Annotated in this window: 207 protein-coding genes, 1 tRNA gene, 2 pseudogenes and 1 riboswitch (1 of these 211 cut by a window edge); of the genes and pseudogenes, 141 read left to right on the forward strand and 69 right to left on the reverse strand. The window is 69.8% G+C overall.

Going from position 1 to position 228,285, the window contains the following annotated elements; translation table 11 throughout:
• Positions 1-464 carry the 3' portion of a GNAT family N-acetyltransferase gene (locus QFZ21_RS15370; RefSeq protein WP_307379249.1) on the forward strand. The gene continues 226 nt to the left of window position 1, outside the view, so 464 of the gene's 690 nt are visible here — the last part of the coding sequence; its start codon lies off the left edge, out of view; the stop codon is at positions 462-464.
• Between the two features lie 3 nt (positions 465-467).
• Here the strand turns inward: QFZ21_RS15370 and QFZ21_RS15375 are convergent.
• Positions 468-1,938, reverse strand: a pseudogene (locus QFZ21_RS15375) (peptide MFS transporter).
• Positions 1,939-2,021: 83 nt separating this feature from the next.
• Between QFZ21_RS15375 and QFZ21_RS15380 the strand changes: the two are divergent.
• Positions 2,022-3,407, forward strand: coding sequence for a glycine--tRNA ligase (locus QFZ21_RS15380; RefSeq protein ID WP_307379250.1), 1,386 nt, complete (start codon positions 2,022-2,024; stop codon positions 3,405-3,407).
• Between the two features lie 16 nt (positions 3,408-3,423).
• Here QFZ21_RS15380 and QFZ21_RS15385 read toward each other — a convergent pair whose 3' ends face one another.
• Complete coding sequence (locus QFZ21_RS15385; RefSeq protein ID WP_307379252.1) at positions 3,424-4,386, reverse strand: YafY family protein; 963 nt, start codon at positions 4,384-4,386, stop codon at positions 3,424-3,426.
• Between the two features lie 69 nt (positions 4,387-4,455).
• Between QFZ21_RS15385 and QFZ21_RS15390 the strand changes: the two genes are divergently transcribed.
• Positions 4,456-5,607, forward strand: a complete 1,152-nt coding sequence (locus QFZ21_RS15390) for an epoxide hydrolase family protein (RefSeq protein ID WP_307379253.1) — start codon at positions 4,456-4,458, stop codon at positions 5,605-5,607.
• Between the two features lie 557 nt (positions 5,608-6,164).
• Here QFZ21_RS15390 and QFZ21_RS15395 read toward each other — a convergent pair.
• Both QFZ21_RS15395 and QFZ21_RS15400 read right to left on the reverse strand, forming a co-directional pair.
• The gene (locus QFZ21_RS15395; protein ID WP_307379255.1) at positions 6,165-6,737 is read right to left on the reverse strand and encodes an HhH-GPD-type base excision DNA repair protein; all 573 of its coding nucleotides are present in this window, start codon (positions 6,735-6,737) and stop codon (positions 6,165-6,167) included.
• 27 nt (positions 6,738-6,764) lie between these two features.
• The gene (locus tag QFZ21_RS15400; RefSeq protein ID WP_307379258.1) at positions 6,765-8,087 is read right to left on the reverse strand and encodes a glutamyl-tRNA reductase; all 1,323 of its coding nucleotides are present in this window, start codon (positions 8,085-8,087) and stop codon (positions 6,765-6,767) included.
• Between the two features lie 72 nt (positions 8,088-8,159).
• On the opposite strand from QFZ21_RS15400, the gene hemE reads away from it, so the two are divergent.
• Entirely contained in the window at positions 8,160-9,185 is a 1,026-nt protein-coding gene (hemE, locus tag QFZ21_RS15405; RefSeq protein ID WP_307379260.1) for a uroporphyrinogen decarboxylase, read from the forward strand.
• Here hemE and QFZ21_RS15410 read toward each other — a convergent pair.
• Entirely contained in the window at positions 9,143-10,066 is a 924-nt protein-coding gene (locus QFZ21_RS15410; protein ID WP_307379263.1) for an NAD(P)H-binding protein, read from the reverse strand. The two genes, hemE and QFZ21_RS15410, sit on opposite strands and share 43 nt — an antisense overlap.
• Before the next feature lie 65 nt (positions 10,067-10,131).
• On the opposite strand from QFZ21_RS15410, the gene QFZ21_RS15415 reads away from it, so the two are divergent.
• The 10 genes from QFZ21_RS15415 to QFZ21_RS15460 all read left to right on the forward strand — a co-directional run bounded on the left by QFZ21_RS15415 (position 10,132) and on the right by QFZ21_RS15460 (position 18,138).
• Entirely contained in the window at positions 10,132-10,464 is a 333-nt protein-coding gene (locus QFZ21_RS15415; protein WP_307379265.1) for a metalloregulator ArsR/SmtB family transcription factor, read from the forward strand.
• Between the two features lie 26 nt (positions 10,465-10,490).
• Positions 10,491-12,035, forward strand: coding sequence for a protoporphyrinogen oxidase (gene hemG / locus QFZ21_RS15420; protein WP_307379268.1), 1,545 nt, complete (start codon positions 10,491-10,493; stop codon positions 12,033-12,035).
• 144 nt (positions 12,036-12,179) lie between these two features.
• Positions 12,180-12,584 carry a hypothetical protein gene (locus QFZ21_RS15425; protein ID WP_307379271.1) on the forward strand — a complete coding sequence of 135 codons (405 nt, stop codon included), beginning with the start codon at positions 12,180-12,182 and terminating at the stop codon, positions 12,582-12,584.
• Position 12,585: 1 nt separating this feature from the next.
• Positions 12,586-12,993 (forward strand): phage holin family protein, encoded by a 408-nt coding sequence (locus QFZ21_RS15430; RefSeq protein ID WP_307379273.1) that lies wholly within the window; start codon positions 12,586-12,588, stop codon positions 12,991-12,993.
• A complete protein-coding gene (locus QFZ21_RS15435) occupies positions 12,980-13,255 on the forward strand; it encodes a hypothetical protein (protein WP_307379276.1) in 276 nt (91 codons plus the stop codon). Before QFZ21_RS15430 ends, QFZ21_RS15435 begins: the two co-directional genes overlap by 14 nt.
• A 62-nt stretch (positions 13,256-13,317) precedes the next feature.
• Complete coding sequence (gene hemQ, locus QFZ21_RS15440; RefSeq protein WP_307379278.1) at positions 13,318-13,995, forward strand: hydrogen peroxide-dependent heme synthase; 678 nt, start codon at positions 13,318-13,320, stop codon at positions 13,993-13,995.
• 8 nt (positions 13,996-14,003) lie between these two features.
• Positions 14,004-14,999 carry a hydroxymethylbilane synthase gene (gene hemC / locus QFZ21_RS15445; RefSeq protein WP_307379281.1) on the forward strand — a complete coding sequence of 332 codons (996 nt, stop codon included), beginning with the start codon at positions 14,004-14,006 and terminating at the stop codon, positions 14,997-14,999.
• The gene (locus QFZ21_RS15450) at positions 14,996-15,790 is read left to right on the forward strand and encodes a uroporphyrinogen-III synthase (protein WP_307379284.1); all 795 of its coding nucleotides are present in this window, start codon (positions 14,996-14,998) and stop codon (positions 15,788-15,790) included. The genes hemC and QFZ21_RS15450 overlap by 4 nt, the downstream gene beginning before the upstream one ends.
• The gene (gene hemB, locus QFZ21_RS15455) at positions 15,787-16,782 is read left to right on the forward strand and encodes a porphobilinogen synthase (protein ID WP_307379287.1); all 996 of its coding nucleotides are present in this window, start codon (positions 15,787-15,789) and stop codon (positions 16,780-16,782) included. Before QFZ21_RS15450 ends, hemB begins: the two co-directional genes overlap by 4 nt.
• 30 nt (positions 16,783-16,812) lie before the next feature.
• Complete coding sequence (locus QFZ21_RS15460) at positions 16,813-18,138, forward strand: glutamate-1-semialdehyde 2,1-aminomutase (RefSeq protein WP_307379289.1); 1,326 nt, start codon at positions 16,813-16,815, stop codon at positions 18,136-18,138.
• 149 nt (positions 18,139-18,287) lie between these two features.
• Here the strand turns inward: QFZ21_RS15460 and QFZ21_RS15465 are convergent, their stop codons facing one another.
• Positions 18,288-19,802, reverse strand: coding sequence for an HNH endonuclease signature motif containing protein (locus QFZ21_RS15465; protein ID WP_307379291.1), 1,515 nt, complete (start codon positions 19,800-19,802; stop codon positions 18,288-18,290).
• Between the two features lie 135 nt (positions 19,803-19,937).
• On the opposite strand from QFZ21_RS15465, the gene QFZ21_RS15470 reads away from it, so the two are divergent.
• Complete coding sequence (locus tag QFZ21_RS15470; protein ID WP_307379293.1) at positions 19,938-20,387, forward strand: hypothetical protein; 450 nt, start codon at positions 19,938-19,940, stop codon at positions 20,385-20,387.
• 81 nt (positions 20,388-20,468) lie between these two features.
• On the opposite strand, the gene QFZ21_RS15475 is transcribed toward QFZ21_RS15470, so the two are convergent.
• Positions 20,469-22,616: an ATP-binding cassette domain-containing protein gene (locus QFZ21_RS15475; RefSeq protein WP_307379295.1), complete on the reverse strand. Its 2,148-nt coding sequence runs from the start codon at positions 22,614-22,616 to the stop codon at positions 20,469-20,471.
• A 110-nt stretch (positions 22,617-22,726) separates the two neighbouring features.
• Here QFZ21_RS15475 and QFZ21_RS15480 point away from each other — a divergent pair, with 110 nt between their 5' ends.
• From QFZ21_RS15480 to QFZ21_RS15490, 3 genes are all read left to right on the forward strand, one after another.
• Positions 22,727-23,788 carry an enoyl-CoA hydratase/isomerase family protein gene (locus QFZ21_RS15480; RefSeq protein WP_307379296.1) on the forward strand — a complete coding sequence of 354 codons (1,062 nt, stop codon included), beginning with the start codon at positions 22,727-22,729 and terminating at the stop codon, positions 23,786-23,788.
• Positions 23,789-23,998: 210 nt separating this feature from the next.
• Complete coding sequence (locus QFZ21_RS15485; protein ID WP_307379298.1) at positions 23,999-25,726, forward strand: ABC transporter ATP-binding protein; 1,728 nt, start codon at positions 23,999-24,001, stop codon at positions 25,724-25,726.
• Positions 25,723-27,966 carry an ABC transporter ATP-binding protein gene (locus QFZ21_RS15490; protein WP_307379300.1) on the forward strand — a complete coding sequence of 748 codons (2,244 nt, stop codon included), beginning with the start codon at positions 25,723-25,725 and terminating at the stop codon, positions 27,964-27,966. The genes QFZ21_RS15485 and QFZ21_RS15490 overlap by 4 nt, the downstream gene beginning before the upstream one ends.
• Positions 27,967-28,048: 82 nt before the next feature.
• Here the strand turns inward: QFZ21_RS15490 and QFZ21_RS15495 are convergent, their stop codons facing one another.
• Positions 28,049-29,914: a D-alanyl-D-alanine carboxypeptidase family protein gene (locus tag QFZ21_RS15495; protein WP_307379301.1), complete on the reverse strand. Its 1,866-nt coding sequence runs from the start codon at positions 29,912-29,914 to the stop codon at positions 28,049-28,051.
• Between the two features lie 82 nt (positions 29,915-29,996).
• Positions 29,997-30,108: riboswitch (TPP riboswitch) on the forward strand.
• Between QFZ21_RS15495 and QFZ21_RS15500 the strand changes: the two genes are divergently transcribed.
• From QFZ21_RS15500 to QFZ21_RS15510, 3 genes are all read left to right on the forward strand, one after another.
• Positions 30,099-30,755 carry an ECF transporter S component gene (locus QFZ21_RS15500; protein ID WP_307379303.1) on the forward strand — a complete coding sequence of 219 codons (657 nt, stop codon included), beginning with the start codon at positions 30,099-30,101 and terminating at the stop codon, positions 30,753-30,755. (Overlaps the previous riboswitch by 10 nt.)
• A complete protein-coding gene (locus QFZ21_RS15505; protein ID WP_307381315.1) occupies positions 30,752-32,209 on the forward strand; it encodes an ABC transporter ATP-binding protein in 1,458 nt (485 codons plus the stop codon). The genes QFZ21_RS15500 and QFZ21_RS15505 overlap by 4 nt, the downstream gene beginning before the upstream one ends.
• Entirely contained in the window at positions 32,206-32,985 is a 780-nt protein-coding gene (locus QFZ21_RS15510; protein ID WP_307379304.1) for an energy-coupling factor transporter transmembrane protein EcfT, read from the forward strand. Before QFZ21_RS15505 ends, QFZ21_RS15510 begins: the two co-directional genes overlap by 4 nt.
• Before the next feature lie 22 nt (positions 32,986-33,007).
• Here QFZ21_RS15510 and QFZ21_RS15515 read toward each other — a convergent pair whose 3' ends face one another.
• A complete protein-coding gene (locus QFZ21_RS15515; protein WP_307379306.1) occupies positions 33,008-33,742 on the reverse strand; it encodes an aminoglycoside 3'-phosphotransferase in 735 nt (244 codons plus the stop codon).
• A 137-nt stretch (positions 33,743-33,879) separates the two neighbouring features.
• Here QFZ21_RS15515 and QFZ21_RS15520 point away from each other — a divergent pair, with 137 nt between their 5' ends.
• Positions 33,880-34,656, forward strand: a complete 777-nt coding sequence (locus tag QFZ21_RS15520; protein WP_307379309.1) for an SDR family NAD(P)-dependent oxidoreductase — start codon at positions 33,880-33,882, stop codon at positions 34,654-34,656.
• A gap of 27 nt (positions 34,657-34,683) precedes the next feature.
• Positions 34,684-35,514, forward strand: coding sequence for an NAD(P)-dependent oxidoreductase (locus tag QFZ21_RS15525; RefSeq protein WP_307379310.1), 831 nt, complete (start codon positions 34,684-34,686; stop codon positions 35,512-35,514).
• A 22-nt stretch (positions 35,515-35,536) separates the two neighbouring features.
• Here QFZ21_RS15525 and QFZ21_RS15530 read toward each other — a convergent pair whose 3' ends face one another.
• The 4 genes from QFZ21_RS15530 to QFZ21_RS15545 form a co-directional block, all read right to left on the reverse strand.
• Positions 35,537-36,286: a sulfite exporter TauE/SafE family protein gene (locus QFZ21_RS15530; protein WP_307379312.1), complete on the reverse strand. Its 750-nt coding sequence runs from the start codon at positions 36,284-36,286 to the stop codon at positions 35,537-35,539.
• Positions 36,283-36,975 (reverse strand): ankyrin repeat domain-containing protein, encoded by a 693-nt coding sequence (locus QFZ21_RS15535; protein WP_373426024.1) that lies wholly within the window; start codon positions 36,973-36,975, stop codon positions 36,283-36,285. Before QFZ21_RS15535 ends, QFZ21_RS15530 begins: the two co-directional genes overlap by 4 nt.
• Positions 36,976-37,015: 40 nt before the next feature.
• Positions 37,016-37,654 (reverse strand): bifunctional 4-hydroxy-2-oxoglutarate aldolase/2-dehydro-3-deoxy-phosphogluconate aldolase, encoded by a 639-nt coding sequence (locus tag QFZ21_RS15540; protein ID WP_307379314.1) that lies wholly within the window; start codon positions 37,652-37,654, stop codon positions 37,016-37,018.
• Between the two features lie 68 nt (positions 37,655-37,722).
• The gene (locus QFZ21_RS15545) at positions 37,723-38,271 is read right to left on the reverse strand and encodes a ribosomal protein L7/L12 (protein ID WP_307379316.1); all 549 of its coding nucleotides are present in this window, start codon (positions 38,269-38,271) and stop codon (positions 37,723-37,725) included.
• Positions 38,272-38,342: 71 nt separating this feature from the next.
• Here QFZ21_RS15545 and rlmN point away from each other — a divergent pair, with 71 nt between their 5' ends.
• The gene (gene rlmN / locus QFZ21_RS15550; protein WP_307379319.1) at positions 38,343-39,644 is read left to right on the forward strand and encodes a 23S rRNA (adenine(2503)-C(2))-methyltransferase RlmN; all 1,302 of its coding nucleotides are present in this window, start codon (positions 38,343-38,345) and stop codon (positions 39,642-39,644) included.
• Positions 39,645-39,713: 69 nt separating this feature from the next.
• Here rlmN and QFZ21_RS15555 read toward each other — a convergent pair whose 3' ends face one another.
• Complete coding sequence (locus QFZ21_RS15555; RefSeq protein ID WP_307381318.1) at positions 39,714-40,622, reverse strand: LysR family transcriptional regulator; 909 nt, start codon at positions 40,620-40,622, stop codon at positions 39,714-39,716.
• Positions 40,623-40,688: 66 nt separating this feature from the next.
• Here QFZ21_RS15555 and QFZ21_RS15560 point away from each other — a divergent pair, with 66 nt between their 5' ends.
• The 3 genes from QFZ21_RS15560 to QFZ21_RS15570 are packed head-to-tail and all read left to right on the forward strand — an operon-like array spanning position 40,689 to position 43,395.
• Positions 40,689-41,462, forward strand: coding sequence for a 3-hydroxybutyrate dehydrogenase (locus tag QFZ21_RS15560; protein ID WP_307379322.1), 774 nt, complete (start codon positions 40,689-40,691; stop codon positions 41,460-41,462).
• Positions 41,459-42,334 carry an alpha/beta fold hydrolase gene (locus QFZ21_RS15565; RefSeq protein WP_307379325.1) on the forward strand — a complete coding sequence of 292 codons (876 nt, stop codon included), beginning with the start codon at positions 41,459-41,461 and terminating at the stop codon, positions 42,332-42,334. The genes QFZ21_RS15560 and QFZ21_RS15565 overlap by 4 nt, the downstream gene beginning before the upstream one ends.
• On the forward strand, positions 42,331-43,395 hold the full coding sequence (locus QFZ21_RS15570) for an alpha/beta fold hydrolase (protein ID WP_307379326.1): 1,065 nt from the start codon (positions 42,331-42,333) through the stop codon (positions 43,393-43,395). The genes QFZ21_RS15565 and QFZ21_RS15570 overlap by 4 nt, the downstream gene beginning before the upstream one ends.
• A 75-nt stretch (positions 43,396-43,470) precedes the next feature.
• Here QFZ21_RS15570 and QFZ21_RS15575 read toward each other — a convergent pair whose 3' ends face one another.
• On the reverse strand, positions 43,471-44,043 hold the full coding sequence (locus tag QFZ21_RS15575; RefSeq protein WP_307379329.1) for an NAD(P)H-dependent oxidoreductase: 573 nt from the start codon (positions 44,041-44,043) through the stop codon (positions 43,471-43,473).
• 66 nt (positions 44,044-44,109) lie between these two features.
• Between QFZ21_RS15575 and QFZ21_RS15580 the strand changes: the two genes are divergently transcribed.
• Positions 44,110-44,679, forward strand: a complete 570-nt coding sequence (locus QFZ21_RS15580) for a TetR/AcrR family transcriptional regulator (protein WP_307379330.1) — start codon at positions 44,110-44,112, stop codon at positions 44,677-44,679.
• 148 nt (positions 44,680-44,827) lie between these two features.
• Positions 44,828-46,423 (forward strand): DUF4407 domain-containing protein, encoded by a 1,596-nt coding sequence (locus QFZ21_RS15585; protein WP_307379332.1) that lies wholly within the window; start codon positions 44,828-44,830, stop codon positions 46,421-46,423.
• Here QFZ21_RS15585 and QFZ21_RS15590 read toward each other — a convergent pair.
• Positions 46,411-46,773, reverse strand: a complete 363-nt coding sequence (locus tag QFZ21_RS15590) for a hypothetical protein (RefSeq protein WP_307379335.1) — start codon at positions 46,771-46,773, stop codon at positions 46,411-46,413. The two genes, QFZ21_RS15585 and QFZ21_RS15590, sit on opposite strands and share 13 nt — an antisense overlap.
• A 100-nt stretch (positions 46,774-46,873) precedes the next feature.
• Between QFZ21_RS15590 and QFZ21_RS15595 the strand changes: the two genes are divergently transcribed.
• Positions 46,874-48,277: a PLP-dependent aminotransferase family protein gene (locus QFZ21_RS15595; protein ID WP_307379337.1), complete on the forward strand. Its 1,404-nt coding sequence runs from the start codon at positions 46,874-46,876 to the stop codon at positions 48,275-48,277.
• A gap of 53 nt (positions 48,278-48,330) precedes the next feature.
• Positions 48,331-49,344, forward strand: coding sequence for an aldo/keto reductase family protein (locus QFZ21_RS15600; protein ID WP_307379339.1), 1,014 nt, complete (start codon positions 48,331-48,333; stop codon positions 49,342-49,344).
• 68 nt (positions 49,345-49,412) lie between these two features.
• On the opposite strand, the gene QFZ21_RS15605 is transcribed toward QFZ21_RS15600, so the two are convergent.
• The 4 genes from QFZ21_RS15605 to QFZ21_RS15620 all read right to left on the reverse strand — a co-directional run bounded on the left by QFZ21_RS15605 (position 49,413) and on the right by QFZ21_RS15620 (position 53,892).
• On the reverse strand, positions 49,413-50,318 hold the full coding sequence (locus QFZ21_RS15605) for a carbohydrate ABC transporter permease (RefSeq protein ID WP_307379341.1): 906 nt from the start codon (positions 50,316-50,318) through the stop codon (positions 49,413-49,415).
• Entirely contained in the window at positions 50,315-51,274 is a 960-nt protein-coding gene (locus QFZ21_RS15610) for a carbohydrate ABC transporter permease (RefSeq protein WP_307379342.1), read from the reverse strand. The genes QFZ21_RS15605 and QFZ21_RS15610 overlap by 4 nt, the downstream gene beginning before the upstream one ends.
• 4 nt (positions 51,275-51,278) lie before the next feature.
• Positions 51,279-52,589, reverse strand: a complete 1,311-nt coding sequence (locus QFZ21_RS15615; protein ID WP_307379345.1) for a sugar ABC transporter substrate-binding protein — start codon at positions 52,587-52,589, stop codon at positions 51,279-51,281.
• A 67-nt stretch (positions 52,590-52,656) separates the two neighbouring features.
• Positions 52,657-53,892, reverse strand: coding sequence for an aminotransferase class V-fold PLP-dependent enzyme (locus tag QFZ21_RS15620; protein WP_307379348.1), 1,236 nt, complete (start codon positions 53,890-53,892; stop codon positions 52,657-52,659).
• 163 nt (positions 53,893-54,055) lie between these two features.
• Here QFZ21_RS15620 and QFZ21_RS15625 point away from each other — a divergent pair, with 163 nt between their 5' ends.
• Entirely contained in the window at positions 54,056-54,739 is a 684-nt protein-coding gene (locus QFZ21_RS15625) for a FadR/GntR family transcriptional regulator (protein WP_307379350.1), read from the forward strand.
• Between the two features lie 86 nt (positions 54,740-54,825).
• Here the strand turns inward: QFZ21_RS15625 and QFZ21_RS15630 are convergent, their stop codons facing one another.
• The 5 genes from QFZ21_RS15630 to QFZ21_RS15650 all read right to left on the reverse strand — a co-directional run bounded on the left by QFZ21_RS15630 (position 54,826) and on the right by QFZ21_RS15650 (position 58,695).
• Entirely contained in the window at positions 54,826-55,341 is a 516-nt protein-coding gene (locus QFZ21_RS15630; RefSeq protein WP_307379353.1) for a glycine cleavage system protein R, read from the reverse strand.
• Between the two features lie 115 nt (positions 55,342-55,456).
• Positions 55,457-56,515 carry a PLP-dependent cysteine synthase family protein gene (locus QFZ21_RS15635; RefSeq protein ID WP_307379356.1) on the reverse strand — a complete coding sequence of 353 codons (1,059 nt, stop codon included), beginning with the start codon at positions 56,513-56,515 and terminating at the stop codon, positions 55,457-55,459.
• A gap of 73 nt (positions 56,516-56,588) precedes the next feature.
• Complete coding sequence (locus QFZ21_RS15640) at positions 56,589-57,434, reverse strand: hypothetical protein (RefSeq protein ID WP_307379359.1); 846 nt, start codon at positions 57,432-57,434, stop codon at positions 56,589-56,591.
• A 155-nt stretch (positions 57,435-57,589) separates the two neighbouring features.
• Positions 57,590-57,940, reverse strand: a complete 351-nt coding sequence (locus QFZ21_RS15645; protein ID WP_307379361.1) for a cytoplasmic protein — start codon at positions 57,938-57,940, stop codon at positions 57,590-57,592.
• Between the two features lie 77 nt (positions 57,941-58,017).
• A complete protein-coding gene (locus QFZ21_RS15650; RefSeq protein ID WP_307379364.1) occupies positions 58,018-58,695 on the reverse strand; it encodes a FadR/GntR family transcriptional regulator in 678 nt (225 codons plus the stop codon).
• Between the two features lie 47 nt (positions 58,696-58,742).
• Between QFZ21_RS15650 and QFZ21_RS15655 the strand changes: the two genes are divergently transcribed.
• Positions 58,743-59,705: an amidohydrolase gene (locus tag QFZ21_RS15655; RefSeq protein WP_307379367.1), complete on the forward strand. Its 963-nt coding sequence runs from the start codon at positions 58,743-58,745 to the stop codon at positions 59,703-59,705.
• 40 nt (positions 59,706-59,745) lie between these two features.
• Here the strand turns inward: QFZ21_RS15655 and QFZ21_RS15660 are convergent, their stop codons facing one another.
• Positions 59,746-60,543: an SDR family NAD(P)-dependent oxidoreductase gene (locus QFZ21_RS15660; protein ID WP_307379370.1), complete on the reverse strand. Its 798-nt coding sequence runs from the start codon at positions 60,541-60,543 to the stop codon at positions 59,746-59,748.
• Entirely contained in the window at positions 60,540-61,400 is an 861-nt protein-coding gene (locus QFZ21_RS15665; protein ID WP_307379374.1) for a fumarylacetoacetate hydrolase family protein, read from the reverse strand. Before QFZ21_RS15665 ends, QFZ21_RS15660 begins: the two co-directional genes overlap by 4 nt.
• Before the next feature lie 127 nt (positions 61,401-61,527).
• Between QFZ21_RS15665 and QFZ21_RS15670 the strand changes: the two genes are divergently transcribed.
• Genes QFZ21_RS15670 through QFZ21_RS15680 form a run of 3 tightly spaced genes read left to right on the forward strand, consistent with a single transcriptional unit; the run spans position 61,528 to position 64,337 of the window.
• Positions 61,528-62,823 carry an L-fuconate dehydratase gene (locus QFZ21_RS15670; protein WP_307379376.1) on the forward strand — a complete coding sequence of 432 codons (1,296 nt, stop codon included), beginning with the start codon at positions 61,528-61,530 and terminating at the stop codon, positions 62,821-62,823.
• A complete protein-coding gene (locus QFZ21_RS15675) occupies positions 62,810-63,868 on the forward strand; it encodes an aldo/keto reductase (protein ID WP_307379379.1) in 1,059 nt (352 codons plus the stop codon). The genes QFZ21_RS15670 and QFZ21_RS15675 overlap by 14 nt, the downstream gene beginning before the upstream one ends.
• Before the next feature lie 43 nt (positions 63,869-63,911).
• A complete protein-coding gene (locus tag QFZ21_RS15680) occupies positions 63,912-64,337 on the forward strand; it encodes an RbsD/FucU family protein (protein WP_307379382.1) in 426 nt (141 codons plus the stop codon).
• Between the two features lie 34 nt (positions 64,338-64,371).
• Here QFZ21_RS15680 and QFZ21_RS15685 read toward each other — a convergent pair whose 3' ends face one another.
• Entirely contained in the window at positions 64,372-64,908 is a 537-nt protein-coding gene (locus QFZ21_RS15685; RefSeq protein WP_307379386.1) for a CGNR zinc finger domain-containing protein, read from the reverse strand.
• A 39-nt stretch (positions 64,909-64,947) separates the two neighbouring features.
• On the opposite strand from QFZ21_RS15685, the gene QFZ21_RS15690 reads away from it, so the two are divergent.
• From QFZ21_RS15690 to QFZ21_RS15710, 5 genes are all read left to right on the forward strand, one after another.
• The gene (locus tag QFZ21_RS15690; RefSeq protein WP_307379390.1) at positions 64,948-65,940 is read left to right on the forward strand and encodes a DMT family transporter; all 993 of its coding nucleotides are present in this window, start codon (positions 64,948-64,950) and stop codon (positions 65,938-65,940) included.
• Between the two features lie 88 nt (positions 65,941-66,028).
• Positions 66,029-66,724 carry a GntR family transcriptional regulator gene (locus tag QFZ21_RS15695; RefSeq protein WP_307379394.1) on the forward strand — a complete coding sequence of 232 codons (696 nt, stop codon included), beginning with the start codon at positions 66,029-66,031 and terminating at the stop codon, positions 66,722-66,724.
• The gene (locus QFZ21_RS15700) at positions 66,721-68,247 is read left to right on the forward strand and encodes an MmgE/PrpD family protein (RefSeq protein ID WP_307379396.1); all 1,527 of its coding nucleotides are present in this window, start codon (positions 66,721-66,723) and stop codon (positions 68,245-68,247) included. Before QFZ21_RS15695 ends, QFZ21_RS15700 begins: the two co-directional genes overlap by 4 nt.
• Entirely contained in the window at positions 68,247-69,155 is a 909-nt protein-coding gene (gene prpB / locus QFZ21_RS15705; protein ID WP_307379400.1) for a methylisocitrate lyase, read from the forward strand. The genes QFZ21_RS15700 and prpB overlap by 1 nt, the downstream gene beginning before the upstream one ends.
• 73 nt (positions 69,156-69,228) lie before the next feature.
• Positions 69,229-70,419 carry a bifunctional 2-methylcitrate synthase/citrate synthase gene (locus tag QFZ21_RS15710; protein WP_307381321.1) on the forward strand — a complete coding sequence of 397 codons (1,191 nt, stop codon included), beginning with the start codon at positions 69,229-69,231 and terminating at the stop codon, positions 70,417-70,419.
• Between the two features lie 48 nt (positions 70,420-70,467).
• Here the strand turns inward: QFZ21_RS15710 and QFZ21_RS15715 are convergent, their stop codons facing one another.
• The gene (locus QFZ21_RS15715) at positions 70,468-70,899 is read right to left on the reverse strand and encodes an META domain-containing protein (protein ID WP_307379403.1); all 432 of its coding nucleotides are present in this window, start codon (positions 70,897-70,899) and stop codon (positions 70,468-70,470) included.
• A gap of 293 nt (positions 70,900-71,192) precedes the next feature.
• Here QFZ21_RS15715 and QFZ21_RS15720 point away from each other — a divergent pair, with 293 nt between their 5' ends.
• The 3 genes from QFZ21_RS15720 to QFZ21_RS15730 all read left to right on the forward strand — a co-directional run bounded on the left by QFZ21_RS15720 (position 71,193) and on the right by QFZ21_RS15730 (position 77,625).
• Positions 71,193-73,367: a trypsin-like serine protease gene (locus QFZ21_RS15720; protein WP_307379404.1), complete on the forward strand. Its 2,175-nt coding sequence runs from the start codon at positions 71,193-71,195 to the stop codon at positions 73,365-73,367.
• Between the two features lie 293 nt (positions 73,368-73,660).
• Positions 73,661-76,375 carry an alpha/beta hydrolase-fold protein gene (locus tag QFZ21_RS15725; RefSeq protein ID WP_307379406.1) on the forward strand — a complete coding sequence of 905 codons (2,715 nt, stop codon included), beginning with the start codon at positions 73,661-73,663 and terminating at the stop codon, positions 76,373-76,375.
• Between the two features lie 65 nt (positions 76,376-76,440).
• Complete coding sequence (locus tag QFZ21_RS15730) at positions 76,441-77,625, forward strand: hypothetical protein (RefSeq protein WP_307379408.1); 1,185 nt, start codon at positions 76,441-76,443, stop codon at positions 77,623-77,625.
• Here QFZ21_RS15730 and QFZ21_RS15735 read toward each other — a convergent pair whose 3' ends face one another.
• A complete protein-coding gene (locus QFZ21_RS15735) occupies positions 77,626-78,645 on the reverse strand; it encodes a LacI family DNA-binding transcriptional regulator (RefSeq protein WP_307379410.1) in 1,020 nt (339 codons plus the stop codon).
• Between the two features lie 132 nt (positions 78,646-78,777).
• On the opposite strand from QFZ21_RS15735, the gene QFZ21_RS15740 reads away from it, so the two are divergent.
• The 17 genes from QFZ21_RS15740 to QFZ21_RS15820 all read left to right on the forward strand — a co-directional run bounded on the left by QFZ21_RS15740 (position 78,778) and on the right by QFZ21_RS15820 (position 99,104).
• Positions 78,778-79,479, forward strand: a complete 702-nt coding sequence (locus tag QFZ21_RS15740) for a GntR family transcriptional regulator (RefSeq protein ID WP_307379413.1) — start codon at positions 78,778-78,780, stop codon at positions 79,477-79,479.
• A gap of 102 nt (positions 79,480-79,581) precedes the next feature.
• Positions 79,582-80,562, forward strand: a complete 981-nt coding sequence (locus QFZ21_RS15745; RefSeq protein WP_307379416.1) for a sugar phosphate isomerase/epimerase — start codon at positions 79,582-79,584, stop codon at positions 80,560-80,562.
• A complete protein-coding gene (locus QFZ21_RS15750) occupies positions 80,559-82,340 on the forward strand; it encodes a dihydroxyacetone kinase family protein (RefSeq protein WP_307379418.1) in 1,782 nt (593 codons plus the stop codon). The genes QFZ21_RS15745 and QFZ21_RS15750 overlap by 4 nt, the downstream gene beginning before the upstream one ends.
• Positions 82,337-82,804: a ribose-5-phosphate isomerase gene (locus QFZ21_RS15755; protein ID WP_307379420.1), complete on the forward strand. Its 468-nt coding sequence runs from the start codon at positions 82,337-82,339 to the stop codon at positions 82,802-82,804. Before QFZ21_RS15750 ends, QFZ21_RS15755 begins: the two co-directional genes overlap by 4 nt.
• A complete protein-coding gene (locus tag QFZ21_RS15760) occupies positions 82,801-83,754 on the forward strand; it encodes a 3-hydroxyacyl-CoA dehydrogenase family protein (RefSeq protein ID WP_307379424.1) in 954 nt (317 codons plus the stop codon). Before QFZ21_RS15755 ends, QFZ21_RS15760 begins: the two co-directional genes overlap by 4 nt.
• A gap of 156 nt (positions 83,755-83,910) precedes the next feature.
• Positions 83,911-85,266 (forward strand): ABC transporter substrate-binding protein, encoded by a 1,356-nt coding sequence (locus tag QFZ21_RS15765; RefSeq protein WP_307379427.1) that lies wholly within the window; start codon positions 83,911-83,913, stop codon positions 85,264-85,266.
• A gap of 74 nt (positions 85,267-85,340) precedes the next feature.
• On the forward strand, positions 85,341-86,279 hold the full coding sequence (locus QFZ21_RS15770; protein ID WP_307379429.1) for a carbohydrate ABC transporter permease: 939 nt from the start codon (positions 85,341-85,343) through the stop codon (positions 86,277-86,279).
• The gene (locus QFZ21_RS15775) at positions 86,276-87,154 is read left to right on the forward strand and encodes a carbohydrate ABC transporter permease (protein ID WP_307379431.1); all 879 of its coding nucleotides are present in this window, start codon (positions 86,276-86,278) and stop codon (positions 87,152-87,154) included. Before QFZ21_RS15770 ends, QFZ21_RS15775 begins: the two co-directional genes overlap by 4 nt.
• A gap of 46 nt (positions 87,155-87,200) precedes the next feature.
• On the forward strand, positions 87,201-88,712 hold the full coding sequence (locus tag QFZ21_RS15780; RefSeq protein WP_307379434.1) for an alpha-N-arabinofuranosidase: 1,512 nt from the start codon (positions 87,201-87,203) through the stop codon (positions 88,710-88,712).
• The gene (locus tag QFZ21_RS15785) at positions 88,709-90,106 is read left to right on the forward strand and encodes a glycoside hydrolase family 5 protein (RefSeq protein ID WP_307379436.1); all 1,398 of its coding nucleotides are present in this window, start codon (positions 88,709-88,711) and stop codon (positions 90,104-90,106) included. The genes QFZ21_RS15780 and QFZ21_RS15785 overlap by 4 nt, the downstream gene beginning before the upstream one ends.
• Positions 90,107-90,159: 53 nt before the next feature.
• Complete coding sequence (locus tag QFZ21_RS15790; protein WP_307379438.1) at positions 90,160-91,413, forward strand: FAD-binding protein; 1,254 nt, start codon at positions 90,160-90,162, stop codon at positions 91,411-91,413.
• A 76-nt stretch (positions 91,414-91,489) separates the two neighbouring features.
• Complete coding sequence (locus tag QFZ21_RS15795; protein ID WP_307379441.1) at positions 91,490-92,575, forward strand: LacI family DNA-binding transcriptional regulator; 1,086 nt, start codon at positions 91,490-91,492, stop codon at positions 92,573-92,575.
• Positions 92,572-94,119 (forward strand): sugar ABC transporter ATP-binding protein, encoded by a 1,548-nt coding sequence (locus tag QFZ21_RS15800; protein WP_307379444.1) that lies wholly within the window; start codon positions 92,572-92,574, stop codon positions 94,117-94,119. Before QFZ21_RS15795 ends, QFZ21_RS15800 begins: the two co-directional genes overlap by 4 nt.
• Positions 94,120-94,298: 179 nt before the next feature.
• Positions 94,299-95,303 (forward strand): substrate-binding domain-containing protein, encoded by a 1,005-nt coding sequence (locus tag QFZ21_RS15805; RefSeq protein WP_307379447.1) that lies wholly within the window; start codon positions 94,299-94,301, stop codon positions 95,301-95,303.
• Positions 95,304-95,389: 86 nt separating this feature from the next.
• Positions 95,390-96,997 carry a sugar ABC transporter ATP-binding protein gene (locus QFZ21_RS15810; RefSeq protein WP_307379449.1) on the forward strand — a complete coding sequence of 536 codons (1,608 nt, stop codon included), beginning with the start codon at positions 95,390-95,392 and terminating at the stop codon, positions 96,995-96,997.
• The gene (locus QFZ21_RS15815) at positions 96,994-98,067 is read left to right on the forward strand and encodes an ABC transporter permease (protein WP_307379451.1); all 1,074 of its coding nucleotides are present in this window, start codon (positions 96,994-96,996) and stop codon (positions 98,065-98,067) included. Before QFZ21_RS15810 ends, QFZ21_RS15815 begins: the two co-directional genes overlap by 4 nt.
• Positions 98,064-99,104 (forward strand): ABC transporter permease, encoded by a 1,041-nt coding sequence (locus QFZ21_RS15820; protein WP_307379453.1) that lies wholly within the window; start codon positions 98,064-98,066, stop codon positions 99,102-99,104. Before QFZ21_RS15815 ends, QFZ21_RS15820 begins: the two co-directional genes overlap by 4 nt.
• A gap of 94 nt (positions 99,105-99,198) precedes the next feature.
• On the opposite strand, the gene QFZ21_RS15825 is transcribed toward QFZ21_RS15820, so the two are convergent.
• The gene (locus tag QFZ21_RS15825) at positions 99,199-100,044 is read right to left on the reverse strand and encodes an NAD(P)-dependent oxidoreductase (protein ID WP_307379454.1); all 846 of its coding nucleotides are present in this window, start codon (positions 100,042-100,044) and stop codon (positions 99,199-99,201) included.
• A gap of 71 nt (positions 100,045-100,115) precedes the next feature.
• Between QFZ21_RS15825 and QFZ21_RS15830 the strand changes: the two genes are divergently transcribed.
• The 6 genes from QFZ21_RS15830 to QFZ21_RS15855 all read left to right on the forward strand — a co-directional run bounded on the left by QFZ21_RS15830 (position 100,116) and on the right by QFZ21_RS15855 (position 107,872).
• Entirely contained in the window at positions 100,116-101,126 is a 1,011-nt protein-coding gene (locus tag QFZ21_RS15830) for a LacI family DNA-binding transcriptional regulator (protein WP_307379456.1), read from the forward strand.
• A gap of 233 nt (positions 101,127-101,359) precedes the next feature.
• The gene (locus tag QFZ21_RS15835; RefSeq protein WP_307379458.1) at positions 101,360-102,094 is read left to right on the forward strand and encodes an L-ribulose-5-phosphate 4-epimerase; all 735 of its coding nucleotides are present in this window, start codon (positions 101,360-101,362) and stop codon (positions 102,092-102,094) included.
• Positions 102,091-103,710 carry a xylulokinase gene (locus QFZ21_RS15840; protein WP_307379461.1) on the forward strand — a complete coding sequence of 540 codons (1,620 nt, stop codon included), beginning with the start codon at positions 102,091-102,093 and terminating at the stop codon, positions 103,708-103,710. The genes QFZ21_RS15835 and QFZ21_RS15840 overlap by 4 nt, the downstream gene beginning before the upstream one ends.
• Positions 103,711-103,753: 43 nt before the next feature.
• Positions 103,754-105,268 carry an L-arabinose isomerase gene (gene araA, locus QFZ21_RS15845; RefSeq protein WP_307379462.1) on the forward strand — a complete coding sequence of 505 codons (1,515 nt, stop codon included), beginning with the start codon at positions 103,754-103,756 and terminating at the stop codon, positions 105,266-105,268.
• A complete protein-coding gene (locus QFZ21_RS15850; RefSeq protein WP_307379464.1) occupies positions 105,269-106,213 on the forward strand; it encodes an aldose 1-epimerase family protein in 945 nt (314 codons plus the stop codon).
• Between the two features lie 186 nt (positions 106,214-106,399).
• On the forward strand, positions 106,400-107,872 hold the full coding sequence (locus tag QFZ21_RS15855) for an MFS transporter (protein ID WP_307379466.1): 1,473 nt from the start codon (positions 106,400-106,402) through the stop codon (positions 107,870-107,872).
• 7 nt (positions 107,873-107,879) lie between these two features.
• Here QFZ21_RS15855 and xylB read toward each other — a convergent pair whose 3' ends face one another.
• Positions 107,880-109,208, reverse strand: a complete 1,329-nt coding sequence (xylB, locus tag QFZ21_RS15860; protein WP_307379467.1) for a xylulokinase — start codon at positions 109,206-109,208, stop codon at positions 107,880-107,882.
• A 7-nt stretch (positions 109,209-109,215) separates the two neighbouring features.
• The gene (gene xylA, locus QFZ21_RS15865; protein ID WP_307379469.1) at positions 109,216-110,406 is read right to left on the reverse strand and encodes a xylose isomerase; all 1,191 of its coding nucleotides are present in this window, start codon (positions 110,404-110,406) and stop codon (positions 109,216-109,218) included.
• A 121-nt stretch (positions 110,407-110,527) separates the two neighbouring features.
• Between xylA and QFZ21_RS15870 the strand changes: the two genes are divergently transcribed.
• A complete protein-coding gene (locus tag QFZ21_RS15870; protein ID WP_307379472.1) occupies positions 110,528-111,694 on the forward strand; it encodes an ROK family transcriptional regulator in 1,167 nt (388 codons plus the stop codon).
• Positions 111,695-111,816: 122 nt separating this feature from the next.
• On the opposite strand, the gene QFZ21_RS15875 is transcribed toward QFZ21_RS15870, so the two are convergent.
• Positions 111,817-112,401 carry an antibiotic biosynthesis monooxygenase gene (locus QFZ21_RS15875; RefSeq protein ID WP_307379475.1) on the reverse strand — a complete coding sequence of 195 codons (585 nt, stop codon included), beginning with the start codon at positions 112,399-112,401 and terminating at the stop codon, positions 111,817-111,819.
• A 404-nt stretch (positions 112,402-112,805) separates the two neighbouring features.
• Between QFZ21_RS15875 and QFZ21_RS15880 the strand changes: the two genes are divergently transcribed.
• The 4 genes and pseudogenes from QFZ21_RS15880 to QFZ21_RS15895 all read left to right on the forward strand — a co-directional run bounded on the left by QFZ21_RS15880 (position 112,806) and on the right by QFZ21_RS15895 (position 117,335).
• Positions 112,806-114,305, forward strand: a complete 1,500-nt coding sequence (locus tag QFZ21_RS15880; RefSeq protein ID WP_307379478.1) for a CoA-acylating methylmalonate-semialdehyde dehydrogenase — start codon at positions 112,806-112,808, stop codon at positions 114,303-114,305.
• A 39-nt stretch (positions 114,306-114,344) separates the two neighbouring features.
• Positions 114,345-115,550 (forward strand): acyl-CoA dehydrogenase family protein, encoded by a 1,206-nt coding sequence (locus QFZ21_RS15885; protein WP_307379480.1) that lies wholly within the window; start codon positions 114,345-114,347, stop codon positions 115,548-115,550.
• Positions 115,547-116,447, forward strand: a pseudogene (gene mmsB, locus QFZ21_RS15890) (3-hydroxyisobutyrate dehydrogenase). The gene QFZ21_RS15885 and the pseudogene mmsB overlap by 4 nt, the downstream one beginning before the upstream one ends.
• Before the next feature lie 111 nt (positions 116,448-116,558).
• Positions 116,559-117,335, forward strand: coding sequence for an enoyl-CoA hydratase-related protein (locus QFZ21_RS15895; RefSeq protein WP_307379483.1), 777 nt, complete (start codon positions 116,559-116,561; stop codon positions 117,333-117,335).
• 95 nt (positions 117,336-117,430) lie between these two features.
• Here the strand turns inward: QFZ21_RS15895 and QFZ21_RS15900 are convergent, their stop codons facing one another.
• Genes QFZ21_RS15900 through QFZ21_RS15915 form a run of 4 tightly spaced genes read right to left on the reverse strand, consistent with a single transcriptional unit; the run spans position 117,431 to position 118,879 of the window.
• Positions 117,431-117,637 carry a YdeI/OmpD-associated family protein gene (locus QFZ21_RS15900; protein WP_307379485.1) on the reverse strand — a complete coding sequence of 69 codons (207 nt, stop codon included), beginning with the start codon at positions 117,635-117,637 and terminating at the stop codon, positions 117,431-117,433.
• Positions 117,638-117,658: 21 nt separating this feature from the next.
• Positions 117,659-117,874: a DUF1905 domain-containing protein gene (locus tag QFZ21_RS15905; RefSeq protein WP_307379486.1), complete on the reverse strand. Its 216-nt coding sequence runs from the start codon at positions 117,872-117,874 to the stop codon at positions 117,659-117,661.
• Complete coding sequence (locus QFZ21_RS15910; protein ID WP_307379489.1) at positions 117,871-118,341, reverse strand: SRPBCC family protein; 471 nt, start codon at positions 118,339-118,341, stop codon at positions 117,871-117,873. Before QFZ21_RS15910 ends, QFZ21_RS15905 begins: the two co-directional genes overlap by 4 nt.
• Before the next feature lies 1 nt (position 118,342).
• Complete coding sequence (locus QFZ21_RS15915; RefSeq protein WP_307379491.1) at positions 118,343-118,879, reverse strand: MarR family winged helix-turn-helix transcriptional regulator; 537 nt, start codon at positions 118,877-118,879, stop codon at positions 118,343-118,345.
• Between the two features lie 140 nt (positions 118,880-119,019).
• Here QFZ21_RS15915 and QFZ21_RS15920 point away from each other — a divergent pair, with 140 nt between their 5' ends.
• Both QFZ21_RS15920 and QFZ21_RS15925 read left to right on the forward strand, forming a co-directional pair.
• Entirely contained in the window at positions 119,020-119,796 is a 777-nt protein-coding gene (locus tag QFZ21_RS15920) for an electron transfer flavoprotein subunit beta/FixA family protein (protein WP_307379493.1), read from the forward strand.
• 1 nt (position 119,797) lies between these two features.
• Positions 119,798-120,769, forward strand: a complete 972-nt coding sequence (locus QFZ21_RS15925) for an electron transfer flavoprotein subunit alpha/FixB family protein (RefSeq protein WP_307379495.1) — start codon at positions 119,798-119,800, stop codon at positions 120,767-120,769.
• A 13-nt stretch (positions 120,770-120,782) separates the two neighbouring features.
• Here the strand turns inward: QFZ21_RS15925 and QFZ21_RS15930 are convergent, their stop codons facing one another.
• Positions 120,783-121,838 (reverse strand): hypothetical protein, encoded by a 1,056-nt coding sequence (locus QFZ21_RS15930; RefSeq protein WP_307379497.1) that lies wholly within the window; start codon positions 121,836-121,838, stop codon positions 120,783-120,785.
• Positions 121,839-121,936: 98 nt separating this feature from the next.
• Between QFZ21_RS15930 and QFZ21_RS15935 the strand changes: the two genes are divergently transcribed.
• Together QFZ21_RS15935 and QFZ21_RS15940 are read left to right on the forward strand one after the other, a co-directional pair.
• Positions 121,937-122,620 carry a cytochrome b/b6 domain-containing protein gene (locus QFZ21_RS15935; protein ID WP_307379499.1) on the forward strand — a complete coding sequence of 228 codons (684 nt, stop codon included), beginning with the start codon at positions 121,937-121,939 and terminating at the stop codon, positions 122,618-122,620.
• 22 nt (positions 122,621-122,642) lie between these two features.
• Positions 122,643-123,794 carry an acetyl-CoA C-acetyltransferase gene (locus QFZ21_RS15940; RefSeq protein ID WP_307379501.1) on the forward strand — a complete coding sequence of 384 codons (1,152 nt, stop codon included), beginning with the start codon at positions 122,643-122,645 and terminating at the stop codon, positions 123,792-123,794.
• A 16-nt stretch (positions 123,795-123,810) separates the two neighbouring features.
• Here the strand turns inward: QFZ21_RS15940 and QFZ21_RS15945 are convergent, their stop codons facing one another.
• The gene (locus tag QFZ21_RS15945; protein ID WP_307379505.1) at positions 123,811-124,317 is read right to left on the reverse strand and encodes a GNAT family N-acetyltransferase; all 507 of its coding nucleotides are present in this window, start codon (positions 124,315-124,317) and stop codon (positions 123,811-123,813) included.
• 130 nt (positions 124,318-124,447) lie between these two features.
• Between QFZ21_RS15945 and QFZ21_RS15950 the strand changes: the two genes are divergently transcribed.
• The 3 genes from QFZ21_RS15950 to pntB all read left to right on the forward strand — a co-directional run bounded on the left by QFZ21_RS15950 (position 124,448) and on the right by pntB (position 128,185).
• The gene (locus QFZ21_RS15950; protein WP_307379507.1) at positions 124,448-125,008 is read left to right on the forward strand and encodes an acyl-CoA thioesterase; all 561 of its coding nucleotides are present in this window, start codon (positions 124,448-124,450) and stop codon (positions 125,006-125,008) included.
• A 229-nt stretch (positions 125,009-125,237) separates the two neighbouring features.
• Positions 125,238-126,791: a Re/Si-specific NAD(P)(+) transhydrogenase subunit alpha gene (locus QFZ21_RS15955; RefSeq protein WP_307379510.1), complete on the forward strand. Its 1,554-nt coding sequence runs from the start codon at positions 125,238-125,240 to the stop codon at positions 126,789-126,791.
• Positions 126,788-128,185, forward strand: coding sequence for a Re/Si-specific NAD(P)(+) transhydrogenase subunit beta (gene pntB / locus QFZ21_RS15960; RefSeq protein WP_307379513.1), 1,398 nt, complete (start codon positions 126,788-126,790; stop codon positions 128,183-128,185). Before QFZ21_RS15955 ends, pntB begins: the two co-directional genes overlap by 4 nt.
• A 207-nt stretch (positions 128,186-128,392) precedes the next feature.
• Here pntB and QFZ21_RS15965 read toward each other — a convergent pair whose 3' ends face one another.
• Positions 128,393-128,896: a hypothetical protein gene (locus QFZ21_RS15965; RefSeq protein WP_307379516.1), complete on the reverse strand. Its 504-nt coding sequence runs from the start codon at positions 128,894-128,896 to the stop codon at positions 128,393-128,395.
• Between the two features lie 544 nt (positions 128,897-129,440).
• On the opposite strand from QFZ21_RS15965, the gene QFZ21_RS15970 reads away from it, so the two are divergent.
• Positions 129,441-130,922 carry an HNH endonuclease signature motif containing protein gene (locus QFZ21_RS15970; protein WP_307379519.1) on the forward strand — a complete coding sequence of 494 codons (1,482 nt, stop codon included), beginning with the start codon at positions 129,441-129,443 and terminating at the stop codon, positions 130,920-130,922.
• Positions 130,923-131,079: 157 nt separating this feature from the next.
• Complete coding sequence (locus tag QFZ21_RS15975) at positions 131,080-134,760, forward strand: proline dehydrogenase family protein (RefSeq protein WP_307379522.1); 3,681 nt, start codon at positions 131,080-131,082, stop codon at positions 134,758-134,760.
• 30 nt (positions 134,761-134,790) lie between these two features.
• Here the strand turns inward: QFZ21_RS15975 and QFZ21_RS15980 are convergent, their stop codons facing one another.
• Positions 134,791-135,651 (reverse strand): LysR family transcriptional regulator, encoded by an 861-nt coding sequence (locus QFZ21_RS15980; protein ID WP_307379525.1) that lies wholly within the window; start codon positions 135,649-135,651, stop codon positions 134,791-134,793.
• Between the two features lie 119 nt (positions 135,652-135,770).
• Here QFZ21_RS15980 and QFZ21_RS15985 point away from each other — a divergent pair, with 119 nt between their 5' ends.
• From QFZ21_RS15985 to rocD, 7 genes are all read left to right on the forward strand, one after another.
• Positions 135,771-136,190: a heme-binding protein gene (locus tag QFZ21_RS15985; protein WP_307379527.1), complete on the forward strand. Its 420-nt coding sequence runs from the start codon at positions 135,771-135,773 to the stop codon at positions 136,188-136,190.
• Positions 136,187-136,507, forward strand: a complete 321-nt coding sequence (locus QFZ21_RS15990) for a putative quinol monooxygenase (protein ID WP_307379530.1) — start codon at positions 136,187-136,189, stop codon at positions 136,505-136,507. Before QFZ21_RS15985 ends, QFZ21_RS15990 begins: the two co-directional genes overlap by 4 nt.
• A 147-nt stretch (positions 136,508-136,654) precedes the next feature.
• Positions 136,655-137,101, forward strand: a complete 447-nt coding sequence (locus QFZ21_RS15995; RefSeq protein WP_307379533.1) for a hypothetical protein — start codon at positions 136,655-136,657, stop codon at positions 137,099-137,101.
• A complete protein-coding gene (locus QFZ21_RS16000) occupies positions 137,101-137,316 on the forward strand; it encodes a helix-turn-helix transcriptional regulator (RefSeq protein WP_307379536.1) in 216 nt (71 codons plus the stop codon). Before QFZ21_RS15995 ends, QFZ21_RS16000 begins: the two co-directional genes overlap by 1 nt.
• Before the next feature lie 25 nt (positions 137,317-137,341).
• On the forward strand, positions 137,342-138,388 hold the full coding sequence (locus QFZ21_RS16005) for an NAD(P)-dependent alcohol dehydrogenase (RefSeq protein ID WP_307379539.1): 1,047 nt from the start codon (positions 137,342-137,344) through the stop codon (positions 138,386-138,388).
• Between the two features lie 258 nt (positions 138,389-138,646).
• Positions 138,647-139,459, forward strand: coding sequence for a dimethylargininase (gene ddaH, locus QFZ21_RS16010; RefSeq protein ID WP_373426048.1), 813 nt, complete (start codon positions 138,647-138,649; stop codon positions 139,457-139,459).
• 29 nt (positions 139,460-139,488) lie between these two features.
• Positions 139,489-140,673: an ornithine--oxo-acid transaminase gene (gene rocD, locus QFZ21_RS16015; RefSeq protein ID WP_307379541.1), complete on the forward strand. Its 1,185-nt coding sequence runs from the start codon at positions 139,489-139,491 to the stop codon at positions 140,671-140,673.
• Positions 140,674-140,798: 125 nt separating this feature from the next.
• On the opposite strand, the gene QFZ21_RS16020 is transcribed toward rocD, so the two are convergent.
• The 3 genes from QFZ21_RS16020 to QFZ21_RS16030 all read right to left on the reverse strand — a co-directional run bounded on the left by QFZ21_RS16020 (position 140,799) and on the right by QFZ21_RS16030 (position 143,034).
• Positions 140,799-141,173 carry a hypothetical protein gene (locus QFZ21_RS16020; RefSeq protein ID WP_307379544.1) on the reverse strand — a complete coding sequence of 125 codons (375 nt, stop codon included), beginning with the start codon at positions 141,171-141,173 and terminating at the stop codon, positions 140,799-140,801.
• 86 nt (positions 141,174-141,259) lie between these two features.
• The gene (locus QFZ21_RS16025) at positions 141,260-142,588 is read right to left on the reverse strand and encodes an MFS transporter (protein WP_307381325.1); all 1,329 of its coding nucleotides are present in this window, start codon (positions 142,586-142,588) and stop codon (positions 141,260-141,262) included.
• A 5-nt stretch (positions 142,589-142,593) separates the two neighbouring features.
• Positions 142,594-143,034 (reverse strand): MarR family winged helix-turn-helix transcriptional regulator, encoded by a 441-nt coding sequence (locus tag QFZ21_RS16030; protein ID WP_307379547.1) that lies wholly within the window; start codon positions 143,032-143,034, stop codon positions 142,594-142,596.
• Positions 143,035-143,180: 146 nt separating this feature from the next.
• Here QFZ21_RS16030 and QFZ21_RS16035 point away from each other — a divergent pair, with 146 nt between their 5' ends.
• The 14 genes from QFZ21_RS16035 (at position 143,181) to QFZ21_RS16100 (ending at position 162,862) form a co-directional block, all read left to right on the forward strand.
• Complete coding sequence (locus QFZ21_RS16035) at positions 143,181-144,623, forward strand: serine hydrolase (protein ID WP_307379551.1); 1,443 nt, start codon at positions 143,181-143,183, stop codon at positions 144,621-144,623.
• A gap of 104 nt (positions 144,624-144,727) precedes the next feature.
• The gene (locus QFZ21_RS16040) at positions 144,728-146,317 is read left to right on the forward strand and encodes an ABC transporter substrate-binding protein (protein ID WP_307379554.1); all 1,590 of its coding nucleotides are present in this window, start codon (positions 144,728-144,730) and stop codon (positions 146,315-146,317) included.
• A gap of 38 nt (positions 146,318-146,355) precedes the next feature.
• The gene (locus tag QFZ21_RS16045) at positions 146,356-147,351 is read left to right on the forward strand and encodes an ABC transporter permease (RefSeq protein WP_307379557.1); all 996 of its coding nucleotides are present in this window, start codon (positions 146,356-146,358) and stop codon (positions 147,349-147,351) included.
• On the forward strand, positions 147,348-149,168 hold the full coding sequence (locus QFZ21_RS16050) for a dipeptide/oligopeptide/nickel ABC transporter permease/ATP-binding protein (RefSeq protein WP_307379560.1): 1,821 nt from the start codon (positions 147,348-147,350) through the stop codon (positions 149,166-149,168). The genes QFZ21_RS16045 and QFZ21_RS16050 overlap by 4 nt, the downstream gene beginning before the upstream one ends.
• Complete coding sequence (locus QFZ21_RS16055; RefSeq protein ID WP_307379561.1) at positions 149,165-149,914, forward strand: ABC transporter ATP-binding protein; 750 nt, start codon at positions 149,165-149,167, stop codon at positions 149,912-149,914. Before QFZ21_RS16050 ends, QFZ21_RS16055 begins: the two co-directional genes overlap by 4 nt.
• Positions 149,915-149,981: 67 nt before the next feature.
• Entirely contained in the window at positions 149,982-154,511 is a 4,530-nt protein-coding gene (locus QFZ21_RS16060) for a M20/M25/M40 family metallo-hydrolase (protein WP_307379563.1), read from the forward strand.
• The gene (locus QFZ21_RS16065) at positions 154,499-155,308 is read left to right on the forward strand and encodes a GNAT family N-acetyltransferase (RefSeq protein WP_307379565.1); all 810 of its coding nucleotides are present in this window, start codon (positions 154,499-154,501) and stop codon (positions 155,306-155,308) included. Before QFZ21_RS16060 ends, QFZ21_RS16065 begins: the two co-directional genes overlap by 13 nt.
• Positions 155,305-156,411, forward strand: a complete 1,107-nt coding sequence (menC, locus tag QFZ21_RS16070) for an o-succinylbenzoate synthase (RefSeq protein WP_307379568.1) — start codon at positions 155,305-155,307, stop codon at positions 156,409-156,411. Before QFZ21_RS16065 ends, menC begins: the two co-directional genes overlap by 4 nt.
• A gap of 46 nt (positions 156,412-156,457) precedes the next feature.
• Entirely contained in the window at positions 156,458-158,092 is a 1,635-nt protein-coding gene (locus QFZ21_RS16075; RefSeq protein ID WP_307379570.1) for a CdaR family transcriptional regulator, read from the forward strand.
• A 49-nt stretch (positions 158,093-158,141) separates the two neighbouring features.
• Positions 158,142-158,900 (forward strand): copper homeostasis protein CutC, encoded by a 759-nt coding sequence (locus tag QFZ21_RS16080; RefSeq protein ID WP_307379572.1) that lies wholly within the window; start codon positions 158,142-158,144, stop codon positions 158,898-158,900.
• A gap of 54 nt (positions 158,901-158,954) precedes the next feature.
• A complete protein-coding gene (locus tag QFZ21_RS16085) occupies positions 158,955-159,833 on the forward strand; it encodes an alpha/beta fold hydrolase (RefSeq protein ID WP_307379573.1) in 879 nt (292 codons plus the stop codon).
• 201 nt (positions 159,834-160,034) lie between these two features.
• Entirely contained in the window at positions 160,035-160,772 is a 738-nt protein-coding gene (locus tag QFZ21_RS16090; protein ID WP_307379575.1) for a DUF1684 domain-containing protein, read from the forward strand.
• 75 nt (positions 160,773-160,847) lie between these two features.
• On the forward strand, positions 160,848-161,897 hold the full coding sequence (locus tag QFZ21_RS16095; protein WP_307379576.1) for a biotin/lipoate A/B protein ligase family protein: 1,050 nt from the start codon (positions 160,848-160,850) through the stop codon (positions 161,895-161,897).
• Entirely contained in the window at positions 161,894-162,862 is a 969-nt protein-coding gene (locus tag QFZ21_RS16100; protein WP_373426049.1) for a site-specific DNA-methyltransferase, read from the forward strand. Before QFZ21_RS16095 ends, QFZ21_RS16100 begins: the two co-directional genes overlap by 4 nt.
• Before the next feature lie 33 nt (positions 162,863-162,895).
• Here QFZ21_RS16100 and QFZ21_RS16105 read toward each other — a convergent pair whose 3' ends face one another.
• The 3 genes from QFZ21_RS16105 to QFZ21_RS16115 are packed head-to-tail and all read right to left on the reverse strand — an operon-like array spanning position 162,896 to position 165,170.
• On the reverse strand, positions 162,896-163,243 hold the full coding sequence (locus tag QFZ21_RS16105; RefSeq protein WP_307379578.1) for a cupin domain-containing protein: 348 nt from the start codon (positions 163,241-163,243) through the stop codon (positions 162,896-162,898).
• The gene (locus QFZ21_RS16110) at positions 163,240-164,643 is read right to left on the reverse strand and encodes an FAD-binding oxidoreductase (RefSeq protein WP_307379580.1); all 1,404 of its coding nucleotides are present in this window, start codon (positions 164,641-164,643) and stop codon (positions 163,240-163,242) included. The genes QFZ21_RS16105 and QFZ21_RS16110 overlap by 4 nt, the downstream gene beginning before the upstream one ends.
• A gap of 59 nt (positions 164,644-164,702) precedes the next feature.
• On the reverse strand, positions 164,703-165,170 hold the full coding sequence (locus QFZ21_RS16115; RefSeq protein ID WP_307379582.1) for an Lrp/AsnC family transcriptional regulator: 468 nt from the start codon (positions 165,168-165,170) through the stop codon (positions 164,703-164,705).
• A 99-nt stretch (positions 165,171-165,269) separates the two neighbouring features.
• Here QFZ21_RS16115 and QFZ21_RS16120 point away from each other — a divergent pair, with 99 nt between their 5' ends.
• On the forward strand, positions 165,270-166,721 hold the full coding sequence (locus QFZ21_RS16120; RefSeq protein ID WP_307379584.1) for a gamma-aminobutyraldehyde dehydrogenase: 1,452 nt from the start codon (positions 165,270-165,272) through the stop codon (positions 166,719-166,721).
• A 67-nt stretch (positions 166,722-166,788) separates the two neighbouring features.
• Here the strand turns inward: QFZ21_RS16120 and QFZ21_RS16125 are convergent, their stop codons facing one another.
• Complete coding sequence (locus QFZ21_RS16125) at positions 166,789-167,283, reverse strand: GNAT family N-acetyltransferase (RefSeq protein ID WP_307379586.1); 495 nt, start codon at positions 167,281-167,283, stop codon at positions 166,789-166,791.
• A 192-nt stretch (positions 167,284-167,475) separates the two neighbouring features.
• Between QFZ21_RS16125 and QFZ21_RS16130 the strand changes: the two genes are divergently transcribed.
• Positions 167,476-169,011: an HNH endonuclease signature motif containing protein gene (locus QFZ21_RS16130; RefSeq protein WP_307379588.1), complete on the forward strand. Its 1,536-nt coding sequence runs from the start codon at positions 167,476-167,478 to the stop codon at positions 169,009-169,011.
• Positions 169,012-169,063: 52 nt separating this feature from the next.
• On the opposite strand, the gene QFZ21_RS16135 is transcribed toward QFZ21_RS16130, so the two are convergent.
• On the reverse strand, positions 169,064-169,678 hold the full coding sequence (locus QFZ21_RS16135; protein WP_307379590.1) for a nucleotidyltransferase domain-containing protein: 615 nt from the start codon (positions 169,676-169,678) through the stop codon (positions 169,064-169,066).
• Between the two features lie 114 nt (positions 169,679-169,792).
• On the opposite strand from QFZ21_RS16135, the gene QFZ21_RS16140 reads away from it, so the two are divergent.
• From QFZ21_RS16140 to QFZ21_RS16150, 3 genes are read left to right on the forward strand one after another with little or no spacing between them, the layout of a single operon-like run.
• Positions 169,793-170,968, forward strand: coding sequence for an ROK family transcriptional regulator (locus QFZ21_RS16140; RefSeq protein WP_307379592.1), 1,176 nt, complete (start codon positions 169,793-169,795; stop codon positions 170,966-170,968).
• Positions 170,969-170,986: 18 nt separating this feature from the next.
• The gene (locus tag QFZ21_RS16145) at positions 170,987-171,916 is read left to right on the forward strand and encodes a polysaccharide deacetylase family protein (RefSeq protein WP_307379594.1); all 930 of its coding nucleotides are present in this window, start codon (positions 170,987-170,989) and stop codon (positions 171,914-171,916) included.
• Positions 171,913-173,274 carry an MFS transporter gene (locus QFZ21_RS16150; protein WP_307379595.1) on the forward strand — a complete coding sequence of 454 codons (1,362 nt, stop codon included), beginning with the start codon at positions 171,913-171,915 and terminating at the stop codon, positions 173,272-173,274. The genes QFZ21_RS16145 and QFZ21_RS16150 overlap by 4 nt, the downstream gene beginning before the upstream one ends.
• Positions 173,275-173,525: 251 nt before the next feature.
• Here QFZ21_RS16150 and galE read toward each other — a convergent pair whose 3' ends face one another.
• The 3 genes from galE to galT all read right to left on the reverse strand — a co-directional run bounded on the left by galE (position 173,526) and on the right by galT (position 177,013).
• Positions 173,526-174,503 carry a UDP-glucose 4-epimerase GalE gene (gene galE / locus QFZ21_RS16155; protein ID WP_307379596.1) on the reverse strand — a complete coding sequence of 326 codons (978 nt, stop codon included), beginning with the start codon at positions 174,501-174,503 and terminating at the stop codon, positions 173,526-173,528.
• 90 nt (positions 174,504-174,593) lie between these two features.
• The gene (galK, locus tag QFZ21_RS16160) at positions 174,594-175,799 is read right to left on the reverse strand and encodes a galactokinase (protein WP_307379598.1); all 1,206 of its coding nucleotides are present in this window, start codon (positions 175,797-175,799) and stop codon (positions 174,594-174,596) included.
• The gene (gene galT / locus QFZ21_RS16165; RefSeq protein ID WP_307379600.1) at positions 175,796-177,013 is read right to left on the reverse strand and encodes a galactose-1-phosphate uridylyltransferase; all 1,218 of its coding nucleotides are present in this window, start codon (positions 177,011-177,013) and stop codon (positions 175,796-175,798) included. Before galT ends, galK begins: the two co-directional genes overlap by 4 nt.
• Positions 177,014-177,112: 99 nt before the next feature.
• Here galT and QFZ21_RS16170 point away from each other — a divergent pair, with 99 nt between their 5' ends.
• The 8 genes from QFZ21_RS16170 (at position 177,113) to QFZ21_RS16205 (ending at position 186,058) form a co-directional block, all read left to right on the forward strand.
• The gene (locus QFZ21_RS16170) at positions 177,113-178,093 is read left to right on the forward strand and encodes a LacI family DNA-binding transcriptional regulator (protein ID WP_307379602.1); all 981 of its coding nucleotides are present in this window, start codon (positions 177,113-177,115) and stop codon (positions 178,091-178,093) included.
• Between the two features lie 70 nt (positions 178,094-178,163).
• Positions 178,164-179,300 (forward strand): cobalamin-independent methionine synthase II family protein, encoded by a 1,137-nt coding sequence (locus tag QFZ21_RS16175; protein WP_307379604.1) that lies wholly within the window; start codon positions 178,164-178,166, stop codon positions 179,298-179,300.
• 95 nt (positions 179,301-179,395) lie between these two features.
• The gene (locus QFZ21_RS16180; protein WP_307379607.1) at positions 179,396-180,559 is read left to right on the forward strand and encodes a Gfo/Idh/MocA family protein; all 1,164 of its coding nucleotides are present in this window, start codon (positions 179,396-179,398) and stop codon (positions 180,557-180,559) included.
• A 4-nt stretch (positions 180,560-180,563) separates the two neighbouring features.
• Entirely contained in the window at positions 180,564-181,757 is a 1,194-nt protein-coding gene (locus tag QFZ21_RS16185) for a dihydrodipicolinate synthase family protein (RefSeq protein ID WP_307379609.1), read from the forward strand.
• The gene (locus QFZ21_RS16190) at positions 181,754-182,635 is read left to right on the forward strand and encodes a sugar phosphate isomerase/epimerase (RefSeq protein ID WP_307379612.1); all 882 of its coding nucleotides are present in this window, start codon (positions 181,754-181,756) and stop codon (positions 182,633-182,635) included. The genes QFZ21_RS16185 and QFZ21_RS16190 overlap by 4 nt, the downstream gene beginning before the upstream one ends.
• Positions 182,636-182,712: 77 nt before the next feature.
• Positions 182,713-183,774, forward strand: a complete 1,062-nt coding sequence (locus tag QFZ21_RS16195; protein WP_307379614.1) for a LacI family DNA-binding transcriptional regulator — start codon at positions 182,713-182,715, stop codon at positions 183,772-183,774.
• 113 nt (positions 183,775-183,887) lie between these two features.
• Positions 183,888-184,946 (forward strand): LacI family DNA-binding transcriptional regulator, encoded by a 1,059-nt coding sequence (locus QFZ21_RS16200; protein WP_307379617.1) that lies wholly within the window; start codon positions 183,888-183,890, stop codon positions 184,944-184,946.
• On the forward strand, positions 184,943-186,058 hold the full coding sequence (locus QFZ21_RS16205; RefSeq protein ID WP_307379618.1) for a glycerate kinase: 1,116 nt from the start codon (positions 184,943-184,945) through the stop codon (positions 186,056-186,058). The genes QFZ21_RS16200 and QFZ21_RS16205 overlap by 4 nt, the downstream gene beginning before the upstream one ends.
• 51 nt (positions 186,059-186,109) lie before the next feature.
• Here QFZ21_RS16205 and pgm read toward each other — a convergent pair whose 3' ends face one another.
• The gene (gene pgm / locus QFZ21_RS16210; RefSeq protein WP_307379620.1) at positions 186,110-187,783 is read right to left on the reverse strand and encodes a phosphoglucomutase (alpha-D-glucose-1,6-bisphosphate-dependent); all 1,674 of its coding nucleotides are present in this window, start codon (positions 187,781-187,783) and stop codon (positions 186,110-186,112) included.
• Between the two features lie 78 nt (positions 187,784-187,861).
• Between pgm and pheA the strand changes: the two genes are divergently transcribed.
• Positions 187,862-188,812, forward strand: a complete 951-nt coding sequence (gene pheA / locus QFZ21_RS16215) for a prephenate dehydratase (RefSeq protein WP_307379623.1) — start codon at positions 187,862-187,864, stop codon at positions 188,810-188,812.
• Between the two features lie 45 nt (positions 188,813-188,857).
• Here the strand turns inward: pheA and QFZ21_RS16220 are convergent, their stop codons facing one another.
• From QFZ21_RS16220 to QFZ21_RS16230, 3 genes are all read right to left on the reverse strand, one after another.
• A complete protein-coding gene (locus QFZ21_RS16220; protein WP_307379626.1) occupies positions 188,858-189,067 on the reverse strand; it encodes a methyltransferase in 210 nt (69 codons plus the stop codon).
• Positions 189,068-189,203: 136 nt separating this feature from the next.
• The gene (locus tag QFZ21_RS16225; RefSeq protein ID WP_307379628.1) at positions 189,204-190,244 is read right to left on the reverse strand and encodes an LLM class flavin-dependent oxidoreductase; all 1,041 of its coding nucleotides are present in this window, start codon (positions 190,242-190,244) and stop codon (positions 189,204-189,206) included.
• 68 nt (positions 190,245-190,312) lie between these two features.
• Complete coding sequence (locus QFZ21_RS16230; protein WP_307379629.1) at positions 190,313-190,801, reverse strand: MarR family winged helix-turn-helix transcriptional regulator; 489 nt, start codon at positions 190,799-190,801, stop codon at positions 190,313-190,315.
• 75 nt (positions 190,802-190,876) lie between these two features.
• Here QFZ21_RS16230 and QFZ21_RS16235 point away from each other — a divergent pair, with 75 nt between their 5' ends.
• Entirely contained in the window at positions 190,877-192,064 is a 1,188-nt protein-coding gene (locus QFZ21_RS16235; RefSeq protein ID WP_307379630.1) for an NAD(P)/FAD-dependent oxidoreductase, read from the forward strand.
• A gap of 9 nt (positions 192,065-192,073) precedes the next feature.
• Positions 192,074-193,804: a sodium:proton antiporter gene (locus QFZ21_RS16240; RefSeq protein WP_307379631.1), complete on the forward strand. Its 1,731-nt coding sequence runs from the start codon at positions 192,074-192,076 to the stop codon at positions 193,802-193,804.
• Between the two features lie 181 nt (positions 193,805-193,985).
• Here QFZ21_RS16240 and QFZ21_RS16245 read toward each other — a convergent pair whose 3' ends face one another.
• Together QFZ21_RS16245 and QFZ21_RS16250 are read right to left on the reverse strand one after the other, a co-directional pair.
• Positions 193,986-195,422: a dicarboxylate/amino acid:cation symporter gene (locus QFZ21_RS16245; RefSeq protein WP_307379632.1), complete on the reverse strand. Its 1,437-nt coding sequence runs from the start codon at positions 195,420-195,422 to the stop codon at positions 193,986-193,988.
• Positions 195,423-195,581: 159 nt separating this feature from the next.
• Positions 195,582-195,923: a hypothetical protein gene (locus QFZ21_RS16250; RefSeq protein ID WP_307379633.1), complete on the reverse strand. Its 342-nt coding sequence runs from the start codon at positions 195,921-195,923 to the stop codon at positions 195,582-195,584.
• Positions 195,924-196,030: 107 nt separating this feature from the next.
• On the opposite strand from QFZ21_RS16250, the gene QFZ21_RS16255 reads away from it, so the two are divergent.
• Entirely contained in the window at positions 196,031-196,396 is a 366-nt protein-coding gene (locus tag QFZ21_RS16255) for a YbjQ family protein (RefSeq protein WP_307379638.1), read from the forward strand.
• 2 nt (positions 196,397-196,398) lie between these two features.
• Here the strand turns inward: QFZ21_RS16255 and QFZ21_RS16260 are convergent, their stop codons facing one another.
• Genes QFZ21_RS16260 through QFZ21_RS16280 form a run of 5 tightly spaced genes read right to left on the reverse strand, consistent with a single transcriptional unit; the run spans position 196,399 to position 198,773 of the window.
• On the reverse strand, positions 196,399-196,848 hold the full coding sequence (locus QFZ21_RS16260) for a TA system VapC family ribonuclease toxin (RefSeq protein WP_307379640.1): 450 nt from the start codon (positions 196,846-196,848) through the stop codon (positions 196,399-196,401).
• The gene (locus tag QFZ21_RS16265) at positions 196,845-197,090 is read right to left on the reverse strand and encodes a CopG family transcriptional regulator (RefSeq protein WP_307379642.1); all 246 of its coding nucleotides are present in this window, start codon (positions 197,088-197,090) and stop codon (positions 196,845-196,847) included. The genes QFZ21_RS16260 and QFZ21_RS16265 overlap by 4 nt, the downstream gene beginning before the upstream one ends.
• A 56-nt stretch (positions 197,091-197,146) precedes the next feature.
• Positions 197,147-197,383, reverse strand: a complete 237-nt coding sequence (locus QFZ21_RS16270; RefSeq protein ID WP_307379645.1) for a helix-turn-helix transcriptional regulator — start codon at positions 197,381-197,383, stop codon at positions 197,147-197,149.
• Positions 197,380-198,153: a hypothetical protein gene (locus tag QFZ21_RS16275; RefSeq protein WP_307379646.1), complete on the reverse strand. Its 774-nt coding sequence runs from the start codon at positions 198,151-198,153 to the stop codon at positions 197,380-197,382. Before QFZ21_RS16275 ends, QFZ21_RS16270 begins: the two co-directional genes overlap by 4 nt.
• Entirely contained in the window at positions 198,153-198,773 is a 621-nt protein-coding gene (locus tag QFZ21_RS16280) for a hypothetical protein (protein ID WP_307379648.1), read from the reverse strand. Before QFZ21_RS16280 ends, QFZ21_RS16275 begins: the two co-directional genes overlap by 1 nt.
• 222 nt (positions 198,774-198,995) lie before the next feature.
• Here QFZ21_RS16280 and QFZ21_RS16285 point away from each other — a divergent pair, with 222 nt between their 5' ends.
• The 4 genes from QFZ21_RS16285 (at position 198,996) to QFZ21_RS16300 (ending at position 206,221) form a co-directional block, all read left to right on the forward strand.
• Positions 198,996-201,524 (forward strand): ATP-dependent Clp protease ATP-binding subunit, encoded by a 2,529-nt coding sequence (locus tag QFZ21_RS16285; RefSeq protein ID WP_307379649.1) that lies wholly within the window; start codon positions 198,996-198,998, stop codon positions 201,522-201,524.
• A gap of 109 nt (positions 201,525-201,633) precedes the next feature.
• The gene (locus QFZ21_RS16290) at positions 201,634-202,134 is read left to right on the forward strand and encodes an amino-acid N-acetyltransferase (RefSeq protein ID WP_307379650.1); all 501 of its coding nucleotides are present in this window, start codon (positions 201,634-201,636) and stop codon (positions 202,132-202,134) included.
• Positions 202,135-202,298: 164 nt separating this feature from the next.
• Positions 202,299-205,283: a DUF5107 domain-containing protein gene (locus QFZ21_RS16295; protein ID WP_307379652.1), complete on the forward strand. Its 2,985-nt coding sequence runs from the start codon at positions 202,299-202,301 to the stop codon at positions 205,281-205,283.
• Between the two features lie 2 nt (positions 205,284-205,285).
• A complete protein-coding gene (locus tag QFZ21_RS16300; RefSeq protein ID WP_307379654.1) occupies positions 205,286-206,221 on the forward strand; it encodes an aldose 1-epimerase family protein in 936 nt (311 codons plus the stop codon).
• A 33-nt stretch (positions 206,222-206,254) separates the two neighbouring features.
• Here QFZ21_RS16300 and QFZ21_RS16305 read toward each other — a convergent pair whose 3' ends face one another.
• Complete coding sequence (locus QFZ21_RS16305; protein ID WP_307379656.1) at positions 206,255-207,145, reverse strand: AraC family transcriptional regulator; 891 nt, start codon at positions 207,143-207,145, stop codon at positions 206,255-206,257.
• A gap of 246 nt (positions 207,146-207,391) precedes the next feature.
• Here QFZ21_RS16305 and QFZ21_RS16310 point away from each other — a divergent pair, with 246 nt between their 5' ends.
• The 9 genes from QFZ21_RS16310 (at position 207,392) to QFZ21_RS16350 (ending at position 215,112) form a co-directional block, all read left to right on the forward strand.
• A complete protein-coding gene (locus QFZ21_RS16310) occupies positions 207,392-208,432 on the forward strand; it encodes a substrate-binding domain-containing protein (RefSeq protein WP_307379659.1) in 1,041 nt (346 codons plus the stop codon).
• 86 nt (positions 208,433-208,518) lie between these two features.
• A complete protein-coding gene (locus tag QFZ21_RS16315) occupies positions 208,519-210,018 on the forward strand; it encodes a sugar ABC transporter ATP-binding protein (protein ID WP_307379661.1) in 1,500 nt (499 codons plus the stop codon).
• Positions 210,015-211,046, forward strand: coding sequence for an ABC transporter permease (locus QFZ21_RS16320; protein ID WP_307379662.1), 1,032 nt, complete (start codon positions 210,015-210,017; stop codon positions 211,044-211,046). Before QFZ21_RS16315 ends, QFZ21_RS16320 begins: the two co-directional genes overlap by 4 nt.
• Positions 211,047-211,201: 155 nt before the next feature.
• Positions 211,202-211,513, forward strand: coding sequence for a hypothetical protein (locus tag QFZ21_RS16325; RefSeq protein ID WP_307379664.1), 312 nt, complete (start codon positions 211,202-211,204; stop codon positions 211,511-211,513).
• Positions 211,514-211,548: 35 nt separating this feature from the next.
• Entirely contained in the window at positions 211,549-212,199 is a 651-nt protein-coding gene (locus QFZ21_RS16330) for a hypothetical protein (protein WP_307379667.1), read from the forward strand.
• 97 nt (positions 212,200-212,296) lie between these two features.
• Entirely contained in the window at positions 212,297-212,635 is a 339-nt protein-coding gene (locus tag QFZ21_RS16335; RefSeq protein ID WP_307379670.1) for a YciI family protein, read from the forward strand.
• An 86-nt stretch (positions 212,636-212,721) separates the two neighbouring features.
• Positions 212,722-213,054 carry a YciI family protein gene (locus QFZ21_RS16340; RefSeq protein WP_307379672.1) on the forward strand — a complete coding sequence of 111 codons (333 nt, stop codon included), beginning with the start codon at positions 212,722-212,724 and terminating at the stop codon, positions 213,052-213,054.
• Between the two features lie 4 nt (positions 213,055-213,058).
• The gene (locus QFZ21_RS16345; RefSeq protein WP_307379674.1) at positions 213,059-214,369 is read left to right on the forward strand and encodes an RNA polymerase sigma factor; all 1,311 of its coding nucleotides are present in this window, start codon (positions 213,059-213,061) and stop codon (positions 214,367-214,369) included.
• Positions 214,370-214,701: 332 nt separating this feature from the next.
• Complete coding sequence (locus tag QFZ21_RS16350) at positions 214,702-215,112, forward strand: dehydrogenase (RefSeq protein WP_307379676.1); 411 nt, start codon at positions 214,702-214,704, stop codon at positions 215,110-215,112.
• 89 nt (positions 215,113-215,201) lie between these two features.
• Here QFZ21_RS16350 and radA read toward each other — a convergent pair whose 3' ends face one another.
• On the reverse strand, positions 215,202-216,569 hold the full coding sequence (gene radA, locus QFZ21_RS16355; protein ID WP_307379677.1) for a DNA repair protein RadA: 1,368 nt from the start codon (positions 216,567-216,569) through the stop codon (positions 215,202-215,204).
• A 100-nt stretch (positions 216,570-216,669) separates the two neighbouring features.
• On the opposite strand from radA, the gene QFZ21_RS16360 reads away from it, so the two are divergent.
• From QFZ21_RS16360 to cydC, 5 genes are read left to right on the forward strand one after another with little or no spacing between them, the layout of a single operon-like run.
• Positions 216,670-217,323, forward strand: coding sequence for a metalloregulator ArsR/SmtB family transcription factor (locus QFZ21_RS16360; RefSeq protein ID WP_307379678.1), 654 nt, complete (start codon positions 216,670-216,672; stop codon positions 217,321-217,323).
• On the forward strand, positions 217,310-218,725 hold the full coding sequence (locus QFZ21_RS16365) for a cytochrome ubiquinol oxidase subunit I (RefSeq protein WP_307379679.1): 1,416 nt from the start codon (positions 217,310-217,312) through the stop codon (positions 218,723-218,725). Before QFZ21_RS16360 ends, QFZ21_RS16365 begins: the two co-directional genes overlap by 14 nt.
• Positions 218,726-218,739: 14 nt before the next feature.
• Positions 218,740-219,768 carry a cytochrome d ubiquinol oxidase subunit II gene (gene cydB / locus QFZ21_RS16370; RefSeq protein ID WP_307379680.1) on the forward strand — a complete coding sequence of 343 codons (1,029 nt, stop codon included), beginning with the start codon at positions 218,740-218,742 and terminating at the stop codon, positions 219,766-219,768.
• Positions 219,765-221,429: a thiol reductant ABC exporter subunit CydD gene (gene cydD / locus QFZ21_RS16375; RefSeq protein ID WP_307379683.1), complete on the forward strand. Its 1,665-nt coding sequence runs from the start codon at positions 219,765-219,767 to the stop codon at positions 221,427-221,429. Before cydB ends, cydD begins: the two co-directional genes overlap by 4 nt.
• Entirely contained in the window at positions 221,426-223,129 is a 1,704-nt protein-coding gene (gene cydC, locus QFZ21_RS16380) for a thiol reductant ABC exporter subunit CydC (protein WP_307379685.1), read from the forward strand. The genes cydD and cydC overlap by 4 nt, the downstream gene beginning before the upstream one ends.
• Positions 223,130-223,142: 13 nt before the next feature.
• Here the strand turns inward: cydC and QFZ21_RS16385 are convergent, their stop codons facing one another.
• Complete coding sequence (locus tag QFZ21_RS16385) at positions 223,143-223,919, reverse strand: hypothetical protein (RefSeq protein ID WP_307379687.1); 777 nt, start codon at positions 223,917-223,919, stop codon at positions 223,143-223,145.
• A gap of 115 nt (positions 223,920-224,034) precedes the next feature.
• Between QFZ21_RS16385 and QFZ21_RS16390 the strand changes: the two genes are divergently transcribed.
• From QFZ21_RS16390 to QFZ21_RS16400, 3 genes are all read left to right on the forward strand, one after another.
• Positions 224,035-225,081, forward strand: coding sequence for a hypothetical protein (locus tag QFZ21_RS16390; protein ID WP_307379688.1), 1,047 nt, complete (start codon positions 224,035-224,037; stop codon positions 225,079-225,081).
• A gap of 57 nt (positions 225,082-225,138) precedes the next feature.
• A tRNA-Ser gene (locus tag QFZ21_RS16395) sits at positions 225,139-225,229 on the forward strand.
• 185 nt (positions 225,230-225,414) lie between these two features.
• A complete protein-coding gene (locus QFZ21_RS16400) occupies positions 225,415-225,777 on the forward strand; it encodes a hypothetical protein (RefSeq protein WP_307379691.1) in 363 nt (120 codons plus the stop codon).
• 35 nt (positions 225,778-225,812) lie between these two features.
• Here the strand turns inward: QFZ21_RS16400 and QFZ21_RS16405 are convergent, their stop codons facing one another.
• Positions 225,813-227,450 (reverse strand): MFS transporter, encoded by a 1,638-nt coding sequence (locus QFZ21_RS16405; protein WP_307379693.1) that lies wholly within the window; start codon positions 227,448-227,450, stop codon positions 225,813-225,815.
• Between the two features lie 85 nt (positions 227,451-227,535).
• Entirely contained in the window at positions 227,536-227,889 is a 354-nt protein-coding gene (locus QFZ21_RS16410) for a hypothetical protein (RefSeq protein WP_307379695.1), read from the reverse strand.
• 130 nt (positions 227,890-228,019) lie between these two features.
• Between QFZ21_RS16410 and QFZ21_RS16415 the strand changes: the two genes are divergently transcribed.
• Complete coding sequence (locus QFZ21_RS16415) at positions 228,020-228,244, forward strand: hypothetical protein (protein WP_307379698.1); 225 nt, start codon at positions 228,020-228,022, stop codon at positions 228,242-228,244.
• Positions 228,245-228,285: the final 41 nt, after the last annotated feature.

The raw sequence follows: 228,285 nt of genomic DNA on the forward strand, positions 1-228,285 counted from the left end.
CGCACATCACCGCGCTGATCCCGGAGTACCGTGGGCGCGGCTGGGGGCGCGAGCTCAAGGAGCACCAGCGTCAGTGGGCCTTCTCCCGCGACGTCGGCCGCATCACCTGGACCTTCGATCCGCTCGTCGCCCGCAACGCGCACTTCTTCCTCACGGTGCTCGGCGCGCGCGTGACCGGTTACTCGGTGAACCGCTACGGCATCTTCGGCGGCGGTGACGCGGGCGACGAGAGCGACCGTCTCGACGTCGCGTGGGCGCTCGCCGACATCGCCAAGGCCCCGGCATCCGACGCCGTCGTCGAGACGCTCGAGATCCCGGCGGACATCGAGGCCCTGCGGGTGACCGATGCGCCGGCCGCGCACGAATGGCGCACGCGGTTGCGCGGCGAGATGGAGGAGCTGCTCGGGCGCGGTCTGCGCATCGCCGGCTTCGACGTCGAGCGGGGCTACCTCTTCACGGAGTGACGCTCAGCGCACATCCTTCATGAGCTTCAGCACCGGCTTCACGGCCAGGAGCAGGCCGACGCCGACGACGACGGCGATGCTGCCCAGGATCGCGAAGTAGGGCACCTCGTTCTCGGGGTCGTAGAACTGGACGAGCTCGCCCGAGATCGCGGTACCCAGCGCGATGGACAGGAAGAACAACGCCACCATCTGGGTCTGGAAAGCCGCAGGAGCGAGCTTGGTCGTGACCGACAGTCCCACCGGGGAGAGCAGCAGCTCCGCCACCGTGAACACGAACAGGATGCCGACGATCGCCAGCATCGGCGTGGTGTTCGCACCCCCGTTCGCGAACGGGAGGAACAGCAGGAACGCGGATCCCATGATGATCGCGCTGAGACCGAACTTCACCGGCGTCGAGGGCTGGCGGGTGCCGAGGGCGTGTCCAGATCGCCGCGAACACGCCGGACAGGATGATGATGAACACCGGGTTGATCGACTGCACGATGGACACGGGGACCTCGATGCCGAACAGGTTGCGATCGAGGCGCTTGTCGGAGTAGATCGTGAGCACGGTGAACTGCTGCTGGTAGAGCGACCAGAACGCGACGCTCGTGACGAACAGGGGCAGGAATCCCCAGACGCGCGAGCGCTCGGACGCGTCGATCCGGCGGCTGCTGAGGATGACCGCGAAGTAGGCGATCGCGGCGACGACCGTCCCCCCGATGACGATGGTCGCGAGGTTGTCGGCGCGGATCACGCCGACCAGCACGAGCACGGCGATCAACACGATGGCGGCGACGGCGATGATCACGACGAAGCGGTAGCGCGATGCGGGAAGCGGGTTCGGCACCTGCCGCGCGACCTCCGGCAGCGAGCGCCGACCGAAGGAGTACTGCACCAGCCCGAGCGTCATGCCGACGGCGGCCAGTCCGAATCCCCAGTGGAAGCCCAGGGTCGACTGCAGGATGCCGGTGAGGATCGGTCCGAGGAAGGCGCCGAGGTTGATCCCGAGGTAGAACAGCGAGAACCCGGCGTCGCGGCGCGGATCGTCGGGCTTGTAGAGCGTTCCGACGACCGACGTGGCATTGGCCTTGAGACCTCCGGAGCCGAGGGCGACGAGCACCAGACCCACTCCGACGCCGAGCACGCCCGGGATCAGCGCGAGCGCGACGTGCCCGGCGACGATCACGATGGCGCTGAAGAACAGCACGCGCTCGGAGCCGAACAGGCGGTCCGCGAGCCACGCGCCCAGGATCGTGGACAGATACACCGACCCGCCGTACGCGCCGACGATGCCACCGGCCACCGCTTCGGGGATGCCGAGCCCGCCCTGCGTGGCCGAGTAGTAGAGGTAGATGAGCAGGATGCCCTGCATGCCGTAGAAGCTGAAGCGCTCCCACATCTCCACGCCGAAGATGTGGACCAGCGAGCAGGGCTGTCCGAAGAAGCGGGTGTTCTCGTCGCGACCCGGGCGGGCGGTCTGGGAAGTGCTCATCCTCCGACGCTACTCTTCCCCGCGGATAGAATGACAGGGCCCGCCTTCCGGGCAATCTCCCGCATCCGACCATTGGAGCCACCATGGCCGAACAGTCCCGCCTCGACAAGGTCATCGCCCTCGCCCGCCACCGCGGGTTCGTGTTCCAAGCGGGTGAGATCTACGGCGGTTCGCGTTCGGCCTGGGACTACGGGCCCCTCGGCACCGAGCTCAAGGAGAACATCCGACGGCAGTGGTGGCAGACCTTCGTCCGCGGTCGCGGCGACATGGTGGGCCTGGACTCGAGCATCATCCTGCCCAAGCGCGTGTGGGAGGCGTCGGGTCACGTCGCGACGTTCACCGATCCGCTGGTGGAGTGCCTGCACTGCCACAAGCGCTTCCGCGCCGACAACCTGATCGAGGACTTCGAGGCGCGCAAGGGCCGCAAGGCCGAGAACGGTCTCGCCGACATCCCGTGCCCCAACTGCGGCACCAAGGGCCAGTACACCGAGCCGAAGGCGTTCTCCGGTCTGGTGAAGACCTACCTCGGCGTCGTCGACGACGAATCGGGCATGTACTTCCTGCGCCCCGAGACGGCGCAGGGCATCTTCGTCAACTTCTCGAACGTGCTCACCGCGAGCCGCAAGAAGCCCCCGTTCGGCATCGGCCAGGTCGGCAAGGCATTCCGTAACGAGATCACCCCCGGCAACTTCATCTTCCGTACGCGCGAGTTCGAGCAGATGGAGATCGAGTTCTTCACCCCGCCCGCCGAGGCGCAGCAGTGGTTCGAGCACTGGGTCGAGGCGTGCTGGAACTGGTTCATCGACCTCGGCATCGACCCCGAGAACATGCGGCAGTTCGACGTGCCGGAAGACGACCGCGCGCACTACTCCGCCGGCACGATCGACGTCGAGTACAAGTTCGGCTTCACGGGCAAGGAGTGGGGCGAGCTCATGGGCGTCGCGAACCGCACCGACTACGACCTGTCGAGCCACAGCGAGGCGTCCGGCACGAGCCTGACGTACTTCGACCAGGCCACCGGCGAGCGGTACACCCCGTACGTCATCGAGCCCTCGTTCGGCCTCACCCGCGCGATGATGGCGTTCCTGGTCGACGCGTATCGCGAGGAGGAGGTGCCGAACGCCAAGGGCGGCACCGACGTGCGCACCGTGCTGAAGCTCGACCCGCGCCTCGCTCCGGTGAAGGCCGCGGTGCTGCCGCTGTCGCGCAACGAGAAGCTGTCGCCGCTCGCGCGCGAGGTCGCCGACACGCTGCGAAGCTCCTGGGCCGTCGACTTCGACGACGCGGGCGCCATCGGCCGTCGCTACCGCCGCCAGGACGAGATCGGCACCCCATTCTGCGTCACGGTGGACTTCGACTCGCTCGACGACCGTGCGGTCACCGTGCGTGACCGCGACACGATGGCGCAGGAGCGCGTCGGGATCGACGAGCTGCACGCGTACCTCGCGGAGCGCCTGCGCGGCGCCTGAGGAGGTGGTGGCGGCTTCAGTCTGACGCGGAGCCCGCCACCGCCCGCGCGTAGCGCTCGGAGAGCACCCGCAGCCGGGGGATCAGCTCGGGGGGACTCTCGACCGTGAAGTCCATCATCAGCATCCCGATGTACGCCGCGACGGTGTCGAGGCTGTCGGCGCCCGTCACCAGCACGCAGTGATCCTCGTCGATGGGCTCGACGACGCCGACCGCGGGGTGGATGCGGTCGAGAACGGCCTCGGTCGGCGCATCGATCAGCAGACGCGCGTGCACCTGCCACCCGCTCTCGGCGACCGTGCGCATCAGGAACGCGGTGTAGTCCCCGCCGGGCAGCGGCTGCGGATCGAAGCGCCGACGCGTCGGCATCCGCAGGTCCATCCAGTCGACCCGGTACGTGGCCCATTCGCCGGACTGCGGATCGCGGGCGACGAGGTACCAGCGGCGGTGCCAGGTGAGCAGGCGGTACGGCTCCACAAGGGCGGGGGCATCCTGGTAGTCGAAGCGCAGCCACTCCTCGTTGCGGATCGCGCTCGCGACGTCGCGCAGCACGCTCGGGTCGACCTCGGGATCCGGCGCATCCGTGTCGTTGTTCTCGGGGGCGCGATCGATCGAACGCAGCGCGTCGACGATGGGGCGCAGATGCGAAGGCAGCACCTGCTCGAGCTTCGCGAGCGCCCGCGCCCCGGATTCTTCCACGCCGGCGATTCCAGCGGCTGCCCGCAGACCGACCGTGACCGCGACCGCTTCCTCGTCGTCGAGCAGAAGCGGGGGCAGCTTCCCGCCCGCGCCGAGGCGATAGCCGCCCACGGCGCCGCGGGTCGCGTCGACCGGGTAGCCCAGCTCGCGGAGGCGATCGACGTCGTGCCGGACCGTGCGCGTCGAGACTCCCAGTCGCTCGGCGAGGTCGCGACCGGAACGCTCGGGGCCAGTCTGCAGAAGGGCGAGGAGGGACAGCAATCGAGCCGTGGGATCAGCCATGAAAAACTCCCCCAAGGAGTCAGATTATTAGGAACGAATCCAGCCTAATGGCCTCGTATCGTCGGAGACATGAACAACACGAACCTCACCTTCAGCCCCTTCACCGTCTCCGTCTCGGCCGCCGAGGTCCAGGATCTTCAGGACCGCCTCGCCCGCACCCGGCTGCCGCAGTCGGCGCCCACCGACGACTGGGATGCCGGCACGCCGAACTCGTATCTCCGTGAGGCGATCGAGGCCTGGCGCTCGTTCGACTGGCAGGCTGCGCAGGAGCGGATCAACGCCGTCCCGCACTTCACCACGGAGATCGCCGGTCAGACGATCCATTTCATCCATGTGCGCTCGGCCCACGAGGGCGCGACCCCGCTGCTCCTCGCGCACACCTACCCCGGTTCGGCCGTCGACTATCTCGACGTGATCGATCGCCTCGTCGACCCGGTGGCGCACGGTGGCCGCGCCGAGGACGCCTTCGACGTCGTGATCCCGGATGCTCCCGGCTACGGCTTCTCGCAGCCGCTCGCCTCCGCCGGCTGGACGGTCGGCAAGGTCGCTGAGGCGTACGACACCCTGATGCGCGGTCTCGGCTACGACAGCTACGGCATCCACGGCTCCGACAACGGCGCGATGGTCGCCCGGGAGCTCGGGCTGCTCAACCCGGAGGGCTTCCTCGGGCTGCACGTGCTGCAGCTCTTCTCGTTCCCGTCGGGCGACCCGTCGGAGTTCGAGCGTCTCGAGCCGCATGACTACGCCGGCCTCGAGCACATGCAGTGGTTCCAGTCGGTGGGCGGGTACAACACGATGAACTCGTCGCGGCCGCAGACGGTGTCGGTCGGGATCAGCGACTCCCCGATCGGACTGCTGGCTTACAGCGAGCTGTTCAACTCGTTCGGCAACGGCACCTCGCTCGTGACGCTGGAGCAGATCCTGCTCGAAGTGAGCGTGAACTGGTTCGCGAACGCAGCATCCGGCATGAGCCGCAGCTACCTAGAGAACGCGCGGGCGGATGCCGGGGAGGGCGAGGATGCCGCGCCGCAGATCAACGCCGCCCCGACCGGGGTCGCCGTCTTCCAGGATGACTTCCAGACGATCCGGGTGTTCGCCGAGCGTGACAACTCGAACATCGTGCACTGGAGCCGCTTCGACGAGGGCGGGCACTTCGCCGCCCTCGAGCGTCCCGATCTCGTCGCCGCTGACATCCGTACTTTCTTCGCCGGGCTGCGCTGACATCCTGCCGACCCCCTCTCCTGTCGACCGGCCCCCCTGTGGTCGAACCGGCCCCTTGCGAACGTCCGCAGGGGCCGGTTCGACGCGAAAAGGGGCGGCTCGACGGGGGTGTGGAGGGGCAGGGGTGGGTCAGCCGGTGACGGTGAGTTCGACGGTGGGGCTGCCACCGGACTCGGCCCAGGCGAGCGAGCGCTGCAGGATGCCGCGCAGCACCTCGAGGTCGACCTGTTCGAGGTCCTTGATGTAGAGGCAGCTGACGGCCGTCGTGTGCGTGGCCGAGCTGGGCGAGCGCTTCGGCGTGGGCGTCGGTGCCGTCGAGCAGGTAGATCGTCGTCGAGGCCTTGCGGGGGGCGAAGGCCAGGAGGCCGGTGTCGCCCTCGGTGCCGGTGGGGTACCGGTAGTGGCACGAGCCGAAGCCGACGATCGTGCCCCAGGTCGCGGGCTCGCGCCCGGAGACCTCCTGCATCAGCGCCGTGAGCGTCTCGGCATCGCGACGGCGCACCGCGGGGGAGGATCGGGCGATGAGTCCCGCGACGTCGGTGCCTGTGGGTTCCATCTCAGGCCTTCTCCTTCGCGGCCGCCTTCATCGCCTTCTTGTGCTCGCGCACCTTCGTCAGCGACTCGGGGGACACGATGTCGGCGACGCTGCGGAAGGATCCGTCCTCGCCATAGGGTCCGGCCGCCTCGCGCCAGCCCTCGCCGGTGAAACCGTACTGCTTGCCGAGGAGAGCGAGGAAGATCCTCGCCTTCTGCTCGCCGAAGCCCGGGAGCGCCTTCAACCGCTTCAGCACCTCGGCGCCGTCGGGGTCGCCTTCGGTCCATAGGCGGGACGCATCCCCATCCCAGTCGTCGACAAGCGTCTGGCACAGGGTCTGGACGCGCGTGGCCATCGATCCGGGAAAGCGGTGCACCGCGGGCGTCTGCTGGAATGCCGCGAGGAACTCGTCCGGTGCCATGCTCGCGATGGCGGCGGCATCCGTCGCTCCCGTGCGCTGCTCGATCTTGAGCGGCCCGGCGAACGCGGTCTCCATCGGAACCTGCTGGTCCAGCAGCATCCCGACCAGCAGAGCCAGCGGGTTGTCGGTCAGCAGGGCGTCGGCGGCGGTGTCTCCGGTGATGTGCAGGGCCATGTTCCCAGTGTCCCACCGCGGGATGCGCTACGCGATCGACGATCTCGGTTCTTCGGCGGCCGGCTCGACCGGCGTGATGCCGTACAGCGTGCCGAGGGCGGCGGCGAACTCGTCGGCACGTCCGGCGGCGGCGAGCTCGTGCGCGCGGGTCGTCGGTGTGTGCAGCAGCACTCCGGAGAGGTGGCGGAGGGCCTGCTCGATGCGGCCGTCCTCGTCGCCGCGGGCCCGGGCGCGGTCGATCTCGCTCTCCAGCAGGGAGAAGATGTGCGACCGCAGGGCGACGACCGAGGGGGTCACACTCTGGCGGGCGCCGACGACGTGGAAGGTGTCGGCCGCTTCGCGGACCACGCTGCGCGCAGCATCCGTCGCCTGAAGCTCTTCGAGCGGAGCGTGCAGCCGGATGGTCTCGAGGTCGAGCAGGGCGACACCCTCGAGCGTGGCGACCGCGGGGTCCACGTTGCGCGGCATGCCGAGGTCGACCACGAGCTGACTGTGCCGCTGCGCCCCGGGGCCGGTGGTCGGCACTGGGCAGCCGACGGTCGCGAGCCCGACCGGGTGCTGCAGGTGCTCCGGGCCGAGCACGGGCTCGGTCGCGGTCGTGCAGGTGATGAGCAGGCTCGAGTGCGCGGCGGTGCGGGCGTACTCGTCGGCACTGACCGGACGGATGCCGTGCTTCGCGGCGAACGCCTCGGCGCGGCCCGACGGGGAGTAGACCGAGATGTTCACGGCGCCGCGCTCGCGCAGGGTGGCGAGGGTGACGGCGGCGTAGGCGCCCGTGCCGACGAGCAGCACACGCTCGGCCGACCAGTCGGCGATGCGGCTGTCGGCGAGCTCGAGCGCGAGGCGCACGAGCGACCGCCCGGCGCGACCGAGCGCGGTGACGTTCTTGACCTTGCGCTGCGCCTGGCTCGCGCGCTGGAAGAGGCGCTCGAGTTCGGGGGAGGTCGTGCCGTCCTTGCGGGCCGACTTCAAGGCGCGACGTACCTGGCCGGCGATCTCGCCCTCGCCGGAGACGACGGATTCGAGACCGGATGCCACCGAGAAGAGATGCTCGGCGACGCGGCGCCCGGAGTGCACGGCGTAGGCGCCGTCGAACTCGGCAGCCGACACCCCGGTCGTGGACTCGATCGCCTCGAGGACCGCTTCGACGCCGATCGCGCCGGCCGCGGTGACGGGCTCATCCATCTCGACGTACGCCTCGAACCGATTGCAGGTCGCCAGAACGACCGCACCCTGCACGCACGGCGTCATGTCCACCACGGTGGAGGCGACGTCGTCGGGGGTGCGGCTCAGGCGTTCGAGCAATTCGAAGGAGGCGGTCTTGTGACTCGCCGTGACACACAGCAGCACCCCACGATTCTACCCGCCCGAGAGAGCAGGCGTCTCCGCGGACTCATAACGACCGGATGGGAGGATGGACGCATGGCCCTCTCCGATGCTCCGCTGCTGCGCGCCCTCGCCGGTGTCCGCCCCGAACGCACCCCGGTGTGGTTCATGCGTCAGGCCGGCCGGTCGTTGCCGGAGTACCGCGAGCTGCGCGTCGGCACGCGGATGCTGGACGCCTGCCTCACGCCCGAGCTCGCGGCCGAGATCACACTGCAGCCGGTGCGTCGTCATGGCGTCGACGCGGCGGTGTTCTTCAGCGACATCGTCATCCCGCTGCGTCTCGCCGGCGTCGAGGTCGAGATCGAACCGGGGCGTGGACCGGTGTTCGCGAACCCCGTGCGTTCGGCATCCGATGTCGACCGGATCACGGCCATCGACCCGGAATCGCTCGACGGCACGGCGATCGCCGAGGCCGTCGCCATCGTCACGGCCGAGCTCGGAGACACTCCATTGATCGGCTTCGCCGGGGCCCCGTTCACGCTCGCCGCTTACCTCGTGGAGGGCGGACCGTCCAAGGAGCACCTGCGGGCACGGGCCATGATGCACGCGGACCCCGATTCCTGGAACCGCCTGGCCGGCTGGCTCGCCCGCGTCTCCCGTCGGTTCCTCGAGACGCAGCGCGACGCCGGGGCATCCGTCGTGCAGCTCTTCGACAGCTGGGCCGGCTCGCTCAACCCGGCGGACTACCGCAGGTTCGTCGCGCCGCATTCGGTGGCCGCGCTCGAGGGCATCGGCGTTCCGGCGATCCACTTCGGAGTCGGCACGGGACCGTTCCTGGCCGACATGCGCCTGGGTGGGATCGCCGACGGGGTCGGGGTCGACTGGCGGCAGCCGCTCGATGAGGCCGCCGCGATCCTCGGACCCGACGTGACCGTGCAGGGCAACATCGATCCGGCGCTCCTCGGAGCGCCCTGGCCGGTGCTGGAGGCGCATGTGCTCGACGTTCTCGAGCGCGGCCGCTCGGCACGGGCGCACATCCTCAACCTCGGCCACGGCGTTCCACCGGAGACCGACCCCGATCAGCTGACGCGCATCGTGGAGCTGGTCCACGCGCAGCGCTGAATCCGTCGCGCGATCCGCAGGTCGGCGAGCCCGAAGCGCCCGTCCGGAAGGGCGGCGCGGATGCGCTCGTCGCTGAACGGACGGTGGGGGCGGATGCCGAGCGGCGCCTCCGGCGCGGGCGGCACGGCTTCGCTCACGCCTTCGGCGAGCATCCGCGCCTGCGCCTTCGCGACCAGCGGCACGACCATCGCCCACTCGGTGAACTGCGCCAGGATGCGGATGGCCCAGGTGGGTACCGGCACGTAGGCGGGACGACGGCCGGCGACGCGGGCGATGCGGCGGACGGCCTCGCCGAGCGTCACCTCGTCGGCTCCCATGACCGCGACGGTCGGCTCTTCGATGCGTCCTTCGAGAGCGGCCACGAGCACATCCACCGCGTCGTCGACGGGGACGGGGCGTGCCGTGCGCTCGCGGTATCCGACCGTCCAGAAGAACGGCAGTGTCCGCACCGCGCGAGTGACGTGATCGACCATGTGGTCGCCCGGGCCGTAGATCATGCCGGACTTGAGGATCGTGTGCGGGATGCCGGAGCCCCGCACGATCTCCTCCGCCTCCCACTTCGACTCGTGATAGCCGGAACCGCAGTCGGGTCGCGCCCGCAGGAAGCTGACCAGGACGATGCGCCGCACCCCAGCGCGGCGGGCGGCTTCGACCACGGCTCTGGTGCCGTCGACATGCACGCGCTGGAACGTCTGGTCGCCGATCTCGCGGTTGATCCCCGCGCAGTGAGCCACCGCGTCGCAGCCCTCGAAGGCGGCGGCGAGAGCGTCGACGTCGGTGATGTCGACTCCACTGCGGCGCGAGATGACGACCGTGTCGTCGAGGCGCTCAGCGAGGTTCCGTCCGACGAATCCGGTGCCCCCGGTGATGGCGACTCTCATGTCGACTCCTTCGCTTGTTAGCTATCAGGCTAAAGAGTATCTAGCAAGAGTGCTATATTGCAACCATGACAGACAGCGCATCCGACATCTTCGCGGCGCTGGCCCACCCGACCCGGCGCCAGATCCTCCAGGACCTCAAGGCCGGTGAACTCGCGGCCGGTGAGATCGCCTCGCGGTTCTCGGCGAGCGGACCCACGATCTCGCGCCACCTGAGCGTGCTCCGTCAGGCCGGCCTCGTCAGCGAACGGCGCGATGCGAACCGCATCCTCTACTCCCTCGTCGGAGAGCGCCTGGCGCTCTCGGTCGGCGACTTCCTCTCCACCGTGTGCCCCGAGCAGATCGTGCTCCGAGAGGTCCGCAAGCGCGGCCGCGGGAGCGCGACCCCCGTCGAGGCCTGATCCGCTCCGGTGCGAGAATTGACGGCATGACCGCCGACTCCTCCCGCGCCGAGCGTGCCTCCCGCGCGGCGCCCGCCGACCTCGCGGCCCGCGCCGCTCGCAAGCATGTCGTCGTCATCGGTGGCGGCATCGGCGGGCTGATCGCCGCCCGCGAGTGCGCCAAGATCGGCATGCCCGTGACGGTGCTCGAAGCATCGGATGCCGTCGGCGGCGCGATCCGGCGGGCCGAACTCGACGGCGTGGTCGTCGATGCGGGAGCTGAGAGCTTCGCGACCCGAGGCGGGCACGTGCGCGCGCTCCTGGAGGAGCTCGGGCTCACCGACCGCATCGTGGCACCCGAGGCCGGCGGCGCCTGGCTGGCGGGCATTCCCGGTGTCGGTGCGGCTCCGCTCCCGGTGGGCGGAGTCCTCGGCATCCCGGCGAATCCGTTCCAGGACGACGTCCGTCGCGTGATCGGCTGGTCGGGCGCCTGGCGCGCGTACCTCGATCGGGTGCGGCCGCCGTTGACCATCGGGCACCAGCTCAGTCTCGGCCGACTGGTCGCCTCGCGCATGGGTGCGAAGGTGCGCGACCGTCTCGTGGCGCCGGTCACCACGGGCGTCTACTCCGCCTCGCCCGACGACGTCGACGTCGACGTCGCGGCACCGGGGCTCAACGCCGCGCTCACCCGCGTCGGATCGCTGTCCGGCGCGGTGCAGGCGCTGCGTGAAGAGGCCGCGGCGCGTGCGGCGAAGGCCGGCGGCACCGAGGTCGCGAAGGCGCCGGGTGCTGCCGTCGAGGGACTCTCCGGCGGCATGGGTGTGCTCGTCGACGCGCTGGTCGCGGATCTGGCGAAGCTGGGCGCGAAGGTGCGCACCGGTGCGCGGGTTCTGTCTGCGACGAGGGCGGGCGAAGGATGGACGATCGAGGTCGAGGCGGATGCCGAGACGGACGAGTCTCCGGACGAAGCCACGGACGCGGACGAGATCACCGCCGACGCACTCATCGTCGCGACATCCGAATCGGTCGCCCGCGCGCTGCTCGAGGCCGGCATCCCCGCGCTCGCGGCGGCCGAGTCGTCGTCGGCGCCCGAGATCGAGGTCATCACCCTGCTGCTCGACGCCCCGCAGCTGGCGGCGGCGCCGCGCGGCACCGGGGTGCTCACCGTGCCGGGGAGCCACACCGCCAAGGCGCTCACGCACTCGACCGCGAAGTGGCGCTGGCTGCGGGAGGCCGCGGGTGACCGGGAGATCGTCCGGGTCTCGTTCGGCGCCCAGGGTGAGCCCGCTGCCACGGCAGGCCTGAGCGACGAGGCCGCCGCCGCTCTGGCCCTCGAGGAGGCCGGCGCGCTGCTCGGCACGCCGCTGACACCGGACGCGCTCCTGGCCGCGCACCGCGCACGATACGTGCAATCGCAGCCGGCCTCGATCATCGGGTCCGGCGAGAGGCGCACCTCCGCCCGTGCCGCCGTGCAGGCGGTGCCCGGGCTCGCCGTCGTCGGCGCCTGGCTTGCGGGAACCGGCCTGGCGCAGGTCATCCCGGATGCGACCGCCGAGGCGGATCGGCTGCGGCGCGCCCTGTTGTGGGACTGATGAATCCCCATGTGTCAACCCCTGCGCCTTCTAGATGCCGAAATCGGCATACGGAGCTACGCTGAGTACCTGGCAGGCGGGCCTCGCGGCCCCCGGTCGGTGCCCATTCGGGCGAATGAAGCCGGAACAACGTGAGGAGACCCCATGAAGGGGAAGATCGGACTCGTCGTAGGACTCGGCGTCGGCTATGTCCTCGGCACCCGTGCCGGACAGGAACGCTACGAACAGATCAAGAAGCAGTGGCTGAAGGTCTGGAACACCGATCCGGTGCAGGACCAGGTCGAGAAGGTCAAGGATTTCGTCGGTGACAAGGCAGCGGCCGTTCCCGGCGCACTGTGGACCGGCGCGGTGAAGGTGGTCAAGTCGGTCAAGGGCAACGGCAGCCCCGGCCAGAAGCTCGACGCCGTGATCGCCTCGGGCAAGGAGGCCGCCGAAGAGGTGGCCGACGCGACGGACGACGCCGTCGACGAGGTCAAGGCGAAGACCGCCAGCGGCTCCTCCTCCGCCGGCGCCGTCAAGAAGCCGACCCCGAAGAAGCCCGGCGCCTGACATGCCTCGCGGATACCGGGATCGCGCGGACGACAGTCTGCTGACACTGCTGGGCGACCTGCCCGAACTGGTCACGAAGCTCGTCAAGGCCGAGATCGATGCGGCCAAGGCGTGGATCTCGAAGACCGCGAAGGACGCCGGGATCGGTTCGGTCTGGTTCCTCGTCGCGCTGTTCTTCCTGTTCTGGGCTGTCCCGGTCATCCTGGTCTTCGCGATCGCCGGGCTCTCGTCGTGGTGGCCCGTGTGGCTCTCCGCGCTCGCCGTGTTCGGCATCCTGATCGTCGCGGTGCTGCTGTTCGCACTGCTCGGCATCCTGAAGTTCCGCAAGCTCCTCAAGCGGCAGAACCCTGCGCAAGCGGTCGCCGAGGACATCCGAATCGTGAAGGAGGCCGGCGATGACCAGTTCTGACTCTCTGGTGCCGCGCACCGTGGTGCCCGCCGGGATCGTCGACGATCGGGCATCGGCCCGCGCCGAGCTGAAGGCGGCGCTGGCCGCGATCGAGATCAAGGGCAACATCCCCCGCCGTGTCGAGAAGGCGTCGACGCGGGCGATCGCTCGTGCGCGTGTCTTCGCCGACCGCAACCCGATCGGTGCGGCTGCGGCCGCGGTCGGCATCGCCGCCACCGTCGGCGGAGTCGTCTGGATCATCGCTCGCGCGATCGCGCGCTGAGTTCCGTCGGCGTGGCCGGCCCCGCGTTCGCGACCCCTCCGCAAAGGGGGCAGACTGGAGACATGTCCGAAGAGCGCGAAGACAACCCGTCCGGATTCACCCTCTGGGCGGTCTGGCGACGCAACCCCGACGTCCCGGTCACCGAATCCGACTCGACCGAGCTCGAGACGATCGTCTCCTACGTCGAGGACTCCGGGGTGACCGTCCGCGGGTTCTATGACGTCTCCGGGCTCAAGGCCGACGCGGACCTCATGGTGTGGCTGCACGGACCCACGGCCGAAGAGCTGCAGAAGGCCCTGCGGCGACTTCGCCGCACCGAGCTGCTGCGATCGCTGCTCCCGGTGTGGAACGTGATGGGGGTGCACCGCGATGCGGAGTTCAACCGAGCCCACGTGCCCGGATTCCTCCGCGGTGTCGAGCCCAAGGACTGGCTCTGCCTCTACCCGTTCGTGCGGACGCCCGAGTGGTATCTCGCGCCGGAGGAGGAGCGTCGGAAGATGCTCGCCGACCACGGACGCAAGGGTGCGGCGTTCACCGGCGTCATCGCGAACACCGTGGCCGCCTTCGCGCTCGGCGACTACGAGTGGCTGCTTCCGCTCGAGGCCGATGAGCTCACCGAGCTCGTCGACCTCATGCGCGACCTCCGCTACACCGATGCGCGTCTCTACGTGAAGGAGGAGGTGCCCTTCTACACGGGGCGCCGCCTGCGCTTCGACGAGATCGCGGACGTACTGCAGTAGGTCGAGCGATGAGCACCTCGATCCGCCTGGGAACCCGGCGCAGCGCTCTCGCGCAGGCGCAGTCGGGTCATGTCGCCGCCGCCCTCGAGAAGGTGTCGGGCCGTCGCGTCGAGCTGGTCCCGATCACCAGCGAGGGCGACACGAATCGAGCGTCGCTCTCCGAGATCGGCGGGCAGGGCATCTTCGCCACCCGCCTGCGCGAGGCGCTTCTCGCGGGCGAGTGCGACTTCCTCGTGCACTCGCTGAAGGACCTGCCGACCGCGATCCCCGAGGGGCTGGTCATCGCTGCGACGCCGCCGCGGGTGGACGCCCGCGACGTGGTGCTCACCCGGGACGGGGTTCCGCTCCACGAACGGCACTCGGGAAGCACGATCGGCACGGGCTCGCCGCGTCGGATCGCGCAGGTGCGCCGCCGGTCGCCGCACGCCGAGGTCGTGGACATCCGCGGCAACGTCGACTCCCGGCTCGCGCGGGTCGCCTCCGGAGAACTGGACGCGGTCATCCTCGCCGCAGCAGGGCTGTCGCGGTTGGGATCGGACTCGCCGCTGCATCGCGAGGAGCTCGGCCTCGCCGAATGGCCGACCGCTCCGGGGCAGGGTTCGCTCGCGGTGGAGACGAGGGCGGATGCTCCGGCAGAACTGCTCGCGGCGCTCGCCGAGCTCGACGACGCGAAGACGCGGCTGGCCATCACGGTCGAGCGCGCGATTCTCGAAGGTCTGGATGCCGGTTGTCAAGCCCCCATGGCCGCGCACGCCGTCGTCGAAGGGGCCTCGATCCGCGTCAGGACGGTCGTCTACGCGGTGGATGGCAGCCGCCGGATCGGCCTCGACGTCACGGAAGCCCTGAACGGGGAGTATATTCGTCGGAACGGCAGTGGCAATGGAGCGAATGCTGCCGATGGTGCAGACCCGATGAGCGCAGCGCGCGAGTTCGGGTTCACTGTTGCCCGTCGGCTGCTCGATCAAGGGGCGGCTGGACTCGTCACCCGAGAGCATTCCTCATGACATCCGATTCGAAGCAGGACCGACCGTTGGACGGCTGGCGCATCCTCGTGCCCCGGGGCGGGCCGTGGGGCGACGGCGTCGCCGCGAGCCTCCGCGCCCAGGGAGCCGTGCCCGTCGTCGCACCCCTCATCAACTTCGCTCCGACCACTGACCAGGCCGGCCTCGACGGCGCGCTCGAGCAGCTGGCCGCCGGAGCCTTCGACTGGTTGACCGTCACGAGCGCCACCACGGTCGATGTGCTGTTCGCGCATCGCGCCGTCGTTCCGCGCTCGACGCGGATCGCAGCCGTGGGCGAGACGACCGCAGCCGCGCTGCAGGCCGTGGGCTACGAGGTGGCCCTCGTTCCCGAGCAGGACAACTCCGCCGAGGGCATGGCCGAGCAGCTGATCGCTCTCGAGTCCGAGCCGCGCCGCATCCTGGCCCTGCGCAGCGAGATCGCGAAGCCGGTGCTCAGCACCCTGCTGTCGGATGCCGGGCACGATGTGGCCAGTGTCGTGGCGTACCGCACGGTCGGAGTGCCCGTCACCGAGCGCATCCGCCGTGATGTCGAGAACGGCCGGATCAACGCGATCCTCATCACGAGCGGGTCGGTCGCCCAGCAGGTGCGCGAGCAGTTCCCCGAGATCCCGGATGAGACGCTGCTCGCGGCGATCGGCCCCCGTACCGCGCAGGACGCCCGCAAGGCCGGGTTGTCGGTGTCGGTCGTGGCAGACCGCCAGACGGTCGACGCGCTGATCGATGCGGTCTCGCACTTCACGCTTCCGCACGCGGCCGACGAGTTCGCCCCGTGAGCTTCCCCGAAATGCGGATGAGGCGCCTGCGGCAGTCGCCCGCGGTGCGCGGTCTCGTGCGCGAGACGTCGCTGGAGCCGCGTCAGCTGGTGCTGCCGATGTTCGTGCGAGAGGGGCTGACCGAGCAGGTCGCCATCGGGTCGATGCCCGGCGTGGTCCAGCACTCGATCGACTCCCTGCGGTCCGCCGCCGTCGAGGCCGCGGAGGCCGGCGTCGGGGGAGTGATGCTGTTCGGTGTGCCGGCGGTGCGCGATGCGCGCGGTTCCGGCGCCGATGACCCGCGCGGCATCCTCAACGTCGCCACGGAGGCCCTCGCGGCTGAGGTCGGCGACGCGCTCGTGGTGCAGACCGACCTGTGCCTCGACGAGTTCACCGATCACGGACACTGCGGCGTGCTTGCCGCGGACCCTTCGTCGAGCTCAGGGATCAGAGTCGACAACGACGCGACCCTCGAGCGGTACGCGGCGATGGCGCTCGCGCAGGCGCGGGCCGGATCGCAGCTGCTCGGACTGTCGGGGATGATGGACGGCCAGGTCGCCGTCGTCCGTGCCGCTCTGGACGCCGAGGGCTTCACCGACACCCTGCTGCTGGCCTACGCCGCGAAGTACGCGAGTGCGTTCTACGGGCCGTTCCGCGAAGCGGTCGACTCTCAGCTCACGGGCGACCGGCGCACGTACCAGCTCGACCCGGGCAACCGACGCGAGGGCGTTCGCGAGGCTCTCGTCGATGAGGCGGAGGGCGCCGACATCGTGATGGTGAAGCCGGCGATGTCGTTCCTCGACGTGCTGCGCGAGGTGCGCGATGCCGTGCGTATTCCGGTATGGGCATACCAGGTGTCGGGCGAGTACGCGATGATCGAGGCCGCGGCGGCGAACGGCTGGATCGATCGCCGGGGCGCGGTGCTGGAGTCGCTGCTGTCGATCCGCCGCGCCGGCGCCGACGCCGTTCTGACGTATTGGGCGACCGAGGCCGCCCGCTGGCTGCGCGACTGACTCTCGTCGCGCATCATCGAGGAGAGTGCTGTGACCGACCGCAATGACGACCTGTTCTCCGCTGCCCGCGCGGTGATCCCCGGCGGGGTGAACTCGCCGGTGCGCGCGTACGGCTCGGTCGGCGGTACGCCGCGTTTCCTCGCCTCCGCGAAGGGCGCGACGGTGACGGATGCCGCGGGGCGCTCGTACGTCGACCTCGTCGCCTCGTGGGGCCCGGCGCTGCTCGGCCACGCGCACCCGGAGATCGTCGCCGCGGTGCAGGAGGCGGCGGCGCGCGGACTGTCGTTCGGTGCGCCGACCGAGGGCGAGGTCGAACTCGCAGAGCTGATCGCGGATCGGGTGCGGTTCGGCGAGGTCCGGCCGGTGGAGCGCGTGCGCCTGGTGTCGACCGGCACCGAGGCGACCATGACGGCGATCCGTCTGGCCCGCGGCGCGACGGGACGCGACCTGCTGGTGAAGTTCGCGGGTCACTACCACGGTCACTCCGATGGGCTGCTCGCCGAGGCGGGTTCCGGAGTCGCGACCCTGGCCCTTCCCGGGTCGGCGGGCGTGCCGGCGCCGATCGCTGCGCAGACGCTCGTGATCGGCTACAACGACCCGGAGGCCCTTGCGGCGGTCTTCGCGGAGCACGGCCCGCGCATCGCGGCGGTCATCGTCGAGGCGGCGGCTGCGAACATGGGAGTGGTCGCACCGCTCCCCGGGTTCAACCGTCTGATCGCCGACACCGCCCACGCGCACGGCGCCCTGATGATCCTCGACGAGGTGCTCACCGGATTCCGCGTGCACCCGGCGGGTTTCTGGGGGCTGCAGGCTGCGGCGGGCGAGACGTACGTGCCCGACATCATCGCCTTCGGCAAGGTCGTCGGCGGAGGGATGCCGTTGGCCGCGCTGGGCGGTCGCGCCGAGATCATGGATCTGCTCGCTCCGCTGGGCCCCGTGTATCAGGCGGGGACGCTCTCCGGCAATCCGCTGTCGGTCGCAGCCGGTCTCGCGACGCTTCGCCTCGCGACGCCGGAGGTCTACGCGGCCGTGGATGCGGCATCCGCTCGTCTCGCCGCGCGCCTCGATGCTGCGCTGGCGGACGCGGGGGTGACGCACGCGGTCGCGTCCGCGGGGAGCCTGTTCAACCCATCGTTCCGTGCCTCTGCGCCGCGCGACTACGCCGAGGCTCAGGCGCAGGAGTCGTTCCGCTACGCGCCCTTCTTCCACTCCATGCGCGAGCAGGGCGTGGCGCTCCCGCCGAGCGTCTTCGAGGCCTGGTTCCTCACCGCGGCACACGGCGAGGAAGAGCTCCAGGTCATCGAGGCGGCGCTTCCGGCGGCTGCCGCTTCCGCTGCAAGCGCGGTGCGCGTCTGAGCTGATCGCTGGTCGCTGGCCGCTGATCGCTGATCGGTGATCGCTGATCGGTGATCGGTGGGCGCAGATCGGTGGGCGCAGATCGGTGATCGCTGATCGCTAATCGGTGATCGCTGGGCGCAGATCGCTGAGGTGACTGACGGGCGTGCTCAGACGAACATGACCCTGCGCGGCACGGCATCCGTGTAGACCCGACCGAGGGGGCTGATCCACTCGATGTCTCCTCCGGGGAGTTGTCGGGCCGACCATCGAAACCGGTCGGGGATGTCGGGATGCTTCAGCACATGGTGCCCGGTGCAGAAGTGGGCGAGGTTGTCGTTCGACGTTCTGCCGCCCTTGGCGTGATCGTGGTTGTGGTCGATCTGGCAGCGGTGCACCGGCACGCGGCACCCCGGGAACCGGCAGTGCTGGTCTCTCGCCCGCAGGTGTCGACGCATCGCCTCGGTCGGGGAGTAGGTGTCGGTGGATGTCACCATTCCGGTGCGGTCGAGGAACAGTCGTGACCAGGAGCCGCCCAGACCGGCGATCGAGCGGGCGATGTCAGGGTGCAGGGGGCCGACTCCGTCGAGCTGTGCCGGGCGATCATCGGCACCGGCGAGCGTCGATGCGGCGATCGTGACCTGGACTCGGGCCTTGATGCCCTCGAGGCCGGTTCCGCAGGCGGCGCTGGGGTCGCTGGCGAGCAGCAGATCGGCGAGCAGGTCGGCCCGCACCTGATCGATCGTGCGCTCATCGGAGGGCACGTGCTCGATATCGAAACTCGGGTCGAGCGCGAACGTGCCGCCCTCCCCGTGGATGATGTGCTCTTCGCCGACTCCGGGCTGTGCGCGGTGGTGAGCCTTGTGTCCTGCGCCGTCGTGGGCGCCATCCTCTGCGCGGCACCGCGTGCCGTGCTCGTTGAGGATCTCGTCGTCGCGGCGAGGATCGTCCGGCATCAGATCGGTGAGGAAGATCGCGTCGGGGCCGAAGTCGCGAGCGCCGGACGGGCGTACGGGGTCGGCGTCGTCGCGGGTGGCGATCAGCTGCTGCGCGAGGGCGGTGAGGCGGTCGATGATCGCCGCGGCAAGGTACTCGGGCAGCACGACCTGGATCATGGCGAGGCCGTCGTCGAGCGAACGCATCGTGACGGTTCTCTCGCCGGCCGCCCGACGGTGTCGCTCGTTCACTGTCTCTCCGGCAAGAGCCGCAGCGATCTGCCGCAGCAACGCACGCGTGCGCATCGGGGAGTCGCGTTCCGCCACGACCAGGGCCGCAGTGTCGTAGAGTCCGAGAGTCGCGGCATCCACGCGTCCGTCGCGGACAGCCTGACGCACGATCGCCCCTGCCCGGACGATCTCTCTCACATGTGCGGCGGTGATGTCGCCGCGCCGGAAAGATTCGCGCACCGCCGGATGGTCGGCATCGAGGAAGAGCGCATCGGCGAACGCATACTCCGTGCCGCCCTTGGACAAGTGGCCCGCGGCGGAGTACTCCGCGATCATCGAGCGGTGGATCGCGTCGCGGTGATGCGGGTGCTCGCGCACATCGTCGTCGAAGACCCGCACCCGCTCGGCGAGGAGCGTCGACGCCTGGGCCTCGAGCGAGGCGATCTGACGTCGCTTCGCCACCCACGCATCGAGCAGCGCCTGTCGCTGCTCGATGTCGTCGATGTGAAGGGAGGTCATGTTCCGAGTGTAGTACATATATTCGAATAATGGAAGCAGAGATTCGAGCGAACTGGCGCCTTCCCACAACGGATCGTTGCCTTCCTGTGAGCAACTTCCAGACATCTGGCAGGGGTGCGCTGGCAGACTGGGAGCATGGTGACGTTGCTGCTGGACCAGACGCAACTGGAGGTCGTGCTCTCGCCGATCGAGCGTGCCGCCACCTTCCACCGCGAGAACGTCCGCATCGCCCGAGACACCATCACCAAGGTGCAGCTCACGGAAGACGCCTGGACCTGGCTGCGCGGTGTCCCGAACCCCGGAACGCACATCCCCGGCGTCCTCGCTGCGGGCAGTTGGAAGGCGGCGGGAAGCCTCGACTTCGTGCTCATCCGGCGTCGGCGCCCGAGTGTCGTCATCGACCTCGAGGGCGACGAGCAGTACCGACGGCTGATCCTGACCACCCGTCACGGCCTGTCGCTCACTCAGGCGCTGCGCCTCGACGTGTCGACGGAGCCCGCCGACGTCGAGGAGATCGTGGCCACCGCGCCGGTCCCCGTCTCCAAGGGCAGCCGGCGTCCGGTCATCCGACCGCGTCCGGCCTGATCGACTGACGCCTCAGCCCCGACATCACAGAGAAGCCCTCCACACGTTCCGTGCGGAGGGCTTTCTCGTCAGTGGGGGCGCTCAGCCGTGGTGGTGCTCATCCCCGTGGTGCTCGCCGTGCTGGTGTTCGCCCTCGTGGCGGTCACCTTCGTGGTGCTCGCCCTCGCCGGACGCCTGGTCCTCGGCGACAGAAGGCTCCTCGCCCGCACCTTCATCGGATCCCTCGTCGCCCGACGACTCCGACTCCGACTCCGCGGCGAGCGGAACCGTGTCGATCACACCGGTGGACGCGACGCTCCACTGCGCGCCGTCGTCGCCGGCCGCGTCATCGGTGGCCGCCTCGCCGAGCGGGTAGTCCTTCGGCTCGTCCTCGTAGTAGGCGCGCGCTGCGGCCGCGAGCATGGTGCTCACAGCGGCCGAGCGGGGATCGTCCTCGCCCTGCGCCGCATGATTCTCGCCGTCACCGTCGGCGGCAGAGTCGGTCGCTCCGTCCTGCGTGGTGGCATCGACGGATGCTGCGTCCTCAGCCGCTTCTCCCTGCCCCAGCTCGGCGAAGAATTCCACACCTACGGGTTCCTCCGAGCTCTCGGAAGTCTCGGACTCGGCATCCGCCGAGTCGCCGCTCTCCGCCTCGGATGACACCTCGCCGGCCGCCTCACCCTGCTCGGGAGTCGCGAAGACCTCGGCGACGTCGTGGCGGTTCTCGCCGGCAGCATCCTCGGTCGGTGAGGCAGCGGGTGCCGGCGCGGCCGCGCCGAACAGGATCTCGTCGAACGAGCGCACCGGCGCATCCGACTGCTCATCCTGCGTCTGGTCGGTCGCGGTATCCGTCGCGGTCTCGTCGTCACCGGATGCCGTGGCACCGAGTTCATCGGCGGCGGCGCTCTCGTCGACGGAGTCGGCGTCGACACCGTTCTCGTCGACACCGTTCTCTTCGGCGGAGTTGTCGTCGACACCGTTCTCGTCGATACCGTTCTCTTCGGCGGAGTTGTCGTCGACACCGTTCTCGTCGATACCGTTCTCATCGACAACGTTCTCGCCGGCGTCTGCGTCAGTCTCTTCCGAGTTCACTTCCACCGTCGCGCCCTCGGCAGCGTCTTCGGCAACGGCGCCCTCGGCAGCGGCCTCTTCGGCAACAGATCCGTCATCGACGCTGCCCTCGTCGGCAGCATCCGCCGTCTCGCTCTCCCCGACGACCCCCGGCACCCCGGCAGCGCCCGCGAGCGCAGCCGTGACCCCGGCAGCCCCCGCAACAGTTCCGGCATCCGCCTCGGCCGCTTCGGCATCCCGCGGGACCACCACCTGCTGCGCGGCACCCTCGCTGCGCGGCGCGAACTTGCCGCCGCGCACCAGGTCGATGAACACGTCTTCCAGAGTCGGGCCGCGCTGCACGAGAGTGCTCAGCGCAATGCCGGCCTCTGCGGCGACGGCGCCGACCGTTCCCGCATCCCCGCCGCGGACGGTGAGCCCGGAGCGCAGCACCTCGACGTCGAAGCCGGCCGTCGTCAGTGCGACGGTGAGCGCAGCGCGATCCGCGGCATCCACCACCACGGAACCGGCCTTCGGATCGGCCAGGGTCTCGATGCCGCTCGCGAGGACCAGCTTGCCCTTCGACAGCACGAGCACGTTGTCGGCGACCTGCTCGATCTCGCTCAGCAGATGCGACGACACCAGCACGGTGCGACCCTCGTCGGCCAGGCGGCGCATCAGCAGACGCATCCAGCGGATGCCTTCGGGGTCGAGGCCGTTCGCAGGCTCGTCGAACACGAGCGCACCGGGGTCGCCGAGGAGGGCGTTCGCGACGCTGAGCCGCTGACGCATCCCGAGCGAGAAACCGCCGATGCGGGAGTCGGCTTCGCTGCCCAGACCGACCTGCGCGAGCACCTCGTCGACGCGTGCGAGGGGAATCCCGTTCGCCTTCGCCGCGATCGTCAGCTGACGGTTGGCGGTGCGGCGGGGACGGTAGGCCGTCTCCTCCAGGACCGAGCCGATCGTGCGCAGCGGCTGGCGGAGCTCCGCGAAGGCGGTTCCGCCGATCGTCGCGGTACCGGATGTGGCTCGCACCTGACCGAGCAGGATGCGAAGAGTCGTGGTCTTGCCTGCTCCGTTCGGGCCGAGGAAGGCTGTGACAGCACCGGGCTCGACGCGGGCGGAGAAGTCCGAGACGGCGGTCACCTCATTGAAGCGCTTCGTCACATTCGTGAACTCGAGCACCTGTCCGTCGGGCATCCGCGACCTCTCGTTGCAATGAACAGTTCCCCCTATCCTGCCGGAAAAGCCCCCGGATCGCGTATTTCATGCGGATTCCGACCCCGCGGCGACGGGGTAACGTGGCACGCGTGACCGACTCCACGCCCCCATCCCGCGTCCTCGTCCGCAAGGAAGGAGCGCTCGGCCGACTCACGTTGAACCGCCCCGAGGCGATCAACGCCCTCGACTACGGCATGATCGAGCAGCTCACCGAGGCGCTCACGGCGTGGGTCCACGACACCGACGTGCAGATCGTGTTGATCGACGGCGCCGGCGACCGAGGGATGTGCGCGGGTGGCGACGTTCGCGCACTGCACGCCCAGATCGTGGCCGGCCACGCCGAGCAGACGGCCGAGTTCTTCCGCGCCGAGTACTCCCTGAACGCGCTGATCGCGGAATACCCGAAGCCGGTCGTGGCGCTCGCCGACGGCATCACCATGGGCGGGGGCATCGGGTTGGCGGGGCACGCGGCCATCCGCATCGTCACGGAGCGCTCGAAACTCGCGATGCCCGAGACGCGCATCGGCTTCACGCCCGACGTCGGCGGCACCTGGCTGCTCGGCCGCACGCCGGGGCGGTTCGGCGAATACTTCGGCCTCACCGGCTCGACGATGAGCGGAGCGGATGCCGTGCACCTCGGGTTCGCCGACCACTTCGTGCCCTCCGATCGGCTGGACGCGCTGCGGGAGGCGCTCGCCTATCGCGCCGACCCCACCGGCCCCAGCGAGATCGTGCTGCTGTTCGACGAGACGCCCGAACCGTCGGAGCTGCCCGCATCGCAGGACTGGATCGACGACGCGTTCTCGGCGCCGACGGTCGTCGAGATCGTCGAGCGCCTGCGGGAGAGCGGATCGACGGATGCCGCGGCCGCGGCCGACCTCCTCGAGGGCCTCGCCCCGACCGCGCTCGTCGTGACGCTCGATGCGGTGCGCGAGGCCAGGGACCTTCCGAGTCTCCGCGCGGCCCTGGAGGGCGAGTACCGGCGGGTGCTGTGGTTCGTGAACGAGCACCCCGACCTGGTCGAGGGTATCCGCGCGCAGCTCGTCGACAAGGATCGCAATCCGCGGTGGGATCCGCCCACTCTCGGCGAACTGGCATCGGATGCCGGAGCCGGCGCGCGCGAGTACGCGCCGCCGCATCCGCTCTTCTGACCCGGCCGATCGGCGATACCCGCGCGACTCGTTCTTCGCCCGCGTGTAGAAACCGCAGGCCGCGGGTGAAAAGGTTCGCTGTCAGCGAAGGTCCCCCGAGAGAGGGATACGAATGTCCCCGGTTCGTGGCACTCTTTGTTGTGGCCGTTCGTCGGTCGGCAGCCGTCAGCCGAGAGATCCGCCGCTTCACCCTTCCTAGAAAGTGCGCCTGTGCTGGGAAAAATACTCGTCCGCTATCTGTCCCGTTATAAGTGGCTCCTCCTCGGCGTGCTGATCTTCCAGCTCGCCAGCGTGGCCGCGACCCTCTTCCTTCCGCGCCTCAACGCCGACATCATCGACAAGGGCGTCGCCCAGGGCGACACCGGCTACATCTGGAACACCGGTCTGTTCATGCTCGCCGTCTCGCTGGGGCAGATCATCGCCTCGGTGATCGCGACCTATTTCGCTGCCCGTGCCGCGATGGGCGCCGGCCGCGACATCCGCGCCGACGTCTTCGGCAAGGTCAGCGGGTTCTCCGAGCGCGAGGTGTCGGTGTTCGGCGCCGGATCGCTGATCACCCGCAACACCAACGATGTGCAGCAGGTGCAGATGCTCGCGATGATGGGCGCGACGATGCTCGTCACCGCACCTCTGCTCGCGATCGGCGGCATCATCTTCGCGGTGCAGACGAACGTCGGCCTCAGCTGGCTCATCGCCGTCGCGGTGCCCGCGCTGTTGATCCTCGCCGCGCTCGTGATCGGGCGCATGGTGCCGCTCTTCCGCACGTACCAGGGCAAGCTCGACAACGTGAACCGCATCATGCGCGAGCAGCTCACCGGCGTCCGCGTCGTGCGCGCGTTCGTGCGCGAGCGCATCGAGGAGGAGCGCTTCCGCGGAGCCAACACCGACATCATGGTGGTCGGCCGCAAGGTCGGCTCGCTGTTCGTGCTGCTGTTCCCGCTGTTCATGCTCATCCTCAATGTCACCGTCGTCTCGGTCATCTGGTTCGGCGGCATCGAGGTCAACAACGGCACGGTGCAGGTCGGAACGCTGTTCGCCTTCATGCAGTACATCGGCCAGATCATGGGCGGCGTCATCATGGCGAGCTTCATGGCGATGATGATCCCGCGTGCTGCGGTCTCGGCCGAGCGCATCGGCGAGGTGCTGGACTCCGAGTCCACGATGGAGCGCCCGGAGAACGGCGTCATCGACTTCCCCGCCCCCGGATCCGTGGCGCTCGACGGTGTCGAGTTCACCTACCCCGGCGCCGACGCCCCGGTGCTCAAGGGCATCAGCTTCGCGGCGCAGCCGGGCGAGACGGTCGCGATCGTCGGATCGACCGGCTCGGGCAAGACGACTCTCGTGTCGCTCATCCCGCGACTCTTCGATGTGTCCGGAGGGTCGGTCCACGTCGGGGGAACCGACGTGCGCGAGGCCGACGTCGAGGCCCTCTGGGACAGCATCGGCCTCGTGCCGCAGCGTCCGTTCCTGTTCACCGGGACCGTCGCCTCGAACCTCCGCTACGGGCGTGAGGAGGCGACCGACGAAGAGCTCTGGCACGCCCTCGAGATCGCGCAGGGGCGCGACTTCGTCGAGGAGATGCCGAACGGCCTCGAGTCGCGCATCGCCCAGGGCGGCACGAACGTGTCCGGCGGTCAGCGCCAGCGTCTGGCGATCGCCCGTGCGATCGTGCACCAGCCGCAGGTGCTCATCTTCGACGACTCGTTCTCGGCGCTCGACCTGACGACGGATGCCCGATTGCGCCAGGCCCTGTGGCGGGAACTCCCGCACGTCACGAAGATCGTGGTCGCACAGCGCGTGTCCTCGATCACGGATGCCGATCGCATCGTCGTCCTCGACGGCGGAACCATGGTCGGCGTCGGCACGCACGAGCAACTGCTGCAGACGAGCGACACCTACCGGGAGATCGTCGAATCGCAACTGGGGGTGGACGCATGAGCGACAACGAGAAGCGCGGCCGCGGCCGCGGCAAGGCAGCGGTCGAGACCGTCGAGCCCGAACTCACCGAAGAAGAGAAGTACGAGGCCGAGCTCGCCGAGCAGGCGCGCCAGAACTCCGGCGACTGGGACAGCGTCGCACCGGGCAAGGCCGACAACTTCGGCGCGAGCTTCAGCCGCATGATCGGACTGCTGAAGCCGTCGGCGGTGTGGTTCGTCTTCGTGTCGATCCTCGGCGCGCTCGGCGTCGTGCTGACGGTCGCCGCACCCAAGGTGCTCGGCGAGGCGACGAACATCGTCTACCGGGGTTTCATCTCCATCCAGCTCGGGCAGCCGAACGGCGACTTCCCCGGGTTCCCGGCCGGCACCCCGCAGGACGTCGTCATCGACGCGCTGCGCGACGCCGGCCAGGACGACTTCGCGAACCAGCTCGGCGCGCTCGGCGACTTCACGGTCGGTCAGGGCGTCGACTTCGACGCGCTGCGATGGATCATCGCCGCCGTGCTCGCGATCTACGTGGTGGCGGCGTTCCTCACCTGGATCCAGGGTTACGTCATCAACGTGATCATGGTCCGCACGATGTGGCGTCTGCGCGAGTCCGTCGAGGCGAAGATCAACCGTCTGCCCTTGTCGTACTTCGACAAGGTGCAGCGCGGAGAGCTGATCTCCCGCGTCACGAACGACATCGACAACATCACGCAGACGATGCAGCAGTCGCTGTCGGGCGCCCTGACCTCGGTGCTCACGGTCATCGGCGTCCTGTTCATGATGTTCACGATCTCGTGGCAGCTCGCACTGGTCGCACTGGTCACCCTGCCTCTGATGGCTGTCATCTTCGGTGTCATCGGACCGCGCTCGCAGAAGGCCTTCGGCACGCAGTGGCGCAAGGTCGGGCGTCTGAACGCCCGCGTCGAGGAGGCGTTCTCCGGCCACGCGCTGGTGAAGGTGTTCGGTCGCGAGAAGGATGCGCTGGCCAAGTTCCAGGTCGAGAACGAAGAGCTGTTCCAGGCCAGCTTCAAGGCGCAGTTCCTCTCCGGCATCATCATGCCGGCGATGATGTTCGTCGGCAGCCTCAGCTACGTGGGCATCGCGGTGCTCGGCGGGCTGATGGTCGCGAGCGGCCAGCTCCGTCTCGGCGACGTGCAGGCGTTCATCCAGTACTCGCAGCAGTTCACGCAGCCGCTGTCCGAGCTGGGTGGCATGGCTGCGGTCGTGCAGTCCGGCACCGCCTCCGCCGAGCGCGTGTTCCAGCTGCTCGACGCCGACGAGCAGGAGGCGGACGACTCCGACGCTCCGGAGCTCGCCGACGGCAAGGGCGTCATCGAGTTCGAGAACGTCGCGTTCTCGTACACGCCCGATCGTCCGCTGATCCAGGACCTCTCGTTCCGGGTCGAACCGGGACAGACCGTCGCCATCGTCGGACCGACCGGTGCGGGCAAGACCACGCTGGTCAACCTCATCATGCGGTTCTACGAGCTCAGCGGCGGCCGGATCATGCTCGACGGTCAGGACACCGCCGAGATCACGCGCGACGAGCTGCGCTCCCGCACGGGCATGGTGCTGCAGGATCCGTGGCTCTTCGCCGGCAGCATCCGCGAGAACATCCGATACGGCCGCTCCACCGCGACCGACGACGAGATTCTCGAGGCGGCAAAGGCGACATACGTCGACCGGTTCGTGCATGCCCTCCCCGAGGGGTACGACACCGTGCTCGACGAGGACGCGTCGAATGTCTCAGCGGGTGAGCGCCAGCTCATCACCATCGCTCGAGCGTTCGTCGCCCAGCCGTCGATCCTGATCCTCGATGAGGCGACGTCGGCGGTCGACACCCGCACCGAGCTGCTGCTGCAGCACGCGATGGCCGCGCTCCGTCAGGGACGCACGTCGTTCGTGATCGCGCACCGTCTGTCGACCATCCGCGACGCGGACCTCATCCTCGTGATGGAGCACGGCGACATCGTCGAGAAGGGCACGCACGACGAGCTGATCACGGCGCAGGGCGCCTACTGGCGCCTGTACCAGTCGCAGTTCGAGCAGGCGGCGACCGACATCGACGCGGAGGTCGCCCTCACCGGCTCGACGCCCGTCGTCGCACAGGATGACGAGGTCGACGCGGCCCAGTCCGAAGCGGAAGACGCCGTCCACGGGGTCACCGTCGGGGCGCAGGCTCCGGTCTCCGAAGCCGCAGCCGCTCAGGCGCTGGTCGAGGACGGCTCCGACGACTCGGCTCGCCGGAGCTGACCGCCGCACGTCCGCCACATCGCAGACGCCCCATCCCGGACCATCGGGGTGGGGCGTCTGCGATGTGCGGGGACGGCGGGCGTCAGGAGCCGTCGTCCAGGCCGAGCAGGTCGAGCGGGTGCGTCAGACGCCACCACGCACTCGGTCCCTCGACATCCTGGGCCAGCGTCAGCGGCGTCGTGGTCGTACCGAGCGGGCCCACGGTCGTGAGCGTGCCGACCTCGCCGTTCTCCGCGCGCTCGCTGCCCAGATCGAAGGCGGGAGTCGCCGTCGCGAGTGCGCCGTTCCAGAGCACGACATCCGCGTCGGCGCCCGCGATGACGTCGACCTTCGTGCCCCACAGGGTGGTCACCTCGCCGACGACCGTGCCTTCGGCGACCGCCGGCTCCTGCGCCTGCAGGGCTGCCTCGGTCTCGGCGAACAGTGTCCGTGTGGCCGCGAGGCGCTGAGCATCATTGCCCTGATCCAGAACGGCCGCATACAGGTGCACGGTGGTGTCTCCGACCGCCACGTCCTTCGCGGTGAGGAGGTTCCAGCCGACCAGCGTGCCGGTCTTGATGCCGACGACACCGGGATCGGCGAGCATCCCGTTCGTGTTCACGACGTTGCCGGCACCCGGCAGGTCGACAGACTTCGTTCCGACGATCTGCGCGAACACCGGATTCTTCATCGCCCATTCGCCCAGCTCGACCAGCGCCTGCGGAGTGGCCACGTTGCGCTCGTCGAAACCGGAGGGTGTCACGACGGTGATCCCGTCGAGCCCGCGCTCCCGCAGCCAGACCTCGGCGGCAGCGGCGAACTCGTCGTCAGAGCCCCAGATCTCAGAGGCGAGGCGATCGATGTAGTTGTTCGCCGAGCCGAGCAGCGTGCCCTGCAGCAGCTGATACTCCGTCAGAACGCCGTCGACGGGGACGTCGAGCGCGGACTGGTCGGCTCTGCGATAGTTCCAGTAGTCGATGCTGTCCCCGAAGGTGAAGCCGAACTCGGGCCCCTGCTCGCCAAGCGCGAGCGGCATCCGGTCGAGCACCATCAGACTGCTGACGACCTTGGTGACGCTGGCGATGCTCACGGCGTTCGAAGCGGATGCCGCGATGCTCACACCCCCGATGCCCACCGCGGCGCTGCCGCGTCCCGGCCAGGTGAGGGCCGCCGCCGGGGCGGGCGTGGTGGCGAACTCGACGGCCTGCACGGTGGGCTGCACCGCGTGCAGGGGGATCAGCAGGGTGGTTCCGGCATAGGCCGCGACGAGACCGGCGAGCACGCAGAGAGGGACCAGCACGCCGGGACGGGTGAGCACCGGCCGAAGGTGCGCCCCGCGCATCAACGCCTCCGAGTCTTCTGCCTCGGCCGTCGTGTCGAGGGTCGCGGTGGGTGAAGTCCGGGCGACCGCGCCGGCGTCGACCCAGGTCAGCGCGGTGGCGGGCGCCTTCTCATCCGCCCATTGCGCCTCGAGCGGCTCGAGGATCGCGATCGATTCGACGGAGTCGGAGTCGGAGTCGGAGTCGGAGACGAGGGCGGGGTCGGAGCCGGCGTCGTCGACGGAGTCGGCGCCGGGTTCGGAGTCGGCATCGGCGTCCGGCGCGGGGGACACCAGCTCGGCGTCGGTGGCTTCTGCGGTGGCGGCAGCCTCGGCGTCAGTCGGTGTGGCGGGAAGCAGCTCGGCAACGGACAGCTCATCCGCGTGCTGATCGGTCCTGCTCTCCGTGCGGAACAGCGAGTCGACCTCGGTAGCGGAGACCGGGAGAACGGGAGCGATGGCCGGAGCCGGAGGCGGAGCATCGCCGGCGAAGAGCGCATCGGCCGCGAACCCTGAATGCTCGGAGTCTTCTGCGGTGGCATCCGCTCCGAACGGCAGATCGTCGACGCCCTCGACAGCGGAGGGGGCGGTCGACCGGGTGTCGTCGCCGACGACTCCCGTCGCCTCATCGGTGGGATCGGAAGCGCTCACCCGCTTACGGTACCGAATCTCTGCGGTGATCTGCGCCGAACCGCCCCCGAGGCGGTCGGGTGTCGGGAGGCGATAGGATCGTCAACACAACCACGGGAGTCCGGCGAGCCGGGCTGAGAGGGAGCGAATCGCGCTTCGACCGTCGAACCTGATCTGGGTCATGCCAGCGCAGGGAGGAGTTCAGATGAGTACATCCACGTCCACATCAACGAAGACGTCGGGTTCCGCACGCGAAGGCCTGGGCGGTCCGCAGGTCTGGCGCTGGCGCGTCGTCGACATCGTCGTCGCCGCTGTCCTCGGCGTCGCGATCGGCCTCGTCTTCTGGGGCTGGAACATCATCGGCGGTGCCTGGTTCGGCGCGGCCGACGCCCTCACCCCGGGGCTCGGCGGGGTCGCCGTCGGCATCTGGCTGATCGGCGGCGTCATCGGTGGCCTGGTGATCCGCAAGCCCGGTGCGGCGCTGGTGGTCGAGATCGTGGCAGCAGTGATCTCGATGCTGATCGGCAACGTCTGGGGCGTCTCCACCGTGCTGTCCGGCATCGTCCAGGGGTTCGGCGCGGAGCTCATCTTTGCTCTGTTCTTCTACCGACGGTTCGGCATCGTCGTGGCGGCCCTCTCAGGTGTCGGCGCCGCCGCCGCGGCATGGGTGTTCGAGCTGTTCTACGGCAGCTCGCCCAACATCCTCAAGTCGTTCGAGTTCAACACGATCTACCTGGTCAGCGTCGTCGTCTCGGGGGCGATCCTGGCCGGCGTCGTCGGCTGGCTGCTCGTGCGCGCTCTCGCGGTGACCGGCGCGCTTAACCGCTTCGCCGTCGGGCGAGAGCACGTGCGCGAGGTCTGAGCGTGACCCTCGCCGCCCCGGCCCGAGTGCAGGCTGCGGGCTGGGGATGGCGATACGCCGGGCGGAAGCGACCGGCGGTCGCCGACGTGAGCTTCACGATCGAGCCCGGCGAGCGCGTGCTCCTGCTCGGTGCCTCCGGCGCGGGCAAGTCCACGCTGCTCGCGGGGCTCGCCGGCGTGCTCGGTGGCGACGACGAAGGCGACCGGACCGGCTCTCTGCTCGTCGACGGCGCGGCGCCCGAGTCGCGGCGCGGTCAGGTGGGTCTGGTCCTGCAGGATCCGGATGCCGGGATCGTGCTGTCCAAGGTGGGCGACGACATCGCGTTCGGGTGCGAGAACCTCGGCGTCGCGCCATCCGACATCCCCGGCCGTGTCGCCGAGGCGATGGATGCTGTCGGTCTCGACGTGCCGTTGGAGCGCCCGACCAAGGCGCTCTCGGGTGGGCAGAAGCAGCGGCTCGTTCTCGCGGGGGTGCTGGCGATGCGCCCGGGTCTGCTGCTGCTCGACGAGCCGACCGCGAACCTCGATCCGGAGGGTGTACGCGAGGTACGGGCGAGCGTCGAGCGCGCCGTCGCTGCGACCGGGGCGACGCTGATCGTCGTCGAGCATCGCACCCCGGTCTGGGTCGACCTGATGGATCGGGTGATCGTGCTCGCCGCGGACGGCGGTCTCCTGGCCGACGGCGCCCCGGGGCGGGTCTTCGCCGAGCACGGCACCGCCCTCGCCGACGCCGGGGTGTGGGTGCCCGACCGGGGCATCGACCTGCCCGTGCTGCAGCAGGTGACGGCATCCGCTGCACTCACCGCGACGGGGCTCGCCGTCGCCAGGGAGCCGGCTGTCGTCGTGCAGTCGGGCCTCGAGGTGCGGGTGCCGCGGGCGAACGCGACCGTGATCACCGGACCGAACGGCGCCGGCAAGTCGACCCTCGCGCTCACCCTCGCGGGGCTCATCCCGGAGCACGCGGGAGAGGTGCAGGCCGCGCCGGAACTGGCCGGTCGGCGGGGACTGCGGCCGATCCGCTGGACGTCCCGCGAACTGCTGACCCGCATCGGGATGGTGTTCCAAGAGCCCGAGCACCAGTTCCTCGCCCAGACGCTGCGCGACGAGCTGGCCGTCGGCCCGCGCGCTCTCGGGTGGACGCCGGCGCGGACGGATGCCGTGGTCGATGAGCTCCTGGACCGCCTCGGCCTCGCCCCCCTCGCGCTGGCGAATCCGTTCACGCTCTCCGGGGGGCAGAAGCGACGCCTCTCGGTGGCGACCGTGCTCGCCGGAGCACCCGAGGTGATCGTGCTCGACGAGCCCACGTTCGGGCAGGACCGCCGCGGGTGGATCTCGCTCGTGGCCCTGCTGCAGGAGGAGATCGCCCGCGGACGCTCGGTCGTCGCCGTCACGCACGACGACGCCGTGATCCGACACCTGGGCGGCCACCGGATCGAGCTGGGGGCGGCGGCATGACCGCGACGGACACCGCGCGGACGGTCTGGCTCGACGGCGTCAACCCGGTCACCAAGCTCGTGCTCGCGATCCTGCTGTCGGTGCCGCTGTTCGCCTCGATCGATGTGACGAGCGCCGTCGTCGCAGTCGCGCTGCAGCTCCTCTGCCTTCCTCTGACCGGCCTGCGCCTCACGACCGTGCTGAAGCGTCTGCTGCCGATCGTGATCTTCGCACCGATCGCCGGGGTCAGCATGCTGCTCTACGCGGAGCCCGCCGGCCGGATCTACTGGTCGTTCGGCTTCGCCACCATCAGCGAGGGATCGATCGTGCTCGCGATCGCGGTGAGCCTGCGCGTGATCGCGCTCGGACTGCCCACCATCCTGCTGTTCGGTGGCACCGACCCCACACAGCTCGCCGACGCGCTCTCGCAGGTCGCGAAGCTGCCGAGCCGCTTCGTGCTCGGCATCCTGGCCGGCACCCGGATGCTGGGGCTGTTCCTCGACGATTGGCGCACTATGGGTCTGGCTCGCCGCGCACGCGGCGTCGGCGACCGCGGGGTGCTGCGCCGGTTCTTCTCGATGGCCTTCGTGCTGCTCGTCTTCGCGGTGCGTCGCGGCTCGAAGCTGGCGTTGGCGATGGAGGCGCGCGGCTTCGGCTCCGGCATCCCTCGCACCTGGTCGCGGCCGTCGCGCCTGCATCCGCGCGACGCCGTCGCGGTGCTCGGCGGGCTCGCGATCATGGCCCTGGCGCTCGCGGCGGCTGTCGCTCTCGGCACGTTCCGGTTCGTGTGGAGCTGAGCCCCGCTGGCTCCGCTCCGGCTCAGGTCGCGTTCCACAGCTCCCGGTAGTACGCGAGCCGCTCGCGGTCGGGCTCGACGCCGTAGGCCGCGATCAGCGCGTCCTCCCAGCCGGGGCCGTAGTTCCACTCGGTGCTCATCGAGGCGACGGCGAGGTCGGCCCAGCGGTCGGCGGTGCCGAGCAGCGCCAGGTCGACGTGCGCCAGCCAGCGGCCGCCGTGGCCGATCAGCGTGTTCGGGCAGCAGGCGTCGCCATGGCTGACCACGAGACGGTCGATCTCCGGCGGCGTGCGGAACGCCTCGGGCACCTCGATGCCGCGCCGCTCGGCGTTCGCGAGGCGGGACGGCACGCTCCACTCCCACGGACATTCCTCGACGGGCAGGGTGTCGTGCATCGCGCGGAGCGCCTCGCCGACGGCGCGCACGGCGACCGCGGGTTCGGCCACCCACCGCGGATCCACGGCGCTGAGGCCGTCGATCGCGGCGGTCACGAGCCACTCGTGCGTCTCGTCCTGCCCCTGTTCGAGCACGGTCGGCACGGTGATCCAGCGAGACGCCCACGTCATCCGCTCGGCCTCGTCCTGGAGGGTGAACTCGAGGTTGCGCGGGCCCCACTTGATGTAGAACGGGTCGCCCGCGCCGGTGGCGCGGAACGTCAGGCCGCCGTAGTCGTTGTCCCAGACGCACACGAGGTCGGCGCCGTGCGCGAGGAGGCGCACCTTCTCGGGCACGGAGACGGGTTCGGTCGGGAAGGTCATGGGTACATCCTGGCCCACGGGAGGTGGTCGGCGCCCGGTGGTCGCGGCCGGCTTCGTGACTGCACGGAGAACCACGTAGGCTGAGACTGCGTTCCACGTCGCCGGGGCGCACGACGACGTTCGAGGGAGAACTTCCGATGCAGATCAGCGGACAGGGTGCGCTCATCACCGGCGGAGCCTCCGGGCTCGGCCTCGCCACGGCTCGTCGGCTGACGGCCGCCGGCGCTCACGTCACCATCGTCGACCTCGCGTCGTCGAAGGGCGCCGAGGTCGCGGAGGAGCTCGGCGGGATCTTCGTGCCCGCCGACGTCACGAACGTCGAGGAGGTGCGGGCCGCCGTCGCCGCGGCCCAGGCTGCCGCCCCGCTGCGCGTCGTCGTCAACTGCGCCGGCATCGCCCCGCCCGCCAAGGTGCTCGACCGCGAGGGCGTCCCCGCCGTACTCGGCGACTTCGAGCGCGTGATCCGCATCAACCTCCTCGGCACGTTCAACGTGCTGTCGCAGGCCTCCGCCGTCATCGCGAAGAACGCCCTTCGTCAGGCTCAGGGACCGGGTTCTGAGGAGCGCGGGGTCATCGTGAACACCGCCAGCGTTGCGGCCTTCGACGGCCAGATCGGGCAGGCGGCCTACTCCGCATCGAAGGGCGGCGTCCACGCGATGACCCTTCCGGTAGCGCGCGAGCTCGCCCGCCACGGCATCCGCGTCTGCACGATCGCCCCCGGGATCATGGAGACGCCCATGCTCATGGGACTGCCGCAGGCCGCGCAGGATTCGCTCGGTCAGCAGGTGCCGTTCCCGTCTCGCCTCGGCCGCCCCGACGAGTACGCCGCCCTGGTGCAGCACATCGTCGAGAACTCCTACCTGAACGGTGAGACGATCCGCCTCGACGGCGCGATCCGCATGGCACCGAAGTAAACCGACCCGCACATTCGAGGAGCACCCATGTCACTGGCAGGCAAGACCATTCTGATGTCGGGCGGAAGCCGCGGCATCGGCCTCGCGATCGCCCTGCGCGCGGCCGCCGACGGCGCCAACATCGCCATGCTCGCGAAGACCGACACCCCGCATCCGAAGCTCGAGGGCACGGTGCACTCCGCGGCCGAGCAGATCCGTGCGGCCGGCGGCCAGGCGCTGCCGATCGTCGGCGACGTGCGCGACGACGACGACATCACCGAGGCCGTGCTGAAGACACAGGCCGAGTTCGGCGGCATCGACATCGTGATCAACAACGCCAGCGTCATCGACCTCTCGCGTTCGCTCGAACTCGGTGCGAAGAAATACGACCTGATGCAGGACGTCAACGTGCGCGGCACGTTCATGCTCTCGCGTGCCGCGGTGCCGATCCTGAAGGATGCCGAGAACCCGCACATCCTGTCGCTCTCGCCACCGCTGAACCCGAGCCCGAAGTGGCTGGGTGCGCACACCGGCTACACGCTGGCGAAGTTCGGGATGACGATGGTGACGCTCGGGCTCGCCGCGGAGTTCGCGCGCGACGGCATCGCCGCGAACACCCTGTGGCCCCGCACCACGATCGCGACTGCCGCCGTGCAGAACCTGCTCGGCGGCGACAAGGTCATGGCGGCGAGCCGCACGCCCGACATCTATGCGGATGCCGCCTACGCGGTGCTGCTCAAGCCGGCCGCGACGTACACCGGACAGACGCTCATCGTGGAGGACGTGCTCGAGGCCGACGGCGTGACCGACTTCTCGGGCTACGCCGCGATCCCCGGAACCCCGGACTCGGCGCTGTTCCCCGACATCTTCCTCGACTGAGGGCGGCGGGCCTGATCGGCGGTCAGAACAGCAGGTACACCGCGCCGACCACGGTGAGCACGATCACGATGCGGTCGAACAGGCGCTGATCCATGCGCTTCGCCAGACGGATGCCGGTGAGTGCGCCGATCACCACCAGGGGTGCGAGCACGGCATCCATCAGCAGCACCGGGCCGTGGAACAGCCCGAGCCCTGCGAGGAACGGCACCTTCACCAGGTTGATGATCGCGAAGAACCACGCCGAGGTGCCGAGGAAGACCTGCACCGGAGTGCGCGTCGCGAGGAAGTACATCGACATCACCGGGCCGCCGGCGTTCGCCACCATCGTGGTGAATCCGCCGAGGGTGCCGTAGGCGCCGGCCAGTGCCAGGCCGCCGCGAACCGGGGCGACAGCATCCGATCTCTCCTGCCGCCAGCGGCGCCACAGGGTGACCGCGATCATGAGGAGCAGGATCACGCCGATCGCACGCCGGACGATACCGTCGTCGGCGAACGCCAGGAACGCGAATCCGACGAGGAGTCCGGCCACGACCGCGGGTGCGAGGCGCAGCAGCGTCGGCCAGTGCGCGTGCCGCCGATAGGCGATCAGCGCGAACACGTCGCCGACCATCAGCAGCAGCAGCATCGCGGCGGTCGACGTGCGCGCCGGGAGGACGGCCGCGAACAGGGCGATCGCGAGGATGTTTCCGCCGGGGATCGCGGTCTTCGAGATGCCGATCGTGACGGCGGCGACGCCGAGCGCCGCCCACGCCCACGTGTCGAGGAGGATCACCGCTCGAGCTCGGCGACGATCGCGTCGTAGCCCCGGTCGGCGGCGAGGTCGCGCGGAAGGGTGCCGTCGCCGTCGCGGATCGTCGGGTCCGCACCCCCGTCGATGAGCGCGCGGACGACGTCGACGTAGGCGCCGGACCCGTCGCCGAGCACGATCGCCTCGTGGAGCGCGGTCCAACCCAGGTCGTTGACGTGATCCGGATCGACGCCCGCCTCGAGCAGGATTTCCACCGTGGGGAGGAGCCCCCGCTCGGATGCCGGGATGAGCGCGGTGCCGCCGAAGCGGTTCGTGCTCGCCAGATCGGCTCCGTGCGAGAGCGTGAGACGGAGGATCTCGTCGTGACCGCGAGCTCCCGCGTAGAGGAAGGCCGAGTCCTGGATATCGTCCTGGGTGTTCACGTCGGCGCCTGCCTCGATGAGCACCCGGGCCGCGGCGAGGTCGTCCGCCTTGGTCGCGATCACCAGGGCCGTCATCCAGCCCTCTCGGTGGGCCTCGATGTCGGCGCCGGCCTCGACGGCGGCGGAGATCGCCGCCGTGTCTCCGGCGAGGGCGGCGGCGAGCAGATCACGGGTGGCGTCGGACACGGAGGGCTCCTCGGAGGATGTCGGGGGATCGACGGCGGCGCTGCACGCGGTCGCTCCCAGCGCCATGCTCGCTGCGAGGGCTGTCGCGAGCAGCATCCGTCTCATCCTCATCATTCTGGTATACCAAACCAGTCTGAGGAAGCGATCAGCCTCGCGCGGCGTCGAGAGCGGCTGCGAACCGGGCCGCGCGCTGCTCGATGTCGGCCCAATCGGATGCCGCGATCGACGCGCCGTTGGCGAGGTCGCCGCCGGCGCCCACCGCGACCGCTCCGGCCGCGAACCACGCCGCGAGGTTGTCGGGGCTCACCCCGCCGGTCGGCATGAGGGGTGCATCGGGGAACGGCCCGCGCAGAGCGCCGAGGTACGCCGGACCGCCGAGCGACGCGGGGAAGATCTTGACGACGTCGACGCCCAGTCCGAGAGCCGACATGACCTCGGTCGGCGTCATCGCGCCGGTCATCACCACGCGGTCGGTGTCGAGCATGGCCCGCGTCAGGTCGGGGAGGGTGCCGGGGCTGACCAGGAACTCGGCGCCGGCCTCGGCCGAGAGGGTCGCCTGCTCGGGTGTCGTCACGGTACCGGCGCCGATGTACGCGGCGTCTCCGTGGCGGGCGATCAGCTCACGGATGACCGCGGGTGCGTCGGGGGTGGAGAAGGTCACCTCGATGCCCGCGACACCGCCGCGGATGATCGCCTCCGCCGCCTCCAGCGCAAGCTCGGGGGAGGGGGCGCGGAGCACGGCGAGGATGCCGGTGCGGCGGGCGCGGGCGAGACGATCAGCCATCGAGGGCTCCTAGCGTGGGGGACGCTGCCATTCTCGACGACCGCGGCCCGCGGTCACAAGCCGAGCGGTCAGCCCCGCCAGGCGTCGACGATGTTCTTCGACTCGCGGAGACCGAGCCCGGTCTGCTCTCGGACCATCTTGATCGCGACGATCTGCTGATTGCCGGCGACCAACCGGTCGATCTCCGCAGCCACCGGGGCGGGGAGCGAAGCACGGACGGACGCGGGCGTGTGGGTGGTGGGGGTGATCGACGAGTACGCCGCCGATGCGTTGGAAACCGCTGCCAGGTGCGGGGCGGTCGTGCTGATCGACCAGTGCTCGACCCGGTCCTTGGCCTCCTTCAGCCCGACGCCGGTCGCACCGCGGAACAGCTTGATGGCGTGGATCTTCTGCCCGGCTCCGATGAACCGGTCGATCTCGGCGACGACCTGCGGGGTGAGTCCCGAGGCGGTCGATGCCGCGGAGGATGCCGGGAGCGAGCGCGCCGTCGTCGGCGACGGAGTGAACACCTGCGGCTCCGGCAGCTTGGGCCGCATGCCGCGGAGCGCCGCGGAGACGATCACCACGATCACGATGAGGCCGACGACGAGCCCGATGATCCAGACGATGTCCATCATGGGCTCAGTCTAGGGAGCAGGAGTCCCGCGCCCCAGGGCCTTCCCACCCGGCACCCCGTACCCTTAGAGGTATGACCGATACTCCCCGCACGCGCGAGACGCGCCCCGCAGCATCCGCGTCCGCCCCGCAGGGACGACCCGCTCAGGGCAAGATCCGCTCCACGAAGCCTGCACAGGTGCGCCCGGCGACCGAGGGCTGGACGCAGCAGAAGGATGCCACGGGGCGTCCGCTGCTGCAGTTCGCGAGCCCGAAGCGCGGCAAGCCGCCCGTGCACCTGGCCGACCTCACTCCCGCCGAGCGCATCGAGAAGGTCAAGGAACTCGGGCTCCCCGGCTTCCGCGCGAAGCAGCTGTCGACCCACTACTTCCGGCACTACACGTCGGACCCGGCCGAGATGACCGACCTTCCGGCTGACACCCGAGAACAGCTCGTCAGCGGCATGCTGCCCCCGCTGCTCACCGAGGTGCGCCGGCTCGAGACCGACCGCGGCGACACGATCAAGTTCCTCTGGCGCCTGCACGACGGCGCGCTCGTGGAGTCGGTGCTGATGCGCTACCCCGGCCGCATCACGCTGTGCGTGTCGAGCCAGGCCGGCTGCGGCATGAACTGCCCGTTCTGCGCGACCGGCCAGGCAGGTCTCACCCGCAACATGTCGACCGCCGAGATCATCGAGCAGATCGTGCGAGCGAACCGCCTCATCGCCGACGGCGGACTGGGCGGCAAGAAGTCCGACGACCACAGCATGGAGCGCGTCTCGAACATCGTCTTCATGGGGATGGGCGAGCCGCTCGCGAACTACAAGCGCGTGATGGATGCCGTGCGCTCGATGGTCGCACCCCAGCCCGACGGCCTCGGCATGAGCGCCCGCGGCATCACCGTGTCGACGGTCGGCCTCGTGCCCGCGATCAAGAAGCTCTCCGACGAGGGCATCCCGGTGACCTTCGCGCTCTCGCTGCACGCTCCCGACGACCACCTGCGCGACGAGCTCATCCCGGTGAACTCGAAGTGGAAGGTCGACGAGGCGCTCGATGCCGCGTACGAGTACTACGAGAAGACCGGCCGCCGTGTCTCGATCGAGTACGCGCTGATCAAGGACATGAATGACCACGCCTGGCGTGCCGATCTGCTGGCGGAGAAGCTCAACCAGCGCGGACGGGGCTGGGTACACGTGAACCCGATCCCGCTGAACCCGACGCCCGGCTCGATCTGGACCGCGTCCGAGCGCGACGTCACGAACGAGTTCGTGCGCCGCCTCAACGACGCCGGCATCCCGACGACCCTCCGCGACACCCGCGGCAAGGAGATCGACGGGGCCTGCGGGCAGCTGGTCGCGACGACCGAGGACGAAGCGGCGTCGGCCGCGATGGCCTGACCCCGGGTTCCGGTCGCGAAAACGCAGCGATCCGACGCCGACCGGGGTGCATTTTCGCGACCGGAACAGTCAGTTCTCGCCCAACAGCTGGGGGCGCACGGCCTTGACCCGCTCCTGAAGGGCCTCGACGAAGGCCATGACGGCGGGTTGGCGCAGTGCATCGGGTCGCGCGACCAGCCAGTAGGGCAGTCGAGCCTCGACCGTGTCGGGCAGCACGCGCACCAGGTCGTCGTGCGGGTCGGCCAGGAAGGCCGGAAGCAGCCCGAAGCCGGCGCCACCGCGGGTGGCGTCCACGTGCACGTACACGTTCGTGCTCGCGACGGCACCCGTCATCCCCGGCACGACCCGACGCGCGTCGTCGAGCGAGTCGACGTGCAGCATCGACTCGATGAAGTACACCAGCGGCCTGCCGACGAGATCCTCGGGCGTTGCGGGAGTCGGATGCCGACGCAGATAGTCGCGGCTGGCATAGAGCCCCAGCGCGTAGTGCGCGAGGTGCACGGCCCTCGCCCGACGCACCTGCGGTCGCCCGACGACGACCTCCAGATCGGCGCCGGCCCGCTGCTGGGACGCCTGCCGGGTGCCGGTGACGATCTCGAGCCGCACGTCGGGATGTTTCGCCTGCAGCTGCGCCATCGCGGGAGCGGCGATGAAACCGCTGAAGCCGTCGGTGGCGGAGAGGCGGATGAGCCCCTCGATCCGCGCGGTGTCGCGCTCGTCGAGGCCGCTCAACGCGCGCTCGACCTCTTCGGCCGCCGCGATCGCCCTGGCGCCGAGCGGCGTCAGCTCCCATCCGCCGTCGGCGCGCGACAGGACTCTCCCGCCGAGCTGGGCCTCGAGCGCGGCGATGCGACGGGCGATCGTGGTGTGGTTGAGGCCGAGCTGCTGTCCCGCCGACGTGTACCGCCCGGTGCGCGCGACGGCGAGTAGCACGAGCAGGTCGTCCGCGCTCAGCGGAGGTGTGGGGAAATGCGCCATCACGTGTGCAGTTTTGCATACTCGAAGCCCTAGGTGGTGTGCCATCTCCTGAACTACTCTGACGGGATGGTGACGCAGCTGGGGACGGTGCGCGGCACTGATCTGAAGGGCAGGACCGCGCTGGTGACGGGCGCGGCGAGTGGGATCGGTGCGGCGTGCGCCGAGGCGCTGGCAGGTGCGGGGGCACATGTGCTGGTGGCCGATCGCGATGCCGACGGTGCTGAGCGGGTCGCCGCGAGGGTGGGCGGCGAGCCGCTCGTCATCGACCTCGCCGATCTCGATGCGCTCGCCGAGCGGTCGTTCGACGCCGACATCCTCGTCAACAACGCGGGCATCCAGACGGTCGCCCCGATCGTGGACTTCGACCCTGCGGACTTCCGACGGATGCTGGACATCATGGTCACGGCGCCCTTCCTGCTCGCGAAGGCCGTGCTGCCGGGCATGTACGACCGCGGCTGGGGCCGCGTCGTGAACATCAGCTCGGTGCACGGCATCCGCGCCAGCCCGTACAAGTCGGCCTACGTCACCGCGAAGCATGCGCTCGAGGGGCTGTCGAAGGTCACGGCGCTCGAGGGCGCGGAGCACGGGGTCACCAGCAACTGCCTGAATCCCGGCTACGTGCGCACCCCGCTCGTCGAGAAGCAGATCGCCGACCAGGCGCGCGTGCACGGCATCCCGGAGTCCGAGGTGATCGAGAAGGTCATGCTCGTCGAGTCGGCCGTCAAGCGGCTGCTGGAGCCCGAGGAGGTCGCCGACCTCGCGCTCTGGCTCTGCGGCGAGACGGCCGCCTCGGTCACCGGGTCCTCGTACGCGATGGACGGCGGGTGGTCGGCGCGATGAGCACCGCGGACGGTGGGCTCGCGACGACGGTCTTCGGCCCGTCGGACGATGAGCGCGCTCTGCTCGCGATCCACGGCATCACCGCGAACGGCCGCTCGTGGGACACGGTCGCCGCTCTGCTGGCGCGACGGCGCATGATCGCGCCCGATCTGCGCGGGCGCGGCCGCAGCAACGCCTTGCCGGGTCCCTACGGCCTCCGTACGCACGCCGCCGATCTCGCCGCGCTGCTGGATGCCGACGGCGGTGCGCCGCGCACGGTGATCGGCCACTCCATGGGCGCTTTCGTCGCGGTGGCGCTCGCCGGTGCGCGCCCCGACCTCGTCGACCGGCTCGTGCTCGTCGACGGCGGACTGCCGCTGGCCCTGCCCGCGGACGTCGCCCGGGTCGAAGACCTCGACCTCGGAGCCCTTCTCGGTCCGGCTGCGCAGCGGCTGTCGATGGAGTTCGCCGACGACGACGCCTACCTCGCGTTCTGGCGTGCGCACCCGGCCTTCGCGCGCGACTGGTCGCCCGCGGTCGAGGCCTACGCCCGGTACGACCTCGACGGCGAGGTGCCGCACCGCCGAGCATCCGCCGTCGCCGCGGCGATGTTCGAGGACGGCGCCGAGCTGTACGGACCCGACTGGTACCTCGACGCGCTGCGCTCGCTGCGGATGCCGGTGACCGTGCTCCGGGCGCCGCGGGGGCTGACCGACGCCGAGCCGCTGTATCCGGCCGGCGCTCTCGAGGGCTTCCGCGAACTCGTGCCTCAGCTCGAAGTGGTCGAGGTCGACGACGTGAACCACTACACGATCCTGTTCGCCGACCGCGGTGCCGTGCGCGTCGCCGCGGCGGCATCCGCTCATCCGAACCCGACGAAGGAGTCGACATGACCACTGCCCTTTTCGACGGCATCCGTTCGCACCGCATCGAGACGCCGCGCTACACCGCGAACGTGCTCGAGCGTGCGGCTGCCGATCCCGAGGCGCCGACATCGACCGTGGTGTTCGTGCACGGGAACGTGTCGTCGTCGCACTTCTATCAGCCGACCATGCTCGCCCTGCCCGCGGGAGTCCGCGCGCTCGCGATCGACCTCCGCGGCTTCGGCGACAGCGAGACGAAGCCGGTCGACGCGACCCGTGGGCTGCGCGACTTCGCCGACGACGTGCGCGCCGTGCTCGACGCCCTCGGCCTCGACGCCGTGCACCTCGTGGGCTGGAGCATGGGTGGCGGCGTCGCGCTGCAGGTGCTGCTCGACGCGCCCGAGCGGGTGCTCTCGCTCACGCTCGAGTCACCCGTCTCGCCGTACGGGTTCGGCGGCACGCACGGTGCGGACGGCATCCGCAACGACGCCGACGGCGCCGGGACAGGAGGCGGGGGAGCGAACCCCGACTTCGTGGCCCGGCTCGAAGCGGGCGACACGACCGACGAGGCGCAGGCCTCTCCGCGCACGGTCTACCGCACCGCGTATGTCGCCCAGCCCGAGGGGCAGACCGCGCACGAGGACGCCTGGGTCGCGTCGATGCTCACCACGCGCACCGGAATCGACAACTACCCGGGTGACGGCGTCGCCTCGGAGAACTGGCCGGGCTTCGCCGCCGGCACCAGGGGCGTGCTGAACACGATGGCGCCGCAGCATCTCGACCTCTCGGGGATCGTCGACCTGGAGGTGAAGCCGCCGATCCTCTGGATCCGCGGGGAGAAGGACGCGATCGTCTCGGATGCCTCGTTCTTCGACCTGAACCAGCTCGGCCTGCTCGGCGTCGTGCCGGGGTGGCCCGGTGCCGACGTCGCGCCGCCGCAGCCGATGGTCACCCAGACCCGGGCCGTCCTCGAGCGCTACTCGGCGGGTGGCGGCACGTACCGCGAGATCGCCCTGCCGGATGCCGGTCACGCGCCGCACCTCGACGAGCCGGAGGTCTTCGACACCGAGCTCGCCGCGCACATCGGCTGAGAGATTCGGCTCCCGTCGCGGAAAAGCATCCATTCCGACCGCCGATCGATGACTTTCTGCGACCGGAACTCGCGGTCAGTGCGCTGAGCGGCCGGCGTCCTTGGCGCCGAGAGCCTCGGCGCGCTCGAGCCAGCGGGTGATCGTGGGCTCCTTTGCGTCCTTGACGCCCAGCATCCGGTGCGTGCGCACGGTGCGGATGCCGCAGAGCCGCATCGTGTTGCGGGCGACGTGGGTCTGCGCGGGGAGTCCGGTCAACGGAGCGGCGAACCACGGGGTGTCGGCGAGCAGCAGCAGGCGCCCGCGCCGAGCGGGCAGCAGGCCCTCGGGGAGCCCGAGCTTCGAGTAGCGGTACTCCTGCTGCGGGAGCAGAGCGCGGTCGAAGAAGCCCTTCAGGACGGCGGGGACCGATCCCCACCACAGCGGCGTCGTCACCACCACGGTGCTCGCCTCGCTGAGCGCCCGCTTCGCGTCGACGAGGTCGGGTTCGAGCAGCATCCGCTCCCGATAGCCGAACCGCAGGTGCGGATCGAAGTCGAGGTCGCGGAGCGCGAGCACGCGGGCATCGCCGTGCCCATCCGCGTAGCGCTGCGCGAGCGCGGCCGTCAGAGAGCGGGCATCGGGGTGGCCGTCGATCACGAGTGCAGTCATGGCGTCATTCCTATCTGGACACTGTCAAGCTGGTGGACACTGTCAAGATAAGAGATAATGTTGCTCATGTCAAGTTCGAAAGACGGCTACCACCACGGCGACCTCGCCCGCGCGCTCGAAGACGCCGCCATGCAGCTCCTGGAGCGGATGCCGGCTGCCGAGATCAGCCTTCGCGAAGTCGCGCGCGCCGCGAACGTCAGCCACAACGCGCCCTACCACCACTTCGCCGACCGGCTCGGGCTGCTCAAGGCGATCGCCGAGCGCAGCATGGCCGACCTCCTCGACGAGGTGCGCGCCGCGGCCGCCTCGGCCCGCACCCCGCGCACCGTGCTGATCGCGGGGGGCTCCGCCTACATCCGCTTCGCCGTCGAGCATCCGCACGCGTTCGACGCCGTCTACGACCCGACCGTCTGCATCCCGGGCTCGCCGACCGCCACCATGGCGCCGCTCATCGAGGGGCTCGAGAACGTGCTGGCCGAGGCCGCGATCTCGGCCGGGCTCGACGGTCCGGCCGACGTCGTGGCGCTCTGGGGTCTCATCCACGGCCTGGGCACGCTCGCCGCCGCGGGGCACTTCACGCTCGACGACGCCATCGCCGCCCACATCGGGACCGTTGATCGGCTGCTCGCCGGGTGATTCTCCGGCTCCGGTCGCGATAACGCATCGAAATGAGCCCCGGATAGCGGTATTTCCGCGACCGGAACGGCCGACCATGGACCGATTCCGGGCTGGCACGCAGGACTCTCGCAACCGATCCACAGGCGACCTTTCGTAGATTGTGCGGATGCCCTATTCCGCCCATCGACCGGGTCGCTTCGACTCGCAGGGTCGGATCATCCTCGACAGCGACCCGAACGCCGAGACGGATGACCTCGACTTCCTGCGCGAGTTCGAGCCCGCCGGTTCCGACGACGAGCCCTTCCTCGCGTCGCCCGCCGACACCCTGACGTCACCGCGTCGACCCGCCGGATCGGATGCTGACGCCGAGGCTTCCGCGGGGTCCGCGGCCGAGTCTCCCTCCGAGTCCGCCGGTCCTGCGAAGCCCCGTCGACAGCCGCGCGTACGTGCGCCGCGTCGGCCGCGTACGCCGGGATCGCGCGCCCGCAGCCTCGCGATCCTCGGCGGTGCGGAGGGCGAGATCCTCGACCGCGTCCCCGGTGAGACGCCGCGGTTCGTGCAGATGTTCTTCGTGCTGGCCGGTACCGCCCTCGTCTCGGCGATCTCCATGCTGTTCGCGCTGACCACCGGTGTGCAGGCGGCGATCTGGCTGGCCGTGCCGCTCGCGCTCGTCTGGGCGCTCATCATCTTCAACCTCGACCGCTTCCTGACGTCGACGATGACCTCGACCAAGAACGTGTGGCGACTCATCGGTCTGGCGATTCCGCGAGTGATCATGGCCGCGATCATCGGCTTCGTCGTCGCCGAACCGCTCGTGCTGCAGGTCTTCCACAACGACATCGCCCGCGAGGTCGCGTCGACCAACATCACCCAGTCGCAGTCCGACCAGGAGGCCCTCGAGACCGGTCCGGAGAAGATCGCTCTGGATGCGGCATCCGCTCGCGTTGCCGAGCTCGAGAACCAGGCGGCCACCGGCATCGTCGCCGGTACAGAGTCGTCCTCGGCGACCGAGTCGGCCGCGCAGGCGACCGTCGACGACCTGACCGCGAAGATGGCCGAACAGCAGAAGGTCATCGATCAGGCGCGCGCGCTCTACCAGTGCGAGTTGACGGGCGAGGGCGCGGGGACCGTGCCCGGATGCACCGGCGTGAACGGCGAGGGCGCGAGCTCGGATGCCGCCGAGGCCCAGCTCGCCGAAGCGCAGCAGACTCAGGACGCCCTCGCCGCGCAGCTGCGCACCGCGAACGAGGAGCTCGCCGCGGCCGGCACCGCCGCCAAGGAGAACACCTCCACCTCGGAGTCGCAGAACCGCGAGCAGGCGAAGACCCAGCTGCCCGGCGCACGCGACACCTACGACCAGGCACTCGCCGCGTACAACGAGCGGGCGGATGCCGTGGCCCAGGGCAACGCGGGAGCCGTCGGTCTCCTCAGCCAGATCAGCGGGCTCAATCGGCTGAGCGAGAAGGAGCCCACGATCCTGTGGGCGCACATCCTGATCGCTGCGCTGTTCTTCATGATCGAGCTGCTGCCGGTGCTGGTGAAGGTGCTCACGAGTTACGGTGAGCCGAGCCTGTACGAGAAGGCCATGGCGATCCGCAAGCAGGTCGCGCTGGACCGGGTGACCGCCGAGGGCTTCCGGGACCGTGCCGCCATCGTGACGACGCCGGTGCCAGAGCCTCCGGCGGCTGCGCCCGCGGCTGCGTCCGCTGCGCCTCCGGCACCGGCGCCGGCACCGGCACCGGCACCGGTTCAGGCGACCTGAGGCTCCGTCTCTCGTTCGAATCGCGCAATTGGGCGATTTGCCACCGGTTTAGCCCCCAGTTGCGCGATTCGAACGTCGAGCGGGTGGCCGAGCAGGTCGTCGAGTCGCATGTTCCGCAGGCGCGGGGCGGTCTGGACCGCTGAGGCGATCGAGCGGACGAGCGCGATCGTCGACGGCTCCTGCTGCCACGAGGTGCCGGTCAGGGCCGCGTCGATCACGCTCAGCGGACGTCGGAGTGCGTCGTCGTGCGTGCGGGAGTCGTCGCCGAGCCATTCCAGGAGATCGCGGATGGTCCAATCCGAGATAATTGGCTCAAGAAGGTCGTCGAGACTGGTGCGCAGAGAGGTCATTGGTACAGAATCGGTTGTCATGACCCTCACCGACAGTGCCAATGGACGGCCACTGGACCAAGGATCGGTCATACCGTCGAAATTGGTCCAGGCTGGCGAGGTGGCGTCGCAGGCGCTCGCCGCCCGACTCGGACGGTGGACTCAGGGCGACGGCACGCTCGCAGGTCGTCTCGCTCGCGGTATCGCCGGGCTCATCGAGACCGGCGAGCTGCATCCGGGCGATCGACTGCCTCCTGAGCGCGCGCTCGCCGTGGCCGGATCCGTGTCGCGGGGGACTGTCGTCGCTGCATACGCCGATCTGGCGGAGCGCGGGCTGGTGGAACGTCGACAAGGGAGTGGTACGCGGATCGCCGGCTCCGCAGCATCCGCCACCCCGATCCAGCGACCCGGACGCGGCGAGGCGCTGTTCTCGGCGCTGCCCAACGCGATCGACCTGCTGCGCACCGTGCCCCAGATCCCCGAGCTCGCGGTGCAGCTCATCCGCGACCATCAGCCCCGCCTCGACCTCGCGCTGCTCCCCGAGACCGACCCTGCCGGGCTCCCCGTGCTGCGCGAGCTCATCGCCGAGATGTACCGCGGGGAGGGGACCCCGACCACCCCCGAGCAGATTCTCGTCACGCACGGCGCCCAGCAGGCGATCAGCCTCGTCGTGAACGCGCTGGTCGGCCCGGGCGATGTCGTGCTCGCCGAGGAGATCACCTGGCCGGGCGTCACCGACTCGGTGGGCCTGCGCGGCGGCACCGTGCACGGCATCCCGATGGGCCCCGACGGGCTCGACGTCGATGCCCTCGAGCAGGCGCTCGCGCGACTGCGTCCGGTGCTCGTCGCTGTCAATCCGCACCACCAGAACCCCACCGGTACCCGACTGCCCGCTGCGGCGCGCCATCGTGTCGCCGAACTCGCCGCGCAGTACGGCGTGCCCGTGATCGAGGATCGCGTCGTCGCCGGCATCTCGTTCGACGGCGTGGTGCCTCCCACGCTCGCGGCCGAGCGGCCGGACGCGCCGATCATCGTCGTCGAGTCGGTGTCGAAGTGGGCCTGGGCGGGACTGCGGATCGGCTGGCTGCGCGCCGACCCCGTGCTCGTGCGGCGACTTCGTGGCGCGCGGCAGCTCGCCGACCAGTCCACCAGCGTGCCGGGCCAGCTCATCGCGCTCGACCTCATCGCCCATGCCGAGGAGCTGCGACGGGCGAACAGCCGCATCCATCAGGAACGCCTGCACCTCCTCCAGCGGCTGATGGCCGAGCATCTGCCCGACTGGCGCGTCGAGCCGCCCCGCGGGGGCCTTTCGCTCTGGGTCGCGCTGCCCCTCGGTTCAGCCGAGGCGCTGGCCAGGGTCGCCGCCGCGCACGGCGTCTCGATAGCCGGAAGCGCCGCGTTCGCGGCATCCGTCTCTTCCGACGACCACATCCGCATCCCGTTCACAGCCCCCGACGACGTGCTCGCCGAGGGGATCCGCCGGCTCGGCGAGGCGTGGCGGGAGTATCGGGAGACACTCGGGTGAGACCGGTCACGGAAACCTGCCCCTGCGGTCGTGACAGCCAGTAGCGTTGATCCATGGTCAACTATCGCTTCCTCGGAAACAGCGGTCTCAAGGTCTCGGAGATCACCTACGGCAACTGGGTCACGCACGCCTCGCAGGTGGGCGACGACGCCGCCGTCAAGACGGTCCACGCAGCCCTCGATGCCGGCATCACCACGTTCGACACGGCAGACACGTACGCCAACACAGCGGCCGAGGTCGTGCTCGGCAAGGCCCTCGAAGGGCAGCGCCGCGAGGGCCTCGAGATCTTCACGAAGGTCTACTTCCCGACCGGCCCGAAGGGCCCGAACGACACCGGCCTGAGCCGCAAGCACATCCTCGAGTCGATCAACGGCTCGCTGACGCGCCTCGGCACCGACTATGTCGACCTGTACCAGGCGCACCGCTTCGACTACGAGACTCCTCTCGAGGAGACCTTCCAGGCGTTCGCCGACGTCGTCCGCCAGGGCAAGGCGCTCTACATCGGCGTCTCCGAGTGGACCGCGGAGCAGCTCCGCGAGGGTCACGCGCTCGCGAAGCAGCTCGGCATCCAGCTCATCTCGAACCAGCCGCAGTACTCGATGCTGTGGCGCGTCATCGAGGGCAAGGTCGTGCCGGCGTCGGAAGAGCTCGGCATCTCGCAGATCGTCTGGTCGCCGATGGCGCAGGGCGTGCTCAGCGGCAAGTACCTCCCCGGCCAGCCGGTGCCCGAGGGATCCCGCGCGACCGACCCGCACAGCGGAGCGGACTTCATCAAGAGCTTCCTGCAGGACGACATCCTGACCGCGGTGCAGCGCCTGAAGCCGATCGCCGAGGAGGCGGGCCTGTCCATGCCGCAGCTCGCGATCGCGTGGGTGCTGCAGAACCCCAACGTCGCCGCCGCCCTCGTCGGCGCGTCGCGTCCCGAGCAGCTGGCCGAGACCGTCAAGGCCTCGGGCGTGAAGCTCGACGCCGACACGCTCGCCGCGATCGACACGGCTCTGGGCGACGCGGTCAACCGCGACGCCGAGGCCACGTACTCGACCTCGCCGAAGTCGCGCCTGGTCTGACCTGTTCGAATCGCGCAAATGGGGCCATCCGCGACGCGGATGGCCCCATTTGCGCGATTCGAAGGTGGCTACTCCTTGACCGCACCGGCCGTCAGACCCTGCACGATCCAGCGGCTCGCGAGCGCGAACATCGCCATGGTCGGCAGGATCGTCAGAACCGCCGCGGCGCTCATCGAACCCCAGTCGATGTTGAACGTCGAGATGAACCCGTTCAGCGCCGACGGCACGGTGCGGTTCGCGTCGGTGTTCATCAGCACCACCGACAGGAACAGCTCGTTCCAGCAGTTGACGAAGTTGAAGATGAACGCCGCGATGATGCCCGGGGTCATGACCGGCACCAGCACCCGGAACAGGGCGCCGAGGCGGGAGCATCCGTCGATCATCGCCGCTTCCTCCAGGGCATCCGGCACGTTCTCGAAGAAGCCGCGCAGCATGACTGTGGAGAACGGGATGCAGATCGCGATGTAGACCAGGATGAGTCCGGGTTTGGTGTCGACCAGACCCAGTTCGGTCATCATCGAGTACAGCGGTCCGAGCGCGATGAACGCCGGGATCATCTGCGTGAGCAGGAACGCGACCAGCACCGCTCCCTTGCCGCGGAACTCGAAGCGCGCGATCACGTAGGCGCTCAGCAGCGCGATCAATGTCGCCACCCCGCCGGCGACGACCGCCACCAGGGCGGAGTTGCCGAGGAAGACCGCGAACTGGCTCTGCTGGAACAGCTTCACGTAGTTGTCGAACGAGGGCTCGCTCGGCCAGTACTCGATGGGGAACCTGTTGATCGTGCCCGGCGACTTGATCGACGTCAGCGCGATCCAGTACAGCGGGAAGAGCGTGATCACGAGCCACAGCGCCAGACCCACGACGCGGACCACGCCGCCGACGGTGACGCGCGCCTTCGGGCGGGGCGACTTCGCGATGTCCGGCACGGTGAGACGTCGGGTCTCCGTGACCGTCGTTCCGGTGATCGTCATCGCCGTGCCCTCCGCATCGCCATCAGGTAGAACGCGCAGAACACGAACAGGAACGCGACGACGATCAGGCCGATCGCGCTGGCTATGCCGTAGTTGCCCTGCTGGGTGTAGTTGATCATCCAGGTCGTGATGATGTGCGTCTGGTTCGCCGGCCCGCCGTTCGTCATCGCGTAGATGATGTCGGGGAAGTTGAAGATCCAGATGATGCGCAGCAGGATCGTGAGCAGCAGCGTCATCGAGATGTACGGGATGATGATCGAGAACAGCTGCCGCACCTTGCCGGCGCCGTCGAGGCTCGCCGCCTCCAGCATCTCGTCGGGCACAGACTGCAGCGCCGCGAGGATCATGATCGCGAAGAACGTGACGCCGTACCAGACGTTCGCCACGATCACCGCGAACATCGCGAGCTTCGGATCGGCCAGCCACGGCAGCGGTGCATCGATCAGGCCGGCCTTCATGAGCAGGTCGTTCACGACGCCGAACTCGGCGTTGAACATCCAGCGGAACAGCATCCCGATCAGGAATCCCGACACCGCCCACGGGAAGAACACGAGCGCCTGGTAGAGCCCGCGGAAGCGGAACCGCTTGCGCAGCGCGAGGGCGATCAGGAAGCCGATCACCAGCTGCGGCACGAGCGACCCGACGACCCAGAGGATCGAGTTCCACGCCACGACCGGGAACGCCGGATCCTGGAACACCGTGACGAAGTTCTGGAACCCGACCCAGGGGGTGGACGTCAGGTCCCACAGGTTCCAGTCGTGGAAGGCCATGCGGGCGCCCTGCAGCATCGGCCAATAGGTGAACCAACAGACGAACACGATCGCCGGCGCCATGAACGCCAGGAGCGTCAGCGCGTGGCGGCCGCGGAACGGCCGGCGGCGAGGGCCGGGGGAGGCACCGGCAGCTGCTCTGTCAGGAGCAGTGCCGACGCCTCCCTCACGAAGGGCGGATGCCACGGGCTCAGCCCTTCTCCGCGGCGTACTTCTCCGTCCAGAAGACGTCCCACGACTCCAGCAGCTCACTGGTCGACATGTTGCCGAGCAGCACGTTCTGCACATCCTGGTCGGACTTCTGGATCCACTCGGTCCACCAGCTGACGCCGCGCGGCTGGCGCACGTTGACGTAGGTGTCGGGGTCTTCGGTCATCGTGACGTAGCTCGTCCACGGGCCGGTGGAGTAGAACTCGTCGTCGGCGGCCTCGGTGATGATCGGCACCAGGCTGTTCGCCTGCGCGAACTCGGTGGCGGGCTCGGCCGACGAGAGGAACTCGACCAGCTTCACGGCCGCCTCGGTGTTCTCGCTCTTCTCGGCGACACCCCATCCGGCGACGGCCAGCGGCTGCGCGGCCTTGCCCGAGGGCCCGGTGAGCAGCGGAGCGGTGTCCCACTGGTCCTCGGTCAGCGAGGAGTCCTGCACGGTCGCGATGACCTCGGGGTCCTGCAGCAGGAACGCGGTGGTGCCGTTGGTGAAGCCGGCGACCATCTCGGGGTAGCCCCACGACACGGCGGACGGCGGGGATGCTTCCTTGAACAGGTCGAAGTAGTCGTCGACAGCCTCCTGCGCCTCCGGGGCGGCGAAGATCGTCGAGCCGTCCTCCATCAAGAAGGCATCGTCGACGTTCAGCCCGTCGATCGTGTACGCCTCGATGGCGGCCACCACGTTGCTGTTGGCGTTGGGACCGCCGCGGAAGGCGTAGCCGTAGACGTTGTTCGACGGGTCCTGGATGGCGGATGCCTGCTCGAGCAGGTCCTTCCAGCTGTTCGGCGGTCCGTCGAAGCCGGCCTTCTCGACGAGGTCGGTCCGGTAGAACAGCGAGAGGCCGTAGAAGCCGTAGGGGACGAAGTAGCTCTTGCCGTCCTCGGCGACGGATGCGGACTTCGCGTTGTCGGTGAGGGCGTCCCAGCCGTCCCACTTCTCGAGGTCGGAGCCGAGATCGTGCAGCCAGCCGTTGTTCGCGAACGGACCGACGGTGATGTCGCGCACCTCGAGCACGTCGACGCCCTTGCCGGACTGCAGCATCTGCTGGATCTTCGCGTCGGCCTGCTCGGTGGGCGGCGAGACCAGGTTGACCTTGATCTTCGGGTTCTCCTTCTCGAACTCGTCGAGGAGTCCCCGGATGAGCTCGGTGCGCGCCGGGTTGGTCAGGCTCTCGACCATCTGCAGGGTGACGGTGCCGTCGGCGGACGGGCCGCCGCCGGACGAGCAGCCGGTGAGCGCCAGGACGGCGACGGTGCCGATGCCTGCTGCTGTCGTCAAGATCTTGTTCTTCACGATGTGCCTCTCAGTTGGTGTTTCGGGTGTGATGCGGGTTTCGGGTGCGGTTCGGATGGGGCGCGGGTCAGGGGATGATGACGGATTCGGTGGAGCGGATGCCCGCGCGCTGGAGGATCTGCGGGATGCAGCGCTCGACGAAGGCCTCGAAATCGGATGCTTCGCTGTACAGGTGCGCCGACAGGCGGAAGTAGCCGATGCCGCGGAAGCTGGTGAACGCCGTCTCGACGCCGACCTCGTCGAGCAGGTCCATGCGCAGGGCGTCGGCCTCTTCCCTGGTCGCGCCGAGGCCGAGCGGGAGGCGGACGAGCCGCATCGACGGGACGGGCGAGGGGAGAGGGGTGAGGGGGTCGGCATCCGCGTAGGGGCGGAAGCCCTCGGCGATGATCTCGGCACCGGCATCCGCCATCCGCGTCATGGTCTCGCGCGCCTGCTGCCAGCCGAACTCCGTCTCGATGAAGTCGATCGCCGCAGGGGTGGCGAGGTAGGTCGTCGCGTCGATCGTGCCCTGGGTGTCGAAGCGCGCGGGGTACGGCTCGTTCGCGGCCCAGGAGTCGATGAGGGGCCAGAGCTCGTCACGGTCGGGGGCTTGGGTCACGAGCAGCGCGGAGCCGCGCGGGGCGCAGGGCCACTTGTGCAGGTTGCCGAACCACCAGTCGCCGCCCGCGACGGCCGCGGCATCCGGAATCAGGCCGGGGGCGTGGGCGCCGTCGACGAGGGTGCGCACACCGCGGGCGGCGGCGAGTTCCGCGATGCGGCGGGTGGGCAGCAGGCGGGCCGTGGGTGAGGTGATCTGGTCGACGACGATGAGCCTTGTGCGCGGGGTGAGGGCATCGGCGAAGAGCTCGACGATCTCGTCGTCGGAGCCCAACAGGGGGAGCTCGACGACCCGGACGGTCGCGCGGAACCTGCGGGCGAGGCGCTGCGCGCCCATGGTGATCGCGCCGTAGCCCTGGTCGGTGACGAGGATCTCGTCGTCGCCGTCGAGCTGCAGCGCGTTGTAGACCACGGTCGCCGCGGCGGACGCGTTGGGCACGAAGGCGGCGTCCTCGGGGCGTGCGCCGACGAAGGGCGCGGTGCGCTCGCGGGCCTCGAGCACCCGCTCGGCGATGCGCGGGAACCACTCGACCGGGCTGAGGTCCGCCTGTCGTCGCAGTGCGTCCTGGTGGGCGACGACGGCCGAGGGGACGGCCCCGAACGAGCCGTGGTTGAGGTGGACGATCTGCGGATCCAGCGGCCAGGCATCTCGTGCGCGCGCGAACGACTTCAGTCGGAGCGGTGCGGGGAAGTCGGTGGCCTGCATGGATCCTCATCAGCGAAGTCGGGGGAGTTGTTGCACAACTTTGCCACAGCGCGGTGCTGTGCACCAGAAAACGCGCATAATTTAACAAAGTCGTCATACGAGTTGGTTGCGCGGTGCGCGTCCGACAGACTCGCAGGAGATCCGAGTGCCAGAGGAGAACACCATGAGCGCGTTGGACAAAGCGCTGCACGGACTGCGGGCACTCATCGCCGACGGCGTGCTGCAGCCGGGCGACCGACTGCCGAGCGAGGGCGAGCTGTGCGAGCGGCTCGGGGTCTCCCGCGGTTCGCTGCGCGAGGCCATCCGCACACTCGGTGCCCTGGGCGTGCTCGAGACGCGGCACGGATCCGGCAGCTACGTCAGCGAGCTGCGGGCGGCCGATCTGATCGGGAGCCTCTCACTCACGGTCGGCCTGCTGCCGATGGCCGGTGTGCTCGAACTCACCGAGCTGCGTCGGGTGCTCGAGCCGCACGCCGCCGCGCTCGCCGCCGCGCGGATCGACGCCGAGACGCTGGAGAAGCTGGATCGCGTGCTGGATGAGATCGAGGCGAGCGACGACTTCGAGGACCACTCGCGGCTCGACCACCAGTTCCACATGACCATCTCGCGGGTCGCGGGCAACGACGCGCTCACGAGCCTGATCGACGTGCTGCGCTCGCGGTCGCGGGCCTACCGGATCCCGGACGCGGGCGACGCCGCAGAGCTCAAGCTGCACTCGGATGCCGGGCACCGCGCGATCCTTCGCGGACTTGCCGCCGCCGATCCGGTCGCGGCATCCGCTGCCGCGTCGTCACACGTGGCGTACACGGAGTACTGGGTGCGGCGCTACACCGACGTCGAGGGGTAGCTGCGCTTACCCTTTTCGAATCGCGCAATTGGGGGTGAATCGACCCTGTATCGCCCCAGTTGCGCGATTCGAAAGCCAGGGCGTGGTCAGGCGAGGGTGATGTCGACCTGGATCTCGGCGGCGATCCGCTCGAGGTCGGCGCGGAGGGCGTCGAGATCGACGGATGCCGGAACGCGTGCGGTCACCGATGCCTCGAACAGGCGGCCGCCGGCCATCGCGGCGTCGCGAGTCTCGGTCGCCAGCTCCTCGATGCTCAGGGCGTGCGCACTCAACACCGTCGAGATCTCGCGGACGATGCCGTGGCGGTCGTTGCCGAGCACCTGGATCGACAGGAGCTGCTCGTCTTCGGGGTCGGCGGCAGCGCTGCCGGTGAGGACGGCGAGGGTCAGCAGGCCCTGACCCTGCAGAGTGCGCAGCGCGGTCTGCAGTTCGGCCGCGCGGTCGTCGGCGACCGACACCTCGATGACTCCGGCGAACGTGCCGGCGAGTTCGGCCAGGGAACTGTTCTCCCAGTTGCCGCCGTGCGCATCGACGACATCGGCGACGGCGGCGACGAGGCCCGGGCGGTCCGCGCCGGCGACGGTGAGGATCAGAGTAGTCATGCGGCCAGCGTAGCCGTTCACAATTCAGCCAGAATGGCCGGGATCGGGACGGAAACCGCCTCGTCTGGCCTTCCCGGCGAAAACCGACTGAGTTGTGAACGGACGCAGCCGAGGCCTATTCGGCCCAGATGCCCGTCGCGAGGAAGTGCTCCAACCGCGCGCGGTGCGGGGCGAGGTCCCAGCCTTGCGCTGCGACCCACTCATCCGAGTAGTACGTGCCGGCGTAGCGGATGCCGCTGTCGCAGATCAGTGTCACGACGCTGCCGGTCTCACCCGCGGCGCGCATGCGTGCGATGAGCTGGAACGCGCCGTAGAGGTTGGTGCCGGTCGAGCCGCCGGCCCAGTGCAGGGTGCGGTCGCGCAGCACGCGGATCGCGGCGACGGATCCGGCATCCGGCACGCGGATCATCTCGTCGATCACGCTCGGCACGAACGAGGCCTCGAGGCGCGGGCGGCCGATGCCCTCGATGCGGCTCGGACGCCCGGCGGGCGGGTCGACAGTGCCGGCCCAGCCGTCGTAGAACGCGGACCCTTCCGGATCGACGACCGCGATCTGCGTCTCGTGGCGGCGGAATCTCACATAGCGGCCGAACGTCGCACTCGTGCCACCGGTGCCGGCGCCCACGACGATCCAGCGGGGGATCGGATGCCGCTCCTGCGCCAACTGGCTGAACACGCTCTCCGCGATGTTGTTGTTGCCGCGCCAGTCGGTCGCGCGCTCCGCGAACGTGAACTGGTCGAGGTAGTGGCCGTGGCAGTCCGAGGCCAGCCGCTGCGCCTCCGGCGACATGTCCTCCGCACTGTCGACGAAGTGGCAGCGTCCGCCATAGAACTCGATGAGGTCGATCTTCTCCTGGCTGGTCGAACGCGGCACGACCGTCACGAACGGCAGGCCGAGCATCCGCGCGAAGTACGCCTCGGAGACAGCCGTCGATCCGCTCGACGATTCGACCAGCGTGGTGTCCTCGTGGATACGGCCGTTGACCAGCCCGTACAGGATGAGCGACCGCGCGAGGCGGTGCTTGAGCGAGCCGGTCGGATGCACCGACTCGTCCTTCAAGTACAGGTCGATGCCCCACTCGGGCGGAAGCGGGAACAGGTGCAGGTGCGTGTCCGCGCTGCGATTGGCGTCGGCTTCCAGCAGGGCGATCGCGGTGCTGGTCCAGGAGGTCACCGCTCGAGCGTATCCCGTCGCCGTCGGCCGGTGCAGCAGACCACTGCAGCCGGCCGGAGGACGGTGCCACCCGTCACTTGTCGGTGTAGCCGCCCTCGCCCGTCTCGCCGTCGTAGGTGAAGATCTTGTCCTCGAGGGTGATCTTGATGTCGTCGCCGAGCGGCTCCTGCGCGAGCAGACGCTCCTCGAGCATCGCCATCCGCTGGTCGTACTCCTGCGCCTGCTGCTCGTCGACACCCCAGATCGTGGCGACCTTCATGTCGGTCATCAGGTAGAGGAACGCCGAGACGGCGGTGCGGTTGTACTCGCTGTCAGGGATCTTCTCCCAGAGCGCCCCCGAATCCCGCAGTCGCTTGTACTCGTCGATCTTGGCGTCGAGCCGCTCCGCGATGCCCGTCGCGTCGCCGTCGGACGGCGGGTCCTCGGACGGCGCGCCCGGTTCCTCCGCCTGCGACGTCGAGGTCGGCGCGGGCGGCGGGGAGGCCTCGTCCGGAGACGCGGTCAGGAGACCGATGAGCGTGGCGACGCCGACCACGGCGAGCACGACGACCGCACCGACGACGGCCAGCACGATGCCGAGGACTTTCGAAGAGCTGGCCGGCTGGGCCGCGGCGGGATAACCGGCGGCCGGATAGCCAGCGGCCGGACCCGGCGGCATCCCCGCCGCATACGGCGGACCCGGCGGCATCCCCGCCGCATACGGCGCAGCCGGCGGCATCCCCGCGCCGTAGGGCGGAGCCGGCGGCATCCCTGCGGCATAGGGGGGCAGGGGCGGGTTTGGTCCCGCAGGCGAGGGCGGGCTCAGCGGCGGCGCCAGCGGCACGACCGGGGGGAACTGCGTCGCCGCATCGCCGGCGGCGTTCATCGGCGGAGGCGGGACGACTCGTTCCGGCTCGGCGCCGTGCTGCTCGTCCGTCATCGACTCCCCCTCGATCCGAGGCACCCGTCCGGGGCCTCCTCCGAACGGTATCGCCTCAGCGGTCGAGCAGGCGACACGCTCCCGTGCCTGGCGCGCGACGGTGGATGCTGTCGGCGCTCGGCACTGCGGAGAAGAGCGGCAGCAGCGCGTCGAAGTCAGGCCGGGCGCTCCGGCCCCAGGGTTCCGGTGGTCTGCTCGCCCGCCGCCGCGCCCCGCAGCTCGATGAGGATCGTATGCGTCGGCGTTGTCCCGGTGTTCTCGCCGGAGTGACGCTGCGCCGGTAACCACACGGCCTGCCCCGAAGGCAAGGACGTGTCGAAAGTCCGCTCACCGGCGCTGAGTCGACGGGAGAAGTCGCTGAGCGTGACCATCACACTGTTCGGGTGGTCGTGCGGCGTCGTCTTGTCGCCGGGCAGATCGGTGTACTCGAGCACGCGCACGTGCTCGTTCTCCCAGAGGGTGCGGTAGTGATCGGGGTTGGTCAGAGTGGGATCGTCGGTGATCATGCGGTGACGGTACACCCGGCTGCGCGCCCGCGGCAGTCCCTCTTCAGGCGAGCAGGATCAATCGAGGCGACCCGGGATCACGCGGTCGCGGCCTGCCGCAGCCAGCGTTCGACGCCGGCGATATGAGCGGTGACCAGCGAGGTCGCCAGCATCGAGTCGTGCTGCGCGATCGCGTCGGCGATGGCCCGGTGCTCGGACAGTGTCCGCTCGACGACGCCGCCCTCGGTGAGTCCTCGCCAGACGCGCGCACGGACGGTCTGACTGCTCAGGTGCTCGATCAGGCTGGCGAGGTAGGCATTGCCGGACATCGCGACGATGTCGCGGTGGAAGCGGATGTCGTGCTCGACCAGCTTCTCGATCGAGACGGAGGCGTCGACGCTGTCGACCTCGCGGGAGAGCGCATCGATGGCCTCGGATGTTCCGAGGGTGGCGGCGAGACCGGTCGCCTGGGATTCCAGCATCCGTCGCACGGCGAAGATCTCGAGCATCGAGTCGTCGTCGTGCATGTCGACCACGAACGAGATCGCCTCGAGGAGCAGATGAGGCTCCAGGCTCGTGACATAGGTGCCGTCTCCGCGCCGCACGTCGAGCACGCGGATGACCTCGAGCGCCTTGACCGCCTCGCGCATCGAGTTGCGAGAGAGGCCGAGCCGTTCCGACAGTTCCTTCTCGGGCGGCAGGCGGTCGCCGGGACCCAGTTCACCGGACACGATCATCGCCTTGATCTTCTGGATCGCCTCGTCTGTGACTGCCATGGCCGTCATCCTAGCCATTGATCGGATGTCTGGTGCAGGATGGTCGCATGCGCGTAATCGATTCACATCTGCACCTCTGGGACCCGGAACTCCTGCGCTACACCTGGCTGGAAGGGCCGCTCGCCGGACGATTCTCCGAGGTCGAACTGGAGCAGGCCCGACTGAACGCCGCGTCCGAGGAGAAGGCCGTGTTCGTGCAGGCCGAGTGCGAGGAGGAGCAGTTCCTCGAGGAGGTGGCCTGGGTGCAGAGTCTGTCCGAGGTGCTGGGGGTGACCGCGATCGTCGCCGGCGCGCGGCTCGACCGCGGAACCGACACGACCACGCACCTCGAGGGACTCGCCGCGCATCCGCTCGTCGTCGGCGTGCGGCACATCCTGCAGGGCGAACCCGACGGACTCGCGGTCTCCGCGGCCTTCATCACCGGCGCACGCGAGGTCGCCGCCCGGGGATGGACGTTCGACGCCTGCATCCGCGCCTCGCAGCTGCCCGAGATCGCGCGGCTGGCCGGAGCAATCCCGGAACTGCCGATCGTGCTCGACCACCTCGGCAAGCCGGCGGTCGGAACGGCGGATGCTCCCCTCCCACCCACACCGGAGTGGGTGCGGGATCTCGACGAGCTCGCGCGGCATCCGAACACCTTCTGCAAGCTGTCGGGGTTGCCCGCCGAAGCCGGCGGCGACTGGACGCCCGGGCAGTTCGAGCCGTTCCTCGACGTGGCCGCCGACGCGTTCGGGGTGGAGCGGCTGATGTGGGGCAGCGATTGGCCCGTCTCGGCGATCGGGCCGGCGGAGCCCGGGGACCTCGACGCATTGCAGGACGGCTCCGCCGCCTACCAGCCGACCGCCCGCTCTCGGTGGCTCGACGACGTGACGGCCTGGGCGCGCACGCGGGGACACGACATCGACGCGATCCTGTGGGCCAACGCCGATGGGTTCTACCGCGGCGCGGATGCGACGGATGCCGAGCGGCCCCCGCGCCGCGGCATCCGGGGCTGGCTGCGCGGAGAGTAGCGAGCGCGGGCCGGTCGGGTTCGCGACCGGCCCGCGGCCGTCACTCCGGGCGGATGCGCAGCTGCACCATCCCGCCGTCGACCTCGATGAAGGTGCCGGTCGTGGAACCGGCCTCCGGCGAGACGAGGTAGGCGACGGCCGCCGCGACCTCCTCGGGCTTGACCAGCCGTCCGTGCGGCTGCCTCGCCTCGAGCGCGGCGCGCTCGGCGGCGGGGTCGGCTGCCGAATCCAGCAGCCGCCCGACCCACGGGGTGTCGGCCGTGCCCGGGTTGACGGCGTTCACCCGGATGCCCTCGCGCAGGTGATCGGCGGCCATCGCCCGGGTCAGAGCGGAGACCGCGCCCTTGGAGGCGCTGTACAGGGCGCGCTGCTGCAGCCCGACGGTGGAGCCGATGGATGCCGTGTTGCAGACCGCGGCGGCCGGTGACTTCCGCAGCCACGGCAGCGCCGCACCGGTGACGCGCGCGATGCCGGTGACGTTGATGGAGAGCACGCGAGCCCACTCGTCGTCGTCGTTCGCGGTGATGTCGCCCTGAGCGCCGACGCCGGCGTTGTTGACGACGATGTCGATTCGGCCGAACCGCTCGGCGACCGCGGCGACGGCGGCATCCACGCTGGCGCGATCCGACACGTCGGCGGCGAATGCGGCGAACGCGGCATCCGCCCCCGAGGTGTCGCGGTCGAGGACGGCGATCTGCGCGCCGTCCGTATGCAGACGCCGCGCGATCGCGGCGCCGATGCCGGATGCTCCGCCGGTCACGATCGCGACCAGCCCTTGAAGCGGTCCCTGCCCTTCGTCTCGCTGCGCTCGCTCAGGAACCGGGGTCGTCTCGGTCATCTCTGTGCCTCCCATGCCACGAACTCCTGTCGTTGACGGCCGAGGCCGTCGATCTCGATCTCGACCACGTCGCCGGCGGCGAGGTAGGGGTAGTTGCCCGACAGCGCGACGCCCTGGGGCGTGCCGGTCAGGATCAGATCGCCCGGCTCGAGCACCACGTACTGCGACAGGTGGTGCACGATGTGCTCGACCGTGAAGATCATGTCGCTGGTGTTCGAGTCCTGCCGCGGCTCGCCGTTCACGAAGCTCCGGAGGCCCAGCGCCCGGTGATCGACCTCGTCGGGGGTGACCAGCCAGGGACCGGTGGGGTTGAAACCGGCGGCGATCTTGCCCTTCGACCACTGACCGCCCGAGACGGCCATCTGGAAGTCGCGCTCCGAGACGTCGTTGGCGGCCACGAACCCGGCCACGTGCGCCATCGACTCCTCGGGGGAATCGAGGTACGAGGCGCGGGCGCCGATCACGATGCCGAGCTCGACCTCCCAGTCGGTCTTCTCACTGCCGCGCGGGATCGTGACGGTATCGTTCGGGCCGACCACCGTGTTCGGCGTCTTCAGGAAGATGATCGGGATGGTCGGCGGCTCCGAACCCGATTCGGCGGCGTGTGCGGCGTAGTTCATGCCGACGCAGATCACCGCGCTAGGCCGGGCGATCGGGGCACCGATGCGGAGCGCCGCGGCACCCTCCAGCTCGGGCAGCTCGCCGGCATCGCGTGCGGCGGTGACGCGGGCGACGAAGTCACCGGCGAGGAAATCACCGTTCACATCGGATGTCACGGAGCGGAGGTCGAGATAGCGATCGTCCTCGATGAGGACGGGGACCTCGGTCCCAGGGGTGCCGAGCCGCGCGAACTTCATGATTCTCCTGATCCGTCATGTGCGGCCGCCTCTCTGCGGCCCGTCTCGTTGACAGTATAGACATCGGATGTTTACACTCCAAGTGATCCGCGTGAGGAAAACGATCCCGCGCTTCGAGAGGAACACTGTGAGCCGTATCGTCGCCGTCGACACCACCGACATCCGCTTCCCGACATCGCTGAGCCTCGACGGCTCCGACGCCATGAATCCCGACCCCGACTACTCGGCGGCTTACGTCGTCGTGCGGACGGATGCCGGGGACGACCTCGAGGGGCACGCCTTCGTGTTCACGATCGGGCGCGGCAACGACGTGCAGGTGGCCGGCATCGACGCGCTCGCCGGGCACCTCGTCGGACGGGAGCTCGAGCCCCTCCTCGACGACATGGGCGGCACGTTCCGCGCGATCATCGGCGACTCGCAGCTGCGCTGGCTCGGTCCCGAGAAGGGCGTCATGCATATGGCGATCGGTGCCGTCATCAACGCGCTGTGGGACCTCAAGGCCAAGCGCGCCGGACTCCCGCTGTGGCAGCTGCTGGCGCGGATGACGCCGGAGGAGCTCGTCGACCTGGTCGACTTCCGCTACCTCTCGAACGCGTTGACCCGTGACGATGCGCTCGAGATCCTGCGCGCCGCCGAACCGGGACGCACCGAGCGGGAGCAGCAGCTGATCGCCACCGGCTACCCCGGGTACACCACCAGCCCCGGCTGGCTCGGGTACTCCGACGAGAAGCTCGAGCGTCTCGCCCGAGAGGCCATGGATGCCGGCTTCACGCAGATCAAGCTCAAGGTCGGCGCCGACCTCGACGACGACATCCGCCGATTCCGCAAGGCGCGCGAGGTGTGCGGTCCGGACTTCCCGATCGCGATCGACGCGAACCAGCGCTGGGAGGTGTCCGAGGCCATCGAGTGGGTGCAGGCGCTCGCCGAGTTCCATCCCGCCTGGGTCGAGGAGCCGACGAGTCCCGACGACGTGCTCGGGCACGCCGAGATCGCCCGGGGCATCGCACCGATCCGCGTCGCCACGGGCGAGCACGCCCAGAACCGGGTGATCTTCAAGCAGCTCCTGCAGGCGGAGGCCATCTCGGTCATGCAGATCGACGCCGTGCGCGTGGCCGGCGTCAACGAGAACATCGCGAACCTGCTGCTCGCGGCGAAGTTCGGCATCCCCGTCTGCCCGCATGCCGGCGGCGTCGGTCTGTGCGAGGCCGTGCAGCACCTGTCGATGTTCGACTTCGTCGCCGTGACCGGCACCCGCGAAGGGCGGATGATCGAGTTCGTCGACCATCTGCACGAGCACTTCGTCGTGCCCACCGACATCCAGGGCGGGTCGTACATGCCGCCGACCGCGCCGGGCTCCGGCATGGAGATGAAGCCCGATACCATCGCGACGTACACATGGAGGGGTGAGCATGTCAGCGTCTGAGGTCGGGTCGCACAGCACGGGGGCCGACACGCCAGATGTCGGACAGAAGGTCGGTATCGGTCCGACATCTGGCGTGTCGGCCGACGCGGGAAGCCGCCTGGAGGTCCCACCGCTCGGCTACGGTGCCGCGAACGTCGGCAACCTGTTCCGTCCCTTGACCGATGACGAGGCGTGGGCCGTGCTGGATGCGGCGTGGGAGAGCGGCATCCGCTTCTACGACACCGCCCCGCACTACGGCCTCGGGCTGTCCGAGCGGCGCCTCGGCGCCTTCCTGCAGACCAAGCCCCGCGACGAGTACGTGCTCTCGACCAAGTCGGGTCGGCTGCTGCGCCCGAACCTCGCGTTCGACGGCGGCCTCGACACGGCGCACGACTTCCATGTGCCCGACGACCTGCAGCGGGTGTGGGACTTCTCCGCCGACGGCATCCGGACGAGCCTCGACGAGTCGCGCGAGCGCCTCGGCATCGAACGCATCGACGTGCTGTACCTGCACGACCCCGAACGGCATGACCTCGACCTCGCGCTCGCCGAAGCCCTGCCCGCCATGGAGCAGCTGCGGGCCGACGGCGAGGTGACGGCGATCGGCATCGGCTCCATGACGTCGGATGCTCTCGCTGCAGCCGTGCGCGGCGCCGACCTCGACCTGGTCATGGTGGCCGGCCGGTACACGCTGCTCGAGCAGCCCGCGGCCGTCGACGTGCTCCCTGCCTGCCAGGAGCGCGGGACCGGGATCGTCGCGGCATCCGTCTTCAACTCCGGGCTGCTCGCGTCGAATGAGCCTCGCCGCGACGGCCGCTACGAATACGGCCAGCTGCCCGATGAGCTGTGGGAGCGGCTGCTGCGGATCGCGGCGGTCTGCGCTGACCACGAGGTGCCGCTGCCCGCGGCCGCGATCCAGTTCCCGTTGCAGGCGACGGGTGTGCGTTCAGTGGTCGTCGGCGGGAGCCGTCCGGCGCAGTTGCGGCAGAATGCCGAGTACGCTGCCCTGAGCATCCCCGAGGAGCTCTGGGAGAACCTCGCGGCCGACGGCCTCATCCCGGCCTGACCGCTTTCCCGATCGTTTCTCGCGGGACCACAGAATCGAAGGAGTGACCGTGCTCGAAGGCATCCACCCGCTGCTGACCGGCGAGCTGCTGCTGCATCTCGATCGGATGGGCCACTCCGACGCGGTCGTGATCGCCGACGCGCACTTCCCGGCCTGGGGGCTCGGCGCGCGGGTGATCGACCTGCCGGGCACCACCACGCCCGAGGTCGTCGCGGCCATCCGCACCGTGCTGCCGCTCGACGACGTGCCCGGGATCGACCTCATGGCCTCCGCCGACGGCGAGGTGCTCGACGTGCAGCAGGAGCTGATGGATGCCGCCGGCACGGCCCTCGACACGTCGCGGTTCGTGGAGCGCTTCGCGTTCTACGAGACCGCGAAGGGCGCGTACCTCATGGTGCGTACGGGGGAGACCCGGGGGTACGGGAACGCGCTGCTCCGCAAGGGGCTCGTCGGGCACGCGTCGGCGTAGGTCGGCGGTTCGCCAGCGCGCGCGGCGTGGCGCCTCAGGCCTCGGCGCGGCGGGCGCGGTACGCGGCGACGGCGTTGCGGTTGGCGCAGGTCGCCGAGCAGTAGCGCTTCGAGCGGTTGCGGGAGAGGTCGAGGGCGAGCGCCTCGCAGGTGTCGTCGTCGCACACGGTGATGCGGGAGCCCTCGTCGGTGCGGATGACGTCGATGAGAGCCATCGCGGTCTCGATCAGCACGCGCTCGGCGAGCGGGTTGTCGTCGGCGACGGCGTGCAGATGCCAGTCGGTCTCGTCGTGACGGACGAGATGCGGGGTCAGGGTGCTCTCATCGAGCGCACCGTTCACCCGCGTGACCATGTCGTCGCGTGAGGCGAGCAGCATCGCGCGGAGCCGTGGACGCAGAGCCCGGAGGGAGGCCAGCTCCGCCTCGTCGCGGTCGAGGCGTCCGGTGTACGGGAACTCAGCGAGGAAGCGGGCGTAGTCGTCGAGATCGGCCAGGGTCTCCGGGGCTTCGGCGGAGTTCACGAGCCAGACCGCCGATCGCAGTGCTTCCTCCGTGTCATCCGTGAAGATCATGTTGACATCTTACATCCGGCGCGAGTAGCGTCACATCCCATGAGCACCGTGGCAAATGACGCAGCCCTCGCCGCGCACAATGTCCGCGTCGGGTTGCCGCTCGCGATCGGCGCCGCCTTCGCGTTCGGCATGTCGGGCGGCTGGGCGCGCGGGCTCATCGACGCGGGATGGACGCCCGGGGCAGCCGTGACCGCGCGCATCTGGGTCGCGGCCCTCGTGCTGCTGATCCCGACGATCCTCTCGCTGCGCGGACGGTGGGGTCTGCTGCGGCGGAACGCCGGCATGATCGCCGCGTACGGACTGCTCGCCGTCACGGCCACGCAGCTCTTCTACTTCCAGGCCGTCGCCGTGATGGACGTCGGCATCGCGCTCCTCATCGAGTACACGGCCCCGGTCGCCGTGGTGCTCTGGCTCTGGATCCGTCGCGGCGAACGTCCGAGCAGGCGCAGCATCCTCGGCGCGGTGATCGCGTTCGCAGGGCTCGTGCTCATGCTCGACATCCTCACCGGAGCGACCGTGAACGGCGCCGGCATCCTCTGGGCGCTCGGCGCGATGGTCGGGGCGGCGACGTACTTCGTGCTCTCGGCTCGCGCCGACACCGGGCTGCCACCGCTCGCGCTCGCCGGGAGCGGTCTGCTGCTGGGGGCGCTCGGGCTGACGGTCGCCGGAGCCGTCGGCATCGTCCCTCTCGCGTGGACGACCGACGACATCGCCTACCGCTTCGGCACAGTCCCGTGGTTCGTGCCGGTGCTCGCGATGGGCGTGCTCGCGACCGCGGTCGCGTACTTCCTCGGCATCGCCTCGACACGGATGCTGGGATCGCGGCTCGCGTCGTTCGTCGCGCTCGCCGAGGTCGTGGCCGCTCTGCTCTTCGGATGGCTCCTGCTCGGGCAGGTGCCCGGTCCGCTGCAGATGCTCGGCGGCGCGCTCGTGCTGGCCGGAGTGATCGTCGTGAAGCTCGGCGAGCCGGCTCCCGCACCCGCCGAGATCGAGTTCGTCGAGCCCCTGCCGGAGCCCGCGGATCCGCACTGAGTGCTCTTTCCCCTGTCGAATGTATACGCATGACGGATATATCGCGCCTGTAGCACCCTAGCCAGCGTTCTGTGTATACACTGAGGGGATGACCCTCTCCGTCGAGCGCACGTCCGCGAGCGATCGCGCCTATGCGGAACTTCTCGAGGGAATCCAGTCCGGCGCGCTCGAGGCCGGCACGGTGCTCGGCGAGGTCGACCAGGCCGCGCGCCTCGGCGTCAGCCGCACCCCGATGCGCGAAGCGCTGCGCCGCCTCATCGCCGACGGCCTCGTGGTGCAGCAGTCGCCCCGGATCACCGTCGTCGCCGACCTGGATGCGGATGACATCCGGTCGCTGTTCGAGATCCGCCGCGCGCTGGAGGAGACCTCCGCCCGCCTCGCCGCCGCCCGCGGCGACGCCACGCTCTTCGCCGCGCTCGCCGAGGAGTTCGCACACGTCGACCTCGCCGGCACCGCGGGACGCGATGCCTACTACGCCCTCATCGCCCGCTTCGATACGGCGCTGGATGCCGCTGTCGCCAACGACTACATCGCCTCGGCTCTCCGCACCGTGCGCACCCACCTCGTGCGGGTGCGCCGGATGGCCCGCGACAACCCGGCGCGACTCGCGGCATCCGCCTCCGAGCACCGCACCATCGCGCAGGCGCTCGCCGCCCGCGACGGCGACCTCGCCGCACACGCCACGCACGTGCACCTGCACAACGCGCTCACCGGCATCCTCGATTCGCTGCCTGAACGCGTTTCGTCTCGCTCCGCTCGCTCAACGACCGAAAGAGTCTCATGACCGTCACCCACCACGTCCGCGTCCACCGCAGCGACGAGAACCTCGCCCGGGAAGACCAGCTCGCCTGGAAGATCGCCGAGGTCGCCGCCGACCCCGTCGAGGTCGAGCAGGACGTCGTCGACATGATCATCAACCGCATCATCGACAACGCGTCGGTCGCCGCGGCATCCCTCACCCGCGCGCCGATCAACGCGGCCCGCGCGCAGGCCTTCAGCCACCCCGTCTCGACCGGCGGCGCCGGCGCGAACCTGTTCGGCGCAGCCCTCGACCAGCGCACCAGCCCGGAGTGGGCGGCCTGGGCGAACGGCGTGGCCGTGCGCGAGCTCGACTACCACGACACCTTCCTCGCGGCGGAGTATTCGCACCCCGGTGACAACATCCCGCCGATCCTCGCGGTCGCGCAGCACGTCGGCGCCGACGGCCGGGCGCTCGTGCGCGGCATCGCGACCGGTTACGAGATCCAGATGGACCTGGTGCGCGCGATCTGCCTGCACAAGCACAAGATCGACCACGTCGCGCACCTCGGCCCGTCGGCCGCCGCCGGCATCGGCACGCTCCTCGGCCTCGACGTCGAGACGATCTATCAGGCCGTCGGTCAGGGCCTGCACACCACGACCGCGACCCGGCAGAGCCGCAAGGGCGAGATCTCGACCTGGAAGGCGCACGCCCCGGCCTTCGCGGGCAAGATGGCCGTCGAGGCGGTCGACCGCGCGATGCGCGGACAGACCAGCCCCGCCCCGATCTACGAGGGCGAAGACGGCGTGATCGCCTGGATGCTCGACGGGAAGGATGCCGCCTACGAGGTGCCGCTGCCCGCGGCGGGCGAGCCGAAGCGCGCGATCCTCGACTCGTACACGAAGGAGCACTCGGCCGAGTACCAGGCGCAGGCCTGGATCGACCTGGCCCGCAAGCTCGGCACCGAGAACCCGGCCCTCCGCGACCCGGCGAACATCGCACAGGTCGTGCTGCACACCAGCCACCACACGCACTACGTGATCGGCTCGGGCGCCAACGACCCGCAGAAGTACGACCCGACGGCATCCCGCGAGACGCTCGACCACTCGATCCCCTACATCTTCGCCGTGGCCCTGCAGGACGGCGGCTGGCACCACGTCGACTCCTACGCCCCGTCGCGGGCGGGCCGGGCCGACACCGTCGCGCTGTGGCACAAGATCACCACCGCCGAGGATGCCGAGTGGACGCGCCGCTACCACTCCGAAGACCCCGACGTGAAGGCGTTCGGCGGTCGTGTGGAGTTCCTGCTGACCGACGGCACGACCGTGGTCGACGAGATCGCCGTCGCCGACGCGCATCCGCTCGGCGCCCGGCCGTTCGCCCGCGAGAACTACATCGCGAAGTTCCGCCTGCTGGCCGAGCCGGTGCTCGAGCCGGCCGAGATCGAGCGCTTCCTGGCGCTCGTACAGCGCCTGCCCGAGCTGACGGCCGCCGAGGTCGCCGAGCTCTCGATCGTCGCGAAGCCCGCGCTGCTCGAGGGCGCTGACGCGCCGAAGGGGCTGTTCTGATGCTGTACTCCACCGTCACCCCGGCCGAGAAGCGCCGGCTGTTCCGCGAGCGGCTGGCGAGCGGCGAGCTGCTGCGCTTCCCCGGCGCCTTCAACCCGCTGAGCGCCCGGCTCATCGAGCAGAAGGGCTTCGACGGCGTCTACATCTCGGGCGCCGTGCTGGCCGCCGACCTCGGCCTGCCCGACATCGGACTCACGACCCTCACCGAGGTGGCCGGCCGCGCGAAGCAGATCGCTCGGATGACCGACCTCCCCGCGATCGTCGACGCCGACACCGGATTCGGCGAGCCGATGAACGTGGCCCGCACGATCCAGGAGCTGGAGGATGCCGGACTCGCGGGCGCCCACATCGAGGACCAGATCAATCCGAAGCGCTGCGGACACCTCGACGGCAAGAGCGTCGTCGACGAGAGCACGGCGATCAAGCGGATCCGTGCCGCCGCCGACGCCCGCCGCGACGAGAACTTCCTCATCATGGCGCGCACCGACATCCGCGCGGTCGAGGGACTGAACGCATCGATCGATCGGGCCAAAGCGCTCGTGGACGCCGGGGCGGATGCCGTGTTCCCCGAGGCCATGCGCACGCTCGACGAGTTCGAGGCGATGGCGAGCGCGCTGGACGTGCCGATCCTCGCGAACATGACCGAGTTCGGGAAGAGCGAGCTGTTCTCCACGGACCAACTCCGGGACGCCGGAGTGAACATGGTCATCTGGCCGGTGTCGCTGTTGCGCATCTCGATGGGGGCCGCAGGCCGTGCACTGGATACTCTGAACGACGAGGGGCACCTGACCTCGAAGCTCGGCGAGATGCAGCACCGCGCCGATCTCTACGACCTCATCGACTACGAGTCCTACAACCACTTCGACTCCGGCGTCTTCAACTTCACACTTGACCACCCCGCTCGCTGAGCGCAGCGATGCGACATCCGACTGGTTGCTGAGCAAGGAGCGAAGCGACGAGTCGAAGTACGAAGGAGTGACCATGACCGATCCGGACATCAAGAAGGGCCTTGCGGGCGTCTACGTCGACACGACCGCGATCTCGAAGGTCAACCCCGAGACGAACAGCCTGCTCTATCGCGGATACCCCGTGCAGGAGCTGGCCGCGACCCAGCCCTTCGAGGCCGTGGCCTACCTGCTCTGGAACGGCGAGCTGCCCACGGCCGAGGAGCTTGCGGCGTTCCGGCTGACCGAGCGGAAGCATCGCGCCCTGTCGCCCGTGGTGAAGGACGCCATCGATCGGCTGCCGCTCGACTCGCACCCCATGGACGAGGTGCGCACGGCCGTGAGCGTGATCGGCTCGATCGAGACCGCCGGCATCGCGAACGTGCTGGATGCCGTCGGCACGCCGGAGGAGAACCTCGAGCGCAGCCTCACCCTGTTCGCCGCGCTCCCGGCGATCGTGGCCTACGGCCAGCGTCGCCGTCGGGGGCTCGCGCTCATCGAACCGCGCGACGACCTCGATTACGCCGCGAACTTCCTCTGGCTCACCTTCGGTGAAGAGCCGGATGCCGCCGTGGTCGACGCCTTCAACCGCTCGATGATCCTGTACGCCGAGCACTCGTTCAACGCGTCGACGTTCACGGCCCGCGTGATCACCTCGACGCTCAGCGACCTGTATTCGGCCGTGGTCGGAGCCATCGGCGCCCTCAAGGGCCCGCTGCATGGTGGAGCGAACGAGGCCGTCATGCACATCTTCGACGAGATCGGCTCAGCCGATCAGGTCGAGGCCTGGCTCGACAAAGCGCTCGCCGAGAAGCGGAAGATCATGGGCTTCGGCCACCGCGTGTACAAGCGCGGTGATTCGCGGGTGCCGACCATGAAGGTCGCGCTCGACTCGCTCGTCGAGCACTTCGACAAGCCGGCCGTCGGCGAGCTGTACGAGAAGCTCGAGAGCGAGTTCGTCGATCGCAAGGGCATCTACCCGAACCTCGACTACCCGTCGGGCCCGGCGTACAACCTGATCGGGTTCGACACGCTGACGTTCACGCCGCTGTTCGTCGCCGCCCGCATCACCGGCTGGACGGCCCACATCATCGAGCAGCAGGCGTCGAACGCGCTGATCCGTCCGCTGTCGGCTTACAACGGACCCGACGAGCGGCACATCGAGGAGTACGAGCCCGACACCGCGGCGATCGAGGTGCTCGAGCGCCCGGAGGAAGCCGCGGGCTGAGTCCGCTGACGATCGCTCCCGCCGATCCGGCGGGAGTGATCGCGGGGGTCAGTTCGCCCGGGAGAGCTCGCCGAGGCGTGCACCGGTGGCATCGAGGGCGATGAGCACGTCGCCGTCGAGCTCGGCGGCCCGCACGCCGCGCAGCCAGCTGTCGACCCCCGGGCAGGCCTTGAGGGCCGAGACGTACTGCGCCAGCTCGAGGCGGCCGTCCTCGACGGTGTACGTGGTGAAGATGCCGTTGCATCCGTCGCTGCCGCGTACCTCGCCGTCGGAGGTGAACTCGAGGTGAGGCGTGCCCGCGGCATCCTCTCCCCACAGTCCGACGATGTCGGCGGAGAGGCCATCGCCGCCCCCGGATGTGTCGGTCGGAGTCGAGGTGGGCGCTGCCACGTCGCCATCGGAGGCGCAGGCGGTGCCGACCACCGCGAGGAGACCCAGCACGGTGACGCCGATCAGAGTTCGTGCGAGGTTTCGGCTCATGTGGGCCATGCTAGCCCGCAGCGATCACATCCCCCGATTTGCTCCACTCGATGGAACAAAGCGCGCACACTTTGTTCCGAATCCGTGAATTCCGGATGAACGCGCGTGCATTTCTGTGTGTTCGCTGAGTAATATATCGGTGATCCCCGGCTACGGCAGCGGGGGTCTCTGCTGCTCGGGGGAACAGTGTCGCACTAGGCGCCCCGACCGGGGCGCAGACCGGTCAGGAGCTTCGGCGCCTGCCCACAGTCCACAGTGAACGACATCCGTGACCAGCAAGGGACATACATCACATGAAGCACAGAGGTACAGGCAGGCGCGCACTCGCGTTGACCGCCGCCGCCACGATCGCCCTGGGGGGACTCTTCGTCGCCACCCCGGCGTACGCCGAGGATGCCGCAGAGACTCCGGTCGCGTCCGAGACCGCAGCACCCGAGACCGCAGCACCCGAGACGGAGGCGCCCGTCGAGGAGGCCCCGGCAGAAGACGCCCCGGCCGAAGAGACTCCCGTCGAGGACGCTCCTCCCGCCGAGGCCGTCGAAGCCGCGGATGAGGCAGCGAAGAGCGGCGTCGAGATCGTCGCCTTCGGTACCAACGCGGCCGGCGACGACGTCGTCGTCGTGACCGAGGAGAGCGCGGGCGACGAGGCCGCGATCGAGGCCTTCACCGACGCTGCCGGGATCGACGGCGCCGCCGTCGTCACCGTCGACAGCGCTCCGACCACGTTCGCCGAGGGCGACGTCGTCGGCGGACAGGGTTACCTCAGCGTGGCCGCCGGGGGACAGGCCTGGGCCTGCTCGGTCGGCTTCGCCGCCTGGGCCCCGGACCGCAGCCCCGCGCTCATCAGCGCCGGACACTGCGCGTTCAACGGCACCACCAAGCTTCAGAACACGACGCTGAGCATCCCCGGCGAGGAGCCGGCTGTGGGCGGCGACGGTGCGGTTCCCGCGAACCCCGAGCTGCTCGGCCGCTTCGGCTTCGCCCAGTTCGGCGGCGTCAACAACACTGCGGGATCGAACGGTGACAAGAACGCCACCGACATCTCGGTCATCGACCTCGAGGCCGGATTCACCCCGCTTCCTGCCGTGACCGACTGGACCACGGCCGGTGCAGCACTCGACTCGCTCGCGGGCAAGACCGTCGCCATCAAGGCCGTCGGAGCCCCGAAGGCCGGCAGCGTCTCGAAGAGCGGTCGCACGACCGGCTTCACGACCGGTTCGATCAACGGCAACCACGTCCTCAACGGCTGGGCCAAGATCGAGGACCGCTGGGTCCAGGGCTTCTCGAGCAACACGAAGGCAGGCCCCGGAGACTCCGGCGGATCCGTCATCCAGGGCAACACGGCCGTCGGCCTCATCAGCGGTGGCATCGAGGCCGCTCCCGGCGTTCCGCAGTGGACCTGGGCGACGTCGCTCGTGAACGCGCTGCCGAAGACCGGTGGCTACGAGGTCGCACTCGACCTCGCCGCTCCGACCGTCTCGAGCCCGGCCCCCGGTGCCGACGTCACGCCCGGACAGACCATCACCGGTTCTGCCCCCGGCGCGAAGTCCGTCACCGTCGACCAGGGCGCCGGCGCCCAGACGGTCGCCGTCTCGGGCGGGAAGTTCTCGTTCGCCGGTCCCGTCGCGCTCGGCACGCAGTCGATCTCGATCACCTCGGTGAACGGACTGAGCAGCTCGGGCACCACCGTCATCAGCGTGACCGTGAAGCCCGCTCCGCTCGTCGCACCGGTGATCACCTCGCCGAAGAACGGCTCGACGGTCACCTCGGCGGTCACGTCGATCAGCGGCACGGGTCTCCCGACCGCCGACATCACGGTCGTCGACGGTGAGGGCGCCGAGCTCGGCACCACCACGGTCAACGGCACGGGCAGCTGGACGATCAGCGGGCTCACCCTGGGATACGGCGATCACAAGGTCGTCGTCACGCAGAGCCGTGCCGGCGAGGTCTCGCCGGCGGCCACCTCGGCCTTCTCGGTCGTGCCGGTCGCTCCGGGCGTGACGTCTCTCGGCAGCGGCTCGTCGTTCCCCCACGATGAAGGTCCCGCGACCCTGTCCGGTACCGGCATCGAGGGCGCGACCGTGACCGTGAACGTCAACGGCGCCAAGGCGACGTCGGCGAAAGCGAGCTCGTTCGCTGCGGCATCCGGCATCTACACGGCGACCGTCACCGGTGGCAAGTGGAGCGTGTCCTTCGGTGCACCGCTCCCGACCGGTTCGTACTCGATCGCCGTGTCACAGAGCGTCGGCGGTGTCTCGTCGGCTCCGACCACCGTGACGTTCGCGGTGCTCGCCGCACCCGGTACGGGCGGTGGCGGCGGAGGCGCTGTGACCCCCGGTGACGACGGCAACCTCGCCGCGACCGGCGTCGACACCATGGTTCCGCTCACCGCATCGGCCGTGGCGCTCGCGCTGCTGTCGGGTGGTCTGCTGCTCATGGCCCGTCGTCGTCGCACGATCGAGGCCTGACACCCCTGATCAGCGCCTGAGCGCAGTCTGATCGCACGGAGCCCCGGTACCTCGGTATCGGGGCTTCGTCGTGCCTGCGCAGCCCCTGCTTGCCGCATCGAGATTTACAACGTCGTAAAAAAGCCTTGACACCGTTATATCGGAGCGACATGCTGACAGGCAGCAGCATTACGACGTTGTAAATATTGCTCTTCTCGCGACGTCGTCGTGACTGCGGAGGGCGGGGCTCGCAGCGACCCCCGTCCCATCCGCGGCAGTCCTGCACGCGGACGACACGAGAGGAATCAAAGGTGATGAGAACTCGCAAGAGTGCGTCGACCCGCAGCGGCGGAAGCCGCTGGGTGGCGCTGATGGCGGTCACAGCCGTGGGGGTCGGTTCGCTCCTCGCGGCGCAGCCTGCCGCCGCCGCGGAGGCCCCGGCCGACCCGTGGATCTCCCAGCCCGCCGACGGTCTTTACCGCTTCACGGTGCCGGACTCGGTGGTGCGATCGGAGGTCGGCAGCGCGCCGGCGTCGCTGGCGGTCGAGGGCAACTTCGGCCCCGGCAACACCTGGGCGCAGCTCAACCTCGGCCTCAGCGGAGGCTCGTGGACGGCCACGATCGGCCCGCTCGAGCCGGGCCAGTACTACTTCCAGTACAAGGCGACCATCGCCGGCACCGAACAGCTCGTCACGTTCCGCAACCCGGCGACGGAGCAGGCCGTGACGGCGCAGCCCTCGTACAGCACGTTCTTCATCGACGGCGAGTCCGCGGCCTGGCAGGCCGACGTCCCGGCGGGCGGCGAGCTGCAGACGCTGACGTACGACAGCTCCGCCGCCGGCGCCGAGAGCACCGCCCAGGTCTGGACGCCGCCGAGCTACGACCCGAACCGGGCCGAGGAGTATCCGGTCCTGTACCTGCTGCAGGACAGCGGTCAGGCTCACACCGAATGGACGGAGCTCGGACGCGCCGCCCAGATCCTCGACAACCTCGCGGTCGAGGGCGACATCGAGCCGATGGTCGTCGTCATGGCCGACGGCAACTCGACCGATGTGCGCTCCGAGATCCTCGACGACCTCCTCCCCGCAGCGCAGGAGGAGTTCCACGTCTCGGCGGATCCGGCCTCGCAGGCCATCGCCGGAATCGGACGCGGCGCCTCGCAGGCGCTCAACCTCATGGTCACCGATCCGGGCGCGTTCTCGAAGGTCGGCTCGTTCTCGGGCAGCCTCGTGAGCAGCATCAGCGCGGCCAAGGCGGCGCAGATCAATGAGGGCACCGACCTGGTGCGCCTCTACGTCGGCAACACCACCGACCGCTCCTACAACCAGAACGTGGCACTGACCGCGAAGCTGGATGCCGCGGGCGTCGAGTACGAGTTCGACGGCGTCAACCCCGCGTACGGCGACATCTGGGAGAACTGGCAGGAGGGGCTGCACGACTTCGCCTCGCGCCTGTTCCACGATGTCGACGGCCACGGCATGAGCGAGGGTCACCGTGCTCTCGACGGTGCGCACTCGCTCCCGCCGACCGGCACGACGCCCACACCCTGGGTGGACGAGCACGGCATCGTGACCTTCGAGACGGGCACCGAGTTCAGTGCCGCCAAGAACGTCACGATCTGGGCGAACTGGGCACCCGCGGGCGGATGGCTCCGCATCCCGATGGAGAAGGTCGGCGATCGCTGGCGGCTCACGCTCGGACCCATCGAGGGCGGCTCGTACTACTACAAGTTCATCGTGGACCGCGTCGACAAGAAGGATGCCGGCAACCCCACCTCGACGGACTCCGAACCCAACTGGAGCACGTTCTTCGTCGCCGGAGACGGCATCCGCGGACAGTTCACGGGCGACGTCGCCCCGGACAAGCGCGGAGCGGTCGAGACCATGTCGTACTCCAGCCTCGCGGGTGGCGCGGACCGTTCGGCGTACGTGTGGACGCCTCCGGGCTACGACCCCGAGCGCGAGGAGCCGTACCCGGTGTTCTTCCTCCAGCACGGCGGCGGGCAGACGTGGAGCGACTGGATCAAGGTCGGCCGAGCCGCCCAGATCCTCGACAACCACTACGCCAACGGCACGATCCGCCCGATGGTGGTCGTGATGGCCAACGGCAACGGCGTCGACTACCCGAAGGAGATCCTGCAGAAGCTCGTTCCCGCGACGGAGGCGGCGTACAACGTCAGCTCCGACCCGGGGCAGCGTGCCCTCGCCGGTCTCTCGATGGGTTCGGGGCATGCGCTCAGCACGCTCTACGCCCACCCCGGGCAGTTCGGCTACATCGGTGCGTTCTCGGCATTCTCGAATCCACCGGCGAACGCCGACGTCGAGGCGATCAACGCCGGCACGAAGCTCCTCGCCATCTACACCGGTGACATCCAGGACTTCACCTACCAGAACACCATGGGTCTGGTCAGCGCGCTGGAGAGTCGTGGCATCAACCACGAGTTCCACGCGCCGATCCCCGGCCCGCACAGCTGGGACGTCTGGCAGAAGGCGCTGATCGACTTCGTGCCGAAGCTGTTCGCGGCCGAGACCGCCTCGGGCATCCCGGTGCAGGCCTCGATCGCGGAGGGCGAGAACGGCGTGCTCGCGATGAGCGTCGCCGAATACGGCGAAGGGATCGCCCTGTCGGCTCCGCAGAACCTCGGTGACCGCCTGCGGTTCACCGGCGAGCTGCCGGAGGTCGCCGTGACCGATTCCCGGACCGCGCAGCAGGCCGGGCTCGGCGGATGGACCGTCGCCGCGCAGGCGCAGTCCTTCACGTCGGCCGGTCAGTCGATCGAGGCCGACCACCTGGGCTGGACGCCGAAGGTGCTCACACCGCGGGCAGGTCTCGCCGCCGGTGAGGCACTGGCCACCGCACTGGACGGAGGCCTCGGCCTCGCTACATCCGGTGAGTTGGCGACCGCCAACTCGGCCGGTCGATTCGGTTCCGCGAAGCTCGGTGCCGGTCTGCGGCTGGAGGTGCCGGTCGACACTCAGCCCGGCTCGTACTCCAGCGTCCTGTCCATCTCCCTGTTCCCGGTCGACTGACCGAGAGCCCTCACCCGTGCGGCCGGCCGGTCACCCCGGCCGGCCGCACGACGGCAAGGAGCGTCATGATCCCCCGTCCTCTCACCGCCGTCGGCGCCATCGCGCTGGCGGCTGTCGTCGTGCTCGGCCAGCCCGTCGCCGCGGGCGCCGACTCCTGGCAGACACCGACCGGCGTGCGCCCCGCCGCGACCGTGCCCGCCGACACCGTGCCCGCCGACACCGACGGCGACGACCCCGCCCCGGCAGGTGTCACCTGGGCCCTGCAACCGGCCGGCAAGGGTGCGCCGGACGGCCGGGTCTCATTGCGACACCGCGTCGACCCCGGCGCGTCCATCGACGAGAGCCTCGTCCTCACGAACTTCAGCGCGGAGCCGGCGACGTTCGCCGTGTACGCCAGCGACGGCACCGTCACCGGCGACGGCAGCTTCGACCTGATCCCGGCCGGCGAGGAGCCCCGCGACGGAGGCGCCTGGGTGTCGCTCGGCGCCGTCGAGGGCTCGGCACCGCGCGATGACGGCGGATTCGCCGTGAAGGTCGCCGCGGGTGCGGCCGTCGTGATCCCGGTGAGCATCGCCGTCCCCTCCGACGCGACGCCGGGCGATCATCCCGCCGGCATCGTCGCCGAGCTGGTGCCGGATGCCGCCACCGAGGTGCAGATCGCCTCGCGCGTCGGCGTGCGCCTACACCTCCGCGTCTCCGGCGACATCGTCGCCGGCATCCGTCCCGAAGCGGTGCAGGCGAGCTACGAGCCCTCCTGGAATCCGTTCGCCCCCGGCACGCTCACCGTGCGGTACGACGTGACGAACACCGGCAACGTGCGTCTCGGTGCTGCGGCGAACGTCGGCGTCGCCGGGCCGTTCGGGCTCCTGGCCGCTGATCGGTCCGCCGGCGAGCTGCGGGAGATCCTGCCGGGGCAGGCGTCCGTCGCCGAGGTGACGCTGCCGGTCTGGCCGCTGTTGGTCGCGCAGGGAACGGCCGACGTGCTGCCCTCGGCGGTCGGCGACGACGAGATCGAGAGCGCGCTGGATGCGGCATCCGTCGGCTTCACGGTGTGGACCATCCCGTGGTCGCAGCTCGCGCTGATCGCCGCGGCCGTGCTCCTCTTCTTCGCTGTCCGACGGGCCCGCACGCGCGGCAAGGCCCGATTGCAGGCGCGGATCGACGAGGCTGTGGCATCCGCTCGTGCCGAGCAGGAAGACGATGCCGAGCAGAAAGAGGGTGTCGAGAAGGAACCCGTGGCGACGCCCTGATCAGCGACGGGCGCCCGGGAACCCGGTCGACTCGCGGCGCACGATGCGGAAGTCGGGCGTGATCGTGCGCGGCGGGCGCCGGGTGTCCTTCTCCTCGATGCGTTCGATGAGGAGGTCGACGGCCGCTGCGGCGATCTGCTCGCGGCCGACATCGACGCTCGAGAGCGAGGGGACGGAGAAGTGCGCCTCGTCGGTGTTGTCGAAGCCGACGACGCCGACGTCCTCCGGCACGCGCATGCCGGCCTCGCCGAGTGCACGGAGAGCACCGAGCCCCATCGTGTCGTTGAGCGCGAAGACGGCGTCGAACTCGACCTTCTCGTCGATCAGCGCACGTGTCGTCTCGGCCCCGGCCGCATGATTCCAGTGGATGCTGGGGCGGATCAGCGCGGGGTCGACGGGGATGTCCGCCTGGTCGAGAGCCTGCAGGTAGCCGTCGAGGCGCAGGCTGGCCGAGCTGACCTCGGCGCCGCGGTGCTCCTCGGCGCCGATGATCGCGATGCGCCGGCGCCCGGTGTCGATGAGGTGTTCGACGGCCGCCTTCGCGGAGGAGGTGTTGTGCATCGCGACGTGGTCGGTGGGGCCGTTGAAGATGCGCTCGCCGAGGAGCACGATCGGGAAGTCGGTGTCGAGTGCTCCCGCATCGCTCTGCCCGAGCGCGGAGGGGCTGAAGACCAGGCCGTCGGTGAGGCGGAGCCGTCCGCCGGTCACGGCCTGCAGCTCGCGCGTGCGCTCGCCGCTGGTCTGCTCGACCACGACGCCGAGTCCGCGCAGGTCCGCGGCGCGGATGACCGCGTCGGCGAGCTCGGCGAAGTAGTTCTCGCGCAGCGCCGGAACCGCGAGCCCGATGACCCCGGTGCGCCCGGAGCGGAGGCCGCGCGCGGAGAGGTTGGGCCGGTAGTCGAGCTCGTCGATCGCGGCCTGCACCCGCTCCCTGGTGTCGGGGCGCACGTGCGGGAAGTCGTTGATGACGTTCGACACGGTCTTGATCGACACGCCTGCGAGGCGCGCGACGTCGTGCATCGTCGAACCCATCGCGCCCACCCATCGCCGAGTACCGCCTCTGCGGCACGTTCTCCATACTCTATTCGCAGCATCCGCCGTCGCCGTTCCCCGCCAGCGGGTGTCGCACGGGGTGCCGCGTAGGATGGCGCAATGCCGATCGACCCCCGCCGCCCCGTCCGTCCGGAGCGGATCAGTCCGCGGCTGGTCGTCGACGACGTGCACGATCAGTTGCTGCGACTCATCATCGACGGGCATATGGAGGCGGAGTCCCCGCTGAGCATCGACGCCCTCGCCCGTGAGTTCGGGGTGTCGAGCAGTCCGGTCCGCGAGGCTCTCGCGCGGCTCGAATCGACCGGGCTCGTGCAGCGGCTGGCGCTGCGCGGGTACCGCGTCGCCCCCGCGCTGGACGCCGAGGAGCTGGCCGATCTGCTCGCCGCGCGTCTGCTGCTCGAACCCGCTGTGGCGGCGGAGGCGGCTCTCAGCGTCGAGCGGGACGCCCTCGCGCGTCAGCTCGAGACCAGCGTCGATGCGCTCGAGGCCGCCCCGCAGGGCGAGCAGTTCGAGTCGTTCCGCGCGTACTACGAGGCTGACCGGGAGTTCCACCGGGCGATCGTGGCCGGCACGGGCAACCGCTTCCTGGTGCACGCCTACGATGCGCTCGGCAGTCACGTGCAGCGGTTCCGGCTGTTCTCCGGGCGGGGAGTGACGGATGCCGCCGAGACGGTGGCCGAGCACCGGGCGATCGCGCAGGCCATCGCCGACGGAGATGCCCCTGCCGCCGAAGAGGCGATGCGGCGGCACCTCGAGGGCGTGCGCAGTCGGGCGATCAGCGAGGTCTCGGCCTCTCTGTAGACCCTGCGCTCGCGCTCTCGTCATGGTTTTCGGAAAATTTACAACGTTTTCCTCTTTATCCGGTATCGTGCATGATGCCGGATTCAAAGGAGTTGATGGACGATGGCGCTCACCGCCGAGAACTGGCCGATCGCCGCCGCGATGCTGCCCTTCACCACCCGCCTGCCGCTCGAGGCGAGGGAGGAATCGCTGCGCGCGGAGTGGCTGCAGGCCCTGCACCAGGTCGCCGACGCCGACTTCCGCCACGTCGATCTGACCGACTCCTGGATCGCCTACGGCGACCTGGATCCGCAGCGACGAGCGCTGCTCCTCGAGGTGCTCGACGAGGCGGGGCTCGAGGCCGCGTCCCTTTCCGCGATCCGCAAGAGCGTGATCGACGCCGCCGACGGAGACGCGAACCTGGCCTACAGCCACCGCACCCTCGACGTCGCGGCCGAGCTCGGCATCGGCGTGGTGTCGGTGGGGCTGCACCAGCCGCTGACTCCCGAGCAGCGGGAACAGCTCTGGTTCTGGACCGTCGAGGGCCATCGCGACCGGATCGACGACACCGACGGCTGGAACCTGGCTGTGCGTCGGTTCCGCGAGCTCGGGCAGCACGCCGCCGACCTCGGCATCCTGCTCTCCCTCGAGATGTACGAGCACACGTTCCTCGGCACCGGCGCCTCGGCGGTGCGACTCGTCGAGGAGATCGGGATGGACACGGTCGGCCTCAATCCCGACATCGGCAACCTCATCCGGCTGCACGAGCCCGTCGAGGACTGGCGGGATCTACTCGCGCAGACTCTCCCGTACGCCAACTTCTGGCACGTGAAGAACTACACGCGGGATGAGGATCCGGCATCCGGCGTCGTGACGACCGCTCCCGCCTACCTCGAGAGCGGCCTCATCGACTACCGCACGGCGATCCGCATGGCGATCGACCACGGCTTCCAGGGCGTCATCTGCACCGAGCACTACGGCGGGGACGGACTGAGCATGAGCGCCGCGAACCGCGACTATCTGCGCGGGCGCGTCCTGCCCCGCCGCGACTACGCCCTGGGCGAGAGCCGTGTGATCCAGCACGTCGAGAGGATCCCGTCATGACCCGCATGATCGCCGAGCCGCAGACCTTCGTCGCAGACGCACTGGACGGCCTCGTCCTCGCCCATCCGCACGAGCTGCGTCGGCTCGGCGGCGGCGTGGTGCGCGCCACCCCGCTCGCACCCGGTCGCGTCGCGGTCGTGGTGGGCGGCGGCTCCGGGCACTACCCGGCCTTCGCCGGAGTCGTCGGGGTCGGCATGGCCGCCGGAGCGGTCTGCGGCAACATCTTCTCGTCGCCCTCGGCGGGACAGGCGGTCGAGGTCGCCCGAGCCGCGGATGCCGGGGGAGGGGTGCTGTTCAGCTTCGGCAACTACGCCGGCGACGTCATCCACTTCGGCGAAGCGGAGCGCCGTTTACGCGAAGAGGGCAGGGACGTGCGCACCGTGCTGGTCACGGACGACATCGCCAGCGCTCCCGTGACGGATGCCGCGTCGCGTCGCGGCATCGCCGGAGACCTGTGCGTGTTCCGGATCGCCGGGGCGGCCGCCGAGCGCGGCGACGACCTCGACGCCGTCGAGCGATTGGCGCGCCACGCGAACGACCGCACCCGCACGATCGGCGTCGCGTTCTCCGGCTGCACGCTCCCCGGCGCATCGTCCCCGCTGTTCGATGTGCCGGAGGGGATGATGTCGATCGGCCTCGGCATCCACGGCGAACCCGGCATCCGCGACGTCCCCCTGCAGAACGCGCGTGACCTCGCCGTCACGCTGCTCGAGCCGCTGCTCGACGAGCGTCCCAACGGAGCGGCGCCGCGCGTCTCGCTGATCGTCAACGGGCTCGGGACGGTGAAGTACGAGGAGCTCTTCGTGCTGTTCGGGCACCTGCACCGCGAACTCGAGGGCCACGGCATCGAGGTCACGAGTCCGCTCTGCGGCGAGCTGGTGACGAGCCTCGACATGGGCGGCGTCTCGGTAACTCTGCTCTGGCTCGACGACGAGCTGGAGGAACTCTGGAACGGACCGGCCGCGGCCCCCGCCTTCCGGCGCGGAGCGATCGTCGACAGCGTGCCGGTGGCCGCGGCTCCGCGCGCGGACGCGATACAGGCGCCGGCATCCGAGGTGGCGCCTGCCGAGACACTGCCGGCCTCCGTTGAATCCCGACAGGCAGCCGGGCTGGCGCGCCGCCTGCTGAGCGTGGCGCGCACCCTGGTCGACGAGCAGGCCGAGCACCTCGGCGCGCTCGACGCGATCGCGGGAGACGGCGACCACGGCGTCGGTATGAGCCGAGGCCTCGAGGCAGCCGTCGCCGGCGCGTCGACCGTGACCGACGATGGCGGACTCACCGCCCTGCTGACCGCGGCGGGCGAGGCCTGGTCCGAGAAGGCCGGCGGAACCTCCGGGGCGCTCTGGGGTGCGGCACTCGCCGCCTTCGGCCGTGCGGCGGATGCCGAGGGATCAGCGGGCGGCACCGCCGTCGTCGCCGCGGTCCAGGCCGCGCGCGCACGCATCGAACAGCTGGGCGGAGCTGCGGCCGGCGACAAGACCATGCTCGACGCCCTGCTGCCGTTCGAGGCGGCACTGTCCGCCGCGCTCGCCGACGGCCGCGACCTCGACGACGCGCTCGCGCGAGCAGCGGCCGAGGCCACGGAGAGTGCCGAGGCGACCGCCGCGCTCCGGCCCCGGAAGGGACGGGCCCGCCCGCTCGCCGAGCGCAGCATCGGGCACCCCGACCCCGGAGCGGTGTCGTTCGCGATGATCGTGACCGCGCTGGCGGACAGCATCGGCGCGGAACGCGCAGGAGAAGCACCAGCAGAAGCATCGGACGAAGGGCAGCACTCATGACCGGATGGCGGATCGTGATCGGCGCGGATGATGCCGGATACGAGTACAAGGAGCTGCTCAGGGCGCTGTTGGAGGACGACCCCCGGGTCGCGGGCGTCGTCGACGTCGGTGTGGATGCCGACGGGCACACCCCGTATCCCCAGGTCGCCTCGGAGGCGGCACGACTGGTCGCCGACGGGGAGGCGGATCGCGGGCTGCTGGTGTGCGGCACGGGACTCGGTATGGCGATCGCCGCGAACAAGGTGCGGGGCGTCAGGGCGGTCACCGCGCATGACTCCTACTCGGTCGCCCGATCCGTGCTCAGCAACGACGCGCAGATCCTCGCGCTGGGAGCCAGGGTCATCGGCCCCGAGCTCGCCAAGACCCTGGTCGACGGCTGGCTCGGCCTGCAGTTCGACCCGCAGTCGCCGTCATCCGCCAAGGTGGATCTGATCGGTGAGATCGAGAAGGAGGAGTCGGCATGACCGAACGAGTCGCAGTGGTCGGATCCGGGTACATGGGTGGCGGGATCGCGCAGGTGATCGCGCTCTCCGGGCGGCAGGTCGCGCTCGCCGACGTCTCCGCCGAGCAGGCGGTGCTGAGCCGCGACCGCATCGTGCGGGAGGCCGCCGACTTCGAGTCGCGCTCGCTGTTCCCGACCGGCGCGGCCGAACGCATCGCCGCGGGTGTCACCGCCGCCGCGTCGATCGAGGAGGCCGTGGCCGACGCCGACGTCGTCGAGGAGGCCGTCCCGGAGATCCTCGCCGTCAAGCACGAGACGCTCCGGCGCATCAGCACGGCAGCCCCCGCGGAGGCCGTGATCGGCAGCAACACCTCGACGATCTCGATCGCGGTGCTCGCCGAGGCCGTGGACCGGCCGGAGCGGTTCCTCGGGGTGCACTTCAGCAACCCGGCGACGTTCATCCCCGGCGTCGAGGTCATCCCGCACGCGGGCACGGCGCCCGCCGCGGTCGCACGGGTGACCGCGCTGCTGGCCGAGTGCGGCAAGGCCGGCGTCGAGGTGCCCGATGTCACGGGCTTCGTCCTCAACCGCCTGCAGTACGCGCTGTTCACCGAGGCTGCGCGCCTCGTCGACGAGGGCGTCGCCACCGCCGAGGCCGTGGACACGATCGCCCGGACGACCTTCGGGTTCCGGCTGCCGTTCTTCGGGCCTTTCGCGATCGCCGACATCGCCGGGCTCGACGTGTACGAGTTCTGCTACGGATCCCTGGGCGCGGCGTACCCCGACCGCTTCGCCGAGCCGGCGGCGCTTCGCGAGCGCGTCGCCCGAGGGGAGCTCGGCGTGAAGTCGGGCAGCGGGTTCCTCGCCACCTCGCCCGAGCGCATCGCCGAGCTCGTGGCCTACCGCGACCGCGCGTACGTCGCCATGTCGCGACTGCTCGACGAGCTCGGCCCCGCGCCCGTCAGCTACTGAAACCCCAGCATCCGCAAGGGTCCACTCTTGACAGTCCCGGCACCCCTTGCGCTAAAATTACAACGTTAGAAATACAACGTTGTAAACCCGACCTCCCGCGTCAGGACGACCGGGTGGAGCACTGACAATGATGTCCAGCATCCGAAGGGAAACACAGTGAAGACGAAGCCAGTTCTCGCTGCGGCACTCACTCTCGTCCTCGCGGGCGCACTCGTATCGTGCGCCGGCGACGGCGGTACGAACGAGGGCGGCAACAGCGAAGCGACCAACTGCACGAACAAGATCCAGAAGGACGACCTCCCCGTCGTCACCATGTGGGCCTGGTACCCGAACATGGAGCTCGTGGTCGACAACTTCAACGAGCAGAACGACGAGGTCCAGGTCTGCTGGACCAATGCAGGCCAGGGCGGTGACGAGTACGACAAGTTCCAGACCGCCATCACGGCGGGCACAGGCGCACCCGATGTCATCATGATCGAGGCCGATCGCATCCCGACCTTCCAGGTGCAGGAGGCGATCGTCGACATCTCGGCCTTCGGATTCGAAGACGTCAAGGACGACTACAGCGAGGGCGCCTGGAAGGATGTCTCGGTCGGTGAGGGCGTGTACGGCGTGCCGGTCGACGGCGGCCCCATGGGCATGATCTACCGCAAGGACATCTTCGAGACCTACGGCATCACGCCGCCGACCACCTGGGCCGAGTACGAGGCAGCGGCGCAGAAGGTCAAGGACGCCGGGGGCCCGCTCTTCGGCGACCTGGGCGCGAACACGCCCGCGGTGATGATGGCGCTGCAGTACCAGAACGGCGCGGAGCCCTTCACCTACGACTCGGCCAACCCGGAATCGATCTCGATCGACCTGAACGACCCCGCGTCCAAGGAGGTCCTGGACTACTGGGCCGGCTTGGTCGAGAAGGGCCTCGTCGGCACGCAGGACCAGTTCACGCCCGAGTACATCTCCGGCGTGATCGGCGGGGACTACGCGACCTACATCTCGGCGGCATGGGCTCCCGGCTACCTGACCGGCGCCGGCGTCGGCGAGGGTGAGGATGCCGGAGTCTGGGCGACCGCCCCGCTGCCGCAGTGGGACGCCGCAGACCCGACCTTCGTGAACTGGGGCGGCTCCGCCTTCTCCGTCACGAGCCAGGCATCGAACCCCGAGCTCGCGGCCAAGGTCGCGTTCGGCGTATACGCCGACGACGCCTCGCTCACGGACGGATGGCAGAACCAGGTCATCTTCCCGCTCAACCTCAAGGCGCTCAACTCTCCCGAGTTCGAGAACTACGAGGTGCCGTTCTTCGGCGGACAGATGGCGAACAAGGAGGTGTACGTCCCGGCGGCCAACGGCTACACGGGTATGACGTACACGCCCTTCGGCGCGTACTACTTCGACGCCTTCAACGAGCAGCTCGCGGCCATCAACGACGGATCCCTCTCCGGGTCCGAAGCCGCCGACGCGCTGCAGGACACCGTCGTGAAGTACGCGGAGGAGCAGGGCTTCACCGTCGAGTGATCGAACGCGACGGGCCGTCCGCTCACCCGGACGGCCCGTCGTGGCCCCTTCCGCATCCCATCCCAGGAGTCTCCATGACTGTCGACCTCGCCACCCGTCCGAAGGCGGCGACCCCCCGCGGCCCTCGACGACGAGGCGCCATCGCCCGCGGTCACGTCGGCTGGGCGTTCGTCGCCCCCTTCGCGATCGTGTTCTTCGCCCTGCTCGTCACGCCACTGCTCTACGCGCTCTACCTCAGCCTCTTCCAGAAGCGCCTGATCGGCGGGACATCGTTCGTCCTGTTCGACAACTACATCAAGGCCTTCACCGACCCGAACTTCCTCGACGGCATCCAGTACGTCATCGTCTTCTCGGCCGTGCTGATCCCCCTGCAGATGGCGGTGTCGCTCTCGGTCGCCCTCATCCTCGACGCGGTCGTCACGCGCTTCGCCCGCTTCTCGCGGCTGATGATCTTCCTGCCGTATGCGATCCCCGCCGTGATCGGCGCGCTGATGTGGGGCTTCCTCTACAGCAAGAGCTTCGGGCCGATCGCCGAGATCTTCGGCATGTTCGGCGCCGTCGGCCCCGACCTCCTGAGCCGCGACCTGGTGTTCTTCGGCCTGCTGAACATCGTGACCTGGCAGTGGGCCGGCTACTACATGATCATCATCTACGCGGCGCTGCAGGGCATCGACCCGACGCTCTACGAGGCGGCCCGCATCGACGGTGCGACCGGCTGGCAGATCACGCTCCGCATCAAGATCCCGCTGATCGCCCCCGCGCTGCTGCTCATCCTGGTGTTCGCGCTGATAGGCACCCTGCAGTTCTTCAACGAGCCGCAGATCCTCCGATATCTGGCCTCCGGCGCGATCCCCTCCGACCTCACACCGAACATGTACGCCTATCAGCAGGCATTCGCGCTGGCGAACTACAACTACGGATCGGCGATCTCGTTCGCCCTCGGCGCCGTGGTGTTCGTGTGCGTCTACCTCTTCATGTTCATCACCCGAAAGCGCGGGAGCTTCCTCTCATGACGACACTCACCGACTCCGGTCGCGCCGCGCGCCGCCGTCATCTGCCGCTGCAGGTGCTCCTCGGCTTCCTGGTCGTCTACTTCCTGGTGCCCTTCTGGTGGGTCATCGTCAACAGCTCGAAGGATGCCGCCGGCCTCTTCGGCGGCGGGAGCTCGCTCTGGTTCGCCGAAGACATCGACTACTGGGGCAACCTGGTCGACCTGTTCACGTACCAGAACGGCATCTACGTGCGGTGGCTGCTGAACTCGGCGCTGTACGCGTTCGTCGGCGGCATCGGCGCCACGGTGCTCGCCGTGATGGCCGGCTACGGCTTCGCCAAGTTCCGCTTCCGCGGGCGCTCGTTCAGCTTCGCCGTGCTGCTCGGCTCGGTCATGGTTCCGACCACGGCTCTGGTCATCCCGACGTTCATCCTGTTCTCGCAGCTCGGACTCACCAACACGATCTGGGCCGTGATCCTGCCGACCCTGCTGAACCCGTTCGGCGTGTACCTGATGAACATCTACACGCGGGAGGCCGTGCCCGACGAGCTGCTCGACGCGGCACGGGTCGACGGCGCCGGCGAGGTGCGCACGTTCCTGCAGGTCTCGGTCCCGCTGATGCGTCCGGCCATCGTCACGGTGCTGTTGCTCTCGGTGGTCGCCTCCTGGAACAACTATTTCCTGCCGCTGGCGATGCTCTCGGACAACCGCCTCTTCCCCGTCACGGTCGGCATCGGCATGTGGCAGGGCATCGCCTCGGCGAACAATGCCGGCGGCACGTCGCTCTGGAGCGTCATCATCCTCGGGTCCCTCGTCTCCGTGATCCCTCTGGTGATCGCCTTCCTCACCCTCCAGAAGTACTGGCAGGGCGGCCTCTCCATCGGAAGTCTCAAGTAGCCGACGCCGGCCGCTCGACCTCCACTCTCTCCACGCAAAGGTGAAAATGTTCAACGCTCGTCTCGCCATCGACCCGCACTTCACGGTCGGCGAAGTCAACCGACGTCTCTTCGGCTCCTTCGTCGAGCACCTCGGCCGCTGTGTCTACGGAGGCATCTACGAACCGGGCCACCCCACTTCCGATGCCGACGGCTTCCGTGGCGATGTCGTCGAGCTCGTCAAGGAGCTCGGGGTGTCCACCATCCGCTACCCGGGAGGCAACTTCATCTCGGGGTACCGCTGGGAGGACGGCATCGGGCCGCGGGAGGAGCGGCCGCGAAGGCTCGACCTCGCCTGGCACTCGACCGAGACGAACGAGATCGGCCTCGACGAGTTCGCCGCCTGGGCCGAGGGCGTCGGCAGTGAGCTGATGTACGCGGTCAACCTGGGCACCCGCGGCATCGAGTCGGCGCTCGACGTGCTCGAGTACGCCAACATCCCGTCCGGCACGTTCTGGTCGGAGAAGCGCATCGCGAACGGCAAGAAGGAGCCCTACGGCATCCGCATGTGGTGCCTGGGCAACGAGATGGACGGGCCGTGGCAGCTCGGCTACGCCACCGCGCACGAGTACGGTCGCCTCGCGGTCAAGACCGCCCGGGCGATGCGCATGATCGACCCCGACCTGGAGCTCGTCGCGTGCGGCAGCTCGAGCGCCTCGATGCCGACCTTCGGCGAGTGGGAGCGCACCGTGCTGGAGGAGACCTACGACGAGGTCGACTTCATCTCGTGCCATGCGTACTACGAGCCCAAGGACGGCGACTATGCGAGCTTCCTCGCCTCGGCCGTCGACATGGATCGCTTCATCGAGGTCGTCGTGGCGACGGCCGACCATGTGAAGGCGCTGCGCCGCAGCGACAAGACGCTGAACATCTCGTTCGACGAGTGGAACGTCTGGTACCAGTCGCGCTTCAACGACGTGGAGAAGATCACGGATGCGAGCGACTGGCCGGTCGCACCGCGGCTGCTGGAGGACTCGTACTCGGTGGTCGACGCCGTGGTGTTCGGCAACCTGCTGATCTCGCTGATCCGGCACGCCGACCGCGTGACGGCGGCCAGCCTCGCGCAGCTCGTGAACGTGATCGCGCCGATCATGACCGAGCCCGGCGGCATCTCGTGGCGGCAGACGACGTTCTTCCCGTTCGCCCTGACCTCGCAGCTCGCGCGCGGCACCGCGCTGGAGGTGCGCCTCGAGGCGCCCACCTACGCGAGCGACGCCTACGGCGACGTGTCGCTCGTCGACGCCGTCGCGACGCACGACGAGGAGACCGGCGAGACGGCCGTCTTCCTCGTCAACCGCAGCCTGACCGACGCGGTGACGGTGCAGATCGATGTCAGCCGGCTCGGCGATGTGCAGGTCACCTCGGCGCAGTCCCTGCACGACGACGACATCCACGCGCGCAACACGCTCGACGACCCGGAGCGCGTCGGCCTGCAGGAGAACACCTCGGCGCGCGTCGAGGACGGGATGATCTCGATCACCCTGCCCGCCGTGTCGTGGACCGCGGTGACCGCGCGATGACGTCGCCTTCGCCGGCGGAGCCGGGCTCCGTGCTGCGCGTCGACGGCACCCGCATCGTCGACGGAGCGGAGCCCGTGTTGCTGCGCGGCTTCGGGCTCGGCGGGTGGATGAACATGGAGAACTTCATCACCGGCTACGCGGGCACCGAGACGCAGCATCGCCGCGCCCTCCGCCGCGTGATGGGCGACGAGGCGTACGAGAGCTACTTCGCGCGCTTTCTGTCGGTGTTCTTCACGGATGCCGACGCCGCCCATGTGCGCAGCCTCGGGCTCAATTCCGTGCGGATCCCGTTCAACTACCGGCACTTCGAGGACGACGCCGAGCCGTTCGTGCTGAAGGAGGAGGGTTTCGCGCTGCTCGACCAGGCGGTCGACACGTGCGCGCGACACGGCATCTTCGCGATCCTCGACCTGCACGCGGTCCCCGGTGCGCAGAACCAGCACTGGCACAGCGACAACCCCACCCAGTGGGCGCACTTCTGGACGCAGCGGCAGTTCCAGGACCGGGTCGTGCACCTCTGGGAGCAGATCGCCGCGCGCTACCGCGGCAACCCGTGGGTGGCCGGATACAACCCGATCAACGAGCCGGCGGATGCCGAAGGCTCCACCGTCGGTCCGTTCTACCGCCGACTCGAGGCGGCGATCCGCGCGGTCGACCCCGAGCACATCCTGTTCCTCGACGGCAACCGCTACTCGACCCAGTTCGATCAGCTCGGCGACCCGCTGCCGAACTGCGTCTACACGGCGCACGACTACGCCCTGCCGGGATTCGTCGACGGCGGGCCGTACCCGGGCGTGAGCCGCGGCCAGTACATCGACCGCGACCGGGTGGAGGAGACGTTCCTCGCCCGCACCGCGTACATGCGCGAGACGGGCACGCCGATCTGGGTCGGCGAGTTCGGCCCGGTCTACACCGGCGATCCCGCGCGCGACGAGCAGCGCTATCAGCTGCTCGAGGATCAGCTCGAGATCTTCGCCAGGCACGACGCGAGCTGGGCGCTCTGGACGTACAAGGACATCGGGCTGCAGGGGCTCGTCAGCGCCGACCCGGCATCCGACTACATGCAGCGCATCGCGCCCGTGCTCGAGAAGAAGGCCCGGCTGGGCGTCGACTCGTGGGGATCGACCGACGCGCGGGTCCGCGACATCCTCGATCCGATCGAGCGCCTGTTCGAGACCGAGTTCCCCGACTTCGCGCCGTTCCCGTGGGGCGCGCGGCGCTGGATCCACGGGCATGTGCGCCACGTGATGCTCGCCGAGGCGATGGTCTACGACTATGCGCGGGCGTTCGACGGCGTGAGGCCGGCGGAGGCGACAGCGCTCGCCGACGCGTTCGCTTTCGAGAACTGCGTGCGCCGCGACCGACTCGAGCGCATTCTCTCGACCGCGCGCTGAGCGCGCATAGACTGCGACGGGATCGTCGCGAGATGCGGAGGAGTGTCGACGTCATGGAGCACAACTGGGCAGGGAACCTCACCTATCGGGCATCGACGATCGCGCACCCCGCATCGCTCGACGAGCTGCGGGCGGCGCTCGCCTCGCCGGGGCGGGTGCGGATGCTGGGATCGCGGCACTGCTTCAACGACATCGCCGACACCGACGGCGTGCTGATCGCCCTGGACCGGATGCCGCGGGTGTTCGAGATCTCGCCGGAACGCGATGCCGTGCGCGTCTCCGGCGCCCTGCGCTACGGCGACATCGCCCCTCTGCTGCACGCCGAGGGGCTGGCGCTCGCGAACCTCGCCTCGCTGCCGCACATCTCGGTCGCCGGGGCGGTCACCACCGGGACGCACGGGTCGGGCGACGCGATCGGCTCGCTGGCCTCGGCGGTTCGCGGGCTGACGATCGTCACGCCGGCCGGGGAGACCCGTACGCTGCGCCGCGGCGACGACGACTTCGCGGGCGCGGTGGTGAGCCTCGGCGCGCTCGGAGCCGTGGTCGACGTCACCCTCGACGTCGAGCCGACCTACGAGGTGGCCCAGCACGTCTTCGAGCACCCGGACTGGGACGGCGTCCTCGCCGCGTTCAACGAGGTCACCTCGATCGGCACCAGCGTGAGCCTCTTCTCGACCTGGGAGCGCACCGACTTCGTCGACCAGGTCTGGGTCAAGCAGCGCCAGCCCGAGGCACGCGAGGCCGCGCGGGAGTCGCTGTTCGAGCGCCTCGGCGCGGAACCGGCCGCGAGCAAGCGGCATCCGATCCTCGGCGTCGATCCGGTCGCCTGCACCGAGCAGGGCGGCGTCTCCGGCCCGTGGTTCGAGCGACTCCCGCACTTCCGGCTCGAGTTCACGCCGTCGGCCGGCGCCGAGCTGCAGACCGAGTACCTGGTGCCCCGCGCGGATGCGGTCGAGGCGATCCAGGCCGTCCGCACGCTCGCCGGACAGATCGCGCCGCTGCTGCTCGTGAACGAGATCCGCACGGTGCGGTCCGACGACCTGTGGCTGAGCCCGGAGTACGGGACGGATGCCGTCGGCATCCACTTCACCTGGAAGCCCGAGGAAGAGGCGGTCAGGGCACTGCTCCCGACGATCGAGGCCGCGCTGCCGGCATCCGCCCGTCCGCACTGGGGCAAGGTGTTCACGCTCGACGGCGCCGAGGTGCGTTCGCGCTACCCGCGGTTCGACGCTTTCGCCGCCCTGGCCGCCCGCTTCGACCCCGACCGGCGTCTGTCGAATCCGTACCTGGAGCGCCTGGGGTTGTAGTCGCTCCCGGTTTCGAATCGCGCAAATTGGCCGAGTTCTGGCTTCGTAGGCACCAGTTGCGCGATTCGAAAGGTCCGTGGGCACCATTGCAGCGCCGGGGTTGTTCTCGGTAACATCACCGGAGCAGCCGACGGAGGTGCGCATGGTGAACGTCGGCTCGGACAAGCCCAGCATCCGGCAGGTCGCGACGATCGCCGGGGTCTCGCACATGACCGTTTCGCGGGTGCTCAACGATCATCCGAACATCAAGCCCGACACTCGCCGCCGGGTGCTCGAGGCGATCGAGGAGCTCGACTACCGCCCGAACCTCGTCGCGCGGGCGCTGGCCACACAGCGCACCCGACGCATCGGCGTGATCGTCGAGAGCGCGGTGGCCTTCGGGCCCACCAGCATCCTGCGTGCCGTGGAGCTGTCATCGCGCGCGGCGGGCTACTCGGTCACGCCGGTGGCGCTGCACGAGGGCGATGCCCTGACTCCGCAGGAGGCGGTCGACAACCTCGTCACGCAGGGTGTCGATGCCCTGTGCGTGATCGCGCCCCGGTCGTCGTCGGTCGCCGCGCTCCGCCGCATCTCGATCGCCGTCCCGATGCTGGTCGTGAAGGCCGACGCGGACCCGACGTTCCTCACGGTGTCGATCGATCAGCACGCCGGGACGACCCTCGTGGTCGACCACCTCGTGGCCCTCGGGCACCGCGACATCCTGCACATGTCCGGCCCGCTGGACTGGCTCGACGCCCGAGCGCGCGAGCGGGCCTTCCACTCCCGTGCCAAGTCGTGGGGCATCCGCGAGCGCCCGATCGTGGTGGGGGACTGGTCGGCCGACTTCGCCTACGACTTCGCGATGGGCCTGAACCGCCTCCCCGACTACACCGCGATCTTCGCCGCGAACGACGACATGGCGATCGGCCTCATCCACGGCCTGCACGACAAGGGCTTCGAGGTGCCGAGGGATCTCAGCGTCGTCGGCTTCGACGACGTGCCGCTCGCCCGACACTTCCTCCCGCCGCTCACGACCGTGCGCCAGGACTTCTCCGCGCTCGGCGTCGCCGTGGTCGAGATGCTGCGCGCCGCGATCGAGGGCAGGGAGATCCCGACCCTCACCCGCATCCCCACCGAGCTCGTGCCGCGGGCGTCGTCCGCTGCGCCGCGGGAGACCCGGTGATCGCCGCACCGACCCTCGAACCGGTGGTGCGGCTCGAGGGGATCACGGTCGAGTTCCCCGGCGTGCGCGCACTCGACGAGGTCGACTTCCGGCTGTTCCCCGGCGAGGTGCACGCCGTGATGGGCGAGAACGCGGCCGGCAAATCCACGCTCGTCGGGGTGCTCACCGGGACCCTCGCCCCGGTATCCGGTTCCGTCTTCGTCGACGGCGAGGCCCGCCGATTCGGCGGCGTGGCCGACAGTCGTGCGGCCGGGATCGCCACCGTGTTCCAGGAGACCCAGCTCAGCCCGAACCTCAGCGTCGCCGAGAACGTCATGCTCGGGCGCGAGCGCCACGGACGATTCGGCATCGACTGGAAGCGGACAAGGGCGGATGCCGCGCACGCCCTGGCGCGCCTCGGCCTCGACGATCTCGACCCGAAGACCCCGCTGTCACTGCTGACGCCGGCGCAGAAGCAGCTCGTCGCCCTGGCCCGCGCGGTGGTCGACGACCCGCGGGTGCTGGTGCTCGACGAGCCGACCTCGAGCCTCGATCAGGCCGAGGTGGCGACACTCATGCGGGTGATCCGCGGCCTCCGCGAACGGGGAGTGGCGATCCTCTTCGTCTCGCACTTCCTCGAGCAGGCGTTCGCGATCAGCGACCGGATGACGGTGCTCCGCGGCGGGAAGCGGATCGGCGAGTACGCGACGCGGGATCTCGAGCGCGCCGACCTCATCTCGAAGATGCTCGGCAAGGACATCGAGGGTCTCCGCGCGCTCGGCTCCGAGCGCAAGGCGCATCACTACGCACCCGACGGCGAACCGGCGATGCGCGCGACCGACGTGGGCCGACGCGGAGAGCTGGAGCGCACGGACTTCGAGGTGCAGCCCGGCGAGATCGTGGGGCTGGCCGGGCTCCGCGGTTCCGGGCGCTCCGAGCTCGCCTCGCTGCTGAGCGGGTCGGTGCGCTCCGACAGCGGCGAGCTGTGGGTCGACGGAGAACGGGTGGAGCTGCGAAGTCCCTCGGCGGCGCTGCGGCACCGGATCGCCCTGTCGGCGGAGAGCCGGCGGACGCAGGGGATCATCGGCGACCTGACCGCGCGCGAGAACATGATCCTCTCGCTGCAGGCGATGCGCGGCTGGACGCGGCCGCTGTCGACCGCGGAGGAGACCGCGCTCGTCGACACGTATGTCGAGGCGCTGCATCTCTCCCGGGACGACCTCGACCGGCCCGTGAAACTGCTCTCCGGTGGTACGCAGCAGAAGGTCCTCCTGGCCCGCGCGCTCGCCGTGCGCCCGCACGTGCTCATCCTCGACGAGCCGACGAGGGGCATCGACATCGCCGCCAAGCTCGAGGTGCAGCGCCGGATCAGTCAGCTGGCGGGGGAGGGCGTCGCCGTCGTCTTCATCTCGTCCGAGCTGGAGGAGGTCGTGCGTCTGAGCGACCGCATCATCGTGCTCAAGGACCGCGAGAAGATCGGCGAACTCAGCAACGGACCGGGTGTGACAGTCGACACCGTCGTCGAGATGATCGCCGCCGATTCCCGTCCTGACGCGGAACTGTGATCGGTAACAAGACTCCTCCCGTGGAACATCGCCGATTTTTGGAACATATGTTGTGTTCCAGAAATTGTTCCCGGTAACATCGCCGCAGGACAGGCAGACCCGCTGTCCTGCAATCACGCAAGGGACCACGTCAGGTCCACCGTTGCCGGACTGACTACCGGCGTCTCAAGGAGGAGAACATGTCCGCGAAGAAGCGCATCCGCATCGCGCTCGGTCTGGCAGCAGCCGGTGCACTCACCATCGGCCTGGCGGCCTGCTCCACCGGTGACACCGGCGGAGACGGCGGCGACGCCGGGGGCTCCGACGAGCTCACGACCGTCGGCTTCGTCGCCGTCGGCCCCGAGGGCGCGTGGCGCGAGGCCAACGAGCAGAACATCCAGGACACCTTCACGGAGGATGCCGGATACGACCTCAAGTACGCCCCCGCCACCAACCTCGACCAGAAGTCGCAGATCGACGCGTTCACGTCGTTCGTCGACGAGGGCGTCGACGTGATCCTGCTGTCGGCGACCGAGGCCTCCGGTTGGGAGGACTCGCTCAAGCGTGCGCAGGAGGCCGAGATCCCGGTGATCCTGCTCGACCGCGGCATCGAGCCCGACGACGACAGCCTGTACGTGACCCGCATCGCACCCGACAACGTCGAGGTCGCGAAGGAGGTCGGCACCTGGGCTGCCGCCACTTTCCCCGACGGCGGCAACTACGTCGTGCTCGAGGGGCCGGCCGGTGTCGGCGTCGTGAACGAGCGCAACAAGGGCTTCGACGAGGGTCTCGGCGGCACGTCGCTCAAGAAGCTCGACGCGCAGACCGCGAACTGGTCGGCGGAAGAGGGCAAGAGCGTCTTCGAGACGATGCTGAAGTCGGCCAACAACGACATCCAGCTCGTGTTCGCACAGAACGACGAGATGGGTCTCGGTGCGGCGCAGGCCGCGGAAGAGGCCGGCCTCGTCGTCGGCGAGGACGTAAAGATCGCCACGATCGACGGCACGAAGAACGCCATGCAGGCGCTCGCCGACGGTCAGCTCAGCTACGTGCACGAGTACAACCCGCTGTTCGGGGAGACCGCGATGGAGGTCGTCGAGAAGGCGCTCAACGGAGAGGACGTCGAGCCGTACATCGTCGTTCCGAGCGAGGCGTTCGACTCGGCCGATGCGGCCAAGGCCGTGCTCGCCGACCGCAAGTACTGACCAGCCGCTCGGAACAAGGCGCCGGAGCCGGCCCGGGTGACGCGGAACACCGCGTCACCCGGGCTGTCCAGACGGGAAAGACAGCGATGAACGAAGAACTCCCCCTCGTCGAGATGCGTGGGATCACGATCGAGTTCCCCGGGGTGAAAGCCCTCGACGGGGTCGGCTTCCGCCTGTTCCCCGGCGAGGTGCACGCCCTCATGGGCGAGAACGGCGCCGGCAAGTCGACACTGATCAAGGCCCTCACGGGCGTGTACCGGATCGACGCCGGATCGATCGTCGTCGCGGGTCAGGAGCGCAGCTTCGCCGGCGCCGGAGATGCGCAGGATGCCGGGATCTCGACGGTCTACCAGGAGGTCAACCTCGCGCCCAACCTCTCCATCGGGGAGAACGTGATGCTCGGCCACGAGGTGCGCGGGGCGTTCGGCATCAACTGGACCGCGACGCACAAGGCGGCGACCACGGCCCTGACCCGCCTCGGGCTCGGCGAGCTCGACCCCCGCAAGCCGCTCTCCACCCTGTCGATCGCGCTGCAGCAGCTCGTCGCGATCAGCCGAGCGATGGCGATCAAGGCCAAGGTGCTCATCCTCGACGAGCCGACGTCGAGTCTCGACGCCGCCGAGGTCGAAGGCCTGTTCCGGGTGATCCGGTCGCTGCGCGACGAGGGCGTCGCCATCCTCTTCGTCTCGCACTTCCTCGACCAGGTCTACGCGATCAGCGACCGCCTCACGGTGCTGCGCAACGGCCAGTACGTCGGCGAGTACCTCACCCGCGACCTCGACCGGCACGCCCTCATCTCGAAGATGATCGGCAAGGACCTCGATGCGCTGAAGTCGCTCGGCGGGAACCGCCGTCGCGCTCCGCGTGAGGCCGACGAGAAGCCGCTGTTGTCGGCATCCGGGATCGCGCGCCGCGGCGCCGTGGAGGCGACCGACCTCGACATCCGCCCCGGCGAGATCGTCGGCTTCGCCGGGCTCCTCGGTGCCGGCCGCACCGAACTCGCCCGGCTGCTCTACGGCGCCGACCGCGCCGACGAGGGCACGATCTCCCTGCACGGCAGCGACGCCGACCTGAAGTCTCCGGCCGACGCGCTCGCGCGGCGCATCGCGTTCTCGACCGAGAACCGCCGCGACGAGGGGATCATCGGCGATCTCACCGTGCGCGAGAACATCATCCTCGCCGTCCAGGCCGAGCGCGGGTGGGCCCGGCCGATGTCGCGCAAGGAGCAGGACGCGATCGTCGAGCGGTACATCGCCCAATTCAACGTACGGCCCGCCGACCCGGAGCGCATGATCAAGAACCTCTCCGGCGGCAACCAGCAGAAGGTGCTGCTCGGGCGCTGGCTGGCCACGAAGCCCGAACTGCTCATCCTCGACGAGCCCACCCGCGGTATCGACGTCGGTGCCAAGGCCGAGATCCAGGAGGCCGTCGCCGAACTCGCCGAGGAAGGCGTCGCCGTGGTCTTCATCTCGTCCGAGCTCGAGGAGGTCGTGCGGCTGTCCGAGCGCATCGTCGTGCTCAAGGATCACCGCAAGATCGGAGAGCTCCAGAACGGACCCGACGTCACCGCGCAGGCCATCGTCGACGTGATCGCGGCGCACGGGGTGGATGCCGCGGCCGAGACCCTCGACGACGCCGACGGCGCTCTGCCGGATAGCATCGCCCTCACGACCGACAAGGAGGCAGCGCGATGACCGCCGCAGCCGACACCAGCTTCTGGCGCGACCTGATCCACAAGCCGTTCTTCTGGGGAGTCGTGGCGATCGTCGCGCTCCTCGCCCTGAACGTGCTCAAGGACCCGACGTACCTCGCCCTCTCGATCAACCCGAACAACGGCAACCTCGTCGGCAACCTCATCGACATCCTGCGCCAGGCGGCGCCCGTGATGATGATCGCGATCGGCATGTCCCTCGTGATCGCCACCGGCGGCATCGACCTCTCGGTCGGCTCTCTGATGGCGGTGTCGGGCGCCGTCGCGATGGAGTTCCTCAGCGCCGCCGGCGACTCGGGGAGCATCGGTGCGGCGCTCGGCGCGATCGGTCTGGCACTCCTGATCACCGCCATCCTCGGTGCCGTCAACGGCATCCTGGTGGCCTACGTCGGGCTGCAACCCTTCATCGCGACCCTCGTGCTGATGCTCGCCGGTCGCGGCATCGCCAAGGTGATCACCGGCGGACAGAACACCACCGCGTCGAACGATCCGTTCCGGTGGATCGCGAACGGCTTCGTGATCGGCATCCCCGTCGTCTTCATCCTCGCGGTGCTGCTCGTGCTCGTGGTCGGCTGGGTCGTGCGCAAGAGCGCCCTCGGCCTCATGATCGAGGCGATCGGCATCAACCCGCGGGCCAGCCGGATGGCCGGCATCAAGCCCAAGGGGCTGCTGCTCACGACGTACATCCTCAGCGGCATCCTCGCCGGGATCGCCGGCATCATGTCGGTCGGCAGCGTCATGACGGTCGACATCTCCCGCACCGGGTACCAGCTCGAGCTCGACGCGATCCTCGCGGTCGTCATCGGCGGAGCCTCCCTCGCCGGCGGAAAGTTCTCGCTCAGCGGGGCGTTCGTCGGGGCGCTGCTCATCGCGACGCTCGACAAGACCGTGCTGTACCTCGGCATCTCGTCGTCGGCGACGCCGGCGTTCAAGGCCATCGTGATCGTCGCGCTGTGCCTGCTGCAGTCCGAGCGCGTGCGCAGCTGGTTCCGCCGGCGCCGCCGGGTCGCGCCCCCCGAACAGCTCTCCGCGAAAGAGGAGGTGGCCGCATGAGCGTCCTCACGACGGCTCCCGCCCTGCAGAGCCAGGAGACCGTGCTCGACCGGGTGCGCCGCATGATCATGGCGAACCCGTCGGTGCTGCCGACCATCGCCTCGGTGGTGATCTTCGTGGGCATGATCGTATTCGGCGAGGTCGCCTACGGCCGCATCCTGCAGGCCAACACGCTCTCGAACCTGCTCATCAACAACGCCCACCTGGTGGTGCTGGCCGTGGCGCTCACCTTCGTGATCCTCACCGGCGGCATCGACCTCTCGGTCGGCTCGATCATCGCGCTGTCCTCGGTGGCCGGGGTGATGCTTTCGAATGCCGGATGGAACGCGATCGCGGTGATCGTCGCCATGATCGGCATCGGCGCGGTGTTCGGAGTGATCTCCGGGGTGCTGATCCGGTACTTCGGGGTGCAGCCGTTCATCGCGACGCTGGCCATGATGTTCCTCGGCCGCGGCCTCGCGTCGCTGCTCAGCACCAAGCCGGAGCGCCTCGGCGAGGACTCGCCCATCCGCTGGATCGGGGTGCAGCTGAAGATCGTCGACGGCCCCAAGGTGAACGATCTCGTGATCACGCCCGCCGTGGTGATCGCGGTGCTCGTCGTCGCCGCGGCGTTCTTCGTGCTGCACCGCACCCGCACCGGACGCACGGTCTACGCGATCGGCGGATCCGAGAACTCGGCGCTGCTGATGGGGCTCCCGGTGCACCGCACCAAGGTGCTCGTCTACGTGATCAGCGGGTCGCTCGCCGGGCTCGCCGCGGTGCTGTACACCGCCCGCCTCGGCACGGCGCAGAACATCACCGGCATCGGGTGGGAGCTCGACGCGATCGCCGCCGCCGTGATCGGCGGCACGGTGCTCACCGGTGCCTACGGCTACGTGCTCGGCTCGGTGATCGGCGCGCTGGTGCTGGGGCTCATGAACGTGCTGATCACCCGTGACGGCGGCATCCCGCCCGAGATGACGACGATCATCACCGGCGGCATCCTGTTGGTCTTCGTGCTGCTGCAGCGGGCGGTCACCCGCCGCAAACGGGAGTAGCCGGGCCGGCGCCTCCACCGCCGCTCCCGTGGCACTTGTTGCGGGTTCGCTGCGTGGGAACCCGCAACAGCTGCCACGGGAGCGAAGGCGGTGGTCAGACGTGGTCGCGCCAGGAGTGCTGCGGGTCGTAGCGCAGGATGCGGCGGGCCTTGTCGATCGACAGGAGCGTCTCGTTCGGCCCGAACTCGCCCTTCACCGGCACGTCGGGGAAGACCTCGGCGAGCAGCTCGGCGTTCGGACGCGTCATCACCGTGTCGGCCGCCGCGATGATGAACCGGTCGAATCCCGGAGCGGCGTTCTCGAGTGCGCGCTGCACGGCCTGCGCGCCGTCGCGGGCGTCGATGTAGCCCCAGAGGTTCCACTTGCGGCGCGTGGCGTCGGCATCGAATGAGGGGAACTCGGCGTAGTCCTCCGGCACCATCACGTTCGAGAACCGGAGCGCCGTGATCGACACCTCCGGGTGCCAGCGCACGAGCTCGGTCGCCAGCTGCTCCTCGAGCGTCTTCACGAGCGAGTACACCGATTCGGGACGCGCGGGGTAGTCCTCGTCGACCGGCACGTAGGGCGGCGGCACATCGAACGGCAGGCCGAGGACCGTCTCGCTCGACGCGTAGACGATACGACGGATGCCGAGCCGCACGGCCGCCCAGAACACGTTGAACGTCGCCGGCATGTTGTTGTGGAAAGTCGCGACATCGCTCCGGATGCCGGGGGCCGGGATCGCCCCGAGATGCACGACTGCGTCGATGCCGTCGTGGGTGTCGCCGACCGCCGTGAAAGCGTCGATGACCTGGCCGTAGTCCGTCAGGTCGACCTGCACGAAGTCGGGGCCGCGGGCGCCCGTGACGTCCATGCCGATGACCTCGAAGCCGTGGGCCCGCAGTTCGCGGGCGACGACACGGCCGAGCTTGCCCGATGATCCGGTGAGAGCGATGCGCATGTCTCCAGAGTGGCACGCCTGCCGGCCGGTCGGGTCGGGCGTCGGTTTCCGGGGGTCGTACACTCAACGGCGTGAGTGAGTCGAGCAGCACGCCAGGACGCACGGTCGGCGTACGCGACGTCGCCGCGCTCGCCGGAGTCTCCCGCCAGACCGTGTCCCGGGTGCTCAACGACCACCCCGACGTCGCCCCGGAGACGCTCGAACGGGTGCGCGCGGCGATGGCCGAACTCGGCTACCGCATGAACAACGCCGCCCGCGCTCTCGGCACCCGGCGTTCGCGCACGCTCGGGGTGCTGGCGTCGGACGCACTGCAGTACGGACCGTCGCGTAGCATCGCGGCGCTCGAAGCGTCCGCCCGCGGCGCGGGCTACTGGGTCAGTGCGGCCTTCGCCGAGGCAGGCGATGCCGACGCGGTCGTATCGGCCGTGGATCACCTGGTCGCGCAGGGGGTCGAAGGGATCGTCGTGGTCGCCCCGCACGCCGGCACTCTGGCCGTGCTCGACGAGCTGCGGATCGGCGTTCCGGTGGTGACACTGCACTCGGCGGGCCACGGCTCGCGCGGACTCTCGGTCGACCAGGCGGCGGGCGCACGGCTCGCGGTCGCGGCGCTCGCCGATGCCGGACACGTCCGCATCGCCCACCTCGCCGGGCCTTCGGACTGGCTCGAGGCGGAATCGCGGGCCGAGGGCTTCGCGGCGGAACTCGCGTCCCGCGGCCTGGGCCCAGGTCCGGTGATCGCGGGGGACTGGTCCGCGGGATCGGGGTATGCCGCGGTCGGCGCGGTGCGCGCCTCGGGCGTGACCGCGGTCTTCGCGGCGAACGACCAGATGGCGCTCGGACTGCTGGGTGGCCTGCACGAGGCGGGACTCTCGGTGCCCGGCGACATCAGCGTGGTCGGCTTCGACGACATTCCGGACGCGGCGTTCTACTGGCCGAAGCTCACGACCGTGCGGCAGGACTTCGACGAGCTGGCGCGCCGCGCGGTCGCCGCCGTCGTCGGCGGCACGGACGCTGCGGCCGCGGACCTCGCCCCCGTCGCCCCGGTGCTGATCACCCGCGACTCGGTCGCCCCGCCGCGCTGATCTGGGGCCCCGCCCCGGCCGCGTCTCCCCGCCCGGCCGTGCACAATTCAGCAAGAATGCGAGCGCGGCTGCACAGCACCCGCGGAATCCCGGGGGCCGCCCGCACACTCGCAGGCATTCTGGAGGAGTTGTTCACGCCCGGCCGCCGAGCCTCGCGCCCTTGACGCCCCGGCCACCCCCGTGACACACTGCTGTGACCGGTCACAGTGGCCGGAGAGAACCACCGAGGTCCTGTGAGCAACGAAGCCCCCGCGTTCGGTCCCGACATCGACGCCGCCATCGCCTCCGTCCGCGCCGACGTCGCCCGACTGCACGGCGAACTGGTCCGCTACGGGCTCGTCGTCTGGACCGGCGGCAACGTCTCCGGTCGCGTCCGCCTTTCTGATGACGGGGGCGCCGACCTGTTCGTCATCAAGCCCAGCGGCGTCAGCTACGACGATCTCGCGCCCGAGAACATGATCCTGTGCGACCTCGACGGCACCGTCATCCCGGGGACCCCGGGCAGCGACCGCTCCCCGTCGAGCGACACCGCCGCGCACGCCTACGTCTACCGGAACATGCCCGAAGTCGGCGGGGTCGTGCACACGCACTCGACCTACGCCGTCGCCTGGGCCGCCCGCGGCGAGGAGATCCCCTGCGTGATCACGGCCATGGCCGATGAGTTCGGCGGCCCGATCCCGGTCGGCCCCTTCGCGATCATCGGCGACGACTCGATCGGCCGCGGCATCGTCGAGACGCTCAGCGGCCACCGCTCCCGCGCGGTGCTGATGCAGAACCACGGGCCCTTCACGATCGGAAAAGACGCGAAGGATGCCGTGAAGGCCGCGGTCATGGTCGAGGATGTCGCCCGCACCGTGCACCTCGCGCGCGAGGCAGGGCCGCTGATCCCGATCCCGCAGGCCGCGATCGACAGCCTCTTCGACCGCTACCAGAACGTGTACGGACAGAGTCAGGACGCCCGCCGATGACCCTTCGACAGGGCTCAGGGGCCGATGCGTCGGCCTCCGCCGCCGACGACATCCGCGAGGCCCGCACCAGCCTCGGCATCGAGCTCGGCTCGACGCGCATCAAGGCCTGCCTGATCGGCTCCGACCCCACCGAGGTGCTCGCGACCGGATCGTTCGCCTGGGAGAACCGGCTCGAAGACGGGCTCTGGACCTACGCGATCGACGAGGTCTGGGCAGGACTCCAGGCCGCTTTCGCCGCGCTCCTCGACGACGCCGAGCAGCAGCACGGCATCCGCCCCACCACGTTCGGCGCGATCGGCGTCTCGGCGATGATGCACGGCTACCTCGCCTTCGACGAGGCCGGCGAGCTCCTCGTCCCCTTCCGCACCTGGCGCAACACGAACACCGGCCGCGCCTCCGCAGAGCTCGGCGACACCTTCGGAGTCAACATCCCCCTGCGCTGGTCCATCGCGCACCTGCACCAGGCCGTGCTCGACGACGAACCGCATGTCGCTCGGCTCGCGAGCGTGAACACCCTCGCCGGCTACGTGCACGAGAAACTCACCGGCGAGCGGGTGCTGGGCGTCGGTGACGCATCCGGCATGTTCCCGATCGACTCGGCCACGCACGGCTACGACGAGCGGATGCTGCGCGCCTACGCCGCCCTCGCCGGGGACCGTCTTCCCCGCCCGCTCGACGAGCTCCTTCCGGTCGTGCTCCCCGCCGGAGCCGCCGCCGGTACCCTCACGGCCGAGGGCGCCGCCCTCCTCGATCCGACCGGAACCCTGCAGCCCGGCATCCCGCTCTGCCCGCCCGAGGGCGACGCCGGCACCGGCATGGTCGCGACGAACTCGGTCGCACCCCGCACCGGCAACGTCAGCGCCGGCACCAGCATCTTCGCGATGGTCGTGCTCGAGCGTCCGCTGACCGAGGTGCACAACGAGCTCGACCTCGTGACGACACCGGCCGGCGACGCGGTCGCGATGGTGCACTGCAACAACGGCGCCAGCGAGCTCGCCGCCTGGGCCGGGCTCTTCACCCGGTTCTCGGCGGCCGCCGGGCAACCGCTCGATGACGACGCCGTGTTCGACGCCCTGTTCCGCGAAGCCCTCGAGGGTGAGGCGGATGCCGGAGGCCTGCTGGCCTACAACCATCTCGCCGGCGAACCCATCGCCGGACTCGACGCCGGACGCCCGCTGTTCGTGCGCACGCCGGACAGCGCGTTCACGCTCGCGAACTTCATGCGGTCCCAGCTCTACGGGGTGTTCGGCACGCTCGCGCTCGGCATGCAGGTGTTCGCGGCCGAGGGCGTCGGACTCGACCGGATGTTCGCGCACGGGGGCATGTTCCGCACCGCCGGAGTGGCGCAGCGGTTCCTCGCCGGCGCGCTCGGCGCCCCTGTCGCGGTCGGCGAACTGGCGTCCGAGGGCGGAGCGTGGGGCATCGCGGTGCTCGCCTCATACCTCTCCCACGCCGACGACCTCAGCCTGCACGTCTATCTCGACGAGCGGGTGTTCGCGGCAGCATCCGTCTCGCTCGTCGAACCGGATCCGACGGACGTCGCCGGCTTCGCCTCCTACCTCGACCGCTACCGGGCGGGACTGGCCATCGAGGCCGCCGCCGTCGCCTCTCTCTGACGCTTCGACAAGCTCAGCGACCCACCTCCTGAAAGGCACACTCATGGCCCTCACCACTTCGCTCGACGGCTACGAGGTCTGGTTCCTCACCGGCAGCCAGCACCTCTACGGCCCCGAGACACTCGCGCAGGTCGCCGACCAGTCGCAGGAGATCGCGCGGCTGCTCGACTCGTCCGACGAGGTGCCGGTGAAGATCATCTGGAAGCCCGTCCTGACGGATGCCGCGGCCATCAAGCGCACCGCCCTCGAGGCCAACGCCGACGACCGCGTGATCGGACTCGTCGCCTGGATGCACACGTTCAGCCCCGCCAAGATGTGGATCGCCGGGCTCGACGCGCTGCGCAAGCCGCTCGCGCACCTGCACACGCAGGCGAACGTCGAGCTGCCCTGGGCCGACATCGACTTCGACTTCATGAACCTCAACCAGGCCGCGCACGGCGACCGCGAGTTCGGGTACATCCAGACGCGCCTCGGCGTGCCGCGCAAGACGATCGTCGGGCACGCGTCCGACCCGCGGGTGCGCCGCGAGCTCGGGACCTGGCAGCGTGCGGCGGCCGGCCTCGCGGCATCCCGCGACCTCAAGCTCGCCCGCTTCGGTGACAACATGCGCTTCGTCGCGGTGACCGAGGGTGACAAGACCGAGGCCGAACTGCGGTTCGGCGTGCAGGTGAACACCTGGGGCGTGAACGAGTTGGCGGATGCCGTCGCCGCGGCATCCGACGCTCAGATCGCCGCGCTCGTCGCGGAGTACGAGGAGCTGTACGAGGTCGCACCCGAACTGCGGAAGGGTGGCGATCGTCACCAGTCCCTGCGCGACGGCGCCGCGATCGAGATCGGACTGCGGTCGTTCCTGGAGGAGGGCGGCTTCGGCGCCTTCACCACCTCGTTCGAAGACCTCGGTGCGCTGAAGCAGCTGCCGGGTCTCGCCGTGCAGCGGCTGATGGCCGAGGGCTACGGCTTCGGCGCCGAGGGCGACTGGAAGACCGCGATCCTCGTGCGCATCGCGAACGTCATGGGCGCGGGTCTGCCGGGCGGCGCGAGTCTCATGGAGGACTACACCTACGACATGACCCCGGGCGACGAGCTGATCCTCGGCGCGCACATGCTCGAGGTGTCGCCGTCGCTGACCACCGCGAAGCCGACGCTGGAGATCCACCCGCTCGGCATCGGCGGCAAGGACGACCCGGTGCGCCTGGTCTTCACGGCCGACCCCGGACCCGCCGTGGTCGTGGCGCTGAGCGACATGCGCGACCGCTTCCGCCTCACCGCGAACGTGGTCGAGAACGTGCCGCCGCGGGCCTCGCTGCCGAAGCTCCCCGTCGGGCGGGCCGTCTGGAAGCCGCAGCCCGACTTCAACACCTCGGCCGCGGCCTGGCTCACCGCCGGTGCTGCGCACCACACGGTCATGTCGACCGCCGTGGGCATCGAGGCGTTCCGCGACTTCGCCGAGATGGCCGAGGTCGAGCTGCTGGTGATCGACGACGCGACGACGCTGCCGGAGTTCCAGAAGCAGGTGCGCTGGAACCAGGCCTACTACCGTCTCGCGCAGGGCATCTGAATGAGCGGGGTCACTGAGCCTGTCGAAGTGTCCGGACGCCACCTGCGACTCGCCGCGCACGGGTACGAAGCGGCGATCGCGAGCGTCGGCGCATCGCTGCGGTCGCTCACCTTCGACGGACGCGACCTCGTCGTGCCGTTCGAGGCGGATGAGGTGCGTCCGGCGTACCGCGGTGCGACGCTCGCGCCCTGGCCGAACCGGATCGTCGACGGCACGTACCGCTTCGGCGGGGCCGTGCATCAGCTGCCGCTCACCGAACCCGAGCGCGGGCAGGCGCTTCACGGCCTGCTCGCCTGGGCCGAGTTCGGCGATCGTCTCGTGCTCGATGACCGCGTCGTGCTCGCCGCGGTGATCGAGCCGCAGACCGGGTACCCGTTCCGCATCGAGGTGGAGGTGGAGTACCTCCTCGACGCCGACGGACTGCAGCAGACGGTGACCGCGCACAACATCGGAGCGGATGCTGCACCCTGGGGCACCGGCCCGCATCCGTACCTCGTCGCGGGCCCCGGTTCCGGTGCCCGACCGGTCGACAGCTGGACCCTCCTTCTTCCGGCATCCGAAGTGCTCACCGTCACTCCCGATCGGCTCAGCCCGATCGCGGTGGAGTCGGTGGCGCAGCATCCGGAATGGGACTTCCGCACCGCCCACCCGATCGGCGACGTGTTCATCGATCACGCGTTCACCGGGCTCGCGCGCACCGACGGCGTCGCCGAGGTGCGGCTGACGACCGACGACGGCACCGGGGTCGCGATCGCCTTCGACGAGCGCTGCCCCTGGGTGCAGGTGCACACCGCCGACAAGCCCGAGATCCCCGGCATCCACCGGATCGGCCTCGCGGTCGAGCCCATGACCTGCCCGCCGGATGCCTTCAACTCCGGCACCGATCTCCTGACGCTCGAGCCCGGCGCGACCCACGCCGCGTCCTGGCGCATCCGGGCTCTGTAGGTCGCACCCGGCCTTTCGAATCGCGCAACTGGGGCAAAAAACGCGCTGAAAGTCCCCATTTGCGCGATTCGAAAGCAACGGGGCATACCGCGACCGAGACATCCGGGTCAACCCGGTGCGCCGGCATCCTCCGGCGGAGTATCACGGTATCCGGGAGGCGACGGTGTCTCCGGAAGAGGAGTTCCCGTGTCCGCATCCGACGTCGAGGTCAAGAAGGTCAAGTCGCTGGTCCCGGCGCGGATGGACCGCCTGCCGTGGTCGCGATTCCATTGGATGATCGTCGTCGGGCTCGGGTTCTCCTGGATCCTCGACGGCCTCGAAGTGCAGATCGTCGCGGCGAACGGCTATGCCGCGACCCTCGGGATGGGGCCCGCGGAGGTCGGCCTGGCGGGCACCTGTTATCTGCTCGGACAGGTGTTCGGCGCCCTGGTGTTCGGGCGGCTCACGGACCGCCTCGGACGCAAGAACCTCTTCCTCGTGTCGCTCGCGGTCTATCTGGTCGGATCGGCGGTCGCGGGCTTCGCCTTCGCCCCGTGGTTCTTCTACATCTGGCGCTTCGTCGCCGGCGCGGGCATCGGCGGCGAGTACGCGGCCATCAACTCGGCGATCGACGAGATCATCCCGGCGAGGTACCGCGGACGCGTCGACATCGCGATCAACGGCACGTACTGGGGCGGAGCCGCGCTCGGAGCCTTCGCGAACATGTTCTTCCTCAACACCGACATCCTCCCGGCCGACATCGGCTGGCGGCTCAGCTTCTTCCTCGGACCCATCCTCGGGCTCCTCATCATCTGGCTGCGTCGCCACATCCCGGAGAGCCCGCGGTGGCAGATGACGCACGGACGTGAGGAGGAGGCCGAGCGCAACGTCGACCAGATCGAGGAGAGGATCCGCAAAGAGGGCAAGACCATCCCGCCGGTCGACGAGTCGAAGGCGATCACCGTCAAGGAGTACGGCCAGGTGCCGCTGCTCGTGATCGCGAAAGTGCTGTTCAAGAAGTATCCGCGGCGCACGCTCGTCGGCATCACGATGATGGTGACGCAGTCGTTCCTCTACAACGCGATCTTCTTCACCTACGCGCTGGTACTCGAGAACTTCTACGACACGCCCCCGGCATCCGCCTCGCAGTATTTCATCGTCTTCGCTGTCGGCAACCTCACCGGTGCGCTCGTGCTCGGGCACTTCTTCGACACCTGGGGCAGGCGACGGATGCTGTTCCTCACCTACACTCTCGCGGGGGCGATCCTGCTGGTCAGCGCGTTCCTCTTCAACGCGGGGATGCTGAACGCCGGCACACACACCGCGTTCTGGTGCGCGTCGTTCTTCTTCGCCTCGGCCGGCGCCTCGGCGGCGTACCTCACCGTCAGCGAGATCTTCCCGCTCGAGCTCCGCAGCCAGGTGATCTCGTACGTGTTCTCGATCGGCCAGCTCGTCGGGGCCATCGCGCCGGTGCTGTACGGATCGCTCATCGGCCAGAGCGCCGAGACCGGGGATCGCGGCCCGCTGTTCTGGGGCTACGTCCTCGGCTCGGCGATCATGATCTTCGGCGGCGTCATCTGCGGCATCTTCGGGGTGAGCGCGGCCGGCAAGTCGCTGGAGGACATCGCCGACCCGCTCTCCCTCGTCGCCGACGAGGACGCCGCCGAGAAGAAGGAGTAGGAGCGGGTCAGCCGGCGAGGACGGATGCCGCCTGGCGCGCAGCGCCGAGGGCGACGTACTCCTCGGATGCCGGAACCTCGACCGGGATGCCGAGCACCTCGGGGGCGATCGCCCGCACCGCTTCGGACTGCGCACCGCCGCCGATGAGCAGTGCACGCCGCAGCGGCACTCCCTCTTCGCGCAGCGCGTCGAGGCCGGCGCCGAGACCCGACAGCATCCCCTCGACGGCGGCCCGCGCGAGGTTCTCGCGGGTCGTCGAAGCGAGACTCATGCCGCTGAGCGTCGCGGTCGCATCGGGCAGGTTCGGCGTGCGCTCACCCTCGAAGTAGGGCACGAGCGCGAGGCCGGCCGCGCCGGACGGCGCCGCGAGGGCCAGGCGGCTCAGCTCGTCGTGATCGACGCCGAGGAGGGATGCCGTCACGTCGAGCACCCGCGCCGCGTTGAGCGTGCAGACCAGCGGGAGGAAATGTCCGTCCGCGGAGGCGAACCCGGCGATGATCCCGGAGGCGTCGGCCGACGGCGTCTCGCTCACGGCGAAGACCGTGCCGCTGGTGCCGATCGAGACGACGACGTCGCCGGGTCCCGCACCGAGACCGAGGGCGGCTGCGGCGTTGTCGCCGGCTCCGGGTGCGACCAGACGCCCCGCGGCATCCGTCACCGACTCGTGCGCGCTGAGCACCCGCGGCAGCACCGCGTCGTGCCCGAGCGCGGCGACGAGGAGTTCGCGGTCGTATTCGCCGGTCGCGGGGTTCCAGTATCCGGTGCCCGAGGCGTCGGAGCGGTCGGTGACCAGCTCGTCGAGCACGGGTCCGCGCGGCGAGGCACCCTCCGGACCGAAGCCGCGCAGCCGCCAGGTGAGCCAGTCGTGCGGCAGGGCGATCGCCGCCACCCGCTCCGCGTTCTCGGGCTCGGCGTCCCGCAGCCAGCGCACCTTCGAGATCGTGAAGGATGCCACGGGCACGACGCCCGTGCGATCCGCCAGTTCCTGCGCCCCGAACTCGGCGACGAGGTCTGTGGCCGCATCCGCCGAGCGGGTGTCGTTCCAGAGCAGCGCATCGCGGATGACCGCGCCCGACGAATCGAGCGCGACCATGCCGTGCTGCTGGCCGCCGATGGCCCAGGCCTCGATGTCGTCGAGTCCGCCCGCGTCGGCGATGGCCGCCTGGAGCGCGGTCCACCACGCCTCGGGGTCGACCGCGGTGCCGTCGGGGTGGGAGGCGCGACCGGTGCGGATGACCGCACCGGTCGCGGCAGTTCCGCTGAGCCCCGACGAAGTGTCCGCCACGATGACCTTGCACGACTGCGTCGAGGAGTCGACGCCGAGAACCAGGGCCATCAGCGGATCAGCGTGCGCCGAGCAGGTGCTCGGTGGCCAGCTGCTGCAGACGCACGAAGCCGAAGCCGTGGCCACCCAGGTAGGCGTCGGCGTCGAAGTCCTCGTAGGCGCTGCGGTCGGCGAGGAAGTCGTCGTAGCTCTCGCCCGGGTTGAGCGTCGGCGTCGAGAGCTCGGCGACCTTGGCGGCGGCCAGTGCCTCCTGCACCTCGGGGTCGGCGCGGAAGGCCGCGGCGCGCTCCTTCAGCAGCAGGTAGGTGCGCATGTTCGCGGCGGCGGAGTCCCAGACGCCGTTCTCGTCCTCGGTGCGGCTCGGCTTGTAGTCGAAGTGACGCGGACCCTCGTAGGCCGGCACCCCGTTCGGGCCGCCGTTCTCGAGCAGGTCGACGAGCGAGAACGCGTTGTGCAGGTCGCCATGACCGAAGACGAGGTCCTGGTCGTACTTGATGCCACGCTGTCCGTTGAGGTCGATGTGGAAGAGCTTGCCGTGGTACAGCGCCTGGGCGATGCCGGCGGTGAAGTTCAGGCCGGCCATCTGCTCGTGCCCGACCTCGGGGTTCACGCCGACGAGTTCGGGACGCTCGAGCGAGTCGATGAACGCGATCGCGTGGCCGAGGGTCGGCAGCAGGATGTCGCCACGGGGCTCGTTCGGCTTCGGCTCGATCGCGAAGCGGATGTCGTAGCCCTTGTCGGTCACGTAGTCGCCGAGCAGGTTGACGGCCTCGCGGTAGCGCTCGAGCGCCGCGCGGATGTCCTTGGCGGAGTCGTACTCGGCACCCTCGCGGCCACCCCACATGACGAAGGTCTTGGCTCCGAGCTCGGCGCCGAGGTCGAGCTGGCGGAAGACCTTGCGGAGCGCGAAGCGGCGCACATCGCGGTCGTTCGAGGTGAAGCCACCGTCCTTGAACACGGGGGCGCTGAACAGGTTGGTGGTGACCATCGGCACGATCAGGCCGGTGTCGGCCAGCGCGCCCTTGAGACGGTCGATCTGCGTCTGCCGCTCGGCATCCGTCGATCCGAACGCGAACAGGTCGTCATCGTGGAAGGTGAGACCGTAGGCGCCGAGCTCGGCGAGCTTCTCGACGGCGTGCACGACGTCGAGGGCCGGACGGGTGGGTCCGCCGAACGGGTCGGTGCCGTTGTAGCCGATGGTCCAGAGGCCGAACGAGAACTTGTCTTCGCGGGTCGGGGTGAGGCTCATGATGCTCCTTCGCATGGTGGCGGTCAGCGGCGCGCCAGAAATTGTTGTGAGCAACAACATATAACGTGGAGCAAGAGATGTCCAGCCTTCTAGACTGGCCGGGACCGAATGCGAGGACGATGTGACGGATGCTCCGGAGGAGCTCGGCGGAGCGCCGGCACCACGCGAGAACGGCGACGGCGTGCGAGCTCGCAACCTGGCGCGGGTGCTGCGGCTCGTCCACCGCGGCGGCGCGCAGTCGCGTGCCCAGCTAACCGCCGCGACCGGCCTCAACCGGTCGACGATCGCGGATCTGGTCGGAGAGCTCGTGACGGAGGGCTGGGTCGTCGAGCGCGATCCCGACCCGGTCGGACGGGTGGGGCGTCCGTCACCCGTCGTCGAGGCGTCGCCGCAGACCGTCGTGATCGCGGTGAACCCCGAGATCGACGCGGTGGAGGTCGCCGCGATCGGTCTGGCCCATAACGTCGCGGTCCGCGAGCGCATCGAATCGGCATCGCTGCTGGCCGCAGGCGAGGTCGCCGCCCTCGTGGCCGACGTCGTCGAGCGCTGGCGGCGCGGCCCCCTGGAAACCGCTCGGATCGTCGCGATCGGCGTCGCGGTCCCGGGCCTCGTGCGCGCGGCCGACGGACTCGTCCGCAACGCTCCGCACCTCGGCTGGACGGATGCTCCGCTGCGGGCGCTGATCGCCGAGGCCACCGGGCTGCCGGTCGCGGTCGGCAATGACGCGAGCCTCGGCGCACTCGCCGAGCATCTCTTCGGCGCGGCGCAGGGCGCCGATGACGTCGTGTACCTCAACGGCGGGCCCTCCGGCATCGGCGGCGGCATCATCGTGCACGGCGCCCCGGTCGGCGGCGTGGGCGGCTATGCGGGGGAGTTCGGTCAGAACCGGGTCGGCGACGGGAGCCCGACCGTGCTCGAGGACGAGGTCAGCCGGGCCCGGCTGCTCGACGTGCTCGGCCTCGCAGCGGCCGACGAGGCGACGCTGGCGGAGGCGCTCGCCGCGGCATCCGATGATGGACCGGTCCGCGCGGAATGCGAGCGGCAGCGCGGCGTGCTCGCCCAGGCGATCGGGGATGCCGTCAACATCCTCAACCCCTCGGTCGTGGTGCTCGGCGGGTTCCTCGCCCAGCTCGAGACGCTCGATCCCGAGGGCTTCGCGGCGGACGTGGCGGGATGCGCGATGCCGGAGAACGCGGAAGGACTCCGCATCCTGCCGGCGTCGCTCGCGGCCGACCGGCTGCTGCTGGGTGCGGCGGAGCACGCCTTCGCCTCGGCCGGCGTGATCTGACGGCCGGCCTCATCTGACGGCTGGCCTCATCTGACGGCTGGCCTCATCTGACGGCTGGCCTCATCTGACGGCTGGCCTCATCTGACGGCCGGCCCATCCGACGGCCTGCCGCGGCATCCGACTCAGCGCGCGAACCAGCCCCGTAGCGATCGCGTCACGAACGGCAGCACCCAGTACGTCATGATCGGGGTGAGCACGACGGTCGTGGCGAGCACGCGCAGCCAGATGGGCAGAGCATCCCAGCCGGGAATCGGGCTCATGGCATAGGTGAACGCGAGGTTCAGCGGGAAGAAGCCGAGCCAGATCGAGATCGCCTGCTTCCACCGCGGCGGCGCGGGCACGACGGCGACGGTGGTGGTGCCGCCCTCGGTGGTCGGCAGGGTGATCGTTCCGGTGGTGGGCTCGTCGAACCAGCCCTCGATCCCGGTGCGGCGCTTCGAGCGCTCGCTGCGCACGAACCCCTCGCCCATCGACAGCCACCACGCGCGCTCGCCGGACTTCTCCCAGGCGACGAGCGACTCCTCGTTCGCGAAGCGGTAGAGCATGTGCCAGATCTGGGAGTGCTCGCCGGCGCGCACCCACCCGGATCCGAGGAATCCCGGATACTTCGTGGCCAGGTTCACCCCGGTCTGCACCCAGACCGTCGCCTCGGTGATGCGCTCGGGGTCGACCTCGCGGCGGATGGACACGGTGATGGGTTCGGACACGGTGCAGTCCTCGTGACGGGCGTCCCGGGTCGCGGGCTGCCGAAGCGGGTGCGCCAGGGTCGCGGCGCACCCTCGATTCTATTTCGGCTGCCGGGGTGCTCCGACCGGAAAAGGAGAACCCCCGCCGACCCGATTCGGCGGGGGTCTCGCGGCGTGGGCGCCGCGACGGGAGTCAGAGTGCTCACCGTGCGCGGGTGACGTGACTACCGATCCGGTCTGAGTCTGCTGCCCCCGCACCTGCAGTTGTAATCGACGGAGGTGGCCGGATGGTGAACGGGGCGCGAACATCGCCGCAAACGGAGCCGGTGCGCTCGAGCATCCATTTACAAGGATGTCCTAGTAAATGATCGGATGCCGCAGTAAACTCCCAATGTGCCAACGACGGCACGGAGGGATGTCACACAATGACTCGTACTATCCCGCACTTCGTGGGCGGATCGCTTCTCACCCCGGACACGGGTCGCTTCGCGGACGTGTTCGATCCCAGCACCGGTGCCGTACAGGCGCGTGTACCGCTCGCCTCGACCGATGAGGTGCAGAGCGTGATCGCCAACGCGGAAGAAGCCCAGATCGCCTGGGGCGCGACGAACCCGCAGAAGCGCGCCCGCGTGCTGCTCCGCTTCCTCGATCTGGCGCAGCGCGAGATGCAGTCGCTCGCCGAGCTCCTCGCCAGCGAGCACGGCAAGACCGTCGACGACGCCAAGGGCGACATCCAGCGCGGCCTCGAGGTCATCGAGTTCGCCGCGGGCGCCCCGCATCTCCTGAAGGGCGAGTACTCCACGGGTGCCGGCACCGGCATCGACGTCTACTCGATGCGCCAGCCGCTCGGAGTCGTCGCGGCGATCACCCCGTTCAACTTCCCCGCCATGATCCCGCTCTGGAAGGCAGGCCCCGCGCTCGCCGCCGGGAACGCGGTCGTGCTCAAGCCGAGCGAGCGCGACCCCTCGGTCCCCGTGCGCATCGCCGAGCTGTTCCTGGAGGCGGGGCTCCCCGCCGGCGTGCTCAACGTCGTGCACGGCGACAAGGAGGCCGTCGACGCGCTGCTGACCGACGACCGCATCCGCGCCGTCGGCTTCGTCGGATCCACGCCGATCGCCGAGTACATCTATTCCACCGCCGCGGCGCACGGCAAGCGCGCGCAGTGCTTCGGCGGCGCCAAGAACCACATGATCGTGATGCCGGATGCCGACCTCGACCAGGCCGTCGACGCGCTCATCGGCGCCGGTTACGGCTCGGCGGGGGAGCGCTGCATGGCGATCTCGGTCGCGGTGCCCGTCGGACAGGAGACCGCCGACGCTCTGGCGGCGAAGCTGCTGGAGCGCATCGCGAAGCTGCGGATCGGTCCTTCTCTCGCGAAGGACGTCGACTACGGTCCCCTCGTCACCCGCGCCGCCGTCGAGCGGGTGGTCGGCTACATCCAGCAGGGTGTCGACGAGGGTGCGACGCTTCTCGCCGACGGACGCGGCTTCACGGTCGAGGGCCACGAGGAGGGCTTCTACCTCGGCCCGACGCTGTTCGACCACGTCACGACCGACATGGCGATCTATCGCGAGGAGATCTTCGGACCGGTGCTCGTGATCGCGCGAGCCGCCGACTACGAAGAGGCGCTGCGCATGGCGTCGGAGCACGAGTACGGCAACGGCGTCGCGATCTTCACCCGCGACGGCGATGCGGCGCGCGACTTCGCCGCCCGCGTCGAGGTCGGAATGGTCGGAGTGAACGTGCCGATCCCGGTCCCGATCGCGTATTACACGTTCGGCGGCTGGAAGCGCAGCGGCTTCGGCGACCTCAACCAGCACGGCACCGACGCGTTCCGCTTCTACACGAAGACCAAGACCGTCACGAGCCGCTGGCCCTCGGGGATCAAGGACGGCGCCAGCTTCGTCATCCCCACCATGCACTGATCCCCCTTCGACAAGCTCAGGGACCCAGAAGGAACAACGATGACTATGACCACCGTCACCACCACTGCCGAAGAGCGCGAAGCCATCCTCGACGCGGTCCGGGAGTTCGCCGACACCGAGCTCGCGCCGTACGCGGCGGAGCGCGACGAGAAGCACATCTTCCCGCGTGAGTCGCTGAACAAGGCGGGCGAGCTCGGCCTCGGCGGCATCTACGTCAGCGAGGAGTTCGGCGGCTCCGGGCTGAGCCGCGGCGACACCGTGGCGATCTTCGAAGAGCTCGCCAAGGGCGACCCCGCCGTCGCCGCCTACATCTCGATCCACAACATGGTCGTCTGGATGATCGACACCTACGGCGACGACGCCCAGCGCGGAGCGTGGCTGCCCCAGCTGACCGCCATGCAGGAATTCGGCGGCTACTGCCTCACCGAGCCGGGTGCCGGATCGGATGCCGCCAACATCGCGACCAGCGCCGTGCGCGACGGCGACGACTACGTACTCACCGGGGTGAAGCAGTTCATCTCCGGAGCAGGTGAGGCCGCGGTGTACGTCGTCATGGCCCGCACGGGTGAGCCGGGCGCCCGCGGCATCAGCGCCTTCCTGGTCGCCGGGGACGCCGAGGGCCTGAGCTTCGGCGCGCCCGAGAAGAAGATGGGCTGGCACGCCCAGCCCACGCGTCAGGTGATCCTCGACGGCGTGCGGGTTCCGGCATCCGCCCTGCTGGGTGACGAGGGTCGAGGCTTCGCCATCGCGATGTCGGCGCTCAACGGCGGCCGGCTCAACATCGCCGCCTGCTCGCTGGGCGGAGCGCAGTGGGCGCTCGACCGGGCCGTGCAGTACGTGCACGAACGGGTCGCGTTCGGTGAGCCGCTCGCCGAGAAGCAGTCGATCATGTTCGCCGTCGCCGACATGCGCACCGACCTCCAGGCCGCGCGTCTGATGGTGCGCGACGGGGCTCAGGCGGTCGACGAGCAGGCACCCGACGCCACCATGCGCTGTGCGATGGCCAAGCGCTTCGCGACGGATGCCGGGTTCGACGTCGCGAACCGGGCGCTGCAGCTGCACGGCGGCTACGGCTACCTGCAGGACTACGGCATCGAGAGGGTCGTGCGCGACCTGCGCGTGCATCAGATCTTGGAAGGCACGAACGAGATCATGCGCCTGATCGTCGGACGCGAGATGCTGCGGCCCGCCGGGTCGGCATCCCTCCAGCGGAACGGCGGAGACCTCCAGCGGAGTGCGTCATGAGCGAGTCGAAGGGCGTCGTCGCCTTCCTGGGGCTCGGCCACATGGGCCTGCCGATGGCCAAGAACCTCGTCACCGCCGGTCACGAGGTGCACGGCTTCGACCTCGCCCCCGCGGCGATCGAAGCGGCGCAGGCGGCAGGCATCGCGGTCGCCGCGAGCGGAGCGGATGCCGTCGCCGAGGCCGACGTCGTCATCACGATGTTCCCCGCCGGGAAGCACGTGATCGAGGCCTATCGGACCGAGCTGCTCGCCGCGGCGCGGCCGGGGACGCTGTTCATCGAGTCGTCCACGATCGCGGTCGACGAGGCGCGGGCCGCGCACGCGCTTGCGCTCGCCGCCGGTCACCGCAACATCGACGCCCCCGTGTCGGGCGGAGTGGTCGGTGCCGAGAACGGCACGCTGGCATTCATGGTCGGCGGATCCGACGACGACTTCGCCGCGGCCCTTCCGCTGCTCGAGGTCATGGGGAAGCGCATCGTGCACTGCGGCGGCCCGGGCCTCGGCCAGGCCGCGAAGGTCTGCAACAACATGGTCCTGGCGGTGTCGCAGATCGCCGTCGCCGAGGCGTTCGTGCTGGGGGAGCGGCTCGGACTCGAGCACCAGGCGCTGTTCGACGTCGTGTCGCAGGCGTCCGGCCAGTGCTGGTCGATCACGACGAACTGCCCCGTGCCGGGGCCGGTGCCGACGAGCCCGGCCAACCGCGACTATCAGCCGGGGTTCGCGGGTGCGCTGATGGCCAAGGACCTGGGGCTCGCGCTGCAGGCGATCGAGCAGACCTCGACGGATGCGCAGATGGGGCGGCTCGCGCAGCAGATCTACGCGACGTTCCGCCGCGGGGGAGGGCGCCACCCACGACTTCTCCGGCGTAATCACCGACATCCGCGGCGACCGCGTCTAGCTCCAGCGCCTTTCGAATCGCGCAAATGGGGACGAATCGGTTCCGGAACACCCCGGTTGCGCGATTCGAAAGCCAGAGTGGAGCCACGACAATCACGACCGAGAGGGCGACATGACCGAGTACGAGACGATCCTGGTGGAGCAGCGGGGACGCGTCGGGTGGATCACCCTGAACCGTCCCGAGGCGCTCAACGCCCTGAACAGCCGCCTGGCGGAGGAGCTCACCGCGGCGGCCGCGGCCTTCGATCAGGACGAGGGAGTCGGCGCGATCGTGGTGACCGGCTCCGAGAAGGCGTTCGCCGCGGGTGCCGACATCAAGGAGATGGAGGACATGACGGGTGCGCAGATGCTCGAGACCGACCACTTCGGTGTCTGGCACGAGTTCGCGGCGGTGCGCACCCCGGTGATCGCTGCCGTCTCCGGGTTCGCCCTGGGCGGCGGATGCGAGCTGGCGATGATGTGCGACATCATCCTCGCGTCCGACACCGCGAAGTTCGGGCAGCCCGAGATCAACCTCGGCGTGATCCCCGGCATGGGCGGCACGCAGCGTCTCATCCGCGCCGTCGGCTACTACAAGGCCGCCGAGCTGGTGCTCTCCGGACGGTTCATGGGAGCGGAGGAGGCCGAGCGCTCCGGTCTCGTCTCGCGCGTGGTTCCGGCATCCGATCTCCTGGCCGAGACCGAGAAGCTCGCCTCGACCATCGCCTCGAAGTCCCTGCCCTCGGTCTATGCAGCGAAGGCGGCGCTCGATGCCGCGATGGAGACCACTCTCGCCGAGGGGCTGGCGCACGAGAAGCAGGCGTTCGCGTCGCTGTTCGACACGGTCGACCAGAAGGAGGGCATGTCCGCCTTCCGCGAGAAGCGCGCTCCCGAGTTCCGGAACCGCTGATCGCGGTGAACAACTCCTCCAGAACGCGTCAGGATCAGGCCACGAGGCCTTCCGCGCGCGCTCTGGCGACCGTTCTTGCGGAGTTGTTCACGACCTCAGCCGCGGAGACCGTCGACGATCTTCGCGATGCGGCGCTCACGCGTCGCGTCCTGCTTGGCGTCGGCCACGGTCCGCGCGTGCTCCTTGCGCACCGAGTAGCTCAGCGCGTCGAACGCAGCGCGTACCGTCGGATCGGCGTCCAAAGCGGCGGCGAGCTCGTCGGGCACATCGACCGTCCGCTCTGCGGCGTCGAGGCGGATCACGGCGTCGATCTCCTGGTCGAGCTAGAGGCCCATCTCGGTGCGGGCGGCCCTGCTGAACCCGATCATGTTCTCGCCACCCATGCGGGAGAGACGCAGCCGGGCGGTACGGCCGCCGATCGTGACCGCGACCGGGAAGGACTTCCCGGCACCGAACGACGCGACCTGCTCATCGGTGAGGAAAATCGCCGCAGCGGGAGGACGACCGACGAGCACGGTGTGCAGTCTCAGTTCACTCATGACGACAGGGTACGCCCGCGGTTCTCGAGTTCGGCGGCGATGGTCTCATTCCGTTCCGCGATGAGCCGGCGCATGTACCGGCGCATCACGACGGCGTCCACGATGCGACCGAGCGGACCCAGCGGCGAGCGGAAGGTGACGGTGTCGCGCATCAGCGTGCCGACCGGATGCTCCGCGAACCGGTGCTCGTGCAGATACGCACCGAACGGGCCGGAGACCTGCCGATCCGAGAACGCGCGCGGCGGATCGATGTCGAACACCACCGACCGCAGCCGGAACGGGATGCCGAAGTGGCGGGCGCGCCATGTCGCCGTCGTGCCCTCGGTGAAGACGCCCCCCGCGGGCGCCTCGACCATCGTCTCGCCGTACCGCGCCATCGACCTCACGTGGAGCTCGGGATCGAGGGATGCGGCGAAGACCTCGGACGGGGGAGCCGCGATGATCGTCTCCAGCACGAAGCGGGCCACGTCAGAGTGCTTCGGGTTGGGGGCGGGGGTCGGTGAAGTCGCCGGCGTCCTTGCGCATCCTCGCCACGATCGCGACGAGCTCCGCCGCGTCCTCCGGGCTCAGCCCCGGCTGGGCGAAGACTTCGGCGTTGAGTGCGCTGGTCGCCCGCTCCACGAGGTCGCGACCGGCGTCGGTCAGGGCGAGAAGGGCCGCGCGGCCGTCGTACGGGTGCGGTTCGCGCACGACCAGGCCGTCGCGCACGAGACGCTCGGCCGTGCTCGTCACGGTCGTCGCGTGCACCTGGAGTCGGGCGACCACGCTCGACAGGGGCAGGCTCCCCGCGCGGCTGAAGGCCAGCAGACGCAGCACCTCGTAGCGGGCGAAGCTCAGGGCGAACGGCTTGAGGGCGGCGTCGACGCGGGCGAGCAGCAGCTGCTGGGCCCGCATGACCGAGGTGACGACGGTCATGCCGTCGGCGGCATCCGTCCATCCGTGCGCGACCCACTGCCGCTTCGCCTCGGCGAGCGGATCCACGGGGAGCGGGCGGGGTCGGGTCACGTCTCTACGGTACCTGCGCGGCGTCGGAGAGCAGGCGCGGCGCGCGACGGCTCGAGCGTCGACCGGGGTGGCGCTCAGTCGCAAGCAGTGTGGGACTCAGTATCGCGGACTAGAATTGCAGCAGTCGTGAGGAGCATTCGATGAAGATCTTCGTCCTGGTCAAAGAGGTGCCTGACACCTATGGCGATCGCAAGCTGAATCTCGAGACGGGCCTCGCCGATCGGGCAGCCGGCGACCTCGTGCTCGACGAGATCACCGAGCGTGCGCTCGAGGTCGCGCTGAGCCACGCCGACAAGAACGAGGGCACCGAGGTGGTGGCTCTCTCGATGGCTCCGGCGGGGTCGACGGCCTCGGTGCGCCGGGCGCTCGCGATCGGCGCCGGGTCTGCCGTGCATATCGCCGACGAAGAGCTCACCGGGGCCGACCTCGGCCTCACGGCCGAGGTGCTGGCTGCGGCCATCCGCCGCGGCTCACCGGATCTGGTCATCACCGGCAACCTGTCGACCGACGGCTCGGGCGGCGTCATCCCCGCCATGCTCGCCGAGCACCTGGGGTTCGCCCAGGCCACGGCCCTGAGCACGGTCGAGATCACCGCCGACGGCGTCTCCGGAACGCGTAGTGCGGATGCCGGAGGCCAGCCGGTCTCCGCTTCTCTCCCCGCCGTGATCTCCATCACCGAGGCGATGCCCGACGCGCGGTTCCCGAACTTCAAGGGCATCATGGCGGCGAAGAAGAAGCCGCTCGAGGTGCTGTCGCTCGCCGACCTCGGCGTCTCGGCCGATCCGGGCGCCGCTCCGCGCACGATCATGACCGCCGTGTCGGAGAAGCCGCCGCGCGCGGCCGGAGTGAAGATCACGGACGAGGGCGACGCCGCCGAGAAGCTCGTCGAGTACCTCGTGCAGAACAGGCTGGTGTGACATGACCTACCCCGAGAACCCCATCCTCGTGCTCGTCGACATCGACCCGTCGGGCAACGTCGCGAGCAGCACCGCAGGGCTCATCGGCGCGGCGTCGACCGTGGGGGCACCCGTGGCGCTCCTCGTCGGCGGCGGCCCGGATGCTGCGACCCAGGCCGCTGCGGCCGGCGCTGCCGTGGTGCTCACCGCCGAGGGCGACGCGACCGCGCTCACGGTGCCGATCGTCGATGCGTTGCAGGCCGCCGCCGAGCAGGTGCACCCGGATGCCGTGCTCATCTCGAACTCGATCGCCGGCCGTGATGTCGCCGGTCGATTCGCGGTGCGCACGAAGAGTGCGCTCGCCGTGGATGCGGTCGGAGTCTCCCGCGACGACGAGGGCATCGTCGCGCACCACTCGGTGTACGGCGGCTCCTACCTCGTCGACGCGGCGGCCACGTTCGGCACACTGGTGATCACGGTGCGCCAGGGCGCCGTCGATGCCCGGGCCGAGGCGGTGGCGTCGCCGACGGTCGAGGCGCTGTCGGTCACGGCATCCGGTGCGGTGGCGGCGACCGCCGGCCCTGTCGAAGCGGTCGAGGTCGCCTCGTCGCGTCCTGAGCTGAGGGGTGCGACCCGGGTCGTCTCCGGTGGGCGGGGGTTGGCCTCGAAAGAGAAGTTCGTGCTCGTCGAGCAGCTCGCCGACGTGCTCGGGGCTGCCATCGGTGCCTCGCGCGCGGCAGTGGATGCCGGCTACGTGCCACAGTCGTACCAGGTCGGACAGACCGGAGTCTCGGTCTCGCCGCAGCTGTATGTCGCTCTCGGCATATCCGGTGCCATCCAGCACCGCGCGGGTATGCAGACGTCGAAGACCATCGTCGCGATCAACAAGGACGGCGAGGCGCCGATCTTCGACGTCGCCGACTTCGGCATCGTCGGCGACCTGTTCACCGTCGTGCCGCAGATCGTCGCCGCGCTCGAGGCGCGGAAGAAGTAGTCATGGCCCTTCGTCAGGCTGAGGGACCGCTCCGGCTGCGCCGCGGGCTGCCGCGCGTGCCCGGTGGCGACTCGTGGCCTCCGGCGGACGCCGTGGTGCCCGTCGATGACACTGACGGAGGAGTCGCGGGGGACGTCTCGGTCTCGGCCGATGCCGCGTCGGTCGATCCCGTGACCGCCGACACGCCAGATGTCGGACGTTCAGCAGCATCCGGTCCGACATCTGGCGTGTCGGCCCCCGATCTGAAGGCCGAGGTCGACGCGACCGAGAGTGGTGCGCCCCAGCCCGTACCGGGTGCCACGGCATCCGGTGTCGCAGCATCCGCCATCCGTCGTGGCCTGCCTCGTGTCGTCGGAGGTGAGCCTTGGCCGCCCGCCGGCGCCGCGTCCACGGGTGCCGTGACGTCCGAACGGGTGGCCGACACGCCAGATGTCGGACGTTCGGCAGCATCCGGTCCGACATCTGGCGTGTCGGCCACCGAAGTGTCGTCGTCCGACCCGACGAACCCTGCACTGCGTGCCGCGGCCCCGACGTCGACCGCGGCCCCGACGTCGACCGCGACCCCGACGTCGATCGCGGCCCCGACGGAGAGCGGGACGGCCGTTCGTCGCGGGCTTCCGCGTGTGACCGGCGGCGAGCCGTGGCCACCAGCGGGAACGACGCCGGCGGTGACATCGTCGGCGCGCCCCCCGGGGACCGGATCGGCAATCCAGGCGGATGCCGTGTCGTCGGCGGCCGACACCGCGACTGCGGCCCTCGAGCCCGCGGTCACACCGGCCGCGCCCACGGCTGCGCCGATCGAGCCCGCGACCGCATCGGCCGAGCTCGCCCCGGCCGCTGCGGCCGCCCCCGCCTCGATCCTCGCCGCCGACCTCGACACCCCGCTGCCGTGGACCCGCACCGTCTGGAACGGTCGTGCGCCGCGCCATGTCACCGCCGCCCCGGCATCCGCTCGCCGTCTGCCCACCTGGCCGCAGGCGATCACCGGTCTGCTGGCCGCCGCGGCCCTCGGGATCGTCGCCGGCGCCGCCATCGCCTTCGTCCGGGCACTCCTCAGCCTCCCCTTCATGCAGGATTTCCTCGCTGCCTTCCCGGGACACTACGTCCCGGGCCATCGCGGTCGAACCCGGTTTCGCTCCGTGGATCGGGTGGCAGCACTTCTTCAACATGTTCCTGATCGTGCTGATCATCCGGTCGGGTCTGCGCGTGCGCACCGAGAAGCGGCCGACCGTGTTCTGGACTCCGCGAGGCAAGGCGAAGGGCAAGATCAGCCTGACGCTGTGGTTCCACCAGGCGCTCGACCTGCTCTGGATCATCAACGGCGTGATCTTCGTGGTGCTGCTCTTCGTGACCGGGCATTGGGTGCGCATCGTGCCGACGAGCTGGGAGGTGTTCCCGAACGCACTCTCCGCTGCGCTCCAGTACGTCTCGTTCGACTGGCCGCACGAGAACGGCTGGAACAACTACAACAGCCTGCAGCAGCTCGCCTACTTCACGACCGTCTTCATCGCGGCGCCGCTGGCGGTGGCGACCGGATTCCGGATGTCGGGGCTGTGGCCCAAGAGCGCCGAGCGGCTGTCGAAGGCGTACCCGGTCGAGTGGGCCCGGGCGCTGCACTTCCCGATCATGCTGTACTTCGTGGCGTTCATCATCGCGCACGTCGCGCTGGTGATGCTGACCGGGTTCCTGCGCAACCTCAACCACATGTACGCCGCGCAGGATGCCGTCAGCTGGACCGGCTTCTGGGTGTTCATCGCATCGCTGGTGGTGCTCGCCGCGGGCTGGTTCGCGGCTCGACCGCTCGTGCTCGCGCCGATCGCGAAGGTGTTCGGCAAGGTCTCCGGGCGCTGACCCGGCCACCGGGAAGGTCATCATGCCAGAGGCATTCATCGTCGACGCGGTCCGGTCGCCGGTCGGCAGACGCGGCGGCTCGCTGGCCGGCATCCATCCCGCCGATCTGGGTGCGCACAGTCTGCGGGCCCTCGTCGACCGGGTCGGCGTCGATCCCGGCGCCGTGGACGATGTCATCCTCGGCACGATCGACGCGATCGGAGGGCAGGCCGGAAACGTCGCCCGGACCGCCCTGCTCGTCGCGGGGTTCCCCGAGCACGTGCCGGGCGTCACCATCGACCGTCAGTGCGGGTCGAGCCAGCAGGCCGTGCACTTCGCCGCGCAGGCCGTGATGAGCGGCACGGCCGACCTCGTGATCGCCGGCGGGCTGCAGAGCATGTCGCAGGTGCCGCTCACGGCATCGGCCACCGTCGGCGAGCAGTTCGGATTCACGACGCCGCTCGCCGAATCGCCGGGGTGGCAGGCGCGCTATGGCGACCAGGAGATCTCGCAGTTCGCCGGCGCCGAACTGATCGCCGAGAAGTGGGGCATCAGCCGCGAGCAGATGGAGCAGTTCGCGCTGGAGAGCCACCGGCGTGCGGCCGTCGCACAAGACGAGGGCCGCTTCGCGGGCGAGATCGCCCCGCTCGCCGGACTCGACCACGACGAAGGCGTGCGACGCGACACCTCCCTCGAGCGCATGGCCGGGCTGCAGCCGCTACGACCCGGCGGCCGGATCACCGCCGCGGTCTCCTCGCAGATCAGCGACGCGTCCAGCGCGGTGCTGGTCGCGAGCGAACGAGCGGTGCGTGAACACGGGCTGACTCCGCGGGCCCGCGTGCACCACCTGACCGTGCGTGGCGACAGCCCGGTGCTGATGCTGAGCGCACCGATCCCGGCGACGCGTCGGGCACTCGAGCGCACCGGCCTGACCGTCGACGACATCGACCTGTTCGAGGTCAACGAGGCGTTCGCGTCGGTCGTGCTCGCGTGGATGCAGGAGGTCGGCGCTCCGCACGACAGGGTCAACGTCAACGGCGGTGCCATCGCGCTCGGGCATCCGATCGGCGCCACCGGCACGCGACTGATGGCCACTCTGCTCGCCGAGCTCGAGCGCACCGGCGGACGCTACGGCCTGCAGGTGATGTGCGAGGGCGGCGGCGTCGCGAACGTCACGATCCTCGAGCGCCTCTGACGAGGCGACTCGCGGGTCAGCGGACGAAGCGGACTTCGGTCAGCGTCTCGCCGAGGAACGGCTCGGTGTGCGTGGCGCCGTCGAGCGTGAAGCCGTTGCGCGTGTAGAAGCGGTGCGCGCGGGGGTTGTCCTCCGCGACCCAGAGGTACACCGACTCGTCCTGCTCCACGGCGGCGTCGAACAGCTTCTGGCCGATGCCGGTGCCGTGCAGCGCGTCGAGCAGGTAGATGAAGTACAGCTCGCGGAGTGCCGGAGCATCCTTGTCGCGGGCCGGGCCCGAGCCGACGAAGCCGACGATCTCGCGGTCGACCAGCGCCGCGCTCATCTTGAACTCGGGGCCCTGAGCAGCCCAGTGCGTCCACAGCTCGGCCATGCGTCGGGGCGACACCTTCTCGAGCGCAGCCTTGCTGATCAGGTGGTCGTAGGTCTCGTGCCAGCACTGGGCGTGCACGCGACCGAGGGCTTCCGCATCCACATCACGGACCGGACGGACGATGACTTCGGGCTGGGCTTCGGCGCTCATGCCGTGACTCTACGCGCGGCATCCGCTATCAGGAAATCGAGAGGATGCCGTGCGAGGCGACGCTCCGACGGCTGGAGGATTCGCACAATGAAGTTCCCGGAACGTTCGTCGATGGCTACGATCGATCCTCGTGAATGTGATCTGGCGCACCCTCCTGGTGATCCTCCGTGCGCGTCGCCGCGTGCGACGCGGCAAGACCCTCGATCCGACGGCGGTCGGCACCATCCGATTGACGACTTTGCCGACCGACATCGACATCCTCCGGCACATGAACAACGGGCGCTACCTGTCGCTGTTCGACCTCGGGCGCTGGGATCTGCTGATCCGTACCGGGCTGTTCGGCGCGATGAAGGACCAGGGCTGGTACGCGGTCGTCTCCAGCGAGACGATCACGTTCCGCAAGTCGCTGGAGCTGTGGCAGAACTTCGAGGTGCAGTCGCGGTTCATCGGCCACGATGACAAGGCACTCTTCATGGAGCACCGGGCCGTGGTCGACGGCGAGGTCTACGCGCGGGCTATCGTGCGGGCGCGGATGCTGCGCCGTACCGGCGGCACCGTCAGCAACGAGGAGCTGTTCGCCGCGGTCGGCAAGCCCGAGGGCGTGCCGGAGATCGACCCGTGGGTGCATGACTGGGCCGCGGCATCCGCTCTTCCGCCCGTGCGGGCGAAGGCGCCGAGCGTCTGGTCGTAGATCGACTCCAGGCCCTGGCAGCCGAGCGGCTGAGCGCGCGCGCTTGCGTTCGCGCGCGGGAAGCGGTGCTGGCCGCACGGCATACGTATTCCATAAGAAATGGAATTCTTTTCTCGTAATGTGACAAGAAGACCGGGGTGCCGGAACCTCCTCTCAGTACTCTGGGCGAAACATACGGGCATCGCTGCCCGCCAGACCCCGTCGGAGAAGACGGGCGGAGGAGGAGCAAGTGGCAGTCATCGGCATCGTGCGAGAGCCTGCGGGCGAAGCACGGGTCTCGGCCACCCCGGCGACGATCGCGTCGCTGCGGAAGCTGGGCCACACGGTCAGCGTGGAGCGGGGAGCGGGCGCAGCAGCGTCCTACCCGGATTCGGAGTACGAGACGGCGGGCGCGACGCTCGTCGACCGGGCAGGGGCATGGGGGAGCGAGATCGTCCTCGCGATCACGGCGCCGGATGCCGCGGAGATCGCCCTGCTCGCAGACGGGGCCACGCTCATCGCGCTGCTGTCCCCGGCACTCCGCCCCGAACTCGTCGAGTCGCTCGCGCAGCGGGGGATCACGGCGCTCGCCCTCGACGCGGTGCCGCGCATCTCGCGCGCGCAGTCGATGGACGTGCTCAGCTCGATGGCGAACATCGCGGGCTACCGCGCGGTCGTCGAGGCCGCGCACGAATTCGGACGCTTCTTCACCGGACAGGTCACCGCCGCGGGCAAGGTGCCGCCGGCGAAGGTGCTCGTCGCCGGAGCCGGAGTCGCCGGTCTCGCCGCGATCGGCGCCGCATCCAGCCTGGGTGCGATCGTACGCGCGACCGATCCGCGTCCCGAGGTCGCCGACCAGGTCTCCTCGATCGGCGGGACCTATCTGGCGGTGGACGTGGCAGTCGCGGCATCCGCCGACGGCTACGCGAAGGCGACGAGCGAGGACTACAACCGCCGCGCCGCGGAGATCTACACCGAGCAGGCGGCCGACGTCGACATCATCATCACGACGGCGCTGATCCCGGGTCGCGCGGCACCGCGTCTGATCACGGCATCCGATGTCTCGCGCATGAAGCCGGGCAGTGTCATCGTCGACATGGCGGCGGGCCAGGGCGGCAACGTCGAGGGCTCGGTCGCCGGCCAGCGGGTCGTGACCGACAACGGTGTGATCATCCTCGGCTACACCGACCTCGCCTCGCGCCTCGCTGCGCAGGCCTCGCAGCTGTACGGCACGAACCTCGCCAACCTCGTGGCGCTGCTGACGCCCGGGAAGGACGGGCAGCTGGTCATCGACTTCGACGACGTCGTGCAGCGGTCGGTCACGGTGGTCCGCGACGGCGAGGTCACCTGGCCGCCGCCCGCGGTGCAGGTCGCGGCGGCTCCCGTGGCGAAGGCCGCTGCGGCGCCGACCGAGATCGCGGCACCGACCACGATGTCGACCGGCCGCAAGGTCGGGCTCATCGTCGCGGGCATCGCGGCGCTGTTCGCGGTGAACGCGTTCGCTCCGGCACCGCTGCCCCAGCACTTCACGGTGCTGGTGCTCTCGGTCGTGATCGGGTTCTACGTGATCGGCAAGGTGCACCACGCGCTGCACACGCCTCTGATGTCGGTGACGAACGCCATCTCCGGTGTGATCGTCGTCGGCGCGATGCTGCAGGTCACCTCGCCGCTCCCCGTGGTGCAAGTGCTCGCCGCGGTCGCGGTGCTGCTGGCATCCATCAACATCTTCGGCGGATTCGCGGTCACCCGCCGAATGCTCGCCATGTTCACACTCGGGAATTCGACGAAGGGTGGTCACAAGTGACCGTCGACGCGCTCGCGGGTGCGGCGTACATCGTCGCGGCCCTGCTGTTCATCCTGAGCCTCGCCGGTCTCAGTCGCCACGAATCCGCCCGATCCGGCGTGATCTACGGCATCTCCGGCATGACGATCGCGCTCGTTGCGACCGTCGCCCTGACCGTGGCGGATGCCTGGACGACGGGGGCCTTCCTCGGTCTCGGCCTGCTCGTGGCGGCGGTCGTCGTCGGCGCCGCGATCGGACTCTGGCGGGCGCGCTCGGTCGAGATGACCGGGATGCCGGAACTCATCGCCCTGCTTCACAGCTTCGTCGGTCTCGCCGCCGTGCTGGTGGGCTGGAACGGCTACCTCGCGCATCCGGAGATCGCTCCGGCGCTCTTCGGAATTCACAATGCGGAGGTGTTCATCGGTGTCTTCATCGGTGGCGTGACCTTCACCGGGTCGATCGTCGCGTACTTGAAGCTGTCGGCGAAGATGTCGTCGAAGCCGCTGATGCTGCCGGGCAAGAACATCCTCAACATCGGGGCGCTCGTCGCGTTCGTGGCGCTGACGGTCTGGTTCGTGAACGACCAGCAGCTCGGCCTGCTGATCGGCGTGACCCTGCTGGCCTTCGCGCTCGGCTGGCACCTGGTCGCCTCGATCGGCGGCGGCGACATGCCCGTGGTCGTGTCGATGCTGAACAGCTACTCGGGGTGGGCGGCTGCTGCGGCCGGCTTCCTGCTCAACAACGACCTGCTGATCGTGACGGGTGCGCTCGTCGGCTCGTCGGGTGCCTACCTCTCCTACGTCATGTGCAAGGCGATGAACCGCTCGTTCCTGTCGGTGATCGCCGGTGGCTTCGGCATCGTCGCGCCGTCCGCGTCAGACGAGGAATACGGCGAGCACCGCGAGATCACCGCCGAGGGTGCGGCCGAGATGCTGACCGCGGCGAAGTCCGTCGTGATCACGCCCGGGTACGGGATGGCGGTCGCACAGGCGCAGTATCCGGTCGCTGACCTCGTGCGTCGGCTGCGGGAGCGGGGCGTGGACGTGCGCTTCGGCATCCATCCTGTCGCCGGCCGACTGCCCGGACACATGAACGTGCTGCTCGCCGAGGCGAAGGTTCCGTACGACATCGTGCTCAGCATGGACGAGATCAACGATGACCTGGCCGCGACGACCGTCGTGCTGGTGATCGGCGCGAACGACACCGTGAATCCCGCCGCCGCCGAGGATCCGTCGAGCCCGATCGCCGGGATGCCGGTGCTCAAGGTGTGGGAGGCCGAGAACGTCATCGTCTTCAAGCGCTCGATGGCCGCGGGATATGCGGGCGTGCAGAATCCGCTGTTCTTCCGCGACAACGCCTCGATGCTGTTCGGTGACGCGAAGCAGAAGGTGGAGGACATCATCGCAGCGCTGTGAGGCGCCGCCTCCCGACAGGGGTGGCGTCCGGCCGGCAGGGCGTGCGCCTGCGAAGGACGAGTGCGCCTGAAAAGGTCGGGTTTCCGGAATCCGGCCTTGCCAGGCGCATTCTTCCTTGCCGGGTGCACCTGTGTGCGCCGTCTGACGAGCACGCGGCGGGCCCGCGCACCCCAGGTGGGTAGACGCGGGCCCATCGGCAGAAGTCCTTCAGTCCGCGGAGGTCCGTGTCCGCTGATGCTCCGGCGGATCAGGATTGATGAGCGGGACTGCGGGGGGAAGGTCGAGTTCCGCGAGTACCCGTCCCGCCGCGCGCCATTTATCCGCATACTCGGCGGGAAGCGGGTGCTCCGGAGTCTCCTCCAGGTCGCGTAGCCTCTCACCGAGGAGGGCATCACTGATCTCTGCGAGGAGCGAGCGCAGCGACTCTGTTCTCCAATTCGCGCCGATGTATTCCGCATTCGGGACGGGAGCGAGTTCGGTCGTGTACGCGCTTGCAAAGCAGTCAGCGGCCTCAGCCCGCAAGTACGGACTCTTGATCGTGGCGTACCAGCGTCGAAGGAACTCGTCGCAAGGCCCCTCGTCTTGGAGCCAGCGCTCGTCGTCACTGAGCAAGCGGCGACGGATGCCGTCAGGCGTGAGTTCTGCAGCGGCCTCGAGGGCGCCTTCGAACTGTCCGTCGTAGACGAGGTCAGCTAGTCGTGATTCCGTCATTTGATCCATCCGTTGCTGATGTCGCCGCTTTTGCTGGTGCGAACCACGATCGTCTGTCCCCGGTGAACCCAGGTGAAGTCGATGTGGTCCCTTGCGGTCGAACGGGTTCCGTTTGCCACAGCGCCTGCCATGAGGTCTGCGATCTGATCCTTTGTCTTCGCAAGGCGGCTCCAGTTGTGCTTGGACGCCATGATGTGACCCCATCTTTGCGCAGATAGGCCGAGGATGAACCTCTAGGGGTGATGTGGGCCATGGCCGCGAACTACTCCGGGCTGTGGGGTATTTCGCCGTCGCTGTTCACTCGGTGCTGGTGACCGTCCCGGTGTCAAGCGCGTGGCGCCGGTTGGTGAGGTCGGACGGGTCTGTTCGGGAGAGCCGAGCGAGACGCACCTCGCGGTTGCTCCCGGTTGTTGGCGAGCGGAGCGAGACGAAACACGTTGCCTGCCTCGAGGGTGCCGAGCGTATGCCGGCATATCGGAAATGCGCCTTTGATCTGGTGCTTTTCGGGGTCGGAATGTCGGTGGCCCCAGGTTGACTAGGGGGTATGAACAGCACCACGGACATCCTGGATCGGGTCGTCGCCGACCTCGATGCGGTGCTGTCCGAAGACGTGCTGGCGGGGTTGGCGGATGCGGACCGCATGGATGTCCTCCGCGTCGCCGGTGAGGCGTTCCGCCGTATCGAGGCGGTCGTGGTGGAGTCGGTCGCGTCGGCGGATGTGGACTTCGCGCACTCGTTCGGATGCCGAGGGCAGAACGAACTCCTGCAGCGGGTGTTGCGCACGGATGTGGCGGGCGCGACGAGGGTGGGGAAAGCCGCAGATGCGGTGCGCCGTCAGATCGGCCCGTCATCGGGGGAGCGGCTGGAGGCCCGGTACCCGGCGCTGCGGGAAGCGTTGCTCGACGGGGTGATCGGGGTTGCGGGGTTGTTGGCGGCGATCGGTCCGATCGACAAAGCTGCGCACAAGGTCGGCCGGGCGGCGATGTTGGCCGCGGATGCTCTGTTGGCGGATCATGCCCGCGGGCACCGGATGGACGACGGCGAGGGTCTCGACCCGGACGCGGAAGCGGATACCGGCGAGGGCATCGACGACGGGAGCCCGGAGGATGTTCCGGGGCCGCCGGTGACGCCGGAGGATCTGCGCCAGTTCGCGCAGTCGGTCGCGATGTCGTTGGATCCTGATGGCCCGGAGCCGTCGGATCGTGGTGCGCAGAATCACCGGTTCTTGACCATCGGTCGCCTTCGTGACGGGTTGCATTCGATCCGCGGCAACGTGCTCCCGGATGTTGCGGCGCAGTTCCAGTCCGTGATCGATGCGCAGAACAACCCGAAGACGGACGGACCTCCTCGCCCGGGCGTGCGCTTCGAAGAATCCGAAGGCCGCGGTTCCGCCGGCTCAGAGCACCCCGGTCACGACGATGGTTTCGAGGATGAGCCGATCGACCGGCGCACCGCCGGCCAGAAGCGTCACGACGCGTTCGCGGCAGCGCTGGGGATCGCGGCCCGCCACCAGGACATGCCTTCGCTCGGTGGGGCCGCCCCCACGCTCGTCGTCCACGTGGACGCGAAAGATCTCGCCGCGGGCAGAGGATGGGCCACGACGGCCGGGTCCCAAGCCCCCGTCCCACTTCATGTCGCCGCGCACACCGCGTGTAATGGGGCGATCCAACGCGTGTTGTTCGACGAGGGTCGGATTGTGGGGATCACTGTCACAGACAGGGTGTTCACGGTGCATCAACGACGGGCGATCATCGCCAGAGACCGAGAATGCCTCGTTCCGGGCTGCCACGTCCCGGCATCCTGGTGTGAGATCCACCACGTGACCGAGCACGCCAGGGGTGGACCGACGCATACCGACAACGGGGTCCCGTTGTGTTGGTGGCATCACCGGTCACTGGACTGGTCGGGGTGGGAGATCCGTATGAACGACGGTGTCCCCGAAATCCGGGGACCTGAGTGGTGGGACCCCTCCGGGACCTGGCGGAGATCGAGACCAGGCATCCCCGAACAACTTCAACGAGCGTGACCACGGCAGACGCCGGCTGGCAGCGCGTTTGATCTCTGCAGCCTGCACCCTTCAGCCTGCACCCTTCAGCTCCGGATACCTGCACGCTGCATCCTGCTCTCGCACCCACCGGGTGGCGTCCGCTGCTCGCGCACGATCCAGACCTAATGTGGTGAACATGGCAGAGTCGTCGTCATCCCCCTCGGATGCCGTGGCATCCGCTCCTCTCGCGGATCGTGCCGTCGAGCTCGCGCGCCGCTGGGTGATCGAAGCTGCGGCGGCCGAGGTCGACCCTGCGGCGGAGCGCCTCGCCGGCGTGCTGCAGGACACCAACGGCCTGCCGTTCACCCTCGGCTTCGTTGACGGGGTCATGCGCCCCGAGAGCCTGACCGCGGCCGCATCTCAGCTGCACCGCATCGCGCCGATCGTGCCCGATTTCCTCCCCTGGTACCTCCGCTCCGCCGTGCGCCTCGGCGGCGGCATGGCCCAGATGCTCCCGTCGCCGGTCGTGCCGATCGCGCGCCGGGTGCTCCGCGACATGGTCGGACACCTCGTCGTCGACGCCCGCCCCGCCAAGCTCGGACCCGCACTCGAGAAGATCCGCGCATCGGGCGCCCGGATCAACCTCAACCTCCTGGGCGAGGCCGTGCTCGGCAACGCCGAGGCCAAGCGCCGACTCGACAGCATCCACGAACTCATCCGCCGCCCCGACGTCGACTACGTCTCCGTGAAGGTGTCGGCCATCATCAGCCACATCTCGATGTGGGCCTTCGATGAGATCGTCGACCAGGTCGTCGAGCGCCTGCTGCCCCTCTACCTGACGGCGGCGCAACCGACCGGTCAGGGTGCCCCGACCTTCATCAACCTCGACATGGAGGAGTACCGCGACCTCGACCTCACGATCGCGGTGTTCACCCGCATCCTGGAAGACCCGCGGCTCACCGGCCTCGAAGCCGGCATCGTGCTGCAGGCCTACCTGCCCGACGCCCTCCCGGCCCTCCAGGAGCTCACCGCCTGGGCGGGCGATCGCGTCGCGCACGGCGGCGCCCCCATCAAGGTGCGCCTCGTCAAGGGCGCAAACCTGGCGATGGAGCACGTCGAGGCTCAGCTGCACGGCTGGACCCCCGCGACTTACGACACGAAGCTCGACACCGACGCGAACTATCTGCGCTGCCTCGACTGGGCCCTGCATCCCGACCGCACCGCCGCGGTGAAGCTCGGCATCGCCGGGCACAACCTCTTCGGCATCGCCTTCGCATGGCTCCTCGCCGGGGAGCGAGGCGTGCGCGAGCGCATCGAATTCGAGATGCTGCTCGGCATGGCCCAGGGTCAGGTGCACGCCGTCGCACGTGAGGTCGGCGGCGTCCTCCTCTACGTGCCCGTCGTCGCACCCGCCGAATTCGACGTCGCCATCAGCTACCTCGTGCGCCGGCTCGAGGAGAACGCATCCGCGGACAACTTCCTCTCCGCGGCCTTCCGTCTCGACCAGGACGAGTCGCTCTTCACCCGCGAGCAGGACCGGTTCCTCGACGCACTCGCGCGGTCGACCGACCCGACGCTCCGCATCGGACCCCGGCGCGCACAGAACCGCCTCGCCCCCGTGCACGAATCGCTGCGTCCCGTGCCCGTCGCCCCCGCACCGGAGGCCGATCTCACCAAGGCCGTCCTCGGCATCTCCCGCGGGTCGAACGACTCCGACACCGGCGCCTTCCTCGAGACCGCGGTCTACTCCGCCCGCGAGGTCGCAGAAGACGCCGGCGGGGCACCCGGCTTCACCAACGCCCCCGACAGTGACCCCGCGCTCCCCGCGAACCGCGACTGGGCCCGCGCGGTGCGGGAGCGCATCCCCACCTCGACCGTGGGAGACATCACCCTCGCCGCCGCGCGGATCGACGACCCCACCGCTCTCGAAGCGATCATGCGACAGGTGCACGATGCCGCGCCGGCATGGGGCGGCCGCCCCGCGACCGACCGTGCCGAAGTGCTGCTCCGCGCCGCCGCCGCCCTCGAATCACGGCGCGGCGAGCTCATCGAGGTCGCCGCATCCGAGACCGGCAAGATCTTCGCCGAAGCCGACGTCGAGGTGAGCGAGGCCGTCGACTTCGCCCGGTACTACGCCGCCAAGGCGCGGGAGCTCGACGCCATCTCCGGTGCGACCTTCGTGCCCGCGCGGGTCACCGTCGTGACCCCACCCTGGAACTTCCCCCTGGCCATCCCCGCCGGCGGCGTGCTCGCCGCGCTCGCGGCAGGATCGGGCGTCGTCTTCAAGCCGGCGCCCCAGGCCCGGCGCTGCGCGGCCGTCGTCGCGGAGGCACTGTGGCAGGCCGGCATCCCCCGCGACGTGCTCGCCCTCGTCGACATCGAAGAGGGCGATCTCGGCCGCGCCCTCATCACCCACGACGCGGTCGACCGGGTGATCCTCACCGGCGCGTGGGACACCGCCGCGCTCTTCCGTTCATGGCGCCCTGACCTGCCGCTGCTCGCAGAGACGAGCGGCAAGAACGCGATGATCATCACCCCGTCCGCCGACCTCGACCTCGCCGTCGCCGACCTGGTCAAGAGCGCGTTCGTGCACGCGGGGCAGAAGTGCTCCGCCGCCTCGCTCGCGATCCTCGTCGGGCCGGTGGGTCGCTCGCCGCGCTTCGCCCGTCAGCTGGCGGATGCCGTGCGCTCGCTGCACGTGGGCCAGCCCACCGATCCTCTGGCCGAGGTCGGCCCCGTCATCGAGAAGCCCCAGGGGAAACTCGCCTGGGCGCTGAACGAGCTCGAAGGCGACGAGCAGTGGCTCATCGAACCCGCCCTCGCCGCCGACGACGATGGCAGCGGACGGCTCTGGCGTCCCGGCATCCGGGTCGGCGTGCAGCCCGGGTCGCGCTTCCACACCGAGGAGTTCTTCGGCCCGGTGCTCGGCGTGATGCATGCGCCGACCCTCGCGCGAGCGGTGGAGCTGCAGAACGCTGTCGCCTACGGTCTCACCGCGGGACTGCACACCCAGGATCCCGACGACCTCGAGTACTGGCTCGAGCACGTGCAGGCGGGCAACCTGTATGTGAACCGGGGGATCACCGGTGCGATCGTGCAGCGCCAGCCGTTCGGCGGATGGAAGCGCTCGTCCGTCGGCCCCGGCGCCAAGGCCGGCGGACCCAACTACCTCATCGGGCTCGGCTCCTGGCGTTCCCGGCCAGGCGGTCCCGCATCGAGCACGCTGCACCTCCGCGGGCTCGACTCGCGCATCACCGGGCTCATCGAGTCGGCTCAGCCGTCGCTCGAGTACGAGGACTTCGAATGGCTGCGTCGCTCCGCTCTGTCGGATGCGCTCGCCTGGGATCGGGAGTTCGGCCAGGTGCGGGACGTGTCGCACCTGGGAGTCGAGCGGAACCTCTTCCGCTATCGCCCGGTGCCGGTCGAGATCCGCGCGACCGATGACGCCGCACTGCAGGATCTTCTGCGGGTCGTCATCGCCGGCGTGCGGGCCGGCGCCGACTTCGTGCTCTCCACGCCGACGGGGCTCCCCGCCGAGGTCCGCCGCGCGCTGGGCGACCTCGACGCGCTCGTCTTCCTCGAGACCGACGACGAGTGGATGCAGCGGATGCTGCGCGACGACGAACCCGCCGAAGGTACCCCGGGGCCGGCGGCACGGGCCAGGCGCGTCCGACTGGTCGGCGGCCGGAGCGCCGTCGCCGCCGCGCACACGGCTCTGGCGACGGCATCCGCCGGAAACCCGGACCTCGCCGTCTACGACGGAGAGGTCACCGCAGCCGCCCGCATCGAACTCCTGCCCTTCGTGCACGAGCAGTCGATCACCGTCACGGCGCACCGTTACGGCAACATCGACGGACGCTTCAGCGACGTCATCTGATTCGGATGCCGGCGGCGCGGCATCCGCTCGTCATCCGGCGTCCGCCGATGCGCTGGCGATGAGGGAGCGGATGAGCGGATCGCTCGCGCCCCGCCAGTAGACCCAGACGTCGCGCTGCACCGGCTCGCTCAGCGCATGCGTGGCGACACCCGGCGGCACCACGTTCCGCGGTACGAGCGCATGACCGAGACCCTGCAGCGCATACTCCACCGCTGCGCGCGCCTGTTCGGTACGCAGCGCGACGCGGGGCGCGAATCCGGCCCGCGCGCACGCCGCGTCGAGCAGATCGCCGAGGCCGTTGCCCGGCGCGAAGTGCACCCAGGCCTCGTCCTGCAGCGTGGCGATGTCGACGGCGCCCTGTTCTTCCGCGCCTCCGGAGAGCACGACGACGAAGTCCTCCGTCGCGAGACGGGAGGACCCTCCGGGCCACCCGTCCGGGATCGGGCCGATCGCCACGTCGAAGGAGCCCGCGAGGAGAGCCGTGACCAGATCCTGCTGGTGCCGGAACTCGTGGAGCCCGACCTGCACCTGAGGATGCCGCGACCTCCACGTCGCGAGGAGTGCGGGGAGCAGCCCGAGGCTGAGCGAGTACAGCGTGCCGATGCGCAGCTCACCCACCGCTCCGCTCGTGACGTGCCGCACGGCGCGGCCGAGATCGTCGTGCGCGGCCACCACGGCGCGAGCGCTCTCGAGCAGGCTGCGACCCGCCCCGGTGGGACGCGCCGATCGGGGCAGCCGTTCGATGAGCGTCACGCCCAGCGCCTGTTCGAGCGCCGCCAGCTGCCGCGACAGGGTCGGCTGACTCACGAACAGTCGGGCAGCGGCGCGGGTGATGGAACCCTCGTCGCACACGGCGAGGAAGGCGCGCAACTGACGCTCGGTGACATCCATGCATCCAGCGTATGCAAAGTCGGTGATCCTTGCATCCCATGTGGGGTATCGACAGCGGTGGCTTCGCGTTCCCTCTCTCAGACGCCGCATCGGGCGTCTTCGACACACAGGAGAAAATCATGACTGCCATCACCCTCGAGTCCGCTCACCGCGCCGCCGCTGCCGCCCAGTCTGCTGCCGCCGAGCGCGGCATCACCGTCGTCGTCACGATCGTCGACGCCGGCGTGCAGCCGGTGCTGATCGCCCGACAGGATGCCGCCCCGATCGCCGCGATCGACGCCAGCCTCAGCAAGGCGCGCACGACCCTCTACTTCGGTGGCGCCGCCACCGCGGATCTCTCCGGCGCCACCGCTCCCGGCGGGCCCCTCTTCGGCTTCGAGCACGCGGTCGCCGCCCCGCTCGCGTTCATCGGAGGAGCCGTTCCGGTGCGCGACGCGCAGGGCTCGATCGTCGGCGCAGTCGGCGTCGGCGGCGGCTCGGCGGAGCAGGACCACGAGATCGCCACCGCGGCCGCCGCCGCCATCGGGGCCTCCGCGTGAGCGTCAGCGTCGACCGGGCGCGCGACGTGGTGATCTCGCTCGCGACCCTCGTCGCTCGGGAGGGGCGTCGGGAGGATGTGCGTAGGGAGCTGCTGAAGCTGATCGAGCCGACGCGCGCGGAGCAGGGCAACCTCGACTACGTGCTGTTCGAGATGGCGGATGCTCTCGGCACCTTCATCATGCGGGAGGCTTTCGTCTCGGCGGCGGCTCTCCGCGAGCACCAGGAGACCAGCCACTACGCCGCGTTCGCTGCGCAGGCCGACGAACTCCTCGCCGAACCGCTGGCGCTGACGTTCCTCACGCAGGTCTCCGACTGACGCAGCTCCGGAGGCTCCGGTCGCAAAAATGCACCCATCCCGGACCCGGATGGGTGCATTTTCGCGACGGGAACGTGTCGGGTCGGTGTAAAAGATTCTTGACAATTGAACAGGTTCCGACGTACTGTGGTGTCAAGAATCTTTTACATGGGAGGCGTCATGGTCTACGAGGAACGCAATGCGTGGGCGGGTCTGATCCTGAGCCCGATCTCGATCGCGGTCTACGTCGTGCTGGTCCTCCAGCAGGCGGCCGGCGGACCCCTCACCGATGTCGACTGGTTCCCGTTGATGCTGTGGGTCATCGGGGCGAGCATCGTCGCGACGATCATCTTCAGCGTGGTCTGGGGCATCATCGCCGGAGCCCACGACCCCGACGGCGTCGGTCGCTCCGACATCCGTGATCGCGACATCAGTCGGATGGGCGGGCGCGTCGAGCAGGCCTTCCTCGTGATCGCCGGGCTCGGCGTCATCGCGCTCTGCGCGGTCGGGGCCGACGTGTTCTGGATCGCCAACACGATGTACGCCGGGTTCGCCGTGTCGGCGCTCGTCGGCGGCATCGCCAGGGTCGTCGCGTACCGGCGGGGACTGGTCTGATGGTCAGGCCGACCCTCGTCTCCAACCGCATCCGCGCCCATCGGGAGTCGGTGGGCATGACCCAGGCCGAGCTCGCCCGCACCATCGGCGTGACGCGGCAGACGCTCATCGCGATCGAGCAGGAGAAGTACTCTCCGACGCTCGAACTCGCATTCCAGATCGCCCGCGCCTTCGGGGTCGGGCTCGATGACCTCTTCCAGTACCCCGAACAGTGACAGGGAGAACAGGGACATGAGAGACATGACTGACACGAGCGACACGAGCGAGACGAGCACGGACATGCCCGAGATGATGAGCGCCTGGCGGCGCGAGACCTATGGCCCCGCCGCCGGAACGACCCGGCAGGAGATCCCGCTGCCGATCCCCGGTCGAGGCGAAGTGGTGGTGCGCGTGCACGCCACCGGCCTGAACGCGGGAGACGTACGGCTGCTGCTCGGTGATCCGCTGCTCGTGCGACCGATCTTCGGGCTGACCCGTCCGAAGCATCCGGTGCGCGGCATGGAAGTGGCCGGAACCGTGTCGGCGGTCGGCCCCGACGTCGTCGGTGTCGAGCTCGGCCAGGCCGTCGTGGGAGAGCTCGTCGGCGGAGGCGGCCTCGCGGCCTACGTCCGTGTGCCGGCATCGCGCCTCGTGACCATCCCGCCCGACGTGGCGCACACCGCCGCCGCCTGCCTCCCCGTCGCGGGTGGCACCGCGTGGCAGGCGCTCGACGCCGCCGGGATCGGGCTGGGGGCCGGGGTCCGCGCCGGAGGGACGCAGCGCGTGCTGATCATCGGCGCCTCCGGTGGTGTCGGGACCTTCGCCGTACAGCTCGCCGCCCTGCGCGGCGCCGAGGTCTGGGCGACGTGCCGCGACCGCAACGCGCCGCTCGTCGAGCACCTCGGCGCCGTGCGCACCCTCGACCATCGCACCTCGCCCCTCAGCGGCCTGCCCGCCCGACACTTCGACGCCGTGGTCGACATCGCCGGAGGGATGCCGCTGCGCGACCTGCAGCGCCTCACCGCGTCGGGAGGAACCGTCGTGCTCGTCACCGGTGACGGTGGCCCCGTCCTCGGCCCGATCCCGCGGATGGTCAAGGCGGTGTTCGCCTCGATCGGGTCGCCCCGCATCCGGTCGCTCGCGGCCACCCCGCGACCCGAGGTGCTGACGAAGCTCCTCGAACTCGTCGCCGAGGGCCGCGTCTCGCCCGTGATCGAACGCGAGTACCCCTTCGCCGAAGCATCCGCCGCTCTTGCCCACCTCGAAGCCGGGCACACCGTCGGCAAGGTGGTGGTGCGAGGGGCATGACGAGGGAGGGAAGCGGGCATCCCCCTGGCTTCGCACAGGGGGCGGATGACAGAATGGATGCTGGCGTGCTCGAGTCGCATCTTCCCCGCAGTCGCTCTCATCGAGCGGAGTGGGTCGAAGGACCGCCGGGCCCCTGGACAGAGTCCGCCGCGTCCCGTTCCGAGGAGCACCTTGTCTTTCGAAAACACGCTGTCGACGCCTGAGACCACCACCGCCACCACCACGCCGACGCGCACCGCGCACCACCGGCACTACCTGATGTGCAGCCCAAAGCACTTCACCGTCAGCTACAAGATCAACCCGTGGATGGAGCCGGCCAACCCGACCGACACCGCCAAGGCCGTCGCCCAGTGGCAGAAGCTGCACGACCTGTACCTGGAGCTGGGTCACGAGGTCGAGCTCATCGAGCCCCTCGAGGGCTTCCCGGACATGGTCTACACCGCGAACGGCGGCTTCGTGATCGACGGCCGCGCCTATGTGCCGAAGTTCCGCTTCGTCGAGCGTCAGGGCGAGTCCCCGGCGTTCGCCGACTGGTTCCGCGGCGCCGGCTACGACACCGTCATCCCGGAAGAGGTCAACGAGGGCGAGGGCGACTTCCTGCTCGTCGGCGACATCGTCCTGGCCGGCAGCGGATTCCGCTCGACCGGTCACAGCCACCGCGAGGTCGGCGAGGTCTTCGGGCGCGAGGTCGTGTCGCTGAACCTGGTCGACCCCCGCTTCTACCACCTCGACACCGCGATCGCCGTGCTCGATCCGGTGCAGGGTGTGGAGAACGGCGGGCCCGAGCGCGCGAACATCGCGTACCTCCCGGGTGCCTTCGACGACGCCAGCCGTGCGATCCTCGAGGAGCGCTTCCCCGACGCGATCCTCGTCTCGGACGAAGACGGCTCGGTGTTCGGGCTCAACTCGGCGAGCGACGGCTACAACGTGGTCATCTCGCCGCGGGCGAAGGGCTTCGAGCAGCAGCTGCGCGAGCGCGGCTACAACCCGATCATGATCGACCTCTCCGAGCTGCTGCTCGGCGGCGGCGGCATCAAGTGCTGCACGCTCGAACTGCGCGGTGCGAAGTGACGGGCCCTTCGACAGGCTCAGGGACCCAGGTGGACGTCGCGACGGAAGGGCACGTCGCACACAACTACCACCCGCTGCCGGTGAACATCGCCCGCGGTGAGGGCGCCTGGGTGACGGATGTCGAGGGCAAGCGGTACCTCGACCTGCTCGCCGCGTACTCGGCCGTGAACTTCGGGCACCGGCATCCGGCCCTCGTCGCCGCGCTCACCGAGCAGCTGGGACGGGTCACGCTGGTGAGCCGCGCGTTCGAGAGTGACCGGCTCGAGCCGTTCGCCGCCGCACTCGCGAAGCTCGCCGGCAAGGACCTGGTCCTGCCGATGAACACCGGCGCCGAAGCCCTCGAGACCGGCATCAAGGTCGCCCGCGCCTGGGGATACCGGGTCAAGGGCATTCCCGAGGGTCGCGCGCGCATCATCGTCGCGGCCGGCAACTTCCACGGTCGCACGACCACGATCGTCGGCTTCAGCGACGACGAGTCGGCGCGCGACGGGTTCGGCCCGTTCGCACCCGGTTTCGACGTCGTGCCGTATGGAGATGCGGATGCCATCGCCGCAGCCATCACCGACGACACGGCCGCGGTGCTCGTGGAGCCGATCCAGGGCGAGGCCGGGGTCGTGATCCCGCCGGAGGGGTACCTCCGCCGTATCCGCGAGATCTGCGACGAGAGGAATGTCCTGTTCATCGCGGACGAGATCCAGTCCGGGCTCGGCCGCGTGGGAGAGACCTTCGCCTGCGATCGCGAAGGCGTCGTGCCGGATCTTTATCTGCTGGGCAAGGCGCTCGGCGGCGGCATCCTTCCCGTCTCCGCCGTGGTCGGGAACGCCGACGTGCTCGGGGTCATCCGCCCCGGCGAGCACGGCTCGACGTTCGGCGGCAACCCGCTCGCTGCAGCCGTCGGCCTGCGCGTGGTGGAGATGCTCGAGTCGGGGGAGTTCCAGGAGCGCGCGCGTGCTCTGGGCGCTCACCTCGACCAGGCCCTGCAGCCGCTCATCGGTCATGGCGTGACGACCGTCCGCATCGCAGGCCTCTGGGCCGGCGTCGACATCGACCCTGCGAAGGGCACCGGTCGCGAGATCGCCGAGAAGCTGCTCGCGCGCGGCGTGCTCGTGAAGGACACGCACGGTCAGACGATCCGCATCGCGCCGCCGCTGGTGATTCGCGCGACGGAGCTCGACTGGGCGGTGGAGCAGCTCAAGCTCGTGCTCGGCGCCTAGCCGCGCGCGCCATCAATCCTGTCGAGCCACCCCTTTCGGTGCGAGCCGCCCCTCTGCGACCGTCCTCACAGGGGCGGCTCGCACGAAAAGGGGCGGGTCAACAGCGCGGGGCTGCGGCGGCAACCTCAGGCAGGCGGGGAGTCCGGGTCGAGGGTCTTGAGCGTCTCCTCCTCGGCGGGGTTGTCGGCCTGGAGCTGGTCGGCGGTCGTGTCGTCGCCACCGAGGGGCGCCTCGTGATCGGGGCCCGCGCTGCCCTGGATGGCGCCGCCGGTCGACTCGCCGCGCGAGGCGTCGCCCTGGATGGCGCCGCCGTCTCCGCCGTCATGGATGCCGTCATCCTCGCCCGCGCTGCCCTGGATCGCGCCGCCGGTCGACTCGCCACGATCGGCATCGCCCTGGATGGGGCCTTCGTCGCCACCGTCGTGGCCCTCGTCTTCGTGGGGCACGCCGACGCCGGGGGCGCCTTCGGCAGGATCCTGGGGGTGCGGGGTGCTTTCCATGTTCTCGTCCATGAGCGTGACATTACGAGCGGTCGCCGCCCGCACAAAGGGTGTTGACAACGGCCCGTCGTGCGGGGAGCGAGATCTCAGTCGTGCTTCTTCGCCGTACGGATGGGGGTGGTGACGGCCGCCTCATCGCTGAACTCGATCGGGTCGGCGCGCTCGACGACGCTGAGCGGGCGCGTCTCGTCGAGCGTGAGCAGGAAGCGGCGCTTCTCGTCGCGATGCAGCCGCCCCGAGGTGAACACCCAGATGGCGCCGATCGCGCACGCGACGAATCCCGCGGTGCCGCCGAGCATGATCGCGGTGCGCGGACCGAACGCGTCGGCCACCCATCCGGCGATGGGCGCTCCGACCGGGGTCGAGCCCATGATCACGGCCATGTACAGCGCGAGCACGCGTCCCCGCAGCGACGGGTCGGTGGTCATCTGCACGTAGCCGTTGGCCGTGGTCAGCAGCGTCACGATCATGAAGCCCGTGAACATCAACGTCACCGCGTAGGACGCGTAGCTCGGCATCGCGGACGACACGAAGGCCGCGACACCGAAGCCGCCGGCCGCCAGGATCACGACGCGCACCCGCGCCCGGTCGCGGCGTGCCGCCAGCAGCGCACCGGCGAGCGAGCCGATCGCCAGCACAGAGCTGAGCACCCCGTAGCCGTCGGCTCCGGCCCCGAACTCGATCGCCATGGTCGACGCGAAGATCGGGAAGTTCATGCCGAAGGCGCCGATCAGGAAGACGGTCACGAACACCACGCGCAGGTCGCTGCGACCCCACACGTAGCGGAATCCGGCGGAGAGCCCGCCGCGGTTACGCGTCTTCGGTCGCCCGGCCAGCAGATTCACGCGCAGCATCAGCAGGGCGAGGATCATCGCGAGGAAGGTCGCCGCGTTCACGATGAACACCCAGCCCGAGCCGATCGCCACGATCAGCAGCCCGCCGACGGCAGGTCCGATCATGCGGGCCAGATTGAAGGATGCCGAGTTGAGGGCGACCGCGTTCGAGGTGTCGCCGGCCGAGACCATGTCGGAGACGAACGCCTGGCGGGCCGGCGCGTCGAACGCGTTCACGACACCGAAGCCGAGGGCGAAGCAGAACATCATCGGGAGGGTCATCACCCCGCTGAGCAGCAGGATGCCGACGGCGATGGCCAGTCCGAGCAGCGCCGACTGCGTGACCAGCAGGATGTGGCGGCGGTCGAAGCGGTCGGCGACCCAGCCCGTCTGACTGACCAGCAGAAGGGGAGGGCCGAACTGCAGCGCCATGGTGACGCCCATCGCGGTCGCGTCGTTGTCGGTGAGCTCGGTCAGCACCACCCAGTCCTGCGCGGTGGCCTGCATCCAGCCGCCGATGTTCGAGACCAGTGCGCCGGCGAACCAGATGCGGTAGTTGATGTTCGCGAACGAGCGGAACATGGCGCTCATCGCTCGACCGCCCGTCGCATCAGGGCGCTGGCTTCGCGCAGCGTGGTGAGCTCTGCCTCGGTGTAGTCGACCTCGCGCAGCATCTCGGCCAGCAGCTCATCCCGTCGGCGGATGGTCTCCACGACGATGGCGATGCCCGCGGCCGTGATGTCGACCTGCACGCGGCGGCGGTCGTCCTCATCCTGCGCTCGCACGACGTAGCCCTGCTCTTCGAGGCCGTTCACGATGCTGGTCATCGAGGGAGCGGCCACCCGCTCGCGCTCGGCGAGCATCGAGATCGTGCGACGACCGTGCATCCGCAGATCGGCGAGCACCGCGAGCTGGGTGTCGCTCATCGAGTTCGCCGCCCGTGCGCTGCGCAGACGGCGGGCCAGCCGGAACGTGGCCATGCGCAGGTCCGTGGCGGTGAGGTGGAGGGATTCGTCGGAGGCAGGCATTACTTAGTTAGTCTATCTAACCTTTCATGCGCGAGGCCAGCTCATCCGATCCGACAGGGGAGGTTCGTCTGATCCTACGAACCGCCAGGGCCGTGTCCGTCTGATCCGACCAGAGCATGCGGTAACCCCGTGCCTAGAGTGAGGGCATGTACAGCCCCCTCGAGGTCGGTCAACTGCTGCAGTCCACGCTCGCAGAGCGCGCGAAAGCTCACGGAGTGCCCGCCGCCGCGGTCGCCGTGGTCGTCGACGGGGAGATCGTCGAGCATGCGGTCGGCGTCCTCAGCACGGCCACGAAGGTGGAGGCGACCACCGACTCGGTCTTCCAGATCGGCTCGATCACCAAGGTGTGGACGGCGACGCTCGTCATGCAGCTGGTCGACGAGGGACTGGTCGAGCTCGACGCCCCGGTGCGTCAGTACCTCCCCGAGTTCGCGCTCGCCGACGACGCCGTCGCCGCCGCGATCACCGTGCGTCAGCTGCTCAGCCACCGCTCCGGCATCGAGGGAGACATCTTCACCGACACCGGTCGCGGCGATGACGCGATCTCGACGTACCTGACGCTGCTGTCGGATGCCGGGCAGATCTTCCCTCCCGGATCGTTCTTCTCCTACAGCAACGCCGGGTATGTGGTGCTCGGTCGCCTCGTCGAGCGCGTGCGGGACACGACCTGGGAGCAGGCGCTGGTCGAGCGCATCGCGACACCGCTGGGCCTGCACACCGTCTCGCCGAGCCCGTACGAGGCGATCCTCCACCGCGCGGCCGTCGGGCACGTCGGCCCCGACGCCGACGGAGTGGCGCAGCCCGCGCCGTTCTGGGCGATGGCCCGCTCGAATGAGCCCGCCGGCTCCATGCTCGCGATGTCCGCCCGCGACCTCGCCGCGTTCGCGCAGGCGCATCTGCGGGCTGCCGCAGGGTCATCTGCCGCAGGTTCATCCGCCGCGGGTACCTCGGCCGGGGAGGCCCCGGAGGGTTCCGACGTGCTCTCGCAGGACGCAGCGCTCGCGATGCGGACCACCGAAGTTCGCCTGCCGCGACTGGCCGGAATGGGCGCGGCCTGGGGACTCGGCTGGGAGATCGATCGCGAGGGCGACGGGATGCTGTTCGGCCACGACGGCAACACGATCGGGCAGTCATCCTTCCTGCGGATCGCGCCGGATGCCGAAGCAGCCGTGGTGCTGCTCACCAACGGTGGCGACGGCGCCGGGCTGTTCCACGACGTGGTCGACGAGCTCCTCCGCGGCCTGGCCGACATCAGCCTCCCCGCACCGCCCACCCCGCCCGCGGCATCCGATGCTGACGAGAACGCCGACGTCGACTCCTTCCTCGGTGTCTACGCCAACTCCACCGTCGAGATGGAGGTGTCCCAGGATGCCGAAGGCCGCCTGTGGCTCGAACAGCGTCCGACGCCAGAGCTCGTCGCCCTCGGAGCGGAGCCGTCGACCGACGAGCTCGTCCGCTACGACGAGGGCTCGTTGATCCTCCGTGAGAACAAGGACGGGATGCACCTCGTGCTCGCGTTCCTCGAGCCCGCCGCCGATGGCCGGGCGTCGTACATCCACTTCGGTCGCGCCGTTCCGCGCTCGCGCTGACCTCTCGCACGTCGGCTCGCCGCGTCCGGCATCCGCACACACACGCTCATCCCGATACACCCGAACATCCCGAACGATCCGCACCCATTGCCTGGAGGAACGTCATGACACCGAAACGCACCGCCGTCACCGCCGTCGTCGCCGTGACCGCACTCATCGCCGCCCTTGCCGGCTGCGCACCCGCCGGAGAAGGGGGAGGCGGAGGGGGTGAGCTGGTCGAGGGCGGAACGTTCACGACGATCCTCGGATCCGATCCCGGGAGTCTCGACCCGCAGCTGTCGGCGGGCAGCGCGCTGTTCGACATCAGCAAGCTCGCCTACGACACGCTCGTCAGCATCGATGCCAAGGGTGAGGTGCGCAGCCAGCTCGCCTCGGAATGGAACGTCGACGGCACCACCGCGACGCTGAAGATCAACGAGGGCATCACCTGCGGCGACGGCAGCGAGTTCACGGCGCAGACCGCCGCGGACAACCTGAACTGGATCTCGGATCCCGCCAACGAGAGCGGCTTCCTCGGCGCCTTCCTCCCGGTCGGCGTGACCAGCGTCGCCGAGGGCGACACCGTCACCATGACCCTCGCGAGCCCCGCGCCGTTCCTGCTGCTCGGCCTCGGCGGACTGCCGATGGTCTGCGGCAGCTCCCTCACCGAGCGCGACGGACTCGCCGCGGGCACCGACGGCACGGGCCCGTACGTGCTCACCGAAGCCGTGCCGAGCGACCACTACACGTACGAGCTCCGCGAGGACTACGCCTGGGGCCCCGGCGGCGCCACCGTGGACGAGAAGGGGATCCCGGCGAAGGTCAACGTGCGCGTGGTCGCCGACGGCACCACCGCGGCGAACCTTCTCCTCTCCGGCGAGGCGAACGCCGCCCAGCTCACCGGCCCCGACGCCGACCGGGCGATCAGCGCCGACCTGTTCACCCGCGAGGCCACGGCCATCGCCGGCGAGCAGTGGTACAACCACGCCGACGGACACCCGACCAGTGACCCCGCCGTCCGTCTGGCGCTCACGCAGGCCGTCGACCTCGACGAGCTCGCGAACGTGCTGACGGCCGGCAAGGGCGGGCGGGCCACGGCCCTCGCCGTCGTCGAGCCGACGGTCTGCTCCTACGATGCGATCGAGGGATCCCTCCCGGAGTTCGACGTGGATGCCGCCAACGCCACGCTCGACGAGGCCGGATGGGTGCGCGGCGCCGACGGCGTGCGCGAGAAGGACGGCACCCGCCTCAGCCTGACGTTCCTCTACGAGAACAGCCTCGGTGCGGCGGCCGCTGCCGCGGCTGAGCTCGCTCTCGCCGCCTGGGACGAGATCGGCGCCGAGGTCGAGGGCAAGCAGCAGGACGAGACGGCGCTGCTCGAGGCGACGTTCGGCACCGGCGCCTGGGACATCGGCTGGCTGACCCTGAGCGTGAACAGCCCCGACCAGGCGATCGGCTTCGTCAGCGGCACGGTTCCGCCCGAGGGGTCGAACTTCTCGGCCATCGAGAACGAGGAGTACACCGCCGCGGTCGCCGAGGCCTCGCTGATGGACGGCAGCGAAGGCTGCGACACCTGGAACGAGGCCGAGAGCGCGCTGTTCGCGGCCGCCGACATGGTGCCGTTCGCCAACGCGACGGTCTACATGTTCGGCAACGGCGCCGAGTTCGAATGGCTCGGAGTCATCGAGCCCACCAGCGTGCGGCTGGTCGGCTGAGCGCCGGCGCTGCAGGAGCCACGGATCGGATCGACGATATGACGACGCTGACGACGCGGATCGCGGAGGACGACAAGCGCCTCAGCGACCACCGCTGGCTGCGCTTCGCGATCCGCCGTGCCGGACGCCTGCTGGTCTCGCTGTGGATCCTGATCACGGCATCCTTCCTGATGATCCACCTGGTGCCAGGGGATCCGATCCGCTCCGCCCTCGGCCCGACGGCTCCGGCCGCCGTGGTCGAGGCGCGGCGCGAGTCGCTCGGACTCAACAACCCGATCTGGCAGCAGTACCTCGACTACATCCGCGGCGTGTTCAGCGGCGATCTCGGGATCTCGATCGGATCGCAGCTGCCGGTCGCCGACACGATCGCCCAGCGCCTGCCGGCCACTCTGCTCCTCGCCGTCCTGGCCTTCGTGGTCGCCGTGCTCATCGCGATCCCGGTCGGCATGGCGGTGGCGGTCGCCACGCAGCGCGGCCGGGCACGGGGGCTCGAGGTCGGCTTCAGCTCGACCAGCGTCGTGATCGGCTCGATCCCGGACTTCCTGCTCGCCGTCGCACTCGTCGCGGTGTTCGGCGTGCAGCTCGGATGGCTGCCGGTCGCGGGGCGGGAGGGTCCGCTGTCGTACATCCTCCCGGTGCTCGCGCTGGCCCTCGGGCCGGCCGCGATCCTCGCCCGCATCCTCCGCATCGAGGTGCTCTCGGTGCTCGAGACCGACTTCGTCCGCACGGCTCAGGCCAAGCGGCTCCGCACGCCGAGGATCAACCTGCGCCATGTGCTGCCCAATGCCGTCACGGCGACTCTCACCCTCGGCGGCCTGCTGCTCAGCGGCCTCGTCGCCGGAACCGTGCTGGTCGAGACCGTGTTCGCGTGGCCGGGCCTCGGCAGCACGATCGTGAGCTCGATCCAGTCGAAGGACTATCCGCTCGTGCAGGGCACCGTGCTCGTCTACGGCGTCGGTGTGCTGCTCGTGAACACCCTGGTCGACGCGGCGCTCGCCGTGCTCGACCCCCAGTCGACGGCGGCCGCAGCATGAGGCGCACACTCGCGGCGATGCTGCGCACCCCGCTCGGAGCGACCGCGCTCGCCCTGCTCGCACTCGTGGTCCTCACCGCGATCATCGCGCCGCTCCTCTGGGGCGCGCAGGCGGATGCCACGGACACCGGCGACCTGCTCGCCGGGCCCTCCGCCGAGCACCTGGTCGGCACCGACAACCTCGGCCGCGACCTGCTGCTCCGCACGATCGTCGCCACGAGGCTGTCGATCGTGCTGGCCCTGCTGGCCACGCTCGTCTCGGTGGTCGCCGGCCTCGTGCTCGGGGTCGCGCCGCTGCTGCTCGGCAGCTTCCTCGGGCGGGCGATGACCTGGTTCACCGGCATCGCCGTGGCCTTCCCGGGCCTCCTCCTCGCCCTGTTCTTCGCCGCGATCTTCGGCAGCACCGCCACCGCGGCCGTGTTCGCCCTCGGTCTCGCCGGCGCCCCCTCGTTCGCCCGGCTGTGCCAGAACCTCATCGCCGGCATCGAGGCGCGCGACTTCGTCTCGGCCGCGCGGGTCGGCGGCATCGGACGCTTCAAGGTGCTGTTCCGTCACGTGCTCCCGAACATCGGAGAGCCGCTCATCGTGAACGCGACGATCGGCGCCGGCGGGGCACTCCTCGCGTTCGCCGGGCTCTCGTTCCTCGGCCTCGGCGTGCAGCCGCCCGACTACGACTGGGGACGTCTGATGATGGACGGCCTTCGCGGCATCTACGCGAACCCGCTCGCCGCACTCGCACCCGGTCTCGCGGTGGTCGTCGCCGGTCTCGCTTTCAACCTCACCGGCGAATCGGCGGCCCGGAGCCTCGGCATCTCGGACGACGTGCTGCTGAGCAGTGTCGTGGGTCCGCGCCGGATGCGGCGGACGCTCGCCAAGCAGGCCGCTGCCGCGGACGCGACTCCCGCACCCGCCGGGGGACCCGTGCTCGAGGTCGAGGATCTGCGCGTCGACTTCGAGGCCGCCGGAGGGAAGATCGTGCACGCGGTGCGCGGCATCGACCTCACGGTGGCCGAGGGCGAGATCGTCGGGATCGTGGGCGAGTCCGGCTCGGGCAAGTCGATGACAGCCCTCGCCGTCGCCCAGCTGGTCTCGTCGCCCGGACGGGTCGAGGCATCCGCTCTCCGCTTCCTCGGCGTCGATCTGCGCACGGCGGGCAAGGCGAAGCTCCGCCGCCTGCTCGGCACCTCGATGGCGATGGTCTTCCAGGACCCGATGTCGTCGTTCAACCCGACCATGCGCATGGGCGACCAGCTCGCCGAGGTCGCGACCGAGCACGCGGGGCTGAGTCGTCGCGAGGCGCTGGCGCGCGCCACCGACCGCCTCGCCGCGGTGCGGATCAGCGCTCCGAAGCGCCGGGTGCGGCAGTATCCGTACGAGTTCTCCGGCGGGATGCGTCAGCGAGCCATGATCGGGATGGGCCTGATGGTCTCGCCGAAGCTGATCATCGCCGACGAGCCGACGACCGCCCTCGATGTGACGGTGCAGGCGCAGGTGCTCGATCTGCTGCGTGCCATCCGCGACGAGGAGGGCACGTCGATCCTCTTCATCAGCCACGACATCTCCGTCGTCGCCGAACTCTGCGACCGGGTGCTGGTGATGCGCTCCGGCGAGATCGTCGAAGAGCTCCAGGCCACCGACCTGTCGTCGGCTCGGCATCCGTACACCCGCGCGCTGCTCGCTGCGGTGCCGCACATGGGCACCGACCTCGACCGCCCGCTGGCGACGCTCGCCACGGTCGCGGCGGAGGAGGAGCGCGTGGCCGATCCGGCCCCGACGACGGCGAACGATCACGATGCGCAGGAGGTGGGGAGCAGATGAGTGAACTCCGCTTCGAGGAGGTCTCGGTGCGCTACGGCGTCGGACGAGGCGCCATGACGGCGGTCGACCGGGTGTCGCTCGTCGTGCCCGACGGCGGAGTCACCGGCGTGGTCGGAGAGTCCGGCTCGGGCAAGTCGACCCTCGCGCGGGCCGCCGTCGGTCTCGTGCCGCTGCACGGCGGGCGCATCCTGCTCGACGGGGCGCCCATCCCGCGTCGCGGTCCCCGCCCGCTGCAGATGGTGTTCCAGGACCCGTACTCGTCGCTCGACCCGCGGATGCCGGTGGGCGCGAGCATCGCCGAGATGATGCCGTCGGGCATGACCCGCCGTGCCCGCGATGCCGAGGCCGCACGGCTGCTGGAGCTCGTGCACCTGGATCCGGCGCAGGCGGGCTCGCGTCCGTCGCGCTTCTCGGGCGGCCAGCGCCAGCGGATCGCGATCGCCCGCGCGCTCGCCGGTCGGCCGCGGGTGCTGATCGCCGACGAGATCACCTCGGCGCTCGACGTGCTCATCCAGGGCGCGATCCTCAACCTGCTGCGCGAGCTGCAGACCGAGCTCGGCTTCTCGATGCTGTTCATCTCGCACAACCTCGCCGTGGTCCGCTACGTCGCCTCGCAGATGGCCGTGATGCGCGACGGCCGGGTCGTCGAGCAGGGGCCGACGGGCGCGGTGCTCGAGGACCCGCAGGATTCCTACACCCGAGAGCTGCTCGCGGCGATTCCGAGTCCGATCCAGTACACGCCCTGACCCGACGACAGACCACACGACCGACCAGATCCCCGGCGCCACGAGCGCCACAACCGAAGGAGTCCCCGTGACCCGCAGGATGAGTATCGACGATGCCCTCGCGCTGACCGTTCCGAGCCAGCCCACGCTGTCGCCGTCGGGCGACCGGGTGGTCTACGTGCTCGGCGGCACGGATGTCGCGGCCGACAAGAGCACCAGCGCGCTGTGGATCGCCGAAGACGGCGACACCCGCGCACTGACGCACGGCACCGCCGACTCGAGCCCGGTGTTCTCGCCGGACGGCACCCAGATCGCGTTCCTGCGCGACGGACAGCTCTGGACCCTTCCGCTCGCGGGCGGCGAGCCGCAGCAGCGCACCACCCTCCCGCTCGGCGCCGGTGCTCCGGTGTGGAGCCCCGACGGCGCGCAGATCGCGTTCACGGCAGCCGTCGTGCCGCCGTCGGCTCCCTCCGCTCCGACGGATGCCGAGGAGACCGAGGAGCAGCGCGCGAAGCGCGAGCAGGCGCCGATCGTCACCGCCGGCATCGACTACCTCGCCGACGGCGCCTGGTTCACCCGCGGCGTCAGCGCGCAGCTGCACGTCGTGAGCCTGGCGGACGGCCGGGTGCGCCGCCTCACCGACGGTGTCGCGGGTGTCGGCAGTCCCGCCTGGTCGCCGGACGGCACGACCCTCACCTACGTCGCGCGGCCCGAGGGCATCGACGACCTCGACTTCCGATCCGCTGTGCATGCGCTCGACCCGGCCGATCCCGCCGCCCGTCCGCGCGTGCTCGCCTTCGCCGAGGGCTATGCCGGCATCGTCTCGTTCGCCCCCGACGGCGAGTCCCTGCTGGTGGTCGGCTGGACCGGCGACCCCGACGCCCACACGGGGCTCTTCCGCGTCGACCTCGCCTCGGGCGAAGTGGCGGATCTCGCCGGCGCGCTCGACCGCAACGTGATGCCCGGAGCACCCGCCTATCCCGGAGCCCTGCCGCAGGTGACGGCATCCGGCGACGTGCTGTTCGCGATCCGCGACCGCGGCGCCACCCACCTCTACGCCGTGCCGCTCGACGGCGGCACGCCGCGCCACGTGCACGGCGGCACCGACGAGGTCGTCAGCGGTCTCTCGGTCGCCGGCGATGTCGCGGCCGTCGCGATGTCGACGCCGACGTCGTTCGGCGAGATCCTGCGCCTCGACCTCTCGGCCGGCGACGCCACCACGCTCACCGCGCACGGTGCGGCACCCGAGGGTGTCGAGCTCTTCGTGCGGGAGAGCCGCGAGTTCACGATCAGCGACGGCACCGTCGTGCAGGCCTGGATCGTGCGCGACCCGTCTGTCGACGGACCGACGCCGCTGCTGGTCGACATCCACGGTGGGCCGCACAACGCCTGGAACGGCGCGGTCGACGAGATGCACGTCTACCACCAGCAGCTGGCCGCCGACGGCTGGACGATCGTCATGATCAACCCGCGCGGCAGTGACGGCTACGGCGAGGAGTTCTGGAAGGGCGTCAACGGCGCCTGGGGCGTCGACGACGCGAAGGACTTCCTCGAGCCGGTCGACGAGCTGGTCGCCGAGGGAACGGCGGATGCCGCGCGCCTCGCGGTCGCCGGCTACAGCTACGGCGGCTACATGAGCGCCTACCTCACCGGGCACGACGACCGCTTCGCCGCGGCCGTCACCGGCGGGATCGTGGCCGACCTGTTCAGCATGGGCGGCTCCAGCGACGACGCGCACCTGCTCAGCCTGTTCGAGGTCGGCATCATGCCCTGGCAGTCCGAGGGGCGCGAGCGGCTGGCCGCCATGTCGCCGTACACGTACGTCGAGAACGTGAAGACCCCGACCCTCGTGCTGCACGGCGAGAAGGACCTGCGCTGCCCCGTGCACCAGGCGCAGCAGTGGCACTACGCCCTGCGCGAGCGCGAGGTCCCCACCGAGCTCGTGATCTACCCGGGTGGCAGTCACGTGTTCCCGCTGCTGGGCGCACCGAGCCACCGCGTCGACTACGCCCGCCGCATCGTCGAGTGGGTCGAGCGCTTCGCCGGCAGCACCCGGGGCGCCCGGCCGGCCGCGATCGACGCCGCGCACTGGCAGCACCGGCTCGACACGCTGGCGGCACTGCACGGGGTTCCGGGTGCGCAGCTCGGCATCCTCCGCTACGACGCCGACGGTCGCGACGACGTCGTGACGGTGGCGACCGGCGCCCTGAACCGCAACCTCCCGGAGGCCTCGGGCACGGTGCTGGCCGACTCGGTCTTCCAGATCGGCTCGATCTCGAAGGTCTGGACGGCGACCGCGATCATGCGGCTCGTCGAGCAGGGCGCCTTCACGCTCGAGACGCCGGTGCACGAGATCCTGCCCGGCGTGCGCCTCGTGAACGACGAGCTCACCGCCGGCGTCACCGTGCGGCACCTGCTCACGCACACCAGCGGCATCGACGGCGACGTGTTCACCGACACCGGCCGCGGCGACGACACCCTCGAGAAGTACACCGCGCTGCTCGCCGAGACCGGACAGAATCACCCGCTCGGGGCAACGTGGTCGTACTGCAACTCGGGCTTCTCGCTGCTCGGGCGCCTCATCGAGCAGGCCACCGGAAAGGTCTGGGACGAGGCGATGCGCGAGCTCGTGTTCACGCCCCTCGGCCTCACCCACACGGTCACCCTGCCCGAGGAGGCGATCCTGCACTCCGCGGCCGTCGGTCACGTCGACGTCGGCGAGGAGTCGGTCATCGCCCCGGTCTGGGCGCTGCCGCGCTCGTTGGGACCGGCCGGCCTCATCACCGCCCGCGCCGAGGACGTGCTCGCCTTCGCGCGACTGCACCTCGCGGGCGGCGTCGCCGCCGACGGCACCCGTCTGCTCAGCGAGGCCACCGTCGACGAGATGCAGGCCTTCCAGGCCGAGGTGCCCGACAAGCACGTGCTCGGCGACTCGTGGGGGCTGGGCTGGATCCGCTTCGACTGGAACGGCGAGCGGCTCTACGGTCACGACGGCAACACGATCGGTCAGGCGGCGTTCCTCCGGATCCACGCGGAGTCGGGCGTCGCGGTGACGCTGCTCACGAACGGCGGGCACACCCGCGACCTCTACCAGGACCTCTACCGCGAGATCTTCGCCGAGCTGTCGGACGTGCGGATGCAGGACTCGGTGCAGCCGCCGGCCGAGCCGGTCGACGTCGACATCACGCCCTACCTCGGCACGTACGAGCGGGCATCCGTCCGCGCGGAGGTGCTCATCGGCGAGGACGGACCGCTGCTCCGCACGACCGTGCTGGGCCCGCTCGCCGAACTCGAGCCCGACCCGGTCGACGAGTACCCGCTCACCCCGTTCAGCGACGGCGTCTTCGCGCTGCGCGCCCCCGGCACACAGACCTGGATGACGGCGTTCGCTGCCGACCGGCGAGGAGTACCTGCACTTCGGGGCACGGGCCACGCCGAAGGTGTCGTCCGAGACCCCGAAGGTGTCGACCGACGCATGACTCCCTCCTCGCAGCTCACCGCCGATCCGCTGACGGAGACGGCGATCCTCGCCAGCATCCGTCGGCTGATCGAGTGCGAGTCGCCGTCCGACGACCTCGCGGCCGTGGTGCGATCGGCAGACGTGGTCGCCGAGATCGGCGCCGAGCTGCTCGGGGTCGCTCCGGAGCGCATCGTCGTCGACGGGACCACGCACCTGCGGTGGCGCTTCGGCGCGGCCACGCGGGTGCTGCTGCTCGCCCATCACGACACGGTGTGGCCGTTCGGCACGCTCGAGCGGCTGCCGTTCGGGGTCGTCGACGGGGTGCTGCGCGGGCCCGGCGGCTTCGACATGAAGACGGGGCTCGCGATGTGCCTGCACGCGATCGCCGCGCTCGACGACCGCGACGGTGTGACGCTGCTCGTGACCGGCGACGAGGAGACCGGGTCGATCCGCTCGCGTGCTCTGATCGAGGAGACCGCGACCGGGGCATCCGCCGCGCTGGTGCCCGAGGCGTCGGCCGACGGCGGCGCGTGGAAGGCGGCCCGCAAGGGTGTGTCGATGTACGACGTCGAGGTGCACGGGAAGGCAGCGCACGCGGGCCTGGAGCCGGAGAAGGGCGTCAACGCCACGGTCGCGCTCGCGCACCTGGTGCTGACCGTGGCCGGGCTCGGCGACGCCGAGGCCGACACGAGTGCGACTCCCACGCTCGCCGGGTCAGGCTCGACCAGCAACACGGTCCCCGCCGAGGCCCGGCTGCGCATCGACGTGCGCGCCTGGTCGAGCGCCGAGCTCGAGCGCGTGGACCAGGCGCTCCGCGCGTATGTCTCACCCGTGCCCGGTGCGCGGATCACGGTGCACGGCGGCATCAACCGGCCGCCGCTCGCATCGGAGATGTCGCAAGGACTCGTCGAACTCGCCCGTGCGCTCGGCGTACGACACGGCCTGGGGGACGTGCAGGCGGTGGCCGTCGGCGGGGGCAGTGACGGCAACTTCACCGCAGGCGCGGGGGTGCCCACCCTCGACGGAATGGGGGCCGTCGGGGGCGGGGCGCACGCCGAAGACGAACACGTGATCGTGGCGGAGATCGTTCCGCGCACACGACTGCTGGCCGACATGGCGGCGGAGATATCGAGAACGGACGGGCCATGGCTCAATTGACGCGCGACGACGCGATCGTCCCCGCGGCGCAGCACGATGCGGAACGGGCAGCCGCGGCATCCGGGGTGATCATCCGCGAGCTGTCGGCGGTGGCCGAGCATGCCGATGCCATCGAGCTGCTCTCGACGATCTGGCAGCGTTCGCCGGAGAACCCCGTGGTGCCTCCGGAACTGATGCGCGCCCTCAGCAAGGCGGGCAACTACATCGGCGGCGCCTTCTCCGGTGACGAGCTGGTCGGGGTCGCGATCGCCTTCCACGCCGATCCCGGACGGCACGCGCTGTACAGCCACATCGCCGGGATCTCGGCCGCGCACGCCGGACACTCGGTCGGCTTCGCCCTCAAGCAGCATCAGCGCGCGTGGGCGCTGAGCCGCGGCATCGGCGCGATCGAGTGGACCTTCGACCCGCTGGTCGCGCGCAACGCGCACTTCAACATCACCAAGCTCGGCGCCTGCCCGCAGGAGTACCTCTCGGACTTCTACGGGCCGATGGCCGACGGGGTGAACACCGACGACGAGACCGATCGCCTGCTCATCCGCTGGGAGCTGGGCGACCCGGGCGTCGCGTTCCGGGCCGGCGGCACGCCGCCGCCCCCCTTCGAGCGGATGCCGGGCGATCTCGCCGTCGCGATCCCCGCCGACATCGAGCGGATCCGCCGCGAGGACCGCTCCGAGGCGCAGCGCTGGCGGTTCCGCGTGCGCGAACAGCTCACCGGCGCGCTCGAGGACGGCGGCCGCATCGTCGGGTTCGACCGCGGCGAGGGGTACATCATCCGACCGAAGGAGGAGACGTCGTGAAGATCGACGGGATCGAACTGCGACGGGTGGCGATGCCGCTGGTGTCGCCGTTCCGCACATCGTTCGGCACGCAGACCGCGAAGGACATCCTGCTGGTGCGGGCCGTGGTCGACGGGGTCGAGGGGTGGGGCGAGTGCGTGACGCTGCCGGACCCGGTCTACTCGCCCGAGTACACCGACGGCGCGGCCGACATGCTGCGCCGGTTCATCGTGCCCGCGTTGACCGGGGTCGAACTGTCGGGCGCGCACATGATCGGCGAGCTCTTGAAGCCCTTCAAGGGGCATCGGATGGCGAAGGCCGCGATCGAGACCGCGGTGCTCGACGCCGAGCTGCGCATCGAGGGGCGGTCGTTCGCGCGGGAGCTCGGCGCCGTGCACGACACCGTGCCGTGCGGGGTGTCGGTCGGCATCATGGACGAGATCCCGCGGCTGCTCGACGCCGTCGACGGCTACCTCTCCGAGGGCTACGTGCGCATCAAGCTCAAGATCGAGCCCGGCTGGGACATCGACGTCGTGCGCGCCGTACGCGAGCGCTTCGGCGACGACGTGCTGCTGCAGGTCGACGCGAACACCGCGTACACGCTGCGCGACGCCCAGCACCTCGCGCGCCTCGACGCGTTCGACCTGTTGCTGATCGAGCAGCCCTTGGAGGAGGAGGACATCCTCGGCCACGCCGACCTCGCCAAGATGCTGCGCACCCCGATCTGCCTCGACGAGTCGATCACCTCGGCGCAGACCGCCGCCGCGGCGATCCGCCTCGGCGCCACCAGCGTCATCAACATCAAGCCCGGCAGGGTCGGCGGATACCTCGAGGCGCGACGCATCCACGACCTCGCCGTCGCACAGGGCGTACCCGTCTGGTGCGGCGGGATGGTCGAGTCCGGCCTCGGTCGCGCGGCCAACGTCGCGCTCGCCGCTCTTCCCGGCTTCGTGCTTCCGGGAGACGTGTCGGCCAGCGACAGGTTCTACCGCGTCGACCTCACCGAGCCGTTCGTCATGCACGAGGGCACCCTGGCCGTGCCGCAGGGCCCGGGTCTCGGCGTCGCGCCGATCCCCGAGATCCTCGACGAGCTGACGACCTCGACCGAGTGGCTGCCGATGTGACGGCATCCGATATACCGGCCGCCGGAGGGACATTAGGCTCGCCCCTATGAGCCCGCTGTCGCGATCGAGCTGGGGACGCGTCTTCGACGACCTCGGCGTGACGCTGCTCGAAGTCGCCCACGGCCGCATCCTGGTCGATCAGCAGATCGGCGGGGTGGTCATCCACGACCCCGTGGACGAGCCGATGTATCCGCAGAACGCCGTGGTGCTCGCGGTGGCCGTGCAGGACGCGCACGCCCTGGCCACACTCGTCTCCACCGCGGGTGAGCGCGGGGCCGTCGCGGTGGTCGTCCGTGCCTCGACCGAACTGCCGGATGCCGTGCGCAACGCCTCCGACCGCGCGGGCGTCGCGATCCTCAACCTCGCGCGCGGCGCGACCTGGACCCAGCTCGCGGCCCTGTTGCGCTCGCTGCTCGCCGAGGACGACGTCGGGCAGACGCCGGCCGAGTCGCTCGGCGGGGTGTCGTCCGGCGATCTGTTCGCGGTGGCCAACGCGATCGCCGCCCTGCTCGACGCGCCGGTCACCATCGAGGACCGATCATCGCGCGTGCTCGCGTTCTCGGGCGGGCAGGAGCAGGCGGACCCGTCGCGGGTGGAGACCATCATCGGCCGACAGGTGCCCGATCGCTACGCGCGCGTTCTCACCGAGATGGGCGTCTTCCGCGACCTGTACCGCGGCGATGCCCCGGTCGTGGTCGATCCGGTGCGGCTCGGCGAGGGCGTCTCCACGCAACGCATCGCGATCGCCGTGCGCGCCGGCGACGAGGTGCTCGGCTCGATCTGGGCCGCGATGGACGGCCCCCTCACCGCGGAGCGCACGGCCACGCTCCGCGACGCGACCAAGCTCGTCGCGCTGCACCTGCTGCGGATCCGCGCCGGCGCCGATGCGCAACGCAGCCTGCGCGCCGAGCTGGTGAGCCGCGCCGTGAACGGGGGAGCCGACGCGCAGGACGCCCTGGGCCGACTCGGCCTCAGCGGCCGCCGGGTGTGGGTGACCGCCGCCGCCCTGGCTCCGCGCGACGCCGACGGGACGGAGCACGACTCGATCGCGGAGCGCGAACGCCTCACCGACGCGCTGGCGCTGCATCTGTCGGCCGTGCAGCAGGGCGCCGCCGTCGCGCTCGTCGGAGACACCGTCTACGGCATCCTCCCGGTGGGTGATGCCGCCGCCGAGGACCGATCCGTGCGGCTCGCCGAGGACTTCCTGCAGCGCGTCGGCGAGCGCATCCCCGCGCTCATCGGGGTCGGACGTCCCGCCGCGACCGTCGCCGAGATTGCCCGCTCCCGCGCCGAGGCGCACCGCGCGCTGCGGGTCGTGACCGAGCGCGCCGCCGACCGACCCGGCGCCGAGCCCCGGGTCGCCCGGATCGGCGACGTCGAGACCGAATCGCTGCTGCTCGACCTGCGCGACCTGCGCAGCTCCCGGGGAGACGTCGCGTCGGGCGTGCTCGCCCGCCTCATCGAGTACGACGACCGCAACGATGCCCACCTGGTCGACACCCTGACCGCGTGGCTCGACCGGTTCGGCGACGTGACCTCCGCCGCGGCGGCATGCTTCGTGCATCCGAATACCTTCCGATACCGGCTGCGCCGCGTGTCCGAGGTGGGCGGCGTGGACCTCGACGATCCGGATGCGCGGTTCGCGGCGATGCTGGAGATCCGGACGCTCCCCGCGCGCTGATCGCCCGGCCTGCACGGCGGGGCAGGTCTCGACGGGGCAGAATGAACGGGTGACTCAGACGATCGCCCTGGAGATGGCCGTGCAGGATGCTGCGGGAGTCCGCGTCGCCGCGGAGATCGGCGCCGCGCGCGTCGAGCTCGCGACCGCCCTCGCGCTCGGAGGTCTCACCCCGTCGCAGGCGACTCTCGAACTCGCCGTCGAGACCGCGGGCGCGGACGGCCCGGAGGTGCATGTGCTGATCCGCCCGCGCGGCGGCGGGTTCCACTTCACCGCCGACGAGCTCGCCGTCTCGGAGCGCGACGTGCGCCGGGCGATCGAGGCCGGGGCCGCCGGTGTGGTGATCGGTGCGCTCGATGCCGACGGCACCCTCGACCTCGACGCGACGGCGCGCCTGCGCGATGCCGCCGGCGGAGCATCCGTCACCCTTCATCGTGCGATCGACGTGACAGCCGACCCCGTCGCGACCCTCCGCGCGGCTCGCGTGCTCGGCCTCCACCGCGTGCTCACCTCGGGCGGAGCATCCGCCGCGATCGACGGGATCGACACCCTCCGGGCGCTCGTGGCCGCCGCCGAGGGCGAGATCGAGATCATGGCCGGCAGCGGGGTGGATGCGGCGAGCGCACCGGCGCTCGCCGCGGTCGGCGTCGACGCCCTGCACTTCTCCGCGAAGCGCACCGTGCACGAGACCGGCGGAGTGCGGATGGGCTCGGCGTCCGAGGGCGTCGGCGGCTACGAGGTGACCGACCGCGACATCGCGCTCGGGATCTGCGCGGCGCTCGGGCGGTGGCGGGCGCAGAGCCGTTCGTGAGCAGAGCCGTCGATCAGCAGAGTCGTTCGTGAGCAGAGTCGCTAGGCTCGCTCCGTGACGGATACCCGAGAGTTCATCGATGCCCACGGCATCGCCATCGTCTACGACGTCCACCCCGCCACCGCGACGCCGCGCGGAGTCGTGCAGCTGCTGCACGGGGTCGGCGAGCACGCCGGCCGGTACGGTGCGCTCATCGCGGCGCTCACCGCGGCGGGCTTCACCGTCTACGCCGACGACCACCGCGGGCACGGCCGCACCGGCATCCGCCAGCACGACGGACCCGCCGGGCTCGGGCGTCTCGGCAAGGGCGGACTCCGTGCGGCCGAAGATGCGATCTGGCAGCTGACCGGCATCATCCGCGACGAGAATCCCGACCTGCCGCTCGTGCTGTTCGGCCACTCCTGGGGATCGTTCCTGGCCCAGAAGCTCGTCAACCACCACCCGGAGGCCTGGGATGCCGTCATCCTCTCCGGCTCCGCGCTGCTGACGCCCACGACCCTCAACGCCGCCCCGCTCAACGCGCGGTGGGCGAAGGCTGAGGGCGCGACCGGGCTGGAGTGGCTCAGCCGCGACTCCGCCGTCTGGTCGGCGTTCGGCGACGATCCGCTCACCACCGATGTCCCGCTGTTGAAGCTGTTCGGGCCGATCGAGGCGGCGAAGCTCTACGGGCGCCCCGCGAAGGACCTCGCCGCGAAGGTCGGGCACGACATCCCGATGCTGCTGCTCGTCGGCCGCGACGATCCGGTGGGCGGGCCGCGCAGCGTGCACAAGCTCGCCGACGAGTACCGCACCCGCTCCGGCCTGACCGACGTGACGACGCTGGTCTACCCGGATGCTCGGCACGAGATCTTCAACGAGCTGCAGCAGGACGAGGTGCGCGCCGATCTGCTGGCCTGGCTCGATCGGCGCATCGCGACGCGCGACGAAGGCTGACCCCTCCCACCTCTCTTTCGAATCGCGCAACTGGGTCCTATTTCGCCGGTTCATCCCCCAGTTGCGCGATTCGAACGGTCTGGGTGACTTCGAGTCGCTGCGTGACGCACGGTGAAGATGCGTGACGTCATGTGGGCGGCCGCCGCCGACTGAGCTCTACATTCGGACCAGTATTCCGCGGGAACGCGAGAGGGCGGTCGGATGAGCTTCGTCAGCGAATGGCGCGATTGGCATGCGGCGCGGGAGCGGCTCGCCGGCTCGGAGTACGGGCCATCGGCCCTCGAGTCGACGAACTGGCTCATCGAGATGCCGGCCGCGGTCGACGGCATCCCGGGTCTCTGGGCCCTCACCGGCGACGGCGGCATCCGCGGGAGCGATCTCGGACAGGCGGGCCGCACGGTCACGCTACGGGGTGCCGAGACCGTGCGGCTCGGGCGGCGCGAGCTGCGCGTGTTCGACCGGCACGGGACCCTGGCGCTGCGTGTGCTCAACCCGGCCCGGCCGCAGCGGGAGTGGTTCACCGCGATCGACGCCTATGCTCCCGACGAGCGGTGGCGCCTGCCGGCGCGGTTCGAGCCGACCCCCGACGAGCGGATCGTCATCACCTCGGTCGACGGGGAGGAGCGGGAGTCCCCGGTCGCCGGCCGCCTGCACTTCGAACTCGCCGGCACGCCGCAGACGCTGACGGTGACGCGGAGCGCGCAGGGGGCGCTGAGCGCGGTGTTCGCCGACGGGACCAACGGGCTCGAGACGTACCGGTTCCGGTTCCTCCCGATCGAGGAACCCGCCGAGGACGGCTCCGCGGTCGTCGACTTCAACCGGGCCTACCTGCCGCCGTGCGCCTTCTCCGACCAGTTCGTCTGCCCGCTCCCGCCGCTCGGCAACCGGTACTCGACGCCGATCCGCGCCGGGGAGCGCGTCGTGGTGCTCGGGGGCTGAACCGGCCGTCACCCCGACTCGGGCCCGCGTCATGGCCGCCGCCCACCGGGGCGCTCCGCGCCTTAAGCTGGGATCGTGCACGGAGAATACAAGGTCCCAGGCGGAAAGCTCGTCGTGGTCGACCTCGACGTCGACGACAACCGCATCGCCCGCTTCCGCCTCGCCGGGGACTTCTTCCTCGAGCCCGACTCGGCGCTGGACGACATCAACGCGGCGGTGAACGGGCTGCCGGTGGAGTCCGACTCGACGGCCATCGCGGCTGCCGTGCGCGCTGCGCTCCCCGAGGGCGCGCAGCTGCTCGGCTTCACGCCCGAGTCCGTGGGCACCGCTGTGCGCCGCGCGCTGGTGACGGCCCCGGGCTGGCGCGACTTCGACTGGGAGATCGTGCACGACAAGGCCGTCTCGCCGCAGATGAACCTCGCGCTCGACGAGGTGCTCACCTCTCGCGTCGGCGAAGGACGTCGTCGGCCGACGCTCCGCATCTGGGAGTGGGACGGCTCCGCGGTCGTCATCGGCTCGTTCCAGTCGTACCGCAACGAGGTCGACCCCGAGGGTGCCGCCCGGCACGGCTTCGACGTCGTGCGCCGTATCTCCGGCGGTGGCGCGATGCTCATCCCCGCGGGGCAGATCATCACGTACTCGCTGTACGTGCCGGCATCCCTCGTCGCGGGCATGACGTTCGCGGACTCCTACGCGTTCCTCGACGACTGGGTGCTGCAGGCCCTGCGCTCGGTCGGCATCGACGCGGTGTACCGGCCGCTCAACGACATCGCGAGCCCGACCGGCAAGATCGGCGGAGCCGCGCAGAAGCGCCTCGCCAACGGCGGAGTGCTGCACCACGCGTCGCTGTCGTACGACCTCGACGGGCAGGTCATGACCGAGGTGCTGCGCATCGGTCGCGAGAAGCTGAGCGACAAGGGCACGACGTCGGCGGCCAAGCGCGTCGATCCGCTGCGGAGCCAGACCGGCCTCACGCGCGAGGAGATCATCGAGCGCTTCATCGAGACCTTCCGTTCGCTGACCGATGCCGAGACGGGCACGATCGCGCCGGACGAGTACGCCGATGCCGAAGCCCTGGTGGAGTCGAAGTTCGCCACCGAGGCGTGGCTGCACCGCGTGCCGTGACCGAGCCTTCGACGGGCTCAGAGACCCCGGTGCCGAAGGGCGCCGTCGAGATCATCGAGGGCGACAACCTCGACGTCGCCGCACGCTTGCCCGCAGGATCGTTCACCCTCGTGTACCTGGATCCGCCCTTCAACACCGGGCGGGCGCAGGAGCGGCAGGTCGTGACCGCGCGGCGGACGTTCACAATTCAGTCAGAATCTGCGGAAGCGGCGGTCGAAGGGCTCTCGGGGGCCGATCCTGTTCCGGTCGTGCTGAATTCTGAACAGCCTCCCGCGGAGACCGAGATCCGCCACGGCTTCCACGGGCACGAGTACGAGCGGGTGCGCGGCATGCTGCGCACCTACGACGACCGCTTCGACGACTACGGCGCGTTCCTCATGCCCCGGCTCGAGGAGGCCTGGCGGCTGCTCGCCGACGACGGCACCCTCTACCTGCACCTCGACTACCGCGAGGCGCACTACGCCAAGGTCATGCTCGACGCGGTCTTCGGCCGCGACTGCTTCCTCAACGAGCTGATCTGGGCCTATGACTACGGCGCGAAGTCGCGCCGCCGCTGGCCCACCAAGCACGACACGATCCTGGTGTACGTGAAGAATCCGCGGGAGTACGTCTTCAACTCCGACGAGGTCGACCGCGAGCCCTACATGGCGCCGGGCCTCGTCACGGCCGAGAAGGCCGCGCGCGGCAAGCTGCCCACCGACGTCTGGTGGCACACGATCGTGCCGACGACCGGGCGCGAGAAGACCGGGTATCCGACGCAGAAGCCCGAGGGCATCCTCCGCCGGATCGTGACGGCCTCGAGCCGCCCCGGCGACCGCGTGCTCGACCTGTTCGCGGGCAGCGGCACGACCGGGGCAGTCGCCTCGGCTCTCGGACGCGACGCCGTGCTGGTCGACGACAATCCCGCGGCGATCCGCGTGATGACCGAGCGGATGCCGCACGCCGAGGTGCGCGCGGCACTCTGAAGCCCGCGGTGGTGGCTCAGGTCAGCTCGCTCTTCAGGCGATGTAGACCTTGCGCAGTGTCTCGCTGACCGTCCAGACGGTGCGCATGCCCTCGGCCAGCCGGACGACAGAGCCGGGGCCGACCTCGAGCGACGGCAGCGCGGGCTCGTCGAAGGCGATCGTGGCGCGACCCGCCAGCACCACGAACACCTCGTCGGCCTCGACATCGGATGCGGTGCCGGGAGTCATCTCCCAGACGCCGACCTCGACCCCGGCGAGAGTCGAGAGTGGCACCGATGCCGTCGTCGGAGCGCCGGCGATGACCTCCTCCGCCGGCAGCGCCTCGTGCGTGAGAGCGAGCGAAGCGGCATCCGTTCCTGTCCCGGCATCCAGGTCGCTCACGAGTCGAAGCCCATGCCGACGGCATCCAACGTCTTGAGGAACAGGTTGCGCTTGCCCTCGTTGTGATCCGCCCGGTCCATCGCGGCGCGAACGAGGTTGACGCCGATCGAGGCCGCGGGCTCGGGCGGGAAGGGGATCGGCTTCTCTCGCACCATCCGCAGCTGGGTGCGCTCGGTCTCCTCGCCCGACAGCTTGTCGAGCATGACGTCGGCGGCGAAGCGCGCGGCCCCGACGCCGAGACCCGTGAAGCCCGTGGCGTAGGCGACCCGCCCGCGCCGCGCCGTGCCGAAGAAGGCGCAGAACCGGCTCGACGAGTCGATCGCGCCGGCCCAGCGGTGCGTGAACTTCAGGCCCTCCAGCTGCGGGAACGTCGTGAAGAAATGCGAGGCGAGCTTGCGGTGGCTCTCCATCCGGTCCTCGTACTCGGGGCGCACCTTGCCGCCGTAGTGGTAGACCGCGTCGTAGCCGCCGAACAGGATGCGGTTGTCGGCGGTGAGCCGGTAATAGTGGAACTGGTTCGCACTGTCGGCGAGGCCCTGCCGGTTCGACCAGCCGATGTCCGCCAGCTGCGCGGCCGAGAGCGGCTCGGTCATCAGCACGTAGTCGTACACCGGGACGGTCATCAGGCGGTTGCGCTTCAGCAGCGAGGGGAAGACGTTGGTGCCGAGAGCGACAGCATCCGCCGTCACCCGTCCCTGAGCCGTCACCAGTGTGATCGGGCCGGAGCCGTCGCCCTCGACCCGCTTGACCAGGCTGTGCTCGAAGATCTCGACGCCCAGTTCGGCGGCGACGCGGGCCAGTTCGAGGCCGAGCTTGGCGGGGTGCACCATCGCGCAGGCCTCCCGCTCCCAGGATCCGGCGAGGAACGTGGGGGAGTGCACCTCGGCCTGCACGGCGTCCTGATCGAGGAATCCCGGCTCGTCGCGGTACCACTCGACCTGGTGCGGCTCGACGGCGACGGCCAGCTGCCCGGTGCGCTCGAAGTCGGTCTTCATGTCGTAGTAGGCGATCGTCGACTCGATGCCGTCGAGGTTCTCGAGCCCCAGCTCCTCGAGGCGGTCGATCTCCTCCGGCCAGCGGGTCAGGCCGTTCTCGTGGCCGTGCGTGAGACTCGCCTCGCAGAAGCCGCCGTTGCGACCGGATGCCGCCCACGCGACGCGGGACGCCTCCAGCAGCACGACCCGGCGCTCGGGGTCGCGCTCCTTCGCGCGGAGGGCCGTCCACAGTCCGGTGTACCCGCCGCCGACGATGACCAGGTCGGCGGTCACGTGGTCGGTGAGCGTCGGATGCACGGGGCGCTCCACGTCGTCGAGCCAGAACACTCCGAGGGTCGTGTCGCGCAGCGACCCGTCGACGGCGACGGGGGCGGGGAGGCGGCGTTCGAAGACGGTAGTTCCCATGGTGTTCTCCGTGGTGTCCGTTGATCTCGCGGTGGATGAGGGGGTAGGGGTGCCGCGCGTCAGCGCGTGCCCCAGTTGTAGAGGTCTTTGTAGAGGCCGGCGTAGAGCAGGCTCTCGGTCTGCGCGACGCCGGGGATGGTGCGGATGCGGGTGGCGATGAGGTCGATGAGGTGCTCGTCGTCTTCGCAGACGGCTTCGACGAGGATGTCGAACGTGCCGAGCGTCACGACGACGTAGGCGAGCTCGGTGATCTTCGTGAGCTCCTCGGCGATCTCGCGCGGGTCGCCCGAGACGCGGATGCCGATCATCGACATCCGGTGGAACCCGAGCTGCATCGGGTCGGTCACGGCGACGATCTGGATGATGCCCGCCTCGGTCATGCGCTGGACGCGCTGCCGGGCGGCCGCCTCGCTGAGCCCCACCTCGCGACCGATCTCGGCGTACGGGCGGCGGCCGTCCTCCTGGAGGAGTTCGACGATCCGCTTGGAGATGTCGTCCAGTGCCGGCTGGGCGGGCTTCGTGCTCATGGGTCGATATTGTCAGGAGCAACGGCGGCACGCAACTGAATCCGTCGTCCCAGCCATCTTGATCTTCCGATTTCGTGGTCGTGTCGTTACGATGACGCCATGTCCTCTGATCTGCTCAAGACCTCAGCGCCGCTGCAGAACTTCATCGGCGGGCGCTTCGTGTCCGCGAACGGCAAGGAGCGGATGTCGCTCGTCGACCCGGTCACCGAGGAGACCTACGGCGAGATCCCGCTGTCGGATGCCGCCGATGTCGATGCGGCCTATGCCGCAGCATCCGCCGCCTTCCCGGCCTGGCGCGACACGACTCCCGCCGATCGCCAGCTCGCGCTCTTCCGCATCGCCGATGAGATGGCGGCGCGGGCCGAGGAGTTCGCCGACCTCGAGTCGCAGGACACGGGTAAGCCGCGCGCGACGCTCGTGGCCGACGAGATCATGCAATCGGTCGACCAGCTGCGGTTCTTCGCCGGAGCGGCCCGCAGCCTCGAGGGTCGGGCCGCGGGGGAGTACCTCGCCGGGCACACGTCCTTCGTGCGGCGGGAGCCGGTCGGTGTGATCGGGCAGGTGACGCCGTGGAACTATCCGCTCAACATGGCGGTGTGGAAGATCGCGCCCGCGCTCGCCGCCGGCAACACCGTGGTGCTGAAGCCCGCCGAGTCGACGCCGCTCACCACGCTGCTGCTGGCCGAGATCGTCGCGCTGCACACCCCGGTCGGTGTGTTGAACGTCGTGCTGGGTGCGCGCGACACAGGGGTCGCGCTGGTGGAGCATCCGACACCGCAGATGGTGGCCATCACGGGTTCGGTGCGCGCGGGGATGGCGGTGGCGCGGTCCGCGGCGAACGACGTCAAGCGGGTGCACCTCGAGCTCGGCGGCAAGGCGCCGGCGATCGTGTTCCCCGACGCATCGGTCGAGAAGGCGGCGGCGGGCATCGTGAACGCCGCGTTCTTCAACGCCGGACAGGACTGCACCGCGGCGACCCGGGTGCTCGTGCACTCGTCGATCCATGACGAGGTCGTCGCGGCGCTGGTCGCGCGGACTCGGTCCGACGCTCGTACCGGAGGACCGGCCGAGGAGGGCGTGCTCTACGGCCCGCTGTCGAGCGCCGCGCAGCTGGAGCAGGTGTCGGGGTTCGTGGAGCGACTCCCGGCGCACGCGACGATCGAGACCGGCGGGCGGCGGCAGGGCGAGCGCGGCTACTTCTTCGAGGCGACGATCGTCTCGGGGCTGCGTCAGGACGACGAGGCCGTGCAGGGAGAGATCTTCGGACCGGTGCTGACCGTGCAGAGCTTCGAATCGGATGCCGAGGCGCTGGCGATGGCGAACGACGTGCCGTATGCCCTGGCATCCTCGGTCTGGACGGCCGACCACGCGCGAGCGATGCGGTTCTCGCGCCACCTCGACTTCGGCTGCGTGTGGATCAACACGCACATCCCGTTCGTGTCGGACATGCCGCACGGCGGGTTCAAGCACTCGGGGTACGGCAAGGACCTCTCGCAGTACGGCTTCGACGACTACACGCGCATCAAGCACGTGATGACGGCGCTCGACTGACGCGGGGGTGCCCGGGACTTTCCGGTGACTGACCGAGGGAGCGAAGCGACCGAGACGAAATGCGCCGTCAGAGCGTGAGCTGCTTCACGCGGCGGTGCTCCTGCAGTGTGAGCCCCGGGCGCTCCTCGACCTTCGTCGCGCCGTCGAGCTCCCAACCCTGGCGCGCGTAGAACGCGTCCGCGCGGTCGTTTCCGTCGAGCACCCAGAGGTATGCGCGGGTGTGGCCGGCTTCGGCGATCCGCTTCTCCGCGGCAGTGAGGAGGGCGTGACCGACGCCGGTCGACCACGCCTCGGGATCGGCGTAGATGCCGTAGACCTCGCCATCGGCCGCGCCGTCGTCGTCGCGGCCTGATCCGAAGGAGGCCCAGCCGAGGATCTGCCCGTCGCGCACGGCGACGTGGATGCCGAGCCCGGTGGGCAGCGGCTCGGCGATGAAGCGGCGCCAGTTGGCGGCGCGTTCCGGGATCGAGAGGGCGTCGAGGACCGAGGACCTCTTGGGCGATGAGGCCGCGGTACGCCGCCTGCCAGGAGCGCACGTGGATCGAGGCGACCGCGTCGGCATCGTCGACTCGGCCGTCGCGCACTTCGAGAGGGGCTGTCATCGAGCCAGCCTAGTGAGGGCGCGGGAGTGTGTGCGAGTTATGTTTCGCCGTGTTCTGTGCAGGGAAGGTCGCGGATTCAGGAGTATCGGAATATTGCTCTGAACTGCGGATTATCGGGTCTTAATGTCGGTGGCCCTCCGTTGAATAGAGGTATGAACAGCACCGCGGGCATCTTCGATCAGGTCGTCTCCGACCTGCGTGAGGTGTTGCGTGCGGACTCGATTCGGCTGTCGACGGATGCCGAGAAGATGGACCTTCTGCGGGCCGCGGGCGAGGCGCAGCGGCTGGTCGATGCGCTGGTGGTGGAGACGGTCGCATCGACGCGCGCGGAGTTCCCCCGCGGGTTCGGATGCGTGTCGATGAACGAGCTGCTGCAGCGGGTGCTGCGCGCCGATGCCGCGGGTGCCGGGCGCGTGGTGCGGGCGGCGAAGATCGTGCACAGGGACACGGAGTTGACCTCGGGGGCACCGCTGCCCGCCTGGTGGCCGCAGATGTGCGAGGCGCTGCTCGACGGGGTCGTCGGCATCGCGGGGCTGCTGGCGGCGACGGGGCTGATCGATCAGGCCGGGAGGCGGATCAGCCCGGAGGACCGGCTGCAGGCGGATGCCGCGTTGGCCGCCTATGCGCGCGGCGTTGTCGACGAGGACGAGACTGCAGTAGCGGACGTGGATGCCGGTGTCGATGACGATGCCGGTGTCGATGACGATGGCGATGCAGACGTCAGTGATGACCGCGATGCCGCGCCGCCGGCGACGCCGGAGGATCTGCGGTTCCGGGCGCAGCTGATCCTGGCGTACCTCGACCCCGACGGCGCGAAGCCCGCCGAGGATGTCGCCATGCGCACGCGCGGGGTGACTCTCGGACGGGAGAAGGACGGTGTGATCCCGATCCGGGGCCACCTGCTTCCGGAACTCGCAGGGCAGATGAAGGCCGGGTGGGACGCCTATCTGAATCCGAAGGTGGACGGTCCGCCGATGCCGGGGGTGGCGTTCCGCCCCACGGAGGAATGCGAAGGATCGGGTTCGCAAGCTGCGTCGGCGGATGGCGAGCCGGGAGATGATTCGTCTCTGCCGAGCGGTGACTCGAGCGGCATGGTCGACACCCGCACGCGGGCCCAGAAGCAGCACGACGCGCTCGCCGCGATGCTCGGCATCGCCGCCCGACACGACGAGATGCCCCGGCTCGGCGGCGCTGCTCCCACCCTGCTCGTGACCGTCACCGCCGAGGACTATGCGACCGGGCGCGGCTGGGCGCATGTCGCCGGCGTCGACACTCCGGTCTCGGTGGGCGTCGCGCGGCACGCGGCCTGCGGCGGCTCGGTGCAGCGGGTGCTGTTCGATCCCGAGGGCCGCATCATCGGCATCGGCGCGACCGATCGGATCTTCACCGTCCACCAACGCCGCGCCATCATGCAGCGCGACCGGGAGTGCCTGATCCCCGGGTGTCACGTACCTGCGTCGTGGTGTGAGATCCATCACGTGACCGAGCACGCGAGGGGCGGCCCGACCCACACCGACAACGGCGTCACCCTGTGCTGGCACCACCATCGCACCCTCGACGATTCGGGGTGGGAGATCCGCATGCAGAACGGCATCCCACAGGTGCGCGGCCCCGGCTGGTGGGATCCGCACCGACGCTGGCGTACGCCGGGGCACATCCTCGCCAGCGTCCGCCGCAGGGCGGGATGAGCGGCCGCGCAGCATTAGCGTCAGGCGCGGCGCTCGTCACGGTCTTGTGTGTCTACGGCGTGAGCGACGTGATCCACGGGTGTCCTGGGTGCGCTGTCCCCAACGCGGCCCGAAGCCAGCGAGCAGCTCCCGCGTCCAGCAGAGGGCTCGCAGTCTCGAAGTCCTCCTGATCCTGCGGGCGCAGACCGGGAGCCTTGTGCAGCAGCTGAATCTCCGGCCGCAGATACCGCACGCCTTCGTGTTCCCGGAGGACGCGGCTGAAGGGGAGGGTGATCCTCGGATCGCGCTTGTACGTCCAGAGTTCCTCCGTGGCATCCATGAGGATGACGTCGTACTCCCACGGATCCGCACCGCTCCTGCGCAACCACAGATTGCTGCACGTCGGCGAGATCGTCGGGTCTTCACCGACCAACGGCGTCAACGTGCCCCGGTCTGCGGCCCAGAGGTCCCACTCGTCCTCGAGATGATCGAGCAGAGCTGCCGCGTCCACACGCGGGATGCTGGGGTCGATGTCGCCGTGCGGGCGGGAACGGCCGGTGAAGGCTTCGATCGCCCAACCGCCCGCGATCCACCAGCGGTCGGCATAACCGGTGAACAGATCGACGACGTCTCCGGGTTTGCGCGGACGCCAAGGACCGTAGAGACGGACGATCTCGTCATGATCCATGAAAGACACCGTACGTTCCACAGCACCGGCACTGCCAGAAGTCGTGACTCCTCCGGCCATCGACGGGTGCAACCCGATGTGGCATAGTGGGCGGGACGCCGACCCAGGGATGACATGTCGAGACCACTCGCGGGGCCCCAGAGCCTGCTTCGCACACTCAACGGCCGGGCGATCCTCGAGGCTCTCGCACGCAGCGGCCCGCAGACCCGCACCGAACTCATGTCCGCCACCGGGCTCTCCCGCACCGCCGTGACACAGGTGCTCCGCATGCTCGACAGCGCGGGAGCCGTTGCCCCGGCAGGCGTCGACCGAGACACGCGAGGCCCCGCCGCCGGCCGGGTCGGACTGCACCCGCGCCTCGGGTTCGCCGCCGCCGTGCACGTCGATCACCACGCCGCCCACGTCGTGCTCGTCGACGCCACCGGAACCGTGCGCGCGGAACAGCACGCCGCCTTCCCGGGGGCCGGTGGCACAGGCGCGAACGGCGGAACCGCGGGAACCGGCGACCGCGTCGAGCACATCGCCGCGCTCATCGACAGCTGCCTCCGCGCACTGAGAGGTCCGCTGCGTGTCGCTGTCATCGGAGTCCCCGGCATCGTCACCGCCGAGGGCGGCATCCGCGACGACCTCGGCCCCGACGGCGGCGCCTTCCGCACCGCCCTCTCCGACGCACTCGGATGCGCCGTCCGGGTGGAGAACGACGTCAACCTCGCAGCCCTCGCCGAACTCACGGCCGGAGCGGGCGGCGACCTCGCCAGCTTCGCGCTCCTGCACCTCGACGACGGGCTCGGAGCCGGCATCGTGCTGGACGGCACCCTGCATCGCGGATTCTCCGGAGTCGCCGGAGAAGTCGCGTACCTTCCGCAGACACCGCTCCCGATCGGCGCGCCGATCGTGAACGACGCGGTCGTCGGCGATCTGGCGCTCGGCCTCGGGCTCGACGTCGACGCCCCGCTCATCGACCACCTCACGGCAGCGGCCGGTGGCGACGCAGCAGCCCAGGAGCTCGTCGCCGAAGTCGGCCGGCGCATCGTGCTCATCGCCGGCAGCGTGGGGCTGGTGCTCGACCCGGAAGCCTTCATCCTCGGCGGCGACGCCGTGCACCCACTGCTCGTCGAAGCCATCGAGCGCGTCGCGGCCGAGTACGCCGCCCAGCTCCCGCTCCGGTTCCTCGTCTCGTCGTTCGGGCCGGAGGCGCCCCTCGTCGGTGCCGTGGGGGAGGCGGCATCCGGTCTTCGCGCCGTGCTGTTCACCAGCATCCTCAGCCCTCTGACGAAGCCCACCCGCTGACCTCCGAAAGATCCGCCGATGAGCACTCCGTCCGACCTCGCCGATCGCCTCGGACTCGCGCCCGGAGCGCGGGCGATCATCCTCAACGCCGACGACTTCGGCATGTGCCACGCGGCCAACACGGCCATCGTCGACCTGCTCACCGCCGGACGCATCGACTCGACCACGGTGATGGTGCCGTGCGCCTGGTCGCCGGAGGCGCTCGCATTCGCCGCGTCCCGCACCGACCTCGACGTCGGCGTGCACCTCGTCCTCACCAGTGAGTGGACCCGCTACCGCTGGCGCCCCCTGACCGGCACCGCGACCACGCTCGTCGACGCCGACGGCTTCTTCCCCGCCGACGTCGCCGTCGTCGAACGCACCGCAGACGAAGCGGAGGTGGCAGCCGAGCTCGCCGCCCAGGTGCAGGCGGCGCTCGACGCCGGCGTCGACGTGACCCACCTCGACAACCACATGGGGTCGGTCTACGGCCTCCTCACCGGACGGGACTTCCTCCGGCCGGTGTTCGAGCTGGCCGCACGCCACGGGCTCCCGTTCCGTCTTCCGCGCATCATGGACGGGGTCGGTGCGGATGCCGCGCTGCAGGCCACCCTCCACGACGCGGCCGCCGCGGCCGACGCAGTCGGCGTCGAGATCATCGACCGGCTGTGGAGTCACCCGTTCGCGCTGCTCGGCGAGGGCACCCCCGCGGAGGAGACCTACGAGCAGGTGCGCGACGGCTTCATCGCCCTGCTGCGCGCCGTGCCCGCCGGCGTGACCGAGATCTACCTGCACCCGATGGTCGACGACGACGAACTGCGCGCGGCCGTCGACTACGGCGCGACGAAACGCGGCTACGAACTCCGACTGCTCGCCGATCCGGTCGTCCTGCAGGCGATCGAGGACGAAGCGCTCGTGCGGATCGGCTGGCGGGACCTGCGCGACCTGCAGCGGAGCAGCATCCGATGACGTCAGCGGGCGAGGGGGCAGGCCGCGGGCTGCGCGAACATCTCCGCGATCGGCGGCTGGACACCGCACCGTCGCGGGCGCAGTCGATCGCCTTCGGAGCATCCGGGTTCCCGACCCAGCTGATGGCGCAGACGTTCTCGGCGTTCATCGTCTACTTCTACGTGTCGCATCTCGCGGTGCCGGCGGGCTGGGTGGCGGTCGCGATGATCGCGCACGGCATCCTGAACGCGGTACTCAATCCCGTCATCGGCGCACTCTCCGACCGGCTGCGCACGCCGTGGGGCCGGCGCATCCCGTGGATCGGTCTCGGCATCGTGCCCCTGGTCGTCGCGTTCGCGCTGGTCTGGATGCCGCCCGAGTTGCCGTCCGCGGGTCTCATCGTCTGGTTCCTCGTGGTCGTCGCCGTCTACGACGTCGCCTTCGTGGTGGTGGTGCTCAACATCTCGGCGCTGTTCCCCGAGATCTTCCGCACCACAGAGGAGCGCTCCCGCGGCAATGTGCCGCGGCAGATCTTCGCGATCCTCGGCATCGTGCTGGGAACTGCGGGCGCGCCCGCGCTCTACGACTCGATCGGCTGGCCCGGCATGGCGCTGGTGCTCGGCGGCGTCTGCCTGGCGCTGTTGGTCTGGTCGTTCCTCGGCGGCATGATCGAGCGTCGCGTGCCCGAGGCGGCATCCGGGGACACTCCCGCGACGATGCGGTGGCGCGATCAGCTGAGCTACACGTTCCGCAACCGAGCGTTCGTCCCCTATGTGCTGGGTTCGTTGTTCGTGCAGACCGCGGTGGCCGTGATCCTCGCCGCGATCCCGTTCTATGTGCGCTACTCGCTGGGCGCCGCCGAGGGGGAGGGCAGTCTGCTGCTCGGCGCGATCTTCGTCACCGCGGTCCCGTCGATCGTGCTGTGGAGCGCGGTCGTGCGGCGCACCAGCCCGCGGACCGCACTGCTGTGGAGCGTGGCCGTGTTCGGTGTCGCCGTGCTCGGCTACCTGGCGCCGTCGACCGTGCTCGGCGCCGCTCTGGTCGGGGTGGCGGTGGGTGTCGGTGTCGGCGGGCTGCTGCAGCTGCTCGAGGTGATGCTCGCGCAGATCATCGATGCGGATGCTGCGCGCACGGGCCACCGTCGGGAGGGCGCCTACTTCGGGGTGAACGGCTTCGTGGTGCGCGGTTCGGTCGTGCTGCAGGCGATCGTGGCTGCCTGGGTGCTGACGGCATCCGGTTTCGACGCCGCGCTCGGCGATGCCCAGCCGGATTCCGTCGACGGCGGCATCCGTCTGATGCTCGCGGTGATCCCGCTGGGTTTCACCGCTCTCGCCTGGCTCTGCTTCTTCCTCTACCCCATCCGCACCCCCGACGCCTGACCCCCGCCCCGCCCCCGCGGCGATCGCACGCAGCCGGCGAGCGCAGCGAGCCGCTGCCTCCCTCCTTTGCCACACACCCCGGGGGAGTCGCACTCGACCGGAGCGTCGGGTGAGGGGATCGCGCCGATGCCGAGCATCGGGGAGGGGACCCGCTTGCGGGGAGGGGCGCCCCGCTCTGCGAGCAGCGGCGCGATCCCCTCACCCGCCCCCGAGATAAACCCCAAGACCCAGCCCCAGCCCCAGACCCAGCCTCAAGAAGCCAGACGCCGAGCCTCCCACCCCGTCCGAACCATCGAATCCACCGAATACCGCATCTTCCAATCGAGGTCCCGTGCCGCGAGCACTCCGGTGGCGACGATGCGGTCGGGGTCGCCGGGGCGGCGCGGGCCGATCTCGGGGGTGAAGTCGATGCCGGTGACGCGGGCGACGGCATCCATGATCTGCTTCACGCTGAGGCCGTCGCCGGAGCCGAGGTTGTAGGCGGGTTCGATGGGCTGTCCGCCGGCGAGGCGCTGGGCGGCTGCGACGTGCGCGGCGGCGATGTCGCCGACGTGCACGTAGTCGCGCACGTTCGTGCCGTCTTCGGTGGCGTAGTCGTCGCCGAAGATCTTCGGGGTCTTGCCGGCGATGAGGGCTTCGAACACGATCGGGAAGAGGTTGTGCGGGCTGACGTCGTAGACGGTCGGATCGGCGGATCCGACGACGTTGAAGTAGCGCAGCGAGGTGTGCCGGAGCGGATGCTCGGAGTCGGCGGTCGCGATGCCCTGGTCGCGAAGCAGCCATTCGCCGATGAGCTTGGATTCGCCGTAGGGGCTGGCGGGGCGCTTGGCGGTGTCCTCTTCGACGAGTGCCACGTCGGGGGTGCCGAAGACCGCGGCCGACGAGGAGAACACGATGTTCGCGACGCCGGCGGCTTCCATCGCCTCGAGGATGATGCGGGTGCCCTCGACGTTCTGCGCGTAGGTGTGCAGCGGACGCTGCACCGAGACGCCGGCGTACTTGAAGCCGGCGACGTGGATCACGCCCTCGGCGTCGTGCTCCCGGAGGGTCTTCTCGACGAGGTCGCGGTCGAGGATGCTGCCCTGCACGAACGGCACGCCCTCCGGCACGAACGACGCGACTCCGCTGGAGAGGTCGTCGAGCACGACCGGGGTGAGACCGGCTTCTGCGAGGGCCCGCACGACGTGGGCTCCGATGTAGCCGGCGCCGCCGGTGACGATCCAGGACATGTCATTCCTCTCCTGCCGCGGGGTGCCGCGGCTCGGTCACTCATTCTTTCAGGCGCCGCGGGCTCCGCCGGATCGGCTCAGTCGTCGCGGTCAGGCGTCGCGGTGCGCCCCGGCCGACGGCGTGACCGTGAACAGGTTCGGCGCCGTGAACCCGGATGCCGCGAACGCGGCGTTGACCGCCTCGGACACCGCCTCGACGGCATCCGCTTCGATCAGCGCGATCGCCGCTCCACCGAAGCCGCCCCCGGTCATCCGAGCGCCCAGGGCACCCGCGGCGAGTGCGACATCGACCGCGGTGTCGAGCTCGGGGACCGAGATCTCGAAGTCGTCGCGCATCGACGCGTGCGAGGCGACGAGCAGGTCGCCGATCGCCCGTGCGCCCTGTTCGCGGACGACCCGCACGGTGTCGAGCACGCGCTGATTCTCGGTGACGACGTGGCGCACGCGCCGGAACGTCACGTCGTCCATGAGTTCCTCCGCGCGCGGGAGATCGCCGACGGAGACGTCGCGCAGCGATGCGACGCCCATGATCTCGGCGCCGAGCTCGCAGGACGCCCGCCGCTCGCGGTAGCCGCCCGTGGAGTGCGCGTGCGTGACCTGTGTGTCCATCACGAGGATCGCGAGCCCGGCCTCAGCGATGCCGAGCGGTACGAGCTGCGTCTCGAGCGAGCGGCAGTCCAGGAAGATCGCCGCATCCGGCTCGCCCAGCATCGACGCCATCTGGTCCATGATCCCGGTCGGCGCGCCGACGGCCTCGTTCTCGGCACGACGGCCGATGCGGGCGAGCGCGGTGCGGTCGAGGCCGGCATCCCAGAGGTCGTTCAGGGCGGATGCCGCGGCCCCCTCGATCGCGGCAGAGGAGGAGAGTCCCGCGCCGACCAGCACGTCCGAGGCGATCGCGATGTCGATGCCGCGGACGGAGTGCCCGGCGCCGTCGGTGCTCGCGAGCGCCTGGCGGAGCGCCCACGCCACACCGAGCGGGTACGCCGCCCACTCCGGCACGGCCGGCTCTTCGCCGGTCGAGGTGGGGAACAGCTCGTCGAGCTCGTCGAGCGCGACCTCGACCGGCTCCGCGGCGAACGTCGACGCGACGCGCACCCGTCCACGGTCGTCGTCGCGGAGGCCGACGGCCGCGACCGTGCGGTGCGGGATCGCGAACGGCAGCACGAAGCCGTCGTTGTAGTCGGTGTGCTCGCCGATGAGGTTCACTCGCCCGGGGGACGACCACAGTCCATCGGGCTCGCGGCCGGTGAGGTCGCGGAACAGGGCGCTCGCGGTGTCCTGCGTGCGGGTCATGCGGACTCCTCCTCGCCCGTCGACAGGCTCATGGACCCATCCGCGTCGGCGCGCTCGATCGCTTCTCGGATGCGGGCGGCGCCCTGCTCGGGGGTGACCTCGGCGGCCCAGGCCCCCATCGCGGCCTCGGAGCCGGCGAGGAACTTCAGCTTGTCGGCGGCCCGCCGCGGACTGGTGAGCTGCAGGTGCATTCGCACGGTGTCGCGGCCGACGTTGACCGGAGCCTGGTGCCACGCGGCGATGTAGGGCGTCGGGGTGTCATACAGCGCATCGACCCCGCGCAGCAGGCGCAGGTAGAGGGGGGCGAGCTCGTCGCGCTCGGCATCCGTCGTCGCCGCGAAGTCGGGAACGTGACGGTGCGGCATCAGGTGAACCTCCAGGGGCCAGCGCGCGGCGAACGGCACGAACGCGGTCCAGTGCTCGCCGCGGAACACGACACGCTCCGACGCCTGCTCGAACTCGAGGATGCGCTGGAACAGGTCGGGAGCCGTGCGGTCGATGGATTCGAGCAGCCGGGTCGTGCGCGGCGTGACGTAGGGGTAGGCGTAGATCTGGCCGTGCGGATGCGGGAGCGTGACGCCGATCGCCTCGCCGCGGTTCTCGAACGGGAAGATCTGCTCGATGCCGGGCAGCTGCGAGATCACGGCCGTGCGGTCGGCCCATGCCTCGATCACGGTGCGGGCCCGGGTGACCGACTGCGTGCCGAAGGACCCGGAGTGCTCGGGGCTGAAGCAGACGACCTCGCAGCGGCCGACCGAGGTACGGGTGCGTCCGAGTCCGAGGGCGGCGAGATCGTCGAGGCCGCGCGGTGGATTCGACGCCGCGGGGGCCGTGCCGAGAGCCTCGGCGAGTGCGGGACCGAACGCGGGAGAGCGGTTCTCGAACACGGCGACGTCGTAGCGCGACGGCACCTCGGAGGGGTTGTCGGGCGTCTGCGGGGCGAGCGGGTCGGCCGAGGCGCTGGGCATCATGACGCGGTTCTGCCGGTTGGCGGCCACGGTGATCCAGTCTCCGGTGAGCACGTCGAGGCGCATGGTCGCGGTGTCGGGTCGCGCGGCGAGCCAGCGGGCGTCGACGGCGCGCTCGGCGCCCAGTTCGGTGCCGGGGTCGTCGTAGTAGATGAGGTCGCGGCCGTCGGCCAGGGTGGTGGCGCGCTTGACGACACCGGCGCCGAGGGACTCCGTGCACAACTCCGCAAGATTTTCCGTGTTCACGTAAACATGGTACGCACAGAGCCGTGGTAACGTCAACATTCCTGAGTTGTGCACGCGCGTGACTTGTGCACGCGCGTGAGTGGTGAACGGAGAATGCGGATGACCGACCGCCGTGTCTCGATGGCCATGGTCGCGTCGCGCGCCGGCGTCTCCGGGCAGACCGTCTCCCGCGTGGTCAACGACAGCCCCCGCGTCGACCCCGCCACCCGGACCCGCGTCGAGCAGGCGATGGCCGACCTCGGCTACCGTCCGCACCGTGCCGCCCGCGCCCTGCGCACCGGACGATCGCACACCATCGGACTCGTCGTGACGACGCTCGCGACCGTCGGAAACTCGAGGATGCTCCAGGCCACGGCCGAGGCGGCGGCCGAGCGCGGCTACGCCCTCACCGTCGTGACCGCGGCCGAGGGGGTCGCGGCGGCGTTCGAGCGCCTCGCCGAACAGGAGGTCGACGGCGCGATCGTCCTGAACGAGGCGTCGGCCCAGGTATCGGCACAGGAGCGCCCGACGGGCCTGCGGCTCGTGGTGGTCGACGCGCCGTCGGATGCCGGTCTCGCGACCGTGCACAGCGACCACCGGGGCGGCGCGGCTGCGGCTACCGCTCGCCTGCTCGAGCTGGGCCACGCCACCGTTCATCACCTCGCCGGGCCCGCGGACTCGTATGCCGCGAACGAGCGCGAACGCGGCTGGCGCGAGACGCTCGCCGCGGCCGGCATCGATGCGCCCGAGGTCGTCCGCGGCGACTGGTCCGCCGATGCCGGGTTCGCGGCCGGCGTCGCCCTGGCCGCAGCATCCGCCGTGTTCTGCGCCAACGATCAGATGGCGCTGGGGCTGCTGCGCGCGCTCGCCGAGGCCGGCCGCCGGGTTCCGGAGGACGTGGGCGTGATCGGGTTCGACGACGTGCCGGATGCCGCGAACTATCGGCCGCCACTGACCACCATCCGCCAGGACTTCACGACGCTCGCCCACCGCGCAGTCGGCGCGCTGGTCGCGGACATCGAGGGGGCGGATGCCGCGGCATCCCACACCGCGGTGATCCCCACGCTGCTCGTCGAACGCGACAGCACGACGCGGCATTGAGAGGCGAGGTCTCGCGGCGCAGAGGCTGTTCCGCTGGCCGAGCGATGCATGCGTATGCCAAACTGCGGACATGGCTGACCGCATCCTGACCACGCACGTGGGATCCCTGCCGCGCAGCGGCGCCGTCACGGACCTGGTGTTCGCGCAGGAACGCGGTGAATCGATCGACCAGGCGGAGTTCGACGCCGTGATCGGTGCGGCGGTCGACGAGGTCGTCGCCCGCCAGGTAGCCGCGGGGATCGATCTCGTCGCCGACGGGGAGATGTCGAAGATCTCCTATGCGACCTACGTCAAAGACCGCATCACCGGATTCGACGGCGACAGCCCGCGCACCCCGCCGGCCGACCTGGAGGACTTCCCCGGCTTCCTCCGGCGCCAGGCGTCGAGCGGCGGCACCCCGACCTACCGCCGCCCCTGCTGCGTCGGCCCGGTCGCGCCGAAGACACAGGCCCCTCTCGAGGCGGATCTGCGGCACCTCCAGTCGGCCGTCGAGCGGCATCATCCCGCCGGAGCGTTCATGAACTCGGCTGCGCCGGGCGTGATCGCGCTCTTCCAGCCCGACCAGTACTACGGCGACCACGATGCCTACCTCGAGGCCCTCGCCGAGGCGATGCGACCCGAATACGAGGCCATCGTCGAGGCCGGATTCATCCTGCAGCTCGACAGCCCCGATCTCGGGCTCGGTCGCCACATGACGTACAAGGACCGCACCGACGCGGAGTACCTCACCCTCATCGAGAGCCACGTCGAAGTGCTCAATCATGCGCTGCGGAACGTGCCGGCCGACCGGGTGCGCCTGCATGTCTGCTGGGGCAACTACGAAGGCCCGCACCACCGCGACATCGAGATGCGCACGATTCTCCCGGTCCTCGTGAAGGCGAAGCCGCGGGGGCTGCTGTTCGAGGCATCCAACCCCCGCCATCAGCACGACTGGCAGGCGTTCCGTGAGCACGCGGACATCGTGCCGGACGACCTCGTGCTGATCCCCGGAGTGATCGACTCGACGACGAACTTCATCGAGCATCCCGAGGTCGTCGCGCAGCGCATCGCCGCATTCACGGATCTCGTCGGCTCTGACCGCGTGATCGCCGGGGCTGATTGCGGGTTCTCGACCTTCGCCGGGTTCGGCGCCGTCGACCCGGACATCGTCTTCGCGAAGCTCGAGACGCTCGTGGCCGGGGCTGAGCTGGCCAGCTCCCGGCTGTAGCTTCCGCTTGCACCGTGACTAGGTTCATGTCATGATCTCGGAAAGCGCTTACCCACACGGTCGGAGCGCACCCGCTTCCCGAGATCGGACCAGCCATGACGCAGACCCCCACCCGCGAGATCGGGATCATCATGAACGGCGTCTCCGGACGCATGGGCTACCGGCAGCACCTGGTGCGGTCGATCCTCGCGATCCGCGACGAGGGCGGCATCGAACTGCCGGACGGCTCGCGCATCACGGTCAAGCCGATCCTCGTCGGCCGCAGCGAGGCCAAGCTCGCCGAGCTCGCCGCGAAGCACGGCATCGACGACTACACGACCGATCTCGACGCGGCCCTCGCCGACCCGCGGTGGGAGATCTACGCCGACTTCCTCGTGACCCAGGCCCGCGCCTCCGCCATCCGCAAGGCGATCGCCGCCGGCAAGGCGATCTACACCGAGAAGCCCACCGCCGAGTCGCTCGAGGAGGCGCTGGAACTCGCCCGTCTCGCCGAGAGCGCCGGCGTCAAGACCGGCGTCGTGCACGACAAGCTCTACCTCCCCGGCCTGCAGAAGCTCAAGCGCCTGATCGACTCCGGATTCTTCGGCCGCATCCTCTCGGTGCGCGGCGAGTTCGGCTACTGGGTGTTCGAGGGGGACTGGCAGCCCGCGCAGCGGCCGAGCTGGAACTACCGCACCGAAGACGGCGGCGGCATCATCACCGACATGTTCCCGCACTGGAACTACGTGCTCGAGAACCTGTTCGGCGAGGTGAAGAGCGTCTATGCGCAGGCCGCCGTGCACATCGCCGACCGCTGGGACGAGAAGGGCGAGCACTACACCGCCACGGCCGAGGACGCCGCGTACGGCATCTTCGAGATCGAGGGCGGCATCATCGCCGAGATCAACTCCTCGTGGACCGTGCGCGTGAACCGCGACGAGCTCGTCGAGTTCCAGGTCGACGGCACGCACGGCTCCGCCGTGGTCGGGCTCTTCGGCGCGAAGATCCAGCCGCGCAACGCCACGCCCAAGCCGGTGTGGAACCCCGATCTGGAGGACACTCGCGACTACGACGCCGACTGGCAGCAGGTGCCGACCAACGACGTGTTCCTCAACGGCTTCCGCCAGCAGTGGGAGGAGTACCTCGTCTCCTATGTGGAGGGCACCGACTACCCGTTCGACCTGCTGGCCGGCGCGCGCGGCGTGCAGTTCGCCGAGGCCGGCCTGACCTCCAGCGCCGAGGGCCGCAAGGTCGTGCTGTCGGCACTGAGCCTGGACTGACGCGATGACCACCTTGCGACTCCTCGCCGCCGACGGGACGGTGACGGATGCTGCGCTGAACGCCGGCGGATCCTTCACCCGTCCGGCATCCGCTCTGCGGAGTCGCGTGGCCTACGCGGCCGCGCACGTCGTACCGAAGGTGCACGCCGACAACACCCCGGGGCAGCCCGCCGACATCGACTGGGATTCGACGCTCGCCTTCCGGCGGAACGTGTACTCCTGGGGTCTCGGCGTCGCCGATGCCATGGACACCGCGCAGCGGAACATGGGGTTGGATGCCGCGGCCACCCGCGAGCTGATCGCGCGCAGCGCCGAGGTCGCCCGCGAAGAGGGCGGCTCGGTCGTGGTCGGCGTCAACACCGATCACCTGACCGAGACGCACGTCTCGCTCGACCAGGTGATCGACGCCTACAAGGAGCAGCTGCACTTCACCGAGGAGCAGGGCGCCGGCCCGGTGCTGATGGCGTCACGCCACCTGGCCAGGGTCGCGACGAGTGCCGATGACTACCGTCGTGTGTACCGATCCGTATTGGAATCGGCGACGGTTCCCGTCGTCCTGCACTGGCTCGGAACGGCATTCGACCCGGAGCTCGCCGGCTATTTCGGCGCAGACGACTGGCAGACGGCATCCGGAGTCCTGCTCGACGTGATCGCCGAGAACCCGGGCAAGGTCGCAGGCGTGAAGATGAGCCTGTTGAACGCGGAGTCCGAGATCTCGGTGCGCGAGAGCCTCCCGGAGGGCGTGCGCATGTTCACCGGCGACGACTTCAACTACGTCAGCCTCATCGGCGGCGACGCCCTTGCGCCGGTTCCTGAGCGAGCGGAGCGAGACGAAGGGCACTCCGACGCCCTGCTCGGCGCCTTCGCCGCGCTCACGCCGGTTGCCTCCGCCGCGATCCAGGCGCTCGACGACGGCGATCCTTCCCGTTACCTCGAGATCCTCGGCCCGACCGAGGAGCTCAGCCGGCAGATCTTCGCGGCGCCGACCTTCTACTACAAGACCGGCGTCGCGTTCCTGTTCTGGCTGAACGGGCATCAGCCGGCGTTCCAGATGGTCGGCGGCCTGCACTCCGCGCGCAGCCTCCCGCATCTGAGTCGCATCGTCGGGCTCGCCAACGCCTCGCTCGCGCTGGAAGACCCGGAGCTCGCCCGAGAGCGCTGGCACGGGATGCTGCGGCTGAACGGGGTCGACGCATGACCCTTCGGCAGGCTCAGGGACCGGATCAGAGACTCTCGATCAACCAGGCGACCATCAAGTACGCCGGCCTCGCGACCGCCCTCCGGGTGACGGCGGATGCCGGCATCCCGGCCATCGGCCTCTGGCGCGAGCCGGTGAACGAGGTCGGCCTCGATGTCGCCGCGCGGATGCTGCAGGACTCCGGTCTGCGTTTCACCACGCACTGCCGCGGCGGGTTCTTCACGCTGCCCGAGGGACCGGAGCGGGTCGCGGCCCTCGACGACAACCGACGGGCGATCGAGGAGACCGCGACGCTGGCCGCGGCCGGGGCCGAGGGCTCGACCGCCGTGCTGGTGCTCGTCGCGGGCGGACTGCCCGAGGTGTCGCGCGACCTGATCGGTGCGCGCGAGCGCGTGCGCGATGCGATCGGCGCGTTGGCTCCCGACGCGAAGGCCGCCGGTGTGACGCTGGCGATCGAGCCGCTGCATCCGATGTACGCGTCCGATCGGGCCGTGGTCTCGACGCTCGGCCAGGCGCTCGACATCGCGGCCGACTTCGAGCCGCATGTCGTCGGAGCCGCCGTCGACACGTTCCACATCTGGTGGGATCCGCAGGTGCTCGACCAGATCGCCCGCGCCGGGCGCGAAGGGCGGATCGCGACGTATCAGGTGTGCGATTGGAAGACTCCGCTCGCGGCGGACGTGCTGCTGTCGCGCCACTACCCCGGGGAGGGCGTGATCGACTTCGGCTCGCTGACGCGCGCCGTCCTGGAGACCGGCTACGACCGCGACATCGAGGTCGAGCTGTTCAACGCCGACATCTGGGCGGATGCTCCGGACGACGTCGTACGCCGCACCGCCGTGTCGTTCGCGTCGGCGATCTCGCCGCACCTGCGCTGACGGGGGTGACTCCGTAGGCTGGACTCCGAATCGGCCGGCGCCTGGGGCGGACAGGTCGCGAGGGGGAACGGGGTCCGATGATCGAGAACGGCGGCGTCGAACCGACGGCGGAATCCGCGACGGCATCGGAGGAGACGACGGCGCCAGGCGCCACGGGCACCGTCACGATCTACGATGTCGCGCGGCTGGCAGGAGTGAACCCGTCCACCGTGTCCCGGGCGCTGAACCGTCCGGGGCGGGTCAGCGCGGCGACGGAGGCCCGCATCCGCGCCGCCGCCGATGCGCTGGACTATCGCGTGAATCCCATGGCCAGGGCACTGCCGACGGGGCGTACCTCGATCGTCGGCCTCGTCGTGTCGGACATCACCAATCCGGTGTTCTTCGACGTGATCCGCGGCGCGGAGGCCGCTGCCACCCGGGCCGACTACACGCTGGTGCTCTCGGAGTCCGAGGAATCGGAACAGCGCGAGTTCGAGAATGCGGAGCGGATGCTGCGCATGGTCGACGGCCTGCTTCTCGCCACGCCCCGTATCTCCGCCGATCTCGTGCGCGCGCTGGCTCGACGCAAGCCGGTCGCGGTCGTGAATCGGATCGTCGACGACGTCGTCTCGGTCGTGCCCGACGCGGAGCACGGCATAGCCGAAGCGGTGGAACACCTGCGCGGTCTCGGGCACAGGCGGATCGCCTACCTGCCCGGTCCGGCGCTGTCCTGGATGGGCCACCATCGGGGAGAACTCCTCGCGCAGCAGTGCCACGCCGCGCACATCGAGCTGATGCGCCTCGACCCGGTGGCGCCGACCATCGCCGGAGGGCGCAGCGCGGCGGAGCAGGTCCGCGCCGGCGGTGCGACAGCCGTCGTCGCCTACAACGACCTGATCGCCATCGGCCTCATGCAGGAGCTCGTCGCCGCCGGCATCCGCATCCCCGCCGACCTCAGCGTCGTCGGCTTCGACGACATCTTCGGCGCCGACTTCACCTCGCCGCCGCTCACGACCATCCGGTCGCCGCTCCGTGAAGCCGGCGACCACGCCATGCGCGAGCTGCTCGGGCGCGTGACCGCGTCCGCGGGCCCCGACGATTGCTTCGACCTCTCCACGACGCTCATCGTGCGCGCATCCACCGGCGCAGCAGCCGGCTGACGGGCCTCGATCGCGCTGTCGAACGGGCCGTCGATCAGGCCGTCGAACAGGCTGTTGAACAGGCTGTCGAACACGCGGCCGGTCGGGCCGCTCTGCGCCGCTATGCTCGGGGCATGGACTCGCCGGAAAGCCCTTCCCTCGCGCGCCGAGCACGTCCCGAGCGGACGTCCGCTCCGACCCTCGACGATGTGGCACGCGAGGCCGGTGTCTCGCTCGCGACCGCGTCGCGGGTGTTGAACGGATCGGATCGCAAGGTCGCCGAGTCGTTCCGGGAGCGCGTGGAGACGGCGGCCGCCGACCTCGGATACACCGCCAACGTCTCCGCGCAGGCGACCGCTCGCGGCACGTCACCCGTGATCGCGCTGCTGGTCGCCGACATCGCCGACCCCTACTTCGGCCTGATCGCGTCGGGGGTCGCCCGAGGTGCGGACGAGCACGGACTTGTCGTCACGATCGCGATCACCGAGCGGGATGCCGCACGCGAGGCGCGGATCGTGCGCGCCCTGCGGGGTCAGCGTCCGCGCGGCCTGATCCTCGCCGCGTCGCGCACCGAGGAGCCGATGGAGGCCGACACCGCCCGGGAGCTCGCCGAGTACACGCGCCGGGGCGGCCGGACCGTCTCGTTCGGGCCGTCCGCCGGTGGAGGTCGGCAGGTCGAGATCGACAATCGCGGCGGTGCCAGGGAGCTGGGCCGCCGCCTGGCGCAGCACGGATATCGGGTCGCCCTCGCGATCGGCGCCGCGGAGGGCGTGCGCACGTCGGATGAGCGTCTCGCGGGTTTCCGGGAGGGGTTCGAAGCGGCGGGCGGCCGGCTCGAACGGGTGCTGCGCGGGGACTTCCGCCGCGAATCGGGCAGGACGGCGATGACAGAGGCTCTCGCCGACGGAGTGGAGAGGGGCACGCTGGTGTTCGGGATCAGCGATGTGGTGGCCATCGGAGCGATGTCGGCGATCCGGGATGCCGGCCGGGAGATCGGCGCCGACATCGCGGTGTGCGGGTTCGACGATGTGCCGTCGAGCACGGATGTCACCCCTGCGCTCACGAGCGTGCGCGTGCCCCTGACGGAGGTCGGATACCAGGCGTTCCGGGCGACGGTCGATGCGGACTGGGAGCAGCCTCCGCTTCCGCTCCACGTGGTCGTGCGAGAGAGCACCCCGGAGGTGGCGGCATGACCCGCGTCGTGCTGGCACCGGACAGCTTCAAGGGGACCATCACCGCGGCGGATGCCGCGACGGCGCTCGAAGCGGGGTGGGCCGCGGTCGACCCGGACGCGGAGTTCGTGCACCGTCCGATGGCCGACGGCGGCGAGGGCACCGTCGCGGCCTTCGAAGCGGCTGTCGCGGGGGCGCGGCGCATGCCGGTCACGGTCGACGGTCCGGCCGGTCGGCCGATCGAATCCTCCTGGCTGCTCCTTCCGGCATCCGCCGACGCGCCGGCGGGGACCGCGGTGATCGATCTCGCCTCGACCTCCGGCATCGAACTGCTCGACGCACTCCGGCCCTGGGATGCCGACACCACGGGATTCGGTCAGGCGATCGCGGCCGCCCTCGACCACGGGGTCTCGAGGGTCGTCGTCGGGATCGGGTCGAGCGGATCGACCGACGGCGGCACCGGGATGCTGGCGGCGCTGGGCGCCCGATTCCTCGATGCGTCGGGCGAACCGGTCGCACGGGGAGCCCGCGGCCTCGACGACCTCGTGTCCGTCGACCTCACCGGCCTGCGCGCGGCGCCGGAGGTGCGGGTGCTGACCGACGTCACCAACCCCCTGGTCGGTCCGCGCGGAGCATCCGCCGTCTTCGGCCCGCAGAAGGGCCTGAACTCGGTCACCGCCATCACGCGCGCCGACGCCGGGCTCACACGTCTCGCCGGGCTGCTCGGCCTCGATGCCGGCCAGCCGGGCACGGGGGCGGCGGGCGGCACCGGCGGCGCACTCGTCGTGTGGGGTGGAGTGCTCGCCCCCGGGGCCGCCGAGGTGGCCGAGTTGATCGGGTTGGCGGATGCGATCGCCGATGCCGATGTGGTCGTCACCGGCGAAGGTTCTTACGACGGGCAGTCCGGCGACGGCAAGGTCCCCTCGTTCATCGCCGGACTCGCTGCGGATGCGGGGGCTCACGCGATGTTGGCCGCGGGACGCATCACCACCGACTCCGACGCGAGCCTGTTCGCGGCATCCGCCTCGCTCACCGAGCTCGCGGGGTCGCCGGAGTCCGCACTCGCCGAGCCCGCCCGCTGGCTGCGCGAGGCCGGCGCGGCGCTGGCGCGGGCATCACGCCCCGGTCGCTGAGTGAGCCAGCGCGACGACCGGGACGGGTGTCTCCGCCGATCTCAGCCGATCTCAGCCACCGAGCGCCGCCGACACGACCGCGCGGGCCTCGGCCTGCACCTCGGCGAGGTGCTCGGGGCCGCGCAGGCTCTCGGCGTACAGCTTGTAGACGTCTTCGGTGCCCGACGGGCGCGCCGCGAACCAGGCGTGCTCGGTCTGCACCTTGAGGCCGCCGATCGCCGCGCCGTTGCCGGGGGCATGCGACAGCTTCGCCGTGATCTCCTCGCCGGCGAGGGTCGTCGCGGTGACGGCATCCGGCGACAGCTTGCCGAGGGTCGACTTCTGCTCGGGCGTGGCCGGAGCATCCACGCGCTGGTAGGCCGACGATCCGAAGGCCTGCTCGAGCTCGGCGTAGCGCTCCGACGGGGTCTTGCCCGTCACCGCGATGATCTCGGCGGCGAGCAGGCAGAGCAGGATGCCGTCCTTGTCGGTCGACCAGACCGAGCCGTCGTGCCGCAGGAACGACGCACCGGCGGATTCCTCGCCGCCGAACGCGACCGAGCCGTCGAGCAGCCCCGGCACGAACCACTTGAACCCGACGGGCACCTCCAGCAGGCGGCGGCCGAGCGACTCCGCGACGCGGTCGATGATCATCGACGACACGAGGGTCTTGCCGATCGCGGCATCCCGCGGCCACTGGTCGCGATGCGAGAACAGGTAGTCGATCGCGACGGCGAGGTAGTGGTTCGGGTTCATCAGACCGGCATCCGGGGTGACGATGCCGTGCCGGTCGGCGTCGGCGTCGTTCCCGGTGAGCACGTCGTAGTCGCCCTTCTTGGAGACCAGCGAGGCCATCGCCGACGGGGAGGACGGATCCATCCGGATCTTCTCGTCCCAGTCGAGGGTCATGAAGCGCCAGGTCGGATCGACCTCGGGGTTCACGACGGTCAGGTCGAGGTCGTGCATCTCTTTGATCAGCGCCCAGTACTCGACGGATGCTCCGCCCAGAGGATCCGCCCCGATGCGCACGCCGGCGCGGCGGATGGCGTCGATGTCGATGATCGTGGGGAGGTCGCGCACGTAGGCGTCGCGGAAGTCGTAGCCCGTGATCGCATCCCAGTCGACGTCGGCGAAGCGTTCGCGCTGCACCCCTTCGAGCCCGTTCGCGATGAGCTCGTTGGCGCGGTCGGCGATCCAGCCCGTGGCATCCGTGTCGGCCGGTCCGCCGTGCGGCGGGTTGTACTTGAAGCCGCCGTCCCGCGGCGGGTTGTGCGAGGGGGTGACGACGATGCCGTCGGCGCGACCGGCATTGCCCTCGCTGGTTCCCTCCGTGGATCCCTGAGCCTGTCGAAGAGCCCGGTTGTAGGTGAGGATCGCGTGGCTGAGGGCCGGGGTCGGCACGTACGAATCGCGGGAGTCCACCCGCACGTCGACGCCGTTCGCGAGCAGCACCTCGATGGCGCTCCGCTCGGCCGGCAGCGAGAGGGCGTGGGTGTCACGGCCGAGGAAGAGCGGGCCGGTGATTCCCTGCGAGTTCCGGTAATCGACGATCGCCTGGGTGGTGGCGAGGATGTGCGTCTCGTTGAAGCTGCTCGTGAGCGAGGAGCCGCGGTGGCCGCTGGTTCCGAAGACCACGCGTTCGGCGGCGACTCCCGGATCCGGCACGCGGTCGTAGTAGGCGGCGATCAGCTCGTCGACGTCGATCAGGTCAGTTTCCTCCGCGGGGAGGCCGGCACGGCTCGTCATCCCCTCAGTCTGCCCCCTGTTCCCGGGGATCGCATCCGTCTTGACATCCGAATCGCGGGGGAGTCGTCGAGGGCTAAGGTGAAACGCGTGACTGAACGCCGCACCTACAGCTATCTCGGCCCTGCCGGCACCTTCACGGAGGCGGCTCTCGACCAGGTCGCCGAGGCCAGAGGGCAGGTCTGGCGCCCGGTGCACAACGTCGGCGAGGCTCTGTCGGACGTGCTCGAGGGGCGCAGCGACGCGGCGATGATCGCGATCGAGAACTCGATCGAGGGCGGCGTCTCCACCACGCAGGATGCCCTCGCGACGCTGCCGGGACTGCGCATCATCGGCGAGTATCTGGTGCGGGTGAACTTCGTGCTCGTGGCTCCCCGCGGCACCACCCTGGATGAGGTGCAGGTGATCGCGGCGCATCCGGTCGCGTATGCGCAGTGCCACGGCTGGCTCGGCGATCACGTGCCGTCGCACTCGCACGTGCCGGCGGCGAGCAATGTCGCGTCGGCGATCGGCGTGCTCGACGGCACGCTGCCCGCCCAGGCCGCGATCGCGGCGCCGGGCATCGTGAAGCACTACGACGTCGAGGTGCTGGCGGAGGACATCGGCGACAACGCGCAGGCCGTGACCCGCTTCGTGCTGGTCACCCGCACGACCACCCCGCCCGCGCCGACCGGCGCCGACAAGACCTCGTTGATCGTCGAGCTGCCGCACGACCACCCCGGTTCGCTGCTGGAGATGCTCGAGCAGTTCTCCACCCGCGGCATCAACCTGTCGCTGATCGAGTCCCGTCCGATCGGCGACGAGCTCGGCCGCTACCGCTTCGTCATCGACGCCGACGGGCACATCGAGCACGAGCGGATGGCCGACGCACTGCTCGGCATCCGTCGTTTCAGCCCTCGCGTGGTCTTCCTCGGCTCCTACCCGCGCGCGGACCGGCAGATCGTGCAGTACCCCGATCGCTACTCCGACGAGATCTTCGTCGAGGCGCGCGACTGGCTGCGCGGCATCCTCTCCGGCGAACCGGAGGACTGAGCCCCTCGCGCGCAGCGCGCGGCGCCGGGGGCTCGGGCCTCTCGGTCAGTGCTCTTGGAACCGGGGCCACGCACTGCCGGGCGACATATGGGAATGCAAGGCGCCCTTGGCCGAAGCGAGGTTCGGGTAGGTGCCGGTCACGGCATCCGATCCCGCCATCGTGACGACATAGCCGCCTTCATCATGACGGATGCTGCCGACCACGCCGTTGGGTCCGTAGGCCACCCAGAGGGCGAGCGTCTTGGTGGTGCTCATCGTCGAACTCCTTCCACTGCAGACCCGGCAGCTGCACCGCCGGTGTTCTGGTGGTGACGCTACGCCTCGCGTACGGCCGACGCCAGGGCTTGACAGCGCGTGGATCGGCGTTTCGCGCCTCTCAGGGTGCTCTCGATCAGAGTGCGGCGGCGATGAGCTCCAGTGTCTGGGCGCGACCGGTGGCGGTGTCCTTCGGTTCGGACTCGTAGGATGCCGCGACGGGGGAGAGCATGACCTCCTCGACCCCGTACTTGGCGGCGAACGAGCGGAGCTCTGCGGCGACGGACTCGCCGGTGCCGACGAACCAGCGGGAACGCGCGGCCTCGGTGACCTGGTCGGTCGCGGCATCCGTCTCGGCGGCGAGTGCCTGCTCCACGGTGTCGAGGGCGACGAGAGGCTGGTTGAGGCGCAAGCGGGCCATCATGCGCAGCTGGGGCAGCGCGCGAGCTTCGGCCTCTTCCGCGGTCGGGGCGGCGACCGCGTTCACGGTCAGGAAGGTGCGGGGCTCCGGGTGCTCCTCGCTCGGCTGGTATCCGGTGCGGTAGAGGTCGAGCGCGCGCTCGAGGCCCTGCCCGGAGAAATGGTTCGCGAAGACGTAGGGCAGGCCGTGGGATGCGGCGAGCTGGGCGGAGTAGTCGCTCGACCCGAGCAGCCAGACCTCCGGGGTGCCGGTGGCGGCGGGCGTCGCGCGCACCGTGTACTCGCCGCCCGAGGTGAACCGCAGCGTCGCTCCGTCGCCGGAGACCAGCGCGGCGATGTCCTGCACGTGGCGGGGGAACTGCTCGACGTCGCTCGATGTGCCCGCCTGGCGCAGCAGCTGCGTGATCACCGGGTCACTGCCGGGTGCGCGTCCGAGACCGAGGTCGATGCGTCCGGGCGCGATGGCCTCGAGCGCGGCGAACTGCTCGGCGACGATCAGCGGTGCGTGGTTCGGCAGCATGACACCACCCGAGCCCAGCCGGATCTGCGCGGTGCGCATGGCCGCCGCGGCGATCAGCACGGGCGGAGTGGTGGATGCCACGGCCGGCATGTTGTGGTGCTCGGCGAACCAGTAGCGGCGGTAGCCGAGACGATCGGCGGTGGCGGCGAGGTCGAGCGAGGAGGAGATGGCCTCGGCACTGGTCTGGCCGGAGCGGACCGGGACGAGATCGAGGACGGAGAGAGCGATATCGGACATCGATGGATGCAACAGGCCGGCCGCGTCGGGAATTCCCCGAGGATGTCGGATTGACCCGGGGTTTCTCGTCAGCGCGGTGCGTGCTCTCCTCGAAGATTTTCGATCTCGTCCCGATTGACGGCCGCGGCCCGCTCGAGCAGATCCGTCGCGAAGGCCAGCTCCGTGTCGTCGAGGGTGTCGAGATACTCGCCCCATCGCGCCGCGACCCGACCGTAGACGTCGCCCACGCGCGCGAACACGGCCTCCGGTACAGCCGCGACGAGCACGCGTCGGCGATCTTCCGCGTCGCGCGACCGCGACACGTATCCGCCGCGCTCCAGCCGGTCGACCGCGGCCGTGATCGCCCCGCCGGCAGTGAGGCCCGCGCGCCGGGCCAGCTCGCCCGGGGTGGTCGGCCCTTCGCTCATGAGAAGCCCGACGAGTTGCAGGTCGGTGCCGTTGAGGCCGCCGGAGCGCGCCACCGCCTCCTGGAACAGCACGGCACGCGCCATGAACTCCCGCATCGCGGCGCCATGGCGCTCGAGCGCATCGGATCGGCTTGACGGGGATTCGGCCATCGAATACTCTCTCTAATATAGAGAGACTCTATTTCAGAGACTCTCGACGTCTGTTTCCAGAATAGGGGAGATGCCATGCCCAAGGCGCTCATCATCGGCAGTGGGGTCGCGGGAACCGCCACGGCACTGCTTCTCGCGCGGCAGGGGTGGGAGTGCGAGATCTTCGAGGCGCGGGCGGAGCACGCGTCCGACGGCGGCCTGTTCCTCAACGTCGCAACCAACGGCCTCGCGGTGCTCGAGCAACTCGGACTGCAGGAACGCCTGCGGGAAGACGCGCACCGCTGCCCGCACATGGAGATGTACAGCGGCCGCGGAACCCTCCTGGGTGTCGTGCCGAACGGACCGGCCGGAGATCCCGACCGGGGGAGCGCCGTCGTGCGCCGAGCGTGGCTGAACCAGGTGCTGCGTGAGGCTGTGGCAGAAGCCGACATCCCTCTCACGCTCGGCGCGCGCCTGCAGGACGTCCACGAGGAGCCGGGGACCGTGACCGCCCTGTTCGCGGACGGCAGGACAGCCGAGGCCGACATCCTGATCGGCGCGGACGGCGTCGGTTCCCCCACCCGTCGCTGGATCGATGGCGACGCTCCTGAGCCGGAGTACAGCGGGCTCGTCAGCATCGGCGGCATGGCCAGGGTGCCCGGTGTCGCGCCGACACCGCTGACGCAGCGGATGGTCTTCGGTGCCCGCTCGTTCTTCGGATACCTGGTGCGCGACGACGGGACGGTCCTCTGGTTCGCGAACGTCACCGAACCAGAGCGGGATCGCTCGAGCTTCCGCGCGATCCCGTTGGAGACCTGGCTGCAGCGCCTGCGGGACCTGCACTCCGACGATCCGTCTCCTGTGCCCGAGATCCTCGACCACGTTGAGGGAGAAATCGGCGCCTACCCTCTCTACGACCTGGTGCATGTGCCGCGGTGGCATCGAGGTCGAGTGGTGGCGGTCGGCGATGCCGTGCACGCGACCTCGCCCAGCGCGGGGCAGGGGGCATCCCTCGCTCTGGAAGACGCCTTCGTCCTCGCCCGCTGCCTCCACGACGCCGGCGAGCACGTCGCCGCGTTCACGCAGTACCAGGTGCAGCGGCAGCCGCGGGCAGAGGAGGTCGTCCGGTACGCGAGAGCAGTCAACAAGCAGAAGCGTGTGACCCGCTCGCGGCTGGGGCTCGCCCTGCGCGACGCGATGCTGCCGATGTTCCTGCGCAAGGCCTCCTCCGATACGCGCAACAACCACCTCTACCGGGGCGTCGTCGACGAGGCCGCGCGCTAACCTGGCCCGATGGATGCCGAGATCTTCTACGTCCTCGTCGGAGCCGTCGCGGTGGCGGCGGTCGCGCGATGGCGCGGGTGGCCGGCACCGCTCCTCGTCACGGTCGTGGCGCTCGCGGCATCCTTCCTGCCGTTCGTGCCCGAGGTCGACATCGACGGGCACCTGCTGCTGAACCTGGTGCTGCCTCCGCTGCTCTACTCGGCCGCGCTCGACGTCTCGTTCGTCGGCTTCAAACGCAGCCTGCCGCAGATCCGCCGACTCGGCGTCACGCTCGTGCTGCTCACCGCCGTCGCGGTCGGCTTCGTGGCGTGGTGGATCTTCCCCTCGCTCACGCTCCCCGGTGCGCTGCTGCTCGGTGCGATCGTCGCCCCGCCGGATGCCGTCTCCGCAGCCGCGATCGGCCGCAAGCTCGGGCTGCCGCGGCGCATCATGACCGTGCTCTCGGGCGAGAGCCTCATCAACGACGCGACCTCGCTGACGCTGTACCGAGTGTTCGCCGTGATCCTGACCGGCACGGCCGTTTCGGTCGCGGACGGGATCGGGCAGTTCCTGCTCGCGGTCGGGGTCGGCGTCGCGGTCGGCCTCGTGTTCGGCGTGGTCCTGCATCAGCTGCGCATGCGCATCAGCGACCCGGTGGTCATCGGCACGTTCGGGCTGCTGGCGCCCTTCGGCGCCTACGCGATCGCGGAGCACCTGCTCGGCTCCGGCGTGCTGGCCGTCGTGGCGATGGGACTGTTCGTCGGCTTCAACGCCCCGCGCACCGACTACACGACCCGGCAGCAGGAGAAGCCGCTGTGGCTCTCGGCCGATCTGCTGCTGGAGAGCTTCGTGTTCGCCTACATCGGCCTGCAGTTCCCCCGCGTGCTCAGAGACCTGGGCAGCGAGTCGGTGGAGCACATCCTGCTGCTCTCCGGTGCGGTGCTGCTGGTCGTCCTCGTCGTGCGTCCGCTGTACATCTACCCGGTCAGCGCCTGGTCGAACTACCAGGACCGTCGACGTCTCGCGCGTATGGATCGCGGCATCGCGTCGGGTGAGTTCGACAAGCGGCGCGAGAAGTCCGGGCGCTGGCGGCAGTACAGCTCGCAGGAGCTGCGGTCGCAGATCGTCCGGGAGCGGATGGCCGGGCTCCAGCTCACCGCGAAGGACAACGCGATCATCTCCTGGGCGGGGATGCGCGGCGTCGTGACGCTGGCGACCGCGCTCGCCGCCGCCGACCTCGCGGCTCTCGACGAAGAGGCGTCGCACGCGATCGTGGTCGTCGCGTTCATCGTCACGGTCGCGACCCTGCTGCTGCAGGGGCTCACGCTGCCTCTGCTCATCAAGCGCCTCGGCATCGCGAGCGACGTCGATCATGCGGAGGACGAGAAGGCGCTGGCCGCCGTGAAGGAGAAGAGCCGCGAGGCCGGCAAGGCGTACCTCGCCGAGAAGCGCCTCGAGTGGGAGACCAAGCACGGCCACGTCGACATGCCGCTCTTCGACGCGTTCGCGACGCGCATGACCCGGGTAGGGAGAGACACCGACGAGGCGCAGCAGGTGGAGGATGCCGCGAGCCGCCCCTCCTACGACGACCTGGTCGCGCTGTCGCGCGGCTGGCTGCAGGTGCGACGCGAGATCCTGCTCGCGGAGCGCGATGCCGGCAACCTCGATGAGGAGGTCATGCGCGAGCTCCTGACCGCGATGGATGCCGAGGAGCTCGCCCTCGACACCCGCGGAGCCACTCGCCAGCAGGGCCGCGCGTAGCGCCACTCCTCACCCCCAACCCCACCCCATCCAACCCACTCCATTTTGGTGGCCGACACGCCAAGTGTCGGACCGATCCCGGTTTCATGTCCGACATCTGGCGTGTCGGCCCCCGGTGTGTCGGGCCGGAACGCCGAAGCGCCCCGCCCCACGAGGGACGAGGCGCTCCGGGGAAGCGGGATCAGCGGGTGGCGACCGGCTCCTGGGCGGAAGCGGTGTCCGCGTCGGGAGCCTCGTCGGCGTCGGCGTCGGCGTCGGCATCGTCGGCGAAGGGGAGGCCCTCGCGCGGAGCGTTGTAAAGCTCCTCGTTCAGGATGCCCTCCCGCTTCGCCACGATGGTCGGGATCAGCGCCTGTCCTGCGACGTTGACCGCGGTACGGCCCATGTCGAGGATCGGGTCGATCGCGAGCAGCAGGCCGACGCCCTCGAGCGGCAGGCCCAGGGTCGACAGCGTCAGCGTGAGCATGACGATCGCGCCGGTGGTGCCGGCCGTGGCCGCCGAACCGACGACCGAGACGATCACGATCAGCAGGTACTGCACGAAGTTCAGCTCGATGCCGAAGAACTGGGCGACGAAGATCGCGGCGATGGCCGGGTAGATCGCGGCGCATCCGTCCATCTTGGTCGTCGCGCCGAACGGCACGGCGAACGAGGCGTACGAGCGGGGCACGCCGAGGTTCCGCTCGGTGACGCGCTCGGTGAGCGGCAGGGTGCCGATCGACGAGCGGCTGACGAAGGCCAGCTGCACGGCCGGCCACACGCCGGAGAAGTACTGCGTGATCGACAGGCCGTGCGTCTTCACCAGGATCGGGTAGACGACGAAGAGCACGAGCGCGAGACCGATGTAGATCGCGGCGGCGAACCACGCGAGCGACGCCAGCTTCTCCCAGCCGTACTCGACGACGGCGGCGCCGATCAGGCCGAAGGTGCCGAGCGGGGCGATGCGGATGATCCACCACAGCACGCGCTGGATGACCTTGAGCAGCGACTCGGTGAACGCCAGGAACGGCTCGGCCTTCTTGCCGGCCTTGAGCGCGGCGATGCCGACGGCCGCGGCCACCACGATGACCTGCAGGATGTTGAAGCTGATGCTCGAGGTGGCGCTGCCGGTCTCGAGATCGACCTGCGTGCTCGCGCCGAGACCGAGGAAGTTCTGCGGGATGAGGCCCAGCAGGAAGTTCCACCAGGTGCCGACCGTGTACGGCTCACCGGGTGTGAGGCCCTCGCCGGCCTTCGAGCCGGGCTGGATGACCAGGCCGAGCGCGATGCCGATGCTGACCGCGATGAACGCGGTGATCGCGAACCAGAGCAGCGTCTGGCCCGCGAGGCGTGCGGCATTCTGCACACGGCGCAGGTTCGAGATGCTCGCGACGATGGCCGTGAAGATCAGCGGGACGACGGCGGCGCGCAGCAGCGTCACATACGAGCTGCCGATCGTGTCGAGCGTCGCGGACAGTCCGTTGGGGCTGTCCTCCGTGGCGCCGAGCTGGCGCGCGAGCAGGCCGGCGGCGATGCCGAGGACGAGGGCGGCGAGGATCTGGAAGCCGAACGATGTCAGCAGCTTCCGGACCGGACCGCGGGTGTCGGGCGCCTTCTGGGCGCGTGCGGTGGTGCTCATGGTGTGTGGGGAACTCCAGGAATCGCGGCGAGCCGAGTGCGCGCCATAACGCCTAACGCTAGGAGCGCCGCTTCATTCCCCGGGCCGATATGACGAAGGATGACGGATGCCGCCGCGCGCGGCATCCGTCATCCTTCAGCGCCAGCCCCGGCGCAGTGGTTACTGCGGGATGCACTCCGCCTGGCTGTCCTGGATGATCTGCGTGGTGAGGTCTTTCTCTTCCTGATTCTTCTGCTTGTCCTCGCCGTTCGCGATGTACGTGAGGGTCTCGTTGCTCAGGTCGGACTCGACCAGGGCGTCCGCGAAACAGGAGGCGACGTCTTCGGTGATGACCTCACCCGCGGCCGTTCCTTCGAAGACCTTCTGCAGGCCCTCGGCGACGTCGTCGGACGAGGGGCGACTGGGGCCGCCGCATGCGGCGAGCGAGAACGCCAATGCGGCGATGGGCAGCGCGAGGAGGAGGCGGGAGGGCGTGCGCAGGGTGCGGTCGTTGATCTTCATGGCCCCGACGCTATCGGCCCTCCGGAATATTGGCGAGGGTCTTGCATGGGGAGATGTGCCCGTGCTGCCCCTTATGGCGGCATCCGCCTTTCTGGGACGATGTCGTCATGTTCATCGTGACCACGAACGACGTGCCCGGTTACCGCATCACGCAGGTGCTCGGAGAGGTGATGGGTCTCACCGTGCGATCGACCGACTTCGGCCAGAGCTTCACCGCGGGATTCCGCGCGCTCGGTGGTGGTGAGATCCCGGAGTACACGCAGGTCATGTACGAGAGTCGGCAGGTCGTGATGGCGCGGATGTGGGCCGAGGCGCAGCAGCGCGGCGGCAACGCGATCGTCGCGATGCGCTTCGACACCGGCTCGATCGGGAGCTTCAGCGAGGTGTGCGGATACGGGACCGCGGTCGTCGTCGAGCCGCTCGGTCAGCCGGCGCCTCCGGCATCCGCCCCTCCGACTCCGCCGCCCGCCTGACGTCACGTCCCTGACGCGCGCACCTCGGATGCCGGATCGAACCACGTGAGGTGAGGGAATCGCCCGAAGCCGCGATCGCGCGTGGCGAGACGGGCGCCGTTCGTCAGGCAGAGCGCGGCGATGTACGCGTCGGGAACCAGGTTGCCGCGAATACCGGAGTCATCGGCAGCGAGAGCCTCGAGCCGCTCCCAGGTGGGCGCTCCCGCCGTGACCCACTGAGTGCGAGGCGCCGCGAGCAGGCTGCGCGTGAACGACATGGCGGCCTCGACGGGGGCGGGTGCGGTGGTGATGCGCGGATGCGTCACGATGCGGACGAACCCGCTGAGGATCGTGTCGGAGACGCCGATCGGCTCTCGGATGATCGCGTCGTTGAGCCAGGATGCGTAGGCATCATGCTCGGGTGCGTCGGCGCGGAACGCATAGACGAGGATGTTGACGTCGGGAACGATCACCGTGCCGGGACCTCGTCGAGCGCCTCCCAGAGCGCATCGCGATCATCGATGTCGACCAGGAAGCGCGAGGTGCCAGGTTCGCCGAACGTCGGAAGTGGTCGTACGGGAGCAGGCTCCGCGCTCTTCGCCAACCGGTCGCGCAACGCCTCTTCGATGAAGCTCGTCAGGGTCCTGCCTTCCGACGCAGCGCGGAGCTTGGCCTCCGCCGCGAGGACATCGGACAGGTTCAGTGTGGTGCGCATGCATATCAGCATACGCCGGGGCGCAGACATCTGCCTCGCAGCTTCGGTCGAGGGCGTCAGCGGGGTGCCAGCACCAGCAGCTCGCCGACTTCGCAGCCGAGGGCGTCGCAGATCGCCCGGAGCGTGGAGTAGCGGATCGCCCGCGCGCGGTCGTTCTTCAGCACCGAGAGATTCACGATGCTCACGCCGACCAGCCCGCTGAGCTCGGTCAGGGTCATCCCGCGCTCCGCGAGCAGCTCGTCGAGTCGGCAGTGGATGCCGGTGAACTCCTCGTCGTTCTCGGCGGGACTCACACCAGGCCCTCCGTGTCCTTCTGCAGCCGCGCCGTCTCCTGCGCGAGCTGCTCGCGTTCCTGCTGGAGTCGGGATCCCTCGCGGAAGACGGCGGCGAGGGCGACGAGGCCCAGCGCGCCCACGAACGGAAGCGGCGTGACCGTCAGCTGGAGGTTCGAGGGGTACCACTCGCTTCCGGGGTCGAAGACCTCGCGCAGCCCGGCTGTCGCCGCGATCGACCCGAGGAGATCGGATGCCACGCCCAGCACCAGCACGGCGATCGCGCCGCCGGTGAGCGCCCGGGTCACGGTGCGGGAGAACGTGGCACCGCGCAGTGTCTGGAAGCAGATGATGGCCAGGATCAGCGCGGGCATGATCGTCAGCGCACCGGTCGACAGCTGCGCCGCGGCAGAGAGGAGCCGGAGGCCGAGCGACGCGTTGCCGACGGTGAAGTCGGTGAGCGCGTTTCCGCCGCAGGTCAGCATCGTGCTCTCACTGTCGCCGAACTCAGAGCAGGGCAGGTCGGCGGGCCACGCCGTCCAGACGTTGGTCGTGCCGTGGAACTCCGCGAAGTCCACGCTGAACGCCTTGATCACGATGATGACGGCGCCGACACCGGCCAGCATCACCCACCACCCGGAGATGGCGAGGGCGGCATCGAGCGCGGTCGTTCGGCTGCCCTTCTTCTTGCCGCGCCACGCCACGATGCCGACGATGACGGCGATCACCGCGAGAGCGATGCCGATGTAGCCGAGCGAGGGCCAGACCTCATCCGAACCGAAACTGATCATCAGACGAGCCCTTCCGTCTCACGCTGCAGCTTGTCTCCGATGACGAATGCTGTGCCGATGACCGAGGCGACGAACGCGGCGAGGATGTACGTGACCGGTTCGACCGTCATCGAGAGGTTTTCGACGGCGTTGTCGGTGACGACGGCGACCGTCGCGTTGGCGAGCATGTTCTCGAAGAACCGCACGGCGGCGAAGCCGACCAGTCCGGTGATCCCTGCCGTCATCACGAGACCGGTGTTGCGCCGACCGAAGACCTTCCCGCCGAAGATGCTGCGCGACAGGAGGATCAGGCATCCGATCACGACGAGGATGGTGACGACTTGGATCACCTGACCGATGATGCCGGGCACCGTGGCGATCGGTGGCAGGACGGCGGCCGTGATCGTTCCCTGGTCGAGGCCCACGGGGACAGTGCCGCCGCCCGTGCCGAGCGGAACCTCGACGGGCTCGCCGCTGAACTCGACGATCACCGGCACGTCTGTTCCGCGAGCGAGTTCGACGATGCGAAAGATCGAGTAGACGACGAAGTTCACCGCGATGGCCACCCCGGCGATGCAGAAGACGATGAGTCCCGCCCTGTCCCCACGGGAGAGCGTTCCCCTCGGTATGGAGTTCGTCATGATCGCTCCTTATCGATAGTCGTTGTTAGCGATAAACGTTAACGTAACGACTATCGATAACCGCGTCAACCCCGGCACATCGATCGGGCGGCCGATCGCCCTGCGCTATGCCCACGGCGAACACGGGCATACACCGCCCGAGCGGTGGTTACTCTCGATGTACAAGCGCAGAGCACCGTCACGGTCGCAGCGCTTCGCCCCAGTGCGAAAAGGAGTAGCAGCATGTTCGAGAGATTCACGGACCGAGCCCGTCGTGTGGTCGTCCTCGCCCAAGAAGAGGCGAAGATGCTCAACCACAACTACATCGGAACCGAGCACATCCTGCTCGGCCTCATCCACGAGGGCGAGGGTGTCGCAGCCAAGGCGCTGGAGTCACTCGGCATCTCCCTCGACGCCGTGCGCGAGCAGGTGCAGGACATCATCGGTCAGGGTCAGCAGCAGCCGACCGGCCACATCCCGTTCACCCCGCGCGCCAAGAAGGTGCTCGAGCTCAGCCTCCGCGAGGCTCTGCAGCTCGGCCACAACTACATCGGTACCGAGCACATCCTGCTCGGCCTCATCCGCGAGGGCGAGGGCGTCGCAGCCCAGGTGCTCGTCAAGCTCGGCGCCGACCTCAACAAGGTCCGCCAGCAGGTCATCCAGCTGCTGTCCGGCGCCCCCGGCCGTGAGCCGGCCGCCGTCGGCGCGCAGTCGAACGACACCCCGAGCGCCCAGGGCGGCTCGCAGGTGCTCGACCAGTTCGGTCGCAACCTGACGCAGGCCGCACGCGACAACAAGCTCGACCCGGTCATCGGGCGCGAGAAGGAGGCGGAGCGGGTCATGCAGATCCTCTCCCGCCGCTCCAAGAACAACCCGGTCCTGATCGGTGAGCCCGGCGTCGGCAAGACCGCCGTCGTCGAAGGTCTCGCCCAGGCGATCGTCAAGGGCGATGTGCCCGAGACGCTGAAGGACAAGCAGCTCTACTCGCTCGACCTCGGCTCGCTCATCGCCGGTTCCCGCTACCGCGGCGACTTCGAGGAGCGCCTCAAGAAGGTCACCAAGGAGATCCGCACGCGCGGCGACATCATCGTCTTCATCGACGAGATCCACACCCTCGTCGGTGCGGGTGCCGCCGAGGGCGCGATCGACGCCGCCAGCATCCTGAAGCCGCTCCTCGCACGAGGAGAGCTGCAGACGATCGGTGCGACCACGCTCGACGAGTACCGCAAGCACTTCGAGAAGGATGCTGCGCTCGAGCGCCGCTTCCAGCCGGTGCAGGTGAACGAGCCGACGCTGCCGCACACGATCAACATCCTCAAGGGTCTGCGTGACCGGTACGAGGCGCACCACAAGGTGCAGATCACCGACGGCGCGATCGTGGCCGCGGCGAACCTCGCCGACCGCTACGTCTCCGACCGGTTCCTTCCGGACAAGGCCATCGACCTGATCGACGAGGCCGGCGCACGCCTGCGCCTCAGCATCCTGTCGAGCCCGCCCGAGCTGCGCGAATTCGACGAGAAGATCGCCAAGGTCCGCGAGCAGAAGGAAGTCGCCTCCGAGGAGCAGGACTTCGAGCGCGCGGCATCCCTGCGTGACGAGGAGAAGAGCCTGCTCGCCGAGCGTCTCCGCCTCGAGAAGCAGTGGCGTGCGGGCGACGTCGCGACCTCCGCGGTCGTCGACGAGGGGCTGATCGCCGAGGTCCTGGCGCAGGCCACCGGCATCCCGGTGTTCAAGCTCACCGAAGAGGAGTCCTCGCGGCTCGTCTTCATGGAGAAGGCTCTCCACCAGCGCGTCATCGGTCAGGAAGAGGCGATCGCCGCCCTCTCGAAGACCATCCGTCGCCAGCGCGCCGGCCTCAAGGACCCGAAGCGTCCCTCGGGCTCGTTCATCTTCGCCGGCCCCACGGGTGTCGGAAAGACCGAGCTCGCCAAGGCGCTCGCCGAGTTCCTGTTCGACGACGAGGCCGCTCTCATCTCGCTCGACATGAGCGAGTTCGGTGAGAAGCACACCGTCTCGCGTCTGTTCGGCGCCCCTCCCGGATTCGTCGGATTCGAAGAGGGCGGCCAGCTCACCGAGAAGGTGCGCCGCAAGCCGTTCAGCGTGGTCCTGTTCGACGAGATCGAGAAGGCCCACCCCGACATCTTCAACTCGCTGCTGCAGATCCTCGAAGAGGGTCGGCTCACCGACGGCCAGGGTCGGATCGTGGACTTCAAGAACACGGTCATCATCATGACCACCAACCTCGGTGCGCGCGACATCGCCGGCGGCCCGGTGGGCTTCCAGATCGAGGGCAACGACTCGAACAGCTACGACCGGATGAAGGGCAAGGTGAACGAAGAGCTCAAGCGGCACTTCAAGCCCGAGTTCCTCAACCGCGTCGATGACATCATCGTGTTCCCGCAGCTGTCGAAGCCGGAGCTGGTGCAGATCGTCGATCTGTTCACCAAGCGCCTCGGCGAGCGTCTGCTGGACCGCGACATGACGATCGAGCTGTCGCAGTCCGCGAAGGAGCGTCTCATCGAGATCGGCTTCGACCCGGCACTCGGTGCCCGCCCGTTGCGTCGCGCGATGCAGCACGAGGTCGAGGACCGTCTGTCGGAGAAGATCCTGCACGGCGAGCTCAACTCGGGCGACCACGTGAAGGTCGACGCGAAGGACGGGGAGTTCCTGTTCGAGCACGGCCCGCGCGGCGAGAAGGTCGCGGTCGGCGTCAACACCGCCGGCGCCGGCATCTCGGGCACCCCCGACCTGGCCGTTGCCAGCGGAGAGTAACCCTTTCCCTCCCTGCGGTTCCTGAGCGAGCGCAGCGAGACGAAGGGCAAGGACCCAGAAGGGGCGGATGCTGCGGCATCCGCCCCTTCTGCATGTCTAGGCTGGGGCTGTGAGTGAGTACATCGTCCGTCCGGCGCGGAGCGCCGACATCGTCGGCATCCGCAAGCTGCTGCAGCCCCTCGTGGAGCAGCGCATCCTGCTGGGCAAGGACCTCGCGGTGCTCTACGGCGCGGTGCAGGAGTTCGTCGTCGCGGAAGCCGACGGAGAACTGATCGGATGCGGCGCGCTGCACGTGATCTGGGAAGACCTGGGTGAAGTGCGCACCCTGCTCGTCCGCGAGGACTGGCTGCACCACGGGGTCGGGCGCGGCATCGTCGACCACCTCGAGGCGACCGCGCTCGCCCTGGGCCTGAGCCGGCTGTTCTGCCTCACCTTCGAGGTCGAGTTCTTCAGCCGCCGCGGGTACACCCCGATCGGCGAGCAGGTCGTCGACCCGGATGTCTACTCGCAGCTGCTGCGCAGCGGTGACGCCGGTGTCGAGGAGTTCCTCGACTTGGCGCACGTGAAGCCGAACACCCTCGGCAACACCCGCATGCTCAAGGTGCTCTGACTCCGCCCCGCGGCCGTCTCCCGCGGTCCATCGTTTCGTCCATGTTCTTCCCCGTTCAGGCCATGGGAGCCGACGCGCCCCGGCGATAGCTTCGTCGCAGGACTTCGCGTCCTGTCGTCGGCTGCAGTGTGCCGGCGGCACGCACCCGCACGGAGGTTCCACGGATGAACAACGATGTCGTCGACGTCGGATCGACCATGACCGACTCCGATCCGCTTGCCGGCGACGCGGGCCGGATCGTGCTGCCCGAGGCGACTGGCGCTCTGCGTGCCGACCTGGATCGCGGTGCGGCGATCGCGTGGAGCGAGCCGCTGAGCATCCGCACCTACGAGGCCGCTGAGCCGAGCATCCACCCGATGTATCTCGATCACCGCGTCTATCAGGGGTCGAGCGGCAAGGTGTATCCGATCCCGTTCACCGAGCAGATCGCCGACGAGGGCGTGGTACGCGAGTGGCAGGCGATCCACCTCGAGAACGAGTACGTGCGTCTGGTCGTGCTTCCCGAACTCGGCGGCCGCATCCACATCGGCTACGACAAGACCACCGGGTACGACTTCTTCTACCGGAACAACGTCATCAAGCCGGCGCTCGTCGGGTTGGCCGGGCCCTGGATCAGCGGCGGAATCGAGTTCAACTGGCCGCAGCATCATCGTCCGGGCACCTACCTGCCGGTCGAGACCACGATCGAGAACGACGAAGACGGCTCCGTGACCGTCTGGTGCCATGACCACGACCCGTTCACGCGGATGTCGGCGCAGCACGGCATCCGTCTTCGTGCGGGCAGTTCGGTCGTCGAGCTCGTCGTGCGACTGCACAACCGCACCAGCGAGCGTCAGACGTTCCTGTGGTGGGCGAACGTCGCGGCGCGGGTGCACGACGACTACCAGTCCTTCTTCCCGGAGGACGTGCGCTACGTCGCCGACCACGCTCGCCGTGCTCTGACCGCGTTCCCCGAGGCCGATCGTCCGTACTACGGCGTCGACTACCCCGCGCTCGCCGCCGCGCACGAGGGCGCCGACCGCATCGACTTCTACCGGAACATCCCGGTGCCGACCTCGTACATGATCGTCGACTCGCAGCAGGACTTCTTCGGCGGCTACGACCACGCCGCGGGCGCCGGCTTCGTGCACTGGGCCGAGCGACGCCTGGCCCCCGGCAAGAAGCAGTGGACGTGGGGCGACGCCCCCTTCGGGCATGCCTGGGACGACCAGCTGACCGACGGCGACGGCCCGTACGTCGAGCTCATGGCCGGGGTCTACACCGACAACCAGCCCGACTTCGCGTGGCTGCTCCCCGGCGAGACGAAGACGTTCTCGCAGTACTGGTATCCGATCCCTGCGATCGGTGCAGCCCACCAGGCGACGACGGATGCCGCGGTGCATGTCGAGCGCGGAACCACGGTCTCCGCCAGGTTCGCCGTGACCAGCCGTCGTCAGGGCGCGACCCTGCGCATCCTCGACGGCACGGATGTCGTCGCCGCCCTGACCGTCGACCTGGTCCCCGGCGTGCCGGTGGCCCTCGAATCGGATGCCGCGCCGTCGACCGCGATCACCGCAGAGCTGCTCGACGCCGAGGGGCGCCTGCTCGTGCGGTGGACGCCGACGGATGCCGCGGACGAGGAGCCCTGGGTCGCGGATGAGCCGCCGCTGCCCGCGGAGATCGACAGCGTCGAGGAGCTGTATCTCACGGGCCTGCACCTCCTGCAGAACCGGCATCCCACGCGGTCGCCGTTGCCGTACTGGCGGGCCGCCCTCGAGCGCGACCCGGGCGACGCCCGCACGAACCTCGCGCTCGCGGATCGCGCGTACCGGGCCGGTCGGTTCGAGGTGGCCCTCGCGCACGCGCGGACCGCGATCGCGCGCCTGACCCGCCGCAACGCCAACCCCACCGACACCGAGGCGTACTACCTCGCGGGGCTCGTCCTCGCCCGCCTCGGCCGGGAGCGCGACGCGCAGCAGATGTTCGGGAAGGCGGGATGGGACGGCACCTGGGCCCCGGCATCCGGCGTCGAACTCGTCCGCTCGCTCCTGCGCACCGGGCAGCAGCGCGCAGCGCTGCGGGTGCTCGACACGCTCGACGGCGTGGTCGGGCACGACGCGCGACGCATCGCCCTCCGTGCTCTCATCCTGCGGGGACAGGGGGACGAGGCGGCGAGCACTACCCTCGCGCGGGAGGCTCTCGAGGCCGACCCGCTCGACGCGACCCTCCGTCTGCTGGCCGGTCGCGAACTCGACGACGACGCCGGGCTGCTGCTCGACGTCGCGCTCGACCTGAAGCTCGCGGGCGCGACCGACGACGCGCTGGAGGTGCTGGAGAGGGCCATCGCCGCGCCGGTCCGCCGCTCGGGCAACGTCCGGCCGCTCGCGGGCTACCTGGCCGCCGAGATCCATGCGGCCCGTGGCGACCACGAGGCCGCCGCCCGTGCGCGCTCGCGCGCCCGGGAAGCCGACCAGCGCTGGGCCTTCCCCTCGGGACTCGACGCCCTGCAGGCGTTGGACCTCGCCGTGCAGGCGGAGCCCGACGACGGAGTGGCCCTCTCGCTGCTCGGCATGCTGCTCTACGCGCATGGGCGTCGACAGGACGCGACCGCAGCATGGAACCGCGCGATCGAGGCCGGCCACCCGGACCCGGTGCTGTTCCGCAACGCCGCGCTGGCGGCGTACAACGTCGAGCACGACGAGCAGAGGGCGTGGCGGTTGTACGAGCGCGCGGTGGAGGCGGCACCGGCGGATGCGCGCATCCGCTACGAGCAGGATCAACTGGCCGCACGTCTGGGGCACGGCAGCGCGCAGCGGCTCGCCGCCCTGCGACCGGTCGAAGGCCTCGTCCTCACCCGCGACGACTTCGCCATCGAGTACGCGCGCCTGCTCGTGGCGGAGGGCGCGGCTGTCGAAGCGCACCGCATCCTGCTCACGCGTCCGTTCCACCCGTGGGAGGGCGGCGAAGGGCAGGCGATCGCGACGTGGGATCTCACTCTCGACGCGCTCGGCCTGCCGCGCACGGACCCGCCGGCGACTCTCGGTGAAGCGCGGGCCGCCTATGTGCCGCCGGTCGCGGTGCGGGACGACGGCGTGACCGACTACTTCGCCACGAGCCTGCCGGAGCTGCTGCTCTTCAGTCAGGTCGGGGAAGACGACGAGGACGACTGATCGTGCCGGTGCCGCTCTCGGGAACCGCGCACGTCCTGCGATCCGGGCACTACGAGGCGCGGATCGCGAGCGTCGGCGCGACCCTCCGCTCGCTGCAGTACGACGGAGCAGACCTCGTCGTACCGTTCGCGGAGGACGAGATCCGGCCGTCGATGCGGGGAGCGCTGCTCGCGCCGTGGCCGAATCGCCTCGCGGACGGACGGTACGAGTTCGGCGGCGAGATCCACCGGCTCGTGCAGAACGAGCCCGAGACGCGGAACGCGGCGCACGGACTCATCGCCTGGACGGACTTCTCGGCGACCGCCGAGGCTCCTGACCGGGTGACCCTGACCGGCGTGATCGCTCCGCAGCCCGGGTATCCCTGGCGGGTGCGCATCGACGCGGAGTTCCGCCTCGGCCCCGACGGCCTCGGTCAGGAGATCACCGCCACGAACGAGAGCGCAACAGCGGCACCGGTCGGGCTGGGCGGGCACCCCTATCTGACCCTGGGGGCTCCTCGTGAGCGCGGCGTCGACGACCTGACGTTCGAGATGGATGCCGCGCAGCTCCTGCTCGTCACACCGGATCGGATGCTGCCGGAGCGCAGCGTGCTCGTGGCGGACCCCGCTGCCGAGGGTCGGGACTTCCGGGCGTCGCGGCGCATCGGCGCGACCGCGATCAACAACGCGTACACGGGATTCGCGCGCCGGAACGGGCAGGCCCGGGCGCAGCTGCGCGCCGATGACGGCTCCGGAGTCGAGATCGCCTGGGACGAACGCTGCCCTTGGGCGCAGGTCTACACGAGCGATCACGGCGCCGGCGACGACTTCCGCAGCGGCATCGCGATCGAGCCGATGACCTGTCCGCCGGACGCGTTCAACTCGCAGCAGGATCTGCTCGTCGTCCCACCCGGCGGATCGGTGAGCGCGGGCTGGGTCATCCGTCGCATCGGGGCCTGAGTCAGCCCGGAGTCACCCTGGAACCGCCCGGAGTCAGCCCTTGTGCAGCGCGCGGTAACCCGTCGGGTTGAGGCCGTGCAGCCTCCGGAAGTGCCGCGAGAAGTAGAGCGGGTCCGTGTACCCGACGGCCGCGGCGATCTCGCGCACCGACAGCGAGGTCGTGTCGAGCAGGTTCCGCGCGTGCGTCATCCGCAGCGACGTGTGGAAAGCAGCGGGACCGCTGCCGGTGGCCTCGCGGAAGAGGGCGCTGAGGTGCGAGGGGGACATGCCGACGAGCGCGGCGAGCTCGCTGACCTGGATGTTGCCGTCGACGCGCGCCTCGAGATACCGCATGGCCCGCTCCAGCGCGGACCCCTCGTGGGGAAGGATGCTGTCCGCGGCGATCCGGGTGAGCAGGTTCCAGGCGACGCCGGAGGCCAGCAGCAGCTGCGGTGGTGAGAGCCGTCGCTCGAGAGTGGTGACGAGCTCGTCGAAGAGCGCGACGACGCGGTCCATCGAGCGGAGCCTGGTCACCGGACTCTGCCGCCCCAGCGGCTGCACCGCGAGCTCCGCGGCATCCGTCCCCCGCACGTGCAGCCACCAGATGCTCCACGGGTCGTCGTCCGAGGCCTCGTAGGAGTGCGGTGCTCCGGCGGCGATCGCGATCGAACCGGATGCCGTGAGCACATGGGCCTCGCCGGCGATGGTCACGGTGCCGCGGCCGGAGACGCAGAGCAGCACCACGGTCTCGGCGCAGCCACGCGGGCGCACCCGACGGTGACCGCGTGCGGTGGGGAAGTAGCCGGCGTCGGTCACGAGCAGGCGACGGGTTCCCGCGGCGCCCAGCGCAGTCTCGACCTGCGGACGCGGCAGCACGCACAGACGCTGATGCTCGAAGCCCTCCATGCGATAGTGAGGTTCGAGTTCGACAGGCGAGTCGTCCATGATGCGTCCCGAGATATGGTCGGCCCCGACGGTGGTGTCCTCAGAGCGCTGCTGTCAGGGTAGCCGCTGATCGGCCACCGCGCGGAGAGGACCGAGCGCGGGCGTCCGACACGGTGCCAGAGAAAAGTCCATGTGATCCGTTAGATCGTCCTCAAGCGCCGTGCCGCCGACGATGTACGTTCGATCTGTTCCACACAGCATCCGGTCGCCACGGCCGGTCATCGCACGGAAGACGAAGGAGTCTCAATGTTCGCCACACGCAGCCGCCTCTGGGCGCGTACTGCCGCGGGCGGGGTCGCCGTCCTGGCTCTCGCCGCGCTCACCGCCTGTTCATCCGGAATGGAGACGGCCGAGCCGGCCGGCGGCGGCGACAAGGGCGCCTCCGACGGCCCGCTCACGATCGCTCTCATCCAGAAGCAGGGCGACCAGCAGTACTTCATCGACGAGGCCGATGGGGCGAAGGAGGCCGCGAAGGCCGACGGCGACGTCACCATCAACGTCGTCGACGTCAGCACCGACTCGAACAAGGCCATCTCCGAGGTCGAGGCCGCCATCGCACAGGGTGTCGACGCGATCATCATCGTCGTCCCCGACACGCAGATCGGCCCGCAGGTGATCCAGCTCGCCACCGACGCCGGCATCCCGATCATGGCCGCCGACGATCCGATCGAGGACGCCCAGGGCGAGGCCGCGGCCTTCACCGGCTTCGACGGCACCTCCATGGGCGAGAAGGTGGGCGCGGAAGCCGCACGCCTCTTCGAGGAGGCCGGATGGGATGCTGCGGACACGCGCATCCTCTCCGCCTACAAGCAGGACCAGCCGAACTGCGTCGAGCGCGTCGACGGCGCCGTCGCCGCCTTCTCCGAGGCGATCCCCGACGGCCCCGAGGTCATCGAGGTCGGCACCGACAACTCGGCCACCGACGCGCAGGACAAGGCGGGCGCCATCATCACCGCCAACGCCGGCGTCAAGCACTGGGTCGTCTGGGGCTGCAACGACGAGAACGAGACCGGCGTCGTGACGGCGCTGCAGAACTCGGGTGTCGCCCCGGCCGACATCGTCGGCGTCGGACTCGGCGCCTACCTCACGTGCAAGGACTGGAACGCCGGACAGGAGACGGGCAACAAGTCCGCGCTGTTCATCTCGGGTGTCGAGGTCGGCAAGGCCGCGGTCACCTCGATGGTCGACCTGCTGCGCAACGGCACGGAGCTGCCGCCGAAGACCGTCGCGAACACCGAGATCGTCGACGCGAGCAACTGGGAGGACAAGGGCGTCGTCTGCACCTGACGCTCACCGAGGGGCGGCCGCGGAAGCGGTCGCCCCTCCGTCCCCGAGTGCGACCGCACGTCGACCCCACCCCCTGAGAGGCACGCATGACTGAGCAGGCCGTCGCGCTCCGAGCGCACGCGATCACGAAGTCGTTCGGTCCGGTCCACGCCCTCCGCGGGGTGGACCTCGAGCTCCGCGCCGGCGAGGTCACCGCCCTCATGGGCGAGAACGGCGCAGGAAAGTCCACGCTCCTCAAGATCCTCGGCGGCGACTACCGTCCCGACGGCGGCGAGCTGCAGCTGGCCGGAGCGGCGGTCGACTTCACCGGTCCCGCCGATGCGCGCGACGCGGGGTTGCGGGTGATCGCCCAGGAGCCGGAGATCGTCCCCTGGGTGTCGGTCGCCGAGAACATCTACATCGGCGCCCTCGGGCCCGTCGGATTCCGCCGCGGCCAGCTCGAGAAGACCGCGACCGAGGAGCTGCGGCGCTGGGGCTTCGACCGGGTGATCGACGCCCGAACCCTCGGCGCCGACCTCTCGCCCGCGCAGCGGCAGATCGTCGAGATCATGCGCGCCGTGATCGCGCAGCCGAAGGTCATCTGCTTCGACGAGCCCACGTCGTCCCTGGGCGACGAAGAGGTGACGCTGCTGTTCGCGCTGATCCGTCAGCTGCAGCAGGACGGCGTCGCGATCGGCTACGTCTCGCACCGGATGGGAGAGATCTTCCAGCTCGCCGACCGCATCACCGTGCTGCGTGACGGCGCCTACGTCGGCACGAAGGCGGTCGGGGAGACCGATCACGATGAACTCGTGCGCATGATGGTCGGCCGCGACCTCACCCAGTTCTTCCACCGGGAGCCCGCCGCGCTCGGCGACGTCGTGCTCGAGCTCGACCACGTGTCGAACGACATCGTGCAGGACATCTCGCTCACGGTCCGCGCGGGCGAGGTGGTCGGCGTCGCCGGTCTCGTCGGCGCCGGGCGGAGCGAACTCATGAAGACCATCGCCGGCGACCTGCTCGTCACCGACGGCGAGATCCGGGTGCACGGCACCGCACGTCGGTTCCGGAGCCCTCGCGACAGCATCCAGGCCGGCATCGGCTTCGCTCCCGAGGCGCGCAAGGCCGAGGCGCTGCTGCTCGACCGCAGCGTCCGCGACAACACCGCGCTCGCCGTGCTCCGCTCCCTGTCGCGATGGATCTTCGTGAAGGATGCCGACGAGTCGGCGCTCGCGCAGAGCTACATCGACTCCCTCCGCATCCGCACACCGAGCCCGGAGCAGCTGGTCGGACGTCTCTCCGGGGGCAACCAGCAGAAGGTGGTGCTCTCGCGGTGGCTCGCCACGAAGCCGAAGCTCCTGCTGCTCGACGAGCCCACCCGCGGCATCGACGTCGGCGCGAAGGCGGAGATCTACGCGATCATCGACCGACTCGCGCACGAGGGCGTCGCGGTCATCGTGGTCTCCAGCGAACTCCCCGAGGTGCTCGGCGTCTCGGACCGTATCTATGTCATGGCCCACGGCCGCATCACGGGAGAGCTCCCGCGCGCCGAGGCAACCGAAGAGAGCATTCTCGCGCTCGCGATGGACGAGGAGGTCGCCGCATGAGCGACAACAGTGTGAAGACGGCGCCGGTCGGAGCGGCTGCGCCGCCGAAGGGCGCCTCGCCCGTCTCGCGACTGATCAGCGGGGTCGGTGCGCAGAACATCTCGCTCATCATCGCGATCGTTCTCGTGGTGGCGGTGATCGGGTTCCAGAATCCGCTGTTCTTCAGCGTGGGCAACCTCAAGGTGATCGGCACCGCGATCGCGATCATGGGGCTGTTGGCCGTGGTGCAGACGATCGTCATCATCCTCGGCGCGCTCGACATCTCGGTCGGGTCCATCGCCGGGCTCACGTCCGTGACGTCGGCGATGCTGTTCACGGTCGCCGGGCCCGCCGTCGGCGTGGTCGGCGCGATCGGGATCGGCGTGCTCTGCGGCCTGGTGAACGGCTGCATCATCGTCTTCGGACGCGTGAACCCGGTCATCGCGACCCTGGCCACCCTCGCGGCGTTCAAGGGTGTCGCGCAGCTGATCTCAGACGGTCGGGCGCAGGGGTACACCGGCGCCGACCCGTTCTTCGTGTTCCTCGCCCGCGGCGGTGTGGCCGGGATCCCGACGCTCATCCTGGTGCTGCTGGTGGTGGCGCTGCTCGCCCACATCGTGCTGCGATACACCACCTGGGGCCGCAACATCTATGCGGTCGGCGGCAACAACATCGCCTCCCGTCTTGCGGGCATCAACATCAACCGCTACATCATCGGCGTCTACATGGTGACCGGAGCCATCGCGGCGATCGCCGGCATCCTGATCACCGCGCGCACCGGGTCCGGTCAGCCGATCTCGGGCTCCGAAGGGCTGGAGCTGCAGGCGATCACCGCGGCGGCGCTGGGAGGCGCGGCGCTCAAGGGGGGAAAGGGGACGATCTCCGGAACGATCCTCGCGGTGATCCTGCTCGGTGTGCTGACGAACGGCATGACGATCCTCGGGGTCAACTCGTTCTGGCAGAACGTCGCCCAGGGGGCGCTGCTCGTGATCGCCGTAGTCATCCAGCAGCTGCGGTCGGGCGAGAGGCGCATCGGCATCCCGGGCTGATCACGGCGCCGGATCTTCCGCGGCGAACCGTCATTCCGGAATGCGATCCGTATGTCCCCCGAACGGAGGACATACGGATCGTCCTGGCTCTCACGGGGTGCTCGGGCTCGGTTCCCCCGTCGCCGAGTCCGAGCGACCGACCACTCGGCTCGTTCTTGGGCGGCACCTTCGAGCAGTTGACGAGACAGATACCGCCGGACATCTTCGTCGTCATCCAGGATGTGTCGGTGCTCGCGGATGCCGATCCGACCTACACCGCAGTGAACTACGGCAGTCCCGACTGGAGTGTGGTGGCTCTCTGCGCCGACCGGCCCCACCTGGGGGACGCCACTTCTGTCGAGGTCGCCGTAATCCCCACCGAAGTCGCGTCGAGCACGATGCTCGCGGACGCCCGTGCGGGGAAGTACAGCGGCTCGGTGACGTGTGACGATCGGCCGTATGAGGCCTCGCCAGAGCCGCCCGGTTGACCGGTTCTTCGCACTCGATCGCTTAGCCTGGACGCATGCCCCGTCACTCCGCCGCCGTCTACCGTCGCCGGCGGCTGGTGCTCCTGATCGGGCTCGTCCTCCTGGTCGCCCTCATCGGCGTCTCCGCCTGGCTGCTGATCGCGCGGCCCTGGGCGAGCGCCGCCTCGACCCCGGCTCCCACCAGCTCTGCCACGGCCGAGGAGACGCCGTCTTCCTCGCCCTCCCCAGACGCGGAATCGCCCAGCCCGTCGCCGTCGGGAGAGGCCACCCCCGCGATCGTCGCCTGCGCAGCCAAGGACATCGAGGTGTCCGCGGTGACCGACTCCGACTCCTACGCCTCCGGCGTCACACCCCGGCTCTCGATCTCGCTCACGAACAAGGGCAAGACGGACTGCACGATGGACGTGGGTTCGACCACGCAGGTGTTCACGGTGTCGAGCGGCGCCGACGTGTGGTGGCGCTCGACGGACTGCCAGGAGAACCCGAGCAGCATGATCGCGACGCTCGCGGCGGGCGCGACGGTCACCAGCAAGGAACCGGTGACGTGGGACCGCACGCGCTCGAGCGTCGATACCTGCGACCAGGAGAACCGGCAGCGCGCCCCCGGCGGAGGCTCGTCGTACCACGTCGAGGTCTCGATCGGCGGCTTCACGAGCGTCTCGACCACGCAGATCCTGCTGTACTGATCCCGCCCGGCGTTCTGCCGCGCCCGAGCGCGATGTCCTCCTGGTGCGGCATCATCCGTCGTACGGGTGTATCCACAACGGAACGAGGAGGACGCTCATGCGTTACATGATCAGCATCTTGACCGACGACGACGCCCGGAAGCAGTGGGACACCGATGCAACCGTGTTCCACGAGGCGCACGGCGCGATCCACGTCGAACTGCAGGAGTCGGGGGAACTCGTCGACTCGAATGAGCTCGATCAGGAGGATGCGACGGTGATCGGCACCTACCGGGGAAAGCCGATCACCACCCGCGGTCCGTTCACGGAGGGTGCCGAGATCGTCGGCGGGTACTACATCGTCGATGTGGTCGACCGCGACCGGGCGCTCGAGATCGCCGGACGCCTCGCCGAGACCCGCTTCTCGCCCGTCGAGATCCGCCGGCTGATGCACTGACGCAGGATTTCTTCGCACCGAGTGTCCTCCCGGCCTGGTCGCCGCCGTCGTCATGACGAAGAATCGATTCGAAGAGGAGAGAGCACATGGAATATCTGCTGTTCATCGTCAGCGACCCGGCCGCCCCGGCGTACGTTCCCGAAGAGGACAACATCGAGGAATGGGTCGCCGAGGTCGAGAGCCGCAAGGTCGCCCGCACGGGCAACCGTCTGCGACCGCCGTCCGATGCGACCACGGTGACGGTGCGGGATGGCCGCACGATCCTCACCGACGGACCGTTCACCGAGACGAAGGAGTGGATCGCCGGGTTCGACCTCATCGACGTGGCCGACCTCGACGAGGCGATCGAGATCGCCGCGAAGCATCCGATGGCCCGCTTCGGACGTGTCGAGGTGCGTCCGGTCTGGCCGATGGAGTGAACGGATGAACGACCGGGCGGCGATCGTCGAGGTGCGCCGCGTGCTCAGCGCGACGATCGCCGCCGAACGGCTGCGGATCGTGGCCTCGCTCATCCGTCGCACGGGGGAGTGGGAGCTCGCGGAGGATGCGGTGCAGGATGCCGCCACCCGCGCACTGACCACCTGGCCGGAACGAGGGATCCCGGACAACTCCGCGGCCTGGCTGACGACCGCCGCCCGGAACGCGGCCATGGATGCGCTACGCCGCGCCGCGACCGAGCGCCGGACGGTCGGGCGTGCGGCGGTCGAGGCGGAGATCGACCGGGAGGATCTGCAGTCCCAGGGATCGCCCGCGGTGCCGGAGCCGCTCGGCGTGGTCGACGACGATCGGCTGCGACTGATCTTCACCTGCTGTCATCCCGCGCTGCCGATGGAGGCGCGGGTGGCGCTGACCCTGCGCACGGTCGCGGGGCTCGAGGTCGACGAGGTCGCCCGGGCGTTCCTGGTGTCAGAACCCGCGATGCAGAAGCGACTGGTGCGCGCCCGCGCCCGGATCCGCGACGCCGGGATCCCCTATCGCGTGCCCGCGCCCGCGCAGCTGCCGGAACGCACTCAGGCCGTGCTCGCGGTGCTGTACCTGCTCTTCACCGAGGGCTATTCGGGCGGGGCCGAACTCGTGCGGACGCCGTTGGCGGACGAGGCGATCCGACTGCTGCGACTGCTCTCGAGCCTGATGGCGGACTCGCCGCAGCTCCCCGAGGTCCTCGGGTTGCTGTCGCTCATGCTCGTCCAGCACTCGCGCGCGGCCACGCGCCTCGATGAGGCGGGCGACCTGATCCTGCTGGAGGACCAGGATCGATCGCGGTGGGATGCCGCGATGATCGGCGACGGGGTGGCAGCCCTCGCAGCATCCGAATCCGCTCGCCGTCGCTTCGACGGGGTCGCCGGCCCGTACCGGCTGCAGGCGGAGATCGCGCGACACCATGCGACTGCGTCCTCCGCGGAATCGACCGACTTCGCGCGGGTGGCAGAGCTGTACGGGCGTCTCGCCCGCGTGGCACCGTCGCCGGTCGTGGAGGTGAATCGGGCGGTCGCTGTCGGTCTCGCCGAAGGTCCCCTCGCCGGCCTCGCGCTCCTCGACGCGCTCCAGGATGCTCGGCTGGAGAACTACCATCTGCTCCCCGCTGCGCAGGCGGACATGCTGCGCCGTGCCGGGCGCGACGTCGACGCATTGCCGCACTACCGACGTGCGCGGGAGCTTGCTCCGTCGGAAGCGGAGCGTCGGTTCCTGGATCGCCGGATCGCCGAAGCCGGTGGCCGGGATCGCAGTTCGTAGCGATCGGACTCCGCAGCTTCGAAAACCGCCGTCGGCGAGGCTCGCCGATTCGGAATACCTCGAAGTCAGAGGTTTTGTGCATCGGGTGCAGACAGCCGACGTTCTTTGGGATACCATTGAGTGACTCTCCGCACTAGCGGCACAAGCCATCCCCAGTGGCGTCGAATTTACAGCGTCCCCAGCGCTTCGACATCGCCGTTCGAGAGTCGAGGGCCCTCTCGAGTACCCCAGTCCCCAATGTGGGACTCGAGAGGGCCCCAATCATCTCCCCGCCGGTTTCGCTCGCAGCGGGATGCCGCTCTCTGCGCCGCGCCCGTGAATAAGCTGGAGACATGGCAGCGAAGAAGGCGAAGGCCTCGAAGAACAAGCCCGCACCCGAGGACTTCCGATCGGAAGCGCTCGCGCTCGCGCTCGAGAAGCAGGACGTCGCCGCCGTCGCCCTGGCGCTGCGCAACGGCACCACTGTCGTGCCGCTGATCTCGCCGGGTGCCCGCGACAACCCGCTCGACACCGGTGAGGTGTGGACGTACCGCGACTCGACGACCGGCGACCTCGCGCTGCTGCTCTTCAGCGACGCGAAGAACAAGCCGGCGAACCTGCCTCCCGGCGTCGGTGTCTACACGGCGGACTGGCTGCGCAAGTTCCTCGCCGCCCACCCGATCACCACCGTGTTCCTCGACATCGCCGGCCCCCACCCCATGCAGGCGGTGCCCGCGGAGCTCCTCAAGGCGCTCGACGCGTAACCGCCGGCCTGGGTGGCTGAGCCTGTCGGAGCCCTCGGGACCGACCCTTCGACAGGCTCAGGGACCCAGATAGCGGCATCCACGCTTCGTCAGAACGGCGGGATGTCGCGCTGCTCGCGCGGCGAGCGGTCGCGCGCCTTGATGTCTCGCAGCGCTCCGACGAGGGTCTTCGACCGGTCGTCGACGACCTGCTCGTAGCCGAGGCGCGCGGCCTCCGAGCGGCGCTGCGCCGCCTGGGTGACGGGACGGATCTCTCCGGCCAGGCTCAGTTCTCCCACCGCTGCGACCGTGCGCGGCACCGATGTGCGCTTCACCGACCCCGCCACGGCGATCGCGATCGCGAGATCGGCGGCCGGCTCCGTGAAGCGCACGCCGCCGACGGTCGACACGTAGACGTCGAGGTTGCTCGTCTTGACGTCGGCGCGCCTTTCGAGGATCGCCAGCACCATCGCCACGCGCGACGAGTCGACGCCGTGCACGATGCGCCGGGGGTTCGGGGCGGACGACGGCACGGTGAGCGCCTGCACCTCGACGGGCAGAGCGCGCCGCCCCTCGAGCGAGATGGCGACGCAGGTGCCCTCGGCCGTGGCGCCCTGCGACAGGAAGAGGCCCGAGGGGTCGGGCACCTCGGAGATGCCGGCGCCCGTCATCTCGAAGCATCCCACCTCGTCGGTCGGGCCGAAGCGGTTCTTGAGTGCGCGGATGAAGCGCAGCGAGGTCTCGCGGTCACCCTCGAAGTGGCAGACGACGTCGACCAGGTGCTCGAGCACGCGGGGGCCCGCGACCTGGCCGTCTTTCGTCACGTGGCCGACGATGATGATCGGCAGGCCGCGGTCCTTCGCGACCCGGATGAGCGCGGACGCGACCTCGCGCACCTGGCTCGGCTGCCCGGCCGCCCCGTCGATCTGCGACGACGACACGGTCTGGACCGAGTCGACGATGACGAGCTGCGGCTGCACCTCGTCGATGTGCCCGAGGATGGTCGCCAGGTCGGTCTCGCTCGCGAGGTAGAGCTCGTCGTGCAGGGCGCCGGTGCGCTCGGCGCGCAGTCGCACCTGGGCGGGCGATTCCTCGGCGCTCGCATAGAGAACTCGGCGTCCGGCGCGCGCCGCTTGCGCGGCGACCTCGAGCAGCAGCGTCGACTTGCCGACGCCGGGCTCGCCGCTGAGCAGGATCGCGGCTCCCGGCACGATGCCCCCGCCGAGCACCCGGTCGAATTCGCCCACGCCGCTGGTGCGCCTCGGGGCGTCTTCGGTGGTGATCTGCGTGATCGGCCGAGCAGCGCGCTCGGTGGTCGGTGCGAGGGCGGTGACCCGGCGCAGGATGCCGGTCGGTGCGGCCTGCTCCTGCACGGTTCCCCACTGCTGGCACTCGGCGCAGCGCCCCACCCACTTCGCCGTCGTCCACCCGCACTCCGTGCAGACGTACGCGGGAGGAGCGGGTTTCCGGGTGGCCATGCACCCAGGCTATCGGCGGGATCGGACATCCCTATCGGCCAGGGCATTATTCACGGCCGAACTGCCCATTCCGCCGAGACGGCGCTGGGATGATGGAGTCATGCGCAACGGCGGGCCCGTCTGCGGGCCGATCTCGACCTACTCCAGGGTGCAGCTCCTGCACCTGCTCTTCGAGGCCGGTCGCGGCCAGCGCCGGGCCGAGCTCACCATCGGCGAGCTCTGCGAAGCCACCGGTCTGCACGCGAACACGGTGCGCGAGCACCTGCAGCGTCTCATCGAGGGCGGCTACGTCATCCCGACGATCGAGCATCGCACCACCCGCGGCCGCCCGCGCACGCTGTACCGCGCCGCGACCGGCGCCCCCGACGCGTCGAGTCCGGTCGCCCGAGACAAGGCGAAGGCCGCCGCCCGTCGCGGGGACCTCATGCGACGGATGCTGCCCGCCGCAGCATCCGCTCTGGGCCGCGAGGCGACGTATCAGCTGGACGCCCTCGTCGAGCATCTGGAGGAGAGCGGCTTCGAGCCGATCGTGGACGACATCCGGCTCACGGTCGACCTGAGCCCGTGCCCGCACGCCGCGGGAAGCCCGGATGCCCGGCCGATGCTGTGCCAGGTGCATCTCGGCCTCATGCAGGGCGTGCTGAACGAGGCGGGCGGGCCGCTGACGGCCGACTGCGTGCAGGCCTCGGCGGAACCGGCCGACTGCACGGTGAGACTGACCGATCGAACAGGAGCCGCGCATGGAATGGCTTGACCCGCTCGTCCTCTCCCGGTGGCAGTTCGGGCTGACGACCGTCTACCACTACCTGTTCGTGCCGCTCACGATCGGCATGGCGCTCGTCGCGGCGATCTTCCAGACCGCGTGGGTGCGCACCGGCAAGGTCCACTACCTGCACCTGACCCGCTTCTTCGGCAAGATCTTCCTCATCAACTTCGCGATGGGCGTGGTCACCGGCATCGTGCAGGAGTTCCAGTTCGGAATGAACTGGTCGGACTACTCGCGCTTCGTCGGCGACGTGTTCGGGGCCCCGCTCGCCTTCGAGGGGCTGCTCGCCTTCTTCTTCGAGGCGACCTTCATCGGGCTGTGGATCTTCGGATGGGACAAGCTCCCGCAGAAGCTGCACCTCGCCACCATCTGGTGCGTCTCGATCGGCAGCATCCTCTCGGCGTACTTCATCATCGCGGCCAACGCGTTCATGCAGAACCCGGTCGGCTACGTCTACAACCCCGAGACGAACCGCGCCGAGCTCACCGACTTCTGGGCGCTGCTGACGAACCCCGTCGCGCTCGCCGCGTTCCCGCACACGATCTTCGGCGCGCTCATGTTCGCGGCGGGAGTCGTGATCTCAGTGTCGGCTTGGCACCTGGCTCGCGGCCAGCACTTCGACACCATGCGCATCTCGCTGAAGTTCGGCCTCTGGGCGATGATCTTCTCGACTGCGGGCGTGGTGCTCACCGGTGACCAGCTCGGGCTGGCGATGTACGCCGCGCAGCCGATGAAGATGGCGGCTGCCGAGGCGACCTTCAACACGGTCTGCGGAGCCGATGCCTCCTTCAGCCTGTTCACGCTCGGCACCCCCGACGGAAGTTCCGAGCTGTTCTCGATCCGCGTGCCGTACCTGCTGTCGCTGCTCTCGACCCACACGCTCGACGCCTGCGTGCACGGCATCAACGACCTCAACGCCGAGTACGCGCAGACCTACGCGGCCACCGGGCTGACCGAGTTCGCGCCGGTGCTGTGGATCACGTACTGGGCGTTCCGCTGGATGATCGGCCTCGGCATGGCCGCGGGCCTCGTCGCCGTGATCGGACTCTGGCTGACCCGCAAGAGCGCGAAGAAGGAACCGGCGCCGTGGATGTGGAAGCTCGCGATCTGGTCATTCCCGCTCGCGCTGTTCGCCAACATCATGGGCTGGGTCTTCACCGAGATGGGCCGGCAGCCCTGGATCGTCTTCGGACTGATGAGCACGCGCGACGGCGTCTCGCCGGGAGTCTCCGGAGTCGAGGTGCTGATCTCCCTGATCGCGTTCACCGCCATCTACGCCGCGCTCGCCGTGGTCGAGATCCGTCTCATCGTCCGTGCGGCGCAGAAGGGTCCCGACACCGAAGAGCAACCCCACGATGAGACGGCCCAGCTGCCGTCGGTCGTCTACTGAGAGGGAGGAGCATCATGGATCTCGCCACACTCTGGTTCTGGCTCGTCGGCTTCTTCTTCGTCGGCTACTTCGTGCTCGACGGCTTCGACTTCGGCGTGGGGATGTCGCTGCCGTTCCTCGGCCGGAACGACGTCTCGCGGCGGCAGGTGATCAACACGATCGGACCCATCTGGGACCTCAACGAGACCTGGGTCATCGTCGCGGGCGCCGTGCTGTTCGCATCATTCCCGGAGTGGTACGCCACGCTCTTCAGCGGCTTCTACCTGCCGCTGCTGCTGATCCTGCTCGCGCTGATCCTGCGTGGCGTCTCGTTCGAGTACCGGCACCAGCGGGAGGATGCCGCGTGGAAGCGGCGCTTCGACCGGATGATCGTGATCGGCTCGGCCGTGCCCGCGTTCCTCTGGGGCGTCGCATTCGGCAACATCGTGCAAGGAGTCGCGCTGGATGCGGACCACATCTACGTCGGCGGCTTCTTCGCCCTGCTGAACCCGTACTCGCTGCTCGTCGGCGCCACGACGCTGCTGGTGTTCTTCCTGCACGGGGTGCTGTTCGTGGCACTGAAGACCGACGGGCAGGTGCACGACGATGCGCGGCGCCTGGTGAAGATCGCTGCCGTGCCGACGATCCTCGTGGCGGCGGGTACCGTGCTGTGGACGATCGGCATCGCCTCGGGGCGTGCGGCGCCGATGCTGTTCCTGGTCGTCGTCGCGGGTGCGCTCGCCGCGGTCTCGCTGATCGCCGCGGTGCTCTTCTCGGTGCGCGGGCGCGACGGTCGGGCCTTCACCGCGGGAGCGGCGACCGTGCTGTTCGCGGTCGTGATGCTGTTCCTCGCTCTGTTCCCGTACGTCATGCCCTCGACGATCGACCCCGCGTTCAGCCTCACGATCGCCAACGCGTCGAGCACGCCGTATACGCTGCAGATCATGAGCTGGACCGCGCTGATCGCCCTCCCGCTGGTCATCGCGTACCAGAGCTGGACGTACTGGATCTTCCGCAAGCGCGTCACCCGCTCCTCCATCGAGGCGGCACCGGCGCACGCATGAAACCCGTCGATCCGCGGCTGCTGCGCTACGCGGGTGCCGCGCGGGGGTTCCTCGCGGCATCCGCGCTGATCGGCGTGGTGCAGACGGCCGTGACGATCGCGTTCGCCTGGTTGCTGACGGATGCCGTCACCGGCGCGCTCGCGGGGCGGAACGTGACGTCGTCGCTGCTGTGGCTGCTCGCGGCGGCGCTGCTGCGCGGCATCCTGATCGCGGCGTCGGATGCGGCCGGTACCCGTGCGGCGGCGAAGACGGGGATGCAGCTGCGAGCGGCGTTGATCGCGGCCGTGGGTCGCCTGGGGCCGGGGTGGCTGGGTCAGCGGAACCAGACCGCGCTCGCGGTGACCGCCGGCCACGGGCTCGAGGCGCTCGACGCGTACTTCGCCCGGTACATCCCGCAGCTCGTGCTCACCGTGATCGCGACGCCGGTGATCGTCGCGGTGATGTGGTGGCAGGACTGGCCGAGCGGACTGACCGCGATCATCACGCTGCCGCTGATCCCGCTGTTCCTGATCCTCATCGGCATCGCGACGCGCACCGTGCAGACCCGGCAGTGGCAGACGCTGCAGCGGTTGGCGGTGCGGTTCGCCGACACGGTGCAGGGGCTCTCGACGCTGCGGCTGTTCGGGCGCGAGCAGCGGGCGGCCGACCGCATCGAGACGACCGCGGACGAGTATCGCCGCGAGACCATGAAGGTGCTGCGGTTCTCGTTCCTGTCGGGCTTCGCGATGGAGCTGCTGGCCTCGCTCGCGGTCGCACTGATCGCGGTGGCTGTGGGGTTCCGGCTGCTGTCCGGCGACCTGTCGCTCGAGGTCGGGCTGTTCGTGCTGCTGCTCGCGCCCGAGGCGTTCCTGCCGATCCGCCAGGTCGGGGTGCAGTTCCACGCGGCGGCCGAGGGGGTTGCGGCGACCGAAGACGTGTTCGAGGTGCTCGATGCGGCGGGGTCTCAGCCGGCGCTCGTTCACAATTCAGTCAGAACTTCGGCCGGCGGGTGGGACTCGGGCCTTTCCGCCCCGGTGACGGCAGTTCTGACTGAATCCTGCACGGACGACCGCGGGCTCGTGGTCGCCGACCTCCGCGTGCGCGACCTTCCGCCCGTCTCGTTCACCGCCGAACCCGGCGCGATCACGCTGATCGAGGGGCCGAGCGGCGCGGGGAAGTCGAGCCTGCTGGCCGCGCTGCGCGGTGCGACCCGGTTCGACGGCCGCGCGGTCTTCGCGGGCCGTGACGTCCGCGAACTCGAACCGGCCGCGTGGCTGGCGTGGGCGGGGCAGCAGGCCGGCCTGCTGCGGGGAACGGTCGCGGAGAACGTGGCACTCGGCGACCCGGAGCCCGATTCGCTCCGTGTCCGATCGGCGCTGGATGCCGCCTGCGCGGACACGATCCGGCCGGAGCAACTGCTCGGAGTGCAGGGTGCCGGCCTGTCGGGCGGGCAGGCGCAGCGCGTCGCCGTCGCCCGGGCGCTGTACCGGCACACCTCCGATCCTCGGCGGGTGCTCGCGCTGGATGAGCCGTCGAGCGCGCTCGACCCCGACACGGAAGCGCGGCTGTGGCGTTCGCTGCGCGAGCGGGCGGATGCCGGCGCCACGATCCTGCTCGTCTCGCACCGCCGGTCGGCGCGGCACATCGCGGATCAAGTCGTGGCGTTGGGGGTGAGCGCATGACCCTTCGACAGGCTCAGGGAACCCGGCGTGAGGCCGGCGCGCGGGTACGAGAGGTGCTGCGGCTCGCGCAGCCGCCGGCGCGGCGGTTCCTGCCCGGCCTCGTCTGGGGTGCGCTGTCTGCTGCGGCCGCCGTCAGCCTGCTCGCGGTCAGCGGCTGGCTCATCGTGAGCGCGTCGATCGTCGACTCGCTCGTGCCGCTGTCGATCGCCGTCGTCGGAGTGAGGTTCTTCGCGGTGTCGCGCGCGGTGACGCGCTACCTGGAGCGGCTGAGCGGGCACGACGCGGCGCTCCGGCAGCTCGCCGTGACCCGGGCCGACCTGGTGCGCCGCCTCGTGCCGCTGTCGCCCGCCGGCCTCGGCTCGACCGATCGCGGACAGGTGCTCGCCGCCCTCGTCGACGACGTGGAGAACCTGCAGAACCTTCCGCTCCGCGTGGTGCAGCCGCTCGCCGTCGCCGGTGTCGTGGCGGTCGGCGCGGTGGGGTTCATCGCCTTCGTGTCGCCGTCGGCCGCGCTGACGCTCGCGGTCTGCCTGCTCGTCGCGGCGGCCGCGGCGATCGGGCTCGGATGGATGATCGGCTCGCGTGCCGAGGCGCTCGTCTCAGCTCGTCGCGCAGACCTTTCGGCCGCGCTCGTCGACTATCTCGGCAGTCTCGACGTGCTCCTCGCGTACGGCGCCGAGGCACAGGCGCGCGTCCGCATCGCCGCTGCCGATGCCGACCTCCGTCGCGTGGTCGCCCGGGCATCGCTCGCGCAGGCGATCGCCGCGGGAGTGGTGTCGGCCGTCGCCGGTGCTGCCTCGGTGTGGGCGCTCGCCGCCGCGGCGCCGGGCCTCGCCGCCGGAGCGATCGACGGGCCGTGGCTGGCCGTCGTCGTGCTCGTGCCGATGGTCGTGTTCGAGATCTTCGGAGCGGTGCCGGTGGCCGCGGCATCCTGGCGCAGCGTGCGGTCGAGTGCGCAACGCATCGTCGACGTGCTGCCGGAGCGGATGCCGGACGAGCTGCGTCCGGACGCGGGGGAGAAGACGGGCGGGTCTGACAGCACGATCAACACCGCACCGACCCTGCGGATGCGCGGAGTCCGCGCGCACTGGCCGGGCGGTGCGCCGGCGCTGAAGGGCGTCGACCTCGACCTCCGGCCGGGCGAGCGGGTGCTCGTGGCAGGTCCGAGCGGGGCGGGGAAGAGCTCGCTCGCGGCGGTGCTGGTCGGGTTCCTGCGGGTCGAGGGCGAGTACCTCCTCGACGGCCACGATGCGGCGGCCATCTCCGGCCCGGCCCTGCGGCGCACGATCGGCCTGTGCGAGCAGAGTCCGCAGCTGTTCGACGAGGACATCCGCCAGAACCTGCTGTTCGCGCGCGACACCGCGACCGACGAAGAGCTGCTGGACGTGCTCGACCGCGTGGGCCTGGGGGAGTGGGCGCGGGAGCGCGGCGGCCTCGACGCCAGGGTCGGCGAACGCGGCGCGCTGGTCTCGGGCGGTCAGGCGCAGCGCATCGCCCTCGCCCGTGCGTTGCTGCGCGGGTTCCCGGTGCTGGTGCTCGACGAGCCGACCGCAGGTGTCGATCCCGCGGCATCCGATGCGCTGCTGCGCGACCTGCTCGGCGCGACCGGCGAGCAGTCGGTGCTGCTGATCTCGCACGTCGAACCGCCGTCGGGGACGGTCGATCGTGTGGTGCGGCTGGAGGACGGCCGGACCGTGTGACGCGGCGACCTGGTCAGCCGTAGAGCGGCGTCGGCGGCTCCATCACGATGCCTTGGGCCTCGAACGCCCGGCGGCGCTCCTCGATGCGGCGGTGCAGCTCGACCTGCGCATCGTCGACGAACTGCGCATCCAACTCGACGGTCGCGGGGTGCGGGTCGCCGTGGTGCGCCGCGATGTACGCGTCGAGTTCGGGTCCGCTCGTCCACGAGGTGATCAGGGCGTAGCGCGGAGCGGTCCCCCGGTGCCAGACCGCGTGCCAGAAGCGCTGCGTGTCGACGACGATCCGCGAGCCTGCACGCAGCGGCAGCCGTATCTCGGTCGCCGGGTCGAACCGGTCGGATCGCAGGAGCAGCATCGATTCGGTGTCGTCGGACAGGTTGAAGAACCCGCGCACGACCCAGCCCGTGCCCTCGTCGTTGAGGCGGTTGTTGTCGTCCTGGTGCAGGTTGTAGACGGCGTCGGCGTACTCGTTCGGCTGCAGCTCGATGACGCGGCAGCGGCCGACGCCGGCACCCGGCTCGAGCGCCCACTGCTGCAGGGTCGGGGCGGTCGCGACCTGCGAGGGGATCCAGACGCCGTCCTTGTCGGTGCGTGGGGGAGTGTGGTTCCAGAAGCCGTTGCAGTCCACGGCGCCCGCGTAGCTGGTCAGCGGCGCGAAGCGCGTGATGCCCGAGGACCGCCAGCGCACGTACTCCAGATCCCGCCATTCGGACGGATCGGCGGTGACGGCCTGATCGTCGAGGACAACGTAGCCGGTGTCGGCCAGCGCGTCGGACGTGATGAAGCCCATGGTGCGCATCCTTCCATCGGGGTGCTTAGGCCATCCTAACTCGGGAGGCCTCGCCGTTGTCGGAGGGTGCGCCGGAGAAAACCGACGGAACAGCCTCCGCCGATATTCTGGAGCGATGACTCAGCCGCAGGGAGCCCTCCTCGTGGGCAGCGTGAACTTCGACGATGCCGAGACCACCATCCGCACCGCGGCTGCGCTGCTCGGTCCGCAGTTGCGACGCATCCCCGATGGGGAGGTCGGCAAGCGGTTCCACTGGATCATGTTCCAGCCCGACGTGATCGGTCAGGCCGACGGCATCGAGCGCGTCGGCGACCAGCCGATCCCGTTCCCCGCCGGCATCGATGCGCGCGGACTGCGCATCGCCGAGGGAACGGATGCTGCCGCCATCGAGCTCCCGCCACTGGGTTACGCCGCGGCCGCGATCGAGTCGTACGCCATGTTCACACGCCTGCGCGAGGAAGGTGCCGTGGTTCCCGGCATCCGCTTCCAGGTGTCGCTGCCGACGCCGCTCGCCGTCATCTCCTCGTTCTTCGGCGGCGACGACCGTGCGGACATCGAGCCGGTCTACACCGCCGCCATCCTGCGTGAGCTCGACGAGATCCTCGCGGCGATCCCGCACGACGACCTCGCCGTGCAGTGGGACGTCGCGAGTGAGATGGGCATCCTCGAGCGCGCCGCCTGGTACGGGGCGGTGATGGAGGCGTGGTGGCCGGGTGACCCGTTCGACGGTCTGGTGTCGCGGCTCGCGGACCTCATCGACGCCGTGCCATCCGACGTCGAGGTCGGCGTGCACCTCTGCTACGGCGACGCGGGGGAGAAGCACTTCTTCGAGCCGACGGATGCCGGAAACCTCGTCCGCTACGCGAATGCGGTGGTCGCGGCATCCGCCCGGGAGATCACCTGGCTGCACCTGCCCGTGCCGATCGAGCGCGACGACGAGGGCTACTTCGCGCCGCTCGCCTCGCTGGTCCCGGTCGCCGAGCTGTACCTCGGGCTCGTGCACCGCGAGGACGGCGCAGAGGGTGCGGCGCGACGGGTCGCCGCCGCACCCGCCTTCGTGTCGGGGTTCGGCGTCGCGACCGAGTGCGGCATCGGACGGGCTCCGGCCGGGTCGACCGAGGGCATCCTTCGCACGCACGCCGAGGTCGCCTCCGCCTGGTGAGTGATCCGGTGGCCGGTGGATTCGCGCACACGGCCCGTCTCGCGTAAGCTATTCCGCGGTGACGTGTCCGAGCGGCCGAAGGTGCAACTCTCGAAAAGTTGTGTAGGGTAACCCCCTACCGTGGGTTCAAATCCCACCGTCACCGCCATGGAAACCCCCTCTTCGTGAGGGGGTTTTTCCGTGTCGACCCACACGAACGACCCCGCGCATGCGAACGCGCCTCGCGACGGCGCGCACCGACATCGACCGGGCGGGACAATGCCGCCACTCGGGTGCTCCAGCACAGGGGAAGCCAGGTCGTGCCATCCTGAATGAGAACCGAAAGGCACGGTCATGGACCCGATTCTCCCGAGCCAGGGCAATGCGCCGGCTCCCATGCTGCAGGACGTGCGCGGCTCAGGCAAGCGTGCCATCAACTACTTTCACGTGATCGTCAGCGACGCGTCGATCGGCACGTCGGGTCGACGGGAGGTGCAGTTGATCGGCGCCGACGATGCGGACTCGCTCCGCGTCCCGCTTTCGTACGACGCGTTCGAGGTGGAGATCGACGACATCTCCACGGAGCGTGGCAGCTCGCAGGTCCGGAAGATGATCACCGGAGCTGTCGCTCGTTTCGGCCTCTCCCTCGACCCTTCCTCCTGGTTCAGTCGGGAAGGCGACGAGGGACAGGTGGTTGCTGTCCGGCGCGGCCAATAGAGGCGAGTAGTCAGGGCGTTCGTCATCCTCGCCACTCACACGTCGCGGCGCTGAGCCCTGGCTCTCTCCCTCGGCGGCGACGGCTCCGGAAAGTAATGCCGCTCGGTGGGCTCACCGTCGACATGCGCCCGGGCGGCTGCCTGGATCTCGCGATCGCGTCCGGTCAGTCGCTGCGTCTGCTGCCGACGGTACTCTCCCCACGAGGGGACCATGAAGGACTCGAGCAGCACGTCCTGCTCCTCGCCGCTGCGGAGAAGCGTCCATCGGTAGCCGCCGGTGCGACGCCGGGAGCTCTCGACCAGCCGCATCGCTTTCCGGAACGGATCGATGTTGTCGGCGGACACGGTGTAGGCGATCTGCACGAGCACGGGTCCGTCGGTCGGCTGGGGCTCGTGGACGAGAGTCGGCGTCGGCCACGACATCGAGACGGTGCGGTCCACGGTGCTGGTGCCGGGCAGAAGCGGCCACCACAGCACACTGGCCGCGACGATGACGAGAAGCACCGCGGCCACGGCGAGCGAGGTCGTCGTGCCGAAGGCTCCGGCCAGCGCGCCCCAGCCGAACGAACCGGCGGCCATCGTCCCCATGAAGACGAGGATGTAGATCGACGCTCCGCGTGATCGCACCCACTGCGGAAGGGTCAGCTGGAGGGCGGCGTTCAGCACCGTGAGCGTGCCGATCCAGGCAACGCCGGCGAGGACGAGCAGCACGAGCATCGGTGCGAACGGCAGCCATGCCGCCGCGAGGGTCCCGCCGGCGAACAGCAGCGCGCTCACGGCGATCACCGCGTTGTCCGAAAATCTCTTCCGGGCGACGGGCAGGACGAAGATGCCGAGCACAGCGCCGATGCCGAGTGCGCCGAGAAGGAACCCGTACCCGCTCGAGGTGAGGCCCAGCCGAGAGGCCGTCACCGGAAGCAACGCCCACAGCCCGCTGGCGGGAAGAGCGAAGAGGGCGGATCGCAGAAGGATGCGGCGTACGAGGTGGGCGGATGCGACGTACCGCACGCCCGCTCGCAGCGCGGCCGTGAACGGTTCGCGGTCATCGAGTCCGCTCTGCGGAGGCCGCCGCCACAACCAGAGTGCGATGACTGCCGCGACGAAGCTGAGCGCGTTGATGCCGAAGACCACGGCGACGCCGAACAACGACAGCAGCACCCCGGCCAGAGCGGGGCCGACAGCGCGGGCGCCGTTCACGGTCACACCACCGAGCGCGGACGAAGCGCCGATGAGCGGGCGGGGGACGAGTTCGGGTTGGATCGCCTGCCAGGCCGGAGACGTCAGCGTGGAGGTGATCCCGAGCAGGAACGTGAAGCCCAGGATGGTCCAGGGGGTCAGTGCGTTCAGAACGGCGATGACCGTCAGCACCGCGGCGATCACAGCGCTCGCCGCGGATCCCCAGATCAGCAGCTTCCGGCGATCGAGGGAATCGGCGAACACCCCGGCGGGGAGCGCGAACAGCACAGCCGGCGCCAGGCTCGCGGTCTGCACGAGGGAGATGATCGTCGCTCCGGCGGCCGCGTCGACGAGGTACCACTGTGCTCCGACCGTCTGCATCCAGGTGCCGATGTTGCTCCCCAGCTGCGCGAACCACAGCATGCGGAACGCCGGGATGGCGAGCGGCGCCCAAGCGGAGGCGGCGGTGGGCTTCGGCAGATCAGGGGAAGAGGTCATCGGTGCGCGTCCGCTCGGTCGGAGTCGAGTCGAGCATCAGCGTATAGCCCTCGATCGCGGGAGGTCGACGAGCGCCAGGATGCTGTCAGTCCTCTGCGGCGTCGATGAGCTCGAGCAGCTTGCGCAGCTCATCCCTGATCTCGGTGTGGTCGTACTGCCCCGCCCGGCTCTCGCCCGAGATGACGCCGGACCGACGCACCTTGTCGAAGTCGCCGAACGGGAAGCTGTAGGCCTGCTTCGTCTCGGGATTCTCGCTCTTGTCGATGCCGAGGTGCCAGTGGGAGAACTCGGTCCAGCCGTGCTTCTCGATGAACCGGTTCTCGTCCGCTGCGCTGGGCGCCGCCTCGGACCAGTCGTCGCGCTCGTCTCTGACGACCTTGCCGTCGCGGACGAGGGAACGGGCGTGCTTCAGTGCGGGGCGGTTCAGTTCGATAGCCATGGCGAAACGCTAGGCGGGCCGGCGAGCTCGCTGGAACCCCTTGACGACGGGAAGAAACGGCCGCGCGTGCCAGGATCGCGTGCTCGCCTAAGGCCTAGTGCCCGAGGCGCAGGGAATGTACTGTCTGGCCATGTACCGAATCCGCGGAACGCTTCAGCCGTCGGGCGATTCTTTTGAGACGCTTGCGGCGAGCTTCGTCAATCAGGGGCTGCGGCCTTCCGCCGACAACCTGGTCGAAGAATCGTTTGCGCTCTCAGAGAGGGCAGCTTCCGCGCAGCATCTGCGCCCACCAGAATCCGACTCCTCCGAGGACCTATTTCGGCGACTGGTCGAGCTGTGGGGGCGGACGGTCTGAACGAGCATCTCCTAAGGCGAGCCCTGTCCGACGCTTACGAT

It is taken from the genome of Microbacterium sp. W4I20, from assembly GCF_030816505.1.
Lineage (GTDB): Bacteria > Actinomycetota > Actinomycetes > Actinomycetales > Microbacteriaceae > Microbacterium.

Coding starts and splice junctions, on each gene's coding strand:
- QFZ21_RS15600 (WP_307379339.1), top strand. CDS start 48,331: ATGGTCAACTATCGCTTCCTCGGAAACAGCGGTCTCAAGGTCTCGGAG.
- QFZ21_RS15540 (WP_307379314.1), bottom strand. CDS start 37,654: ATGGCTGATCGTCTCGCCCGCGCCCGCCGCACCGGCATCCTCGCCGTG.
- QFZ21_RS16315 (WP_307379661.1), top strand. CDS start 208,519: ATGACTGAGCAGGCCGTCGCGCTCCGAGCGCACGCGATCACGAAGTCG.
- QFZ21_RS15430 (WP_307379273.1), top strand. CDS start 12,586: ATGCCTCGCGGATACCGGGATCGCGCGGACGACAGTCTGCTGACACTG.
- QFZ21_RS15720 (WP_307379404.1), top strand. CDS start 71,193: ATGAAGCACAGAGGTACAGGCAGGCGCGCACTCGCGTTGACCGCCGCC.
- QFZ21_RS15945 (WP_307379505.1), bottom strand. CDS start 124,317: ATGAGCGCCGAAGCCCAGCCCGAAGTCATCGTCCGTCCGGTCCGTGAT.
- QFZ21_RS16220 (WP_307379626.1), bottom strand. CDS start 189,067: ATGAGCACCACCAAGACGCTCGCCCTCTGGGTGGCCTACGGACCCAAC.
- QFZ21_RS15935 (WP_307379499.1), top strand. CDS start 121,937: ATGTTCCTGATCGTGCTGATCATCCGGTCGGGTCTGCGCGTGCGCACC.
- QFZ21_RS16410 (WP_307379695.1), bottom strand. CDS start 227,889: ATGGCTATCGAACTGAACCGCCCCGCACTGAAGCACGCCCGTTCCCTC.
- QFZ21_RS16050 (WP_307379560.1), top strand. CDS start 147,348: ATGAGGCGCACACTCGCGGCGATGCTGCGCACCCCGCTCGGAGCGACC.
- QFZ21_RS16025 (WP_307381325.1), bottom strand. CDS start 142,588: ATGTTCCGCTCGTTCGCGAACATCAACTACCGCATCTGGTTCGCCGGC.
- hemC (WP_307379281.1), top strand. CDS start 14,004: ATGAGCACCTCGATCCGCCTGGGAACCCGGCGCAGCGCTCTCGCGCAG.
- QFZ21_RS16225 (WP_307379628.1), bottom strand. CDS start 190,244: ATGTCCGATATCGCTCTCTCCGTCCTCGATCTCGTCCCGGTCCGCTCC.
- QFZ21_RS16020 (WP_307379544.1), bottom strand. CDS start 141,173: ATGGAAAGCACCCCGCACCCCCAGGATCCTGCCGAAGGCGCCCCCGGC.
- QFZ21_RS15790 (WP_307379438.1), top strand. CDS start 90,160: ATGGAGCACAACTGGGCAGGGAACCTCACCTATCGGGCATCGACGATC.
- QFZ21_RS15755 (WP_307379420.1), top strand. CDS start 82,337: ATGACCGGATGGCGGATCGTGATCGGCGCGGATGATGCCGGATACGAG.
- QFZ21_RS16055 (WP_307379561.1), top strand. CDS start 149,165: ATGAGTGAACTCCGCTTCGAGGAGGTCTCGGTGCGCTACGGCGTCGGA.
- QFZ21_RS16045 (WP_307379557.1), top strand. CDS start 146,356: ATGACGACGCTGACGACGCGGATCGCGGAGGACGACAAGCGCCTCAGC.
- hemG (WP_307379268.1), top strand. CDS start 10,491: ATGACCGCCGACTCCTCCCGCGCCGAGCGTGCCTCCCGCGCGGCGCCC.
- QFZ21_RS16330 (WP_307379667.1), top strand. CDS start 211,549: ATGCCCCGTCACTCCGCCGCCGTCTACCGTCGCCGGCGGCTGGTGCTC.
- QFZ21_RS16335 (WP_307379670.1), top strand. CDS start 212,297: ATGCGTTACATGATCAGCATCTTGACCGACGACGACGCCCGGAAGCAG.
- QFZ21_RS15925 (WP_307379495.1), top strand. CDS start 119,798: ATGACCTACCCCGAGAACCCCATCCTCGTGCTCGTCGACATCGACCCG.
- QFZ21_RS16295 (WP_307379652.1), top strand. CDS start 202,299: ATGAACAACGATGTCGTCGACGTCGGATCGACCATGACCGACTCCGAT.
- QFZ21_RS15810 (WP_307379449.1), top strand. CDS start 95,390: ATGAACGAAGAACTCCCCCTCGTCGAGATGCGTGGGATCACGATCGAG.
- QFZ21_RS15840 (WP_307379461.1), top strand. CDS start 102,091: ATGACCCTTCGACAGGGCTCAGGGGCCGATGCGTCGGCCTCCGCCGCC.
- QFZ21_RS15525 (WP_307379310.1), top strand. CDS start 34,684: ATGTCACTGGCAGGCAAGACCATTCTGATGTCGGGCGGAAGCCGCGGC.
- galE (WP_307379596.1), bottom strand. CDS start 174,503: ATGTCCTGGATCGTCACCGGCGGCGCCGGCTACATCGGAGCCCACGTC.
- QFZ21_RS16205 (WP_307379618.1), top strand. CDS start 184,943: ATGACCCGCGTCGTGCTGGCACCGGACAGCTTCAAGGGGACCATCACC.
- QFZ21_RS15715 (WP_307379403.1), bottom strand. CDS start 70,899: ATGAGCCGAAACCTCGCACGAACTCTGATCGGCGTCACCGTGCTGGGT.
- QFZ21_RS15660 (WP_307379370.1), bottom strand. CDS start 60,543: ATGACCGAGACGACCCCGGTTCCTGAGCGAGCGCAGCGAGACGAAGGG.
- rlmN (WP_307379319.1), top strand. CDS start 38,343: ATGACCGATACTCCCCGCACGCGCGAGACGCGCCCCGCAGCATCCGCG.
- QFZ21_RS16115 (WP_307379582.1), bottom strand. CDS start 165,170: ATGAGCACGAAGCCCGCCCAGCCGGCACTGGACGACATCTCCAAGCGG.
- QFZ21_RS15965 (WP_307379516.1), bottom strand. CDS start 128,896: ATGACGGAATCACGACTAGCTGACCTCGTCTACGACGGACAGTTCGAA.
- QFZ21_RS15585 (WP_307379332.1), top strand. CDS start 44,828: ATGCCCTATTCCGCCCATCGACCGGGTCGCTTCGACTCGCAGGGTCGG.
- hemE (WP_307379260.1), top strand. CDS start 8,160: ATGGCCCTCTCCGATGCTCCGCTGCTGCGCGCCCTCGCCGGTGTCCGC.
- QFZ21_RS15885 (WP_307379480.1), top strand. CDS start 114,345: ATGACTATGACCACCGTCACCACCACTGCCGAAGAGCGCGAAGCCATC.
- prpB (WP_307379400.1), top strand. CDS start 68,247: ATGCTGTACTCCACCGTCACCCCGGCCGAGAAGCGCCGGCTGTTCCGC.
- QFZ21_RS15780 (WP_307379434.1), top strand. CDS start 87,201: ATGTTCAACGCTCGTCTCGCCATCGACCCGCACTTCACGGTCGGCGAA.
- QFZ21_RS15475 (WP_307379295.1), bottom strand. CDS start 22,616: ATGCCCGACGGACAGGTGCTCGAGTTCACGAATGTGACGAAGCGCTTC.
- QFZ21_RS15995 (WP_307379533.1), top strand. CDS start 136,655: ATGGGAGGCGTCATGGTCTACGAGGAACGCAATGCGTGGGCGGGTCTG.
- QFZ21_RS15465 (WP_307379291.1), bottom strand. CDS start 19,802: ATGACCTCCCTTCACATCGACGACATCGAGCAGCGACAGGCGCTGCTC.
- QFZ21_RS15820 (WP_307379453.1), top strand. CDS start 98,064: ATGAGCGTCCTCACGACGGCTCCCGCCCTGCAGAGCCAGGAGACCGTG.
- QFZ21_RS15565 (WP_307379325.1), top strand. CDS start 41,459: ATGAGCACCGCGGACGGTGGGCTCGCGACGACGGTCTTCGGCCCGTCG.
- cydD (WP_307379683.1), top strand. CDS start 219,765: ATGAAACCCGTCGATCCGCGGCTGCTGCGCTACGCGGGTGCCGCGCGG.
- QFZ21_RS15390 (WP_307379253.1), top strand. CDS start 4,456: ATGAACAACACGAACCTCACCTTCAGCCCCTTCACCGTCTCCGTCTCG.
- QFZ21_RS16275 (WP_307379646.1), bottom strand. CDS start 198,153: ATGATCAGTTTCGGTTCGGATGAGGTCTGGCCCTCGCTCGGCTACATC.
- QFZ21_RS16360 (WP_307379678.1), top strand. CDS start 216,670: ATGCGCAACGGCGGGCCCGTCTGCGGGCCGATCTCGACCTACTCCAGG.
- QFZ21_RS16125 (WP_307379586.1), bottom strand. CDS start 167,283: ATGCCGACGCGGTCGCCTCGATCCACGTGCGCTCCTGGCAGGCGGCGT.
- QFZ21_RS15665 (WP_307379374.1), bottom strand. CDS start 61,400: ATGAAGTTCGCGCGGCTCGGCACCCCTGGGACCGAGGTCCCCGTCCTC.
- QFZ21_RS16200 (WP_307379617.1), top strand. CDS start 183,888: ATGGACTCGCCGGAAAGCCCTTCCCTCGCGCGCCGAGCACGTCCCGAG.
- QFZ21_RS15710 (WP_307381321.1), top strand. CDS start 69,229: ATGACCGATCCGGACATCAAGAAGGGCCTTGCGGGCGTCTACGTCGAC.
- QFZ21_RS16000 (WP_307379536.1), top strand. CDS start 137,101: ATGGTCAGGCCGACCCTCGTCTCCAACCGCATCCGCGCCCATCGGGAG.
- QFZ21_RS16075 (WP_307379570.1), top strand. CDS start 156,458: ATGAGCCCGCTGTCGCGATCGAGCTGGGGACGCGTCTTCGACGACCTC.
- QFZ21_RS16345 (WP_307379674.1), top strand. CDS start 213,059: ATGAACGACCGGGCGGCGATCGTCGAGGTGCGCCGCGTGCTCAGCGCG.
- QFZ21_RS15395 (WP_307379255.1), bottom strand. CDS start 6,737: ATGGCCCTGCACATCACCGGAGACACCGCCGCCGACGCCCTGCTGACC.
- QFZ21_RS15580 (WP_307379330.1), top strand. CDS start 44,110: ATGTCAAGTTCGAAAGACGGCTACCACCACGGCGACCTCGCCCGCGCG.
- QFZ21_RS15850 (WP_307379464.1), top strand. CDS start 105,269: ATGAGCGGGGTCACTGAGCCTGTCGAAGTGTCCGGACGCCACCTGCGA.
- cydC (WP_307379685.1), top strand. CDS start 221,426: ATGACCCTTCGACAGGCTCAGGGAACCCGGCGTGAGGCCGGCGCGCGG.
- QFZ21_RS15380 (WP_307379250.1), top strand. CDS start 2,022: ATGGCCGAACAGTCCCGCCTCGACAAGGTCATCGCCCTCGCCCGCCAC.
- QFZ21_RS16365 (WP_307379679.1), top strand. CDS start 217,310: ATGGAATGGCTTGACCCGCTCGTCCTCTCCCGGTGGCAGTTCGGGCTG.
- QFZ21_RS16285 (WP_307379649.1), top strand. CDS start 198,996: ATGTTCGAGAGATTCACGGACCGAGCCCGTCGTGTGGTCGTCCTCGCC.
- QFZ21_RS16340 (WP_307379672.1), top strand. CDS start 212,722: ATGGAATATCTGCTGTTCATCGTCAGCGACCCGGCCGCCCCGGCGTAC.
- QFZ21_RS16405 (WP_307379693.1), bottom strand. CDS start 227,450: ATGACCTCTTCCCCTGATCTGCCGAAGCCCACCGCCGCCTCCGCTTGG.
- QFZ21_RS15510 (WP_307379304.1), top strand. CDS start 32,206: ATGACCGCGACGGACACCGCGCGGACGGTCTGGCTCGACGGCGTCAAC.
- QFZ21_RS16170 (WP_307379602.1), top strand. CDS start 177,113: ATGACCGACCGCCGTGTCTCGATGGCCATGGTCGCGTCGCGCGCCGGC.
- QFZ21_RS15970 (WP_307379519.1), top strand. CDS start 129,441: ATGAACAGCACCACGGACATCCTGGATCGGGTCGTCGCCGACCTCGAT.
- QFZ21_RS15690 (WP_307379390.1), top strand. CDS start 64,948: ATGAGCACCGTGGCAAATGACGCAGCCCTCGCCGCGCACAATGTCCGC.
- QFZ21_RS15745 (WP_307379416.1), top strand. CDS start 79,582: ATGGCGCTCACCGCCGAGAACTGGCCGATCGCCGCCGCGATGCTGCCC.
- QFZ21_RS15640 (WP_307379359.1), bottom strand. CDS start 57,434: ATGACGGACGAGCAGCACGGCGCCGAGCCGGAACGAGTCGTCCCGCCT.
- QFZ21_RS15725 (WP_307379406.1), top strand. CDS start 73,661: ATGAGAACTCGCAAGAGTGCGTCGACCCGCAGCGGCGGAAGCCGCTGG.
- QFZ21_RS16305 (WP_307379656.1), bottom strand. CDS start 207,145: ATGGACGACTCGCCTGTCGAACTCGAACCTCACTATCGCATGGAGGGC.
- QFZ21_RS15825 (WP_307379454.1), bottom strand. CDS start 100,044: ATGCGCATCGCTCTCACCGGATCATCGGGCAAGCTCGGCCGTGTCGTC.
- QFZ21_RS15490 (WP_307379300.1), top strand. CDS start 25,723: ATGAGCGACAACGAGAAGCGCGGCCGCGGCCGCGGCAAGGCAGCGGTC.
- QFZ21_RS16090 (WP_307379575.1), top strand. CDS start 160,035: ATGAGCTTCGTCAGCGAATGGCGCGATTGGCATGCGGCGCGGGAGCGG.
- QFZ21_RS15760 (WP_307379424.1), top strand. CDS start 82,801: ATGACCGAACGAGTCGCAGTGGTCGGATCCGGGTACATGGGTGGCGGG.
- QFZ21_RS15470 (WP_307379293.1), top strand. CDS start 19,938: ATGGTGACGTTGCTGCTGGACCAGACGCAACTGGAGGTCGTGCTCTCG.
- QFZ21_RS15435 (WP_307379276.1), top strand. CDS start 12,980: ATGACCAGTTCTGACTCTCTGGTGCCGCGCACCGTGGTGCCCGCCGGG.
- QFZ21_RS15815 (WP_307379451.1), top strand. CDS start 96,994: ATGACCGCCGCAGCCGACACCAGCTTCTGGCGCGACCTGATCCACAAG.
- cydB (WP_307379680.1), top strand. CDS start 218,740: ATGGATCTCGCCACACTCTGGTTCTGGCTCGTCGGCTTCTTCTTCGTC.
- QFZ21_RS16280 (WP_307379648.1), bottom strand. CDS start 198,773: ATGACGAACTCCATACCGAGGGGAACGCTCTCCCGTGGGGACAGGGCG.
- QFZ21_RS15770 (WP_307379429.1), top strand. CDS start 85,341: ATGACTGTCGACCTCGCCACCCGTCCGAAGGCGGCGACCCCCCGCGGC.
- QFZ21_RS15425 (WP_307379271.1), top strand. CDS start 12,180: ATGAAGGGGAAGATCGGACTCGTCGTAGGACTCGGCGTCGGCTATGTC.
- QFZ21_RS16240 (WP_307379631.1), top strand. CDS start 192,074: ATGGATGCCGAGATCTTCTACGTCCTCGTCGGAGCCGTCGCGGTGGCG.
- QFZ21_RS15645 (WP_307379361.1), bottom strand. CDS start 57,940: ATGATCACCGACGATCCCACTCTGACCAACCCCGATCACTACCGCACC.
- QFZ21_RS16350 (WP_307379676.1), top strand. CDS start 214,702: ATGGCAGCGAAGAAGGCGAAGGCCTCGAAGAACAAGCCCGCACCCGAG.
- QFZ21_RS16250 (WP_307379633.1), bottom strand. CDS start 195,923: ATGAAGATCAACGACCGCACCCTGCGCACGCCCTCCCGCCTCCTCCTC.
- QFZ21_RS15985 (WP_307379527.1), top strand. CDS start 135,771: ATGACTGCCATCACCCTCGAGTCCGCTCACCGCGCCGCCGCTGCCGCC.
- QFZ21_RS16040 (WP_307379554.1), top strand. CDS start 144,728: ATGACACCGAAACGCACCGCCGTCACCGCCGTCGTCGCCGTGACCGCA.
- QFZ21_RS15650 (WP_307379364.1), bottom strand. CDS start 58,695: ATGGCAGTCACAGACGAGGCGATCCAGAAGATCAAGGCGATGATCGTG.
- QFZ21_RS16030 (WP_307379547.1), bottom strand. CDS start 143,034: ATGCCTGCCTCCGACGAATCCCTCCACCTCACCGCCACGGACCTGCGC.
- QFZ21_RS15605 (WP_307379341.1), bottom strand. CDS start 50,318: ATGACGATCACCGGAACGACGGTCACGGAGACCCGACGTCTCACCGTG.
- QFZ21_RS15980 (WP_307379525.1), bottom strand. CDS start 135,651: ATGGATGTCACCGAGCGTCAGTTGCGCGCCTTCCTCGCCGTGTGCGAC.
- QFZ21_RS15740 (WP_307379413.1), top strand. CDS start 78,778: ATGCCGATCGACCCCCGCCGCCCCGTCCGTCCGGAGCGGATCAGTCCG.
- QFZ21_RS16175 (WP_307379604.1), top strand. CDS start 178,164: ATGGCTGACCGCATCCTGACCACGCACGTGGGATCCCTGCCGCGCAGC.
- QFZ21_RS16110 (WP_307379580.1), bottom strand. CDS start 164,643: ATGGGAACTACCGTCTTCGAACGCCGCCTCCCCGCCCCCGTCGCCGTC.
- galK (WP_307379598.1), bottom strand. CDS start 175,799: ATGACCCGCACGCAGGACACCGCGAGCGCCCTGTTCCGCGACCTCACC.
- hemQ (WP_307379278.1), top strand. CDS start 13,318: ATGTCCGAAGAGCGCGAAGACAACCCGTCCGGATTCACCCTCTGGGCG.
- QFZ21_RS16185 (WP_307379609.1), top strand. CDS start 180,564: ATGACCACCTTGCGACTCCTCGCCGCCGACGGGACGGTGACGGATGCT.
- QFZ21_RS15570 (WP_307379326.1), top strand. CDS start 42,331: ATGACCACTGCCCTTTTCGACGGCATCCGTTCGCACCGCATCGAGACG.
- QFZ21_RS16385 (WP_307379687.1), bottom strand. CDS start 223,919: ATGGGCTTCATCACGTCCGACGCGCTGGCCGACACCGGCTACGTTGTC.
- xylB (WP_307379467.1), bottom strand. CDS start 109,208: ATGGCCCTGGTTCTCGGCGTCGACTCCTCGACGCAGTCGTGCAAGGTC.
- QFZ21_RS15920 (WP_307379493.1), top strand. CDS start 119,020: ATGAAGATCTTCGTCCTGGTCAAAGAGGTGCCTGACACCTATGGCGAT.
- radA (WP_307379677.1), bottom strand. CDS start 216,569: ATGGCCACCCGGAAACCCGCTCCTCCCGCGTACGTCTGCACGGAGTGC.
- QFZ21_RS15450 (WP_307379284.1), top strand. CDS start 14,996: ATGACATCCGATTCGAAGCAGGACCGACCGTTGGACGGCTGGCGCATC.
- QFZ21_RS16150 (WP_307379595.1), top strand. CDS start 171,913: ATGACGTCAGCGGGCGAGGGGGCAGGCCGCGGGCTGCGCGAACATCTC.
- QFZ21_RS16390 (WP_307379688.1), top strand. CDS start 224,035: ATGACTCAGCCGCAGGGAGCCCTCCTCGTGGGCAGCGTGAACTTCGAC.
- QFZ21_RS15880 (WP_307379478.1), top strand. CDS start 112,806: ATGACTCGTACTATCCCGCACTTCGTGGGCGGATCGCTTCTCACCCCG.
- QFZ21_RS15590 (WP_307379335.1), bottom strand. CDS start 46,773: ATGACCTCTCTGCGCACCAGTCTCGACGACCTTCTTGAGCCAATTATC.
- QFZ21_RS16310 (WP_307379659.1), top strand. CDS start 207,392: ATGTTCGCCACACGCAGCCGCCTCTGGGCGCGTACTGCCGCGGGCGGG.
- QFZ21_RS16320 (WP_307379662.1), top strand. CDS start 210,015: ATGAGCGACAACAGTGTGAAGACGGCGCCGGTCGGAGCGGCTGCGCCG.
- QFZ21_RS15545 (WP_307379316.1), bottom strand. CDS start 38,271: ATGATGGACATCGTCTGGATCATCGGGCTCGTCGTCGGCCTCATCGTG.
- QFZ21_RS15500 (WP_307379303.1), top strand. CDS start 30,099: ATGAGTACATCCACGTCCACATCAACGAAGACGTCGGGTTCCGCACGC.
- QFZ21_RS15535 (WP_373426024.1), bottom strand. CDS start 36,975: ATGAGACGGATGCTGCTCGCGACAGCCCTCGCAGCGAGCATGGCGCTG.
- QFZ21_RS16400 (WP_307379691.1), top strand. CDS start 225,415: ATGGACCCGATTCTCCCGAGCCAGGGCAATGCGCCGGCTCCCATGCTG.
- QFZ21_RS16245 (WP_307379632.1), bottom strand. CDS start 195,422: ATGAGCACCACCGCACGCGCCCAGAAGGCGCCCGACACCCGCGGTCCG.
- QFZ21_RS16415 (WP_307379698.1), top strand. CDS start 228,020: ATGTACCGAATCCGCGGAACGCTTCAGCCGTCGGGCGATTCTTTTGAG.
- QFZ21_RS16005 (WP_307379539.1), top strand. CDS start 137,342: ATGACTGACACGAGCGACACGAGCGAGACGAGCACGGACATGCCCGAG.
- QFZ21_RS16035 (WP_307379551.1), top strand. CDS start 143,181: ATGTACAGCCCCCTCGAGGTCGGTCAACTGCTGCAGTCCACGCTCGCA.
- QFZ21_RS15930 (WP_307379497.1), bottom strand. CDS start 121,838: ATGAAGGGGAGGCTGAGGAGTGCCCGGACGAAGGCGATGGCGGCGCCG.
- QFZ21_RS15555 (WP_307381318.1), bottom strand. CDS start 40,622: ATGGCGCATTTCCCCACACCTCCGCTGAGCGCGGACGACCTGCTCGTG.
- QFZ21_RS15785 (WP_307379436.1), top strand. CDS start 88,709: ATGACGTCGCCTTCGCCGGCGGAGCCGGGCTCCGTGCTGCGCGTCGAC.
- QFZ21_RS16230 (WP_307379629.1), bottom strand. CDS start 190,801: ATGGCCGAATCCCCGTCAAGCCGATCCGATGCGCTCGAGCGCCATGGC.
- QFZ21_RS15695 (WP_307379394.1), top strand. CDS start 66,029: ATGACCCTCTCCGTCGAGCGCACGTCCGCGAGCGATCGCGCCTATGCG.
- QFZ21_RS16180 (WP_307379607.1), top strand. CDS start 179,396: ATGACGCAGACCCCCACCCGCGAGATCGGGATCATCATGAACGGCGTC.
- QFZ21_RS15625 (WP_307379350.1), top strand. CDS start 54,056: ATGAGCGCGTTGGACAAAGCGCTGCACGGACTGCGGGCACTCATCGCC.
- QFZ21_RS15515 (WP_307379306.1), bottom strand. CDS start 33,742: ATGACCTTCCCGACCGAACCCGTCTCCGTGCCCGAGAAGGTGCGCCTC.
- QFZ21_RS15685 (WP_307379386.1), bottom strand. CDS start 64,908: ATGATCTTCACGGATGACACGGAGGAAGCACTGCGATCGGCGGTCTGG.
- QFZ21_RS16255 (WP_307379638.1), top strand. CDS start 196,031: ATGTTCATCGTGACCACGAACGACGTGCCCGGTTACCGCATCACGCAG.
- QFZ21_RS16130 (WP_307379588.1), top strand. CDS start 167,476: ATGAACAGCACCGCGGGCATCTTCGATCAGGTCGTCTCCGACCTGCGT.
- QFZ21_RS15575 (WP_307379329.1), bottom strand. CDS start 44,043: ATGACTGCACTCGTGATCGACGGCCACCCCGATGCCCGCTCTCTGACG.
- QFZ21_RS15560 (WP_307379322.1), top strand. CDS start 40,689: ATGGTGACGCAGCTGGGGACGGTGCGCGGCACTGATCTGAAGGGCAGG.
- ddaH (WP_373426048.1), top strand. CDS start 138,647: ATGTGCAGCCCAAAGCACTTCACCGTCAGCTACAAGATCAACCCGTGG.
- QFZ21_RS15895 (WP_307379483.1), top strand. CDS start 116,559: ATGACCGAGTACGAGACGATCCTGGTGGAGCAGCGGGGACGCGTCGGG.
- QFZ21_RS15700 (WP_307379396.1), top strand. CDS start 66,721: ATGACCGTCACCCACCACGTCCGCGTCCACCGCAGCGACGAGAACCTC.
- QFZ21_RS16265 (WP_307379642.1), bottom strand. CDS start 197,090: ATGCGCACCACACTGAACCTGTCCGATGTCCTCGCGGCGGAGGCCAAG.
- QFZ21_RS16195 (WP_307379614.1), top strand. CDS start 182,713: ATGATCGAGAACGGCGGCGTCGAACCGACGGCGGAATCCGCGACGGCA.
- QFZ21_RS15620 (WP_307379348.1), bottom strand. CDS start 53,892: ATGCAGGCCACCGACTTCCCCGCACCGCTCCGACTGAAGTCGTTCGCG.
- QFZ21_RS16235 (WP_307379630.1), top strand. CDS start 190,877: ATGCCCAAGGCGCTCATCATCGGCAGTGGGGTCGCGGGAACCGCCACG.
- QFZ21_RS15385 (WP_307379252.1), bottom strand. CDS start 4,386: ATGGCTGATCCCACGGCTCGATTGCTGTCCCTCCTCGCCCTTCTGCAG.
- QFZ21_RS15775 (WP_307379431.1), top strand. CDS start 86,276: ATGACGACACTCACCGACTCCGGTCGCGCCGCGCGCCGCCGTCATCTG.
- QFZ21_RS15905 (WP_307379486.1), bottom strand. CDS start 117,874: ATGAGTGAACTGAGACTGCACACCGTGCTCGTCGGTCGTCCTCCCGCT.
- QFZ21_RS15940 (WP_307379501.1), top strand. CDS start 122,643: ATGCCAGAGGCATTCATCGTCGACGCGGTCCGGTCGCCGGTCGGCAGA.
- xylA (WP_307379469.1), bottom strand. CDS start 110,406: ATGAGCCTCACCCCGACCCGCGAAGACAAGTTCTCGTTCGGCCTCTGG.
- QFZ21_RS15735 (WP_307379410.1), bottom strand. CDS start 78,645: ATGCACGACGTCGCGCGCCTCGCAGGCGTGTCGATCAAGACCGTGTCG.
- QFZ21_RS15805 (WP_307379447.1), top strand. CDS start 94,299: ATGTCCGCGAAGAAGCGCATCCGCATCGCGCTCGGTCTGGCAGCAGCC.
- QFZ21_RS15630 (WP_307379353.1), bottom strand. CDS start 55,341: ATGACTACTCTGATCCTCACCGTCGCCGGCGCGGACCGCCCGGGCCTC.
- QFZ21_RS15410 (WP_307379263.1), bottom strand. CDS start 10,066: ATGAGAGTCGCCATCACCGGGGGCACCGGATTCGTCGGACGGAACCTC.
- QFZ21_RS15415 (WP_307379265.1), top strand. CDS start 10,132: ATGACAGACAGCGCATCCGACATCTTCGCGGCGCTGGCCCACCCGACC.
- QFZ21_RS16140 (WP_307379592.1), top strand. CDS start 169,793: ATGTCGAGACCACTCGCGGGGCCCCAGAGCCTGCTTCGCACACTCAAC.
- QFZ21_RS15520 (WP_307379309.1), top strand. CDS start 33,880: ATGCAGATCAGCGGACAGGGTGCGCTCATCACCGGCGGAGCCTCCGGG.
- araA (WP_307379462.1), top strand. CDS start 103,754: ATGGCCCTCACCACTTCGCTCGACGGCTACGAGGTCTGGTTCCTCACC.
- QFZ21_RS15730 (WP_307379408.1), top strand. CDS start 76,441: ATGATCCCCCGTCCTCTCACCGCCGTCGGCGCCATCGCGCTGGCGGCT.
- QFZ21_RS15750 (WP_307379418.1), top strand. CDS start 80,559: ATGACCCGCATGATCGCCGAGCCGCAGACCTTCGTCGCAGACGCACTG.
- QFZ21_RS16120 (WP_307379584.1), top strand. CDS start 165,270: ATGTCCTCTGATCTGCTCAAGACCTCAGCGCCGCTGCAGAACTTCATC.
- pgm (WP_307379620.1), bottom strand. CDS start 187,783: ATGACGAGCCGTGCCGGCCTCCCCGCGGAGGAAACTGACCTGATCGAC.
- QFZ21_RS15655 (WP_307379367.1), top strand. CDS start 58,743: ATGCGCGTAATCGATTCACATCTGCACCTCTGGGACCCGGAACTCCTG.
- QFZ21_RS15675 (WP_307379379.1), top strand. CDS start 62,810: ATGTCAGCGTCTGAGGTCGGGTCGCACAGCACGGGGGCCGACACGCCA.
- QFZ21_RS16065 (WP_307379565.1), top strand. CDS start 154,499: ATGGCTCAATTGACGCGCGACGACGCGATCGTCCCCGCGGCGCAGCAC.
- QFZ21_RS16190 (WP_307379612.1), top strand. CDS start 181,754: ATGACCCTTCGGCAGGCTCAGGGACCGGATCAGAGACTCTCGATCAAC.
- QFZ21_RS16135 (WP_307379590.1), bottom strand. CDS start 169,678: ATGGATCATGACGAGATCGTCCGTCTCTACGGTCCTTGGCGTCCGCGC.
- QFZ21_RS15975 (WP_307379522.1), top strand. CDS start 131,080: ATGGCAGAGTCGTCGTCATCCCCCTCGGATGCCGTGGCATCCGCTCCT.
- QFZ21_RS16145 (WP_307379594.1), top strand. CDS start 170,987: ATGAGCACTCCGTCCGACCTCGCCGATCGCCTCGGACTCGCGCCCGGA.